224 protein-coding genes, 1 tRNA gene, 1 pseudogene and 2 riboswitches (1 of these 228 only partly in view) are annotated in these 222303 nt (G+C 63.7%); of the genes and pseudogenes, 128 read left to right on the plus strand and 98 right to left on the minus strand.

The window, feature by feature from the left end; genetic code table 11:
• Positions 1-122: 122 nt before the first annotated feature.
• From IEX64_RS08365 to IEX64_RS08390, 6 genes are all read right to left on the minus strand, one after another.
• Positions 123-380 (minus strand): hypothetical protein, encoded by a 258-nt coding sequence (locus IEX64_RS08365; protein WP_188819210.1) that lies wholly within the window; start codon positions 378-380, stop codon positions 123-125.
• Between the two features lie 5 nt (positions 381-385).
• Positions 386-817 (minus strand): MAPEG family protein, encoded by a 432-nt coding sequence (locus IEX64_RS08370; protein ID WP_229710154.1) that lies wholly within the window; start codon positions 815-817, stop codon positions 386-388.
• A 52-nt stretch (positions 818-869) separates the two neighbouring features.
• Positions 870-1841, minus strand: coding sequence for a threonine ammonia-lyase (locus IEX64_RS08375; protein WP_188819211.1), 972 nt, complete (start codon positions 1839-1841; stop codon positions 870-872).
• 169 nt (positions 1842-2010) lie between these two features.
• Positions 2011-2517: a nuclear transport factor 2 family protein gene (locus IEX64_RS08380; protein ID WP_188819212.1), complete on the minus strand. Its 507-nt coding sequence runs from the start codon at positions 2515-2517 to the stop codon at positions 2011-2013.
• 83 nt (positions 2518-2600) lie between these two features.
• Positions 2601-3242, minus strand: a complete 642-nt coding sequence (locus IEX64_RS08385; RefSeq protein WP_188819213.1) for a class I SAM-dependent methyltransferase — start codon at positions 3240-3242, stop codon at positions 2601-2603.
• Between the two features lie 3 nt (positions 3243-3245).
• Positions 3246-4478, minus strand: coding sequence for a BtaA family protein (locus tag IEX64_RS08390; protein WP_188819214.1), 1233 nt, complete (start codon positions 4476-4478; stop codon positions 3246-3248).
• A gap of 193 nt (positions 4479-4671) precedes the next feature.
• Between IEX64_RS08390 and IEX64_RS08395 the strand changes: the two genes are divergently transcribed.
• The 4 genes from IEX64_RS08395 to IEX64_RS08410 all read left to right on the plus strand — a co-directional run bounded on the left by IEX64_RS08395 (position 4672) and on the right by IEX64_RS08410 (position 9200).
• Positions 4672-5883 (plus strand): saccharopine dehydrogenase family protein, encoded by a 1212-nt coding sequence (locus IEX64_RS08395; RefSeq protein WP_188819215.1) that lies wholly within the window; start codon positions 4672-4674, stop codon positions 5881-5883.
• A 52-nt stretch (positions 5884-5935) separates the two neighbouring features.
• Positions 5936-6325, plus strand: a complete 390-nt coding sequence (locus tag IEX64_RS08400; protein WP_229710155.1) for an endonuclease domain-containing protein — start codon at positions 5936-5938, stop codon at positions 6323-6325.
• Between the two features lie 81 nt (positions 6326-6406).
• Entirely contained in the window at positions 6407-7609 is a 1203-nt protein-coding gene (locus IEX64_RS08405; RefSeq protein ID WP_188819216.1) for a carboxynorspermidine decarboxylase, read from the plus strand.
• A gap of 364 nt (positions 7610-7973) precedes the next feature.
• Positions 7974-9200: a type III PLP-dependent enzyme gene (locus tag IEX64_RS08410; protein ID WP_188819217.1), complete on the plus strand. Its 1227-nt coding sequence runs from the start codon at positions 7974-7976 to the stop codon at positions 9198-9200.
• Positions 9201-9260: 60 nt separating this feature from the next.
• On the opposite strand, the gene IEX64_RS08415 is transcribed toward IEX64_RS08410, so the two are convergent.
• The 5 genes from IEX64_RS08415 to murI form a co-directional block, all read right to left on the minus strand.
• Entirely contained in the window at positions 9261-10502 is a 1242-nt protein-coding gene (locus tag IEX64_RS08415; protein ID WP_188819218.1) for a glycosyltransferase family 87 protein, read from the minus strand.
• A 124-nt stretch (positions 10503-10626) separates the two neighbouring features.
• Positions 10627-11727, minus strand: a complete 1101-nt coding sequence (locus IEX64_RS08420) for an NADH:flavin oxidoreductase/NADH oxidase (RefSeq protein WP_188819219.1) — start codon at positions 11725-11727, stop codon at positions 10627-10629.
• Between the two features lie 147 nt (positions 11728-11874).
• Positions 11875-13089, minus strand: a complete 1215-nt coding sequence (gene hemA, locus IEX64_RS08425) for a 5-aminolevulinate synthase (protein WP_188819220.1) — start codon at positions 13087-13089, stop codon at positions 11875-11877.
• 114 nt (positions 13090-13203) lie between these two features.
• Positions 13204-14010 (minus strand): hypothetical protein, encoded by an 807-nt coding sequence (locus IEX64_RS08430; protein WP_188819221.1) that lies wholly within the window; start codon positions 14008-14010, stop codon positions 13204-13206.
• Entirely contained in the window at positions 14007-14849 is an 843-nt protein-coding gene (murI, locus tag IEX64_RS08435) for a glutamate racemase (protein ID WP_188819222.1), read from the minus strand. The genes IEX64_RS08430 and murI overlap by 4 nt, the downstream gene beginning before the upstream one ends.
• A 119-nt stretch (positions 14850-14968) precedes the next feature.
• Here murI and plsY point away from each other — a divergent pair, with 119 nt between their 5' ends.
• The 9 genes from plsY (at position 14969) to IEX64_RS08480 (ending at position 24687) form a co-directional block, all read left to right on the plus strand.
• Positions 14969-15553, plus strand: coding sequence for a glycerol-3-phosphate 1-O-acyltransferase PlsY (plsY, locus tag IEX64_RS08440; protein ID WP_188819432.1), 585 nt, complete (start codon positions 14969-14971; stop codon positions 15551-15553).
• Positions 15550-16683, plus strand: a complete 1134-nt coding sequence (gene dprA / locus IEX64_RS08445; RefSeq protein ID WP_188819223.1) for a DNA-processing protein DprA — start codon at positions 15550-15552, stop codon at positions 16681-16683. The genes plsY and dprA overlap by 4 nt, the downstream gene beginning before the upstream one ends.
• A gap of 456 nt (positions 16684-17139) precedes the next feature.
• Positions 17140-18303, plus strand: coding sequence for a vWA domain-containing protein (locus IEX64_RS08450; RefSeq protein ID WP_188819224.1), 1164 nt, complete (start codon positions 17140-17142; stop codon positions 18301-18303).
• Between the two features lie 50 nt (positions 18304-18353).
• Positions 18354-19082, plus strand: a complete 729-nt coding sequence (locus IEX64_RS08455; protein ID WP_188819225.1) for a hypothetical protein — start codon at positions 18354-18356, stop codon at positions 19080-19082.
• A gap of 134 nt (positions 19083-19216) precedes the next feature.
• Entirely contained in the window at positions 19217-21817 is a 2601-nt protein-coding gene (gene topA, locus IEX64_RS08460) for a type I DNA topoisomerase (protein ID WP_188819226.1), read from the plus strand.
• Positions 21814-21993 (plus strand): hypothetical protein, encoded by a 180-nt coding sequence (locus tag IEX64_RS08465; RefSeq protein ID WP_039284389.1) that lies wholly within the window; start codon positions 21814-21816, stop codon positions 21991-21993. Before topA ends, IEX64_RS08465 begins: the two co-directional genes overlap by 4 nt.
• An 82-nt stretch (positions 21994-22075) precedes the next feature.
• Entirely contained in the window at positions 22076-22645 is a 570-nt protein-coding gene (gene def, locus IEX64_RS08470; RefSeq protein WP_188819227.1) for a peptide deformylase, read from the plus strand.
• Between the two features lie 276 nt (positions 22646-22921).
• Complete coding sequence (locus tag IEX64_RS08475) at positions 22922-23065, plus strand: hypothetical protein (protein ID WP_188819228.1); 144 nt, start codon at positions 22922-22924, stop codon at positions 23063-23065.
• A gap of 59 nt (positions 23066-23124) precedes the next feature.
• Positions 23125-24687, plus strand: coding sequence for a DNA recombination protein RmuC (locus IEX64_RS08480; protein ID WP_188819229.1), 1563 nt, complete (start codon positions 23125-23127; stop codon positions 24685-24687).
• 6 nt (positions 24688-24693) lie between these two features.
• On the opposite strand, the gene IEX64_RS08485 is transcribed toward IEX64_RS08480, so the two are convergent.
• The 8 genes from IEX64_RS08485 to IEX64_RS08520 all read right to left on the minus strand — a co-directional run bounded on the left by IEX64_RS08485 (position 24694) and on the right by IEX64_RS08520 (position 30641).
• A complete protein-coding gene (locus IEX64_RS08485) occupies positions 24694-25110 on the minus strand; it encodes an META domain-containing protein (RefSeq protein ID WP_188819230.1) in 417 nt (138 codons plus the stop codon).
• A gap of 207 nt (positions 25111-25317) precedes the next feature.
• Positions 25318-26127, minus strand: a complete 810-nt coding sequence (locus IEX64_RS08490) for a TrmH family RNA methyltransferase (RefSeq protein ID WP_188819231.1) — start codon at positions 26125-26127, stop codon at positions 25318-25320.
• A 5-nt stretch (positions 26128-26132) separates the two neighbouring features.
• Positions 26133-26411, minus strand: coding sequence for an HPr family phosphocarrier protein (locus IEX64_RS08495; RefSeq protein WP_188819232.1), 279 nt, complete (start codon positions 26409-26411; stop codon positions 26133-26135).
• On the minus strand, positions 26408-26812 hold the full coding sequence (locus tag IEX64_RS08500; RefSeq protein WP_188819233.1) for a PTS sugar transporter subunit IIA: 405 nt from the start codon (positions 26810-26812) through the stop codon (positions 26408-26410). The genes IEX64_RS08495 and IEX64_RS08500 overlap by 4 nt, the downstream gene beginning before the upstream one ends.
• 48 nt (positions 26813-26860) lie before the next feature.
• Complete coding sequence (rapZ, locus tag IEX64_RS08505) at positions 26861-27796, minus strand: RNase adapter RapZ (RefSeq protein ID WP_229710156.1); 936 nt, start codon at positions 27794-27796, stop codon at positions 26861-26863.
• 55 nt (positions 27797-27851) lie between these two features.
• A complete protein-coding gene (locus tag IEX64_RS08510) occupies positions 27852-28289 on the minus strand; it encodes an HPr kinase/phosphorylase (RefSeq protein ID WP_188819235.1) in 438 nt (145 codons plus the stop codon).
• Positions 28286-29878 (minus strand): sensor histidine kinase, encoded by a 1593-nt coding sequence (locus IEX64_RS08515; protein ID WP_188819236.1) that lies wholly within the window; start codon positions 29876-29878, stop codon positions 28286-28288. The genes IEX64_RS08510 and IEX64_RS08515 overlap by 4 nt, the downstream gene beginning before the upstream one ends.
• On the minus strand, positions 29871-30641 hold the full coding sequence (locus IEX64_RS08520; protein ID WP_188819237.1) for a response regulator transcription factor: 771 nt from the start codon (positions 30639-30641) through the stop codon (positions 29871-29873). Before IEX64_RS08520 ends, IEX64_RS08515 begins: the two co-directional genes overlap by 8 nt.
• A 240-nt stretch (positions 30642-30881) precedes the next feature.
• Here IEX64_RS08520 and IEX64_RS08525 point away from each other — a divergent pair, with 240 nt between their 5' ends.
• Both IEX64_RS08525 and IEX64_RS08530 read left to right on the plus strand, forming a co-directional pair.
• The gene (locus IEX64_RS08525) at positions 30882-32489 is read left to right on the plus strand and encodes a phosphoenolpyruvate carboxykinase (RefSeq protein WP_188819238.1); all 1608 of its coding nucleotides are present in this window, start codon (positions 30882-30884) and stop codon (positions 32487-32489) included.
• Positions 32490-32600: 111 nt separating this feature from the next.
• Positions 32601-32954: a hypothetical protein gene (locus tag IEX64_RS08530; protein WP_188819239.1), complete on the plus strand. Its 354-nt coding sequence runs from the start codon at positions 32601-32603 to the stop codon at positions 32952-32954.
• Between the two features lie 124 nt (positions 32955-33078).
• Here IEX64_RS08530 and IEX64_RS08535 read toward each other — a convergent pair whose 3' ends face one another.
• A complete protein-coding gene (locus IEX64_RS08535) occupies positions 33079-34965 on the minus strand; it encodes a DUF885 domain-containing protein (protein WP_188819240.1) in 1887 nt (628 codons plus the stop codon).
• Positions 34966-35041: 76 nt separating this feature from the next.
• Here IEX64_RS08535 and IEX64_RS08540 point away from each other — a divergent pair, with 76 nt between their 5' ends.
• The gene (locus IEX64_RS08540) at positions 35042-35254 is read left to right on the plus strand and encodes a hypothetical protein (RefSeq protein ID WP_188819241.1); all 213 of its coding nucleotides are present in this window, start codon (positions 35042-35044) and stop codon (positions 35252-35254) included.
• A gap of 43 nt (positions 35255-35297) precedes the next feature.
• On the opposite strand, the gene IEX64_RS08545 is transcribed toward IEX64_RS08540, so the two are convergent.
• Positions 35298-35954, minus strand: coding sequence for an alpha/beta hydrolase (locus tag IEX64_RS08545; RefSeq protein WP_188819242.1), 657 nt, complete (start codon positions 35952-35954; stop codon positions 35298-35300).
• A gap of 131 nt (positions 35955-36085) precedes the next feature.
• On the opposite strand from IEX64_RS08545, the gene IEX64_RS08550 reads away from it, so the two are divergent.
• From IEX64_RS08550 to IEX64_RS08560, 3 genes are read left to right on the plus strand one after another with little or no spacing between them, the layout of a single operon-like run.
• The gene (locus tag IEX64_RS08550) at positions 36086-37129 is read left to right on the plus strand and encodes a cysteine desulfurase family protein (RefSeq protein ID WP_188819243.1); all 1044 of its coding nucleotides are present in this window, start codon (positions 36086-36088) and stop codon (positions 37127-37129) included.
• Complete coding sequence (locus IEX64_RS08555) at positions 37126-38205, plus strand: cysteine desulfurase family protein (protein WP_188819244.1); 1080 nt, start codon at positions 37126-37128, stop codon at positions 38203-38205. Before IEX64_RS08550 ends, IEX64_RS08555 begins: the two co-directional genes overlap by 4 nt.
• A gap of 1 nt (position 38206) precedes the next feature.
• Positions 38207-38539, plus strand: coding sequence for a 2Fe-2S iron-sulfur cluster-binding protein (locus IEX64_RS08560; RefSeq protein ID WP_229710157.1), 333 nt, complete (start codon positions 38207-38209; stop codon positions 38537-38539).
• A 50-nt stretch (positions 38540-38589) separates the two neighbouring features.
• Here IEX64_RS08560 and IEX64_RS08565 read toward each other — a convergent pair whose 3' ends face one another.
• Complete coding sequence (locus tag IEX64_RS08565) at positions 38590-39129, minus strand: type 1 glutamine amidotransferase domain-containing protein (protein ID WP_188819246.1); 540 nt, start codon at positions 39127-39129, stop codon at positions 38590-38592.
• A 103-nt stretch (positions 39130-39232) separates the two neighbouring features.
• Between IEX64_RS08565 and parC the strand changes: the two genes are divergently transcribed.
• Positions 39233-41521, plus strand: a complete 2289-nt coding sequence (gene parC / locus IEX64_RS08570; RefSeq protein ID WP_188819247.1) for a DNA topoisomerase IV subunit A — start codon at positions 39233-39235, stop codon at positions 41519-41521.
• 219 nt (positions 41522-41740) lie between these two features.
• On the opposite strand, the gene IEX64_RS08575 is transcribed toward parC, so the two are convergent.
• From IEX64_RS08575 to IEX64_RS08605, 7 genes are all read right to left on the minus strand, one after another.
• Positions 41741-42388: a retropepsin-like aspartic protease family protein gene (locus tag IEX64_RS08575; protein ID WP_188819248.1), complete on the minus strand. Its 648-nt coding sequence runs from the start codon at positions 42386-42388 to the stop codon at positions 41741-41743.
• Positions 42389-42432: 44 nt separating this feature from the next.
• Positions 42433-43095: a retropepsin-like aspartic protease family protein gene (locus tag IEX64_RS08580; RefSeq protein ID WP_188819249.1), complete on the minus strand. Its 663-nt coding sequence runs from the start codon at positions 43093-43095 to the stop codon at positions 42433-42435.
• Positions 43092-44264 (minus strand): CCA tRNA nucleotidyltransferase, encoded by a 1173-nt coding sequence (locus tag IEX64_RS08585; RefSeq protein WP_188819250.1) that lies wholly within the window; start codon positions 44262-44264, stop codon positions 43092-43094. The genes IEX64_RS08580 and IEX64_RS08585 overlap by 4 nt, the downstream gene beginning before the upstream one ends.
• Positions 44265-44362: 98 nt before the next feature.
• On the minus strand, positions 44363-44971 hold the full coding sequence (locus IEX64_RS08590) for a CoA pyrophosphatase (RefSeq protein WP_188819251.1): 609 nt from the start codon (positions 44969-44971) through the stop codon (positions 44363-44365).
• Positions 44968-45513, minus strand: a complete 546-nt coding sequence (locus tag IEX64_RS08595; RefSeq protein ID WP_188819252.1) for a DUF1285 domain-containing protein — start codon at positions 45511-45513, stop codon at positions 44968-44970. Before IEX64_RS08595 ends, IEX64_RS08590 begins: the two co-directional genes overlap by 4 nt.
• Positions 45514-45564: 51 nt before the next feature.
• Positions 45565-46083, minus strand: a complete 519-nt coding sequence (locus IEX64_RS08600) for a GNAT family N-acetyltransferase (RefSeq protein WP_188819253.1) — start codon at positions 46081-46083, stop codon at positions 45565-45567.
• 38 nt (positions 46084-46121) lie between these two features.
• Complete coding sequence (locus IEX64_RS08605; RefSeq protein WP_188819434.1) at positions 46122-47300, minus strand: PQQ-dependent sugar dehydrogenase; 1179 nt, start codon at positions 47298-47300, stop codon at positions 46122-46124.
• Here IEX64_RS08605 and rnhB point away from each other — a divergent pair.
• Both rnhB and IEX64_RS08615 read left to right on the plus strand, forming a co-directional pair.
• Positions 47299-47934, plus strand: coding sequence for a ribonuclease HII (gene rnhB, locus IEX64_RS08610; RefSeq protein ID WP_229710158.1), 636 nt, complete (start codon positions 47299-47301; stop codon positions 47932-47934). The genes IEX64_RS08605 and rnhB overlap by 2 nt on opposite strands.
• Before the next feature lie 36 nt (positions 47935-47970).
• Positions 47971-48882: an oxidoreductase gene (locus IEX64_RS08615; RefSeq protein ID WP_188819254.1), complete on the plus strand. Its 912-nt coding sequence runs from the start codon at positions 47971-47973 to the stop codon at positions 48880-48882.
• Here IEX64_RS08615 and IEX64_RS08620 read toward each other — a convergent pair.
• Complete coding sequence (locus IEX64_RS08620) at positions 48879-49580, minus strand: sulfotransferase family protein (protein WP_188819255.1); 702 nt, start codon at positions 49578-49580, stop codon at positions 48879-48881. The two genes, IEX64_RS08615 and IEX64_RS08620, sit on opposite strands and share 4 nt — an antisense overlap.
• A 278-nt stretch (positions 49581-49858) precedes the next feature.
• On the opposite strand from IEX64_RS08620, the gene IEX64_RS08625 reads away from it, so the two are divergent.
• The 3 genes from IEX64_RS08625 (at position 49859) to IEX64_RS08635 (ending at position 52890) form a co-directional block, all read left to right on the plus strand.
• Complete coding sequence (locus IEX64_RS08625) at positions 49859-50992, plus strand: site-specific DNA-methyltransferase (protein WP_188819256.1); 1134 nt, start codon at positions 49859-49861, stop codon at positions 50990-50992.
• 205 nt (positions 50993-51197) lie between these two features.
• Positions 51198-52325 (plus strand): dihydropteroate synthase, encoded by a 1128-nt coding sequence (folP, locus tag IEX64_RS08630; RefSeq protein ID WP_188819257.1) that lies wholly within the window; start codon positions 51198-51200, stop codon positions 52323-52325.
• Positions 52326-52536: 211 nt separating this feature from the next.
• Positions 52537-52890 carry a hypothetical protein gene (locus IEX64_RS08635; RefSeq protein ID WP_188819258.1) on the plus strand — a complete coding sequence of 118 codons (354 nt, stop codon included), beginning with the start codon at positions 52537-52539 and terminating at the stop codon, positions 52888-52890.
• A 12-nt stretch (positions 52891-52902) separates the two neighbouring features.
• Here the strand turns inward: IEX64_RS08635 and IEX64_RS08640 are convergent, their stop codons facing one another.
• The 3 genes from IEX64_RS08640 to IEX64_RS08650 are packed head-to-tail and all read right to left on the minus strand — an operon-like array spanning position 52903 to position 55609.
• Positions 52903-53679 carry an SDR family NAD(P)-dependent oxidoreductase gene (locus tag IEX64_RS08640; RefSeq protein WP_229710159.1) on the minus strand — a complete coding sequence of 259 codons (777 nt, stop codon included), beginning with the start codon at positions 53677-53679 and terminating at the stop codon, positions 52903-52905.
• 1 nt (position 53680) lies between these two features.
• Positions 53681-54145: a nuclear transport factor 2 family protein gene (locus IEX64_RS08645; protein WP_188819260.1), complete on the minus strand. Its 465-nt coding sequence runs from the start codon at positions 54143-54145 to the stop codon at positions 53681-53683.
• Positions 54146-54184: 39 nt separating this feature from the next.
• Positions 54185-55609, minus strand: a complete 1425-nt coding sequence (locus IEX64_RS08650; RefSeq protein ID WP_188819261.1) for a sigma-54-dependent transcriptional regulator — start codon at positions 55607-55609, stop codon at positions 54185-54187.
• 176 nt (positions 55610-55785) lie between these two features.
• Between IEX64_RS08650 and IEX64_RS08655 the strand changes: the two genes are divergently transcribed.
• The 12 genes from IEX64_RS08655 (at position 55786) to IEX64_RS08710 (ending at position 66965) form a co-directional block, all read left to right on the plus strand.
• Complete coding sequence (locus IEX64_RS08655; RefSeq protein WP_188819262.1) at positions 55786-55911, plus strand: aa3-type cytochrome c oxidase subunit IV; 126 nt, start codon at positions 55786-55788, stop codon at positions 55909-55911.
• Between the two features lie 13 nt (positions 55912-55924).
• A complete protein-coding gene (locus IEX64_RS08660) occupies positions 55925-57067 on the plus strand; it encodes an NAD(P) transhydrogenase subunit alpha (protein ID WP_188819263.1) in 1143 nt (380 codons plus the stop codon).
• A gap of 1 nt (position 57068) precedes the next feature.
• Positions 57069-57374: an NAD(P) transhydrogenase subunit alpha part 2 gene (locus IEX64_RS08665; protein WP_188819264.1), complete on the plus strand. Its 306-nt coding sequence runs from the start codon at positions 57069-57071 to the stop codon at positions 57372-57374.
• The gene (locus IEX64_RS08670) at positions 57374-58858 is read left to right on the plus strand and encodes an NAD(P)(+) transhydrogenase (Re/Si-specific) subunit beta (protein ID WP_188819435.1); all 1485 of its coding nucleotides are present in this window, start codon (positions 57374-57376) and stop codon (positions 58856-58858) included. The genes IEX64_RS08665 and IEX64_RS08670 overlap by 1 nt, the downstream gene beginning before the upstream one ends.
• 10 nt (positions 58859-58868) lie before the next feature.
• Positions 58869-59186, plus strand: a complete 318-nt coding sequence (locus IEX64_RS08675; protein WP_188819265.1) for a hypothetical protein — start codon at positions 58869-58871, stop codon at positions 59184-59186.
• Positions 59187-59229: 43 nt separating this feature from the next.
• Complete coding sequence (locus tag IEX64_RS08680) at positions 59230-60390, plus strand: deoxyguanosinetriphosphate triphosphohydrolase (RefSeq protein WP_188819266.1); 1161 nt, start codon at positions 59230-59232, stop codon at positions 60388-60390.
• A 14-nt stretch (positions 60391-60404) separates the two neighbouring features.
• The gene (locus IEX64_RS08685) at positions 60405-61088 is read left to right on the plus strand and encodes an NAD(P)H-binding protein (protein ID WP_188819267.1); all 684 of its coding nucleotides are present in this window, start codon (positions 60405-60407) and stop codon (positions 61086-61088) included.
• A 61-nt stretch (positions 61089-61149) separates the two neighbouring features.
• Positions 61150-61266: riboswitch (glycine riboswitch) on the plus strand.
• Positions 61267-61386, plus strand: a riboswitch (glycine riboswitch). It begins immediately after the preceding riboswitch.
• Between the two features lie 85 nt (positions 61387-61471).
• Positions 61472-62560 (plus strand): glycine cleavage system aminomethyltransferase GcvT, encoded by a 1089-nt coding sequence (gcvT, locus tag IEX64_RS08690; RefSeq protein ID WP_188819436.1) that lies wholly within the window; start codon positions 61472-61474, stop codon positions 62558-62560.
• Positions 62561-62572: 12 nt separating this feature from the next.
• On the plus strand, positions 62573-62944 hold the full coding sequence (gcvH, locus tag IEX64_RS08695; protein WP_188819268.1) for a glycine cleavage system protein GcvH: 372 nt from the start codon (positions 62573-62575) through the stop codon (positions 62942-62944).
• Positions 62945-62964: 20 nt separating this feature from the next.
• Entirely contained in the window at positions 62965-64335 is a 1371-nt protein-coding gene (gene gcvPA, locus IEX64_RS08700) for an aminomethyl-transferring glycine dehydrogenase subunit GcvPA (RefSeq protein WP_188819269.1), read from the plus strand.
• On the plus strand, positions 64332-65888 hold the full coding sequence (gene gcvPB / locus IEX64_RS08705) for an aminomethyl-transferring glycine dehydrogenase subunit GcvPB (protein WP_188819270.1): 1557 nt from the start codon (positions 64332-64334) through the stop codon (positions 65886-65888). Before gcvPA ends, gcvPB begins: the two co-directional genes overlap by 4 nt.
• An 87-nt stretch (positions 65889-65975) precedes the next feature.
• Positions 65976-66965 carry a bile acid:sodium symporter family protein gene (locus IEX64_RS08710; protein ID WP_229710161.1) on the plus strand — a complete coding sequence of 330 codons (990 nt, stop codon included), beginning with the start codon at positions 65976-65978 and terminating at the stop codon, positions 66963-66965.
• A gap of 1 nt (position 66966) precedes the next feature.
• Here IEX64_RS08710 and IEX64_RS24620 read toward each other — a convergent pair whose 3' ends face one another.
• The 3 genes from IEX64_RS24620 to IEX64_RS08720 all read right to left on the minus strand — a co-directional run bounded on the left by IEX64_RS24620 (position 66967) and on the right by IEX64_RS08720 (position 68363).
• A complete protein-coding gene (locus IEX64_RS24620) occupies positions 66967-67095 on the minus strand; it encodes a hypothetical protein (protein ID WP_268238447.1) in 129 nt (42 codons plus the stop codon).
• Between the two features lie 97 nt (positions 67096-67192).
• Positions 67193-67324, minus strand: a complete 132-nt coding sequence (locus IEX64_RS08715; protein WP_188819271.1) for an entericidin A/B family lipoprotein — start codon at positions 67322-67324, stop codon at positions 67193-67195.
• A 52-nt stretch (positions 67325-67376) separates the two neighbouring features.
• Positions 67377-68363, minus strand: a complete 987-nt coding sequence (locus IEX64_RS08720) for a DMT family transporter (protein WP_308422592.1) — start codon at positions 68361-68363, stop codon at positions 67377-67379.
• Between the two features lie 43 nt (positions 68364-68406).
• Here IEX64_RS08720 and IEX64_RS08725 point away from each other — a divergent pair, with 43 nt between their 5' ends.
• Positions 68407-68613 carry a hypothetical protein gene (locus IEX64_RS08725; protein ID WP_188819272.1) on the plus strand — a complete coding sequence of 69 codons (207 nt, stop codon included), beginning with the start codon at positions 68407-68409 and terminating at the stop codon, positions 68611-68613.
• A gap of 134 nt (positions 68614-68747) precedes the next feature.
• Positions 68748-69362, plus strand: coding sequence for a YceI family protein (locus IEX64_RS08730; protein WP_188819273.1), 615 nt, complete (start codon positions 68748-68750; stop codon positions 69360-69362).
• A 60-nt stretch (positions 69363-69422) separates the two neighbouring features.
• On the opposite strand, the gene IEX64_RS08735 is transcribed toward IEX64_RS08730, so the two are convergent.
• Positions 69423-70961: a TadA family conjugal transfer-associated ATPase gene (locus IEX64_RS08735; protein WP_188819274.1), complete on the minus strand. Its 1539-nt coding sequence runs from the start codon at positions 70959-70961 to the stop codon at positions 69423-69425.
• Positions 70962-71103: 142 nt separating this feature from the next.
• On the opposite strand from IEX64_RS08735, the gene IEX64_RS08740 reads away from it, so the two are divergent.
• Positions 71104-71385, plus strand: a complete 282-nt coding sequence (locus IEX64_RS08740; RefSeq protein ID WP_188819275.1) for an HNH endonuclease — start codon at positions 71104-71106, stop codon at positions 71383-71385.
• Positions 71386-71399: 14 nt separating this feature from the next.
• Here the strand turns inward: IEX64_RS08740 and IEX64_RS08745 are convergent, their stop codons facing one another.
• From IEX64_RS08745 to IEX64_RS08770, 6 genes are all read right to left on the minus strand, one after another.
• Positions 71400-72965 (minus strand): ArnT family glycosyltransferase, encoded by a 1566-nt coding sequence (locus tag IEX64_RS08745; protein WP_188819276.1) that lies wholly within the window; start codon positions 72963-72965, stop codon positions 71400-71402.
• A gap of 193 nt (positions 72966-73158) precedes the next feature.
• Positions 73159-73416, minus strand: a complete 258-nt coding sequence (locus tag IEX64_RS08750) for an ATP synthase F1 subunit epsilon (protein WP_188819277.1) — start codon at positions 73414-73416, stop codon at positions 73159-73161.
• Between the two features lie 3 nt (positions 73417-73419).
• The gene (atpD, locus tag IEX64_RS08755) at positions 73420-74877 is read right to left on the minus strand and encodes a F0F1 ATP synthase subunit beta (protein ID WP_188819278.1); all 1458 of its coding nucleotides are present in this window, start codon (positions 74875-74877) and stop codon (positions 73420-73422) included.
• Positions 74878-74901: 24 nt separating this feature from the next.
• A complete protein-coding gene (locus IEX64_RS08760; protein WP_188819279.1) occupies positions 74902-75780 on the minus strand; it encodes a F0F1 ATP synthase subunit gamma in 879 nt (292 codons plus the stop codon).
• A 61-nt stretch (positions 75781-75841) separates the two neighbouring features.
• Positions 75842-77371 carry a F0F1 ATP synthase subunit alpha gene (gene atpA / locus IEX64_RS08765; RefSeq protein WP_188819280.1) on the minus strand — a complete coding sequence of 510 codons (1530 nt, stop codon included), beginning with the start codon at positions 77369-77371 and terminating at the stop codon, positions 75842-75844.
• A 13-nt stretch (positions 77372-77384) separates the two neighbouring features.
• A complete protein-coding gene (locus IEX64_RS08770) occupies positions 77385-77939 on the minus strand; it encodes a F0F1 ATP synthase subunit delta (RefSeq protein ID WP_188819281.1) in 555 nt (184 codons plus the stop codon).
• Between the two features lie 521 nt (positions 77940-78460).
• On the opposite strand from IEX64_RS08770, the gene ada reads away from it, so the two are divergent.
• The gene (gene ada / locus IEX64_RS08775) at positions 78461-79489 is read left to right on the plus strand and encodes a bifunctional DNA-binding transcriptional regulator/O6-methylguanine-DNA methyltransferase Ada (protein ID WP_188819439.1); all 1029 of its coding nucleotides are present in this window, start codon (positions 78461-78463) and stop codon (positions 79487-79489) included.
• Here ada and IEX64_RS08780 read toward each other — a convergent pair.
• The 3 genes from IEX64_RS08780 to IEX64_RS08790 are packed head-to-tail and all read right to left on the minus strand — an operon-like array spanning position 79486 to position 83904.
• A complete protein-coding gene (locus IEX64_RS08780) occupies positions 79486-80118 on the minus strand; it encodes a glutathione S-transferase family protein (protein ID WP_188819282.1) in 633 nt (210 codons plus the stop codon). The two genes, ada and IEX64_RS08780, sit on opposite strands and share 4 nt — an antisense overlap.
• Before the next feature lie 28 nt (positions 80119-80146).
• Entirely contained in the window at positions 80147-81703 is a 1557-nt protein-coding gene (locus IEX64_RS08785) for a cryptochrome/photolyase family protein (protein ID WP_188819283.1), read from the minus strand.
• Positions 81704-81738: 35 nt separating this feature from the next.
• Positions 81739-83904: a primosomal protein N' gene (locus IEX64_RS08790; RefSeq protein WP_188819284.1), complete on the minus strand. Its 2166-nt coding sequence runs from the start codon at positions 83902-83904 to the stop codon at positions 81739-81741.
• A gap of 48 nt (positions 83905-83952) precedes the next feature.
• Between IEX64_RS08790 and IEX64_RS08795 the strand changes: the two genes are divergently transcribed.
• A complete protein-coding gene (locus IEX64_RS08795) occupies positions 83953-84642 on the plus strand; it encodes a DUF4197 domain-containing protein (RefSeq protein WP_188819285.1) in 690 nt (229 codons plus the stop codon).
• A gap of 97 nt (positions 84643-84739) precedes the next feature.
• Here the strand turns inward: IEX64_RS08795 and IEX64_RS08800 are convergent, their stop codons facing one another.
• Positions 84740-85363: a hypothetical protein gene (locus IEX64_RS08800; RefSeq protein WP_188819286.1), complete on the minus strand. Its 624-nt coding sequence runs from the start codon at positions 85361-85363 to the stop codon at positions 84740-84742.
• Between the two features lie 168 nt (positions 85364-85531).
• On the opposite strand from IEX64_RS08800, the gene fsa reads away from it, so the two are divergent.
• From fsa to IEX64_RS08830, 6 genes are all read left to right on the plus strand, one after another.
• Positions 85532-86182, plus strand: coding sequence for a fructose-6-phosphate aldolase (fsa, locus tag IEX64_RS08805; RefSeq protein ID WP_188819287.1), 651 nt, complete (start codon positions 85532-85534; stop codon positions 86180-86182).
• A gap of 156 nt (positions 86183-86338) precedes the next feature.
• Entirely contained in the window at positions 86339-88153 is a 1815-nt protein-coding gene (cobT, locus tag IEX64_RS08810; protein WP_188819288.1) for a cobaltochelatase subunit CobT, read from the plus strand.
• A 49-nt stretch (positions 88154-88202) separates the two neighbouring features.
• A complete protein-coding gene (locus IEX64_RS08815) occupies positions 88203-88862 on the plus strand; it encodes a nitroreductase (protein ID WP_188819289.1) in 660 nt (219 codons plus the stop codon).
• 57 nt (positions 88863-88919) lie between these two features.
• The gene (locus IEX64_RS08820; protein WP_188819290.1) at positions 88920-89822 is read left to right on the plus strand and encodes an EamA family transporter; all 903 of its coding nucleotides are present in this window, start codon (positions 88920-88922) and stop codon (positions 89820-89822) included.
• Positions 89823-89888: 66 nt separating this feature from the next.
• Positions 89889-91331: a cysteine--tRNA ligase gene (gene cysS, locus IEX64_RS08825; RefSeq protein WP_229710162.1), complete on the plus strand. Its 1443-nt coding sequence runs from the start codon at positions 89889-89891 to the stop codon at positions 91329-91331.
• Positions 91332-91475: 144 nt separating this feature from the next.
• Positions 91476-93155: an acetolactate synthase large subunit gene (locus tag IEX64_RS08830; RefSeq protein ID WP_188819440.1), complete on the plus strand. Its 1680-nt coding sequence runs from the start codon at positions 91476-91478 to the stop codon at positions 93153-93155.
• Positions 93156-93223: 68 nt separating this feature from the next.
• On the opposite strand, the gene IEX64_RS08835 is transcribed toward IEX64_RS08830, so the two are convergent.
• The gene (locus IEX64_RS08835; protein WP_188819292.1) at positions 93224-93580 is read right to left on the minus strand and encodes a hypothetical protein; all 357 of its coding nucleotides are present in this window, start codon (positions 93578-93580) and stop codon (positions 93224-93226) included.
• On the minus strand, positions 93570-93770 hold the full coding sequence (locus IEX64_RS08840) for a hypothetical protein (RefSeq protein ID WP_188819293.1): 201 nt from the start codon (positions 93768-93770) through the stop codon (positions 93570-93572). Before IEX64_RS08840 ends, IEX64_RS08835 begins: the two co-directional genes overlap by 11 nt.
• A 98-nt stretch (positions 93771-93868) precedes the next feature.
• On the opposite strand from IEX64_RS08840, the gene IEX64_RS08845 reads away from it, so the two are divergent.
• Both IEX64_RS08845 and IEX64_RS08850 read left to right on the plus strand, forming a co-directional pair.
• On the plus strand, positions 93869-94519 hold the full coding sequence (locus IEX64_RS08845; protein ID WP_188819441.1) for a S24 family peptidase: 651 nt from the start codon (positions 93869-93871) through the stop codon (positions 94517-94519).
• A gap of 52 nt (positions 94520-94571) precedes the next feature.
• Positions 94572-95249 carry an MBL fold metallo-hydrolase gene (locus IEX64_RS08850; protein WP_308422593.1) on the plus strand — a complete coding sequence of 226 codons (678 nt, stop codon included), beginning with the start codon at positions 94572-94574 and terminating at the stop codon, positions 95247-95249.
• On the opposite strand, the gene IEX64_RS08855 is transcribed toward IEX64_RS08850, so the two are convergent.
• Positions 95246-95638 carry an MAPEG family protein gene (locus IEX64_RS08855; RefSeq protein WP_188819294.1) on the minus strand — a complete coding sequence of 131 codons (393 nt, stop codon included), beginning with the start codon at positions 95636-95638 and terminating at the stop codon, positions 95246-95248. The genes IEX64_RS08850 and IEX64_RS08855 overlap by 4 nt on opposite strands.
• A 162-nt stretch (positions 95639-95800) precedes the next feature.
• Here IEX64_RS08855 and rpmF point away from each other — a divergent pair, with 162 nt between their 5' ends.
• The 5 genes from rpmF (at position 95801) to IEX64_RS08880 (ending at position 98857) form a co-directional block, all read left to right on the plus strand.
• A complete protein-coding gene (gene rpmF / locus IEX64_RS08860) occupies positions 95801-95980 on the plus strand; it encodes a 50S ribosomal protein L32 (protein ID WP_188819295.1) in 180 nt (59 codons plus the stop codon).
• A gap of 41 nt (positions 95981-96021) precedes the next feature.
• Complete coding sequence (plsX, locus tag IEX64_RS08865) at positions 96022-97083, plus strand: phosphate acyltransferase PlsX (protein ID WP_188819296.1); 1062 nt, start codon at positions 96022-96024, stop codon at positions 97081-97083.
• Entirely contained in the window at positions 97083-98051 is a 969-nt protein-coding gene (locus IEX64_RS08870; RefSeq protein ID WP_188819297.1) for a beta-ketoacyl-ACP synthase III, read from the plus strand. Before plsX ends, IEX64_RS08870 begins: the two co-directional genes overlap by 1 nt.
• Before the next feature lie 114 nt (positions 98052-98165).
• Entirely contained in the window at positions 98166-98462 is a 297-nt protein-coding gene (locus tag IEX64_RS08875) for an integration host factor subunit alpha (RefSeq protein ID WP_188819443.1), read from the plus strand.
• Positions 98463-98476: 14 nt separating this feature from the next.
• Positions 98477-98857: a MerR family transcriptional regulator gene (locus IEX64_RS08880; protein ID WP_188819298.1), complete on the plus strand. Its 381-nt coding sequence runs from the start codon at positions 98477-98479 to the stop codon at positions 98855-98857.
• Positions 98858-98862: 5 nt separating this feature from the next.
• On the opposite strand, the gene IEX64_RS08885 is transcribed toward IEX64_RS08880, so the two are convergent.
• Positions 98863-99408: a SixA phosphatase family protein gene (locus IEX64_RS08885; RefSeq protein WP_188819299.1), complete on the minus strand. Its 546-nt coding sequence runs from the start codon at positions 99406-99408 to the stop codon at positions 98863-98865.
• 31 nt (positions 99409-99439) lie between these two features.
• On the minus strand, positions 99440-102157 hold the full coding sequence (locus IEX64_RS08890) for an ATP-dependent DNA helicase (protein ID WP_188819300.1): 2718 nt from the start codon (positions 102155-102157) through the stop codon (positions 99440-99442).
• A gap of 155 nt (positions 102158-102312) precedes the next feature.
• On the opposite strand from IEX64_RS08890, the gene IEX64_RS08895 reads away from it, so the two are divergent.
• Together IEX64_RS08895 and IEX64_RS08900 are read left to right on the plus strand one after the other, a co-directional pair.
• Positions 102313-103014: a PadR family transcriptional regulator gene (locus tag IEX64_RS08895; protein ID WP_229710163.1), complete on the plus strand. Its 702-nt coding sequence runs from the start codon at positions 102313-102315 to the stop codon at positions 103012-103014.
• Entirely contained in the window at positions 103011-103310 is a 300-nt protein-coding gene (locus tag IEX64_RS08900) for a DUF2218 domain-containing protein (protein ID WP_188819301.1), read from the plus strand. The genes IEX64_RS08895 and IEX64_RS08900 overlap by 4 nt, the downstream gene beginning before the upstream one ends.
• Positions 103311-103317: 7 nt before the next feature.
• Here IEX64_RS08900 and IEX64_RS08905 read toward each other — a convergent pair whose 3' ends face one another.
• Both IEX64_RS08905 and IEX64_RS08910 read right to left on the minus strand, forming a co-directional pair.
• Positions 103318-104781: an amidohydrolase family protein gene (locus IEX64_RS08905; protein ID WP_188819302.1), complete on the minus strand. Its 1464-nt coding sequence runs from the start codon at positions 104779-104781 to the stop codon at positions 103318-103320.
• 68 nt (positions 104782-104849) lie between these two features.
• Entirely contained in the window at positions 104850-105725 is an 876-nt protein-coding gene (locus IEX64_RS08910) for a mechanosensitive ion channel family protein (RefSeq protein ID WP_188819303.1), read from the minus strand.
• Between the two features lie 109 nt (positions 105726-105834).
• Between IEX64_RS08910 and IEX64_RS08915 the strand changes: the two genes are divergently transcribed.
• Positions 105835-107448: a lysine--tRNA ligase gene (locus IEX64_RS08915; RefSeq protein ID WP_188819304.1), complete on the plus strand. Its 1614-nt coding sequence runs from the start codon at positions 105835-105837 to the stop codon at positions 107446-107448.
• A 1-nt stretch (position 107449) separates the two neighbouring features.
• Here IEX64_RS08915 and IEX64_RS08920 read toward each other — a convergent pair whose 3' ends face one another.
• Complete coding sequence (locus IEX64_RS08920) at positions 107450-108121, minus strand: prolyl hydroxylase family protein (RefSeq protein WP_188819305.1); 672 nt, start codon at positions 108119-108121, stop codon at positions 107450-107452.
• Between the two features lie 125 nt (positions 108122-108246).
• Between IEX64_RS08920 and IEX64_RS08925 the strand changes: the two genes are divergently transcribed.
• Positions 108247-108798 (plus strand): cytochrome b, encoded by a 552-nt coding sequence (locus tag IEX64_RS08925; RefSeq protein ID WP_188819306.1) that lies wholly within the window; start codon positions 108247-108249, stop codon positions 108796-108798.
• A 78-nt stretch (positions 108799-108876) separates the two neighbouring features.
• Here the strand turns inward: IEX64_RS08925 and IEX64_RS08930 are convergent, their stop codons facing one another.
• Positions 108877-109797 carry an RcnB family protein gene (locus tag IEX64_RS08930; RefSeq protein ID WP_229710164.1) on the minus strand — a complete coding sequence of 307 codons (921 nt, stop codon included), beginning with the start codon at positions 109795-109797 and terminating at the stop codon, positions 108877-108879.
• Between the two features lie 210 nt (positions 109798-110007).
• Positions 110008-111687: an energy-dependent translational throttle protein EttA gene (gene ettA, locus IEX64_RS08935; protein WP_188819308.1), complete on the minus strand. Its 1680-nt coding sequence runs from the start codon at positions 111685-111687 to the stop codon at positions 110008-110010.
• Between the two features lie 412 nt (positions 111688-112099).
• Between ettA and IEX64_RS08940 the strand changes: the two genes are divergently transcribed.
• Positions 112100-113470 carry a M20/M25/M40 family metallo-hydrolase gene (locus IEX64_RS08940; RefSeq protein ID WP_188819309.1) on the plus strand — a complete coding sequence of 457 codons (1371 nt, stop codon included), beginning with the start codon at positions 112100-112102 and terminating at the stop codon, positions 113468-113470.
• A gap of 180 nt (positions 113471-113650) precedes the next feature.
• Here IEX64_RS08940 and IEX64_RS08945 read toward each other — a convergent pair whose 3' ends face one another.
• The 4 genes from IEX64_RS08945 to IEX64_RS08960 form a co-directional block, all read right to left on the minus strand.
• Complete coding sequence (locus IEX64_RS08945) at positions 113651-114526, minus strand: HpcH/HpaI aldolase/citrate lyase family protein (protein ID WP_188819310.1); 876 nt, start codon at positions 114524-114526, stop codon at positions 113651-113653.
• A 324-nt stretch (positions 114527-114850) separates the two neighbouring features.
• Positions 114851-115738, minus strand: a complete 888-nt coding sequence (locus IEX64_RS08950; protein WP_188819311.1) for an SDR family NAD(P)-dependent oxidoreductase — start codon at positions 115736-115738, stop codon at positions 114851-114853.
• Positions 115739-115760: 22 nt separating this feature from the next.
• Positions 115761-117005, minus strand: a complete 1245-nt coding sequence (locus IEX64_RS08955) for an MFS transporter (RefSeq protein WP_188819312.1) — start codon at positions 117003-117005, stop codon at positions 115761-115763.
• Between the two features lie 60 nt (positions 117006-117065).
• Complete coding sequence (locus IEX64_RS08960; protein ID WP_188819313.1) at positions 117066-117740, minus strand: TetR/AcrR family transcriptional regulator C-terminal domain-containing protein; 675 nt, start codon at positions 117738-117740, stop codon at positions 117066-117068.
• Between the two features lie 132 nt (positions 117741-117872).
• Here IEX64_RS08960 and IEX64_RS08965 point away from each other — a divergent pair, with 132 nt between their 5' ends.
• From IEX64_RS08965 to IEX64_RS09000, 8 genes are all read left to right on the plus strand, one after another.
• On the plus strand, positions 117873-119222 hold the full coding sequence (locus IEX64_RS08965) for a hypothetical protein (protein WP_188819314.1): 1350 nt from the start codon (positions 117873-117875) through the stop codon (positions 119220-119222).
• Positions 119219-120640: an acyl-CoA reductase gene (locus IEX64_RS08970; protein WP_188819315.1), complete on the plus strand. Its 1422-nt coding sequence runs from the start codon at positions 119219-119221 to the stop codon at positions 120638-120640. Before IEX64_RS08965 ends, IEX64_RS08970 begins: the two co-directional genes overlap by 4 nt.
• Before the next feature lie 107 nt (positions 120641-120747).
• Entirely contained in the window at positions 120748-121620 is an 873-nt protein-coding gene (locus tag IEX64_RS08975; RefSeq protein WP_188819316.1) for an acid phosphatase, read from the plus strand.
• 101 nt (positions 121621-121721) lie between these two features.
• The gene (locus IEX64_RS08980; protein ID WP_188819317.1) at positions 121722-121952 is read left to right on the plus strand and encodes a biotin/lipoyl-containing protein; all 231 of its coding nucleotides are present in this window, start codon (positions 121722-121724) and stop codon (positions 121950-121952) included.
• Between the two features lie 52 nt (positions 121953-122004).
• Complete coding sequence (locus tag IEX64_RS08985) at positions 122005-122541, plus strand: peroxiredoxin (protein WP_188819318.1); 537 nt, start codon at positions 122005-122007, stop codon at positions 122539-122541.
• A 132-nt stretch (positions 122542-122673) separates the two neighbouring features.
• Positions 122674-123801 (plus strand): peptide chain release factor 2, encoded by a 1128-nt coding sequence (gene prfB / locus IEX64_RS08990; protein ID WP_188819319.1) that lies wholly within the window; start codon positions 122674-122676, stop codon positions 123799-123801.
• 83 nt (positions 123802-123884) lie between these two features.
• Positions 123885-124622 (plus strand): class I SAM-dependent methyltransferase, encoded by a 738-nt coding sequence (locus IEX64_RS08995; RefSeq protein ID WP_188819320.1) that lies wholly within the window; start codon positions 123885-123887, stop codon positions 124620-124622.
• A gap of 51 nt (positions 124623-124673) precedes the next feature.
• Positions 124674-126080, plus strand: coding sequence for an NAD(P)H-dependent flavin oxidoreductase (locus tag IEX64_RS09000; RefSeq protein ID WP_188819321.1), 1407 nt, complete (start codon positions 124674-124676; stop codon positions 126078-126080).
• 20 nt (positions 126081-126100) lie between these two features.
• Here the strand turns inward: IEX64_RS09000 and IEX64_RS09005 are convergent, their stop codons facing one another.
• The 3 genes from IEX64_RS09005 to IEX64_RS09015 form a co-directional block, all read right to left on the minus strand.
• Positions 126101-126616 (minus strand): DUF805 domain-containing protein, encoded by a 516-nt coding sequence (locus IEX64_RS09005; RefSeq protein ID WP_188819322.1) that lies wholly within the window; start codon positions 126614-126616, stop codon positions 126101-126103.
• Between the two features lie 31 nt (positions 126617-126647).
• Positions 126648-127952, minus strand: a complete 1305-nt coding sequence (locus IEX64_RS09010; protein ID WP_188819323.1) for an ammonium transporter — start codon at positions 127950-127952, stop codon at positions 126648-126650.
• Positions 127953-128084: 132 nt separating this feature from the next.
• On the minus strand, positions 128085-129104 hold the full coding sequence (locus IEX64_RS09015; protein ID WP_188819324.1) for a 2-hydroxyacid dehydrogenase: 1020 nt from the start codon (positions 129102-129104) through the stop codon (positions 128085-128087).
• A 78-nt stretch (positions 129105-129182) separates the two neighbouring features.
• On the opposite strand from IEX64_RS09015, the gene IEX64_RS09020 reads away from it, so the two are divergent.
• The 5 genes from IEX64_RS09020 (at position 129183) to arsB (ending at position 132324) form a co-directional block, all read left to right on the plus strand.
• Entirely contained in the window at positions 129183-129653 is a 471-nt protein-coding gene (locus IEX64_RS09020) for an SH3 domain-containing protein (RefSeq protein WP_188819325.1), read from the plus strand.
• A 287-nt stretch (positions 129654-129940) separates the two neighbouring features.
• Positions 129941-130279 carry an ArsR/SmtB family transcription factor gene (locus IEX64_RS09025; protein WP_188819326.1) on the plus strand — a complete coding sequence of 113 codons (339 nt, stop codon included), beginning with the start codon at positions 129941-129943 and terminating at the stop codon, positions 130277-130279.
• Complete coding sequence (locus tag IEX64_RS09030) at positions 130279-130749, plus strand: ArsI/CadI family heavy metal resistance metalloenzyme (RefSeq protein WP_188819327.1); 471 nt, start codon at positions 130279-130281, stop codon at positions 130747-130749. Before IEX64_RS09025 ends, IEX64_RS09030 begins: the two co-directional genes overlap by 1 nt.
• Before the next feature lie 7 nt (positions 130750-130756).
• Positions 130757-131257 carry an arsenate reductase ArsC gene (locus tag IEX64_RS09035; RefSeq protein ID WP_188819328.1) on the plus strand — a complete coding sequence of 167 codons (501 nt, stop codon included), beginning with the start codon at positions 130757-130759 and terminating at the stop codon, positions 131255-131257.
• The gene (gene arsB / locus IEX64_RS09040; RefSeq protein WP_188819329.1) at positions 131254-132324 is read left to right on the plus strand and encodes an ACR3 family arsenite efflux transporter; all 1071 of its coding nucleotides are present in this window, start codon (positions 131254-131256) and stop codon (positions 132322-132324) included. The genes IEX64_RS09035 and arsB overlap by 4 nt, the downstream gene beginning before the upstream one ends.
• 116 nt (positions 132325-132440) lie before the next feature.
• On the opposite strand, the gene IEX64_RS09045 is transcribed toward arsB, so the two are convergent.
• On the minus strand, positions 132441-133634 hold the full coding sequence (locus tag IEX64_RS09045) for an acetyl-CoA C-acyltransferase (RefSeq protein ID WP_188819330.1): 1194 nt from the start codon (positions 133632-133634) through the stop codon (positions 132441-132443).
• Positions 133635-133639: 5 nt separating this feature from the next.
• Here IEX64_RS09045 and IEX64_RS09050 point away from each other — a divergent pair, with 5 nt between their 5' ends.
• From IEX64_RS09050 to IEX64_RS09150, 21 genes are all read left to right on the plus strand, one after another.
• Entirely contained in the window at positions 133640-133987 is a 348-nt protein-coding gene (locus IEX64_RS09050) for a hypothetical protein (protein WP_188819331.1), read from the plus strand.
• Positions 133988-134113: 126 nt separating this feature from the next.
• Positions 134114-134488 (plus strand): NADH-quinone oxidoreductase subunit A, encoded by a 375-nt coding sequence (locus tag IEX64_RS09055; RefSeq protein WP_188819332.1) that lies wholly within the window; start codon positions 134114-134116, stop codon positions 134486-134488.
• Complete coding sequence (locus IEX64_RS09060) at positions 134485-135042, plus strand: NuoB/complex I 20 kDa subunit family protein (RefSeq protein ID WP_188819333.1); 558 nt, start codon at positions 134485-134487, stop codon at positions 135040-135042. Before IEX64_RS09055 ends, IEX64_RS09060 begins: the two co-directional genes overlap by 4 nt.
• A 6-nt stretch (positions 135043-135048) precedes the next feature.
• Positions 135049-135921 carry an NADH-quinone oxidoreductase subunit C gene (locus tag IEX64_RS09065; protein ID WP_188819334.1) on the plus strand — a complete coding sequence of 291 codons (873 nt, stop codon included), beginning with the start codon at positions 135049-135051 and terminating at the stop codon, positions 135919-135921.
• Positions 135918-137129 carry an NADH-quinone oxidoreductase subunit D gene (locus IEX64_RS09070; protein ID WP_188819335.1) on the plus strand — a complete coding sequence of 404 codons (1212 nt, stop codon included), beginning with the start codon at positions 135918-135920 and terminating at the stop codon, positions 137127-137129. Before IEX64_RS09065 ends, IEX64_RS09070 begins: the two co-directional genes overlap by 4 nt.
• Complete coding sequence (locus tag IEX64_RS09075; RefSeq protein WP_229710165.1) at positions 137126-137326, plus strand: hypothetical protein; 201 nt, start codon at positions 137126-137128, stop codon at positions 137324-137326. The genes IEX64_RS09070 and IEX64_RS09075 overlap by 4 nt, the downstream gene beginning before the upstream one ends.
• A complete protein-coding gene (locus IEX64_RS09080; protein ID WP_188819336.1) occupies positions 137319-137987 on the plus strand; it encodes a complex I 24 kDa subunit family protein in 669 nt (222 codons plus the stop codon). The genes IEX64_RS09075 and IEX64_RS09080 overlap by 8 nt, the downstream gene beginning before the upstream one ends.
• Before the next feature lie 130 nt (positions 137988-138117).
• Positions 138118-139428: an NADH-quinone oxidoreductase subunit NuoF gene (gene nuoF / locus IEX64_RS09085; protein WP_188819337.1), complete on the plus strand. Its 1311-nt coding sequence runs from the start codon at positions 138118-138120 to the stop codon at positions 139426-139428.
• On the plus strand, positions 139428-141446 hold the full coding sequence (gene nuoG / locus IEX64_RS09090; RefSeq protein WP_188819338.1) for an NADH-quinone oxidoreductase subunit NuoG: 2019 nt from the start codon (positions 139428-139430) through the stop codon (positions 141444-141446). Before nuoF ends, nuoG begins: the two co-directional genes overlap by 1 nt.
• A 91-nt stretch (positions 141447-141537) precedes the next feature.
• On the plus strand, positions 141538-142581 hold the full coding sequence (gene nuoH, locus IEX64_RS09095) for an NADH-quinone oxidoreductase subunit NuoH (RefSeq protein WP_188819339.1): 1044 nt from the start codon (positions 141538-141540) through the stop codon (positions 142579-142581).
• Positions 142578-143063, plus strand: a complete 486-nt coding sequence (nuoI, locus tag IEX64_RS09100) for an NADH-quinone oxidoreductase subunit NuoI (RefSeq protein WP_188819340.1) — start codon at positions 142578-142580, stop codon at positions 143061-143063. Before nuoH ends, nuoI begins: the two co-directional genes overlap by 4 nt.
• A gap of 15 nt (positions 143064-143078) precedes the next feature.
• A complete protein-coding gene (locus tag IEX64_RS09105; RefSeq protein ID WP_188819341.1) occupies positions 143079-143696 on the plus strand; it encodes an NADH-quinone oxidoreductase subunit J in 618 nt (205 codons plus the stop codon).
• Entirely contained in the window at positions 143693-143998 is a 306-nt protein-coding gene (nuoK, locus tag IEX64_RS09110; RefSeq protein ID WP_039284112.1) for an NADH-quinone oxidoreductase subunit NuoK, read from the plus strand. The genes IEX64_RS09105 and nuoK overlap by 4 nt, the downstream gene beginning before the upstream one ends.
• A gap of 105 nt (positions 143999-144103) precedes the next feature.
• Positions 144104-146161 (plus strand): NADH-quinone oxidoreductase subunit L, encoded by a 2058-nt coding sequence (gene nuoL / locus IEX64_RS09115; RefSeq protein ID WP_188819342.1) that lies wholly within the window; start codon positions 144104-144106, stop codon positions 146159-146161.
• Between the two features lie 4 nt (positions 146162-146165).
• Complete coding sequence (locus IEX64_RS09120; RefSeq protein WP_188819343.1) at positions 146166-147713, plus strand: NADH-quinone oxidoreductase subunit M; 1548 nt, start codon at positions 146166-146168, stop codon at positions 147711-147713.
• The gene (gene nuoN / locus IEX64_RS09125; RefSeq protein WP_188819344.1) at positions 147713-149176 is read left to right on the plus strand and encodes an NADH-quinone oxidoreductase subunit NuoN; all 1464 of its coding nucleotides are present in this window, start codon (positions 147713-147715) and stop codon (positions 149174-149176) included. Before IEX64_RS09120 ends, nuoN begins: the two co-directional genes overlap by 1 nt.
• Positions 149177-149191: 15 nt before the next feature.
• Positions 149192-149914 carry a biotin--[acetyl-CoA-carboxylase] ligase gene (locus IEX64_RS09130; protein ID WP_188819345.1) on the plus strand — a complete coding sequence of 241 codons (723 nt, stop codon included), beginning with the start codon at positions 149192-149194 and terminating at the stop codon, positions 149912-149914.
• Between the two features lie 15 nt (positions 149915-149929).
• Entirely contained in the window at positions 149930-150709 is a 780-nt protein-coding gene (locus IEX64_RS09135) for a type III pantothenate kinase (protein WP_188819346.1), read from the plus strand.
• Positions 150706-152331 (plus strand): ribonuclease J, encoded by a 1626-nt coding sequence (locus IEX64_RS09140; RefSeq protein WP_188819347.1) that lies wholly within the window; start codon positions 150706-150708, stop codon positions 152329-152331. The genes IEX64_RS09135 and IEX64_RS09140 overlap by 4 nt, the downstream gene beginning before the upstream one ends.
• Before the next feature lie 10 nt (positions 152332-152341).
• Positions 152342-152629: a DUF1467 family protein gene (locus IEX64_RS09145; RefSeq protein ID WP_188819446.1), complete on the plus strand. Its 288-nt coding sequence runs from the start codon at positions 152342-152344 to the stop codon at positions 152627-152629.
• Positions 152630-152727: 98 nt separating this feature from the next.
• Complete coding sequence (locus tag IEX64_RS09150) at positions 152728-153531, plus strand: SDR family oxidoreductase (protein WP_188819348.1); 804 nt, start codon at positions 152728-152730, stop codon at positions 153529-153531.
• 2 nt (positions 153532-153533) lie between these two features.
• Here IEX64_RS09150 and IEX64_RS09155 read toward each other — a convergent pair whose 3' ends face one another.
• Entirely contained in the window at positions 153534-156350 is a 2817-nt protein-coding gene (locus IEX64_RS09155; RefSeq protein ID WP_188819349.1) for a coiled-coil domain-containing protein, read from the minus strand.
• Positions 156351-156419: 69 nt separating this feature from the next.
• On the opposite strand from IEX64_RS09155, the gene IEX64_RS09160 reads away from it, so the two are divergent.
• From IEX64_RS09160 to IEX64_RS09175, 4 genes are all read left to right on the plus strand, one after another.
• Entirely contained in the window at positions 156420-156722 is a 303-nt protein-coding gene (locus IEX64_RS09160; protein ID WP_188819350.1) for an Hpt domain-containing protein, read from the plus strand.
• A 90-nt stretch (positions 156723-156812) separates the two neighbouring features.
• A complete protein-coding gene (locus IEX64_RS09165; protein ID WP_188819351.1) occupies positions 156813-157991 on the plus strand; it encodes a hypothetical protein in 1179 nt (392 codons plus the stop codon).
• A gap of 35 nt (positions 157992-158026) precedes the next feature.
• Positions 158027-158989 (plus strand): hypothetical protein, encoded by a 963-nt coding sequence (locus tag IEX64_RS09170; RefSeq protein ID WP_188819352.1) that lies wholly within the window; start codon positions 158027-158029, stop codon positions 158987-158989.
• Positions 158989-160368, plus strand: coding sequence for a sensor histidine kinase (locus IEX64_RS09175; protein WP_188819353.1), 1380 nt, complete (start codon positions 158989-158991; stop codon positions 160366-160368). The genes IEX64_RS09170 and IEX64_RS09175 overlap by 1 nt, the downstream gene beginning before the upstream one ends.
• On the opposite strand, the gene IEX64_RS09180 is transcribed toward IEX64_RS09175, so the two are convergent.
• Complete coding sequence (locus IEX64_RS09180) at positions 160365-160574, minus strand: hypothetical protein (protein ID WP_188819354.1); 210 nt, start codon at positions 160572-160574, stop codon at positions 160365-160367. The genes IEX64_RS09175 and IEX64_RS09180 overlap by 4 nt on opposite strands.
• Before the next feature lie 121 nt (positions 160575-160695).
• Between IEX64_RS09180 and IEX64_RS09185 the strand changes: the two genes are divergently transcribed.
• Positions 160696-162798, plus strand: coding sequence for a transglycosylase domain-containing protein (locus IEX64_RS09185; RefSeq protein ID WP_188819355.1), 2103 nt, complete (start codon positions 160696-160698; stop codon positions 162796-162798).
• Between the two features lie 109 nt (positions 162799-162907).
• Here the strand turns inward: IEX64_RS09185 and IEX64_RS09190 are convergent, their stop codons facing one another.
• Both IEX64_RS09190 and gltX read right to left on the minus strand, forming a co-directional pair.
• The gene (locus IEX64_RS09190; RefSeq protein ID WP_188819356.1) at positions 162908-164191 is read right to left on the minus strand and encodes a citrate synthase; all 1284 of its coding nucleotides are present in this window, start codon (positions 164189-164191) and stop codon (positions 162908-162910) included.
• Between the two features lie 12 nt (positions 164192-164203).
• Entirely contained in the window at positions 164204-165646 is a 1443-nt protein-coding gene (gene gltX / locus IEX64_RS09195) for a glutamate--tRNA ligase (RefSeq protein WP_188819357.1), read from the minus strand.
• 29 nt (positions 165647-165675) lie between these two features.
• On the opposite strand from gltX, the gene IEX64_RS09200 reads away from it, so the two are divergent.
• Entirely contained in the window at positions 165676-167856 is a 2181-nt protein-coding gene (locus IEX64_RS09200; protein WP_188819358.1) for a ComEC/Rec2 family competence protein, read from the plus strand.
• Between the two features lie 21 nt (positions 167857-167877).
• Here IEX64_RS09200 and lexA read toward each other — a convergent pair whose 3' ends face one another.
• From lexA to IEX64_RS09245, 9 genes are all read right to left on the minus strand, one after another.
• Positions 167878-168561: a transcriptional repressor LexA gene (lexA, locus tag IEX64_RS09205; protein ID WP_188819359.1), complete on the minus strand. Its 684-nt coding sequence runs from the start codon at positions 168559-168561 to the stop codon at positions 167878-167880.
• An 84-nt stretch (positions 168562-168645) separates the two neighbouring features.
• Positions 168646-169866 (minus strand): molybdopterin molybdotransferase MoeA, encoded by a 1221-nt coding sequence (locus tag IEX64_RS09210; protein WP_188819360.1) that lies wholly within the window; start codon positions 169864-169866, stop codon positions 168646-168648.
• Positions 169866-170360 (minus strand): cyclic pyranopterin monophosphate synthase MoaC, encoded by a 495-nt coding sequence (moaC, locus tag IEX64_RS09215; RefSeq protein WP_188819361.1) that lies wholly within the window; start codon positions 170358-170360, stop codon positions 169866-169868. The genes IEX64_RS09210 and moaC overlap by 1 nt, the downstream gene beginning before the upstream one ends.
• 1 nt (position 170361) lies before the next feature.
• On the minus strand, positions 170362-171150 hold the full coding sequence (trpC, locus tag IEX64_RS09220) for an indole-3-glycerol phosphate synthase TrpC (RefSeq protein WP_188819362.1): 789 nt from the start codon (positions 171148-171150) through the stop codon (positions 170362-170364).
• 134 nt (positions 171151-171284) lie between these two features.
• Positions 171285-172277, minus strand: coding sequence for an anthranilate phosphoribosyltransferase (gene trpD, locus IEX64_RS09225; RefSeq protein WP_188819363.1), 993 nt, complete (start codon positions 172275-172277; stop codon positions 171285-171287).
• The gene (locus tag IEX64_RS09230; protein ID WP_188819364.1) at positions 172274-172870 is read right to left on the minus strand and encodes an anthranilate synthase component II; all 597 of its coding nucleotides are present in this window, start codon (positions 172868-172870) and stop codon (positions 172274-172276) included. Before IEX64_RS09230 ends, trpD begins: the two co-directional genes overlap by 4 nt.
• 7 nt (positions 172871-172877) lie before the next feature.
• On the minus strand, positions 172878-173648 hold the full coding sequence (locus IEX64_RS09235) for a phosphodiester glycosidase family protein (RefSeq protein ID WP_229710166.1): 771 nt from the start codon (positions 173646-173648) through the stop codon (positions 172878-172880).
• Positions 173649-173799: 151 nt separating this feature from the next.
• Complete coding sequence (gene trpE / locus IEX64_RS09240) at positions 173800-175311, minus strand: anthranilate synthase component I (protein ID WP_188819365.1); 1512 nt, start codon at positions 175309-175311, stop codon at positions 173800-173802.
• Between the two features lie 18 nt (positions 175312-175329).
• Complete coding sequence (locus tag IEX64_RS09245; protein WP_188819366.1) at positions 175330-177279, minus strand: SurA N-terminal domain-containing protein; 1950 nt, start codon at positions 177277-177279, stop codon at positions 175330-175332.
• A 374-nt stretch (positions 177280-177653) separates the two neighbouring features.
• Between IEX64_RS09245 and tpiA the strand changes: the two genes are divergently transcribed.
• From tpiA to pyrG, 3 genes are all read left to right on the plus strand, one after another.
• Entirely contained in the window at positions 177654-178412 is a 759-nt protein-coding gene (gene tpiA, locus IEX64_RS09250) for a triose-phosphate isomerase (RefSeq protein ID WP_188819367.1), read from the plus strand.
• Positions 178413-178565: 153 nt separating this feature from the next.
• The gene (gene secG / locus IEX64_RS09255) at positions 178566-178958 is read left to right on the plus strand and encodes a preprotein translocase subunit SecG (protein ID WP_188819368.1); all 393 of its coding nucleotides are present in this window, start codon (positions 178566-178568) and stop codon (positions 178956-178958) included.
• A 130-nt stretch (positions 178959-179088) separates the two neighbouring features.
• Positions 179089-180717 (plus strand): CTP synthase, encoded by a 1629-nt coding sequence (pyrG, locus tag IEX64_RS09260; RefSeq protein ID WP_188819369.1) that lies wholly within the window; start codon positions 179089-179091, stop codon positions 180715-180717.
• 79 nt (positions 180718-180796) lie between these two features.
• Here the strand turns inward: pyrG and IEX64_RS09265 are convergent, their stop codons facing one another.
• The 3 genes from IEX64_RS09265 to IEX64_RS09275 form a co-directional block, all read right to left on the minus strand.
• A complete protein-coding gene (locus IEX64_RS09265) occupies positions 180797-181138 on the minus strand; it encodes an energy transducer TonB family protein (RefSeq protein ID WP_188819370.1) in 342 nt (113 codons plus the stop codon).
• A gap of 68 nt (positions 181139-181206) precedes the next feature.
• Positions 181207-183105: a methyl-accepting chemotaxis protein gene (locus IEX64_RS09270; protein ID WP_188819371.1), complete on the minus strand. Its 1899-nt coding sequence runs from the start codon at positions 183103-183105 to the stop codon at positions 181207-181209.
• Between the two features lie 235 nt (positions 183106-183340).
• The gene (locus tag IEX64_RS09275) at positions 183341-183811 is read right to left on the minus strand and encodes an Hsp20 family protein (RefSeq protein ID WP_188819372.1); all 471 of its coding nucleotides are present in this window, start codon (positions 183809-183811) and stop codon (positions 183341-183343) included.
• Between the two features lie 160 nt (positions 183812-183971).
• Between IEX64_RS09275 and grxC the strand changes: the two genes are divergently transcribed.
• The 7 genes and pseudogenes from grxC (at position 183972) to IEX64_RS09310 (ending at position 188632) form a co-directional block, all read left to right on the plus strand.
• Complete coding sequence (grxC, locus tag IEX64_RS09280; RefSeq protein WP_188819373.1) at positions 183972-184235, plus strand: glutaredoxin 3; 264 nt, start codon at positions 183972-183974, stop codon at positions 184233-184235.
• A gap of 4 nt (positions 184236-184239) precedes the next feature.
• Positions 184240-185055 carry a carbon-nitrogen hydrolase family protein gene (locus tag IEX64_RS09285; RefSeq protein ID WP_188819374.1) on the plus strand — a complete coding sequence of 272 codons (816 nt, stop codon included), beginning with the start codon at positions 184240-184242 and terminating at the stop codon, positions 185053-185055.
• Positions 185056-185062: 7 nt separating this feature from the next.
• The gene (locus IEX64_RS09290; RefSeq protein ID WP_188819375.1) at positions 185063-185572 is read left to right on the plus strand and encodes a DUF1178 family protein; all 510 of its coding nucleotides are present in this window, start codon (positions 185063-185065) and stop codon (positions 185570-185572) included.
• 64 nt (positions 185573-185636) lie between these two features.
• Positions 185637-185713 (plus strand) — tRNA-Arg (locus tag IEX64_RS09295).
• Positions 185714-185847: 134 nt separating this feature from the next.
• Positions 185848-186126: pseudogene (locus IEX64_RS09300) on the plus strand (ATP-binding protein); the annotation flags it as partial.
• Between the two features lie 578 nt (positions 186127-186704).
• Entirely contained in the window at positions 186705-188462 is a 1758-nt protein-coding gene (locus IEX64_RS09305; protein ID WP_229710167.1) for a glycosyltransferase family 2 protein, read from the plus strand.
• The gene (locus IEX64_RS09310) at positions 188459-188632 is read left to right on the plus strand and encodes a hypothetical protein (RefSeq protein ID WP_188819376.1); all 174 of its coding nucleotides are present in this window, start codon (positions 188459-188461) and stop codon (positions 188630-188632) included. The genes IEX64_RS09305 and IEX64_RS09310 overlap by 4 nt, the downstream gene beginning before the upstream one ends.
• Before the next feature lie 22 nt (positions 188633-188654).
• On the opposite strand, the gene IEX64_RS09315 is transcribed toward IEX64_RS09310, so the two are convergent.
• Genes IEX64_RS09315 through IEX64_RS09325 form a run of 3 tightly spaced genes read right to left on the minus strand, consistent with a single transcriptional unit; the run spans position 188655 to position 190598 of the window.
• Complete coding sequence (locus IEX64_RS09315) at positions 188655-189074, minus strand: ATP-binding protein (RefSeq protein WP_229710168.1); 420 nt, start codon at positions 189072-189074, stop codon at positions 188655-188657.
• Positions 189058-189381 (minus strand): STAS domain-containing protein, encoded by a 324-nt coding sequence (locus IEX64_RS09320; protein WP_188819377.1) that lies wholly within the window; start codon positions 189379-189381, stop codon positions 189058-189060. The genes IEX64_RS09315 and IEX64_RS09320 overlap by 17 nt, the downstream gene beginning before the upstream one ends.
• Positions 189381-190598 (minus strand): SpoIIE family protein phosphatase, encoded by a 1218-nt coding sequence (locus IEX64_RS09325; protein ID WP_188819378.1) that lies wholly within the window; start codon positions 190596-190598, stop codon positions 189381-189383. The genes IEX64_RS09320 and IEX64_RS09325 overlap by 1 nt, the downstream gene beginning before the upstream one ends.
• Positions 190599-190738: 140 nt before the next feature.
• Here IEX64_RS09325 and bcsS point away from each other — a divergent pair, with 140 nt between their 5' ends.
• The 5 genes from bcsS (at position 190739) to IEX64_RS09350 (ending at position 195479) form a co-directional block, all read left to right on the plus strand.
• On the plus strand, positions 190739-191446 hold the full coding sequence (gene bcsS / locus IEX64_RS09330; protein ID WP_188819379.1) for a cellulose biosynthesis protein BcsS: 708 nt from the start codon (positions 190739-190741) through the stop codon (positions 191444-191446).
• A 77-nt stretch (positions 191447-191523) separates the two neighbouring features.
• Positions 191524-192315 carry a glycoside hydrolase family 16 protein gene (locus IEX64_RS09335; RefSeq protein ID WP_188819380.1) on the plus strand — a complete coding sequence of 264 codons (792 nt, stop codon included), beginning with the start codon at positions 191524-191526 and terminating at the stop codon, positions 192313-192315.
• A complete protein-coding gene (locus tag IEX64_RS09340; RefSeq protein WP_188819381.1) occupies positions 192312-194825 on the plus strand; it encodes an ATP-binding protein in 2514 nt (837 codons plus the stop codon). The genes IEX64_RS09335 and IEX64_RS09340 overlap by 4 nt, the downstream gene beginning before the upstream one ends.
• A gap of 17 nt (positions 194826-194842) precedes the next feature.
• Entirely contained in the window at positions 194843-195193 is a 351-nt protein-coding gene (locus IEX64_RS09345; protein ID WP_229710169.1) for a response regulator, read from the plus strand.
• A complete protein-coding gene (locus tag IEX64_RS09350) occupies positions 195186-195479 on the plus strand; it encodes an Hpt domain-containing protein (protein WP_188819383.1) in 294 nt (97 codons plus the stop codon). The genes IEX64_RS09345 and IEX64_RS09350 overlap by 8 nt, the downstream gene beginning before the upstream one ends.
• 99 nt (positions 195480-195578) lie before the next feature.
• Here the strand turns inward: IEX64_RS09350 and IEX64_RS09355 are convergent, their stop codons facing one another.
• Positions 195579-195791, minus strand: coding sequence for a hypothetical protein (locus tag IEX64_RS09355; protein WP_188819384.1), 213 nt, complete (start codon positions 195789-195791; stop codon positions 195579-195581).
• Positions 195792-195843: 52 nt separating this feature from the next.
• Here IEX64_RS09355 and IEX64_RS09360 point away from each other — a divergent pair, with 52 nt between their 5' ends.
• Entirely contained in the window at positions 195844-196215 is a 372-nt protein-coding gene (locus IEX64_RS09360) for a YidH family protein (protein ID WP_188819385.1), read from the plus strand.
• A gap of 88 nt (positions 196216-196303) precedes the next feature.
• Here IEX64_RS09360 and IEX64_RS09365 read toward each other — a convergent pair whose 3' ends face one another.
• Positions 196304-197572, minus strand: a complete 1269-nt coding sequence (locus tag IEX64_RS09365) for an amidohydrolase family protein (protein ID WP_188819386.1) — start codon at positions 197570-197572, stop codon at positions 196304-196306.
• 162 nt (positions 197573-197734) lie between these two features.
• Positions 197735-198673, minus strand: coding sequence for a LysR family transcriptional regulator (locus tag IEX64_RS09370; RefSeq protein ID WP_188819387.1), 939 nt, complete (start codon positions 198671-198673; stop codon positions 197735-197737).
• A 141-nt stretch (positions 198674-198814) separates the two neighbouring features.
• On the opposite strand from IEX64_RS09370, the gene IEX64_RS09375 reads away from it, so the two are divergent.
• Together IEX64_RS09375 and IEX64_RS09380 are read left to right on the plus strand one after the other, a co-directional pair.
• The gene (locus IEX64_RS09375) at positions 198815-200038 is read left to right on the plus strand and encodes a CaiB/BaiF CoA transferase family protein (RefSeq protein WP_188819388.1); all 1224 of its coding nucleotides are present in this window, start codon (positions 198815-198817) and stop codon (positions 200036-200038) included.
• Entirely contained in the window at positions 200035-200802 is a 768-nt protein-coding gene (locus IEX64_RS09380) for an enoyl-CoA hydratase/isomerase family protein (protein ID WP_188819389.1), read from the plus strand. The genes IEX64_RS09375 and IEX64_RS09380 overlap by 4 nt, the downstream gene beginning before the upstream one ends.
• Before the next feature lie 4 nt (positions 200803-200806).
• Here IEX64_RS09380 and IEX64_RS09385 read toward each other — a convergent pair whose 3' ends face one another.
• On the minus strand, positions 200807-201778 hold the full coding sequence (locus tag IEX64_RS09385; protein ID WP_188819390.1) for an enoyl-CoA hydratase/isomerase family protein: 972 nt from the start codon (positions 201776-201778) through the stop codon (positions 200807-200809).
• A 215-nt stretch (positions 201779-201993) separates the two neighbouring features.
• On the opposite strand from IEX64_RS09385, the gene IEX64_RS09390 reads away from it, so the two are divergent.
• The 10 genes from IEX64_RS09390 to IEX64_RS09435 all read left to right on the plus strand — a co-directional run bounded on the left by IEX64_RS09390 (position 201994) and on the right by IEX64_RS09435 (position 210815).
• Positions 201994-202707, plus strand: a complete 714-nt coding sequence (locus tag IEX64_RS09390) for a TetR/AcrR family transcriptional regulator (protein WP_188819391.1) — start codon at positions 201994-201996, stop codon at positions 202705-202707.
• A gap of 164 nt (positions 202708-202871) precedes the next feature.
• A complete protein-coding gene (locus IEX64_RS09395) occupies positions 202872-203816 on the plus strand; it encodes an SDR family NAD(P)-dependent oxidoreductase (RefSeq protein ID WP_188819392.1) in 945 nt (314 codons plus the stop codon).
• Complete coding sequence (locus tag IEX64_RS09400) at positions 203809-205089, plus strand: cytochrome P450 (RefSeq protein ID WP_188819393.1); 1281 nt, start codon at positions 203809-203811, stop codon at positions 205087-205089. The genes IEX64_RS09395 and IEX64_RS09400 overlap by 8 nt, the downstream gene beginning before the upstream one ends.
• 92 nt (positions 205090-205181) lie before the next feature.
• The gene (locus tag IEX64_RS09405; protein WP_188819394.1) at positions 205182-206480 is read left to right on the plus strand and encodes an amidohydrolase family protein; all 1299 of its coding nucleotides are present in this window, start codon (positions 205182-205184) and stop codon (positions 206478-206480) included.
• Entirely contained in the window at positions 206477-207010 is a 534-nt protein-coding gene (locus tag IEX64_RS09410) for a VOC family protein (protein WP_188819395.1), read from the plus strand. The genes IEX64_RS09405 and IEX64_RS09410 overlap by 4 nt, the downstream gene beginning before the upstream one ends.
• Positions 207007-207384: a hypothetical protein gene (locus IEX64_RS09415; protein ID WP_188819396.1), complete on the plus strand. Its 378-nt coding sequence runs from the start codon at positions 207007-207009 to the stop codon at positions 207382-207384. Before IEX64_RS09410 ends, IEX64_RS09415 begins: the two co-directional genes overlap by 4 nt.
• On the plus strand, positions 207381-208616 hold the full coding sequence (locus IEX64_RS09420) for an aromatic ring-hydroxylating oxygenase subunit alpha (protein ID WP_188819397.1): 1236 nt from the start codon (positions 207381-207383) through the stop codon (positions 208614-208616). Before IEX64_RS09415 ends, IEX64_RS09420 begins: the two co-directional genes overlap by 4 nt.
• A gap of 19 nt (positions 208617-208635) precedes the next feature.
• Positions 208636-209448: a phytanoyl-CoA dioxygenase family protein gene (locus IEX64_RS09425; protein WP_188819398.1), complete on the plus strand. Its 813-nt coding sequence runs from the start codon at positions 208636-208638 to the stop codon at positions 209446-209448.
• Between the two features lie 44 nt (positions 209449-209492).
• On the plus strand, positions 209493-210245 hold the full coding sequence (locus IEX64_RS09430; RefSeq protein ID WP_188819399.1) for an SDR family NAD(P)-dependent oxidoreductase: 753 nt from the start codon (positions 209493-209495) through the stop codon (positions 210243-210245).
• Between the two features lie 18 nt (positions 210246-210263).
• The gene (locus IEX64_RS09435; protein ID WP_188819400.1) at positions 210264-210815 is read left to right on the plus strand and encodes a carboxymuconolactone decarboxylase family protein; all 552 of its coding nucleotides are present in this window, start codon (positions 210264-210266) and stop codon (positions 210813-210815) included.
• Here the strand turns inward: IEX64_RS09435 and IEX64_RS09440 are convergent.
• From IEX64_RS09440 to IEX64_RS09490, 10 genes are all read right to left on the minus strand, one after another.
• On the minus strand, positions 210812-212428 hold the full coding sequence (locus IEX64_RS09440; RefSeq protein ID WP_188819401.1) for a class I adenylate-forming enzyme family protein: 1617 nt from the start codon (positions 212426-212428) through the stop codon (positions 210812-210814). The genes IEX64_RS09435 and IEX64_RS09440 overlap by 4 nt on opposite strands.
• 171 nt (positions 212429-212599) lie before the next feature.
• The gene (locus tag IEX64_RS09445) at positions 212600-215050 is read right to left on the minus strand and encodes a TonB-dependent receptor (RefSeq protein ID WP_188819402.1); all 2451 of its coding nucleotides are present in this window, start codon (positions 215048-215050) and stop codon (positions 212600-212602) included.
• Positions 215051-215103: 53 nt separating this feature from the next.
• Complete coding sequence (locus IEX64_RS09450) at positions 215104-215325, minus strand: hypothetical protein (protein ID WP_188819403.1); 222 nt, start codon at positions 215323-215325, stop codon at positions 215104-215106.
• The gene (locus IEX64_RS09455) at positions 215326-216408 is read right to left on the minus strand and encodes a phosphotransferase family protein (protein ID WP_188819404.1); all 1083 of its coding nucleotides are present in this window, start codon (positions 216406-216408) and stop codon (positions 215326-215328) included.
• Positions 216409-216877: 469 nt separating this feature from the next.
• Positions 216878-218029, minus strand: coding sequence for a glycosyltransferase (locus IEX64_RS09465; protein WP_188819406.1), 1152 nt, complete (start codon positions 218027-218029; stop codon positions 216878-216880).
• Between the two features lie 7 nt (positions 218030-218036).
• Positions 218037-218567, minus strand: a complete 531-nt coding sequence (locus IEX64_RS09470; RefSeq protein WP_188819407.1) for a DUF2141 domain-containing protein — start codon at positions 218565-218567, stop codon at positions 218037-218039.
• The gene (locus tag IEX64_RS09475; protein ID WP_308422595.1) at positions 218567-219508 is read right to left on the minus strand and encodes a hypothetical protein; all 942 of its coding nucleotides are present in this window, start codon (positions 219506-219508) and stop codon (positions 218567-218569) included. The genes IEX64_RS09470 and IEX64_RS09475 overlap by 1 nt, the downstream gene beginning before the upstream one ends.
• 25 nt (positions 219509-219533) lie before the next feature.
• The gene (locus tag IEX64_RS09480; protein WP_188819408.1) at positions 219534-220724 is read right to left on the minus strand and encodes a glycosyltransferase; all 1191 of its coding nucleotides are present in this window, start codon (positions 220722-220724) and stop codon (positions 219534-219536) included.
• A gap of 166 nt (positions 220725-220890) precedes the next feature.
• Positions 220891-221643: a DUF2334 domain-containing protein gene (locus IEX64_RS09485; protein ID WP_188819409.1), complete on the minus strand. Its 753-nt coding sequence runs from the start codon at positions 221641-221643 to the stop codon at positions 220891-220893.
• 67 nt (positions 221644-221710) lie between these two features.
• Positions 221711-222303, minus strand: partial view of an ABC-F family ATP-binding cassette domain-containing protein gene (locus IEX64_RS09490; RefSeq protein ID WP_188819410.1) — the 3' end only. Its footprint extends 1285 nt past the window's final position; 593 of the gene's 1878 nt are visible here — the last part of the coding sequence; its start codon lies beyond the right edge, outside the window; it ends in the stop codon at positions 221711-221713.

Consider the following 222303-nt stretch of genomic DNA (forward strand, 5'->3'; position numbering starts at 1 on the left):
TCGCCATATCGATGGTCCTTTCCATTCCATCTATATGACCTCGCGCACAAAATTACTGACAGGCCCGTCAACCCCGAACCTTATATATTGATTAGACAAGGGGTGCCTGACAGCCGGTCAGTTCACTCCCCCGCCTTGTCCATCATGTCCATGAAGTCCCGCGCTGCATTCCGGTCGTCTTCGCTCTTGAAGGCCACGTCCAGATCGGGGGCGCCGCCGAACATGTAGAGCAGGGTCCACAGCGCGAAGCGGCGGCTCCTGTCCTTTTCCATGCCGAAATCGACACGCATCTTTTCGATGCCCGCCTCCAGCGCGCCGGGCGCGATGGCGGCGGGGTCGTCGGTGCCGAAGTAGCGGCGCAGTTGGTCGTCGAAGTCCATGGGGCTCAGAACAGGGCCATCGCGGCGCGGGCGACCAGGAACATCAGGCAGAAGGTCGAAAGCGCGAAGAGGCCGAAGCGCAGGTTCAGCTTGTTGATCGTCGCCTGCACCAGCGAGTGCGCGACACGAAAGCCCACATAGGCCCACCCGACCTGTGCATTGAGCCCGTCGCCCTGGCCGATGATGGCAAGCACGATCGCGACCGCATAAAACACCGTAGGTGCTTCGTGCAGGTGATTGTAATTGTGGGCTTTCCACTGGACCTGCGGCGGCAGAAGATTGTCGAGCGAGATGGAAGGATCTTCGGCGAGTTCCTCCGGGTCGACCTTGGCGGCGCTCATCGCCGGGATGCGCGTGCCATAGAGCCAGAACCACATGACCATGGTCCATGCGGCCAGTGCGACCACGGGTTGCAGGATTGCCATTCCGACCGTCATTGTTTCCCTCCACGTCCGATGATCCGCTTCGTCGGCCCGGGGGCCGGGCTTGTCAATTGTTGCCGGTCAAAACCGCTGCAAAATCAGCAGCGTCGGTGTTGCCGCCAGTCAGCACAACGGCGGTGCGGGGCTTGAGGTCTACCTTTCCGGCAAGGACAGCGGCGAGCGCAGCAGCCCCGCCGGGTTCGATGACGAGGTGCAGCCTGTCGAAGGCGAGGCGCTGGGCCGCGCGCACTTCGGTCGGGGTCACCACGAGGCCGAAGGGGCAGCGCTCGCGTAGCACCCGAAAGTTGATCGGGCGCGTTGCCATGGTCTGCAGGGAGTCGCACGGCGTCGGCGGCGCATCGGCGGCTACGCTCTGGATCGTGCCGCTGGCGAGGCTGCGGCAGACATCGTCCCAGCCTTCGGGTTCGACGGGGATTATCGCGGCGTCGGGACAGGCGAGGGCAAGGCCTGCCGTCAGGCCGCCGCCGCCGCAGGGGGCAATGATGAGGTCGGGTCCGCCCAGACCCAGCGCATCCATCTGCCGGGCGATCTCGATCCCCGCACTGCCTTGTCCCTCGATCACCCAGGGATCGCCATAGGCATGGACCAGCGTCGCGCCGCGTTCGGCACAGACGCGTTCGGCCACTTCGTCGCGGTCCTCGCCCCCCGGCCGGTCATAGAGCACGACTTCGGCGCCGAGCGCGCGGGTATTGGCGAGCTTCACTGCCGGGGCATCGACGGGCATGACGATGGTCGCGGCAATGCCCAGCCTGCGCGCGGCCCAGGCCACGCCCTGCGCGTGGTTGCCGCTCGATACGCCGACGACGCCGCGCGCCCGCTCCTCGGCCGAAAGCGCCGTCAGTCGATGCCAGCCGCCGCGGATCTTGAAAGCGCCGATGGGCTGCAGGCTCTCGGCCTTGCACCAGATCGTCTGACCCTCGATCTCGAGCGGCAGCAGCGGCGTGGGCGGCAGGATTTCGGCGATCTTGGCGGCCGCTTCGGCAACACCGGCGGCGGTCGGGTCTCGGCTTGGCGTCATGGCGGAGGGCGATAGCCTTTGCGCCGTGCGGGGACCAGCGGGTATGTTGCGCCAAGGTATCAACCGCCTCCCCACCGCTCATCCTGAGCCTGTCGAAGGATGGTTCGGCAGCGCGCTGGTGCGGGGGGCTTCGACAAGCTCAGCCTGAGCGGTTTTTTTGGGGGGGCTGTTACCCCCTGATGCGCAATGTGTAGGATGGATCGCTGCGGTCGCGCTTGCCGCCGGTGCTGCCAAGGCCAGCTTCTCCGGACGACAGCGGATCGGTGCGCAGGAAATCGAGCACCATCGTGCGCCGGGCGATCCGCCATTCGCCGCCGCGCTTTTCCATGCGGTCGACATAGCGGCCCTGCGCGATGAAGTCGCGCTCAGGCCCTTCGGCATCGGCGGCGATGCGGTGCGAGGAGGTGGTGTAGTGCTCGGCCCAGGCGGCATCGCCATCGACTTCGACGAGCTGGTTGCCGGTATTGTGCCATGTCGCGGTGTACTGGCTCAGGATCGTGCGACCGAGCGCGATGAAGGCATCGACATCGAGCTGTTCGTGCAGGCTGATGACGGCATCGGGATGGAAGCAGCTGCGCATCAGCTCTTCATCCATCCGGTCGTTGGCGCGGCAGAAGCGCACGTGTACGTCCCGGATCTCCGATTCCGCGATCAGGTCGTCGATGGTCTTGGGCATGGGGCGCTCCTCTCCGCTGTGTTTTCTGGTTGCCCACTGGAGACCACAAGGTGCTTCCAGCGGCAACCGCTAAACGCAGGGGATCAGCGGGTGAGGCGCAGAACCTGATAGTAGCCGAAAGGGCCGCGTACGACCTTCGCGCGTAACCCATGCGTGAGCGCGAGCCGCTCCGCCACGCGCGGCAGGTCGCGGCGAGGCGAGACATGAAAGCGCGCCAGCCAGGCGTCGAGGCCATGGCGCAGGAAGCCCATACCCGAACAGTCGCCGAAGTCGACGACATGAAGTTCACCGCCGGGCGCCAGCGCGGCAGCGGCACGCTCCAGCGCGGCTTGCCAGTCGGGGATCATCGAGAGGGCATAGGACAGCACCACACGGTCGAACCCCTCGCGCCCGAACAGCGCCGGGGCATCGAAATCGGTTGCATCGCCCAGCGCCAGCGCGCCGCTGGTGCCCAGCCGCTTGCGGGCGTTCTTGAGCATCTCGCTCGAGATATCGAGGCCATGGCAGCGCACGCCGGACCATTGCCGGCCGATCAGTTCGAGATTGCGTCCGGTGCCGCAGCCAACCTCGAGCACGGCCATGCCGGGGCGGCAGTCCAGTTCGCGGATCAGCCGGTCGCGGCCGAACAGGTAGTACTTGCGCGTCGCGTCGTAGATGTGTCGCTGGCCGCGATAGACGCGGTCCATCAGCGCGGCATGGTCGGGGCTGTGCGGACGGGTCGCCATGGGTCAGTCCTTCAGGATGTAGAGATGAACGCCGCCGTAGATCGAAGAGCGGTCGGCGAGCGTGGCGGTCTGCGATTCCGCCTCGCGGTAGTCCCAGCGCTCGAGGATCGCTTCGGGCACGCGGCCGGGCAGCAGCGAGGGCTCGGCGGCGGTGCGGAACAGGGCGCGCGATCCCGGACGGGCGGTGCGGGTGATCTGGCCCCACAGCTCGGTCAGCTGCGCGTCGGTCATCCAGTCCTGCGCATCGAGCAGGATGTAGCGGTCGAACGAGGCCGCATCGCTGGCCGCGAGCACATGGGTGAAGTTGGCATGGCGCAGGTCGATGCGGTCGAGCCGTTCGCGCACCTGAGGCAGGTTGGCGGCCTGCAGATAGGGGGGCAGCGGGGCTTCCTCACCCTTGCCGTAGCCGCGCCCGAAGGCCTGCCAGGCGAAGTAGTTGTCGTTGACCGGGAAATGGCAGGCCAGCTTTTCGAGACGTGCGCGCAGCACATCGGCCATGCGCTGTTCGCCGGCCAGTGCGTCGTACTGGGCGGGCGGAATGCCGAGGCCGAACAGCGAGGCGGGGTGGCCCGTCAGCCAGCGCACCAGCCGCCGTTCGAAGATCGGCGCGAAGCGTTCGTCGAACACGCGGCGCTGGTCTTCCATCGTGTCCGCGCCGAGGATTTCGGCCGGGTCGAGCTTGTAGAGCTTGGCCAGCTTGTGCGCGATGCCGATGAAATTGCCGAGCAGCCCGTGCTTGTACACGCCGCGGGTGAAGGCCCTGATGCGGCGGCGGCCGACGAGATCGCGGCCTTCCCAGTAGCGGCGCGTGGCTTCGTCCAGATGCGGGGCGAGGCGGTTGCTATAGGTGGCGAGGTTTTCCGGATGGTCGGCCTCGGCGATGAAGCGGCGCAGATCGGCATAGTCGGTCAGGCGCCGGATCGCCGTGTGCTTCAGGTTGTTGAGCGCGATGTGCGCGGTGTTGAGGTCGACCACCGTGATCGCAGCGGGATCGGCAGTGAGATAGGAGAGGGCGTTGCACCCGCCGCTGGCGATGGTGATGATGCGGCTGTCCGGCCCGATCTGCAGCGCTTCCATGTCGGCGACAGGGTCTTCCCATATCTGCACATAGACGAGGCCCTTGAACGCGAGTGCGAACGCCTTGTCCAGCAGGCGCGCGGCGCGCGGGCTTTCGTGGCGCACGACGGCGCCTGCGATCAGTTCGGTGCCGGTGGAAGTGGATGCGGTCTTCGGCATATGGCTACGGCCCCCCGTGCGCATGGAAAGTGCTCCAGCCCTCTGCGGCGGCGGTGTGACCGGGTGATGACGCGGCCATGGCAGTTTATGACAATCCCCAACCCGTGATGGACCTGCGCGCCACCCGTTGAGTTGTCATGCAGGTACCTTATATGGCCGGGTTTCCCCCCGGCTTCGGCGAAGGAGACGATTTGTGAGCAAGGTTCTGGTGATCGGCGCAGGTGGCGTCGGTTCGGTCGCGGTCCACAAGATGGCCATGAATTCGGACATTTTCACGGATATCCACCTCGCCAGCCGGACGGTGTCCAAGTGTGATGCGATCGCCGAATCGGTGAAGGCGCGCACCGGCGTTTCGATCACGACGTACGCGATCGATGCCGACGACGTGGCGGCGACGAGCGCGCTGATCAAATCGATCGGCCCGGAACTCGTCGTCAATCTTGCGCTGCCCTATCAGGACCTCGCGATCATGGATGCGTGCCTGGCGACCGGCACCCACTACATGGACACCGCGAACTACGAGCCCAAGGACGTGGCCAAGTTCGAATACCATTGGCAATGGGCCTATCAGGAGCGCTTCAAGCAGGCTGGGCTGATGGCGCTGCTCGGTTCGGGTTTCGATCCGGGCGTGACCAGCGTCTTCGCGATGTGGCTCAAAAAGCACAAGCTCAAGTCTATCCGCACGCTCGACATCCTCGACTGCAACGGCGGCGACCACGGCCAGCCCTTCGCGACGAACTTCAACCCGGAAATCAACATCCGCGAAGTAACCGCGCCCGCGCGGCACTGGGAAAACGGCCAGTTCGTCGAGACCCCCGCGATGAGCACGAAGCAGAGCTTCGACTTCGAGGGCGTGGGGCCCAAGAACATGTACATGATGTACCACGAGGAACTCGAAAGCCTCGCCAGGTTCGTCCCCGAACTGGAGCGCGCTCGCTTCTGGATGACGTTCGGCGATGCCTATATCCAGCACCTCACCGTGCTGCAGAACGTCGGCATGACCCGCATCGATCCGGTGATGTACAACGGCGTGGAAATCATCCCGCTGCAGTTCCTGAAAGCCGTGCTGCCCGAGCCTGCCTCGCTGGGTGCCACCACCAAGGGCAAGACCAACATCGGCGACATCGCCACCGGCGAGGCGCTCGACGGCAGTGGCGAGAAGACGTTCTACATCAAGAACATCTGCGATCACGAGGCCTGCTACGAGGAAACCGGCAACCAGGCGGTGAGCTACACCACCGGCGTTCCGGCGATGATCGGTGCCGCCATGATGCTCACTGGCAAGTGGAAGGGCGACGGCGTCTTCAACATGGAGCAGATGGACCCCGATCCGTTCATGGACATGCTCAACGAGCAGGGCCTGCCGTGGACGGTTGAGGAACTGAGCGAGCCGCTGCCGTTTTGATGGGATGCTACTTTGAATCCTCCCCGTTTTTGCCAAAGGCACAAATGGGGAGGTGGCGCGCCAGAAGGGCGTGACGGAGGGGGAATTGCCTCGCACGAAGACACCCCGCAACACATCGAGAGCACGGCAACTGCGCCAGCAGATGTCGCTTCCCGAAGTCTTGCTGTGGAAGCTTCTGCGCAATTCTCCCGATGGTGTGAAGTTCAGGCGGCAGCATTCCCTAGCCGAGAGTGTCACGGTCGATTTCTATTGTGCGAAAGCAAGGCTCTGCATCGAGATCGACGGGATGGCACATGACATGGGCGACAATCCCGACCGTGACGAGCAGCGGGACGCCGTTCTGCGAGAGCAGGGATTGGAAGTAGTACGCATTCCAGCTTCCGACGTGTTGAAATCGCCCGAAGATGTCGCTGAAGGTTTGGTACAGCTTTGCAAACGCTGAGAACCCCTCCGTCAGCGCTACGCGCTGCCACCTCCCCAAATGTGCTTCGCAAATCTGGGGAGGACCGTTAGGAATTTTTGTATGGAAACCAGAGCCGGCGATCCGGGCGCTTTCGCCCATTTCGACCTGTCGCGCGTCGACAGTCCCGCTTTCGTGGTCGATGCCGCGAAGCTGCGTAGCAACCTGCAGATCCTGCAGGACGTGGGCGAGCGTTCGGGCGCGAAGGTGCTGGCCGCGCTCAAGGCGTTCTCGATGTGGTCCACCGCGCCGATCATCGGCGAGTACCTCGACGGCGTGTGCACCTCCGGCCTGTGGGAAGCGCGTTTGGCGAGCGAGTTCTACGACGGCGAGATCGCGACGTACTGCGCGGCCTATAAGCCCGATGACCTCGATGAGATCCTGCGTCTGTCCGACCACGTGATCTTCAATTCGCCGCAGCAGATCGAGCGCTGCTGGGCGATCATCGAAGCGGCCCGGGCGCGCGGCGAGGACTTCGACATCGGTCTGCGCATCAATCCGATGCAGCCCGAGGGCGAAGTGCCCAAGTACGATCCCAGCGCGCCGCATTCGCGGCTGGGTTTCCCGATCAACCAGCTGACCGACGAGCACGTCGAGATGATCGACGGCATCCACTTCCACAACTTGTGCGAGCAGGACTTCGCACCGCTCCAGCGGACGTGGGACAAGGTGTTCGATTTCCTCGAACCCTATTTCGGCCAGTTCAAGTGGCTCAACATCGGCGGCGGACACCATATCACCCGCGCCGACTACCAGCGCGAGGAGCTGGTGCAGTTCCTCTCCGACATGGCCGAGGACACCGGCGCCGAGATCTACATCGAGCCGGGCGAGGCCGTGGCGCTCGATGCCGGTATTCTAGTGGGCACCGTGCTCGACGTGGGCTGGAACGACATGCCCGTCGCCGTCGTCGATGTCTCGGCTACCTGCCACATGCCCGACGTGATCGAGGCGCCGTACCGGCCTGCCATGCTGGGCGAGGTACCGGCTGAAGACCACGGCATGATCGACGAGGGGCAGGGCGGGGCCGTCCGCCTCGGCGGGCCGTCGTGCCTCGCCGGGGACGTTATCGGCGACTACCGCTTTCCCGAGCCCGCCAAGCCCGGCACGCGTTTCGCGTTCCTCGATCAGGCGCACTATTCGATGGTGAAGACCACCACGTTCAACGGCGTGCCGCTGCCCTCGATCTGGCTCTGGGATTCGGAAACGGACTCGCTCGAGTGCATTCGCAAGTTCGACTACGAAGACTTTAGAAACCGCCTGAGTTGACCCGACCCTCCATCTCACCGTAGCCACGTGCGACCCCAGCGGGGCGAGTCGCCCGGAGCGATTTTCCTGCTGACGCGTTGTAGTGCTTGCCGCCGTGCGCCCAGGGCGCACCGAACCGCATCAGCCTGTCTTGGAGAGGACTATGCCCCATTCTGCGCAAAGCTCTGTATTTGCTTGGAATCCGGCAAAGGACGGAGATACCGTGCCGCACCCGTGGCAGGTACATGACATTTTTGTGAAATCGCCGGGTTTTCACTTGCGATTCACGAGTGCGGGCCTATATGCGGCCCCTCGCTGCCCCATGGGGACTTCCAAACCGCAAGGCAGCTTTTGTCGTTAACACACCGTTTGGGGGTCCCTTGAGTTGCACATTCACCCTGACGCATCGGCTGTAGCGCGCTCGCTCGCGCCCGACGAACCGGTTATCCTCAACCGCCCGCACGCTGCTGCGCGCGCTGCCCGTTTCTTCGCAACGAAGTTTCCGGGCAAGTCGCTCTATGCCGTGAAGGCGAACCCGTCGCCTGATCTCATCGAGATCCTCTGGGCCAACGGCATCACGCATTTCGACGTAGCTTCGATCGCCGAAGTACGGATGGCACGTGCGACGCTGCCGCAGGCGACCTTGTGCTTCATGCACCCGGTCAAGACCGCGAGCGCGATCCGCGAGGCCTATTTCCAGCACGGCGTGCGCACCTTCAGCCTGGATACCCAGGATGAGGTCGAAAAGATCGTTGCGGCCACGACAGACAGCGAAGGCAATCCCGCGAAGGACCTGCGCCTCTGCGTGCGCCTGCGCGTGTCGTCCGACTATTCGGAACTGAGCCTCGCCTCGAAGTTCGGCATCGATCTGGCCGACGCCGGCGCGCTGCTGCAGTCGACCCGTCAGGTCGCCGACTGGCTGGGCGTGTGTTTCCACGTCGGTTCGCAGGCCATGACGCCGTTCGCCTATGTCCAGGCGATGGAACGGGCGCGTGCGGCGATCGCCGACGCCGGTGTGGTCATCGACATGATCGACGTCGGCGGGGGCTTTCCCTCCTGCTATCCCGGCATGGAGCCGCCGCCGCTCGAGGATTACTTCGCGATCATCCACCGCCACTTCGAGGCGCTGCCGATCGCCTACAACGCCGAGCTGTGGTGCGAACCCGGCCGCGCGCTGTCGGCCGAGTACAACTCGCTGATCGTCAAGGTCGAGAAGCGCCGCGGCGACGAGCTCTACATCAACGACGGTGCCTATGGCGCGCTCTACGATGCGGCGCACGTGGCATGGCGTTTCCCGGTGCGCCACATTGCGCGCGACGAGACCAACGACAACGCGGCCATCGACGTGGCCGAGATGCAGCCTTTCTCTTTCTACGGGCCGACCTGCGACGACGCCGACTTCATGGAGGGGCCCTTCATGCTGCCGGCGGAGATCAAGGCCGGCGACTGGATCGAGGTCGGCATGCTGGGCGCCTATGGTGCGGCCATGCGCACCGCGTTCAACGGTTTCGGCACGGGTGACGTGGTGACGGTCGAGGATGAGCCGATGGCCAGCCTCTACACCGGCCGCCCGGACCCGCGCATTTCGGACAACGTCGTCTCGCTGCGCTGACGCACGGCGGAAATCGCATTCAGAACATGAGGCCCTTCGGCGTTCCGGCGCCGGAGGGCTTTATGCGTGCGGGGCCGCCAGAGGCAGGGGCTTGATCGTCGCACGGGTCGCATGGTGGCGCCATGCTTCCATGAGGATCGTTCCCGCGAGGTAGACCGCGACCAGCGCGTAGCGCCCCCGGAAGAGCACGTTCAGCGCCGGATTGTCGGCGATCACGGCGGGCGGATCGGTCCAGCCGGGGACGATGAGCGCCAGCCAGCATCCGAGAATCGGCAGCAATGCCGGGCCGGGCCGGTCGAGATGGCGGGCGAGTACCGAGAACAGCACCGGGAAGATCAGTGCATAGTGATAGCCCCAGGCGTTCGGCGCCGAAACGAGCGCCGTCACCAGCAGGATGTTCAGCGTGTCGAGCGGCTGCTTGTCCTGCGTCCAGTACTGATGAGCGAGGGCTGCGACTACGCCGACGACCAGTAGGGCCTTCGATGCGATCGAGATGGCCGTCGGGATCGCCACGAAGTGAATGATCGGCGCGCCGCCGCCCGCCTCGATGTGGGCGGCGATACCGGCCAGCGAATAGGCCACGCCGGGCATGGTGTAGCCCTGCGCGTGAGGCAGCAGGTCGATGAAATACTGGAGGTAGAGCCGCGGTTCGGACCAGAGCAGCGAGGCAATCGCCATGAGCACGACGATGGCCCCGGTCGCGAAGATCGCCGGCCACTTGCGCCTGGTCAGGAACAGCACGGGTGTGATGCCGGGATAGAGCTTGAGCCAGAACCCGCTGGCTACGGCGAGCCCGGCGCCGGCAAGACGGCTGTGGCTGGCGAGGTAGATGGCCGCCACGGCCGTGGTCATCACAATGACGTTCACCTGTCCGGCTGCGAACGAGGTGCCGATCGGGGCAATCGCCAGCGCTGCGGCCAGCGCACCGAAGGCCGCGCCGCGTGAAACCGGTGTCATGCGCACCACCATCCACGCGGTCGCGGCGAGGCAGGCGAAGGCTACCAGCGAATGCAGCAGGAACGCCGTATCTATCGGCAGTTGCGAGAGCGCGTGGAAATAGATAATAGACGGCGGCGGATAGACGAAGCCGCTGACGAATTCGCCGTTTTGGCAGATGTCGTAGGGCTGGGCGAGATTGGCCGATCCGCACATGTAGGTGCGGAAGTCGAGCGTGAGCTTAGCCTCGGCCACGCCTTCGCGCAGGACCGCCGCCACCTCGCTCGCGTGATGCTGGATCAGCAGGCAGGACAGCAGGACGAGGGCTGCCAGTAGTCCCCTTCGTATGTAGGCGTTTTGCAGCATGCCACCGGTCCTCGACGCGAATTGCACCAGATATCGAGGCTACAGGTATTTTGCATTGCTGCTACGGGAACGGGGCGGCTGACCCGCTCTGGCACAGCCGCCCGCCCAATGTTGAACGCCGTCGTCAGCCTGCCGTGAACAGGTCCTTGTAGCGGTGCGGCTGGCTGCGCAGGTATTGCGGCGCGACCTTGACCTGTTCTCCGAGCGCTGCAGCGACATGCCAGGGCCAGCGCGGATCGTAGAGCACGGTGCGGGCAACGGCGACCATGTCGGCATCGCCCGTCGCAACGATGGCCTCTGCCTGCTCGGGTTCGGTTATCAGGCCCACGGCGACGACAGGGACGGATACGGCTTCCTTGACGCGGCGGGCGAGGGGAACCTGATAGTTCGGGCCGACCGGGATAGCCTGCGCCGGGTGCAGCCCGCCGCTTGATATGTGCATGGCGGATACGCCGCGCGCTTCGAGGGCTTTCGAGAAGGCGATGGTCTGTTCGATGTCCCAGCCACCCTCGACCCAGTCCGTCCCCGACACGCGCACCGTGACCGGCTTTTCGGCCGGAAAGGCGGCACGGACGGCATCGAAGACTTCGAGTGGGAAGCGCATCCGGTTCTGCAGCGAGCCACCGTATTCGTCAGTGCGGCGGTTGGAGAGCGGGGAAAGGAACTGGTGGAGCAGGTAGCCATGCGCGGCGTGGATCTGGATCGCGTCTAGTCCCAGCCGCGCCGAGCGGCGGGCGGCATCGGCGAAAGCATCGCGAATGCGGGCGAGACCTGCGACGTCGAGCGCTTCGGGTGCGTTCTCGTCGTCCTGAAAGGGAATGTCAGAAGCCGAGACGGTCTGCCAGCCGTTGGCGTGGCCGGGCGCGATCTGCGCGCCGCCGTCCCAGGGCTTGGCCGTGCTCGCCTTGCGGCCTGCATGGGCGAGCTGGATGGCAATCGGCATGTCCGACCAGCGGCGCACGGTCTGGAGCACCCTGTCCATCGCCTGCTCGGTTTCATCGTCCCACAGACCCACGTCGCCGTAGCTGATGCGGCCTTCGGGCGTGACCGCCGTGGCCTCGATCGTGAGCACCCCTGCGCCCGAAAGCGCGAGGTTGCCGAGATGGATCGCATGCCAGTCGGTCATGCGGCCGTCCTCGGCGGAATACTGGCACATCGGCGCGATAACGATGCGGTTGGACAGGGTGAGATCGCCCAATGTCAGGGGCTCGAACAGTTTGGCCATGAAGTGTCCTTGTCTCGGGCGCGCAGGGGGGAGGGCACGCCAGCGGGCAGGACTTGGTGTTCGCGCCTGCAAAAGAAAAGGGCTCCCCGCGTGCCGCGGGAAGCCCTTTTGGAAAGAATATCTTGGTGGCTCGAAAGCGCGGCGCGGTCAAGCCGCCAGCTTCATCTCCATGCGTTCCCAGACCTCGACCAGCGCGTCGGTAAGTTCGCGCATCATTTCCTCGGTGTGGGCCGGACCGGGCGTGAAACGCAGGCGCTCGGTACCGCGCGGCACGGTCGGGAAATTGATCGGCTGCACATAGGCACCGTACTCGGCGAGGAGCACGTCGCTGATCTTCTTCGCCTTGACCGGATCGCCCACCATCAGCGGAACGATGTGCGTGGTCGAATCCATCACCGGCAGGCCGGCGTCGCGGAACATCTGCTTTAGCGTCGCGGCTGCGCGCTGCTGGCCTTCGCGTTCTTCGCTCGAGCTCTTGAGGTGCTTGACCGAGGCGAGCACGCCAGCCACGAGCACCGGCGACAGCGAAGTGGTGAAGATGAAGCCCGGGGCATAGCTGCGGATGCAGTCGATGACCTTCTGGTCCGCCGCGATGTAGCCGCCCATGACGCCGAAGGCCTTGCCCAGAGTGCCCTCGATGATGTTGATCCGGTCTGCTGCCTTGTCACGGTCGGTAATGCCGCCGCCGCGCGGGCCGTACATCCCCACGGCATGGACTTCGTCGATGTAGGTGAGAGCGTTGTACTTGTCCGCGAGGTCGCAGATCGCGTGGACCGGGGCGATGTCGCCGTCCATCGAATAGACCGACTCGAAGGCGATCAGCTTGGGCACTTCGGGATCGGTTTCGGCCAGCAGCTCTTCGAGGTGTTCGAGATCGTTGTGGCGGAAGACCTTCTTCTCGCAGCCCGAATTGCGGATGCCCGCAATCATGCTGGCGTGGTTGAGCTCGTCAGAGAAGATCACGCAGCCCGGCAGCAGCTTGGCGAGCGTGGAAAGCGTGGCGTCGTTCGAGACATAGCCCGAGGTGAAGATCAGCGCGCCTTCCTTGCCGTGCAGGTCGGCCAGCTCGGTCTCGAGCTCGATGTGGTAGTGCGTGTTGCCGCCGATGTTGCGGGTGCCGCCAGAGCCGGCGCCGACGTCGTGCAGCGCCTCTTCCATCGCCTCGATCACCTTGGGGTGCTGGCCCATGGCGAGATAGTCGTTCGAACACCAGACCGTGATCGGCTTAGGCCCATTGTGACCGGCAAAGCAGCGCGCGTTGGGATAGGCACCCTTGTTGCGCAGGATATCGATGAAGACCCGGTAGCGGCCTTCGGAGTGAAGGCGCTCGATCGCCTGGTCGAAAATGTGTTCGTAATTCACGAAGCTATATCCTGCATTGCCTTATCGGTCGGCCCTTCGCGGTATGCCGACACGTCGTTCGGGCTGCCTTTACCTGATCGAATCACGCATGACCAGTCGCTAGTCACGGACAGTTTAATCGGAAAACCCTTCCATTACGTCGCCGATCTGGCCGGAATCATGCGCGGTGATGACGGTCATATCGGGGGCGGCCTTGCGAAGGGCATTGATCGTCATCAACCAGGCCTTCGATTCCGCGCGATAATTCGGCGCATATTCGGGTGCAGCCGCGCGCGCGGGCGGCTTCATCATTTCGAGGCTCTCGGGGACTTTGGCAGCGGGACCGGTGAACAGAAACTCTTGTCCATCGGCTAGCTGGGCATAGACAAGCTTCGCTCGTGGTCCGAGCTCGGTGGCCGGTATCTCGACGACCCCCGGCGCCACAGCGCGCGGTTCCAGATCGCCGAGCCCGCGGACCGGTTTCTTTTTTTCACGCGGCTTGCCCCCGTTGTGCAGGGAGGTGTTTTGCAGAAGGATCACGCGGCTGGCATTGGCCAAGGCCTTGTCGACTCGCTTCTGCGCCGATGAATCGAAACCCAGCAGGTCCGCGTTTGCAGCCGCCTTTCGGCTGGTGCCCGCATCGATCACGATAGGGTTTTGCCCCGGCACGATGAGTTCATAGCTGCGCACGGCGGTAAGCGTCTGTCGAAGGCCCCAACCCGAGACCAGTCGGTTGCGCATGACCCAGCGCGTGCCGATTGTTTCCATGCGAACCTCGACAGGCCTCTCGCCCGACTTGGTATCCGCCAGCGAGCGCAGCTGCGCCATGGTGACCGGCTTGGGGCGGGAGGCATCCGGGCCGGCATCGATGAAGTACCAGTAGAACGGCACGCCAAAGAGGATCAGCAAGGCCAGCAGCCAGTAGTTGAGTCGCCGCGTCAAAACCTCTCGATCCTCCCCAGGCCATAGTGCGTCAGCATTTCGCCGTACGCCTTCGGCACATCCCCAAGACCGGTAAATAGCGCCAGATCAGGAGCTTGGCGAGACCATTCCTGTCCCGCTGTGAGACGCGCGATCTGGCGTGCGATCCCATGCGCGCCGTGCACGAACTGCACCCCGGGGCCGAAGGCTCGAGACAGCTCGGCATCGAGCAGCGGGAAGTGCGTGCAGGCCAGGACGACGGTGTCGATGCGGTCTCCGCCGGGCATGGCCCGCAAGGTCTCGGCAGCATCGGTGATCGCGGCACAATCGACGGGTTCGCCGCGCAGCTTTGCCTCGGCGGCTTCGACAAGGCTGGGTGCGCCATAGCGCAGCAGCAGCTTTTCGGCGGCGAATTCCTGTTCGAGACGGTCGACATAGGCCTGCCGGATCGTGGCTTCGGTACCGAGCAGCCCGATGACGCCGGTCCTGGTCATGGCGGCAGCTGGCTTGATCGCGGGCACGGTGCCGACGATCGGCACTTCCAGCACGTCGCGGACCATCCCCAGGGCAATCGTCGAAGCGGTATTGCAGGCGATGCAGACCAGCCGGGGATGAAAGCGCTCCGTCATGCGGCCGAGCAGGCCGGAGACCCGTGCCGCGATCTGCGCTTCGGTTTTCGAGCCGTAGGGCAGGCCGGCCGTATCCGCGGCGTAGATAACCGGTGCCTCTGGCAGCACCTTGCGGACTTCCTCCAGAACGGTCAGCCCGCCGACACCGGAATCGAACAGAAGGATCGGCGCGGCCGGATCGGCCCGGAGGACCGCTGCCTCTTGCGGCGCGCTGCGTATGGGGGATGTCATTTCCGGGGCCTGATTAACCTTATGCTTGCAGCCTGTTAACCGCCGATCCGGGCAAAGAGCAATGTACAATGCTGCAAGGCGACTTCTGCAAGACGCTTCCAGTCGCTAAGGCTGCGCGCATGGAATGGATTCTCGCTCTGGTACTCGGCTACGGCCTCGGTTCGATACCCTTCGGACTGATCATCACCCGCCTGGCAGGCGTGGGCGATCTGCGCAGCATCGGATCCGGCAATATCGGCGCTACCAACGTGCTGCGTACCGGCCGCAAGGGGCTGGCCGCCACTACGCTGCTGTTCGACTTGCTCAAGGGGCTCGCCGCGGTGCTGATCGTCGGGCAGATATGGCCTGCATGGGTCGGTCTGGGCGCTATCGGTGCCTTTCTCGGCCACTGTTTTCCGATCTGGCTGGGTTTCAAGGGCGGCAAGGGCGTGGCGACGACAGCCGGTGTGGCCTTCGGTCTCGCATGGCCGGTGGGGCTCGCCTACGCCGTTACGTGGCTGGGACTGGTCTTCACCGTCCGCATATCGTCGGTGGCGGGTATGACTGCAGCCGTGGTCGCGCCGCTTGTCGCGCTGGTGCTCGGTGATCGGAACGATGCCCTGGTGCTTGCCGTCATCGCTGCCGTGGTCCTGTTCCAGCATCGCGAGAACATCGCCCGCCTGCGCGCCGGGACCGAACCGAAAGTCGGCGGCAAGAAGGCATGAGCCAGGGCGCAGCGCTGACGCAGGACGAAGCCTTCGCCCGCATCCGCCTGCTGCGCTCGCCCAATGTCGGCCCCGTTACCTACCGGCAGCTGCTGGCCCGTTTCGGGACTGCCGGCGCCGCTCTGGACGCGCTTCCCGATCTCGCGGGGCGTGCCGGAAAACCCTATCGCGCCGTGTCGGAACAGCGCGTGCAGGACGAGATCGCAGCCGTGCGCAAATCCGGCGGGCGATATCTCTTCCACGACTCCGATGACTATTCGCCGCTGCTCGCCGCGATCGAGAGCGCGCCGCCGATCCTGACGGTACGTGGCGATCCCGCGCTCGCCTTGCGGCCCTGTGTCGCCATTGTCGGTGCCCGCAATGCCTCTGCAGGAGCCGTGAAACTTGCGCGCGATTTCGCGCATGGTCTCGCGGCAGCCGGATTTGTCGTCGTCTCGGGATTGGCGCGCGGCATCGATGGTGCCGCACACGAAGGCGCGCTTTCGGCGGATGGCGGCGGGGATGGGGGCGGTGCGACCATCGGCGTGATCGCCAGTGGCATCGACATCGCCTATCCGCCTGAGCATGGCCGGTTGCAGGACCGCATTGCCGGGGAAGGGCTGCTGATTGCCGAACAGCCGCCGGGTACAGAACCGCTCGCGCGTCACTTCCCGGCGCGCAATCGCATCATCGCCGGGCTCGCGGCGGGTACGCTGGTGGTGGAAGCCGCGCCCCGCTCCGGATCGCTGATTACCGCACGACTCGCCGGGGAGATGGGGCGGGAGGTTATGGCCGTTCCCGGTTCGCCGCTCGATGCGCGCTCGCACGGCTGCAACCAGCTTATCCGTGACGGGGCCGTGCTGGTGCAATCGCCGGACGACGTGGCCGAACTGCTGTCCGGCTTCGATGGTGTGCCGCGTTCGGTGGTCCGGGAGGCCGATCCGGTCGCGGAACAGATCGCCGCGCAGGTGACTTCGGATGAGCCGGCAGCCACCGGGATCGCCGATCTGCTCACCACCGCGCCGATTGCCGTCGATGAACTGATCCGCCAGTCGGGCGCGAGTGCATCGGCGGTGCAACTGGCCCTGCTGGAACTCGAGATTGCCGGCCGGCTTGTGCGCCATGCGGGGGGAAGGGTCAGTCTCGGCTGACCTGCATTCCAGCGCGTCAGCCGGCGTTCAGCCGAGGCACGCGATCCTGCTTTTCATCGACGGGCAGAAGGGAACGGATCGATGCGGGCGACGAATTCCAGAACAGCGGTTTCGACCCTTTGCGTACTGGCGCTGAGCGGCAGTACGTTGCCGGTGGCACTGGCGCCTTTTCCAGCGATGGCGGAGGAGAGCGGCCAGGGGTTTTGCCGCAAACCGGGGCCCTTGCCTGATCTCGGGCCGGAGGTTGTGAAAGAGCAACAGCGCCCGCGCCATGCGGTAGATCGGGACACAGGCAAGGAAATTGTCCTTACCGGTAGTCGTGCGGAGGAAGGAGAGGGGGCCGACGACGCCGTGCCTCCACCGCCTCCCCCACCTCCGCCACCGCCTCCACCCGTTGCGATGGCCACGACCGGAGCGCCTGCTGCCGAACGCAGGGCGCCTCTAGAGGGTCGGCGCGTGGCGCCGGAGCCGCACACTGCCTATACGGTGCCATTCCCTCCGCGCCCCCAGCCGGAACCGCAAAGCGGATTGCTGACCGCCGGCGAGCACGACGACCTGCTCAATCCCGAGCTCTATGCCGACTACGTTCGCAAGTCCGATCTAGGCCAGCAGGTCAGGGCGCTGCCGGTGCTCGACACTGCACGACTGCTCACCGTCGAAGTGAAGGACGAGCGGGGTCGACCCGCGCCTTTCGTGCCGGTCGAGCTGCGCTGCTCGGACGGGAACAGCCTCACCTTCACGACGCAGGCCGACGGAACCGTGGCGTTCTTCCCCGGCATGGACCGCCTGTCTGGCACCGTTCACATCCGGGCCGCCGACAGCGCATGGCGGCTTGTCGATGTGCCGCGCACGGCCGGGACAGGACGCATCGGCTTTGCACTGGGCGGGCCGGTGCAGGCCGTGACGAAGCTGGACCTCGCGCTGGTCGTCGACGTTACCGGCTCGATGTCGGACGAATTGCGCTTCCTGCAGGCCGAGCTCGATTCCATCGTTGCCAGCCTCGGCGAGCGGCACCCGGAGCTCGACATTCGCGTCGGCATGACTTTCTACCGGGACAAGGGCGATGCCTTCATCACGCGCACCTATGGCTTCACCGACGACATGGCCAGGGCGCGCGACCAGCTTGGCAAGCAATTCGCGACCGGCGGCGGCGACTACCCGGAAGCCATGCAGGACGCGCTGGTGCGGGCGGCCAACCAGAAGTGGCGCCCCGATGCCATGAAAACCCTGTTGCTCGTCGCCGACGCACCGCCGCACAATGAGGACGTGGGTGCCACCTGGCTCGCCGCCGAACACTTGCGCGCAGAGCGGGTCCAGATCGTCCCTGTCGGCGCTTCGGGCGTGGCGGACCTCGCCGAATACGTGATGCGCGCCATGGCTGCCGCCACCCAGTCGCGCTACGCCTTCCTCACCGACGATTCCGGCATCGGCAATCCACACGCGCCGCCGGCGATCGACTGCTATCTCGTCACCCGGCTCGACAAGCTCCTCACCCGCATCATCGACAGCCAGGTCTCCGGCCGCCGCATCGAACCGGACAAGGCCGACGTGATCCGCGAGGTGGGGCAGTATGAGGCCGGCAAGTGCGTGCTGCCGGAAGGTTTCGGGAAGGAAACATGATGGTTAGACCGAGGATTAACTCGTTGTAACCGCTTGCGTTCCACTCCTTTGTGAGCCTAGCTGCCAATATCCAGCTGCAGTTGGGCGATGAGGAATTGATGGCGCATTTTAGTGTCGGCGACATATTTGGCGAAACATTCGCAATTGCAGAACGAGCCTGGGCGGCGGTCCTTCTCTACGTTGTCGTTTCTACCGGACTGAACGTGTTTCTGGAGTTGGCTTTTGGCGAAACTTTAGGACTGTGGTCTTCTTCGCTGGCAGGGCTTGTATTGGGCTACGCCTTGATGGGGCATGTGATGAAGCGCGAGGGCCTACCATTTGCCGGAATGTCAGTCTTTTTGCTGGTGGTCTATCTGGTTGCGACGTTGGTCAGCAGCATCGCGATATTCATCGGTACACTGTTGTTGGTGGTACCGGGGCTCTTGCTTCTCGCACGCTGGTCGCTGGTTCCGACAATGATCATTGGACGCGGCATGGGAATGCTCCAAGCCTTCTCCGAGAGTTGGAGAGCGACGCGATCCAAGCAATGGACGCTCGTCGGCTTTTACGTTCTTTTGATCCTTGCCTTTGTTCTCCTCTTGGCGCTGGTAGGTGGCGGATTTGCAGGCGTCGAAATAGCAGCTGGTGACGGTGAGGATGTACTCGCGACGGGCTCGCCTGCCGGAGTTTTGGTTGAGGCGGTAGGAAGTTTTTTCGGAAGCCTGTTCGCCTGCTCGAACGTTGCGCTTTATGTGCTTCTGGTTGAACGCGGCCACGAAGAGGAGGCGATTTTCGCCTGAGGTAAAGCGTCTGTTTGCATCTACGCACACCAGTGCTTGACGAATGCCTCCGATGCTTCCCACCCTATGCGTACACACATACGCGTACGCACGCACGTAAGGGCGTCGCGTGAAGAGCATAACGAAAGTCACAAATGCAGCTCGTCATCGTCGAATCCCCGGCCAAGGCCAAAACCATCGAGAAGTATCTGGGCAAGGACTACAAGGTCCTCGCCTCCTATGGCCACGTCCGCGACCTGCCGCCCAAGGACGGGTCCGTCCGGCCCGACGAGGGCTTCGAGATGGACTGGGAGCTCTATGGCGACAAGCAGAAGCAGGTCCGCGCCATTACCGACGCGGCCAAGGCATCCGACCGCCTGATTCTCGCGACTGACCCCGATCGCGAGGGTGAGGCGATTTCGTGGCACGTCCTGGAACTGCTCAAGAAGCGGAAAGCTGTGCCCAAGGACGTGCAGCGCGTCACCTTCAACGCCATTACCAAGGCGACCGTGACCAAGGCGATGGAATCCCCGCGCGAGCTCGATCAGGACCTGATCGACGCCTATCTCGCCCGCCGCGCGCTCGATTACCTGTTCGGCTTCACGCTCTCGCCGGTGCTCTGGCGCAAGCTGCCCGGCGCCAAGTCGGCAGGCCGTGTGCAGTCGGTGGCGCTGCGCCTGATCGTTGACCGCGAGCGCGAGATCGAGGCCTTTACGCCGCAAGAATACTGGTCCGTCGCCGCGAAGATGGCGCATGACGGCACTGACTTCACGGCCAAGCTGGTGACCTTCGAAGGCGAGAAGCTCGACCGCCTCTCTTTGGGCGAGGAAGGCGTGGCCATGCGTGCCAAGGCCGCCGTCGAGCGGGGCGCCTTCAAGGTCGAGAATGTCGAGACCAAGCCGCATCGCCGCAATCCGCAGCCGCCGTTCACGACTTCGACGCTGCAACAGGAAGCCGCGCGCAAGCTCGGGTTCGCCGCCAGCCAGACGATGCGCGTGGCGCAGCACCTCTATGAGGCCGGTGCGATCACCTACATGCGTACCGACGGCGTGCAGATGGACCCGAGCGCGATCTCCGAGTGTCGCCGGGCGATTACCGACCGCTACGATGGGCACTACCTGCCTGAAAAGCCGCGCCACTACGAAACCAAGGCTAAGAACGCGCAGGAGGCTCACGAGGCGATCCGGCCTACCGACTTCACCAAGGACCGCTATGGTTCGGGTGACGAGGCAAAGCTCTACGACCTGATCTTCAAGCGCGCGATGGCGAGCCAGATGGCGAGCGCCGCGCTGGAGCGCACGACCGTCACCCTGCGAGACGGCACCGGCCGCAACGAACTGCGCGCCACTGGCCAGGTGGTGAAGTTCCCCGGCTTCCTCGCGGTCTATGAGGAAGGCCAGGACAACAAGTCCGACGATGACGAGAGCGGCCTGCTGCCGTTCATGAAATCGGGCGACATGCCCGCCAAGAAGGACGTCACCGCCGATCAGCACTTCACCCAGCCGCCGCCGCGCTATTCCGAGGCGAGCCTGGTCAAGCGGCTGGAGGAACTGGGTATCGGCCGTCCCTCGACCTATGCTGCGACGATTCAGGTCCTCAAGGACCGCAATTACGTCCGCACCGAGAAAAACCGTTTCTTTGCCGAGGAATCGGGGCGGCTTCTCACGGCGTTTCTGGAGCGTTTCTTTGAACGCTACGTCGCTTACGACTTCACGGCGGGCATGGAAGACGAGCTCGACGATGTCTCGGGCGGGCGCCATGCGTGGAAGGAACTGCTCGAAGCCTTCTGGCGCGACTTCAAGCCCAAGTCCGACGAGGTGATGGAGAAGAAGCCCTCGGAAGTGACCGAGGTGCTCGACGAATTCCTTTCCGACTTCCTCTTCCCGCCCAAGGCCGATGGCGGCGATCCGCGCCAGTGCCCCAAGTGCGGCGACGGCCGGCTGGCCCTTCGCGGCGGCCGCTACGGCGCTTTCGTCGCCTGCTCTAACTATCCCGAGTGCAAGTTCACCCGCAAGTTCGCCCAGCCGGGCGGCAACGGCGAAGAGGCCGACGATCAGGAACTGGGCAAGGACCCCGAGACCGGACTCGAGATCACGCGCCGCGTCGGGCGTTTCGGCCCCTACATCCAGCTTGGCGAGGGCAAGGAAGCCAAGCGCGCCTCGATCCCCAAGGATATCGACGAACTGACGCTGGAATGGGCGCTCAAGCTGCTCAGCCTGCCGCGCACCGTCGGCACGCACCCGGAGACGGGGAACGAAATCGTTGCCAATATCGGACGCTACGGCCCGTACCTGCTGCATGATGGCAAGTACGCCAAGCTGCGTGCCACCACCGATGTCTTCGAAACCGGGATGAACGCCGCCGTCTCGCTGCTCGCCGAAGCCGCCCAGAACGGTGGACGCGGTGGCCGGGCGAAGGCCGAACCGATCAAGACGCTGGGCAAGCACCCCACCAGCGAAGGTGAAATGAAGGTGATGGCCGGGCGCTATGGTCCCTATGTTACTGACGGCACCACCAACGCCACGCTCCCGCGCGACCAGAAGCCCGAGGATCTGAGCGCCGAACAGGCTGCCGCGCTGATAGATGCCAAGGCCGCAAAGGGCCCGGCGAAAAAGAAGAAAGCCGCGCCGAAGAAAAAGGCAGCAGCCAAGAAGCCCGCAGCGAAGAAGACTACGGCCAAGAAGGCCCCTGCCAAGAAGAAGGTGGAGCCCTCGCCCGACCAGGGGGATGACGTGCCCTGGGAGTCTGCCGAATGAGCAACAAGGTCGCCAAGCACAAGCAGCCGTGGAAGCCGGACGAACTGCAGAAACTGCGTACACTCGCCGGCAAGGGGAAGGGTCTGAAGGAAATCGCCAAAGCCCTTAATCGCACCGAGGAATCGACCAAGGACGCCGCGCGGCAGCACGGGTTCGAGATCGCCAGGGCGCGTTGAGGGGGACGCAGGTCGCCCCAAAACGTTTGCCGCACCGCGCGAGCCGCTTGCACGAGCGCGGCTGTGTGATTATTTGCGATGCATGGCTATTCGCGAAATCCTTGAAGTCCCCGATCCGCGCCTCAAGCAGGTCTCCGTGCCCGTCGAAAAGTTCGACGATGAGCTCAAGACGCTCGTCGAGGACATGTTCGAGACGATGTACGATGCGCCCGGCATCGGCCTTGCCGCCATTCAGGTCGGCGTGCCGCTGCGCGTGCTGGTTATCGATCTCCAGCCCGAGGATCCCGACGCTGAGCCTGAAGTCTGCACCGCGCATGGCGGCCACGAACACACGCATCAGCCGCTCAAGCGCGAGCCGCACGTGTTCATCAATCCGGAGATCCTCGATCCTTCCGAAGAGCTGACCGTCTATCAGGAAGGTTGCCTTTCGGTTCCCGAGATCTATGCCGATGTCGAGCGCCCTTCGCGCATCCGCGCGCGCTGGCAGGATCTCGACGGCAACGTCATCGAGCAAGATATGGACGGGCTGATGGCCACCTGCCTCCAGCACGAGATGGACCACCTCGAAGGCGTCCTGTTCATCGACCACCTCTCGCGCCTGAAGCGCCAGATGGTGCTCAAGAAGCTGGACAAGCTGCGCAAGGCGGCGTGAGCCACTTTAACTGGGTCTAGGTCAGGTGTTGTGGATTAGTTTCCATAGCACTTGCGTACCATTTTCGTTCTCTTATGATTGTGGAACCTCGGGAAGAGCGAACCGGGGACAGGGTTTCCTGTAACTGTGAGGTACCACGAACTCAGCTGTATCTTTTCGGACTAAGCGTATCCCTCGATAAGAGCAAAGCCGCCGAGACATAGCGCCCAATACGATAACGGCAGCAAAGCGTCGCATCGATCAGTTAGCTTATACTCGACACAGGAGGGTGGCCGTATGAAGCGGCTCTACTCGCTGTGTTGGATGAACGACGGTGTCCATTGGTTGCTGTTGAGGCGGGACGGGTTGATTCTGGCCTGTTCGCCGATCGGTTTCGACAATGAAATGGATGCCCTTCAGGATCTTCAGAGGTTTCTCTGAAGCCAACACAGCTCTGCCGCTGGGGATCAACACCCAGCGGCACCTGTGGAGGAGGACAATTGGAACTTGCTGTCGCTGCCATCGTCGCACTCGTCATCGGTCTCGCTCTGGGCTGGTTTCTGGGGTCTCGTCCTGTCGTCGAATGGCGCAGGCAGGCCGAGACGCGCGAGCGGGAGGCCCGTGAACAGGCGGATGCGCACGAGCGCGAGTATCGCGAACTGGATGCAAAGTATCTGCGGACGTTCGCCGATCTGGAAGCAGCGCGTGAGCGGGCGAGTCGCGCCGATGCGCTGGCCGAAACGCTTGATCGCACGCGTGCAGAACATGGCGAGGCGATGGATCGGCTGCGTGGTGAAAGCACGGCACTGCTGGATCGCACCCGGACTGAACACGGCCAGCAGATCGAGGCGCTGCGCAAGGAACAGCGCGAACTCACCGCCGAACTGGCCACGCTGCGCGAGAAGTCCGCGAACTTCGACGAGCAGAAGCGGCTGCTGATCGAGGCGCAGGAAGTTCTGCGCAAGGAATTCGAGAATGCGGGCGCCAAGGTGCTCGAAGGCGCGCAGGAAGCCTTCCTGCGCCGCGCCGGCGCGCGGTTCGAGGAAAGCGAAAAGGCCAATGCCGAACGCATCCGCATGCTGCTCAATCCCGTCGGGGAGCGGCTCAAGAGCTACGAGGAGCAGGTGGCTGCGCTGGAGGCCAAGCGGGTCGACTCGTTCGGGCAACTGACCGGGCTGATCCAGTCGATGCGCGAGGGACAGGAGAAGGTGCGCGAGGAGGCGCAACGGCTCGGCAATTCTCTGCGCAATGCCCCCAAGGCGCGTGGGCGTTGGGGCGAGCAGCAGCTCAAAAACGTACTCGAACAGTGCGGCCTCTCCGAACACACCGATTTCGTCACCGAACATTCGATTGAAACCGAGGACGGACGGCTGCGGCCCGATGCCATCGTCAACATTCCCGGCCAGAAGAAGTTGGTGATCGACGCCAAGGTCTCGCTCAACGCCTACCAGGAAGCCTTCGAGGCGCAGGACGATGCCGCGCGGGAAGCAGCCCTGCGTCAGCACGTCGCCTCAATGCGCAACCACGTCCAGACGTTGGGCGCCAAGAGCTATCAGAGCCAGTTCGAGGATGCACCGGATTACGTTGTCATGTTCGTGCCGGGTGAGCACTTTGTGGCTGCTGCGCTGGAGCAGGACCCCGAACTCTGGGACTTCGCCTTCCGCAACCGCGTGCTGCTTGCGACACCGACCAACCTCGTCGCGATTGCCCGCACGGTCGCGCAGGTTTGGCGTCAGGACGGCCTTGCCCGCGAGGCGCGTGAAATTGGCCGGATGGGCGGCGAGCTTTACGACAGGCTGGCGGTTGCTGCCGAGCATATGAAGCGCGTCGGTGCCGGGCTTGAGACGGCGGTGAACAATTACAACAAGTTCGTCGGCAGCTTCGAGCGCAACGTGCTCAGCTCAGGGCGGCGCCTCAAGGAAAAGCACATCGAAATCGGCAAGCGCGAGATCGACGACGTGCCGCGCATCGAATCCGCGCCGCGCTATGGGGCGGATGCGCTCAAGGATGTCGAGGATACGGCTTCGGCCGACGCAAAATCGCTGTCGGAAGCCGCTGAATAAGCGAAATCAGCTGCCCTTGCGGCCGCCGCTGCGTTCCACGCGGACCAGTTCGGCGGTGTGGCCGCTCGATTGCAGGGTCATCCGGTCGCCGTCTACGCTCATGCGCGGGGTGGCGACGAGCAGGGCGCCCACGGCGCGTTCCTGCTTCCAGGCCGGGTCGGTGCAGTCGATTTCGCTCTGGGCGAGGGGGCCTGCGAAAAGCCGGTTCTCGTCGATGCGCCAGGGACCGCCCAGCCGGTTGCAGCCGACGAGTACGCCGATGTTGCTTCTGTCGAACGTGATCTGCGCATCGCTCGATGTGGGCTGCTGACCATCGATCCGCTCGAAGCGCCAGCTGGTCTGGGCAAGGTGCGCATGATCGCCTCCGTCGGAGCATCCCGCCAGTAGGGCCGGCAGTGCAGAAAGGAGAACGAATCGCCGCATGATCTGGCTATGTTGCCATGCAACATATTAGGGTCTGGTGAACGGCGGCTTCGGGATGTCGGCATTGCGGTCTGAAATCCTCTCTGTCGCAAAGCGATGGGGAGGGGGACCGCCCGCGCAGCGGGTGGTGGAGGGGAAGCCCCTCCGTCAGCGACTGACGTCGCTGCCACCTCCCCATTCCGCTAGCGGAATGGGGAGGATTGAAATCTAGTCCGTCCGCAAATGCGCCAGCGCCTCGTAGGCCAGCACGGCACCTGCCACAGCCGCGTTGAGGCTGTCGGCGCGGCCCAGCATGGGCATGGTGACGCGCAGGTCGCAGGCGTCCTCGTACGCGGCAGGCAGGCCCTGCGATTCGTTGCCGACCATCAGGAAGCACGGCGCCGCGTAGGGTGCGGTTCGGTAGTCGGTGGAATCGCGCAGCGAGGCGGCGACGAGTTGGCCCGGGCCGGAGCGCAGCCAGGGAAGGAACTCGTCCCAGCGGGCGGTCACCAGTTTCTGCGTGAAAATCGCGCCCATGGAGGCGCGCACGGCTTCGACCGAGAAGGGATCGGCGCAGTCGTCGATCAGGATCAGGCCACCGGCGCCGACGGCGTCGCCGGTGCGCAGCATGGTGCCGAGGTTTCCGGGATCGCGCAGCGCCTGTGCCACCAGCCAGATCGGCGCGGCCGTGCGGTCTATGGTCGATAGGCTCGTGTCGAACTCGGCGAAGACCCCGGCGACGGCCTGCGGGTTATCCTTGCCGGTGACCTTGGCAAGGATGTCGACGTCCATTTCGACGATATCGCCACCGGCCTTGTCGACCGCGTCTTCAAGCGCATCGAGCAGCGGGTGCGGTTCGCGTCCGGTCGCCATGACGAGGATTTCGGGGACCTTCCCGCATTCGCGGGCATCGGTCAGCAGCCGCAGCCCCTCGGCAAGGAAGCGCTTTTCCCGCTTGCGGTGCTTCTTCTCCCGCAGCGAGCGGAGGAACTTGACCAGCGGATTGGAAAAACCGGTGATAGTGCGGCGGGTCGCCAAGGCCGTTACTCTTCGCCGAAGCCTTCCCGGACCATCGTTGCCAGCGAAGCCAGAGCGGCTTCCGCGCCGTCGCCCGAGCAGGTGATCTCGATAGTATCGCCCTTGGCCGCGCCGAGCATCATCAGGCCCAGGATCGAGCCGCCCGATGCGGATGCCCCGTCCTTGGAGACCGTGACGCTCACACTCGGCGGCAATTCGCCGACATGGTTCACGAACTTGGCGCTGGCCCGGGCATGGAGCCCGCGTTTGTTGACGATGAGCACCGCTTCACGGCAATCGATCATGCATCCTGTCCCAGGTACTCGCTGGCAATCGTAATGTAATTGCGTCCAGCATCACGCGCGGCGGCTGCCGCTTCGCGAACAGACATGCATTCCCGCGCCTTGGCAAGCCTGATCAGCATGGGAAGGTTGATTCCGGCGATCACTTCGACTTTGCCCGCCTGCATCAGCGAGATGGCAAGATTCGAGGGGGTGCCGCCGAACAGGTCGGTCAGGATGATGACGCCGGCGCCGCTGTCGACGCGCGAAATGGCTTCGGCGATCTCGCTGCGGCGGCGCTCCATGTCGTCGTTGGGGCCGATGCAAACGGTCGCCACGTCAGCCTGGTCGCCGACCACGTGTTCCATGGCGTGAACGAATTCCTCGGCGAGATTGCCGTGGGTGACCAGAATCATACCGATCATGTCTGGAGAGCGCTCCGAAATTCCTGCGACTGCACCCGGTAGTTCAATTCATTTTTCACGCCGCAGACCCCCTTCCAGAAGATCGGCTGCTCGCGAGCCCAGGTTGCGGTGCAGCAATGTGGGCGAAAAACCTGCCTCGCGCAAGGCCAGTGCGATTTGCTCCGCAGTGAAAACGGAACGGTGTCTTCCTCCGGTACAACCGAATGCAATGTGGACATAGGCCTTGCCCTGCGCGCGGTAGCGCGGAAGCAGCAGAAGAAGGAGGTCCCGGATGCGGGTAAATGCTTCATCAAAGGCGGGATCTTTGCGGATATAGTCCCCGACGGGCGCATCCTGACCTGTCTGTGGGCGCAATTCCGGGTCCCAGTGCGGGTTGTCCAGAAACCGCATGTCGAAGACCAGATCGGCGACCGGCGGCATGCCGCGCGAGAAGCCGAAACTCGATACGGTGACCGTCATCGCCTCGCCGGTTGCAGGTGCGAAACGTTCGCGAATCACGCGCTGCAGATCGTTGGAGGTGAACTCGCTGGTGTCGATCAGCAGTTCGGCCCAGCGCCGCAGCGGAGCCATGACTTCGCGTTCGGCGCGAATACCGGTGGCGACGGGAGCGTCCGACGCCAGCGCGTGCCGGCGGCGGGTTTCGTTATAGCGGCGTTCGAGTTCCTGGCTGGAGCAATCGAGGAACAGGGTGTTGAGTTCGATGTCCTCGCGGCCTTTCAGCGCCTTCACCTGCGAGATCACGCGTGCCGGATCGAAACCGCGGGTGCGCGAATCGAAACCGATGGCGAGCGGCGTGGTGCTGGCCGGGTCGGCCTCGGGCGTGCTTTCCAGAAGGCCGTCGAGCAGGCGGATCGGGAAGTTGTCGACGATTTCCCAGCCCAGATCCTCCAGCACGCGCAGCGCCGTGGTCTTGCCTGCACCCAGCATGCCGGTGACGAGCAGCACGCGCTGCTTGTTGGACCCGTTTTCGTTGTTGCCTGACATGTCCTGCATTGGCGCCTGTTTGGGCCTGCGGGTCGCGAATTGAAAGGGGGGCGTTTCAGAATTGTAAGCCGTATTGGTCTAAAGCCAGTTCCACCTTGAGGGCAGGGGGGCACTCCTGCGGCCAGAGGCGCACCATGGGAACGGCAATCCCGGTTAGCACGGCCTGCTCAGGCTTTTCGATATAGCGAGGGGCACCGGGATCGAGCGTGACAATGAGCGCTACCGGCGCATTCTCGCGGCAGGGGAACGGCAGCAGGCCGAGATTGCGCACTTCGATCAGGCCGTGCGTATTGGGGTGCGGACTGGCAATGAGGCGCCCGTTCTCGGCTGCGAGCATCACACTGTCGTCACCGATCAGTTCGGCACCGCGGTCGATGAGAGCAAGGGCGAGGCTGGATTTTCCGGTGCCGGGCGCTCCTTCGATCAAGACGCCTCTGCCGTCGATGGCGATGCATCCGGCCTGCCGGGCCACAGGAGGTGCGGGTACGGTCATTCGTCGTCCTGCCAGACCGGTAGCGACATGACGAGGCGGGCGCCCGCCGCGCCGTCGTTGCGGTCTGTGGCGGTCAGCTTGCCGAAGTGGGCATCGACAATGGTGCGCGCGATGGCGAGGCCGAGCCCCGAATGCTTGCCGAATTCCTCGCTCGAGGGCCGCAGCGAGTGGAAGCGTTCGAAGATGCGCTCGCGCGCGCTTTCGGGAATGCCGGGGCCATGGTCCGAGACGGCGATCTTCACCCGCTCGCCATCCGACGTGAGCGTGACGTCGATCGGGCTGCCCTCGGGCGAGAAGGACACGGCGTTATCGAGCAGGTTCTGCAGGACACGCTCGAGCCGGGCGGGATCGCCGGGCACGACAAGCTCGCCGCTGCCTTCGCGCACGATCGATACCCTGCAGGTCCCGTTGACGCCGCGATGATCGCGCTCGCTGACCAGCGCCTGCACGAGGCCCAGCATGTCGACCGGCTCGAATGTCGTGCGGCTGAGCTGGGCATCGATCCGGCTCGCATCGGCGATCTCGGTCACGAGAAAGTCGATCCGGCGGACATCGTCGTTGGCGATGCGGATCAGTTGTTGTCGTAGCTCGGGCTTTTCGACTCGGTCGAGGCTTTCGAGCGCGCTGCGTAGCGAAGTGAGCGGGTTCTTGAGTTCGTGGGCGACGTCCGCGGCGAAGCTTTCCACGGCGTCGATACGCTGGCGCAGGGCGCCGCTCATGTCGGATACGGCGCGGGCAAGCAGGCCGATCTCATCGCGCCGGTCAGGCAGGCGGGGAACGACTACGCTGCGGTCGCGGCCGAGCCGCACACGTACGGCGGCGCGCACGATCCGGCGCAGGGGCTCGACGATAGTGCGGGCAAGGAACAGCGAGAGCAGCACCGAGACGATCAGCGCGGCGCTGACGATGATCGCCAGCGTCTGGCGCGCCATGCGCACGTTCTCGGTAATGTCGCGGGCATTGCGGGTGACGAGCAGCGAGGCGCCTTCGCTGCCCACAGGTGTGGCGGCAATGATCACGGGCGTTTGATCGGGCGCGGCCTTGTGGCTGACGAGCGTCATGCGCTGTGCCAGCGCGCCGGCCAGTTCCGGCCATGCTTTGGCGTTGGTATCGGTGGGGTCGTGATAGGCAGGGATTTCCGGCGCGCCGAGCAGGAAATTCATGCCTCTGTCGAGCATGCGCGCCGCATCCTGATACCAGGGCTCGGTGGCGGGATCGATCAGGCGATAGGAGGGCGGGCCGAGTTCGAAACTGTCGGCAATCAGGTTTCCGTCGGGCGCGAAGAGCCTTAACCGAAGTTGCTGCTCGGACGCGATGCGCGTCATCAGAGCGAGCCGGCTCTGATCGCGCTCCCCGGCCAGGGCGGCTGCGGTAATGTCGGCTTCGGATTTGGCGAGACGATAGCGCTCGGCCAGCAGTTCGCGGCGATAGCTGTCGATGTAGAACAGGCTGCCGGCAAGCAGGGCGAGGGCGATGATGTTGACGGCCAGGATGCGCGTCGTCAGCGAGACGCGCCAGGGCAGGCCGAGCCTTGCGGCCAGTCCCGTTCCCAGCTGCCTGAGTGGTGCCAGCTTCCGATTGTCAGCCATCGGTGAAGGAATAGCCGGCGCCGTAGAGCGTATCGATGGCGCTGAATTCGGGATCGACCGCGCGGAACTTGCGGCGCAGACGCTTTATGTGACTGTCTATCGTGCGGTCGTCGACATAGATGTCTTCGTTGTAGGCCGCGTCCATGAGCTGGTTGCGGCTTTTGACGACGCCGGGCCGCACCGCCATCGCTTCGAGAATGAGAAACTCGGTCACCGTGAGTGAAACGGGCTCATCGTTCCAGGTGACCTGATGGCGTGCCGGATCGAGGCGCAGTCGGCCGCGCACGACCGGTTCGGGCACGTTCGCCGTCTCGGTCGTTTCCGCGGTGCTGCGCGGCAGATCGCTGCGGCGCAGGATCGCGCGAATGCGGGCAACGAGCAGCCGCTGGCTGAAGGGCTTGGTGATATAGTCGTCCGCGCCCATTGCCAGCCCGAGCGCCTCGTCCGGTTCCTCGTCCTTCGACGTCAGGAAAATGACCGGCAGGCTCGACTTCTCGCGCAGGGCCTTGAGCAGGTGCAGGCCGTCCATGCGCGGCATCTTGATGTCGAAGATCGCGAGGTCCGGCGGATTTTCCAGCAGGGCCTTCAGCGCCGTCTCGCCATCGGCATAGACACGCGTGGCAAAACCTTCCGCCTGCAGGCCGATGGATACCGTGGTCAGGATATTGCGGTCGTCATCCACAAGGGCAATGGTCTGCTGGCGCGGTTCAGAGGCGCCATTCGTCTCTTCGGGAGAGGCCGGGGGCGTCGGGACATCGACCATGAGCGAGCGGACATTCCCTTCACTTGTTCGGGGGAACCGTGCCTAGCGACTGGCGTGAAGCATGACAATGATTGCGAAATATCGTCCCGGAATGCGTCTTCATGTCCGGTAAAGGTTTTAATCTCGGCCAATTTGACGGAAAAGGGGGCGTAGACTATGCGCGACGCGATTCTTGAAACTCACGAGGATTGCAGATGTGTTGGCCGGGTAGGGCACCGGTGCAACACTCTATTGGAGGAGATGACATTGACCGCTTCCCTTAGCTTCCCGCTCGAAAACCAGGGCATTAAAACTTCGGCGCAGATTTTCGCCAACCTCGGTACCGCGCCGCTGGTCGAGCAGGCTGTCACCAACGGGGAGGGGATGCTTTCTGCAGACGGTCCTTTCGTCGTTGCCACCGGTAAGCACACCGGCCGTTCGGCAAAGGACAAGTTCATCGTCAAGGACGCCGAAACGGAAAACACCGTTTGGTGGGGCAAGACCAACGTGTCGATGACGCCGGAACACTTTGCCGCACTCAAGGAAGATTTCCTTGCTGCCGTCGCGAAGCAGGACAAGCTCTATGTGGCCGACCTGTTCGGCGGTTCGCAGCCCGAGCACCGCGTCAATGTTCGCGTGATCAACGAGTTCGCCTGGCATAACCTGTTCATTCGCACGCTGCTGGTGCGGCCGACGGCGGAAGAGCTGACGGGCTTCGAGCCCGAATACACCATCATCGACCTCCCGAGCTTCCGCGCCGACCCGCTGCGCCACGGCTGCCGCGGCGAAACCGTGATTGCGGTCAACTTCACCGAGAAGCTGATCCTGATCGGCGGCACCGCCTATGCGGGCGAGATGAAGAAGTCGGTCTTCGGCATTCTCAACTACCTGCTGCCGCCCAAGGGCGTGATGCCGATGCACTGCTCGGCCAACATCGGCCCCGATGGCGACACCGCCGTGTTCTTCGGCCTCTCGGGCACCGGCAAGACCACGCTTTCGGCCGACGCCAGCCGCACTCTGATCGGTGACGACGAGCATGGCTGGTCGGACACCGCCGTGTTCAACTTCGAAGGCGGTTGCTACGCCAAGATGATCCGTCTCTCGGAAGAAGCAGAGCCGGAAATCTTCGCGACAACCCGACGTTTCGGCACCGTTCTCGAGAACGTGGTGATCGATCCGGAAACCCGCAAGATCGACCTCGACGACAACTCGCTGGCCGAAAACAGCCGCGGTTCGTACCCGATCGACTTCATTCCGAATTGCTCGAAGCACAACCTCGGCCCGGTTCCGCAGAACATCATCTTCCTGACGGCCGACGCTTATGGCGTGCTGCCTCCGATCGCGCGTCTGACGCCCGATCAGGCGATGTATCACTTCCTCTCGGGCTACACCGCACGCGTTGCCGGTACCGAGATCGGCGTGACGGAGCCGGAAGCGACTTTCTCGACGTGCTTCGGTGCGCCGTTTATGCCGCGCAACCCCACCGTCTACGGTAACCTGCTCAAGGAGCGTATCGCCAAGGGCGGCGTCAAATGCTGGCTGGTCAACACCGGCTGGTCGGGCGGCAAGGCCACGATGGAAGGCATCAAGCGCATGCCGATCAAGGCCACTCGCGCGCTGCTCAACGCCGCGCTCGACGGCAGCCTCAACAACGCCGAGTTCAAGGAAGATCCGAACTTCGGTTTCGAGGTCCCGGTTGCCGTGGAAGGCGTCGACAGCAAGCTGCTCGATCCGCGCGGTGCCTGGGCCGATCCGGCCGAGTACGACAAGACCGCGCAGACGCTGGTGAAGGCCTTCATCGAGAACTTCGAACAGTTCGAAGCGCACGTTGACGAAGGCGTACGCAAGGCCGCTCCTGTCTCGGCCTGAGACTGGCGCCTGAGCGAATGAAACAGGGGTCTCCGAAGTTCGCTTCCGGGACCCTTTGTTTTGTCACGAACCGCGTCCATGGTGTGTGCACAACTATAAGGAGCTACCCATATGGGACTATTCGACGGCATTCTGGGCCAGGTCAGCGAACACGCGGACGTAGGTAACCTTGCCAGTCAGCTGGGTATCGATCCGGCCATGGCGGAAAAGGCCATTGCCGCGCTGGGTATCGCCCACCAGCAGGAAGGCGATACCGCGCAGCTTGCGGCGAAGAAAACCGGTATCGATCTCGCGCTCATCCAGCAGATCATCGCGGCCATCGGCGGCGAAGGCTCGCTGTCGCAGTTCGCCAACCAGATCGCCTCGGACCCCTCGCAGATCACCAAACTGCTCGATCGCGACGGTGACGGCAGCGCCGTCGATGATCTGACAGACATGGCCAAGGGCTTCTTCGGCAAGAGCTGAGCCCGGCGCAGCCGCGCCGTTTTATCGAACTGCCGGGCCTCGGGCATCTGCCGCAACTGGAAGATGCCCAGGCCGTGTTGCAGGCCGTCCTGCCGGTGCTGGACGACCTGCTGACGCGTTCGAACTAGCCTTTTGTGGCCGCGATGTAGGCGGTGATGTTGCCTTCCAGCACGTCCAGCGGCACGTTGCCGCCATTAACGACGGCCTGGTCGAAATCGCGCAGGTCGTAGGCCTGGCCCAGTTCCGCGATCGCGCGTGCACGCTGGCGGTTGATCTGGTTGTGGCCCATCTTGTAGCCGCAGGCCTGACCTGGCCATGAGCAGTAGCGGTCGACTTCGTTGACCACTTCCTCGCGCTTATTGCCGTTCTTCTCCATGAAGAAGCGTACTGCCTGCTCGCGCGTCCAGCCCTTCGAGTGCAATCCCGTATCGACGACCATGCGGCACGCGCGGAAAGCGATGGATTGCAGGTATCCGAGCTGGCCGACCGGGTTGCCGTCGTAGGCGCCGAGTTCGTCGGCGAGCTGCTCGCCGTAGAGTGCCCAGCCTTCCGAATAGGCATTGAACGCCAGGATCGAACGGATCAGCGGCAGGCGGTTGGCATATTCGCCCTGCCATACGTGACCGGGGATCGCCTCGTGATGGACCAGCGTGGGCAGGTCGTACTTGCGGTGCAGATCGGTGGTGCGCAGGTTGATCCACATCTTGCCGGGGATCGTGCCGTCCTTCGAACCCGCGCCGCCATAAGCGGTCGGCGCACCGGGTTCCTCGGACAGCGGCAGACGGCGCACCTGCACATTGCCCGGCACCAGCGTGCGGAAGGCGCGCGGCATCTGCGCGCGGACCCAGTCGATGCGATGCTGGATGAAGGAGAGGATCTCCTTGCGGCCCGGATCGCCTTCGGGGAACATGAAGCGCGGGTCCTTGCCCAGCGCGGTCATGCGCTCGCCCACGGTTCCCTTGGTATAGCCGAGCCCCTTGAGGATCGGATCCATGCGGCCGTGCAGTTCCGCAAGCTGTTCCTGCCCCAGCTGGTGAATCTCGTCGGCGGGGACGCGCGTGGTCGTGCTGGCCTGCAGCGCCCAGTTGTAGAACTCGCTGCCATGCGGCCGATCGCGCATGCCGGGATCGCCGGTGGCGAGGCCGCGTTGGCGTTGCAGTTCGGCAAGCTGGCGTTCGAGCGCGGGCACGATCTCCTCGGAGACGACTTCCTGCGCATCCTTTTCCCATGTCCCGGGAATGTCGCTCGTGCGCTTCACCAGCGACTTGACCAGACCGCCGCCGTTGTCGCGGGCATCGGCAATGGTACTGGTCATCTGCGCGATGGCGCGGTCCAGCAGGAAGTCGGGCGCGATCAGGCCCTGTCCGGCAGCGCTCTGCATCCGCTCGAGTTCGCCATCGAGCTGCTCGTCCATCTGGCCGAGACGCGCGATGTAGGCATCGGCATCCTCGGCATCGTGCACGGGGTGCTCGGCATCGAGGAAGCGCGGCGTGTCGAGATAGGCGCCGACGTTCTGGATGACGACATAAGGCGTGTTGCGCCAGCTACCGACCGCGACGTCGCCATAGGGCTGCGCGAAGCCTTCGAGCGACGTTGAATAGGCGCTCTTCACAACCTCGAAGCTGGTGCGTGTGGCGTGGTCGAAAGCCGAAGTATCGATGGCTTCTACTCGCGCAAGATCCTCGCGCAGCGTTTCGGCGAGCGCCTGAATACCGGCCGGCGAACGGTCTTCCAGACGATAGCGCATCCATTTGTGCGGGCCGGTATCGATACCGAGGCCGGTAGCGCCGCCTGGCGAATGTTCGAGGTAGCGCCAGGCTATGTCGTCGAGCAGCGCAGCACCGGCCCCATCGGCAGCAGGGGTAGTTGCGCCGCTGGCGGGATACAAGAACGGCTTGGCCAGTCCGCCGAAGGCAGCGCCGGCGGTTCCTGCAGCGAGAAGGTTGAGGGCTTTGCGCCGGGAAAAAGGGCGGCGCGGGTCGAGATTGGAAGGGGGGGATGTGTCTTGCATGGCGAAACGATGGCGAGGCGATCGCGGCAAGTCAAACCCGCTCGCACACGTCCCCACACTGCGCTAGAGGCGTGGCATGAACATCGCGCTTTCCCTGCTCGTGCTGACGGCCGTCGCCCTGGTTCTGGGCGGAATTTTCCTCTGGAATCGCGAGGGCTATCGCAAGCAGGCGGTATTGATGCTGGTGCTGGCGGCTGTCATGGCAGGTAATGTCCTGATCCTGACCCTGCCGACGCCGGAGGGAAAGTCGCTGTCCGGCGAAGTGCAAAAGGAACAGGCGCCGGAGTAGGCCTCCGACGCCTGCGTGATTCCAGCGCTGCAATGTGGCCGGCTTACTTGATCGGGCAGTCCGGCGACAGGCGCATGTCGAGGTAATTGTCGACCGAGCGCATGAGGTCTTCGGTTTCATGCTCGAAGAAGTGGTTGGCGCGCGGAACCTCGTCGTGATGAATGGTGATGTGCTTCTGCGTGCGCAGCTTGTCGACCAGCTTCTGGACGGCATTGGGCGTGACCACGGTATCGGCGGTACCCTGGATGATGATGCCCGAAGCCGGGCAGGGCGCCAGGAAGCTGAAGTCGTACATGTTGGCCGGCGGGGCGATCGAGATGAAGCCGCGGATTTCCGGGCGGCGCATCAGCAGCTGCATACCGATCAGCGCGCCGAAGGAATAGCCTGCGATCCAGGTGGTCTGGGCCTCGGGATGGATCGACTGCACCCAGTCAAGCGCGGACGCCGCATCGGACAATTCACCGATTCCGTTGTCGAAGCTGCCCTGGCTGCGGCCGACGCCGCGGAAATTGAAGCGCAGAGTCGCAAAGCCGCGGTTGACGAACGTCTTGTACAGGTGCTGGGTGATCCGGTCATTCATCGTGCCGCCCGCCTGCGGATGCGGATGAAGGATCATCGCAACCGGTGCACGGGGACGCGGAGCGGGCTGGAACCGGCCTTCGAGGCGACCTTCGGGACCGGGAAAAATGACTGCGGGCATGTGTTTTCTGGCCTGACCTGTTGAAACTCCCGCCCTGCGGCGGCGATCGCGAACGCCTGACGCGGTGCGGGAGTGGAAAAGGGAAGGGACGCTATATAGAAATATTTGCTCTGAACACAATGTTGCAAGCTATGCCAAACGACCGGATTTACCTTGATTATGCGGCCACGACGCCGCTCTTGCACGCAGCGCGCGAGGCATGGCTGGAAGGCGCTGCCCTCTGGGCCAACCCGTCGAGCCCGCATGCACCGGGCCGTGCGGCCCGCGCAGCGCTCGAAGATGCCCGCGCGCGGGTAAAGGCTACGCTGGGGTGGGAAGGCGAAGTTGTGTTCACATCGGGCGCGAGCGAGGCGTTGGCTCTTGCAATTGGCCGCAGCAAGGTTGCGCTGCAGGCGGTTTCGGCGGTCGAGCACGATGCCGTGCTGCGGCTTGCCGGTGACGTCTCGCGTCTGCCGGTCGATGCCAGAGGGCGTGTGTTGCCGAAAAGTGCGGCGCTGGAGGGGCTCGTCGCAGTTCAGCAGGTCAACAGCGAGACCGGTGTCGTGCAGGATCTGCCGGCTATCGCAGAAGCCGTGCGGTCTGCCGGTGGTGTGCTTCTGGCCGATTGCGCGCAAGGGGCAGGCAAGCGAGCGCTTCCCGATGCCGACATGATCGTGCTCTCCGCGCATAAGTTCGGCGGGCCCATCGGTATCGGTGCACTGCTCGTGCGCGACTGGAATCTGCTCCACCCGACCGGCGGGCAGGAGCGCGGCTATCGGGCGGGGACGGAAAACGTGCCGGGGGCTCTGGCCATGGTGGCGGCGCTGGAAGCGGGGTCTGACTGGACCGCCGAGGCGGCACGGTTGCGGGCCCTTCTGGACCAGGCTGTGACGGAAGCAGGCGGCGAACTCGTCGCAGCCAATGCGGATCGCATCGCGACCATCGCCAGCTACCGCATGCCCGGCAAGTCGGCCAATGCCCAGCTGATCCGCTTCGATGCCATGGGGATCGCCGTATCCGCAGGCAGCGCATGTTCGTCCGGTTCGCTCAAGACCAGCCATGTCCTTGAGGCGATGGCCTATCCGCATCCGGCAGAAGTGATCCGCGTGTCCATCGGCCGCGAGACGACCGAAGCGGAAATCGACCGCTTCGTTGCAGCCTGGCAGCAGATCGCCGGGATCAAGGTTCAGGCATGATCTATCTCGACTATCAGGCTACTACTCCGCTGGCCCCCGAAGCGCGCGAGGCCATGCTGCCCTGGCTGGGCGGCCCGGGGACCGCCGGGTTTGCCAATCCGCATAGCCCGCACCGGCCCGGTCGGGTTGCTGCAGCGGCGGTGGAAGTGGCGCGCGAACAGGTCGCGGCGCTCCTGCCGCCGGGCGGACGCGTGGTGTTTACCTCCGGCGCCACCGAAGCGATCAATCTGGCGATGGCGGGCAGCGGTGCTTCGCGTTTCGCCGTGTCGGCCATCGAACATGCGGCGGTGCTCGATACGGCACAGGCGCTCGATCCCGCCGTGCAGATACTTCCCGTCGATGGGGACGGGCTGGTCGACCCTCAAGTCGAGTGGGCCAAGGGTACCGGCCTGGTGGCTGTCATGCAGGTCAACAACGAAATCGGGACGATCCAGCCGGTCGAGGCCCTGGCAGAGCGGGCGCACGAAGCCGGAGCGCTGTTCCTGTGCGATGCAGTCCAGGGCGCAGGCAAATTGGCCCCGCCGGGTAATGCCGACATAATCGCCATTTCAGCGCACAAGCTCTACGGCCCCAAGGGCATCGGTGCGCTGTGGGTGCGCGACGGGCTTGATCTCAAACCGCTGATCCATGGCGGCGGGCAGGAGCAAGGGTTGCGCTCGGGTACGCTGAGCCCCGCGCTTTGCGCAGGGTTCGGTGCAGCCGCAGCGCTCGCGAAGGAACGTATGGACGCCGATGCCGCAATGGTCGAAGGGCTGTGGCAGCAGGCGCGGGATAAACTGTCTCGCTGGACGCTCAATGGCTCGGCGACCCGGCGCTGGCACGGCAATCTAAACGTGCGGCTGGAGGGGCTCGATGTTGCTCGGCTTATGTCCGACTTGCGTGACCTCGCCTTTTCGGCAGGCTCCGCCTGCGCCAGTGGCTCGGGCCGGCCCAGTCACGTGTTGCGGGCACTCGGCCTGTCGGACAAGGCGGCGAAAGCCTCTATCCGTTTGGGATTTGGGAGATATAGTGACCCGGGGGAACTAGAGGATGCCTGCGCGAAAATAGATGCCGCCGCGGCGGCGCAGGGAGTCTGATTTGTTAAACGTGCTTTTTGTGACAGCGAAAGGGGAGAAGGTTACGGCGCAGGCCGAACCGGGAGCCCGTTTGCTGGAAGTAGCGCAATCCGCGGGGATGCCGCTGGAGGGGACGTGCGAGGGCCAGATGGCCTGCTCGACCTGCCACGTCATTGTCGCGCCCGACTGGTTTGCCAAGCTGCCCGAAGCCTCGATGGAGGAAGAGGACATGCTCGATCTCGCCGCGGGGGTGGCGCGGACCAGCCGCCTGTCATGCCAGATCGAACTGACCCCGGATCTCGATGGCATCGAGGTGCGGATTCCGGGCGTCTCCCGCGACATGCAGATCGGCTGATCCACGCGAAAGCCGGACCGGCGGAGGGCAGCCGGTCCGACCAAGAAGCATCAGGCCGCTTCGGCCATTTCCTTTACCGCGGCGATCATCGCGTTGGAAAAGGCTGGAATATCGTCCGGCTTGCGGCTGGTGATCACGTTACCGTCGACGACGACTTCCTTGTCGACCACTTCGGCGCCGGCATTGCGCAGATCAGTGCGGATCGAGGGCCAGCCGGTAAGCGTACGCCCCTTTGCCACGCCTGCTTCCACCAGCAGCCACGGGCCGTGACAGATCGCCGCGACCGGCTTGCCAGCTTCGACGAAGGTGCGCACCAGATCCACGGCGGTGGTGTTCATGCGCAGTATATCCGGGTTCATCTGGCCGCCGGGCAGCACGAGACCGTCGAATTCGGTGGCCTTCACGTCATCCAGCGTCATGTCGACCTTGACCGCATCACCCCAGTCGGTGTGCTTCCAACCCTTTATCTCGCCGCTTTCCGGGCTCGCCACGACGGTTTCGATACCAGCGTTCCGGAGAGCGTCGCGCGGACCGGTGAGTTCCGACTGCTCGAAACCGTTGGTGGCGACGATGAGTACGCGCTTGGGCATGGTGTTCTCCTTTGTGATTTGCTTTCACATAAGGAATGAATGGCGGAAAACTTCGGTTCCAACCGTTCCGCTCGGGCCGTCGCGTTGCTAGGGCTATCCGGCCATGGTGACCACGACCGACGACGATTCCGATCCTTTTGACGCCATTGTCGATGCGCCTTTCGACGCCGCTCTTTCGGAGCGGTACCTCGTTTACGCATTGTCCACGATTACAGCGCGTTCGCTGCCAGATCTCAGAGATGGTCTGAAGCCCGTTCACCGGCGCCTGCTCTGGGCGATGCGCCAGCTCAAGCTCGATCCCGGCAGCGCCTACAAGAAATCCGCCCGCGTCGTCGGCGACGTTATCGGTAAATACCACCCGCATGGCGACGCCTCGGTCTACGATGCGATGGTCCGCCTCGCGCAGAACTTCTCGCTGCGCTATCCGCTGGTGCAGGGGCAGGGCAACTTCGGCAATATCGACGGCGATAACGCGGCCGCCTACCGCTACACCGAAGCGCGGCTGACCAAGACGGCCATCCAGCTCATGGCCGGGCTCGACGAAGGCACGGTCGATTTCATTCCGACTTATAATGGCGAGGAAAGCGAGCCGGACATCTTCCCCGGCCTGTTCCCGAACCTGCTCGCCAATGGCGCCACCGGCATCGCCGTGGGCATGGCCACCTCTATTCCCAGCCACAATGTCGCCGAGATTATCGATGCGACGCTGCTGCTTATCGACAATCCGCACACCGAACACCCGCAGCTGATGGAAGTGTTCAAGGGACCAGACTTCGCAACCGGCGGCCTCGTGGTCGACAGCCCGGAGGCGATCTCGCAGGCCTATGAGACCGGCAAGGGCGCCTTCCGCATGCGCGGGCGGTTCTCGACCGGGCGCGACGAGGCCGGGAACTGGGAAGAGACGGGTGTCGAGAAGCTCGGCGGCGGGCAATGGCAGCTCGTCGTGTCGGAAATCCCCTACATGCTCGCAAAGGGCAAGCTGATCGAGCAGATCGCGCAGCTCATCGGCGACAAGAAGCTGCCTATCCTCGAGGATATCCGCGACGAGAGCGATGAGCAGATCCGCATCGTCCTTGTTCCCAAGAGCCGCAATGTCGATCCGGAACTGCTGAAGGAAAGCCTTTACCGGCTGACCGACCTCGAAAGCAGGTTCAGTCTCAACCTCAATGTGCTGGATTCGCACCGGACTCCCGGCGTGATGGGCCTCAAGCTGCTGCTGCAGGAATGGGTCTATTGCCAGATCGACATCCTGCTGCGCCGCACGCGCCACCGGCTCGACAAGATCGCCTCGCGGCTGGAGCTCGTCGAAGGCTACATCATTGCCTATCTCAACCTCGACCGGATCATTGAGATCATCCGCACCGAGGACGAGCCCAAGCCGATTATGATGGCCGAATTCAACCTCACTGACCGGCAGGCCGAGGCCATTCTCAACATGCGCCTGCGCTCCTTGCGCAAGCTGGAGGAGATGGAACTGCGGCAGGAACACGCGGAGCTGCTGAAGGAACAGGAGGAGCTGCAGAAGCTGCTCGACAGCCCGGCCCGCCAGCGCACCCGGCTCAAGCGCGACCTGACGACGCTGCGCAAGGACTACGCCGAGACCACGGAGCTGGGCCGCCGCCGCACGACAATTGCGCAGGCCAAGCCGACAGTCGAATTCTCGATGGATGCGATGATCGAGAAGGAGCCGATCACGGTCATCCTCTCGCAGCGCGGCTGGATCCGCGCCGCCAAGGGGCATGTGCCGCTGGACGGCGATTTCAAGTTCAAGGAAGGCGACGGCCCGGCCTTCGCTTTCCATGCGCAGACGACCGACAAGATCCTCATCGCGCTGGATAATGGCCGCTTCTATACGCTCGGGGGCGACAAACTGCCGGGCGCGCGCGGTTTCGGTGAGCCGATCCGCACGATGGTCGACATCGATTCAGACGTGCAGATCGTCGCTGCCATGCCGCACAAGCCCAAGGCGCAGCTGCTGCTAGCTTCGAACGTCGGGCGTGGCTTCGCCGTGGAATCCGATGAGATCCTGGCCGAGACGCGCAAGGGCAAGGCAGTCATGTCGACCAAGCCTGGCGTGCGGCTTGTGATCGTGCGCGAAATTCCGCCCGAGCACGATCACGTCGCGGTGGTAGGCGATAACCGCAAGCTGGTGATCTTTAGCTTGGAGGAACTGCCGGTCCTCGCCAAGGGGCAGGGCGTCACCCTGCAGCGCTACCGCGACGGCGGCATGTCCGACGTCACGACGTTCAAGCTGGAAGAGGGGCTGTCCTGGACCATGGGCGGGGATACCGGTCGCACGCGTACCGAGAAGGACATGGTGATGTGGAAGGTTGCCCGCGGCGCTGCCGGGCGCTTGCCGCCGAACGGCTTCCCGAGGGACAACAAGTTTTAAGCCTGATTTCCTCCCCCTCGATGGGGGGAGGGATAGGGAGGCTTGGCAGCTTGTCTGCCTGGCCGAAGTTGGGTGGGGTGGGTTCGGCGGCTCGCTGCATCACCCCTTCCAACTGCGCCTAGGTTCGCTGCGCTCGCCAAGGCTTCGTATCCTTTCCCCATCAAGGGGGAAGGCGAAAAGCTCGACACGAATGGGACGCCGGTTATCCGGTACTCGGTCTCAGGCCTCTTCCACCGGCTGCGGATGATGGGGCACGAGGATCAGCGTCTTGCCCTCCACTCTCCAGCTAGCGAGCCGTGAGAGCAGGTTCATGCCGATGACATTGGCATCGCCGAGACCCGGCGCGACGACGGCATCCAGATCGCGCGCGACGATGTTGCCCATACGCAGCTCGTCGATCGTGCCGAGCTGCGCGCGGATCGTGCCGTTGGCGGTGCGCATCATCACCGAGCGGTTCATCGGGTTTTGCCGGATCTCTGCGTCACTGGCGGTGCGCGGCGAGAGGGCTGTCAGGGTGGCACCGGTGTCGACAAGGAAATCGCGTTCCACCCCGTTTACCGCCGCGCGGATCCAGAAGTGGCCGTCGGCCTGCATCGGGACGCGCGTTTCGGCGCCCTCCACGCTCTGGCGGGGCATGCCGAGTTGCGGCAGCGCGAGGTCGTTACCCGTGGTGAAGCGCGTCACCTGTGCAATGGTTAGCAGCAATGCCGCCAGCAGGCCGAGATTGCCCACACCGCGCAGAAATCCGCCGAGGATAGGGGCGCCGCGCCGCATCATGCCGCCGAGCACGGTCACGAAGATTGCCGCTATGGCCAGCGCCAGCAGCGGCTGTTCGGCGAGGTAGGCCATTATTTCCGAGAAATTCATGTACGGTTTCTAGCAAAGCCCAGATTGATCGGGGCTGATTGGGTTCAGGCACCCCTATTGGGTCCTATCTGGGCATCGCTTGTCTTGGGAACAAGGATGAGCTTGTTGTCCTCGACCCGCCAGCTTGCGAGTTGTGAGAGCAGGTTCATGCCAATCACGTTGGTTTCCACTTCGGTGTTCGGCGCGATGGCTACCGTCAGGCCATTCGCGTCGATCCCGCCGAAGCGCAGGGACGAGGCCGTGCCCTTGCGGGCGACGATAGGGCCGTTGGCGGTATCGAGCACCATGCCCTCATCGCCTTCGTCCGGCGCAAGGCCGGCGCGGGACGCGGTGTTCTGCGAGACGCCGGTATAGGTTGCGCCGGTATCGATCAGGAATTCGACCGGAGTGCCGTTCAGCTCCGCCTCAACCCAGAAATGCCCGTCCACCCGCATGGCGATGACCGTCTCGTCGCCTTCGACGCTCGCCGGGCGCGTCCGGTCGAGCCACATGGCCGCTTCGGAGCGGGTGTTGTGGCCTGCCAGTTCTGCGACGGTCAGCAGCAGCGCACCGATCAGCCCGAGGTAGGCGGTGTTGCGCAGCCCGTGGGCGAGGCGTGGGCGGTTCGCGGCCAGCATGCCGGCAAGCACTGCCAGAAGGATGGCGGCAATGGTAATCGCCAGCAGCGGCTGATCGAACAGGAAGCCGCCCAGCTCACCGAGGTTCACGCGTCGCGGCCTTCGAGCTCTTCGTCGAGAAGCGCGTGAACGCGGCTTTCACCGGGGAAGCCTTCGGCGATCCAGCGGTCCTCGATCCGGCGCAGGGTGCGCGCTACTTCCGGCCCGGCCCCGACGCCGCGCGCGACGATCTGGCCGCCCTTGAGCGGAAAGGCGGGGATATCCCAGTCCTGCAGCGCCGCCACGTCCGCCCCGGACAGCAGTAGGCGATCAAGCGCCGCGTCACGGCCTAGTCGGTAGGCGAGCGCGCGGCCGTCACCCGGCACATCCTCGCGTGCCGCGGCTGTCGCGAGGCGCTTCTTCTGTGCGCCGGAAAGGCGGAAGCGCGCCGCGACCTGTTCGGCCAGCGACACTTGCGCGGGCAGGAGCGCGGCGAGGCGGCGCAGCGCGTCGGGCGCGATGCCTTGCGCCTGTTCGCAGGCGATCAGGGCCCTGAGCGCTTCTGGATCGGCTTCGGGCAGGATCACCGCCAGCACGCCAAGCTCGGCCATGCGCTGCACGGTGGGGGCCGGATCGGGCAGGCCCAGCAGGTTCATCGTTTCCATGCCCACGCGTTCGCGCGAGAGGCCCTTGAGCGTTGCCGAGAGTTCCTTGCACGCACTTTCGGCTTCTTCATCAGCGGGTTGCGAGCCAAACCTGGCCTGAAACCGGAAGTATCGCAGAATGCGCAAGTGATCCTCGCGGATGCGCTGGCGGGCATCGCCGATAAAGCGCACATGGCGCTTTTCGAGGTCTGCCGTGCCGCCGAAGTAGTCGAAGATCTCGCCGCTGTGCGGATCGGCATAGAGCGCATTGATCGTGAAGTCGCGCCGGGCCGCGTCCTCGCGCCAATCGCTGGCGAACGCCACTGTGGCGCGGCGACCGTCGGTGCTGACGTCATGGCGCAGCGTGGTTATCTCCACCGGTCCGCCGGGCAGCACGGCCGTAATCGTGCCGTGCTCGATGCCGGTTGGCACGTTGCGAATGTCTGCCGCATCGAGCCGCGCGATGACTTCGGGCGGGTGCAGGACAGTCGCCATGTCGATGTCCTTCACAGCAAAGCCCAGCAGCGTGTCGCGCACTGCACCGCCGACGAAGCGGGCGTTGTCCTTGCCGAGCGCCGCCGTGAGGTCGGCGATGTCCGCGCGGTGCATCCAGGGGGCGTCCAAAGTGTCCATCATTTCCAGATCCCGGTCATCTTGAGATTGTCGACGGGTGCCTGTGCGCGGCGCGAGAACGTCCTTCGACAGGCTCAGAACGGGCGGACTGCGCGATAAGATCAAGATTCATGCCACTCGAGCCTGCCTGCAAGATTGTGGAGAATGGCGCCGGTGACGCCCCAGATAACGTGGTCCTGCCGCTGGTCGGACCAGACGATCTCGATGAAGGAATGCTGGCGTCCTTCCCAATCGATCGTGCGCGTCATCTGGTTGGCGCGGTCGAGCACGAAGTCGACGGGCGCTTCGAACCACTGTGCGACTTCGGCGGGGTTGGGATGGATATCGAGATCGGGCGGGACAACGCCGATGACCGGCGTAATCTCATAGCCGCTGCCGGTGCGATAGCGGTCGCTGGTGCCGATCACGCGCACGTCCCCGGGATCGATGCCGAGTTCCTCGTTCGCCTCGCGCAGGGCTGCCTGCACCGGGGTTTCGCCCGGATCGATGCGGCCGCCGGGAAAGGCGATCTGGCCGGGGTGGGCGCGCATGTTCGAAGGGCGGTGGAGCAGCAGCATGCCCGGCCGTTCGCGCTCGGTCATGGCGATGAGAACGGCGGCGGGCTTGAAGCTGTCGATCTCGTGGATGCGCGGGTCGATCCACAAGGCCGGCGGCGCCTTGGCGTGGCCGGCCTCGTACCGGCGGGAGACGTCTTCGAACAGGCCGCTCATGCCGGCTGGAGCGGAAAGCGGACGCCCTGGCTGATCACCGACAGGGCGCCGCCGGCCAATGCGATTTCGGCAAGCTGGGTGTAGGTGCTGCGGTTGAGGCGGGCTTCGGTGCCGTTGCGCACACCGAGATAGATCGCGGGGGTGTCCGGATCGCCCTCGGTGCGGATCGGATGCTCGGGGCCGGCGATGACCAGATCATCTGTATTCAGACGGAAGGCGAGAGCGTCGCCGTCCTGCTTGACGTCGATGGCGATGAAGGCGGCGTCCTCGACCTCGATCGACAGCTTCTGCATCGGCGTGACCAGCCAGTGCTGACCTTGCTCGTCGCGCGTCAGCAGCGAGGCGAAGGCGCGGACCATGGCCGGGCGCTTGATCAGGCTGCCCTGATGGAACCAGCGGCCGTCCGCGGCAATGCGCATCTCGCTGTCGCCGGTGTTCTCAGGCGACCACTGCGAGACCGGCGGGAGTTTGCGCGCGGCGACGAGTTCGGCCACTTCGGCGAGCGACAGTCCGGCGAGTTCGGGTGGCGGTTCGTAAGGCATCGTTCCGCGATGCCAGATAGGGCGGCGCGCGCCAAGTTCCAGTGCGGCGGTTTACCCCAGCCAGGGGCCGAGCATGCCCTTTGGCGGAAGCACGGCCGGATTCTCGCAGCGCACCAGCAGGCGGTTGGCGTCGAACGGGCCGGGCAGATCCCATCCACGCGTGTACTCGTTGGTAAAGCCCCAGAAGCGGCCGTAGTATTCGGGATCGCCGATCATCACCTGCGGCAGCGGCGCGCGGGAATCGAGGCACGAGAGGCTCGCCGACATCAGCGCCTTGCCGTAACCTTCGCCCTGCCGATCGGGCAGGACGGCGACCGGGCCGACCATGATCAGCGGGTGCGCGCGGCCTGTCTCGTCGGTCAGCGCCACCGGCCAGCACTGGATCGTGCCGACCAGCATCTCCTGCGCGTCGAGCGCCGCGAAGCTGAGCGCGGGCAGCCAGTCGACGCCGTCGCGCACCTTGTAGGCGGTGCGCTGGCGTCGTTCCGGCTCGAAGGCATGGTCAAGCAACTGCTCGACGAGAGCAGGATCGACATTGTCGAGCGGGATGATGGTGGCTGTATCGATCATCGGGCGCGCCGATAGGATCGCCGCGCGGCTTTGTCGATTCAATTCGCCGTTTTCTTCGGTACCAGCTTGAGCAGATGGCCGCTGCCCGGAGCCGGTCCATCCTCGAGCAGCCAGATCGCGCCGTCCGGTCCCTGATCGATCTCGCGGATGCGATTGTCGAGCGGATAGCGCGCCTCTTCGATGCCCTTGCTGCCGTCGATGCTTACACGAACGAGGCCGGGAACCGAGAAGGAAGCGATAAGCGCCTGGTCCTTCCACGCCGGGAATTCGCTGCCGGTGTAGAAGATGAAGTCGCCCGGTGCGATCACCGGGTTCCAGCTGATGGCCGGGGCGGCGAGGTCGGGGCGGGTAGAGTGGCGCGCGATCGGGCGGCCGTCGTAATGGTCGCCATCGGACACGAGCGGCCAGCCGTAGTTCTTGCCGGGCTCTAAGAGGTTGATTTCGTCGCCGCCTGCCGGGCCATGTTCAAGGTCCCACAACCGGCCGTCGGGCGAGAAGGCGAGGCCGAGCACGTTGCGGTGCCCGTAGGACCAGATCTGGTCCGAAGGCGAACCCTTGTCGGCGAAGGGATTGCCTGGTGCGGGCGTACCATCGGGTAGCAGGCGGACAACAGTGCCGAGCGTGTTGGAAAGGTCTTGCGCCGGCTCCTGCTTCTGCCGTTCGCCCGAACTGATAAACAGGAACTGCCCATCGGGCGAGAAGGTCAGGCGGTGCGAATAGTGGCCGCGTCCGGTGACCTTGGGCTGCTGACGCCAGATCACCTTGAGATCTTCAAGTCTGCAATCCATCTGCGCGCTGCACACGAGGTTGGCCTTGCCGACGGCCGCGCCGCGGGTGTTGCCGGAGCCGGCTTCGGCCCAGCTGAGATAGACGGTGCGGCGGTCGAAGGTGGGGCTTGTCTGTCCGGGGGCAAAGATGAAATCGCCGAGGCCGCCCTGGCCGCCGTAATCGACCTCGGGCACGCCGGCGATCGTGCCGATCTTGCCGTCGGGGGTGCGGTAGCGCATCGTGCCGTCTTGCTCGGTGACGACGAGAACACCGGTGGCCTTGTCGAAGTCCATCGCCCAGGGCTCGTCGAAGCTGGCAACGGTTTCGACTGTGAACGGGGTTTCTTCCGGGCTGGTGGCCGGTGGATTTTCCCCGGTTGCCGCGTCCCCGCAACTTGCGACGAAGACGCTGAGAGTTGATACGAGGGGGAGGAAGGATCGCAGTTTCATGTCAGTCACAACGCTTGTTTCCCGGTCTGGTGCCATGCGCCCCGGCGGTCTGGTGATCGGCGTCGATGAAGCCGGTCGTGGACCGCTGGCAGGGCCGGTTGTGGCGGGTGCCGTTGTCCTGTGCAAGCCGCGACCGGCAGGGCTCGACGATTCCAAGAAACTTTCGAAAGCGAAGCGGGCGGGTCTCGAAGAAACGATCAAGCGGCGCTGCCGCTGGGCGGTCGGCGTGGTCGATGTCGAGGAGATCGACCGGATCAATATCTTCGGCGCGACGATGCTGGCGATGACGCGTGCGGTCGCCGCCTTGTGCGGCGAGCTCGGCGAAGAGCCACTCGAGGTTCTCGTCGACGGCAACATGACCCCGCATGGCAGGGTGCCGGACTGGTGCTGGCAGGCCCGGGCCATTGTCGGCGGCGATGCGCTGGAGCCGTGTATTTCGGCCGCCTCGATTGTTGCCAAGGAGCATCGCGACCGCATGATGCGGGAACTGGCGGCGGCCCATCCCCATTATGGGTGGGAGCGCAACGCCGGCTACGGCACGGCGGAGCATCTCGCGGCGCTGCGCACGCACGGGCCTACGCCGCATCATCGGCGCAGCTTCGCGCCGGTTGCGCAGTTGGACATGTTCGCCTGACGTCAGGGCGGCACAAACGGGGCAGGAGCTGACAGAATGGCAAAGGGTTTCAAGGCGAAGGACGTGGCCGCGCAGGCGGGAAAGTGTTTCCTCGTCACGGGCGCCAATACCGGTCTCGGTTTTGAAACGTCCAAGGTTCTGGCCGCCAAAGGCGCGCGCGTCCTCATGGCCTGCCGCAACGAGGACAAGGCGCGCAAGGCCATGGAGCGCATCCGCATGGCGGTGCCGGGCGCGAACCTGTCCTACGTCCATCTCGATCAGGCCGACATCGGTTCGGTCCATGATTGCGCACACCGGGTCATCGCCGACGAGCCGCGGCTCGATGTGCTGGTCAACAATGCTGGTGTCATGTTCCCGCCGCTGGAGCGCACCGCGCAGGGGCATGAGCTGCAATTCGGGGTCAATCACCTTGCACCGTTCGCGCTGACCGGGCTGCTGCTGCCCAAGCTGGCCGAGGTACCCGGATCGCGCGTGGTCATCACGTCCAGCCTTGCGCACAAGGGGGGCAATATCGACTGGGACGATCTGGATGCGCACAAGAGCTACAAGCGCACGCAGCGCTATTCGGACAGCAAGCTGATGAATCTGCTGCATCTGCTGGAGCTCGACCGGCGGCTCAAGGCGGCAGGCTCGGCGGTCACCGCCTATGCCTGCCACCCGGGGTTCGCCAAGACCGACCTCGACCGGCACAGCGGCTTCTTTCGGGTGTTCTTCCCGCTTGCCGGCGTGATCTTCAACAGCGCTGCGCAAGGCGCCTGGCCGACGCTTCAGGCCGCCACCGCGCCGGACGCCGTGCCGGGCGAGTTCTACGGCCCGCAGCGTCTCGGGGGTGCCTCCGGGCCTTCGGGGATTTCCAAGCGCACCGACATGGCGCGCGATCCCGAACTCGCGCAGCGGCTGTGGACGATCTCCGAGCAGATGACGGGCGTGCGTTACCCGCTCGACTAGCTTCGGCTGCCGAAGGCCTGATCGCGCATCGTTTCGATGAAGCTCTTGCCGAAGGCCTCGGTTTCGTCGGGCGTCGGTGCGTGTTCCGCGTCGTGCGGCACTGCGGCCAGCCATTCCTTTTCGGTGTTCACTCGGGGGTAGGGCACGTCGGGAACGTCGACGCCGAGAAAGTCGCATAGCGGGCCCCAGCCGGCTCCCACGGGCAGAACCAGCAGCCGCTCTGTGGACAAGGTCTCGATGATCTCCTCGTTCCGGTTCGCGAAATACTCCGTCATGAAAGCGCGGTCGTGCATGCGGTCTCCGAAGTCGCGCGTCACCGTGCCGCGGATGAAGGTACCGACGGGTTCGACCTCGAAGCTGGCGAGATGGCCGGGGCTGAAAATCGTCTCGCTCACGGAATTGAACCAGGAGTCCGGATCGCGGGTGGTGAGGATCACCTTGGCTTCGGGGAAGTGGTCCGCGAGTTCGCGCCAGTAGTTGCAGGCGGGGTTATCGGTGGTCGATGTGTAGCCGTCGAAGATTGTGTCCCAGTCGGGCTTTCCGGCGACGACATCGAGCCAGAGCGGGAGATTGCGACGCGCGCCGGCGAGCAGTTCCGACATGTGATAGCAGGGCCCAAAACCGAGATGCTCGAGTGCCAGCTTGAGCGACATGGTTCCCGTGCGGCCAAGACCGGCGCCAATGACTTTGAGCGTCAATGCAATTCCCCCGCGAGCTGTTTCGGCGGCAAGCAGACCCAGACCTGCGCACAGTGGCATAACTATTTTCAACACTGAGTCCTGACGGCCACCCCGCAAGATGTTGAGTCCCTCCAGAGTGCGGAGACTCGATATCTTGTGCCGGATTCGTTTTGTTCCGCCTGCCGGTATGCAGGAATCGCAAGGATTTCCGGCGAGTCGCGACTTGACGTAGACTCAACAAAGACTCACCATGGGGTCAATCTACAGATTTTGAACGGGCTTTCAGCGGGGCAGATATGGGTCAGGTACTGGTCAAGGAACGCATTCGCGCGCGGGCGCCTGCGCCTACTCCGAAAGAGCTTCTGCCGCTGGGGCAGATCATTCCCGGCGACTGCGTCGAAGCGATGCGCACCATCCCCGATGCCAGCGTGGACATGGTCTTCGCCGATCCGCCGTATAACCTGCAGCTCGGCGGTGACCTCTCGCGCCCGGACGGCAGTCACGTCGATGCCGTGACCGACGACTGGGACAAGTTTTCCAGCTTTGCCGTCTACGACCAGTTTACCCGCGACTGGCTCACCGAAGCGCGCCGCGTGCTGAAACCGAACGGCTCGCTGTGGGTGATCGGATCGTACCACAACATCTTCCGTCTCGGCGCGATCATGCAGGACATGGGGTTCTGGATCCTCAACGACATCGTCTGGCGCAAGGCTAATCCGATGCCGAACTTCAAGGGCACGCGTTTCACCAATGCGCATGAAACCCTGATCTGGGCCTCGATGGGCGAGAAGTCGAGGTACACCTTCAACTATCGCGCGATGAAGACGCTCAACGATGAGCTGCAGATGCGCTCCGACTGGGTGCTGCCGATCTGTGCCGGGCAGGAACGCCTCAAGAAGGACGGGCGCAAGGTCCACCCCACGCAGAAGCCCGAAGCGCTGCTCTACCGCGTGATGCTGGCGACGACCAACAAGGGCGACGTCGTGCTCGATCCTTTCTTCGGTACCGGCACAACCGGCGCCGTTGCCAAGCGTCTCGGCCGCGAGTGGATCGGTTGCGAGCGCGAAGGGGGCTATCGCGAAGCGGCGATGGAGCGCATCGAACTGGCGCTGCCGCTCGATGAAAGCGCGCTCAAGACCATGCAGTCCAAGCGCACCGCGCCCAAGGTGGCGTTCGGTACGCTGGTGGAAACCGGCTGGATCGCGCCGGGAACGCAGCTCGTCGGCAAGAAGGGCAAGTTCACAGCGACCGTGCGGGCCGACGGTTCGCTGGTCTCAGGCGATGCGAACGGCTCGATCCATGGGCTCGGCGCGCAATTGCAGGGGGCTCCGTCCTGCAATGGCTGGACCTTCTGGAACCTCGAACACGAAGGCGAGGTCAAGCCGATCGACGCCATTCGCCAGCTCTACCTGCTGGCCACGGAACCCTGATCACGCCGACAATAGGGTTCGGGGGAGTGGGCGACGATGCGAAGACAATGTCTTTAGCGGGCCGTCCGTTCATGCCCCGGCGCTGTCACTCCCGGCGCGGCAGTATCTATGGCGGCTCGTGCACAATTTTCTTCGGGTCTTTGCGCCGGTGCCGCAACCGTCTTAAGGCCCGGTTCTGATCCTCGCGCCTGACGGACAAGCGACCATGACCCGATCCCTCTACCTTCGCCCCATCGCTCTCGCCGAGAGCCCGCAGAGCGAGGAGGGCGAAGTCGTCCGGCTTGGCGGGACGCTGGTCTGGGCCAGCCGCTTTGCCGTGATCGTTCGGGAAAACGGCAAGGTCGTCTCGCGCGGACGCTATTCGGTCGAGCAAATGCCTGCGGCGCTTGCGGCGCTTCCGGCGGACCTCGGTGCGGAAGGCGCGGCGCAGTGGGCAAACCTGCGCAAGGTCCATGCACCGCTGAACCTCGCGCTCAAGGGCGGGGGGACGCGCACGATCCGGCTGGAGCAGCCGCAGGTCATGGGCATCCTCAACATGACGCCCGACAGTTTCTCCGACGGCGGCGAATTCCTCGACGATCCGCAGATAGCCCGCGATCATGCCTCGGCCATGCTGGAAGCCGGTGCGGCGATGATCGACGTGGGGGGCGAATCCACGCGGCCCGGTGCCGGTGCGGTCTGGGAAGGCGACGAAATCAAGCGCGTCGTGCCGATGGTGGAGCAGCTTGCCGCCATGGGCGCCGCGATCAGCGTCGATACGCGCCGGCCCGCGGTGATGGATGCGAGCCTTCAGGCCGGTGCGCACGTGATCAACGATGTTTCGGCCCTGCGCTATGACCCGCGCAGCCTCGAACTCGCGGCTTCGAGCGGGGCGCCTGTTGTGCTGATGCATGCCCCCGGCAAGGCCGACGATCTCCATTCGAACGGCGACTACGCCGATGTCGTGCTCGACGTGTTCGACTGGCTGGCCGCGCGCCGTGACGAGATTGTCGCCGGCGGTGTAGCGCCTGAAAACATCCTGCTCGATCCGGGCATCGGCTTCGGCAAGTCCGTGGCCGAGAATCTGGCACTGCTCAACGCGCTGCCGCTGTTTCATGCGCTCGGCCAGCCGCTGCTGGTCGGCGCCAGCCGCAAGCGCATGATCGGCGCGCTGTCCAATGAAGCGCAGCCGCACGAGCGGCTCGGTGGATCGATCATGCTGGCGGTCAAGGCCGTGGAGGCTGGTGCGCATATCTTGCGCGTGCACGACGTGCCGGAAACGGTCCAGGCGGCGCGAGTCTGGCGCGGCCTTCGCGATGCGGCACTGACGGATTTTTCCCAGCTCACCGATTGAGACTGAGGCTTTCTAAACGTCCGATGAACCGCAGGTTTCTGCGGCATGAACGGCACTACGCCTTTGTGTCACGCAGTGATCGCAACCCGCATATCGCCGTCTTTGCAGGGCATTTCGTCTCTGGGCCGGGATGAAAAGCCGCGCCTTGCTCGTTGCTCCATTCAACCGCGGACAAAGGGTCGTTCGCGCTTAGCAGAAGGGAGTGAAACCCATGAAGCATATCCCGTTCTTTCGCACTGCCGCCGCCGTCCTCGTTGCGGCGCCCACCGTTGCCATGGCCGCCCTGCCGATGCTGTACGAAGAGCAGATGGCGCGTCAGGAAGAATCGCGCATCATACAGTCGCCCATCGGGGGTATCGAAAACAGCAAGTGGTACGACTACCACATCAACCTCACCGAAACGCAGAAGGAACTGGCGAGCGACCTCAAGCGCTCGACGGATCTGGAGGATACGCGCGATGCCTGGAGCGAATATACCCACGAGCTGAAGGACAATCGCCACGACTACGTGAAGGCCATGGCCAAGAAGGGCTATCGCGTTCCGGAAGTCTATTTCGAGAACTGATCGTCCGGCGGGCTAGAGGCTGTAGCCTCCGTCGCTGACGAGCACCGTACCGGTCACGTTCCACGCGGCGTCGGAAAGCAGAAAACCGATCTGGCCCGCCATTTCATCGGCGCTGGCGAAACGGCCGAGGGGTGTCGAGTCCTCCGCCAGTTTCTCCAGCGCCGCCTCGCGGCTGCCGAGATCGTCGACCATCTGCTGGAAGTGCGTATTCTTGGTCCAGATCGGCGTGTCGACACGGCCGGGCGCAACGGCATTGATGCGGATGCCGTGCGCGGCATGTTCGGCCGCGGCGATGCGCGCGAGATGCGCGACGGCGGCCTTGCTCGATCCGTAGGCGGCAGTCATCGCCACAGGCTTGATGCCGGCGACCGAACTTGTCAGCACCGCGCTTCTGCCGACGGTGTTTCCGCTCTTCGTCATCAGCCGCATGGCGGTGCGCAGCGAGAGAAACATGCCGTCGAGATTCACGGACTGAATGCGGCGCCAGTCCGCGTATTCGAGCGAGACGATCGGACAGCCATCGGCAACCCCGGCATTGAGCAGAGCGTGATCGATGCACGTTTCGCTAACCTCGATCTCTGTCCAAAGCTCTTCGTCGGCGACATCGCCGGAAACACAGCGGACCGACGCGCGCAGATCGAGAGCTTCCAGGCCCGGCCCGTCGCAATCCACCAGAATGAGGCGCTCGATCCCTCTGGCATCGAGCCAGTGCGCCACCGCAGCACCGATGCCCGATGCCGCGCCCGTGATGAGAGCGGTACGACCTGCGAATTCTGTCGTGGTCGTCACGTCAGGCAACCTCCACGCGCAGCCGCTCGATCCGGGTGGTCTTGAGCTTCCAGCCATCGCCCTTGTTCTCGTAGGTTTCGTGATAGCGGCCCCATCCGGTCAGGCGTTCGAACGGCCCTCCCGGCGGCAGGAAGAAGCGGTCGGTAAAGCACCAGATGCCGCTTGCCTGTGTTGCGCTTGCGACGGTGATGTCCGGATCGTTGCCCTGATGCACGGTGACGATTTTCGGGCCGATGGGATTGGGGCTGTCGGGCCAGTTCTCCCCTCCCTTCAGCACCATGTTCATGGCGGGCATGTGATCGACGCCTGTTACCGGATCGGTGCAGCAGCCCATGTAGTCCAACTCGCAATCCTCTGCGAGGACCGAGCGGACAAGCGCCGCGTCGCCGTTGTCAACGCCGCGCCAGTAGCGCGCCTTGAGCTGCTTGATATCCTCGATGGCGGCGAGCCGCTCGCAGATGTCCATGAAGTTTCCTCTCCCTTTGCGGGAGGAAACTTGGACGGCTCACGCGGCGTTGTCGATGCCCAGTTCGGAAAGCTTGCGGTAGAGAGTTGACCGGCCGATGCCCAGGCGGCGGGCGACCTCGGTCATGCGACCGCGATAGAGGCCGATGGCGAGACGGATGACGTCCGCCTCGATTTCTTCCAGTGGCCGCAGGTTGCCATCGGCGGTGTAGAGCATGACGCCCGAGCTTTCGTGCATCGGGTTGCTGGCGACTGTGGGCGAACCTGTGCCAAGGATGTTGAGAAGCTGTGGAAAATCTTCCGACGTGAGGGCATCGCCATCGCAGAACACGGCTGCGCGGAAGAGTACGGCCTGAAGCTGGCGAACGTTGCCGGGCCAGTCGTAGGCGGCGAGCAGTGACAGCGCGCCGTCGGTAATCCCCAGCTCGCGCAGGCCCGGCTGTTCGCCGATGCGGGCCAGAAAGAAGCGGGTTAGGGCGGGAATGTCGCCCGTGCGTTCGCGCAGCGCCGGCAGCAGAACTTGTGTGTGCGAGAGAACGTCGAGCAGTTCGGGCAGGAAGTGGCCCTGCGTCGCCATGTCTTTCAGCGGGATGTTGCTTGCGGCGATCAGGCGCACATCGATCTTGAAGGAATAGGGTGCGCCGATCGGGCGCACGTCGCTCTTGCGAAGCGATTCGAGCAGGCGCTCCTGTACCGAGAGCGGAAGGCGGTCGATCTCGTCGAGCGCGAGGGTTGCGCCATCGCAATGCTGCAGCGCGCCGATCTGGCGATCGAAAGCGCCGGGGAAGGCGCCCTTTTCGTGGCCGAAGAGGACCGATTCGATGGAGTTGGCGGGAAGGCCGCTGATGTTGACGATGCGTAGCGGCATCTTCACGCGCGGGCTGGCGGCATGCATGGCCCGGATCAGCATTTCCTTGCCGGTGCCGCTTTCGCCTTCGATCAGGACGGGATTGTGACCGCGTGCGGCCTTGGCGGCGACGGCCAGTGCCTTGCGGAAGTTGGGCGAGGCCCCGATCATCGATTCGAAATCGGGGTTGGAGGGCATCTTCTCGGTGAGCGGCGCCAGCTCGTCCCGCGGTGCTTCGCGGGTCGTCGCGGAGCGCAGGGCATGCATCAGCCTGTCGGGAGCGACCGGTTTCACGAGATAATCGGTGGCGCCGGCGCGCATGGCCTCCACCGCCAGCAGCGGTGATGTGCTCGTCGTGAACATGAGAATGGGCAAGGCGGGGCGACGCGATTTGAGTTCCGCGATCAGTGAGCAGGCGTCTTCGCCCGGAACCCACTGGTCGAGGATGATGGCGGAAAGCTGCATGCCTTGCCGGGTGCCCAGCGTGGCAATCGCTGTTTCGGCATCGCGAACGATCACCGTGCGCCAGCCTTCCCGCGCCGCGAGGGCGGAAATAAGGCGGCTTTGTGCCGGCTCGTCGTCGATGAGCATGAGAAGGCGTTGATCCATGTCCGCCATTATACTGCCGCTGCTCTCAGCCTCCTCGGGATGGGAAAACCGGGATAGACCAATCGGGTAAAGACGGACTTAAGCCTGAAGTGCGGATGCGCGTGGACTGCGGCTTCGCACTTGAGCGCGCGCGCGGCCCCGGCTAGAGCAGTCGCATTTGATGGACCTCAAGGGGAATAGAGTTCATGGCTTCGGGCAACGATATCAAGGCAGCGCAGGCGACCTACAACAGCTTTATCAAGGCCGCGACGTGGGGCACCGGCATCTGCATCGCGATTACCGCGTTCGTTGTCATGCTGATCTCGTCCTGATCGGAATCGTGAATTGACGGCACCACAAGGCCAGCGGATCGCGGTCCTCAAGGAGCGCGCTTCGGGTGAGACACGCGTTTCGGCAACGCCTGAAACGGTGAAGAAACTGGCCGCGCTCGGCGCTTCGATCGCCGTCGAAAGCGGTGCCGGCATCACAGCCAGCATTTCAGACGAAGCGTACCGCGCCGCCGGGGCCGAAGTGGGCCCGGTGGAAACGGTCGTGTCCGGTGCGGACATCGTGCTGGGCGTGCAGGGTGTCGACCCGGCGCTGCTGGGCGCGGTCAAGCCCGGCGCCTGGGTGATCGGCATTCTCGATCCCTTCGGGCAACGCGAGCGTATCCACGCTTATGCTTCGGCGGGGCTGGAAGCGCTGGCCATGGAATTCATGCCGCGCATCACGCGCGCGCAGTCGATGGACGTCCTGTCCAGCCAGTCCAACCTTGCCGGTTACAAGGCGGTGATCGAAGCGGCCAACCTGTACGGCCGTGCCTTCCCGATGATGATGACGGCGGCAGGCACGATCAGCGCCGCCAAGTGCTTCGTCATGGGGGTGGGCGTCGCCGGTCTGCAGGCCATCGCAACGGCCAGGCGCCTCGGTGCGCAGGTTTCGGCCACCGACGTGCGCTCGGCCACGAAGGAACAGATCCTGTCGCTGGGCGCCAAGCCGATCTTCGTCGAGAATGTCGAGGGCATCGAAGGCGAAGGCTCGGGTGGCTACGCTACCGAAATGAGCGAGGAGTACCAGAAGGCGCAGGCCGAACTGGTGTCCAGCCATATCGCCAAGCAGGATATCGTCATTACCACCGCGCTGATCCCCGGCCTTGCCGCACCGCGTCTCGTCACCGACGCCCAGATCGCGTCGATGAAGGCCGGCAGCGTGATATTCGACCTCGCGGCGCCGCAGGGCGGCAATGTCGAGGGTACCGTGCCCGATCAGGTGGTCGAAAAGCACGGCGTGAAGATCGTCGGCTTTTCGAACACGCCCGCGCATCTCCCGGCCGATGCCTCGGCCCTCTATGCGCGCAACCTGTTCAACTTCCTTTCCGCCTTCTGGGACAAGGAGCAGGGCAAGCCCGTGCTCGACGAGGAAATCGGGGATGCCGTTCGCCTGACGCAGGGCGGCAAGATCGTGAGCGAGAGGCTGCAGAGGGCGTAACATGGACTTCATCTCGATCCTGTCGATCTTCGTCCTGGCCTGCTGCGTGGGCTACTACGTGGTCTGGTCGGTCACCCCGGCGCTGCACACGCCGCTGATGGCGGTTACCAATGCGATCTCCTCGGTGATCGTCGTCGGCGCGCTTATTGCGGCGGCCGCAGCGGGCGTGCCGGGTGCGAAATGGCTTGGCCTTGGGGCTGTGGTGCTGGCGAGCGTCAACATCTTCGGCGGCTTCGCCGTTACCGAGCGTATGTTGGCGATGTACAAGAAGAAAGACAAACCCGGCGCCGGGAAGGCCGGCAAGTGATGGAAGCGCACGCGGTCAATCCCTGGGTCGCCGTCGCGTACCTCATCGCCGGCGTCTGCTTCATTCTTGCATTGCGGGGCCTGTCCTCGCCGGCGACCAGCCGTTCGGGCAATCGCTACGGCATGATCGGCATGACCATAGCGGTCCTGACGACGCTGCTGACGCATGTACCGGTTCTGGGACCGCCCGATCCCGATTTGCTGGTTGAGATATGGGTGTTCGATAAGGTCACCATCGTCGAGATACTCGCCGCCATTGCCATCGGTGCGATCATCGGCCTGACGACCGCGCGACGCATCGCGATGACGGCGATGCCGCAGCTCGTGGCCGCATTCCACTCGCTGGTCGGTCTGGCGGCTGTGCTGGTCGGCCTTGCCGCCTGGCTCAATCCCGGCGCTTTCGGCATTCTTGACGACGCCGGGCAGATATTCCTGCCGAGCCGCATCGAGATGTCGCTGGGTATCGCTATTGGCGCGATCACCTTCTCCGGTTCGGTGATCGCTTTTCTCAAGCTCAATGGTAACATGAGCGGTGCGCCGATCCTGCTTCCCGCGCGCCATGTCATCAACTTCGGCGTGCTGGCGGCGATCATCGGGCTGATCGGTGCGTACGTGCTGAGCGATGCCGGCGGGCCGGGCGAGGGACTGCTGATCGTCTGGATCACGCTTGCGGCATTTGCCGTCGGCTTTCTGCTGATCATTCCGATCGGCGGCGCGGACATGCCGGTGGTCGTCTCGATGCTTAACAGCTACTCGGGCTGGGCGGCGGCGGCCATGGGCTTCACGCTGCACAACACGGCGATGATCATCACCGGCGCGCTCGTGGGCTCTTCGGGCGCGATCCTCTCGTACATCATGTGCAAGGCGATGAACCGCTCCTTCATCTCGGTGATCGCGGGCGGCTTTGGCGCCGATGCTGGCGGTGCGGGCGAGGGCGGAGCCAAGGAACAGCGGCCGTGGAAGCGCGGTTCGGCAGAGGATGCGGCCTTCCTGATGAAGGAAGCCGAGAACGTCATCATCATTCCGGGTTATGGCATGGCCGTAGCCCAGGCACAGCACGCCCTGCGCGAGATGACCGACCTGCTCAAGGAGCATGGCGTCAACGTGAAGTTCGCGATCCACCCGGTCGCGGGCCGCATGCCCGGGCACATGAACGTCCTCCTCGCCGAGGCCAGCGTGCCTTACGACGAGGTCTTCGAACTCGAGGACATCAACTCCGAGTTCGCGCAGGCCGACGTGGCCTTCATCATCGGCGCCAACGACGTGGTGAATCCGGCCGCGAAGACCGACAAGTCATCGCCGATCTACGGCATGCCCGTGTTCGACGTGGACAAGGCCAAGACCATCTTCTTCATCAAGCGTTCGATGGGTGGGCAGGGCTATGCGGGCGTCGACAACGACGTCTTCTACATGGATCAGACGATGATGCTCCTCTCCGACGCCAAGAAGATGGTCGAAGAGATCAACAAGTCCCTGACGGACTGAGGGCACCTGCATGTTTCGGCTGATCAAGCTGCTCCTGATCCTGATCGGGCTGGCCGCGGTGTTGTGGTTTGGCGCGAACCGCTATGCCGAATACCGGGTGCGCACATCCTTTGCCGAAGCGGGCATGAACGACAAGGCGGCGGCCTGCATGGGGCGCCGGCTCGTCAAGCGGCTGTCCTTCGTACAATTGCTCAAGCTTTGCGAGTTCGAGAAGGAAACGCGCACGGTGGGCGGTCTGGTGCGCGCGGTGCAGCGAATGGACGATCGCGAGATCGTGACCGTCACCACCAGTTCCGCGGCCTTGTGTTCCACCGGGCTTGCCCGCTAGGGGGACATCGTTCCCCCAACGCCGACGCGGGAAGACATTCGTTTTGACCCTGGCCTCCTACGCATCCGATCCGGCTCGCTCGCGCGGGCGTGAATTCGCACTCGAGAATGCTGTCGCGCGCGGTCCGCGCAGCGCCTATCAGCGTGACCGTGATCGCATCATCCATTCGATGTCGTTCCGCCGCCTGCGCTATAAGACGCAGGTCTTCGTCGCGCCCGACGGCGACCACTACCGCGTACGGCTGACGCACAGCCTTGAAGTGGCGCAGATCGCCCGCGTCATCGCTCGCATCCTCGGGCTCGATGAGGACCTGACCGAAGCACTGGCTCTGGCCCATGACATCGGTCACCCGCCGTTCGGCCATGCCGGCGAGGACGCGCTTGATGCAGCGCTGCACAAGGCGGGTGGGTTCGATCACAACGCCCATTGCCTGCGCACGCTGATGCGCCTCGACAGCCCCTATTGCGAGCACGACGGGCTCAACCTCACCTGGGAAATGCTCGAAGGGCTGGCCAAGCACAACGGCCCGGTGACCGAGCCGAACTGGGCGCTCGCCGAACTCGACGCGGCCTATTCGCTCGAGCTGGAAACGCACGCTTCGCTGGAGGCGCAAGTCGCGGCGCTCTCGGACGATATCGCTTACGACAACCATGATATCGACGACGGCTTGCGCGCGGGCTTCCTCGATATCGACGAACTGCTCGCGCATCCCTTCGTGGCCGATCACTGGGCCGAGGTGGAGCGGCGGTATCCGGGCGCTCCGCTCGACCGGCAACTCGCGGAACTGATCCGCAGCCAGATCGGCGTGATGGTCAACGATCTCGTGGCGCAGACGCAGGCCAATCTTGTCGGCGTCGGCAGTGTCGACGAGGTACGGGCCGCAGGCCGTGCGCTTGTCGCCTTCTCGCCTGAAATGGCCGAGGCCGAGCGTACGTTCAAACGCTTCATGTACGACAAGCTCTACTACCATCCCGAGCAGGTCGAGACGGCCCGGCGCGCGCGGGCAGTGCTGGCCGAACTCTATTCCGCCTATTCGCAGGAACCCGTCCTGATGGACGAAACCTGGATCGACACGCTGCCGCGCTTCGAGCCCGAGCGCAGCCGGCATATCGCCGACTACATTGCCGGCATGACCGATCGCTTCGCGCTCACCTGCCATGAGCATATCTACGGCCGCACGCCGCCCGGCCTGACCAATGTGTGATCGCGGCGACTGAGATGGCGAAAACCGGGGTGAGGATGTGCCTCGTCGGTGCGACGGGGCTGGTGGGAAGCACGCTCATGGCAGAGGCCGTCGGGCGGGACGACGTGCGTCTTGTCGGTGTGGGGCGGCGCGAGGCCGAGCTTCCCGCCGGTGCCCGCATGGAAATGCTGGTCGGCGAGCCGATCGACTGGCCGCAGCTCATCGCGGCGGCCCAAGCGGACGTGCTGGTCTGTGCGCTGGGAACCACCATCAAGACGGCGGGTAGCGAAGAGGCTTTCCGGGCCGTCGATCACGACCTTGTCCGCTTCAGCGCCGAAGCGGCCCGCGCGGCGGGGATCGAGCACATGATCGTGGTCTCGTCGGTCGGCGCCATGCGGGGCAGCAAGAACTTCTACCTCTCGGTAAAGGGTGAAACCGAGGAGGCACTAGGCAAGCTCGGTTTTCGCAGGCTCGATATTCTGCGCCCCGGAGTGCTGCGCGGGCACCGGCAGGAACGGCGCCCGCTTGAACGACTGGCGCAGATCTTCGCGCCGATTTTAGACTTCCTCGTGCTGCACGGTAAGTACCGGTGTTACCGGTCTATTTCCGCTGCCAAGGTGGCGCAGGCGATCATGGCACTTTCGCACGAGAAGGCCCGCGGCCGGTTCGTGCATGACTACGATGCCATGCTCCGCGCCGTGCGTCGGGGCGGGGATTAATGCTGCGCTGCACATCGGCGGCGTTGACACATGGGCATGTGTCGTCAAATCTAGGTCATCGCTGAAACGCGCGGGAGAGACCTCCCGATTCGGCTCGCTTGTACAAGTGGCCGGTTCGGAAGGCGCCGAAGGAGCAACCGCCCCGGAATCTCTCAGGCAAAAGGACCGCGCGGGTCGATAGCGCAACTCTGGAAAGCGTCGCCGCCTCAGGGCAGTGGCCGCCGACGGTGTAACCCTGTTTTGTCCAACGCAAGGCAAACGGGGGAAGCTCTCAGGTTTCCGTGACAGAGGGGGCACCGGATGGTGTGCCATGCTTTGTGCGGAGTCGTGTCTTGAGCGAATACCCTACCAACGATGATGATCAGGCCGAGGATATCGGACCGATGCTGTTGCCGCTCGATGCCTGGCATCGCGAAAAGGGCGGGCGGATGGTCGAATTCGCCGGCTACATGATGCCCGTGCAGTATGAGGGCATCATGGCCGAGCACCTCTGGACCCGCGAGAGTGCCGGCCTGTTCGACGTCAGCCACATGGGTCAGATCTACCTGACCGGCGGGGACCTCGAGGCCGCAGTGGAAGCCGCGCTGCCGATCGATCTCTCGACGCTGAAGACCGGATCGGTACGTTATTCGCTGCTGCTCGACGAAAATGGCGGGATTCTCGACGATCTCATGGTCACGCGCTGGGAGACGGGGTTCTACCTCGTCGTCAACGGCGCGACCAAGTGGGACGATATCGGCACGCTGCGCGAACTGCTGCCCGATGAAGTGACGCTCAACCACCTCGATGAAAACGCGCTGCTGGCGCTGCAGGGCCCCAAGGCTTTTGCCGCTCTGGAACGCCATGTCGGAGGCGAGACGCCGTTGTCCGCGCTGACCTTCATGAAGGGCGCCAGCTTCAAGCTGGGCGGTGTCGATGTCTGGATCAGCCGCTCCGGCTACACCGGCGAGGATGGCTTCGAGATTTCCATCCCCGGCGAATCCGCTGCGCAGATCGCCGAACTGCTGTGCGGCGAACCGGAAGTGAAGCCGATCGGTCTGGGCGCGCGCGACAGCCTGCGCCTGGAGGCGGGCCTGCCGCTCTATGGCCATGACATGACCCCGGAGGCCGATCCTGTCAGCGCCGGTCTCGTGTTTGGCATCAACAAGCGTCGTCGCAGCGAAGGTGGCTTCCCCGGCGCCGCGCACGTACAGGACGTGCTCGCGGAGGGGCCGGCCCGCAAGCGCATTGGCCTCACGCTCGAAGGCCGCATGGCCGCGCGCGAAGGCGCCAAGGTTTTCTCGGGTGATCAGGAAGTTGGCGTAGTGACTTCAGGCGGATTCTCGCCCTCGCTGCAGCATCCCATCGCCATGGCCTATGTCGATGCCGCTCACGCGGCCGACGGCTCCGCGCTTGAGATCGAGATGCGCGGCAAGCGCCTTCCGGCCACAGCCGCGCCCATGCCTTTCGTACCCCATCGCTACTATCGCTGAGGAGCAGCACCCATGACCCGCTACTTTACCGAAGACCACGAGTGGATCGAAGTCGAAGGCGACCTCGGCACCGTCGGCATCACTGATTACGCGCAGGGCCAGCTCGGCGACATCACCTTCGTCGAACTGCCCGAGACCGGCGCAAGCGTAACCAAGGGCGATTCCGTGTCGGTGGTGGATTCGGTCAAGGCCGCATCCGATGTCTACACGCCGGTGTCGGGCACTATTGCGGAAGCCAACGACGCGCTCGCCGATGAGCCCGAACTGGTGAACACCGACGCCGAAGTCGGTGGATGGCTGTTCCGCGTCACGCTGTCCAACGCCTCGGAGCTCGAGAGCCTGATGGATGCGGACGCCTACAAGGCATACGTCGAAAGCCTCTGATTTCCATGGAGTAACGCCACTTGCGCTACCTTCCCCTGACTTCCGCCGACCGCGCCGAAATGCTGGAAAGCATCGGTGCGGCCAGCGTCGATGACCTCTTCGTCGACGTTCCCGCCCAGGCCCGGCTGCCCGGTCCGATCGAAGGCCTTCCCGCCCATGCCAGCGAAATGGCAGTGGAACGTCACATGTCCGCGCTCGCTGCGAAGAACGTGAGTGCCGGATCGGCCCCGTTCTTCCTCGGCGCCGGGGCCTATCGCCACCATGTGCCGGCATCGGTCGACCATCTGATCCAGCGCGGCGAGTTCCTGACAGCCTACACGCCGTACCAGCCGGAAATCGCGCAAGGAACGCTGCAGGTGCTCTTCGAGTTCCAGACGCAGGTCGCGCGGCTGTTCGGGACCGATATCGCCAATGCCTCGATGTACGACGGCTCGACCGCGTGCTGGGAAGCGATCCTCATGGCGGCGCGTGTCACCCGCAAGGGCAAGGCAGTGCTGTCGAGCGGTCTGCACCCGCACTACGGCGAAGTCGTGCGCACGATGGCGAAGTTCACCAAGGATGAGATCGTCTCGCTCAACACCGAACTGACGGCAGAGCCTGACGACGCTGCGGTGATCGCGCAGATCGACGACAAGACCTCGTGCGTGGTGGTGCAGTACCCCGACGTGCTGGGCCGCATTCCCGATCTTTCGGCCATTGCCGAAGCCGCCCATGCCAAAGGTGCGCTGCTTGTGGCTGTCGTCACCGAGCCGGTGGCGCTCGGCCTGATCGAGGCACCGGGTAATCTCGGCGCCGACATCGTCGTGGGTGAAGGTCAGTCGCTCGGCGTCGGCCTCCAGTTCGGCGGGCCGTACCTGGGCCTGTTCGGCTGCCGCGAGAAGTTCGTGCGGCAGATGCCCGGCCGTCTCTGCGGCCAGACCGTCGATGCCGACGGCAAGCGCGGTTTCGTACTGACGCTCTCGACCCGAGAGCAGCACATCCGCCGCGAGAAGGCGACTAGCAATATCTGCACCAATTCAGGCCTTTGCGCACTGGCTTTCAGCATTCACCTGACCCTGCTGGGCGGCGAGGGGCTGGCGAAGCTGGCGGCAGTCAATCACGCGCGCGCGCAGGCCATGATCGAGCGTCTGGGCCGCATTCCGGGCGTGGAAGTGCTGAACGAGGCCTACTTCAACGAGGCCACGCTGGTGCTGCCGCGCGACGCGCGTGAGGTCGTGCGCGAACTGGCGGAGCGCGGCGTGCTCGGCGGTGTCTCGCTCGGCCGCCTGTTCCCCGTCGCCGACGGACTCCACAAGGGGCTGCTGGTCGCGGCGACCGAGACCACGACGGCGGAAGACATCGAGACCTTCGCCACGCAATTGGAAGAGCTTCTGGTGGGAGTGCCGGCATGAACGCAGTGAATGCATCGGGCTGGCGCCCTTCGATGGGCGAGGCCGGACAGGCAGGCGTTCCTGCCACCTCAAGCGGTGATTACGGTCTCATGCTCGAGGAACCGCTGAGCTTCGAACTCGGCGCCGATGGCAAGTGCGGTGTCGATATCGAGGACGCCGATCGCGCACCGATGGGTGGGCTTTCGAAGTTCCTGCGCAAGCAGATGCCCGACCTCCCGGGGCTTACCGAGCCTGAAACGGTCCGCCACTACACGCGTCTCTCGCGTCAGAACTACGCGATCGATCTTGGGCCGTTTCCGCTCGGGTCGTGCACGATGAAGCACAATCCGCGCCTCAACGAGAAGATGGCGCGTCTGCCGGGCTTTGCCGACGTGCACCCGTTGCAGCCAGTCTCGACTGTGCCCGGCGCGCTGGAAGTGATCAACGAGCTGGCGTTCTGGCTGATCGACCTCACCGGCATGCACGGCGTGGCGATGAGCCCCAAGGCCGGTGCACACGGCGAGCTTTGCGGTCTGCTCTGCATCCGCGCGGCGCTCGATGCCCGCGGTGAGGAACGCCACATCATCCTGGTGCCCGAAAGCGCGCATGGCACCAATCCTGCCACGGCGGCCTTTGCCGGCTTCACGGTGCGCTCGATCCCGGCGACGCCGGAGGGGCGCGTCGACCTCGAGGCGCTCAAGGCCAGCCTGGGGCCTGACGTAGCGGGGGTTATGATCACCAACCCCAATACCTGCGGCCTGTTCGAGCCTGACATGAAGGCGATTTCCGATGCCGTCCACGAGGCGGGCGGGTACGTCTACTGCGACGGTGCGAACTTCAATGCCATCGTCGGCAAGGTGCGTCCGGGCGACCTCGGCATCGATGCCATGCACATCAACCTGCACAAGACCTTCTCGACGCCGCATGGCGGTGGCGGGCCGGGCTCGGGTCCGGTGGTGCTCTCCGAAGCGCTAGCGCCCTTTGGTCCGCTGCCGTTCACGGCGCGCACGGCGGATGGCGTGGTTCACCTCGTCGAGGAAGAGAATGCCTCCGAATTCGACCACACGCAGTCGTTCGGTCGGATGGTCGCCTTTCACGGCCAGATGGGCATGTTCACGCGCGCACTGACCTACATCCTCAGCCACGGCGCGGATGGTCTGCGGCAGGTTGCCGAGGACGCGGTGCTCAACGCCAACTACGTGCTGCGCATGTGCGAGGATGTACTGCCCGCGCCGTTCGCCAAGAGCGGCCCGTGCATGCACGAGGCGCTGTTCAGCGAAGCGGGGCTGGCCGAGGGCTTCTCCACGCTCGACATCGCCAAGGGGCTGATAGACGAGGGCTTCCACCCGATGACGGTCTACTTCCCGCTGGTGGTGAAGGGCGCGATGCTTGTCGAGCCGACCGAGACCGAGAGCAAGGCCGGGCTCGACCGCTTCATCGCCTCGCTGCGCAGTCTCGCCGAGCGGGCCAAGGCCGGCGATGAAAGCCTCCATTCCGCCCCGCACTTCGCGCCGCGCCGCCGGCTCGATGAAACGCAGGCCGCGCGCAAGCCGGTGCTCGTCTGGCAGGGCTGATCGTGATAACGGCTGCTCCCTGAACGAGAGAGGGCAGGGGGCAGCCGACATCATGATAATTGCGCACTTGCAGCAGGAACCGGCGCTGTGACGCGCCTGTTCGAGCGGATTACCGGGTTTTTCGCCTTGTGGACGGTGCTGGGCGTATCGCTGGCGTGGTTCGTCCCCGAGACATTTCTGTGGGTAGCCGATGGACGGTTCAGACCGTTCGGGCAGCCGCTGATCAGCGTCATGCTGGGCGTGATCATGCTCGGCATGGGCATTACCCTCAGCTTCGATGATTTCCGGCGGGTTCTTGCGCTGCCGCGGCAGGTGCTGGCGGGTGTCGCCCTGCAATTCACGGTGATGCCGCTGGCCGGGTTCGCCTCGGCCTGGACCTTCGGGCTGGAGCCCGGGCTGGCGGTCGGCCTGATCCTCGTCGCCTGCTGTCCGGGCGGGACGGCATCGAACGTGATCAGCTATCTTGCGAAAGCCAACGTGGCTTTGTCGGTAACGATGACGATGGCTTCCACACTGGTGGCCATCGCTATGACGCCGGTGCTGACCGGATGGCTCGCCGGCGTGTTCATTGAGATCGACCGGTGGAACCTGTTTCGCGAGATGGTCGCTGTCGTGCTGCTGCCCGTAGTCGTCGGTGTGCTGATGAACCGCTATCTGCCGCAGGCGACGCGCAAGATCACAGTCGTCTCGCCCTTCATTTCGGTGCTTTTCGTGGTGCTGATCGTGGCGGGCATCATCGCACGCTCGAAACCGCTGATTGAGGAACACGCCGGCATTCTGCTGCTCGCTGTTTTCGCGCTGCACCTGACGGGTTTCGGCCTGGGTTATCTGGTCAGCTGCATACTGTGCCTGAGCGAAGCCTCGGCGCGGACGATCAGCATCGAAGTGGGCATGCAGAACAGCGGGCTGGGCGCCAGCCTAGCCTCGAGCCCCGTCTTCGCGCGACAATTTGGCTCGACGATGCAAGCCGCATTGGCGCCTGTGCCAGCGGCTATCTCCGCAGTAATGCACGTTCTGATAGGAAGCTTGTTGGCTTCGATCTGGAACCGGTCGAACGCCGCCGATCCGGAAGCCTAGATCAGGTTGCCTTGTCGACGCTGTTTGCTGCCGATTCCAGGTCCTGGCCGACGCCGCGAACCGTGTTGCAGGCTGCGCTGCCCATCACGAGGCCGCCGGCAATGAAGAGAAGAACGAATTTCCGAACCATCGCTTTATTCCCAAGTGGATGGCCAGAGCATAGGCGAAGGCCGGAGCAATGGGAAGCGGCCGCAATCGCGCCGCGACGCCATGCCCCGGCCGTCCGCTCAATTGATGGCGTCGTCTCCGGCCTGACCGACGGACTCGATGTCCTCGCCGGCACCCTTGACCGTGTTGCAGGCCGAGGCGGAGAATACGATGCCGCCCGCGACCAGGGCAAAAACCAGTTTCTTGACCATGTTTTGTGTTCCTTCTTCCGCGCGGCCGGGGGACCGCTCGCGGGAAGGCAACTCACGGTGACCGTTCAGGTTCCCGTTCGGGATCGCGCGAAGTGTCGTCGGCCATCTCCTCGATCGCTCCGACATCCATGGACGAAGTGGGGGAAATCCGCCGGGACAGGTTGCGTTCGCGCCAGGTGATGATCAGGCCTGCGGCAATGATCAGCGGTGCGCCGAGCGCAGTGGTGAAGGGCGGGAAGCTGTCCCATATCAGCCAGCCGTAGCCGGTCGCCCAGATCAGCGAGGTATAGTCCATGACGACGACCGTCGCGACCGGGCCGAAACGCAGCGCGGCGGTGATCAGAAACTGGGCGAAGGTGCCGGTCACTGCAATGGCCATTAGCATCAGCCATTCGGTCGATCCATGCTGTCCGGCATAGACGGGCATCAGCATGGCAGTGAGCAGCGCGCCGTAGACCGCGAACCAGAAGACGCAGGTTATCGGCGCTTCGGTGCGGGCGAGGTCGCGGATCTGGAAGCTGACCGCGGCGACGATCACCCCCGCGCCAAGCCCCGCGGCGATGCCGAGCGGCGCGACGGGGGCGTCGCCGGGCTGCGCGATCACCAGAACGCCCGCGAAGCCGAGCGCAACGGCGGTCCAGCGCCATTTGCCCACCTTGTCGCGCAGGATCAAAGCCGTGATCAGCACGGCGAATAGCGGCGATGTGAAGCCCAGCGTCGTCGCTTCCGGCAGCGGCAGCAGTGTGGCCGCGCCAACGTTGCAGCACAGCCCGGCCGTGCCGGTCGTCGCACGCATGGCATGGCTGCCCATGCGACTCGTCGCGAGCAGGCCGAGATTGCCGGTTGCGAGCAGCCATCCGAGGATCATCGGCACGCTCATGGCCTGCCGCCAGAAGATCAGCTCCGGCAGCGATACGCCGCGTTCGCTGGCGACCTTCATCAGCATGAACATCGTGGACAGCATGACCATCGCCGCCAGCCGGAGCGCGATTGCGAACAGCGGGCGGTCCTGGGAGGAGGAGCGTGCAGCGGAAGTCACGGCGGGGCTTTAACTCTCCGGTGCGCGCAGGCAAGGGGCAGGGATGACGCATACCGACCGAATCATGGCAATCGCTGGAGCGGTGGCGGCTGCGCTGGCCGTGCTGGCATGGGTGCAGGACCGCAGACGCCTGCGCCGGAGCAACCTCGACAGGGTCGGGTTCATGCCGTGGACGCCGATCTTCTTCTGGTCGCTGATGGCGGCGATCCTACTGCTGGGTTTGAGCGGGCGGGCGTTTCTGGGCGTGTGAGCGCTGCTAGTGCCGCGAAGGTATTCGAAAAACCTGAACAAGTGGATCGATTTTATCCGGCTGGGCGGAACGGTGGCTTCATGGGAACAAGCGCCCCGAAACCCCGTTCCCCCGTTTGTTTCGGAGAAATCAGCATGAAACGTGCCCTTGCCTCGGCGCTCGCCGCCGCTTCCATCATCGCGTCCGCTCCGCTTTTCGCGCAGCAGGCGAATAGTCAGCCTTCGGCCGTTCAGGCCGGCGATTATGCGCTGGACAGTGCGCATACTCTCGTGCGTTTCACGGTCGATCACTTCGGCATCAGCGAGTTCTTCGGCACGTTCCCCGGCGCCACCGGCACGCTGTCCATCGACCCGACCGACATCGCTTCGGCCAAGCTGGACGTTTCGGTTCCGGTCGAGACGGTCTCCACCACCAACGCCACGCTTGATGAGGAATTGGTGGGCGAAGAGTGGTTCGATGCCGAGAAGTTCCCCACCATGCGTTTCGTTTCTACCAAGGTCGTCAAGACCGGCGAACGCACTGCGGACGTGACCGGCAATCTCACTCTGCATGGGGTAACTCGTCCAGTGACACTCAAGGCGACGTTCAAGGCGGCTGCCGTCAATCCGATGAACAAGATCTACACGATCGGGTTCAACGCAAAGGGCGTGATCAAGCGGACCGACTTCGGCGTTAGCAAGTATGCCCCGCTCGTCAGCGACGAGACGACGATCGCCATTACCGCGGCTTTCGAGAAGCAAGCAGACTGACCGAGCGCCCAGCGCGGCGCCTTATGGCGTCGCGCGGGTCTCGCTCCGGTTCAGTGGAAATCAGAGGCAGGCTTCGAGGTAGGCCTGGTCGAACCCGAACTGGCGGGCTTTTTCCAGCGTATAGGGGCGCAGGCCCGAGGCGCGGAATTCACCGAGGATCTTGCCGTCGTCGGTCTCGTCCAGATATTCGAACTTGAAAAGTTCCTGGGTGACGATGACGTCGCCTTCCATGCCGATCACTTCGGTGATGTTGGTGGTGCGGCGCGAACCGTCGCGAAGGCGCTTCACCTGCACGATCAGGTCGACCGATTCGGCGATCTGGCGGCTGATGGCTTCCTTCGGGATCTTGATGTCGCCCATCAGGATCATGTTTTCCATACGGCCGAGACATTCGCGCGGGCTGTTGGCGTGAAGGGTACACATCGAGCCGTCGTGGCCGGTGTTCATGGCGGCCAGAAGGTCGAAACACTCGGCGCCACGAATTTCGCCCAGGATGATGCGGTCAGGGCGCATACGCAGGGCGTTCTTCACAAGGTCGCCGATGGTGATCGCGCCCTGGCCCTCAAGGTTCGGCGGACGCGTTTCGAGCGGCAGCCAGTGCGGCTGCTGCAGGCGAAGCTCGGCCGCGTCTTCGATGGTTAGCACGCGCTCGCCCGGGTCGATCATCTTTGACAAGGCGTTGAGCATGGTCGTCTTACCCGAACCGGTACCGCCCGAGATGACCACGTTCATGCGGCAGGCGCCGGCGATCTTGAGGCAGGTCGCCATCTTTTCGCTCATCGAACCGAAGTCCTTGAGCATGTCGATGGTGATCGGCTTCTCGGAGAACTTACGAATCGAGATCGCGGTGCCGCGCAGCGAGAGCGGCGGGACGATCACGTTGACACGGCTGCCGTCCTTGAGACGGGCGTCGGCCAGCGGCGTGGTCTGGTCGACGCGGCGGCCGACCTGGTTGACGATGCGCTGGGCGATCTGGAAGAGGTGCTGTTCGTCGCGGAACTTGGTCGAGGCGAGTTGCAGCTTGCCCTTCTTTTCTATGTAGGTCTGGTTCGGCCCGTTGACCATGATGTCGGAAACGTCCGGGTCGTTGAGCAATTCCTCCAGCGGACCGAAGCCGAGCAGCTCGTCGATCAGGACTTTTTCCAGCGCGAACTGTTCGCGGCGGTTGAAGGTGATCTTGAGCTCGGCCAGCACTTCCATGACGATCGGGCGGAATTCTTCCGACAGCTCGTCCTTGGTCAGCGTCGCCGCGGCTTCAGGGTCGACGCGTTCGAGCAGGCGCGGAAGCACCTGCTCCTTGATCTTGTGGATCGACGCTTCGAAGCCGCCCTGTTCGGACTGGTTGTCGACGACGGCATTGGCACGGTCGGCCAGACGCGTCATCGCATCGTCGCGCAGATGCTTGGGAGGTGCACCGGTGTCGCCGCCGGGAAGCGGCGGGAACTGCTCACCACCCGGGATCGGGGCTTGATTCGGTGCGTTGGCCTGGGAACTGGCAGCCTTGTCCTGGCCGCCTCCCTTGAGGGGCTTGGCCACGCCGAAAGCCGGCCGGGCTCCCTGGCCGCCGCCCATTCCGTTTCGCCGCCCGAATGCGCTCATAAGTCTCTCAACCTCTTTCACTGCCCAACCGATGCCGGGCGTGGCTAGTCGCGTTGGGAACCGATCATTAAGGTTGAAACTTTGATAACTTCCTAATGGTCAGGCCACGGAGCCGCATTCATTGCGAAAAAGCGCTGGAGACATGGAGAGCGAAGAGAGCAGCCGGTGCTGGCTCTGCGTGAGGCCGCTGGGGCGCCGCGTGGAGTGGCATCACCCGCTGCCCAAGAGCCGGGGTGGGCGTGAGACGGTTCCGCTCCATCCGATCTGCCATCGCACCATCCACGCCACCTTCACGAATGCGGAACTGGCAAGGATAGGTGCCGATCGCGACACGCTGGTGCGATCCGAGACGATCCGCCGTTTCGTGCGCTGGGTCTCCAAAAAGCCGGCCGATTTTCACGCACCCACGGCGCGCCGCAAGTGATGTGATCCGGAATGTCAGTGCGCAGTTGGTGTTCGGGTGCCGCACTGGCTGTAGACCATGATGCTTCTGGGCATCACATCCTCATAGAGCGTGAAGAGCTTTCTTTTTCCGCACTGGCTCTGGTAATCAGTAATCGATTTCCAGTTTTCCTTGCGCGGGCCTTTCCTGTCGAGTTGCGTCCACACGACGAGTGTCTGTGGGTGGCTCGCAAGAATACGGTGTACTTCGGCCACCTCGTCGATCCCTGCCGCGCCGCTTTCCTGCGCATCGTAGAGATGAGGAGGGAAGGCTAGAACTGACGGCGGTGGAATATCGAGTGCTGAGTAGAGATAGCTTGGCATCCCCCAAACCAGCAATTTGCGGGTAGGCGTTTCTTCCGCGACGTACTGTGTGAAGGCTGTCGAAGCTGTGTGAGCCCGCCAACGCTTCGCGAGATTCAGACTTCCGCTTGCTGCCATGGCGATGGCTATGATTGCGACGAAGCTCACTGTACCGATGCCGCGCTTGGTGAAAACGTTGGCCATGAGAATGCAAAACGGGCCCGCCAGCGGCAAAAGATAGTGATCGAAGATGTTGGGAAAGATGAAAATAGCTGCCACTGCCGTGGCGATCCAACCGATGTAGAAGCGGATTATGCCGCGGCCTTGCGCGTCACCTTGCCAGTTGCGAAGGCTGAACCACACCAGCACACTCAGCAAGCTGATCCGTCCTATGGCGAGACATGCCCGGATGATGTGGGTGTTCGGATCTGAATATTGCCGCCGGAAGTTGGATTCGACGGTTGCTTGCCAGAACTGCGCAAAATGGCCGTCATGCAGATAATAGAGGGCGGCAATCACATAGGGAAGCAGGGCCACAAGGAGCAGGCCGGTGCAGATCGCCACGATACGTAGCAGCGGTGCTCGCGCTTTTACCAGCGCGACAAGAATGAACACACCGAAGAACGCGGACTCGATCGCGGCTGATTGCTTGATGGCAATAGCCAGTCCTGCCGAAGTCATGCCAAGCACCAGCCGCATATCGATGCGGCCTGCCGCCAGCAGTGGCAACCGGGTCGCAACTGACCATGCCGCCAGCAGCATCAGGGGATTGTAGAATACCGGAGTCTGGGCCGTGCCGCCCTTGAATTGCTGAAGCAAGGCCAGATAGGCAATTCCCGCCATGAGCGCAGCGCGTCGATCCGTCAGCGATCGTGCCATCCCCTGGACGAACAGGGCACCGGCAATTGCAAAGAGCGTTGCGACGAACTGGTAGAATGCGGGAGCACGCGAAATCGCCTCGATCCCGGCAAACAGCACATAGAGAAGGGGGCCCTTGCGGTCCCAGATGTCGACGTACATCGTTGCCCCGTCGAGCATTCTTTGCCCGACGAGCGCGTAGAACTGATCGTCGATGTTGACGGTTGGTTCGCCGAACATGGGGGCTCGCAGGAGCAAGGCCACCGCTGTGTAGACCAGCAGACCGAGTGTTACTTCCTTGGCCGCGAGCCTGCCAAGCCAGTCAGGCAGAGCGATGATCGCTGAGACCCGACGACCCCGATTTGGTGTCGAACCGAGTTCAGCTGCTGTCGAGATTGCCATGCGCACCCCTGAAAAGCGTATTCGCAAAGGGTGCTACGAGCGGTTGGTTAATTTCGACCTAAGGTTTGCATTCCCGCTTCTCCGCTGGTCGATCCGTGATCGGGCAAGGAAGCTAAGGAACCGCGCCCGGAATCGACAAGGGCGCCGCCGGAAGTCCCGCGACGCCCTTGTTGTTACCCCAACGGGTGTGGTTTCAGCCTTCCACGTGCTCCGCGAGCACGGTCAGGCCGGCATCGCCGACTTCGGCAAAGCCACCGGAAATGCGGATCTCTTCAGGCGCGCCATTCTCGGTCTTGTAGACATGGAGCGCGCCGTCGGCGACCGTCGACATGAAGGGCGCGTGGCCCTCCAGCACGCCGAACTCGCCTTCCGTGCCGGGAACGACCACCATGTGGACGTCCTCGGAGCGGACGAGCTTCGCCGGCGTGACGAGTTCGAAGTGCAGAGCCATTGCTTAGGCGTCCTCGGCCAGTTTCTTGGCCTTCGCGACTGCCTCTTCGATGCCGCCGACCATGTAGAAGGCGTCTTCCGGCAGGTGGTCGTATTCGCCGTCGACAACAGCCTTGAACGACTTCACGGTGTCTTCGAGCTGCACGAACTTGCCCGGGATGTTGGTGAAGACCTCGGCAACGTGGAACGGCTGCGAGAGGAACTTCTGGATCTTGCGGGCGCGCGCCACGGTGAGCTTATCTTCTTCCGAAAGCTCGTCCATGCCGAGAATGGCGATGATGTCCTGCAGCGACTTGTACTTCTGCAGCGTCTCCTGGACCTTGCGGGCCGTCTCATAGTGCTCGTTGCCGACGACGCGCGGCTCAAGGACGCGCGAGGTGGAGTCGAGCGGGTCGACGGCCGGGTAGATGCCCAGCTCGGAGATGGCGCGATTCAGCGTGGTCGTTGCGTCCAGGTGGGCGAACGACGTTGCCGGCGCAGGGTCGGTAAGGTCGTCGGCCGGAACGTAGATGGCCTGGACCGAGGTGATCGAGCCCTTGGTGGTCGAGGTGATGCGTTCCTGCAGCTGGCCCATGTCGGTCGACAGGGTCGGCTGGTAGCCCACGGCCGAGGGAATACGGCCGAGAAGGGCCGACACTTCGGCGCCCGCCTGGGTGAAGCGGAAGATGTTGTCGACGAAGAACAGAACGTCCTGGCCTTCCTGGTCACGGAAGTACTCGGCCATGGTCAGGCCCGAGAGAGCAACGCGGGCACGGGCGCCCGGGGGCTCGTTCATCTGACCGAACACGAGGGCCACCTTCGAACCGTCCGAGGTCGGGTTGCCGTCGGCGTCCTTGGCGATAACGCCGGCGTCGAGGAACTCGTGGTAGAGGTCGTTACCTTCACGGGTACGCTCGCCGACGCCCGCGAACACGGACACGCCGCCGTGACCCTTCGCGATGTTGTTGATGAGTTCCTGAATGAGAACGGTCTTGCCGACGCCGGCACCGCCGAACAGGCCGATCTTGCCGCCCTTGGCGTAAGGCGCGAGAAGGTCGATGACCTTGATGCCGGTCACCAGGATCGCGGCTTCGGTCGACTGCTCGACGAACTCGGGGGCCTTGGCGTGGATCGGAGCATGCATGTCCGAACCGATCGGGCCGCGCTCGTCGATGGCTTCGCCGACAACGTTCATGATGCGGCCGAGCGTCTTGGGGCCGACCGGCACGGTGATCTGCTTGCCGGTGCTGGATACGCCCTGTCCGCGGGTAAGACCGTCAGTGCCGTCCATGGCAATGGTGCGAACGGTGTTTTCGCCCAGGTGCTGCGCGACTTCGAGCACCAGCTTCTGACCGTTGTTGTCGGTCTCGAGCGCGGTGAGAATGGCGGGCAGTTCGCCTTCGAAGGTGACGTCGACGACAGCGCCGATGACCTGGCTGATCTTGCCGGTCGTGGTCTGGTTAAGCACGGGTGCAGTGGCCATTTGGTTTTCCTTGCCTGCGATATCTTAGAGCGCTTCCGCGCCCGCGATGATTTCAACGAGTTCGGTGGTGATCGCAGCCTGACGGGTGCGATTGTAGACGATGGTGAGCTTGTCGATCAGCTCGCCCGCGTTGCGCGTCGCGTTGTCCATGGCGGTCATCGACGCGCCCTGTTCCGAAGCGGCGTTCTCGAGCAGCGCGCCGAAGATCTGGGTCTTCAGGTAGCGCGGCAGCAGCGCGGCGAGGATTTCTTCCTCTTCCGGTTCGTATTCGGTCACGGCGTCGGACCCGCCCGAAGCGGCTTCCTTCGGCGCCGGCACCGGGATGATCTGGGTGCCGGTCGGTTCCTGCAACAGGGCCGAGCGGAACTTCGAGTAGAACAGGTGCGCGACGTCGAACTTGCCGTCCTCGTACATGGCGACGAGTTCGTCGGCGATCTTTTCCGCTTCGTTGAAGCCGGGATCGCGTACGTCCGTGGTGTCGAACATGTGGGCGATCTGCTTGGGGTATTCGCGCTTGATCACCGCCCGGCCCTTGCGGCCGACGAGGTAGAACAGCACGGTCTTGCCCTCAGCTTCGAGCTCACGCGCCTTGACGCGGGCGGCCTTGACGATGTTCGAGTTGAACGCGCCGCACAGGCCCTTGTCCGAGTTGGCGATCACGAGCAGGTGAACCTGATCGCTGCCGGTGCCAGCAAGCAGCCTGGGGCTGTTGTCGGAAAGGGTGATCTTCCCCGCGAGCGAGCCCATCACCTCGGCGAGACGCGCGGCGTATGGACGCGCGGACTCCGCGGCGGCCTGCGCCTTGCGCAGCTTGGCCGCGGCGACCATCTGCTTGGCCTTGGTGATCTTCTGGGTCGATTTGACCGAGTTGATGCGGCCTTTGAGTTCCTTGAGCGATGCCACTCGTTTCTCTCCGTTTCATTGTTCCGGCCCGGGAGCCGGAACAATGGGGATCAGGTCAGTCTCAGGCGAACTGCTTGGCGAAGGCGTCGAGCGCCGCGACGGTCTTGTCCTTGATTTCGCCTTCGAACTTCTGCGTGTTGCGGATTTCCGCCAGAACATCGCCATGTTCCGAACGCATGAAGCTGAGCATTTCGGCTTCGTATTCGGTCACCTTGTCGACCGGGAGCTTGTCCAGGTAGCCGTTGGTGCCGGCGAAGATCGAGACGGTCTGCTCTTCGAACGGCAGCGGCGAGAACTGGGGCTGCTTGAGCAGCTCGGTCAGGCGCGCACCACGGTTGAGCAGCTTCTGGGTCGAAGCGTCGAGGTCCGAACCGAACTGCGCGAAGGCCGCCATTTCACGGTACTGCGCGAGCTCGAGCTTGATCGAGCCGGCGACCTTCTTCATCGCCTTGGTCTGGGCCGAACCGCCGACGCGGCTGACCGAGAGGCCGACGTTGATGGCCGGACGCACGCCCTGATAGAACAGGCCGGTTTCGAGGAAGATCTGGCCGTCGGTGATCGAAATCACGTTGGTCGGAATGTAGGCAGAGACGTCGCCGGCCTGGGTTTCGATGATCGGCAGCGCGGTGAGCGAGCCCGAACCCATTTCGTCGTTCATCTTCGCAGCGCGCTCGAGCAGGCGGCTGTGGAGATAGAACACGTCGCCGGGGTAAGCTTCGCGGCCCGGCGGGCGGCGGAGCAGCAGCGACATCTGGCGGTAGGCGACGGCCTGCTTGGAAAGGTCGTCGTAAACGATCACGGCGTGCATGCCGTTGTCGCGGAAGAACTCACCCATCGCGGCGCCGGTGTAGGGCGCGAGGTACTGCAGGGGAGCGGGTTCCGAAGCGGTCGCGGCGACGATGATGGAGTATTCCATCGCGCCGTTTTCTTCGAGCTGACGCACGATCTGCGCGACGGTCGAACGCTTCTGGCCGATGGCGACGTAGATGCAGTAAAGCTTCTTGCCTTCGTCGTCGCCCGAGTTCGGGCCCTTCTGGTTGATGAAGGTGTCGATGGCGACGGCGGTCTTGCCGGTCTGGCGGTCACCGATGATCAGTTCGCGCTGGCCGCGGCCGACGGGGACGAGGGCGTCGATGGCCTTGAGGCCGGTCTGCACGGGCTCGTGCACCGACTTGCGCGGGATGATGCCGGGAGCCTTGGCTTCGACGCGCGAGCGCTTGTCGGCGACGATCGGGCCCTTGCCGTCGATCGGGTTGCCGAGAGCGTCCACCACGCGGCCCAGCAGGCCCTTGCCGACGGGAACGTCGACGATGGTGTTGGTGCGCTTGACGGTGTCGCCTTCCTTGATCTCGGCGTCCGAGCCGAAGATCACGACGCCGACGTTGTCGGCTTCGAGGTTGAGCGCCATGCCCTGAACGCCGTTGGCGAACTCGACCATTTCACCGGCCTGGACGTTGTCGAGACCGTGAATGCGGGCGATACCGTCACCGACCGACAGAACCGAGCCGACTTCGGAAACCTGTGCTTCGGTGCCGAAGCTGGCGATCTGGTCCTTGATGACCTTCGAGATTTCTGCTGCGCGGATATCCATTGTTCTGCCTTTCTTAGCCCTTCATGGCCTGGGCGAGCGAATTGAGACGAGTGCGGATCGAGCTGTCGATGCGCTTGGAGCCGATAGTGACGACGAGACCGCCAAGCAGGTCGGGGTCCACGCTCGTCTTCATCTTTACACTGCGACCTTCGCGCACTTCCAGCTTCTGGCGCAGCTGTTCGACCTGTTCGTTGCTCAGCGCGTGGGCGGAAGTGACTTCTGCCGTCGCTTCACCGCGCTGGGCGGCGGCAATGGCAGCGAAGGCGCGAATGATCTGGGGCAGGGCGGACAGGCGGCGGTTGCCGGCCAGTACGCCCAGGAAATTCTTGGTGAGCTGCGATAGGCCCAGCACATCGGCCACGGCTTCGATCGCCTTGCTCGCTGCCTCGCGGCTGATTTGCGGATTGCGAATCAGGGCGCCGAGATCAGCGCTCTCCTTGATGGCTTCGCCAATCTTCTCGAGGTCGCTCTCGACCGCCGAGACGGTGCCTTTTTCGCTGGCAAGGTCAAACAGCGCCGAAGCGTAGCGCCCTTGCAAGCTGGCCTTAATGCCGCCGGAATTCTCCACGCGTGTCCTATCCTTACATCGGGTGGGCTGAGGCACTTGGGGACGCAACATAACACCGTGCCCCCCGGCCCGCAGACGGGGCGCGCATAGCGACGATATTGTTGCGATGCAAGGCGCCCCTTGACCGCTAACGACAATGCTCGCCCGTGCGTTTTAAAAGCAACAGGCGGGAAGCGACGCTCCAATGGATGCGTAATAGCTTCTGGGAACATCAAAAAGGAGTTGCCGGTGGGCTATAGAATCGGCTGTTCGCCGCCAGAGACTTGCGGGCACTATTTCGCGGCAAAACCCCGCGAAGGCGTGTGCGTGGAAATTGCGCGGAAGATCGGATTCGCCGGGCCGGCTTCTGCCATTGCCACGAGGCGCAGGGGAATGCGGGGCGGTGAAGCGGGTTTGAGCGAGCCTTTGTGCACAGGCGCATCCGCAGTCCCTATCGTACCGTGGATGCGATATGTGTCAGCGCGGGCAGGGCGCGATGGAGACGAAGCGTGATTCTTGCTGAGCCGACACTGGATGATGTCATGGATGACGCCCGCGCCTGGCAGGCCGTGCTGTCGCGCGAAAAGGCGTTCGACGGCCGCTTCGTTACCGGAGTGCTGACAACCGGCATTTACTGCCGGCCCTCCTGCTCGGCGCGTCATCCCCGGCGGGAGAATGTGCGGTTCTTCGCCGGGCCTTCCGCAGCGGAAGCCGAAGGGCTGCGTCCATGTCTGCGATGCCGCCCCAACGAGGTGGCGCGCGACGAGGAAGCGATATCGCGCGCGCTCGCTCTTCTGTCCGATCCGGAGGAGGCTCCCGGCCTGTCCGAACTGGCCGCCACGGTGGGATATAGCCCCGCGCATTTCCAGCGCGTGTTCAAGCGGGCTGTGGGGCTGTCTCCTACGCAGTACCTGCGCTCGCGCCGCATGGAATTGGCGAGCGACGCGCTGAGCGCCGGTGCCAGCGTGACCGAAGCGATCTACGAGGCGGGGTACAGCACGCCGTCGCGGTTCTACGAAGCGAGCGAGGGGAGAATGGGCATGACGCCTTCGGCATGGCGCAACGGCGGACGCGGCGTAACGATTCGCTGGACCGTGGTACCGACGACCCTCGGACAGATGCTCGTCGCGGCAACCGAAAAAGGCGTGTGCCGCCTGTCCTTCGCGGAGGGCCGGCAGGAACTGGCCGGTCGTTTTCCCAACGCCGAACTGGTCGACGGCGGAGAAGACTTCGCGAAGCTGGTCGAGCAGGTCGTGTCTGCTGTCGAGCAACCCGGAGAGAGCCGGGCGATCCCGCTCGATGTCCAGGGCACGGCGTTTCAGGAAGCGGTCTGGCAGGAATTGCAGCGTATCCCTGCCGGTGAAACGCGCACCTACGCCCAGATCGCTGCTGCAATCGGCAAGCCGGGCGCGGTTCGCGCGGCGGGCACCGCTAACGGAGCGAACAACGTGGCCGTGTTGATCCCCTGCCACCGCGTCATCCGCACCGACGGATCGGTAGGCGGCTACGCCTATGGCGAAGAGATCAAGCGTGAATTGTTGCGGCGCGAGAGCGAGCGCGGCGGGCGCTAGTCGAGCTTGGGCGTGAAGCCCGGCTCGGCCTTTTCCATGGCCCTGCGATAGGCGGCGCGCTCACCGATGCGCTTCAGGTACGCCTGGATGTTCGGTTTGTCGTCGATGGAATAGGGGCCGAGACTACGCATCGTAGTGAGTGGAAAGCCCATCATGATGTCGGCCGTGGTCAGTTCGCTACCGCCCAGATAGGCGGTCTTGCCGAGTTGATCTTCCACCTGCTGCCAGGCGCGTGCCTTGCGATCCTGCGCGAGCGCCGGCAGTTCCTTCGCGCCGGTCGCACGGGCAGACAATTCCATCATTACATTCGCCATGAAGGTGCCATTGGCGAAGTGGAACCAGAACAGGTGCTGCGCGAAATTGTCGTCGTCCGCTTTAGGACAAAGCCGCCATTCGCCATAGCGACCGGCGATATATTCGACGATCGCACCGCTCTCTCCCAGCGTCAGGGCGCCGTCGGTGATAACCGGCGCGGTGCCCGAGGGATGCAGCGCCTTGTACTCGTCGGGCGCAAGACGATTGTCCGCCCGCCGGTCATAGAGCTTCAGCTCGTAGTCGAGGCCGAGCTCCTCGCAGAGCCATACGATGCGTTCGGACTGAGACTGGCGAAGGTGGTGGACGGTCAGCATGCTAATCCTCTCGTATGGCCTTAAGCGTCTAGTCCCCAACCCAATGCTTGCTCGCGGGTTCCAGGCTGTCGAGAAAGGCCTCTGCCGTATCGAGATAGGCCTTGCGCTTGTCGGCATCCATCCGGTCCCAATTCGCATAGACGCGGGAAATCCGGCGGTTCTTTTCGAACAGGGTGCGGTGGCGGTCCATGAAATGCCAGTAGAGCGAGTTGAACGGGCACGAGCCTTCGCCGGTCTTCTTCGAGACCTTGTAGTGGCAATCCCCGCAATAGTCGGACATTTTGTTGATGTAATTGCCGCTCGCCGCATAGGGCTTGGAGGCCAGTCGCCCTTTGTCCGCCCATAGCGCCATGGCCGCGACATTGGGCAGCTCCACCCATTCGTAGGCGTCGGCATAGACGACGAGGAACCAGTCCTCGACCTGCTGCGGCTCGATCCCGGCGATCAGCGCGAAGTTGCCCAGCACCATCAGCCGCTGAATGTGATGCGCGTGGGCATTCTCGCGCGTGGAGCGGACGCAGTCGGCGATGCAGCGCATCCGGGTGTCGCCGGTCCAGTAGAACTCGGGCAGCGCGCGCCGCGCCTGCAGGGCATTGGCCGATCGCAGCTGGGGCATGTCGAGCCAGTAGATGCCGCGCACATATTCGCGCCAGCCGATGATCTGGCGGATGAACCCTTCGACCGCATTCAGCGGGGCGTCACCGGCTTGGTAGGCCTGCTCCGCGCGCCGGCAGCAGTCGAGCGGATCGAGCAACCCGAGGTTGATCGAGGTAGACAGGAGCGAGTGGTAGAGGTCGTCCTGCCCGTGGACCATCGCGTCCTGATACTTGCCGAACTCGGGCAGCCGCTCGGCAATGAACGCATCGAGCGCCTTGTCGGCCTGATCCGACGTGACCGGCCAGCCGAACTTGTCGAGATCGCCGAAATGATCGGCGGATTCGCTTTGAACCATCTCGATCACCTCGCACGTGATCTCGTCAGGTTCGAAGCGCGGGGCCGGTGGCGGGGCCATGTCCTCGTCGGGCGAGGCGCGGTTCTGCTTGTCGTAGTTCCATTCGCCGCCTTCGGGGGCGTCACCATTCATGAGCAGACCGGTGCGCCGGCGCATGTCGCGGTAGAAGCTTTCCATCAGCAGGCTGTTGCGACCGTCGGCCCAGTCGCGGAATTCGTCGATGGAGCATAGAAAGCGGTCGTCGGGCAGGATCTCGACATCGATGTCCAGCTTGTCCGCCCAGGCATCGATCATCTCGCGCACCCTCAGTTCGCCGGGTTCGACGACGCGGATGCGGTCCGGCGCATGGCGCTTGACCGCCCGCTTGACTTCGCCGGTGAAGCTGCCGGTGTTGTCCTTGTCGGTCAGCTTCACATAGTCGACTTGCCAGCCGGCCTGCTCCAGCTCGGCGGCGAAGTGGCGCATGGCCGAGAGGATGAGCGCGATCTTCTGCTTGTGGTGTTTGACGTAAGTGGTCTCGTCGCGGACCTCCATCATCAGCACGACGGTATCGGCCTTGGTCTGGCCGCGCAGCGAGGCGAGGGTGCGGGTGAGCTGATCGCCTAGGATGGGAACGAGAGTCTTGCCTGCCATGGGAAACCTAACCGGTCAGCGCGCGCTTTGTGCCGCTATACGAAGCTGTAAGGGTCGATATCGATGCTGACGCGCACCCCCCGCGGGAATTGTAGCGGTTCGAGCCAGTCGCGCAGGGCCTTCTGCAATTCGGCCGAGCGGCGCGCGTTGATCAGCAGGCGGAAGCGATAGCGACCGCGTAGCAGGGATAGCGGGGCGGGGGCGGGACCAAGCACCAGCATGTCCGGGAGGTTCGGGGCGGTACCGCCAATGGCGCGGGCAGCCGACAGGGCTTCCGCCTGATCCTCCGAACTCACGATGATCGCGGCCCAGCGCCCGAACGGCGGCGCACCGGCATCCCGGCGGGATTCGGTTTCGGCCGCATAGAAGGCATCACGGTCGCCATTCGCGAGCGCGGCGATGACGGAGGCTTCCGGGTGGCGCGTCTGGATCAGCACTTCGCCTGGCTTCTCGCCGCGGCCCGCGCGCCCGGCGACCTGCGCGACCTGCTGGTAGGTTCGCTCCGCCGCCCGCAGGTCGCCACCTTCGAGCCCTAGATCGGCATCGATCACGCCGACCAGCGTCAGTTCGGGGAAGTGATAGCCCTTGGTGACGAGCTGCGTGCCGATGATGACGTTGATCGCTCCGCCTTCGGCCTTGGCGACGAAATCGCCGATCGCTTCGGGGGTGTTCATTGTGTCCGACGTCACAAGCGCGGTGCGGGCCTCGGGCAGGATCTCCGCGACTTCGTCGGCGATCCGTTCCACGCCCGGCCCGCAGGCGACAAGGCAGTCCGCCGTCCCGCACTCGGGGCAGGCATCGGGTACCGGTACTTCGTGCCCGCAATGATGGCAGGCGAGCCGCTGCGAAAAACGGTGTTCGACCAGCCATGCCGTGCAGTTGGGGCACTGGAAGCGGTAGCCGCAATGTCGGCAAAGCGTCAGCGGTGCATAGCCCCGGCGGTTGAGGAACAGCAGCGACTGCTCGCCGCGCGCCAGCCGGTCCTTCATTTCCTCGACCAGCCGGGGCGCCAGCCAGCGGCCCCGTTCCGGCACTTCCTTGCGCAGATCGATGATCTCGATCTCGGGTAGCATGGCGCCGCCGAAACGGTCGGGCAGCTCGATCTTGCGATAGACCCCGGCTTCGGCGAGCTGCATCGATTCGAGCGCGGGCGTCGCGCTGGCGAGGATCACCGGGATCGCCTCGAACTTGGCGCGGATCACGGCAACGTCGCGGGCATTGTAGCGCACGCCGTCGTCCTGCTTGAATGAGACCTCATGCGCCTCGTCTACAACGATGAGCCCGAGGCTGGCGTAAGGCAGGAATAGCGCCGAGCGGGCACCCACGACGACTTGCGCCTCGCCATGCGCGATCGCGCGCCATGCCCGGCGCCGCTCGCTCGACTTGACCGACGAGTGCCACAGGATCGGCGCGACGCCGAAGCGCTGCTCGAAGCGGCGCAGGAAGTTCTCGGTCAGCGCGATCTCGGGTAGCAGCACCAGCACCTGCCGGCCCAGCCGCAGGGCCTCGGCCACGGCCTCGAAATAGCATTCTGTCTTGCCCGAGCCGGTGACACCATCAAGCAGGAAGGGCGCGAAAGCATGGTCCTTGACCGCTGCCACGAAAGTGTCTGCCGCTTCCTTCTGCGCCTCGCTTAGCCTGGGTGCTGCGAAATCGGGCCGGGCAGGGGGATAAGGGCGGTCGAGATCGACCATTACTGGTTCCAGCAGCCCCGCGCCGACCATGCCGCGCAACACGCCTTCGGATACGCTCGCCAGTTCGGCCAGTTCGCGGATCGAGCCCTGTTCGCCTTGCAGCGCGTCAAGTGCGGCGGCGCGCTGGGGCGTCATCCGCTTGGGTTCCTCGCCGGTCAGACGGTATTCGGTGGTGGTGCCGCCCCCGCGCAGTGCCGCCGTGCTGCCGAGCGCCATGCGCGCGACCGACGACAGCGGGGCGCAGTAATAATCGGCCGTCCATTCGATCAGCCGCCGCAGTTGGGCCGGCAGCGGCGGAACGGGCAGCACTTCAAGCAGCGGCCGTAATTTAGATGCGGGCACATCCTGCGCGCTCAGGCGTTCTGCTTCCCACACAATGCCGAGAACCTGACGCGGCCCCAGCGGGGCGACGACGACTGAACCGTATTCGACCGTCATTCGCTCCGCTACACGGTAGTCGAGAACGCCCAGTGCGGCATTGAAAACAAGGAGTCGGACGCGTTCCATCGCCTTTGCATATAGGCGCCGGTCGCTCCCGAGGTGAAGGAGGTGTGTATGCAAGACTGGGGATCGGGTGAATTTGCACTGGGGCGCCGCGCGCTTCTGGCCGGATTGTTCGCATCGGGAGCGCTGGCCGTGTCCGGCTGCGCGACGATCGGGACGATGAGCTACGTCGAGATCGTGCAGCGGCTCCTGCGCCATTCCACCCAGCGCGCTTTCGCACGGCTGACCGAACCAGACGGTTTCTGGGACAGCGCCGTTGCCCGCATCGATCTGCCGGTCCTGTTCGGCAAGCCCGGCACGCTCGCCGGCGCGGTACTGAAATCACCGGCGTTCCGTGAGAAGCTGCAGCACGAACTCAACACCCTTGCCGAAGACGGCGCCCGCAGGGCCGCGCCGGTCGTGGCCGAAGCGGTACGCAACATTGCGATCACCGATGCCCTGGCACTGATCAAGGGCGGCAAGACGGCCGCGACCACTTATCTGCGCCAGGCCATGGGCCCGGCTCTGGTCAATGCGATGATCCCCGAACTCGATCAGGCGATGCGCCTTGCCGAAAACCCGATTCTCAATCAGGCGATTTCTGCGCTGTCGGGTGTCAGCATCACCGATGCCGCGCACGCCCTTGCGCTCGATGCCGACAACGCCATCTGGTACGAGATCGGCGCCAGCGAAGCGGAAATCAGGGAGAATCCGGCCGCGACCAACGATCCAGTGCTGATTGCTGGGCTGAAGGGTCTTTAGGCGAGGACGAATTTCGTCGGCTGTCGTTGTGAATGCTGTTTGGAACGTTCCCCCGAAACCGGATGCTCCGGATATGCCGACTTAGCTGCCGAAGGCACTAGGGGACGCCACAGCAGCTTGTTTTGTCCGCGATACGCCAATTACCGTCGTTCGATTTCTTGTACGTAACGAAAAATTTATTCCCAATTTCGCGGTTTGATTCGCGGACGCTGAAAAATACCTGAGTACCATCATCTGATAATGCTGGTGCAGAAATGCTCAAAAAGCCAAATGGGATTGGCCCTTTCAATTTTGATCCTCTTTGATCAAAGGCATCTGATACCAACTTGTTATATTCACGGTCATTCAGCGTCACACTATTTTTCTGGTACCAATCTCTTAAATTAGTGCATGCCTTAAGCGCTTGGACCTCCCCCGCCAACTTGCGCTGGCGGGGGAGGTCCGGATCGCCTCTTAACTCTGGGTGATCTACTAGAAACTCATCAATACTCTTATTTGTAAGAATATTCAGTTCGTCGGAGGGCGGTGCAAACTCAATTGCTATTGGGCCCCCAGCGTTTTCCCTGAACGCCTTTACATGGAGCAAGGCAACCTCGCAGGCGATAGGTGAAACACGAGATGACTCATCGGCGATTGAACAGGCCGAAAATGTCTGTGTCGTCACGAGCAAAATTGTGATTTTCCCAGGAGCTTTCATGGCAAGCGCATGCGGCTTTCCCACCAGCAATGCAATTCCCGCTTTGCCCGGACGTGCCAGCTATCAGGTCTATGCACAGACGCAGCGCGAAAGCCGGTTGCCCGTCCCAACCGCAATTTGCTCTCCCGACCTAGCCGCGCCGCGCCCGCTTCCCTATAGCGCGCCCGAGACTCGTCACTTCAGGATCACACCATGAAATTCTTCGTCGACACCGCCGAAATCGCCGACATCAAGGAGCTTGCCGATACCGGTCTGCTCGACGGCGTCACCACCAACCCCTCGCTGATCGCCAAGTCCGGCCGTGATTTCATGGAAGTCACCAAGGAAATCTGCGGCATCGTGCACGGCCCGGTGAGCGCCGAAGTCGTCGCGCTCGACCATGCCGGGATGATGCGTGAGGCCGAGGTGCTGCGCAAGATCGCCGACAACGTATGCATCAAGGTGCCGCTGACGGTCGATGGCCTCAAGACCTGCAAGAAGCTCACCGGCGACGGCACGATGGTCAACGTCACGCTGTGCTTCTCGGCCAATCAGGCGCTTCTCGCTGCAAAGGCCGGCGCGACATTCATCTCGCCGTTCATCGGTCGTCACGACGACAACGGCTTCGATGGCATGGACCTGATCCGCGACATCCGCCTGATCTACGACAACTATGCCTTCCAGACCGAAATCCTCGCCGCCTCGATCCGCCACGGCGTGCATGTGCTGGAAGCGGCCAGGATCGGTGCCGACGTGATGACCGCGCCGCCGGCCGTCATCAAGGGCCTGTTCAAGCATGTCCTCACCGAAAAGGGCATCGAAGGCTTCCTTGCCGACTGGGCGAAGACCGGCCAGTCGATCTGAGGTCGCGCAGGCATCCTTCGACAGGCTCAGAATGAGCGGAGATAGGCGGACACGCCTTTCCAGAACCGCTCAGGCTGAGCTTGTCGAAGCCCTTTCGCGAATACTCGGGCATCGTCCATTTGAGCCTCCTACACTGATGCGCTAGGCAAATTGGCAATGTCAGACGAATCCCCCTCAGACCGCTTCAAGTCCGTTCTCGCCGGCGCCAGCCGCGCCATCGCGCATGAGAAGGAGATCGAGGTCAACTGGACGGCCGATGCGCCCAGCGCCAGCGGCGGCACGTTCCGCCTGCCGATGCCGGGCCGCAGCCTTCCGCGCGGGGCAGCGATGCAGGCGCGCGGCTATGCCGACAGCTTCGCGCTGAAGGTGCGGCATCACAACGACAAGCTGCATATGCGCAAGGCGCCGTCCGAACCCTCGGCCCGCGCCTGTTACGATGCTGTCGAGGCGGTTCGCTATGAGGCGCTGGGGGCCAACGCCTATCCCGGCATGCGCGAGAACCTCGACGCGTCGCTGATGGCGCGCATGGCATCCGATCCGATCATGCGGGCGGAAACCCCCGATCAGGTGCCGGTGCAGTCGGCCTTGGCGTTGATGCTGCGCGAGAAGCTGACCGGTCAGCCGATTCCCGAAGCGGCGCAGGCCGGTGTCGACATGGTCCGCTCGTGGATCGAGGAGAAGGCCGGCGGCGATTTCGATGCGCTGGCCCAGTCGATCCAGGATCAAAACGCTTTCCAGACGCTCTCGCTGGACATGCTCCAGCACCTCGAGCTGACTCGCCCCGAGGATATCGAGCAGCCGCCCGACGAGCCCGACGATCAGGACGGTGACGAGGAGACCGAGGAAGAGCAGGACGGCGACGACGCCGGGCAGGAACAGCAGCCTTCCGAAATGTCGGCTGAACCTTCGCAGGGCGAGGACGAGGGCGAAAGCGAGAGCGAGGGCGAAGCCTCCGACGAAATGGAGGACGGCCAGGAAGGCGACGAGGGCGAAGAGGGCATGATGCCCGTTCGCCCGAACCGGCCATGGACCGACATCCCCGACGGATTCGACTACAAGGTCTTCACCGAGGCCTTCGACGAGGTCACTGCCGCTGCCGAGCTGTGCGACGACGAGGAACTGACGCGGCTTCGCGCCTACCTCGATGCCCAGCTCAAGGGCCTGCAGGGTGTCGTCACCCGGCTCGCCAACCGTCTCCAGCGCCGGCTGATGGCGCAGCAAAGCCGGTCGTGGGATTTCGATCAGGAAGAGGGGCTGCTCGATGCCGCGCGTCTGGCGCGTGTGGTCGTCTCGCCCGGTCAGTCGCTGTCGTACAAGGTCGAGCGCGACGTCGAGTTCAAGGACACGGTCGTCACGCTGCTGCTCGACAATTCGGGCTCTATGCGCGGGCGGCCGATCTCCATCGCCGCGATCAGTGCCGATGTGCTGGCGCGCACGCTCGAACGGTGCGGCGTGAAGGTCGAGATTCTCGGCTTCACAACCCGCAACTGGAAGGGCGGTCTCAGCCGCGATGCTTGGCTTACGGCTGGAAAGCCGGCGAATCCCGGCCGTCTCAACGATTTGCGCCATATCATCTACAAGCAGGCCGACGAGCCCTGGCGCCGCGCCCGCAAGAACCTCGGGTTGATGATGCGCGAGGGGCTGCTCAAGGAAAACATCGACGGCGAGGCCTTACTCTGGGCGCACCAGCGCCTGCTCGCGCGTCCTGAGGACCGCCGCATCCTGATGGTGATCTCCGACGGCGCGCCTGTCGACGATTCGACCCTGTCGGTGAACTCGGCGGGGTACCTCGAGGCACATTTGCGCAAGGTGATCGAATGGATCGAGGCGAAGAGCCCGGTGCAACTGGTGGCGATCGGCATCGGCCATGACGTGACGCGCTACTATCGCCGTGCCGTGACGATCATGGATGCCGAACAGCTTGGCGGCACGATGATTGAGCAGCTGGCCGGTCTGTTCGAGGAAGAATGATCACATAGCCGGATTTCAAGCCGATCCGCGAAATTGCAGGGAAATGCCGATGGACGTTGCCGAAGCTGTTGCCTCCCGTCGCTCGATCAGGGCGTTCACCGAACAGGCGGTCGAACCGGAAACCCTGCGCCGTGTGCTGGAAGCGGCGCGGATGGCACCTTCGGGCTGCAACTACCAACCCTGGGAAGCGACGGTCCTCACCGGCGCACCGCTCAAGGCGCTTCAGGAAGTGCTTCTGGCCAGCAAGCAGGACGACCCGCTTGAATACAACTTCTCGGCTCCCGCGCAGGAGGAAAAGTACCGGCAGCGCCTGAGCACGCTGGGCGCGCAGATGTACGGCGCGATGGCTATCGGGCGCGAGGATGTGGATCAGCGCAATCTATTCTCCCAGCAGAACCTCACCTCGTTCGGTGCGCCGGTGCTGCTGTTGAGCCATTTCCCCAAGCTGATGAAGGAGCCGCAATGGTCCGATGTCGGCATGTGGCTGCAGACGATCATGCTGCTGCTGCGCGGCGAAGGTCTCGATTCCTGCCCGCAGGAATGGATGGGCCTCTACGGGCGGACCATCAAGGCGCACCTGGGCCTGTCCGACGATACGCTGCTGTTCTGCGGTCTGGCGATCGGCTACCGCGATCCCGATGCGCCGGTGAACAATTTCGAGCGCGAGCGCGTGCCGCTGGACGATCAGGTGCGTCTTCTCGGATTTTGAGTTGAGATTGGCAAACCAGCTCGGCGTGTCTTTTTCCCATTGCGGGGCAGGGTCGTGATGCACGGCTTGCTCTGGGTGCCGTTCACGCTGACGGCAGCCTTCGCGCAGGTTCTGCGCAATGCCGTGCAATCTCGTCTCACGGCCCGCATCGGCACGGTGGGCGGCACGCAGGTACGCTTCGTTTACGGATTGCCGTTCGCCGCGATCCTGCTTGCGATCTATCTCTTGTTCGTCCCGAGCCCGATCCCGCCGATCCCGGCCGAGGCGCTGGCCTGGTCGTTTGCGGGTTCCGTGACGCAGATCGTGGCAACGGCGCTGATGCTCGTGGTCATGGCCAAGCGTGATTTCGGCGTGGCCTATGCCTACATCAAGACCGAACCGGTGACTGTTGCGGTTCTCGGCTTCGTGCTGATCGGCGACCGGTTGTCTTGGCTCGGCTGGGTCGCCGTGCTGATCGTGACAGTCGGCGTGGTCATGGCCTCGCTGCGCATGGGAGACAGTGCGGCCAAGCTCAGGGAATGGAAACCGCTCGTGGTCGGCGTTGCCAGCGGTGCGCTGTTCGGCCTGACCGCAATCTGTTTCCGCGCGTCGATCGATCTGGTGCCGCAGGGCGGCTTCATGCTGCGCAGCCTGACAATGCTGGTCGTTTCGCTGGCAATCCAGTCGGTGACGCTCGCGGTGTGGTTCGTCCTGAAGGATGCCTCCGGTTTCTTCGGTTCGCTGCGAGAATGGCGGCTGAGCGTACTGGCAGGAGCGCTTGGCGCGCTGGCGTCGGCGGGCTGGTTCATCTCGTTCTCGCTTACGCTGGCGGCGAACGTCCGCACGCTGGCGCTGATCGAAATGCCCGTCGTGGCGGTAATGTCGCGGTACGTCTCCGGTCGCTGGCTGACAGCGCGCGAATGGTTCGGTTTCGTGCTGATAACGCTCGGCGTGGCGGTCCTGATGGTCTCGCACGCTTGACTGGGACGGCGTGCCGCCTAATGCCCCGTGCCCATGACCTTTCGACAAGCTCAAGGCGAGCGGAACTTGCATACCCTTACGCTCTTCAACAGCCTCACGCGCCAGCTCGAGCCGTTTCAGCCCGTCCATGACGGCGAGGCGCGCGTTTATACCTGCGGGCCGACCGTCTACAACTACCCGCACATCGGCAACATGCGCGCCTATGTCTTCGCGGACGTTCTGGGCCGCACGCTGAGCTACAAGGGCTACAAGCTCACCCACGTCATCAACATCACCGACGTTGGCCATCTCACCGACGATGCCGATGCCGGTGAGGACAAGATGGAGAAGATGGCGGCCGAGCGCGCGCAGTCCATCTGGGACATCGCCAGGCACTATACCGAGGCCTACTGGGCCGACATCAAGGCGCTCAACATCCGCGAGCCGGCCAAGTGGTCGATCGCCACCGACTACGTGCCGCAGATGATCGATTTCGCGAAGTCGATTGCCGACAAGCACTGCTATGAACTCGACAGCGGCCTCTACTTCGATGTCTCGACCGTGGCCGATTATGGCCGCTTGGCGCGTGCGGTAACCGAGGAAGGCGAAAGCCGGATCGAAACAGTCGAGGGCAAGCGCAACGCCGCCGACTTCGCGATCTGGCGCAAGACCCCGCCGGGCGAAAAGCGCCAGATGGAATGGGATTCACCCTGGGGCAAGGGCGCGCCGGGCTGGCATCTCGAATGCTCGGTGATGTCCGGTGACCTGCTGGGCTTTCCCTTCGACATCCATACCGGAGGCATCGACCACCGCGAAATCCACCACCCCAACGAGATCGCGCAGAACCAGGCGTTCTGCTGCACCAATGGGTTGGACCTGCCCGCCAATTCGGGCGCGCGGGTGTGGATGCACAACAACTTCCTCGTCGAGCGCTCGGGCAAGATGAGCAAGTCGTCGGGTGAGTTCCTGCGGCTGCAATTGCTTATCGACAAGGGCTACCACCCGCTCGCCTACCGGATGATGTGCCTGCAGGCGCATTACCGCAGCGAACTGGAGTTCAGCTGGGAAGGGCTGGGCGCTGCCCTGACCCGCCTCAAGCGCATGCTCATGGCGGCTGAACGTCTGGCCGATGTGGAGGCCGGTGAGGCGCGACACCAGAAGTTGGCGCCCATGCTCGATGCCTTCGACAAGGCCATGAGCGAGGATCTCAACACGCCCGTCGCGCTCACCGCGCTGGAGGATGTGCTATCCGCCAAGAAGGTCGATCCCTCGGCGAAGCGGGCGGTCGTCGAACTTATGGACGGTGTGCTGGGGTTGCGCTTGTTCGACATGGCGCGCGCCGATCTGCGCATCAGACCCAAGGCCGCCGAGATCAGCGAATCCGAGATCGAGGACGTGCTGGCTCGCCGCAAGCAGGCCCGCGCGGACAAGGATTTCGCCGCGTCCGATGCTTTGCGCGATGAACTTGCTGCGCGCGGAATCGAGGTGATGGACGGCGATCCGCTCGGCTGGGAATGGAAGCTGGGTTGACCGGCGCGAGCCCGCGACCGCTCGGGCGTTGATGTTCTTGCTAACTGGTAATTCCATCAGGACGATTTCCTGATCGAGGCGTGTATTTCGCTTCGGGAATGGCCGGGATGTCTGTTACCCGGACAAGGACCGGTAATGGGAGGAATGGTCGTGGCAGAAGCTGACAAGACCAAGGCGTCTGATCTTTTCGTGCAATGTCTGGAAGCGGAAGGCGTCGAGTACGTTTTTGGTGTTCCGGGTGAAGAAAACCTGGATTTTCTCGATTCGCTTTCGCGCTCTTCCAAGATCAAACTCATTCTCACCCGCCATGAGCAAGGCGCCGGCTTCATGGCCGCGACTTATGGACGCCACACCGGCAAGGCGGGCGTCTGCCTGTCGACGCTGGGGCCGGGCGCGACCAATCTCGTGACCGCGGCGGCCTATGCAACGCTGGGCGGCATGCCGATGATGATGATCACCGGCCAGAAGCCGATCAAGAAATCGAAGCAGGGGCGCTTCCAGATCCTCGACGTGGTCGCGATGATGCATCCGATCACCAAGTATGCCCACCAGATGGCTTCGGCGGACAACATCCCGAGCCGCCTGCGCGAGGCGTTCCGGATTGCCGAAGAGGAAAAGCCCGGCGCGACGCATATCGAGCTTCCCGAGGATATCGCGGACGAGTACACCGATTCGCATCCTATTCCGCGCTCCATCGTCCGTCGCCCGACCGCCGACATGAAGTCGATCGTGCAGGCCTGCGAGGCGTTGGAAAAGGCGCGGCGTCCGGTGCTGGTCATCGGCGCGGGCGCCAACCGCAAGATGACGAGCAAAATGCTCAACGAGTTCGTCGAGAAGACGGGCATTCCCTTCCTGACTACGCAGCTCGGCAAGGGCGTGATCGACGAACGCCATCCCAAGTTCCTGGGCTGCGCGGCGCTTTCGGCCGGCGACTTCGTTCACCGCGCCATCGATGCTTCCGACTGCATCGTGAACATCGGCCACGACGTGATCGAGAAGCCGCCGTTCTTCATGCACAACGAACCCAACCAGCATGAGCGGACGGTCATTCACATCTCGACCAAGACGGCCGAGGTCGATCCGGTCTATTTCCCGCAGATCGAGGTGATCGGCGATATTGCCAACGCCATGTGGCAGATCAAGGAAGCGATCACGCCGTCGCCCAAGTGGGATTTCTCCGGCATGCTCGAATTCCGCAAGGCGGAAGTGGCCCATACGTCCAAGCTGGCCTCGGACGAGCGCTTCCCGATCTTCCCGCCGTACGTCGTGCAGCAGGTTCGCGACGCCATGCCCGACGACGGGATCATCTGCCTCGACAATGGCATCTACAAGATCTGGTTCGCGCGCGGCTATGTCGCCTGCAAACCGAACACGGTGCTGCTCGACAATGCGCTCGCGACCATGGGCGCCGGCCTGCCCTCGGCCATGGCAAGCGCGATGGTCTATCCCGACCGCAAGATCTTCGCGATCTGCGGCGACGGCGGCTTCATGATGAACAGTCAGGAGCTGGAAACAGCCGTCAGGCTCGGGCTCAATCTCACGGTGCTGATCCTCAACGACAATGCCTACGGCATGATTCGCTGGAAGCAGTCGAATATGGGCTTCGAGGATTTCGGCCTCGACTACGGCAACCCCGATTTCGTCCAGTATGCCCAGAGCTACGGTGCCGAGGGCTATCGGGTGGAAAGCGCTCAGCATCTGCGCGAACTGCTGGTCCATTGCCGCGACACGCCGGGCGTCCACCTGATCGACTGCCCGGTCGATTATTCCGAGAACGACCGCATTCTGAATACCGAGATCAAGGACCTGTCGCGCGCGCTCTAGCCGGTGCGTGCTTTCTCCTCGAGCGAAGCGATCGAGATTGCTCTGGATCGCTTCGCTCGAGGGCGTTCCTAGCCGTCACTCAGTAGCAGGAACTCCGCTTCGATCTGCAGGCGCGGGGAGGGGGTATGATCCCGTTCGATACGCGCAATTGAGGCATCGGCGACGAGATGTCCCGGAACCTCGAATTCGTGGTCGGGAAGCGCCGCTATGAAGGCTTCGCCCGGCAGCGCCCCCTCGGGGCCATGAAAAGCCAGAACGGCGGAGTGGCGCGTGCCTTCGAAGGTGGCGCTTGTCCAGGGACGCTCGGAATGGCTCAGGAACTCGGCCTGCGGTCCTGCTAGCTCCAGGACCTGTGACAGCAGCCGCAGCCAGGGGGCGCGCGTGGCCGCGCAGGAGGAGACGGCGCGTACAATCTCACTGTGCATGACGGCCCTCCTGCGCGCCGGCAAGATAGCCTTTCATGAATGTCTCGACGCGTGTGGCCGTGCGTTCGCGGGGGATGCGGCCATTGCGCAGGTCCAGCACGAAGCGAGGGTCATGCGCTGCGAGGCGTCCGAATTTCGTGCAGGGCATGTTGGTCTGGCGCAGGAAACGCTCGATCCGGGGCAGAAGCATCTGGACAGGTCCTTCCGTTTAGATTTGTTTATGTTCCCTAAATGTTCCAAGCGAAATCCTACTTGTCTAGGAAATTTCTTTCATATATCGATTACAAGATGGAAACCGGCGATGTCCCGCGGCGCTTGCTCGAATTGGCCGATGCCCGGCGGGTCAGTCTCGCCTCGCTATCCCGCATGATCGGCAAGAATTCGAGTTATTTGCAGCAGTTTGTTCGCAAGGGTAGTCCGCGCAAGCTCGAGGAAGGCGACCGCGGAATGCTCGCCCGATTCTTCGGTGTGGACGAAGTGGAGCTGGGAAAACCAAGGGATAATTCCTTTGCGATCGCCGGGGCTCCGGTTCGCGCCGAATGGGTGGACGTTGCGCGCCTGACCCTGGGGGCTTCGGCAGGACCGGGGGCATCTGAGCCCGACGAGAGCGCTTTCGATGCGATTCGGTTTTCGGTGCGCTGGCTGCGGAGCATGGGGCTGGAGGCCGAAAGTCTCTCGGCGATCGCCGTGACCGGCGATTCGATGGAACCCACCTTGCGCGATGGGGACGAGATCCTGGTCGACCGCACGCCGCACTCGGTGCGCGATGGCATCCATGTTGTCCGTCTGGAAGATAACCTGCTGGTCAAGCGCGTCTATGCGAGTAGGCCGGGCGTGATCACGCTGCTGAGCGACAACCCCGCCTATCGCCCGATAGAATGCCAGCCGGATGAAGTGGATGTGATCGGGCGCGTCGTCTGGAAAGGCGGGCGGATCTGACGCTGCATTGCAGCGGTTGCAATCGGCGCGCACTGCCGCCATTTCCGGGGACATGACCGAGACAAACCAGCCGATGCGCGTCGGCATCATTCCCGTTACCCCGCTGCAGCAGAACTGCTCGCTGATCTGGTGCACGAAGACCATGCGCGGTGCGCTTGTCGATCCCGGCGGCGATCTGCCCAAGCTGAAGCAGGCGCTGGAAAAGACCGGTGTGACGCTGGAGAAAATCCTCGTCACCCACGGACATCTTGATCACTGCGGACAGGCCGGCGTTCTGGCCAAGGAAATGGGTGTGCCCATTGAAGGGCCGCAGGAAGAAGACCGTTTCTGGATCGCGCAGCTGGACGATGATGGCCCGCGCTGGAACATGGAGGCGCATACCTTCGAGCCCGACCGCTGGCTTGAGGATGGCGACAAGGTGACTGTGGGTGAGCTGGAGCTCGACGTCGTCCATTGTCCCGGGCACACGCCGGGCCATGTGATCTTCCACCATGGTCCCAGCCAATTCGCGATCGTCGGCGACGTTCTGTTTCAGGGTGGTATCGGCCGCTGGGATTTCCCGCGCGGCAATCTGCAGGACCTGCTCGATTCGATCACCAAGAAACTCTGGCCGCTTGGCGATGATGTGACTTTCGTGCCGGGGCACGGCCCGGTGAGCACCTTCGGCGACGAGCGCCGAACCAATCCTTACGTGAGCGATGCGGCGATCAAGCGCGGTCTGCCCGTCTAGAAGCGCGCCAGGGCGATCAGAACGGCAATGACAGAAAGCCCGAGCAGGGTGAGCGCCGTAACCAGGAAGCCGACCGCGCGCAGCGGATTTGATTCGGCGTTGTCCATGCCGAAAGCATGGCTGATGCGCGCCAGCATATAAACCGACCCGACGATGGCGAGCCATGTGCCGCCTTTACCCGTCATCTCGATCACAGCGATGAGGATGAGGACGAAGGGCGTGTTCTCGACGAAGTTGGCCTGCGCTCTCATGCGTTGCATCAACAGCGGGTTGCCGCCGTCGCCATGCAGGATCTTGGCGTTGTAGCGCAGCTTGCCGGCACGGAAGGCCAGCCATATGTTCATTATGGCCGCTGCTGCGGCAAGGCTCAGTGTCGTCTGCAGAATCATTATGGTGGTCTCCCCTGGGGCAGGAGAGTTCATGGGACAGGCACGAACGGGTTGCAACTCGTCAGAAATCGGGTATAGGCGCGCCTTCGCAAGCCGCCGTGTCCGCCAACGGTCACCGGCGGCATTTTTGACATAATTGCATTTTCAGGAACAGGTGCCGAAATGGCTGTCCCTAAGAGAAAAACGTCCCCGTCCCGTCGGGGCATGCGCCGCAGCCACGATGCCCTCAAGGCTGAAGCGTTCCACGAGTGCTCGAATTGTGGCGAGCTGAAGCGCCCGCACAACCTCTGCAACGCTTGCGGCCACTACAACGGTCGTGAAATCGTTGCAGTCGAGATCTAAGACCACCAAAGTCTTAGCATTTCGAGTTTCGGAGAGAGCCCATGAGTTTGCCGCGTATCGCCGTTGACGCGATGGGCGGCGATGAGGGCGTGCGCGTCATGATCGAAGGCGCCGCGCTTGCGCGCCGTCGGCACGACCAGTTCAAGTTCCTGCTGGTTGGGGACGAGCCGCGGATCGAGGCCGCGCTCGAAAAACACCCGAACCTGCGGGCCAGCTCCGAAATCCTGCACACCGACGACGTCATCAGCGGTGAGGACAAGCCGAGTCAGGCTCTTCGCCGCGCCAAGACGACGTCGATGGGGCGCGCGATTCAGGCAGTGAAGAACGGCGATGCCGGCGCAGCTGTCAGTGCCGGCAATACCGGCGCGCTGATGGCGATTGCCAAGCTGACGCTGCGGACCATGCCGGGCATCGATCGTCCTGCGCTGGCGGCTCTGCTGCCGACGCTGGGCGATAATGACGTCATCATGCTCGATCTCGGTGCCAACACCGAGTGCGACAGCCGCAACCTCGTGCAGTTTGCCATCATGGGCTCGGCCTATGCCCGCGTTGCCACCGGGCGCAAAGAGCCGCGTGTGCGCTTGCTCAATATCGGTACCGAGGAAATCAAGGGTACCGACCTGCTCCGCGATGCGGCGGCAACGTTGAAAGGGGCGGCCGAGGATCTCGCAATTTCTTTCGACGGCTTCACCGAAGCGGACAAGATGTGCCGCGGCGACGTTGATGTCGTCGTCACCGACGGATTTTCCGGAAATATTGCGCTCAAGGCTGTAGAAGGTACCGCTCGCTTCGTGGGCGACCTCCTGCGCCGCAGTTTCGCCAGTTCCCTGCGCTCGAAGATCGGCTTTCTGATCTCGCGCCCGGCGACGGAACTGCTCAAGCATCACCTCGACCCCAATAATCATAACGGCGCCGTCTTCCTTGGCCTCAATGGCATTGTCGTGAAGAGTCATGGCGGAGCCAATGCCGCAGGTGTGGCCAATGCCGTAGCGGTTACCGCACGGCTTCTGGAGGAAAACGTGACCGAGCGCATTACTGCAGACCTTGCCCGTGTGGGCGGGGAATCCTGGCGCATGCCGCGCCCGCAGGAAGAACGCGCCTGATGTTGCGGTCGGTTCTTCTCGGCACCGGTTCTGCGCTTCCGCGGCGCGCCGTCAGCAATGCCGAACTCGCTGAGCGTGTCGATACCAATGACGAATGGATCGTAGAGCGGACCGGTATTTCCAACCGCTACGTCGCCGAGCCTGACGAGACGACATCCACTCTCGCAACCGAAGCAGCGCAGAAGGCGATCGAGGCCGCCGGTATCGAGGCTTCGTCGATCGATCTGATCGTGCTGGCCACGGCAACCCCGGACCAGACCTTTCCGGCAACCGCAACTATCGTTCAGAACAACCTTGGGTGCCGCGGGGGGATCGCCTTCGACGTCGCCGCGGTCTGCTCGGGCTTTCTCTATGCCATGGGCGTGGTCGATTCGATGCTGCGCAGCGGAATGGCAAAACGCGCGCTGGTTATCGGCTCGGAAACTTTCAGCCGCATTCTCGACTGGGAAGATCGCACCACGTGCGTGCTCTTCGGCGATGGCGCCGGTGCCGTCGTGCTCGAAGCGCAGGAGCAGGAAGGCGACAAGCCGCGCGGCGTTCTTGCGACTCGCCTCCATGCCGATGGTGCGCACAACGAACTGCTCTATGTCGATGGTGGCCCCTCGACGACGGGAACAGTCGGCAAGCTGCGCATGCGCGGGCGCGAAGTTTTTCGCCACGCTGTCGTCAATCTGGCTGAAGTTCTCAAAGAAGTCATTGAAGAAGCAGGGCTTTCTATCTCTGACATCGACTGGCTCGTGCCGCATCAGGCCAATGCCCGTATCCTTGATGCCACTGCCAAGAAGCTCAGCCTCCCGCCGGAAAAGGTGGTGATGACGGTGGGGCAGCACGCCAACACTTCGGCGGCTTCGGTCCCGTTGGCTCTCGATCAGGCCGTCCGCGACGGCCGGATCGTTCAAGGCGACCTTGTTATGTTGGAGGCAATGGGCGGCGGATTTACATGGGGCGCCTGCCTGATACGCATGTAAATTCATGCTCCGAAAAATATTTAAAGTGTAATATTGCACTTAGCATTGCTTTTCCTTCATATTTTCATATGATCGTTCACAGGGGACTGCGCACGATAGGGGATTGCGGGCTTGATGCGCTCCACGGATACATTGACAAGGGCCGAGATTGCGGAAGCAATCCACAGAAAGCTTGGGCTTTCCAGGTCTGAATCACTTGCGATGGTGGAGGCTATTCTCCAGCATATGACGCAGGCCCTGAGTGACGGTGAAAACGTCAAGATTTCGGGGTTCGGAACTTTTTTGCTTCGCGACAAGGGAGAGCGGGTCGGCCGTAATCCCAAGACGGGTGTAGAAGTTCCGATCACGCCCCGGCGCGTCATGACGTTCCGCGCCAGTCAGATGCTCAAGGACCGTATCGCCGGAAGCTGATTGCCGGAGGAACGATGAGCGCAATGCCCGAGAATCCCGCGTTTGACGACGGGAAAGCCCCAGATGCGTTGCGCACGATTGGCGAAGTCGCCCGGGCGCTCGGTATCAAGCAACATGTCCTGCGATACTGGGAAGAGCAGTTCCCGGCTCTCGAACCGATCAAGCGCAGCGGTGGCCGTCGGTATTACCGGCCACAGGACGTAGCGCTGATCGCCGAGATCGATCGTCTGGTGCACCGCGAGGGTTACACCTTGCGCGGTGCGTGCAAAGCGATCTCATCATCGGACAAGCCCGAGCAGAGCTTTGCGGATACCGGGGATGCTCCGCTTGCGAACCTCATTGATGATCTGGCAGCGATTCGTCGGGATCTTGCCAAAGCGCTTGCCGGCGCCTGACTTCGTCAGTCGATGGCAGCCGGGCCCAGCGCCGGGTCTAGGTCGCGGGGCCGGACGAGGTGCGTAAGCGTGCCGCAGCTTTCTTCCAGGTCGGACCAGTGGTCGATGTCGAGCTGGAGCACGGCATAGGCAGCGGTCGGGAATTTCTCTTCCACGATATCGCGTAGCGGGCTGGTGCCGTCGTCTGGCACGAGATCGAAGATAAGATCTTCCAGGCCCGGATTGTGACCGATCAGGATGATCGAGGCGGGGTCGCCTTCCTGTTCGCGCAAAACGTCCATCAGGGTCGCGGAATTGGCGAGATAGATGCGGCGGTCCCAAGTGATCGGCGGTGTCTCTCCTGCCGCTTCACCGGCCAGTTCGATGGTCTGCGTCACACGGACGGCGGGAGAGGCCAGGATACGCTTCCAGCCGATGGCGTGGTCGCGAATGTGCTTGCCCATAATCGCTGCGCCTTTCCTGCCGCGCTTGTTCAGCGGACGGTCGAAGTCACGCAGGCGTGCATCGTTCCAGTCCGATTTGGCGTGGCGGAAAATTCCCAGCGTCTTCATTCTGGCAGGCTACTCTCGGCGTAGGAGGAAATCAGAACAGCGGACGGGCGTTTTCGCCCTCGTGGTCGCTTTCCCCTGAAGCATGGGCGGCCACGCGCTGTAAAGCCTCCTCCAGAGAAATCCGCCGGATCGGCGTGCCTTCAGGGAAGGCGCTGAGCAGCCTTGAGGGGAAGGCGGAAGAAAGAACCACGAAGTGTCCATGGTCATCCTTGCTGCGGATCAGGCGCCCGAAAGCCTGCGCAAGCCGGGCGCGGATGATCGTGTCGTCGTAGCTTCCTCCGCCGCCAGCGAGGCGGCGCGCGCGGTGCAGAATCGAGGGGCGCGGCCACGGAACCTGCTCCATCACCACCAGACGCAAGGAATGGCCGGGGACGTCGACACCGTCGCGCAGGGCATCTGTGCCTAGAAGCGAGGCGGCAGGGTCGTCGCGGAAGATGTCGACCAGTGTGCCGGTGTCGATCGGGTCGACATGCTGCGCATAGAGGGGTAGTCCGGCACGAGCGAGCCGGTCGGCTATGCGACCATGAACTGCGCGCAAACGGCGGATCGCCGTGAACAGGCCCAGCGCGCCGCCGCCCGATGCCTCGATCAGTCGGGCATAGGCTGCGGCCAGCGATGGAATGTCGCCGCGCGGCACATCGGTGACGATCAACACTTCTGCCTGCGCGGCATAATCGAAAGGGCTGTCCTGCGCGGTAAGGTGCGGCATCACGCCGATATGCTCGGCACCGGAACGGGCAATCGCCTTGCCCCAGTCGTCGCCGTCGCGCAGCGTGGCGGAGGTCATGATCACCCCGTGTGCGGGCTCGAGCACGACCTTGGCGAAAGGCTTCATCGGATCGAGCCAGCGGCGGTGAATACCGATATCGTATTCGCGCGCTTCGGATCGGTCGACAGCCAGCCAGTCGACATATTCCGGATCGGCAGGGCCGCCGAGCCTTTCAAGCAGAGCTTCCCATCCGGCCAGAGTATCGATGCGCCACGACAGCGAGTGCCGAGCCCCTTCGAGGCGCGCACGTCCGGTTCCGTCGAGCCAGTCTGGCGGGTCCTCAAGCAAGGCTTCTAGCCGGACGCCGAGCCGGATCAGCGGCTGACGCAAGTCGGCCAGTGCCTCACGAGCGGCCTGGGCGATCTCGATGAAGGCGCCGTCGAGCCCGGCGGCTTCGGTTTCGAGGCCGTAGCCGGCTTCCTGTCCGCCGCTTTCATCGCGCGCGTAGACTGTGGCGCGGACGGCGGCGAGCAGTTCCTCTAACGGCCCCCAGGGAGCGCCCTCGACAATGCGCTGCATCCAGCTGTCCCCGGGCAGCGCTTCGGCGGCGGCGCGCGCGGCGGTGATGGCTTTGCTGCCGGCTTCGTCATAGCTGACGATATCGGCAAGCCGGGCGGACAGGCCACGCCGGCGCCCGCGCGAGGCCTTTTCCGGGCCGATGACCCAGCGGCGCAGTTCGATCGTCTCCGTTCCGCTCAGTGCAGCGGCAAATGTGGAATCGGCGGCGTCGAAGACGTGATGGCCCTCGTCGAAGACAATGCGTGTGGGGCGTGCCGCCACGTCGCGCCCGCGTGCGGCATTGACCATGACCAGCGCATGGTTGGCGATCACCAGATCGGCACCGGCACTGGCGCGCGAGGCGCGTTCGATGAAGCACTTCCGGTAGTGGGGACACCCGGCATAGACGCATTCGCCGCGCCGGTCGGTCAGCGAGGTGATGCCGCGCTGGCGGAACAATGTGCCGAGCCAGCCGGGCAGATCGCCGCCGATCATGTCGCCGTCGCGCGAATAGGCTGCCCATCGGGCAACGAGCTGGGCAAGGATTGCCGCCCGTCCGGCAAAGCCGCCTTGCAGCGCATCTTCGAGGTTGAGCAGGCAAAGATAGTTCTCGCGGCCCTTGCGCACGACTACGGGGCGACTGCCGTCGCTGCGCCGCTCGGGCCAGGCGCGGCGGCTTTCCTGCCGGAGCTGGCGCTGCAGGGCCTTGGTGTAGGTCGATACCCACACCGTGCCGCCGGCTTCGTTGCTCCACAACGAGGCAGGGGCGAGGTAGCCCAACGTCTTGCCGATGCCAGTGCCCGCCTGCGCCAGCAGCAGGCGCGGGTTTCCGGATTTCTCCCGCGGCTCGAAGGCGTAAGTGGCATCGGCCGCGTAGGCGCGCTGTCCGGGACGCTGTTCGGCGCCGCTGCCGGTCAGGTCCTCCAGCCGGTGCAGCACGGCGTCCTTGTCGAGAAAGACCTGGCGCGGTTGCGGATGGTCAGGGCTTTCCTCCCATTCGGGCAGGCGCGAGAACAGCCAGCGTTCGGCGCGCTGAGGCTTGGCAATGCGCCCGGTGAGCAGCGTCGCCCAGGGCCAGCGCATCCGCACCAGCGACTGCAGCGCGGTCCATGCGCCTTCGCGTTCCAGCCATTCCTCGGACTCGCAGGTTTCGAGCAAGGCACCGGCGGCCTGCTGCAGGAGTTGCGGCACCTCCGCGTCTGCGCCGGGCTCGGGCAGATCGAGCGCATGGGCGAGGCCTTTGGGTGTCGGCACCACGAAACGTGCCGGATGCACGAAGGCGAAGAGTTCGAGCAGATCGAGCCCGGACAGATCGGGATAACCCAGCCGTGTCGCCACCAGCGGGGCATTGAGGATCAGCAAAGGCGTATCGGCGGCCGCCATCACGGCTCCGCCCTTGGAGACGGTGCGCGTGGAATCTGCATCGCGCAGCCAGCAGCCGCCGTGGCTGGCGTGAAGCGCGGGGATGGGAAGGGCGGCCATGCCACGGTTTTAGAAGGCCGGGCGCGCGTTGGAAACGGCGCAACAGCGGCCACTCACCCGAAAATTGCATTCTGATACAGTTTCAGGCCTTGCTTCGGATCATTCTAGATATATCTTAGAACCATCATAAGATAGGAACATGAAAGACGAGGTATATGATGTTCAATCACAAACGCGGACGCGGCGGCTGTGCCGAAGGCGAGGCTTTCGAATGCAGCGAATTCGGCGGAATGCGTGGCCGTCGCGGCCATCGTGGCGCTCGGGTCCGTGGCGGGTTCGGCGGCGGATGCGGTGGCTTTGACGAAGAGTTCGCAACCGGTCGTGGAATGGGGCCCGGTCGCGCCATGGGGCGGGGCGGAGGCCGTGGTCCCGGCATGCGCGGCGGTCGGCGCAAGCGGCTGTTTGACCAGGCCGAACTGCAGGCTCTTCTGCTGGCGCTGATCGTGGAGGCCCCGCGCCATGGCTATGACCTGATCCGCGAGATCGAGACCCTGTCTGGCGGTGACTACGCCCCGAGCCCCGGAGTGGTCTATCCGGCACTGACCTACATGGAGGAGTCCGGGCTGATCGCCGTCATGGCCGACGAAAGTTCGCGCAAGTCCTACGAGGCGACCGAAGAGGGGCGTCAGCAGGCAGACGTCGATGCCGAAAAGGCTGCCTTGCTCAAAGCGCGTCTGGCAGCCCTTGCCGAGCAGCGAGATCGCGTGGATCCTGCGCCTGTGCGGCGGGCCATGCAGGCGCTCAAGACAGCCGTGTTCGACCGTCTGAATCAGGGAGGTGCCGATCGCGAACTGACATTGCAGATCGCGGATGCCATCGACGAGGCAACCCGAAAGATCGAAAGGATCGAGTCGTGAACACGATCACTGCCAAAGTGAAAACCGAATCCGGCGGCAAGTACGTGCGCCAGTTGTGCAAACACTGGAGCCACAAGCTCGAAACCAGTGTCGATGGCGATCGCGGCACGGTGACTTTTCCGGCCGCCGTTGCGACGATGGACGCTGATGGCGAAGGCATCGCCATTGCCATCAGCGGTGAGGACAAGAGCGAAGTCGAAAGGCTGACCGATGTCGTGGCCAGCCATATCGACCGCTTTGCGTTCCGCGAAGCGCCGCTGACCTACGAATGGGCCTGGGCGCAAGCTGCGGGCTGAGAAAGTCTCAGAGTCCCAGGGCCGCCGGATCGAGCGGTGTGCCCTGGGCGGCCATGCCTTCCGTAAGGTTCTGGATCGTGCGCTGCGCATCGGGCTTTGCTGCGCTGGCCTGAAGCGCGGCCAGTTCCTCCGGACCATACCAGCGCCCCGCCTGCAGCACTCCGCGAACATGCGCCGTGCAGGCGATGGCCTCGAGCGGATCGCATCCCAGCAGCACGATATCGGCGCGACACCCTTCGGACAGGCATCCGCTCTTGCCCTGCTCGCCGAGCACTTTGGCGACATTGGCCGTCGAGGCCTTGAGGACGTCGAACGCGCTCATGCCGCCATGCCGCATCAGCACCAGTTCCTCCTGAAGCGAGGCACCGGGCACGTTCGAGAAGATCCCCGAATCGCTGCCGGTGACCAGCGTTACGCCTTCTTCCTCGAGCATTTCGGTAAAGCGGCCCAGCCACGCATCCTTGCCTTCGTGGTCCGCCGCTTCCTGTTTGGACCAAAAGTCGATATAGCCCTTTTCGGTTGCCTGCGTGACAGGGTTGAGCATTTCGGTGCCCGGCCTTGTCGCATAGCTGCCGTGGGTGCGCGCCATCATCAGCAGATTGTGGTGGGCCAGCAGGGTGGGCGTTACAGGCGTGCCCGAAGCCGCGATCTTCTTCGCCACTTCACGCGCCTTGGTGTCGTCGAGCTTGTCGCCGAGCGCGTGCCACAGGATCGACTCGACATGTTCGATGGTCTCGAAACCGTCATCGAGGATCTCGTCGAACACGATGGTGAAGGGGCGCTCGTAGGGCATCCCTTCGAGGCGCACCCCTTCGGGCGTATGGCCGGTGATCTTGAGCCCGCGCCGGTGCGCTTCTTCCAGCAGCGCCTCGTAGGGCGCGCGCTTGAGGTTCGAATAGACCTTTAGGCGGGTGAAGCCCGCATCGGCCTGGCCAGCCACGGCCTTCCTTGCCGCTTCGGCAGTCTCGACCAGCTGGTGGTTGATCTGGGCGTTCGCCCCCTCGCTGTTGAGGATCGGTCCGGTCGTGATCAGGCGGGGGCCATCGACCTCGCCGGCCTCGATTCGCTTTTGCAGATCGAGGTGAAAGGGCATGCCGGACATGTTGCGCACCGTCGTGACGCCGTGGGCCATATAGGCGCCCAGTTCGGCTTCGTCCCAGACATGAACGTGCATGTCTGTCAGTCCGGGAATGGCGGTCAGGCCACTGCCGTCGATCTCTCGCGCGCCGGAGATCGTCGGTGCCCCCTCGGCCGGCCCTGCGTAGGTGATCGCACCATCCGAGACGACAACGGTCCCGTCGTGTAGGCGCGCCGGCACCTCGCCGCTGAAGTCGACAAGGTCGACATGGCGCATGATCACCGGTTGTCTTTCGGCTTCGGCGGCGAGCGCAGCGGGAGCGACGGTGAAGGCGCTGGAGAGCGCGAGCGTGGCTGCGACGCGGCGAAAGGCCGGCATGATTCGATGGGTCATGCCGGCCAAAATGCCGCTCTTCGGGATCAGCACAACCCTGAAGTGTGCTTTTGTAACGGTTTGCCGCGTCAGGCGACGTTCGCTGCCTCCGGTGCCTTCTGCACGGGCAGAGGCTCCTTGAAGGTGTTGGTGACGTAGGGGAACGGAATTTCGATACCCGCGTCGTCCAGTGCAGCCTTCACCGCAAAGACGATTTCGCTCTTGGTCTGGCGCAGGTCCTGATCGACCGTGTTGGTCCACCACTGGACAAGGAAGTCCACCGAGCTGGAATTGAATTCCTGGGCGAAGACGACCACGCCCTTTTCCTTGTCGACGGCTTCGATGCTTTCCACGGCCGACTGGATCACCGGCTGCGCTTTGGAGAGGTCGGTGTCGTAAGACACGCCGACAACGATGTCGAAGCGGCGCAAGGGCTGGTCGGTGTAGATCTCGACCGGATTCTTGAACAGCATCGAGTTGGGCACGACGGTCAGTTCGCCGGAGAACTGGCGGATATGTGTTTCGCGCAGGGTGATCTTCTCGACCTTGCCGAGGAGCCCTTCGCACTCGATAGTGTCGCCGATGTTCATCTTCTCGCGCAGCATGATGAGAACGCCGGCGAGGAAGTTCTCGAAGATGTCCTGAAAAGCAAAGCCTATGGCGAGAGCGCCGACACCCAGGCTGGCGAAGGCACCGGCAGGGGTGAAGCTGGGAATGGCGACTGTAAGGGCGATGAGGACGCCGAAAATCCATACGACCAGCCTGATCAGCGTATCTATCAGTTGCTTCAGGTCATCGCGCAGCGTGGTGCGGCCGGTAAGGCGCGAAACGGCGGAAACGGCGATGCGGGCCACGACCCAGGTGGCGAAGAGTACGACGAGGGCAATGATCAGCGAAGGCAGCGCCTGTACGAATGCCTTGCCCATGGCTTCGAGTTCATCCTGAAGGATGGCGACGTAATTCACGGTTATTCAGTCCTTTCGGTGCCTTTTGCACATAACGTTCCTGGGGGCAGGGGGTTCCTCTTTACGCTTCGCACTTGCGAAACCGGCTCATTTCGCCAATGAGCGCGCCATGACTGATGACGCCCTGATCGAAGCCGCCCGTGTGTCCAAGGCCTGGCCCTTCCAGGAGGCCCAGAAGCTGCTCAAGCGGTACCCGAACGGCAAACCCGGCGGTGGCCCGGTGCTTTTCGAGACCGGCTATGGACCTTCGGGCCTGCCGCATATCGGCACGTTTCAGGAGGTGCTGCGGACAACTCTGGTTCGGCGTGCCTATGAGGCGTTGACCGGTGGCGCACCGACACGGCTGGTGGCGTTCTCAGACGATATGGACGGCTTGCGCAAGGTCCCCGATAACATTCCACAGGCAGAAATGCTGTCTGCGAACCTCGGCAAGCCGCTGACGCGCATTCCCGATCCTTTCGGCAAGTTCGAGAGCTTTGCACATCATAACAACGCGATGCTACGGGAATTTCTCGACCGCTTCGGTTTCGAGTACGAGTTCGTTTCCGCCAGCAGCCGATACAATTCGGGTGAGTTCGATACCGCGCTGACCCGCGTGCTCGAGTGCAATCAGGCGATCCTCGACGTCATGCTGCCCACGCTGCGCGAGGAGCGCCGCCAGACCTATTCGCCGGTCCTGCCAGTCTCGCCCACCACGGGCGTGGTGCTTCAGGTTCCCGTCGAAGTGCTCGATCCGGCGACCGGCATGATCCGCTTCACCGATCAGGACGGGAGCGTCGTCGAACAGACCGTGTTCGGCGGCCAGGCCAAGCTGCAGTGGAAGGTCGACTGGGCGATGCGCTGGTACGCGCTGGGTGTCGATTACGAGATGAGCGGCAAGGATCTGACCGATTCGGTGACGCAGTCGGGCAAGATCGTGAAGATCCTGGGCGGCCGGAAACCGGAAGGCCTGATCTACGAGCTGTTCCTCGACGAGAACGGCGAAAAGATCTCTAAGTCCAAGGGCAACGGCCTCACCATCGAACAGTGGCTGACCTACGGCACCGAGGAGTCGCTCGGCTTCTATCTGTTCCGCGAGCCCAAGAGTGCGAAGCAGTTGCATGTCGGCGTCATTCCGAAGGCGGTGGACGAGTACTGGCAGTTCCGGGGCAATCTTGCGAGCCAGCCGCTCGACAAGCAGCTCGGCAACCCCGTGTGGCACCTGCTGCGCGCGAACGAAACCGGAGCAGGGGCGACCCCGCAGGGCGCGGGGGATACTCTCCCGGTAACGTTCTCGCTGCTGCTCAATCTCGTCGGCGTGCTTGGCGCGGAGGCGACGGCGGAGCAGGTCTGGTCGTATCTCGGCAACTATGTGGCCGAGGCTACGCCCGAGGCGCATCCGGAGCTGGAAGAACTGGTGCGGGCCGCGCTCGCCACCAACCGCGACTTCATTGCGCCCACGCTCAAGCGCCGCGCGCCGACGGCAAACGAGGCTGAAGCGCTGCGGGCGCTCGATGCCGAACTCGCCAAAGCGAGTCCGGCAACGAGCGCCGAAGAGCTGCAGAACACGGTTTACGAAATCGGCAAGAACGAGGCTTATGCCTTCGAGACGCTGCGCGACTGGTTCAAGGCGCTCTACGAGACGCTGCTGGGCTCTTCGCAGGGCCCACGCATGGGCAGCTTCATCGCCCTGTACGGCATTCCCGAAACGCGCGCACTGATTGCGCAGGCTCTGAAAGCCTGAGTTACGGCTGGGACCAGGGTTTCGTTCGAAACCACTTGGTCACGACGTACTTCACGCCGCGCACCACCGGTCGCGCGGCGTGCATCGTCCAGGGGTTGGGGGTACCGTCCGGAAGGGCGTTGTTCCAGAGTAGCAGACTGCCCCTGAGTGGCGCGATGCTGATGGGTATGCGGGTAAAGTCCGTGGCGCCGCCCTCGTCGACATCGTTGAGATAGACCATCGCCGTCCAGGTGCGCTGGCCCCCGCAGCGCCTTTCCCTGTCCCAATAGTCCGCCGAGGTATCGAACCAGTCGTAGTGCTCGTGGAAGTACTCGCCGGTCCGGTATCGTTGGCCCTGAAGCGACTCGCTGCAGTCGAGCGTCAGGCCGGTGAGGGCCGCGATTCTCCGCTCGACCTTGCGGACCGTCCTGTCGGCGACGTCGATGTCGCTCGAATAGCTGGTGCGGTAGTCAGGCCAGTCGGCTTCGTCCACGAGGCCGGACGGCTGCGCCATGGCATCTATAAGCGTGATCAGGTGGTTGCAGTCCTTGGTGTCGAGGAATGCGTCGACAGCATAGACTTCCGCGCGTTCCTCGGGAAAGCGACGCACGGCCGGTTCGCAGGAAAGCTGCTTGCGCACGGTTTCGCCGATCCGGGCGAGGGCGCTGCAATCCGGGTGGCCGAAATCGTCCATTGGCCCGCAAGACTACGCACCTTGGAAATTAGATCAATTGTCCCTGTTTCCTCGACGGGAAAATGCTTCCATACCCTTGCGGGTGGATGTGTCCGTCCCTGCACATCGGAACCGGGTGGAAATACATGAAATCAACGCTTGCGCCCCGATACACGCGTGTCGCCATCATTCTGCACTGGCTGATCGCCCTGCTTATTGTTGCCAACTACGTGATCGCCTGGAGCGCGGAGGACCTGCCCAAGGCGGAGCTGATCGCGTTGATGGGCTACCACAAGGCCAATGGGCTGAGCATTCTCACGCTTACGCTGGTGCGCATTGCATGGCGGCTCGTGCACAAGGGGCCGCCGTTTTCGGCGGCGCTTTCGGCCTGGGAAGTGGCTCTCGCCCGGGTGACGCACTTCCTTTTATACTTCCTGATGTTGGCCATTCCTCTGACCGGCTGGGGTATGGTTTCGGGTGGCGGTGATCCGGTAAGCTGGTTCGGTCTGTTCGAGATCCCTGCGCTGCCGGTTGGTCCGGACAAGGCCCTTGGCGGCATTTTCCATGAAAGCCATGAGGTTCTGGCCATCGTGATGCTGGGCTTGCTGGCGTTGCACATTGCGGGCGCGCTCAAGCACCAGTTGCTCGACCGGGACGATACGATGGCGCGGATGGCGCCGTTTCTTTCCCGCCGTTGAGGTTGATCTCCGATCTGACAAGAAAAGAGCCCCCGGTCTGCCGGCCGGGGGCTCTTTCTGTTTTCTGCCTACTCGGCCTTACCAGAAGAAGTCGTAGATCACGTCGACCACTTCACCGCTGTAGACGTTCACCAACAGCACGTCGTCGTAGTAGCGGACCCAGCGATACGGACCGTAGACCTCGGGAAGGCGATAGGCCCAGGGATCGTTGATCCAGTAACGGTTGCCGTAGAACATCGATCCGAGCGTAAAGCCGATCCCGAGCCGGCGATATGAATAGCCGTAGTAGGGGGCGTAGTACCGGCCGATACGGTAGGTCGAGCGATGGCGTGCGCGGTAATCGCGCCAGTTGTAGCGGTTGTCACGACGCCAATCCTGCCGGTTCCAGCGGCGCGCGTCTCGATAGTCACGGCGCTGATCGCGGTTGTTGTAGCGCCAGTCCTGCCGGTTGTTACGGTCGTTGCGATAGTCCCGGCGGTCGTCGCGCCGATCGCTGCGGTCGTTCTGGCGGTCATCGCGCCGATCGTAGCGATTGTTGGTGCGGTCATCGCGGCGTTCATAACGGTTGTCGCGACGCTCCTCGCGGCGTTCGGTGCGATCGTTTCGGCGGTCTGAACCGTAGACCCGACGGTCGTTCTGGCGATCCTGCCGCACGTCGCGCTGTTGATCGCGCTGGCGCTCGACTTTCTGCCGCTGTTCGCGCTGTTCGCGCTGTTCCTGCCCGGTCCGGATGGCCTGGCGACGCGACTGGGTCATGTCGGGGGTACGGGACTGAGCTTGCCGGTTGTCGCCGCGCGACCAGTTTTCGCGCGAAGGCGCCTGGACGCGTGCCGAGCCGTTGGAACGGTTGCGGAAATCCGGACGGTCCCTGTCGCGGCTGCGGTTTTCGCTTTGGCCAGTGCGGTCAGCCGCTGCCGCGATTTCAGGCGTTACCATGCCCGTGACGGCAAGCGCCATCGCACTCCAGGCTGCTGCTGATAAAAGGGCACGGGTCTTCATTTTTTTCCTGTCTGCCATATCCGGTCTCCTAAACCGAACGTGCCGCACGGCGATCGCGGCTCATCCTGTTGAAGAGGTGTTACACGACTGGCGCTGTCAGGGGCGTGAACCGATTGTGCGCTTTCCGTTAATATTTCATCTATTTTATATGAACATCGATCTTGTCCTGCCGGCCTTGCACATGCGAAGGCCGGCAGGACAGATGCGATATCAGCGCGTCAGCTTCTTGTACGACAGCGCGGTCGGACGGTCTGCCGCGTCGCCCAGACGGCGGCGCTTGTCTTCTTCGTAAGCCTCGAAGTTGCCTTCGAACCATTCGACGTGGCTGTTGCCTTCGAAGGCGAGGATGTGCGTGGCCAGACGGTCGAGGAAGAAGCGGTCGTGCGAGATGACCACGGCGCAACCGGCGAAGTTCTCGATCGCCTCTTCGAGAGCGCCCAGCGTTTCGACGTCGAGGTCGTTGGTCGGTTCGTCCAGCAGCAGCACGTTGCCGCCCTGCTTGAGCATCTTGGCTAGGTGGACGCGATTGCGTTCACCGCCCGAAAGCTTGCCGACGTTCTTCTGCTGGTCCTGGCCCTTGAAGTTGAAGGCACCGACATAGGCACGCGTCGACATGTCGTGGCCGTTGACCTTCATGTAATCGAGCCCGTCGGAGATTTCCTCCCAGACGTTGTGCTTGTCGTCCAGGTGGTCGCGGTTCTGGTCGACGTAGCCGAGGTGCACGGTCTGGCCGATCTCGATCGTGCCGGTGTCCGGCTGTTCCTGCCCGGTGAGCATCTTGAACAGCGTCGACTTGCCGGCGCCGTTCGGACCGATCACGCCGACGATGCCGCCCGGCGGGAGGATGAACGAGAGGTCCTCGAACAGGAGCTTGTCGCCGAAAGCCTTGGAAATACCCTTGGCCTCGATGACCTTGCCGCCCAGGCGCTCGGGCACCTGGATGACGATCTGGGCCTTGCCGGGGGTGCGCTGGTCCTGCGCGTTCTGCAGTTCCTCGAACTTCTTGATACGGGCCTTGGACTTGGTCTGGCGTCCCTTGACGCCGGCGCGGATCCATTCGAGCTCGTCCTTGAGCGCTTTCTGGCGGCCGCTCTCCTCGCGCTCTTCCTGCGACAGGCGCTTGGCCTTCTTTTCGAGGTAGGTCGAGTAGTTGCCTTCGTACGGGAAGTACTTTCCGCGGTCGAGTTCGAGGATCCAGCCCACCACGTTGTCGAGGAAGTAGCGGTCGTGGGTGATCATAAGCACGGCGCCGGCATATTCGGCGAGGTGGTGTTCGAGCCAGTCCACGCTTTCCGCGTCGAGGTGGTTGGTCGGTTCGTCCAGCAGCAGGATGTCGGGCTTCTGGATCAGCAGGCGAGTCAGGGCAATACGGCGCTTTTCACCGCCGGAGAGGCTGTCCACCGACCAGTCGCCCGGCGGGCAGCGCAGTGCTTCCATCGCCACTTCGAGCTGGTTGTCGAGCGTCCAGCCGTCGACCGCATCGATCTTGTCCTGCAACGTGCCCATTTCCTCCATGAGCGCGTCGAAGTCGGTATCGTCCTGCGGGTCGCCCATCTCGGCCGAGATCGCGTTGAAGCGGTCGACCATGTCGGCGATGTCGCGGGCGCCGTCCTTGACGTTTTCGAGCACCGTCTTGGTCGGATCGAGCTGGGGCTCCTGCGGCAGGTAGCCGACCGTGATGTTCTCGCCCGGCCAGGCTTCACCGGTGAAATCGGTGTCGATGCCGGCCATGATCTTCATCAGGGTCGACTTACCGGCGCCGTTCGGGCCGACGATGCCGATCTTGGCACCCTGGTAGAACTGCAAAGAGATGTCGGAAAGCACCGGCTTCTGGGCGCCGGTGAAAGTCTTGGTCATGCCCTTCATGACATAGGCGTATTGCGCGGCCATCGGGTTCCTCTGGATGAAATCTGGCGTGTATGGGGTGTTTGCGCGCCGCTCTACAGGGCAGGGCGGGGATTGCCAAGGGTGGTGCGGACTTGCGGGAGGGGTGCCAGAAGGTGTGACGTTCCGGTTGACACAGACACGGCGAATTGTTCGTCACCTTGGGGATTGATCCGGCTTGGCACGGATGCGCGAAGTGCCCGATATTGGGCCTTATTTTTGCAAGGTGACAGCTCTGTCTGGCGCGGCATGGGTGTGACCTTTCGTTTCCGGCGAATGTGGAGCGGCGTCAGGCGATTTCCAAACGAGGCGATTGTCTCAAAGAGAACTCGTGTAGGAAAGCGGGGGCTCAATGGGATGACAGCTTGGCAGATATGCAGCGTTGGCAATCCCCGTGCGCCGCGTTACGCAGGGCGCCATGGTTCGCAAACTCCCCCGCGCGGCGCTTCTCGCCGCTCTCGCCGCTCTTCCTTTCACCGCCACCATCGCCGCCGCGACGCCGCAACAGGGCTCGGGCGTCGCCTGGGACATCGTCGAAGGCCTGACGACCGAAATCGGTCCGCGCATTGCCGGTTCTGAAGCCGAAGCGCGGGCCCGCGCATGGGCCGATGCCAAGCTCAAGGCGCTGGGTTTCAGCAATGTGAAGATCGAGCCGTTCAAGGCGAACGTCTGGCAGCGCGGTCCGGAGCACGCCAAGTTGACCGCGCCCTATCAGCAGCCGCTCGCGATCACCGCTCTCGGTTTTTCCGTGCCTACGCCTGCCGATGGTCTCACGGCGGAGATGGTCTATTTCCCGACGCTCGCTGCCCTGGAAGCTGCGCCTGCAGGATCGCTCAAAGGCAAGGTGGCCTTCGTCGATCATGCCATGCGCCGCGCGCAGGATGGCTCCGGCTATGGGCCATACGGCAATGTGCGCCGCAGCGGGCCTAGCATCGCGGCGCAGAAGGGCGCGGCCGGTATCGTGATCCGCTCCGCCGGTACGGACAGCCACCGCAATCCGCACACCGGCGCGACGGTCTGGGCCGAAGGTGCCACCCCGATCCCGGCCGGCGCGGTTTCCAATCCCGATGCGGATCTGATTGCCCGGATCGCGCAGCGCGGGAAGCCGATGCAGATCGACATGACCCTGATGGGCAAGCCGAACCCCGGCGCGCCTTCGGGCAATGTCGTGGCCGAACTGCCGGGGCGCGATCCCTCGCTGCCGATCGTGCTGGTCGCGTGTCACCTCGATTCCTGGGATCTCGGCACCGGTGCCATCGACGACGCCTCCGGCTGCGCCATCGTGACGGCGGCTGCCCTTGCCGCGCAGAAGGACGGCAAGACCCTGCGCACGATCCGGGTGCTGTGGTCGGGCAACGAGGAAATGGGCATGAACGGGCAGGGCGGCGGAACGCACTACGCCGAAATGCACGGCGACGAGCCTCATGCCGTCGCGATGGAAAGCGATTTCGGCGCGGACAACGTGTGGCAGGTGAAGAACAACTTCGCGCCCGCGAACAAGGCGCTGGCGGACAAGATCAACGCCGCGCTCTGGCCGATGGGCATCGTACCGCACGCCGGCCCCGCCGATGGCGGCGCGGACGTGGGCGCGATCATAGCGAAGCAGAAGCTGGCGGTGGTCGATCTGGGGCAGGACGGGATGCACTACTTCGACCTGCATCACACGCCCGACGATACGCTCGACAAGGTCGATCCGGCAACGCTGCAGCAGAACGTCGATGCCTGGACGGCGGTGCTCAAGGTGATCGCCAACGAGCCGGGCGAAATTGCCGAGGGTGTCGGGGAGTAAAATTGCAGCCTCGCGCAGCGATTGCTCCCGACGTCCTCCCGAAAATTCACCTACACCGCTCGGCCTGAGCCTGTCGAAGGGCGCTGGCACTGCGCGTCAGCCAGCACTCTTCGACAAGCTCAGAGTGAGCGGGGGCGGCGAGTTCCTTCGCTTTTTACATGACTTGTGGCGGCGGGCTTACTAACCCGCCGCTGCGATCTGCTCGGCCACGGCAACCATTCGCTCGGCCTGCTCGAGATGGAGCAGTTCGGTCATCTTCCCATCCACGCGGATGGCGCCCTTGCCCTGGTTTTCCGGCTGCTTGAACGCCTCGATAACGGTGCGGGCCCAGGCCAGATCGGTTTCGCTGGGGTTGAACACGGTGTTGCAGGGATCGATCTGCGCCGGGTGGATCAGGCTCTTGCCGTCGAAACCGAACAGGAGGCCTTGCCGTGCTTCGGCTTCGAATACGGGAATGTCGCGGAATTCGTTGCACACGCCGTCGAGGATCGTGACGCCGTGGGCGCGGGCTGCAGCGACAGCCATCGACAGGAAAGGCAGAAAGGGCGTGCGCTCGGGTGTCAACTGGGCGCGCATTTCCTTGGCGAGGTCGTTGGTGCCCATGATCCACAGCGATAGCCGCGTAGAGGCGGCCATGGCCGCGATGGGCTCAAGATTGAAGACGGCTTCGCAGGTCTCGATCATCGCCCAGAGCTGCATCGCGGCAGGCGCGCCTTCGAGCGCTTCCTCGTAACGGGAGATGTCCTGCGGACTGCCGACCTTGGGGACCAGCACGGCATCGGCCTTGGTGCCGGCGATAGCCGCGAGATCCTCGGCGCCCCACTCGGTGTCGATGCTGTTGGCGCGGATCGCCACTTCGCGATGACCGAATCCGCCTTCCTCGACGGCAGCCACGGCCGCTGCCCGCGCTTCGGCTTTCATCTCCGGGGCGACGGCATCTTCCAGATCGAGAATGACCACGTCGCACGACAGCGTGCGCGCCTTGGCCAGAGCCTTGGCATTGGAAGCGGGAAGGTAGAGCGCACTGCGGCGCGGGCGATCAGAGGCTTGGGTCATCTGCACATCCTTTCGGGCTTGGCGCCTCCTTGGGTGTGCCGGGCGGCTCGGTCAAGCGGTGGATAAAAAACCTCTTGTGCGTCTATTAATGCACTATTAGGGTATCAGTAATTCTTCGTGGTTTTGCCAATATAAAAGAATTCAAACCCAGGTGAAGTTGGTTCATTCGAAGACTGGTGAGGGTGTTGAATGCACCTTCAAGTTTGTAAGAATACTATAAAATCGTCAGGTTGTTTGCAGTTTCTGTAATCCCTCGCGGGTCGCACCAGCCGTCCCGCGTGTCGCTGGCTTGCGTCGGCGCGCGCGGGACGGCGATTACCCTCATCAGGCCTGACCAAGGCTTTCCAGTATCCTTTCGCTTTCCTGCCACAGCCGGGCCGCAGCGGTATCGTCCTTGGCCTGCGGCGCAGGATCGAGTTCGGCGAGGTCGTGGAAGTAACGCCCGCCGTCTAGACCCAGATCCGGGGCCGTCGCCAGCCACACGATGGTCCGTGCGGGCGATTCCGGCGGAACGCATTCGTTGGCGGCCATGTAGGCCTGCATGGCGTCGTCCCCGTGGCTGGCGAAGTTGGAACCGACGCGGCCCGGATGCATGGCCTGTGCGACGATGCCCTTCTCCGAAAGGCGCCGGTCGAGTTCGCGCGTGAACAGCAGGTTGGCGAGCTTGGCCTGGCAGTAGGCAGCATTGGCGGCGAAGTTCTGCGCCATCATCAGGTCATCCCAGTTCATGCCTTCGCACACCAGATGCGCGCTGGAAGAGACGGCAATCACACGCACGGTTCCGGCAGGCGTCTCCGCGGCAGCCGTTTCAAGCTGAGGGAGGAGTTCGCGGGTCAGCAGGAACGGAGCGAGGTGGTTGGCGGCAAAGGTCGCTTCCAGCCCTTCCGAGGTCCGGTAATAGGCATCGCGCACGCCGCCGGCATTGTTGACGAGCACATGGATGCGATCGGTCAGTTGGGCGATCTCTTCGGCCACGCGCTTTACCTCGCGCATTTCGGTGAAGTCGCCGCGCACGAAGTCGATGCGGGCACCCGGGGCTGCAACGGCGTTGATCTCCTCTTCGGCATCGGCGCAGCGCTCCGGATCGCGGCCGGTACAGATGATGTGCCAGCCCATGCGGGCGAAGGCTTCGGCGCTGGCCTTGCCGATACCGGAACTGGCCCCGGTAATGACGATGCAGCGGCGGTCGCTGGAATTCTGCGATGGCGACAAAGGGCGTCTCCTTTAACGGGTTTCAGGCAGCCGGAGCCGGCATCGGCGGCTCGGTTTCGACGCGGGGCGGCTTGCCGCCGCGTCCGGTCATGAAGAAGCACAGCGCGCCGACGATCGTCAGCGCGGCTGCGATGATGAGGAAGGCGTCGAAGCGCGCGGTAGCGCCGAGCGTCATGCTCAGCACGATCGAGCCGAAAGCCATGGCGAGCCCCATCGAGGCAATCAGGAAGCTGTAGATCAGGCTGAAGTGCGCAAGGTCGAAAGTGCGCGAGGTGAGATAGGCCCCGATGTCGCCCTCCGCGCCTTGCGCCAGCCCCACCAGCAGCACCGCGCCGGCAAGCAGCCAGCCCTGTTCCGCAGGCGAGGCGAGAATGAGAAAACCGACGGCGGGAAGACCGAGCGCGGCGAGCGCCACCTTCTGCGGCGCCACCTTGTCGAGCGCGATGCCGCTGAAGAAGCGGCCGACCACCACGCCGACGGCATAGAGCGACACGATCCAGGTCGCGAGCTGTCCGGGCGCGCCGTTCTCGATCAGCACGAGCTTGAGCTGCGAGGACACGATCACCTGCGGCACGTTGCAGAAGAACATCCCCGCCACGATCAGCAGGAAAGAGGGGTGGCGCAGCAACGCCGCGAACTCGGCGCGCGTGATCGAGCGCGCCGTATGTTCCGTCGATCCGTCTTTCGATTTGCTCTCGCCGCTGACCAGCGTGACGGCAGCGATACCGCCGATGGCGGAGAGCAGACCGAGCAGCCGGTACCCCGTCCGCCAGCCTTCGCTGTCGATCACTTCGCCGACCAGCGGCACCACGGCAGCCCCTACCAGCGGAGCCCCGCTCATCAGGATCGAGAGCGCCATGCCGCGCGCGAGGTCGAAGCGCTGGACGATAACGCGGCTGAACACCAGCGTGGTCGTCAGCACGCCGAACAGGTGCTGGAACACGGTGATCGCGAAGAATTCGTAGATATTGCCGCTCATCACGCTGAACGCGAAGAAGGTGAGGGGCACGACGGTAAAGCCGATACCCGCCGCGAGGCGCGCGCCGTAGCGGTCGGTGAAACGACCCCAGAACGGCACGACGAACATGCTGGCAAGTCCCAGCGTGCCCACCAGCGCGAACTGCGACTTTTCCCAGCCGAACTCGGCGATCAGTGCCGGGGCGAAGAGGTTGGTCATATAGTGGTTGAGTGCCGATCCCAGGGCAAGGCCCAGCATGGCACCGAGCAGCATGGGCCAGTTGACCCGGAATTCCCGGAAATAGGTCACGTTACACACTCTCCCATTGTCCGTGTCCGCTCTTGCAGATCACGGATTGCCGCCTTCACCTCACCGGGGTTCGGCGCCTTTCAGAAACAGCCGTACCGCGAAACGCACGCGGCGGTCGATATCTTCACGTCCAAGATCGTTGCCCGAAAGAATGAACCGGACCGGTCCGCTCACCACCATGCTCATGAACACGTTCGCGGCCAGCAGCGGATCGTCGATGGCCAGGCGGCCAGCCGCCGTCTCGACTTCGAGAATGCCGGCGAGGAACTGCACGGTGGGCAGGGCGGCGATGTCGTAATAGGTCTGGAAGATGTCCGGGAAACGGTAGGACTCGGTGTTGATCAGCCGCTGCAGCTTGGTCCCCTCGGGCGTCGAGACCAGTGCAATGCGCAGCTTGGCGATGTTGACCAGCGTCTCTTTCAGATCGTCCGCGCGAGTGGCGGAAATGACGTCCTGCGTTGCCGCCAGCCGCTCGGTGCCGCGGCAGACGGCGGCGCGGAAGAGGGCGGTCTTGTCGGCATAGCGGGCATAGACCGTGCGCTTGGTCATGTTCACATCGGCGGCGATCGCCTCGATGGTCGCGGCTTCGAACCCTTTCTCCAGAAAATGCACCAGCGCGCAGTCGAGCAGCGCCTCCTGCCGGGCACGGGCCTGTTCGCGCGTCGGACGTCCCGCGCGCACGGGCGCAGCCGCGGCTTTTGGCGGGGAGGGCTTGCGGTGCGTACGCTCGTGCATGGCCTGACTGATACCGATTTCGCTTGCTCCGCCAAGAGAATCGCGTTTAATGAAACGCACAAGATGCCATTAATCGAGTCGCACCGGACTGTCCAGAGCTGCCGGATCGCGACCGCAAGAGGAGAGATGCAGATGGGCGCCGCCGCCGACAAACTCATGGCCCTCGTGGCCGACCCCGACCGTTTCACGTTCTCGCATGACGACCTGCGCGAGACGCAGATTGCGGCGCTCGACGAACGGTTTCAGGAGCGCAAGGATCAGATCAGGCTGCTCTCGCTGCGCGCCCGCGACGCCGGGATCGAGAAGATCGCGAGCATTGCCGATGTCGTGCCGATCCTGTTCCCGCACACGGCCTACAAGTCCTATCCTGAAAGCTATCTGATGGATGAGCGCTGGGACCGGTTGACCAAGTGGCTGGGAACCGTTTCGCCCTATCCCATCGAAGGCGTTTCGCTCGACGGGATCGAGGGCATCGACGACTGGATCGCCCGGCTGGCGGCGAAGGGCTACTTCATTTCCTGTTCCAGCGGCACGACCGGCAAGTCCGCGATGATGATCGCCTCGCAGAAGGACATGGACTGGTCGAAGATCGATACGGTCAATGTCTTTTCGTGGGGCTCGGGCGTGAAGCCGGCACAGGACCGGCTGATCATCGGCTGCGCACCGGTAGCGACAGTGCCCAAGAACGCGACGATCGCGCAGGCGCAGTACGAGGCTTTCGCCAATCCCGAATGGCCGCGTTGGAACTATCCGGTGCCGCCGATCACGGTGGGCTCGCTCACCTCGATGGTGGTCATGCGCAAGAAGATCGCCGAGGGCACTGCACGCCCGGATGAAATCGCGGCCTTCGAAGAGACCTCGGCGATGCGCGCCAAGGCTATCGAGGATGCCGTTCCGGCGACGGCCCAGTTCATCATCGAGAACCGCGACAAGAAGCTGCAGCTCTCCGGCCTGTGGAGCGGCCTGTGGCAGGTCGCCAAGGCGGTGCGCGATGCCGGTTATGGCCGCGAGGACTTCAATCCCGACAATTCGATCTATGTCGGCGGCGGTCTCAAGCGCGCGCAGCTTCCCGCCGACTATCAGGAGTACGTTTTCGAGACCTTCAACATTCCCGAAGACCGCCACTTCCAGAACTATTCGATGCAGGAACTGAACTCGGGGATGCCCAAGTGCCGCGAGGGCGGGCGCTATCATGTGCCGCCATGGATGGTCCCGGTCCTGCTGGACAAATCTGGCGATGCCGCGCTCGATCATACGTCGGGCGAGATGGAGGGGCGCGCGGCGTTCTTCGATCTCTCGCTTGACGGGCGCTGGGGCGGCATCATCACGGGCGACAAGATCTCGCTCGACTACAGCCCCTGCAAGTGCGGCAACCACGGGCCTTCTGTGCGCGACAACATCGCGCGCTACGCGGACCTGGAAGGGGATGACAAGATCGGCTGTGCGGGCACGGTCGATGCCTATGTGCGAGGTGTAGCATGAACGACCTGAGCGAAACCCGCGCCGACGAAGCCCTCGTCGCGGCCCCGTTTTTCCTGCGCGGCGAAGTGCTGCACGGCACCGACGTGATCCAGACCTCGCGTGATCTTGGCGTCACCTTCGCCACGCCGCGCATCCCTTTCGACCGGGCGGTCCCGCCGCGCACCGAAGTGCCGCCGCTGCTGAACGTGCCGCTTGCCGAGATCATCGACTTCCTCGTCGAGACCGGGCAGCGGCTGGTGGCGAAGGACAACGACCACATGCAGGAATGCATCGAGCGGATGTGCCGAACCCATATCCTGCCGCGCGCCGTGGTCGAGAACACCGCGCGCCATGCGGCGGCCTACCTGAACAAGCGCACGCTCATCGCGGAAGTCGAGCAGAACTTTCCCGACCCGCGCGCGCTCGATCAGTGGATCCCCAAGCAGGATTACACCGGCCGCAAGAGCTTCGTGCGGGCCTTTGCGCCGCGCCTGATCCACGTGCTGCCGGGCAATTCGCCGGGCGTTGCGGTGAAGTCGGTGGCGCAGGGCTCAATGGTCAAGGGCATCAACCTGTTCAAGATGAGCAGCGCCGATCCCTTCACCATGGTTGCGATCCTGCGGACCATGGCGGACCTCGATCCGGAGCATCCCATCGTGAAGTCGATGTCGGCGGTCTATTGGCGCGGCGGCGACGATGCGACCGAGCGGGTGCTCTACCGCCCGCAGTACTTCGACAAGATCGTCGCCTGGGGCGGCGGCGATGCGATCAACAATGTCATCAAGTACCTCGGCCCCGGCTTCCAGCTCGTCTCATTCGATCCCAAGACCTCGATCTCGATGGTAGGCAAGGAAGCCTTCGCGGATGACGAAACGCTCGACCGCGTGGCGGACCTGTGTTCGGCGGACGTCATGACGCTCAATCAAGAGGCCTGCGTCGCCAGCCGGTTCCAGTTCGTCGAAGGGCCGCAGGAGGACGTCGACCGCTTCTGCGAACGCCTGCACCACCACATCGCTCGCCGCGCGGCCGAGAGCGGTGATGTGCGCAAACTCGATCAGGACATGCGCGAGGCGGTCGAGATGATGGTGATGATGGATGACGAGTTCGGCGTGTGGGGCCGCACCGACGGCAAGGGGCTGGTCATCCGCTCGGACGAGCCCGTCGATTTCCACCCGATCAACAAGACCGCCAATGTCGTGCGGGTCGACAGCCTCGACGATGCGGTGAAGTGGATCAACGTGGCTACCCAGACGGTGGGCTTCTACCCCTTCGACCGCATGGCCGACTATCGCGACCGGCTGGCCGCGGGTGGCGCACAGCGGATCGTCCATCTCGGCGAGGCTGGGCCCTCGACGATCGGCAATCCGCACGATGCGATGTATCCGCTGCACCGCTTTGTGCACTGGATGGCGCATGAGGATGGCACCGCCATATCGTAACTTCGCTGCGTTGATGGTCCGGACATATCCCGATAGAGACGGCGGCCGATCTGGCACATCGTGCCGCAATCACATCGCAGCAAGTACATCGAAAGGGATATCGGGATATGAGGATCATCGGCGTTGCAGCCAGCGTTTGCGGCGGTCTGGTACTTGCAGCATGCGCGGCCGGTGCGGCCTCGGGCGGTCAGCAGGATGTGGCATCAGCCCCGCCGCGGGTCTCGGCCGCGCAGGCGGCATCCATGAGCGACGCCGACAAGGAAGCGATGATCGCCGAACTGCGCAAGGGCAGCTACCTGCCGCGCGAGAACGTGCCGAACAGTCTGCTCCTGAATCCGGCGCCGCCTGCGCCGGGGGCGGCTGCGATGGCGCGCGACGAGGAAGCCGCGCAGGCGGCGGTGGCGTTGATCGGAACCCCGCGCTGGGAACAGGCCAAGATCGATGCCGACCTGTTTACGCCGGCTGTGACCGGGACGTTCTCCTGTGCGGCCGGTTTCACGATCAGCGCCGCGACGACGCCGAAGCTGCAGCATCTGCTGCTCAAGTCGATGATGGTCTTCGGTCTCTCCACTTATCCGACCAAGATGAAGTACCAGCGCCCGCGCCCGTTCATGGAAAACGGCAAGCCGACCTGCACGCCGGATCAGGAAGACGTGCTGCGCAAGGACGGGTCCTATCCTTCGGGCCACTCCGCGATCGGCTTCGGCACCGGCCTCATCCTTGCCGAAGTGGTGCCAGACCGCGCGGCGCAGCTGGTTGCGCGCGGGCGAGCCTTCGGTGACAGCCGCAGGATTTGTAATGTCCACTGGCTCAGCGATGTCGAGGAAGGCCGCGTGGTTGCCTCGGCAGTCATGGCTCGGCTCAACGCCGAGCCGGCATTCGCCGCCGACCTCGCGGCGGCACGCGCGGAAGTCGCGGCGGCCCGCGGCAGCTTGCCCGTGCCCGATTGTGCGCGGGAAAATGCCGCGCTGGGGTCCTGATCGTACCGGCGAAGGTTTTGGCTGCGCGCATATTTGGGCTTTGCTGCGCCCGATGGCCGGGATAGGCAGCTGAAGACGTCTAAGAAGGAACGAGAAACAAAATGGCTGTTGAAATCCTGCTCCCGAAGATCGGCTTCTCGATGCAAGAGGGCCAGATCGCCGAATGGCTCGCCAAGGATGGCGACCAGGTGACCGAAGGCCAGCCGCTCTTCTCGCTCGAGGCCGACAAGTCGACCAATGAAGTCGAATCGCCCGCTACCGGCACGCTCAAGATCGTCGCCAGCACCGGCGAGACCCTCGAAGTCGGCACCGTTCTCGGCTATATCGAGTAACAAGTATCTAGACCGGCTGGACAATAGTGTCCGGCCGGTACAGATTGCGCCCATGCGCAAGTTTCTTCTTCCGACCATCGCCCTGGCCGCTCTGACGCTGCCGTCCGTTGCCTCCGCCGAACTTCCGGTGGGAACCAAGGCGCCGATGTTCCGCACCTCGGTGGCCGAGGCTGGCAAGAGCAAGCGGTACAGTCTGCGTGTTGCCCTGCGGAAGGGCCCCGTGGTCGTCTACTTCTATCCCAAGGCGTTTACGCAGGGCTGCACTGCCGAAGCGCATGCTTTCGCCGAGGCGACCGACGATTTCGCGGCGCTCGGCGCGACGGTTGTCGGCCTGTCGGCGGACGACCTGCCGACGCTGGAGAAGTTCTCCACCGAACATTGCCGTGACAAGTTTCCCGTCGGGGTCGCTACGCCGGTGATTATCCGTGACTACGACGTTGCACTCAACGGCGGATCGACCATGACCAAGCGCACCAGCTATGTCGTCGCGCAGGACGGGACGATCACCATGGTCCACTCGAACATGGACTACCGCGACCACGTCAAGCGCACCCTCGCGGCGGTGAAGAAGCTCCAAGCCAAACGCTGATCTCGCGCCGCTGCTCTTGAAACAGACCGGTCTTGCCGGGTAAGGGCGTCGCTTTCTGCACGGAACCGTTTCCGCGCGCAACCGTTCTGGCGGGTGTCGCCCGGCGGCCCTTGCTTCATTGGAGTTCTTGTCATGCGTGCCGAAGGTCAGGCTCATATTGACCGTATCGAAAAGGCCCTCGCGCTGGTCCGCAAATCGCTCGACTGGGAGCGGGCACTGCGCCGGTTCGACGAGCTGAACGCGCGCGTCGAGGATCCCACGCTTTGGGACAATCCCAAGGAAGCCGAAGCGGTGATGAAGGAACGTCGCCGCCTCGAAGCCTCGATCGGTGCAGTGAACGAGATCAGCGCCGAGATGGCCGATGCCGTCGAATTCGTCGAACTGGGCGAAGCGGAAGATGACGACGAGACGATCCAGGAGGGGCTTTCGACGCTCGCCGCGCTGGCCGAGCGGGCCGACCGGGACAAGGTGCAGGCGCTGCTTTCGGGCGAGGCGGACAGCAACGACACCTATCTGGAAGTCCATGCTGGCGCCGGCGGCACCGAGAGCCAGGACTGGGCCGAGATGCTGCAGCGCATGTACACCCGCTGGGCCGAGCGCAAAGGGTATAAGGTCGAACTGGTCGAATACCACAGCGGCGAAGCCGCGGGCATCAAGAGCTGCACACTGCAGATCAAAGGCGAGAATGCCTACGGCTGGGCCAAGACCGAGAGCGGTGTCCACCGCCTCGTGCGGATCAGCCCTTACGACAGCTCGGCGCGTCGCCACACCAGCTTCTCGTCGGTCTGGGTCTATCCGGTGATCGACGATACCTTCGAGATCGACATTAACCCCTCCGATCTGAAGATCGACACCTACCGCGCCTCGGGTGCGGGCGGTCAGCACGTCAACACCACGGACTCGGCGGTGCGTATTACCCACCAGCCGTCTGGCATCGTCGTTGCCAGCCAGATCGACCGCTCGCAGCACAAGAACCGCGAAATCGCGATGGGTATGCTCAAGTCGCGCCTGTTCGAGGAAGAGATGCGCAAGCGGGAAGAGGCCGCCAGTGCCGAGCATGCGAGCAAGAGCGACATTGGCTGGGGTCACCAGATCCGCTCCTACGTGCTGCAGCCCTATCAGCAGGTGAAGGACCTGCGCACCGGCGTCGTGTCGACGGCGCCCGACGATGTGCTGGACGGTGATCTCGATCCGTTCATGGCTGCGGCGCTTTCGCAGCGGGTTACTGGCGAAAAGGTCGAAATCGAAGACGTCGACTGAGCCGACCGCATGGTCTTGCCATGGGGTGGTTACGGCATGGACAAGGGTTTTGCCAAGTGCGGGGCGAAGCGCTAAGGGGCCGCATGTTTCCGCGCCGAGGCCCTGTTTTTGCTGCTTTGACGGTGGCGCTGTGCGCCTGCCAGCCGCAGTCCGCGGATGACGGCCGGTCCGATGCTGCGCGGAATTTCCCCGTCGCCGACCGGCCCGTTTCCAAGGCGGCACAGGACCTGTTCGCCTCCGAAGTTCAGCGCGACAGCGTGAACGAAGCAACGGTCGTCATGGACCTCGCCAATATCGAGCCGGGCATGAGCGTCGCTGACATCGGTGCGGGCGAGGGCTATTACACCGTGCGTCTTGCCGAGCGCGTCGGTGCCAAGGGCCGGGTGCTTGCCGAGGACATCAATCCCGCCGCGACCGAGCGCCTGGGATCGCGCGTGATGCGTGAGGGGCTTGAGAACGTGTCCATCAAGGTTGGGACAGCGGAAAACCCGAACCTGCCGGCAAACAGTTTCGACCGGATTTTCATGGTTCACATGTACCACGAGGTCTCCGAACCTTACGCCTTTCTCTGGCGGCTGCGCCCGGCGCTGCGGCCCGGGGGCAAGGTAATCGTGGTCGATGTTGATCGGCCTACCGATATGCACGGTATCCCGCCGGCGCTTCTCTTCTGCGAATTGGCTTCGGTGGGCTTTCGTTTGACCGAATTTGTTCGTAAGCCGGAACTGCAAGGCTATTATGCGCAGTTCGAAGCCGTGGGTGCGCGGCCGGCGCCCGAAAATATTACACCCTGCCGCGTATCGGGCGATACGCAGGCGGATTGAGAGCAACGGGCAACGGCACAGCGCATTGCCAGGGGAAAGACGTTAGAGGATATGAGTTTCAAAGGTCTCAAGCCGATTGTCTACGGCGGCCACGAAGTCTGGCCGCTGGTCGAAGGCGGCAAGGGTGTGTCCGCGACCAACCACATGAGCTCGGGCGCATGGGCGGCGGCCGGCGGTATCGGCACGATCAGTGCGGTCAACGCCGACAGCTACGATGCCGAAGGCAAGATCGTCCCGCAGGTGTACAATGCACTGACCCGCAAGGAGCGCCACGAGGAATTGATCCAGTACGCCATCGACGGCGCGGTGGAGCAGGTGCGACGCGCCTACGACATCGCCGGCGGCAAGGGCGCGATCAACATCAACGTGCTGTGGGAAATGGGCGGCGCCCAGCAGGTGCTCGAAGGCGTGCTGGAAAAGACCAAGGGCATGGTCACCGGTGTAACCTGCGGTGCGGGCATGCCCTACCGGCTTTCGGAGATCGCCGAGCGTTTCAACGTTCACTACCTTCCGATCGTCAGTTCCGGCCGTGCGTTCCGGGCGTTGTGGAAGCGCGCCTATCACAAGGTCTCGCAGCTGATGGCGGCAGTGGTCTATGAAGACCCCTGGCTGGCCGGCGGCCACAACGGTCTTTCCAACGCCGAAGACCCGCTCAAGCCCGAGGATCCCTATCCGCGCGTGAAGGCGCTGCGCGACGTCATGCGCAAGGAAGGCATCTCGGACGAGGTGCCGATCGTGATGGCCGGCGGCGTGTGGTACCTGCGCGACTGGGAAGAGTGGATCGACAATTCGGAACTGGGCTCGATCGCATTCCAGTTCGGCACCCGTCCGCTGCTGACCAGGGAAAGCCCCATTCCGCAGGAATGGAAGGACGAACTGCGCAACCTCGAACCCGGTGACGTGCTGCTGCACCGCTTCTCGCCCACGGGCTTCTATTCTTCCGCCGTACGCAACTCGTTCCTGCGCAATCTGGAAGCGCGTTCGGAGCGGCAGATCCCCTACTCCAAGGTCGAGGCGGGTGAGCACACCGTGCGGCTCGACGTCGGCGTGAAGGGCAAGAACTTCTGGGTGACGCCCAAGGACCTTGACCGCGCGCGGACATGGTCCTCGCAGGGCTTCACCGATGGTCTGCGGACGCCGGACGATACGATTATTTTCGTTTCGCCCGAAGAGCGCGACGAAATCCGTCAGGATCAGGCCGACTGCATGGGCTGCCTGTCGCACTGCGGCTTCTCGTCGTGGAAGGATCACGACGACTACACCACTGGCCGTCTCGCCGATCCGCGCAGCTTCTGCATTCAGAAGACCCTGCAGGACATTGCCCACGGTGGCCCGGTCGACAAGAACCTGATGTTCGCGGGACATGCGGCCTATCAGTTCAAGCAGGATCCGTTCTATTCGAACGGCTATACGCCGACAGTGAAGGAGCTGGTCGATCGCATCCTCACGGGCGATTGATCGACCCAGCGCAAAGCGTTTCAGGCGGCCGGTTCGGGACTATCCGGACCGGCCGTTTCGTTTTCACGGTCCTTGCGAGGGTTCGGTCCATAGCGGTTCGCGTCTGTCTTTCCCGGCACGACCAACAGGACAATGTAGAGCCACGCGAAAGGCAGGAAGAGCAGCCAGTCGACATAGGACAGCGGCGCTTCGATCATGTCGCGGGCTTCCCAGCCTCCGAGCAGTGAGGCCAGTTCAAGCCCGATGCTTCTGGCGACGACGAGGACCAGCAGCACGGTCCATTTTCCGCTGAAGCCAAAGTCGTGCAGTCGCCTGACCGACAGGGCGAAGAGCGGGATGATGGCCAGCGTAGTGACCGCGAAGCGGAACCATGTCGCGGCGGTGTCGGGCAGGAAGAAGTCTGCCAACCCGGCCAGAACGGCGCACAAGAGCTGAGAAGCGACGACGTACAAGATCACCTCGGTGCGCCGGGCGCGGCCCGAGGTCGTGAAAGTGCGGCGGATCGCCTGACCGAAGAGCGGGAGGTCGCCTGTCATGATGCGATCTCCCGCTGCTGCACGGGTGTTGTCAATCGAATTCCCAGGCCCGCTCGCCGTGGCTCGTGATGTCGAGCCCTTCGCGCTCGGCGTCTTCGGACACGCGCATCGGGAAGACCATCGAGGCCATGAGGGCGAGGATGACGGAAGCGATCACCGACCAGATGATCGCGATGCCAACGCCGATCAGCTGCGCGAAGGTCTGCGCGATCATGTTCATGCCATCCGCATAGCCGACACCGCCGAGGCTCTCCGCCATGAAGAGGCCTAGCATCACCGAGCCGAGCATGCCGCCGACGCCGTGGACGGCGAAGACGTCGAGCGAATCGTCGATCTGCAGCTTCTGCTTCACCAGCTGGATCGCGAAGTAGCACACGACGGCACCAGCCGCGCCGAACAGGATCGCGGCGCCCGGAGAGATGAATCCGGCAGCCGGCGTCACGGTGGCGAGGCCGGCGATGGCTCCGGTCGCGAAACCGACGCTGGTGGGCTTGCCGACCATGATCCGTTCGACCAGCAGCCAGACCATCGCGGCAGTGGCCGCAGCAGCGTGGGTGGCGATGATCGCGGCGGCGGCATCGTCGTTGGCCTGCAGGGCGGAGCCGCCGTTGAAACCGAACCAGCCGACCCAGAGCAGCGCGGCACCGGCCATGGTGAGGGCAGGGCTGTGCGGCAGCATGAGCGTCTGCGGGTAGCCCTTGCGCTTGCCGAGCATCACGGCAATCACCAGCGCGGAGACGCCAGCGGTGGTATGGATGACGATGCCACCTGCCCAGTCGAGCGTGCCGACGCCGGCGGAAAGCCAGCCGCCGCCCCAGATCCAGTGCGTGACAGGGGCATAGACCACCAGGCTCCACAGCGCGCAGAAGGTGATCACCCAGCCGAAACGGGCGCGGTCTACCCAGGCACCGGCCATCAGCGCGGGCGTGATCGCGGCGAACGTCATCTGGAACAGGACAAAGGCGCTTTCGGGCACGGTGGTGCTTTCGCGCACGTTGCCGAGCGATATCAGCATCCACGCGTTGCCGCCGCCCAGCCACCCGTTGGAGACGCTACCGAAGCTCAGCGTATAGCCGACCACGATCCACACGAGTGATGCGACGGCGGCAATGGCGCCGCACTGGACGAGCACCGACAGGAAGTTCTTCGTCCGGACGAGGCCGCCGTAGAACAGCGAAAGGCCCGGCATCGCCATGAGCATGACCAGCGCCGAACTCGCGAGCAGCCAGGCGGTGTCGCCGCTGTTGGCGACATCGAGCTGACCGTCCTGCGCGAAAGCCACGCCAGGTAGGACAGCGAGTACGGCTGCGAGTGCCAACAGGCGCGGCTTGGTCATCGACTGTGTTCCCCCCTTCAGGCCACGCCTTTGGCGTTGGCGCTGTATTCCTCTTGGGCAGGCCTTAGAGCAGGAAATCGCCGCAAGACAAGCGCTTGCTGGGGAATACTCCTTTGGCTCGCCCGGTCTTGGTCAAGGCAGCTCGGGCAGGACCATGTCCGGCGGACGGTGCCCGTCGACCCAGAATCGGATATTGGCAATGATCCGCTCGCCCGCAGCGCCGCGGCCTTCGTAAGTGGCGCTGCCGAGGTGCGGCATGGCGACGACGCCGGGCAGGGCGAGAAGACGCGGATCGACCTTGGGTTCGTTGGCGAAGACGTCGAGGCCGGCGCCGGCGATTCGCCCTTCGGAGAGCGCCGCGATCAGGGCTTCTTCGTCGATGAGCTGGCCGCGTCCGGTGTTCACGATGCACGCGGTGGGCTTCATCAGCGAGAGCCGGCGCGCGTCGAACAGGTTTACCGTTTCCGGCCCGGCCGGGCAGTGCAGCGAGAGGATGTCCGCATCGGCGGTCAGTGTGTCGAGGTCGGGCTCGTAGCGGGCGGAAAACATGTTCTCGAGCGCGGCGGGCTGGCGATTGCGGTTGTGGTAGCGGATCTCCATGCCGAAGGCGCGGGCACGGTGCGCCACAGCCTGGCCGATCCGACCCATGCCGACGATGCCCAGCGTCTTGCCCATCAGCGAGTGGCCGAGCATTGCCGACGGCCCCCACCCGGCCCACTTGCCTTCGCGCAAGACCTTCACATTCTCGCTGAAGCGGCGCGAGACGAGGATGATCAGCGCCAGCGTCAGGTCGGCGGTGTCGTCGGTGAAGACGCCGGGCGTGTTGGTCACGACGATCTTGCGGGCGCGGGCGGCGGCAATATCGATGTGCTCGGTGCCGGCGCCGAAACTGGCGATCAGGCCGAGCTTGTCGCCGGCCTGCGCGATCAGCTCGGCATCGATCGAGTCGGTGACGGTGGGCACCAGGACGTCGCACTCGCGCATGGCGGCGGCGAGTTCGTCGCGTGTCATCTGCCGGTCTTCGGCATTGAGTGAAACGTCGAACAGTTCGCTCATGCGCGCTTCCACCTCGGGCAGAAGCTTTCGGGTGACCACCACGCGCGGGCGGGGTGGGTGAGGAAGGGTGGACGTGTCGCTTGCCGGTGCCGTCATGGTTACCGGCTATGCCTTCCACAGGGGGGCGGTCAAGGAGCCTTGATGCTTCGATCAAGCGCGGAGTAAGGATCGCGCATGAAACGCGCCGTCTGGATTCTGTCTCTGCTTGCGCTGAGCGCCTTTGCCGCACCCGCACGGGCCGACGAAGACAAGGTGCCCTACTGGGCCTCGATCGATACGGACGTCGCCAACCTGCGCGTGGGGCCGGGCAATACCTACCGGATCGAGTGGGTCTATCGCCGGATGCACCTGCCGGTGAAGATTATCCGCCGCGAAGGTGCATGGCGTCAGATCGAGGACCCGGCAGGTGACAAGGGCTGGATGCGCGACCTGCTGCTGTCACGCCAGCGCGCAGCTATCGTGACCGGCGACGATCTGGTCGAGATGCATGCCGAGGCCAGCGACTCGTCGCCGATGCTCTGGCGCGTGGAGCCCGGTGTCGTCGGCCTGCTGGGCGATTGCGATGCCGGTTGGTGCGCGTTCGATACCGATGGGCACAAGGGCTTCGTGCGCGAAGATGCCCTGTGGGGTGCCGGCGAGCCCTGACAGCCGGGCATCCGCGCAAACTTCTCTAACTTTGTCGACTCTCGCCACGGCGAGTCTTCACGAAAATCAGGCGAATCCATAGGCCTGGATCGTCGCTATCTTTGCGCGCCAGACGAGCGCGTGATTTAACGGTTCAAAGAGCGGGCGCAGGAATGCCGCGTGCAGTGTGACCGACTGCGGTCGAGTAGGAAACGGGAGGCCATCTTGGGCAACGGCTGCCCATGAGAGGGATTGCCTGATGATGTCGAATTCTATATTTCGATAATTGTCGAAGTATTGGAGTGACGATGAAAGCCGACCAGATCATACGCGCCTTGTCCGCGCTGGCGCAGGAGCATCGACTCGCGGCCTACCGGCTGCTGGTGCAGGCGGGCGAGAGCGGCATTCCCGCCGGAGCGCTCGCCGAACAGCTCGATGTGCCGCCGTCCTCGATGAGCTTTCACCTCGCCCAGCTTGCCAACGCCGGGCTGGTCACGCAGCGGCGCGAGAGTCGCTCGATCATCTATTCGGCCGACTACGCCGCGATGAACGGCGTGATGGGCTACCTAACCGAAAACTGCTGCGGCGGGGTGCCTTGCGGCGACTCGACCGCTTGCCTTCCCGATCCCCAACGAAAGAGCGCCTGATGAAACGCTTCCATGTGCATGTCGGCGTGGCCGACCTCGACAAGTCGATTGCCTTCTACTCCAGCCTGTTCGGTGCCGAGCCCGCGGTAGTGAAGGACGATTACGCAAAATGGATGCTCGAAGACCCACGCATCAACTTCGCCATTTCCATGCGCGCGGATGCGGCCAAGGGGATCGAGCATCTCGGCGTGCAGGTGGAGGACAAGGCGGAACTTGCCGAGGTCTACGACCGCCTTGCCGCTGCCGACCGTCCGGTGCTGGAAGAAGGCGCGACGACCTGCTGCTACGCGAAGTCGGAAAAGAGCTGGATCGCCGATCCCGATGGCGTGGTGTGGGAAGCCTTCCTGACCGAAGGCGAAAGCACGACCTACGGCGGCAGCCCCGATTTCGATCGGCTCGCTTCCGCCCATGCTGCCCCTGATGCCTGCTGCGCGCCGCAAGTGGCGCCGGCGAAAACGTCCTGCTGTTGAGGTGACGATGTCCGGCAAACCGCTGAACGTGCTTTTCCTCTGCACGGGCAATTCCGCACGCTCGATTCTGGGCGAGGCCATTCTCAACCATGACGGCAAGGGCCGGTTCCGGGCGCACAGCGCCGGAAGCAATCCGACCGGAACGGTCAATCCGTGGGCAATCCGTACTCTGGAAATGCTCGGCTATCCGGCCGAGGGCTATCGCTCCAAGAGCTGGGACGAGTTCGCCGAGGGGCCGGAATTCGACCTGATCTTCACGGTCTGCGACAGCGCGGCGGCCGAAAGCTGTCCGGTCTGGCCGGGGCGCCCCACGAGTGCGCATTGGGGCATTCCCGATCCTGCCGCCGTGCAGGGCAGTGATGCCGAAAAGGCGGCGGCCTTTCTCGATGCTTTTGGCATGCTCAAGCGGCGGATCGATCTGCTGCTGGCACTGCCCATCAAATCTTTGGAAGCAACCGCCCTGAAAGAGAAGCTGCAGGGCATCGGACACGAGGCGGACAATACATGACGACGACCACTGCCGATATCGACGCCCGCGCTGCGGGTCTGGGTCTGTTCGAGAAATGGCTGTCGGTCTGGGTCGGGGCGGCGATTCTCGCGGGGATCGCGCTGGGTAATCTCGTGCCGCAGCTTTTCGCGGCGCTGGCGGCAATCGAATATGCCTCGGTCAATCTCGTCGTCGCGGTGCTGATCTGGGCGATGATCTTCCCGATGATGGTCGCAGTCGATTTCGGCGCGGTGCGCCGGGTGGGCGACAAGCCCAAGGGCCTGATAATCACGCTGGTGGTGAACTGGCTGATCAAGCCCTTCACCATGGCTGCGCTGGCCGTGCTGTTCTTCCAGGTCGTCTTCGCCGACCTGATCGCGCCTGCCGATGCCCAGCAGTACATTGCCGGGCTGATCCTGCTCGGCGCCGCGCCGTGCACGGCGATGGTCTTCGTGTGGTCGCAGCTTACGCGCGGCGATCCGGCCTACGCGCTGGTGCAGGTGGCGGCGAACGACCTGATCATGATCGTCGCTTTCGCGCCCATCGTCGCGCTGCTGCTGGGCGTTACCGACATTGCCGTGCCGTGGGAGACGCTGCTGCTCTCTGTCGCGCTCTATGTCGTGGTGCCGCTGGGGGCAGGGGCCTTCGTGCGCCACCGCCTGCTGGCGAGCCACGGTGGGGATGAGCATGCCGTCTCGGACTTCACCGGACGGATGAAGCCGCTTTCGATCATCGGGCTGCTGTTCACCGTGCTGCTGCTGTTCGGGTTTCAGGCGGAAACCATCGTCTCGCGCCCCGTGTTGATCGCGCTGATCGCCGCGCCGATCATGGTGCAGAGCTACGGGATCTTCTTCCTGGCCTATGGGGCTGCGAAGCTCTGGAAAGTGCCGCATGCGGTGGCGGCGCCCTGCGCGCTGATCGGCACGTCGAACTTCTTCGAGCTTGCCGTTGCCGTGGCCATCGGCCTGTTCGGTCTCGGCAGCGGGGCTGCGCTGGCGACGGTGGTGGGCGTGCTGGTGGAAGTGCCGGTGATGCTGTCGCTGGTGGCCTTTGCGAACCGCACGCGGGGGAGTTTTCCGGCAGCGTAAAGCGGGCACCCACGTTCCCGTTTCACGGAGAGGGGGGATAACTGAACTCCCCCAAACAAACGAAAACCCCCGCCGGTGAGGGCGGGGGTTTCCTTTTTCGCGTCAGGATCGCGAGGTCACGGCATTTCGATCGCGACGGCCGTGGCTTCACCGCCACCGATGCAGAGCGATGCCACGCCCTTCTTCAGGCCCTTTTCCTTCATCGCGTTGATGAGGGTGACGATGATGCGGGTGCCCGAAGCGCCGATCGGGTGACCCAGCGCCGTCGCGCCGCCGTGGATGTTCACCTTGTCGTGCGGGATGCCGAGGTCCTTCATCGCGAACATCGCGACGCAGGCGAACGCCTCGTTGATCTCGAACAGATCGACGTCGGAGAGCTTCCAGCCCACCTTGTCCATCAGCTTGGTGATCGCACCGACCGGCGCGATGGTGAACTTGGCCGGCTCCTGTGCGTGGGCGGAAACGCCGACGACAGTGGCGATGGGCGTGAGGCCCTTGGCTTCGGCAACGCTCTTGCGGCTCAGCACCATGGCAGCAGCGCCGTCGGAGATCGAGCTGGAACTGGCGGCAGTGATCGTGCCGTCCTTGGCGAAAGCGGCGCGCAGGGTGCGGATCTTGTCCGGGTTGCCCTTGGGCGGCTGCTCGTCGGTGTCGACGACGACTTCGCCCTTGCGGGTCTTCACGGTGACGGGAACGACTTCATCCTTGAATGCGCCAGAGTTGATGGCGTCGACCGCGCGGCGCAGCGACTCGATGGCGTAGTCGTCCTGGCTTTCGCGGGTGAGCTGGTATTCGTCGGCGCTTACCTGCGCGAACGAGCCCATCGAGCCGCCTTCGTAGGCGTCTTCGAGGCCGTCGAGGAACATGTGATCGTAGAGCGTGTCGTGACCGGCGCGGGCGCCGCCGCGGTGCTTCTTCGAAAGGTACGGCGCGTTGGTCATCGACTCCATGCCGCCGGCAATGACGATGTCGAGCGAACCGGCCGCGAGCGCCTCGGCGCCCATGATCACTGTCTGCATGCCCGAGCCGCAGACCTTGTTGACGGTCGTGGCCTGGACCGACTTGGGCAGACCGGCCTTGAGCGCGGCCTGGCGGGCAGGGGCCTGGCCGAGGCCGGCGGGAAGCACGCAGCCCATGTAGATGCGCTCGATGTCGTCACCGGCGACTCCGGCGCGCTCGACAGCGGCCTTGACGGCGGTGGCGCCGAGGTCGGTCGCGGCGACTTCGGCGAAGGCGCCCTGGAGGCCGCCCATGGGCGTGCGGGCGTAGGAAAGAATGACGATCGGGTCGGAAGCCGAAATCTGGGCCATGGGGCGTGCCTTTCGAACTGGAAGATGTGACAGTTGTCGACCGGATAATGTTGCGATGCACCAAATGCAATGACAGAAAAAGCGCCATCGCGGGGGCATCGCGCACCAGCATTGCGGCCGATCAGTGCCGGTGCGTCTCGCGCGGAAATACGACGATACCGCCTTTCACACCGCTGGCGGATACCGATCTTCTCGTTTCTACATGGGATCGGGGAGGTTCGATTGCCAGACCCGCGCCGCGCCCATTTCGCGCAATCTTTCGTAACATCGGGCGTCGCCAGGGCGTTGAAGCGCTTGCCGCCACCGAAAAGCAGGCGTTCCGGTACGGTCTTTTGTTGCATTGCAATGCGTAAGGGCGGATTAATCCACGCCGACACCTTGCGATGGTGCTGGTGCTGGCCTAAGAGCGCGCCCAACGACCGGGCGTGCCCCCCGTGGGACGAGTCCGGCAGCCGCACCCGGTATGAGGCCAGAGACCATTGACTGATCTGTCACAATACCTGCCGATCCTGATATTTCTGGTGATCGCTCTTCTTCTCTCGGCAGTGATCGTGTTCCTGCCGATCGGCGTCGCCCACCTGACCGGCACGCATCAGCCCAACGCTGACAAGAACTCCGAATATGAATGCGGCTTCCCCGCGTTCGAGGATCCGCGCAGCCAGTTCGACGTCCGCTTCTATCTGGTGGCGATCCTGTTCATCGTGTTCGACCTCGAAGCCGCGTTTCTGTTCCCCTGGGCCGTGTCGCTCGACATGACCGGCTGGGCCGGGTGGACAACGATGATGATTTTCCTCGGCGAACTGGCCATCGGCCTCGCCTATGCATGGAAGAAGGGAGCTCTGGACTGGGAATGAGCACTCTCGTGAACTCAGCCGGACAGCCTCTGAATCAGGGCGGCGCGGTGACGCAGCCCGATCAGGCCTATTTCAACGACCTCAACCAGGAAGTGTCGGACAAGGGCTTCCTTGTCACCTCGACCGAGGAACTGTTCCAGTGGGCCCGCACCGGCTCGCTGTGGTGGATGACCTTCGGCCTCGCCTGCTGCGCGGTCGAGATGATCCACGTGAACATGCCGCGCTACGACATGGAGCGCTTCGGCGCTGCGCCGCGCGCGTCTCCGCGCCAGTCGGACGTGATGATCGTGGCCGGCACGCTGTGCAACAAGATGGCCCCGGCGCTGCGCAAGGTCTACGACCAGATGTCGGAGCCCAAGTACGTCATCTCGATGGGCTCGTGCGCCAATGGTGGCGGGTACTACCACTACAGCTATTCGGTCGTGCGCGGCTGCGACCGCATCGTTCCGGTCGACATCTATGTGCCCGGCTGCCCGCCGACTGCCGAAGCGCTGCTCTACGGCGTGATGCAGCTGCAGCGGAAAATCCGCCGCATTGGTACGGTGGAGAGGTAAGTCCTGATGGCTGTTCTGCATTCCGCACCGAAGTACGCGTCGAACGAAGGCGTCATCGAGACGCTGACCGGCGCACTCGGCCCCATGCTGCTTGCCGCGAGGGAAGAGCATGGCGAGATCGTGCTCACCATCGTGCGCGACCGGATCGAGGACGCGCTGCGCCTGCTGCGCGACGAGCACGGCTACCAGCAGCTCATGGAAATGGCGGGTGTCGACTATCCGTCGCGGCCCGAGCGCTTCGAAGTCGTCTACATGCTGCTCTCGCTGACGAAGAACCATCGCCTGCTGGTGAAGGTGAACGCGTCCGAAAGCACGCCGGTGCCGACCGCGACCACGCTGTGGTACAACGCGGGCTGGCTAGAGCGTGAAGTGTTCGACATGTACGGCGTGATCTTCTCGGGCAATCCGGACCTGCGCCGCATCCTCACCGATTACGGTTTCGAGGGGCACCCGCAGCGCAAGGACTTCCCGCTCACCGGCTATCAGGAACTGCGCTATTCCGAAGAGGACAAGCGCGTCGTCTACGAGCCGGTGCAGCTTGCGCAGGATTTCCGCAGCTTCGACTTCATGAGCCCTTGGGAAGGCGCCGACTACGTGCTTCCGGGCGACGAGAAGGCCGCCAAGCAGCCCGCGCCGCCGCCGGTTGCCGAGCCCAAGACCACTGAGAAGAAGGGTGACAGCGGCGCCGGCGAGCCGACCAACGGCAAGGCCGAGGAAAAGGTTTCCGCGCCGCCGCCTGACCAGAAGGTGACGGGCGAGAACGAGAAGGACGCGCCGAAGCCGACCGAGAACCGGCCCGACAAGGCCGCGCGCGAACAGACGGCTCAGGACACCAAGGGCGCGACCGAACCCAAGGACTCCAAGGAGGACGGCAAATGAGCATGCAGCTCGAACAGTCCCCCACCACCGAGGGCGAGATCGTCACCAACTACACGATCAACTTCGGTCCCCAGCACCCGGCGGCACACGGCGTGCTGCGCATGGTCATGGAGCTTGACGGCGAAGTGATCGAGCGCATCGATCCGCATGTCGGCCTGCTGCACCGCGGCACCGAAAAGCTGATCGAGCACAAGACCTACCTTCAGGCGCTGCCGTATTTCGACCGGCTTGACTACTGCTCGCCGCTGGCGATGGAATACAGCTACGTTCTCGCCATCGAGAAGATGCTGAACCTCGAAGTGCCGCTGCGGGCCCAGTACCTGCGCGTGCTGTTCGCCGAGCTGACCCGCATCTGCAACCACATGCTCAACATCGGCAGCCACGTCATGGACGTGGGCGCGATGACGCCGAACCTGTGGCTGTTCGAAATCCGCGAGGACTGCCTCAACTTCTTCGAGCGCGCTTCGGGCGCCCGCATGCACTCGGCCTGGTTCCGTCCCGGCGGCGTGCATCAGGACGTGCCGCTCAAGCTGCTGGCGGACATCGCCGAGTGGCTCGACACGCGCCTGCCGACGCTGTTCGAGGACGCAATGAGCCTCGTCGTCGACAACCGCATCTTCAAGCAGCGCAATGTCGACATCGCGGTCGTGTCGCGCGATGACGCGATTGCCTGGGGCTTCTCGGGCCCGATGATCCGCGCCGCGGGCATTCCCTGGGATATCCGCAAGAGCCAGCCCTACGACGTCTATGACCGCATGGACTTCGAAATTCCGGTTGGCACCAACTCCGACTGCTATGACCGCATGATGGTCCGCGTCGAGGAAGTGCGCCAGTCCGCGAAGATCATGAAGCAGTGTCTGGCGGAAATGCCCGAAGGGCCGATCAGCTCCGAAGACCGCAAGGTCGTGCCGCCCAAGCGCGCCGAGATGAAGAGCTCGATGGAATCGCTGATCCACCACTTCAAGCTCTACACCGAAGGCTTTCACGTCCCGGCGGGCGAAGTCTACGTTGCGACCGAAAGCCCCAAGGGCGAATTCGGCGTCTATCTCGTCTCGGACGGCTCCAACAAGCCGTACCGCTGCAAGATCCGTCCGACCGCGTTTTCGCACCTGCAGGCGATGGACTTCATGTCCAAGGGCCACATGCTGCCCGACGCGACGGCCATTCTCGGCGCGATCGACGCCGTTTTCGGGGAGTGCGACCGGTGAAACTGAGCAGCATCGAAATGATCCGCGTATGGGCGGCCGCGACCGGCCTGTTCCTCGTCGCGCTGTACTTCGGCGTGATCTCGACGGGTACCGAGCCTTCGCCGCTCATTGCGATGCTGGCGACCGCCATCGCCGGTTTCGAAATTTTCTTTTTCGGCCAGGATCAGTGGCTGAAGCGCAGAGGTAAGCATGGCTGACCGCTATATCGAACCCGATACGCCCGAGCTGCGGGCGCGTTGGGGCAATTTTGCCTGGACCGACGAGAACGCCGCCAAGGCGAAGGACATCGTCGCGCGCTATCCCGAAGGGCGTCAGCGCTCTGCGGTGATGCCGCTGCTCGACCTTGCCCAGCGCCAGGTCGGGGCTGAAGAGAACACGCAAGGCTGGCTGCCGATCCCGGTGATGGAATATGTCGCGGACTATCTCGACATGCCGATCATCCGCGTGGTCGAGGTCGCGACCTTCTACACGATGTACAACGTCGCCCCGATCGGCCGTTTCCATGTGCAGGTCTGCGGCACGACGCCGTGCATGCTGCGCGGTTCGGACGACATCATCGAAGCCTGCAAGAAGCGCGGGATGAAGAAGGGCCACACCACCGGGGACGGCCTCTGGTCGTTCACCGAAGTGGAGTGCATGGGCAACTGCGCCTCGGCGCCGATGGTGCAGATCAACGACGACAACTACGAGGACCTCACGCCCGAGCGCCTCGATACTGTGCTCGATGCGTTGGCCAGGGGCGAGACGCCCAAGGCCGGCACGCAGGAGCCGGGCCGTCACACGGTGGAGCCTTCGGGCGGGCCGTCCTCGCTGACTGCGATGGTCGGCGAGAACCACGATTATCGAGGGGAGTGGTGATGACTTCCATGTCTGCCCCCCATTTCTTCGTCATTGCGAGGAGCGAAGCGACGCGGCAATCCAGAGCGTCGCGCGCCATCGCCCTGGATTGCTTCGCTACGCTCGCAATGACGAGCGGGGAGTTTGAACTGTGAGCTTGCAGGACAAGGACCGCATCTTCACCAACGTCTACGGCTATCAGTCGTGGCACCTGAAGGATGCGCAGGCGCGCGGCGCCTGGGACAACACCAAGGATATCCTTGCCAAGGGCAGGGAAGCCATCATCGAGGAAATCAAGGCGTCGGGCCTGCGTGGCCGTGGCGGCGCGGGCTTCCCGACCGGCATGAAATGGTCCTTCATGCCAAAGCAGCCGCCGACGGATCACAACGGCAATCCCAAGCCGAGCTTCCTCGTCATCAACGCCGACGAATCCGAGCCGGGCTCGTGCAAGGACCGCGAGATCATCCGCCACGATCCGCACATCCTGCTCGAAGGCGCGCTGGTTGCCGGTTTCGCAATGGGCGCGCGGGCTGCCTATATCTACATCCGCGGCGAATACATCCGCGAGGCGGAGACGCTCTTCGCCGCGCGCGATGAAGCTTACGCAGCCGGCCTGCTGGGCAAGAACGCCTGCGGTTCGGGCTACGACCTCGACGTCTTCGTCCATCGCGGCGCGGGCGCCTACATCTGCGGCGAAGAAACCGCGATGATCGAGAGCCTCGAAGGCAAGAAGGGCCAGCCCCGCCTCAAGCCGCCGTTCCCGGCCGGCGCGGGCCTCTATGGCTGCCCGACCACGGTCAACAACGTCGAATCGATCGCCGTTGCGCCCACCATCATGCGGCGCGGCGCGGCGTGGTTCTCCAGCTTCGGCCGCGAGAACAACAAGGGTGTGAAGCTCTTCCAGGTCTCCGGCCACGTGAACAAGCCGTGCGTCGTGGAAGAGGAAATGGGCATCCCCTTCAGCGAGCTGATCGAAAAGCACTGCGGCGGTATTCGCGGCGGCAAGGACAACCTGCTGGCGGTGATCCCCGGCGGTTCCTCGGTCCCGCTGGTTCCGGCAGAGCAGATATGGGACGCGCCGATGGACTTCGACGGCCTCAAGGCGCTGGGCTCCGGCCTCGGCACTGCCGCCGTGATCGTCATGGACAAGTCCACCGACATCGTGCGCGCCATTTCGCGCCTGTCCTACTTCTACAAGCACGAGAGCTGCGGCCAGTGCACGCCGTGCCGCGAAGGCACGGGCTGGATGTGGCGCGTGATGGAGCGCCTGCGCACCGGCGAAGCGGCGGTCGAGGAAATCGACATGCTGCAGCAGGTCACCAAGCAGGTCGAAGGCCACACCATCTGCGCGCTGGGCGACGCTGCCGCCTGGCCGATCCAGGGCCTCATCCGCCACTTCCGTCCCGAGATCGAGCGCCGGATCGAAGAGCGTCTCGGCTCGCTGCAACAGGCTGCCGAATAATGCCAAAGGTCAAAGTCGACGGCGTCGAACTCGACGTCCCCAACGGCGCAACCGTGCTGCAGGCCTGCGAACTGGCCGGCAAGGAAATCCCGCGCTTCTGCTATCACGAGCGGCTGTCGATCGCCGGCAACTGCCGCATGTGTCTGGTCGAGGTGAAGCCCGGACCGCCCAAGCCGCAGGCCTCCTGCGCGCTCCCGGCGACCGAGGGCCAGGAAATCCGCACCGACAGCGAAATGGTCAAGAAGGCCCGCGAAGGGGTGATGGAGTTCCTGCTCATCAACCACCCGCTCGACTGCCCGATCTGCGACCAGGGCGGCGAATGCGACCTGCAGGACCAGTCGGTGGCCTATGGCCGCGGCGGCTCGCGCTATCACGAGAACAAGCGCGCGGTCACCGAGAAGTACATGGGCCCGCTCATCAAGACGACGATGACGCGCTGCATCCACTGCACCCGCTGCGTGCGTTTCTCCGAAGAGATCGCTGGCGTCGACGAGATCGGCGCGCTCTATCGCGGCGAGAACATGCAGATCACCACGTATCTCGAGCATGCCGCCAAGCACGAGATGTCGGCCAATGTGATCGATCTCTGCCCGGTCGGCGCGCTGACCTCGCGGCCCTATGCCTACGAGGCGCGGCCCTGGGAGCTGAAGAAAACGCTCGGCATCGACGTGTCCGACGCGATCGGCTCGAACATCCGCATCGACAGCCGCGGCCGCGAAGTCCTGCGCGTGCTCCCGCGCGTCAACGACGACGTCAACGAGGAGTGGATCAGCGACAAGGCGCGCTACATGGTCGATGGCCTTGTGAAGCGCCGTCTCGACAAGCCCTACCTGCGCCGCGACGGCAAGCTCGTCCCCGCAAGCTGGAACGAGGCTTTCGAAGCCATCGCAACGCTGAACCCCGGCAAGTCGATTGCCGCCGTGGCCGGCGACATGCTCGATTGCGAAACGATGTTTGCCGCCAAGAAGCTGGTCGGTGCGCTCGGTTCGGACCTGCTCGAAGGCCGCCAGACCGGCATGGACTACGACACGTCGAGCCTGGCCGCAGTGAACTTCAACACCACGCTCAACGGCATCGAGAGCGCTGATGCGATCCTGATCGTCGGCAGCAACGTGCGCGCCGAGGCGCCGCTGGTGAACGTCCGCCTGCGCAAGGCGGTGAAGCGCGGCGCCAAGGTCTTCCTGATTGGTCCCGAGTGGGACACCACCTTCGGCGGCGAGTTCCTCGGCGACGATCTTTCGAAGATCGGCGACCTGCCGAACCACGTTTGGGAAACGATCCGCGATGCCAAGCGTCCGGCGATCATCGTCGGCGGGGCAGGGCTGGGCCGTGGCGGTCTCGAGGCCGCGCTTTCGGTCGGCGAGCAGATCGGCATCGTGCGCGAGCTGGAAGACGGCACCACGTGGAACGGCTTCAACGTCCTGCACATGGCGGCAAGCCGCATGGGCGGGCTGATGCTGGGCTATGCGCAAAAGGGCGGCCTGGCGGATATCGTCGCGGCCAAGCCCAAGGTGCTGCTCTCGCTCGGCGCCGATGAAGTGGACTACACACGGTTTGCCGACTCGATGATCGTCTACATCGGCCATCACGGCGACAAGGGCGCCCATGCCGCCGACGTCATCCTGCCGGCCGCGGCCTACACCGAGAAGGCGGGCACTTACGTCAACACCGAAGGCCGCGTGCAGCTGTCCGACAAGGCGGTGTTCGCGCCGGGTGACGCGCGCGAGGACTGGACGATCCTGCGGGCGCTCGCCGATGCCTTCGGCGTCGAGCTGGGCTTCGACAGCTTCGAGGAATTGCGCGCCGCGATGATTTCCGAGGTTCCGGCCCTTGGCAGCGAAGGCCTGGCGGACTACGGGAGCGACCTGCCAGCCGGCGGCGGTTCCGCATCCGGCCAGATCGCCTACCCGGTCAAGGACTTCTACATGACCAATCCCATCGCTCGCGCCAGTGCGACCATGCAGCGCTGCTCGGCAGAACTGCTGCACGGCGAGGAGATTGCGGAGGCCGCGGAATGATGCTTGCACAACATCCGCTCGCCCTGAGCCTTTCGAAGGGCGTTGGCGCGTCGGGCTTCTACAAGCTCAGCCTGAGCGGGGAGAAGATCCAGTGACCGCCTTCTTCCAATCTCTCGGCATGTCCTATGACTGGGCGTGGTTCGTCGCGACGGTCTGCGGTATCCTGCTGATCGCGCTGCCGCTGATGCTGGTGGTTGCGATGACCATCTACGCTGACCGCAAGATCTGGGCCGCCATGGCGCTGCGCCGCGGTCCGAACGTGGTCGGCCCGTTCGGTCTGCTCCAGTCCTTCGCGGACGGCCTCAAGGTCTTCCTGCAGGAAACCATCATCCCCTCGGCCGCGAACAAGGGCATCTTCCTGATCGCGCCGGTCGTGACCTTCACCGTCGCGCTGCTTGCCTGGGCGGTGATCCCGTTCAATTCAGGCGCGGTGCTGGCGGACATCAACGTCGGCCTGCTCTACGTGCTCGCGATCAGTTCGCTGGGTGTCTACGGCACGATCATGGCGGGCTGGGCTTCGAACTCGAAGTACCCGTTCTTCTCCGCGATGCGCGCTTCGGCGCAGATGATTTCCTATGAAGTCTCGATTGGTTTCATTCTGATCTGCGTGGTCCTGTGGGCCGGCACGTTCAACATGAACGACATCGTCAAGGCGCAGCAAGGTCATCTCTGGATCCTGAACGGCTTCGTGTTCAATCCGCTGCTGTTTCCGATGTGGGTGATGTTCCTCATCTCCTCGCTGGCCGAGACGCAGCGCGCGCCGTTCGACCTTACCGAGGCGGAATCCGAGCTCGTCGCCGGGTATCAGACTGAATATTCGTCGATGGCCTTCGCCGCCTACTGGCTCGGCGAATACGCCAACGTACTGCTGATGTGCGCGCTCAACGCGACGCTGTTCTTCGGTGGCTGGCTGCCCCCGCTCGACATCCCGGTTCTGTACCTCGTGCCCGGCTTCGTCTGGTTCCTGCTCAAGGTGCTGTTCTTCTTCTTCGTCTTCTCCTGGGTGAAGGCGACCGTCCCGCGCTACCGCTACGACCAGCTGATGCGTCTGGGTTGGAAAGTCTTCCTGCCCGTATCGCTTGGCTTCGTCGTGGTGGTCTCGGGCTACCTGATGCTTACGAGGTATGCAGTATGAGCGTCGCTCAACTCGTAAAATCCTTTACGCTCTACGAGTTCGTGAAGGCGCACTGGCTGACCTTGAAGTACTTCTTCAAGCCCAAGGCGACGATCAACTATCCCTTCGAGAAGAACCCGCTCTCGCCCCGCTTCCGCGGTGAGCACGCGCTGCGCCGGTATCCCAACGGTGAAGAGCGCTGCATCGCCTGCAAGCTGTGCGAGGCGATCTGCCCGGCGCAGGCGATCACCATCGAGGCGGCGCCGCGCGAGGACGGTTCGCGCCGCACCACGCGCTACGACATCGACATGACGAAGTGCATCTACTGCGGCTTCTGTCAGGAAGCCTGCCCGGTAGACGCGATCGTCGAGGGGCCGAACTTCGAATACGCGACCGAAACGCGCGAAGAACTGCTCTATGACAAGGCTAAGCTACTGGCGAACGGGGACAAGTGGGAGCGGGCGATTGCCGCGAACCTTGAAGCCGATGCGCCGTATCGGTAGGGGGCGCTCGGGGTCATGATTCACGTTATCGCCTTTTACCTGTTCGCCGTGATGACCATCGCGTCCGGCGCCATCACCATACTCTCGCGTAACCCGGTGCACTCTGTGCTCTGGCTGATCCTGGCGTTCTTCAATGCCGCGGGTCTGATGATCCTGGTCGGTGCCGAATTTATCGCCATGCTGCTGGTCATCGTCTATGTCGGCGCGGTCGCGGTGCTGTTCCTGTTCGTCGTCATGATGCTGGACATCGACTTCGCCGAACTGCGCGCCGGTTTCGTCAAGTACTTCCCGTTCGGGACGCTCGTCGCGCTCGTGCTGCTGGCCGAGATGGTTCTCGGCATCGGGGCCTACAAGGCCGGTGCTATCCAGCTCGGAACGCCCGACGGTACGGCGGCAACGCCTGCCGGCACGACCAACATCGAGGCGATCGGCGGGCTGCTCTACAGCCGCTACCTGTTCCTCTTCGAAGCGGCGGGCATCATTCTGCTGGTGGCCATGATCGGCGCCATCGTGCTGACCCACCGTCAGCGCGGCGACACGCGCGGCCAGAAGGTCTCCAAGCAGATCGCACGCCGTCCGGAAGAGGCGACATTCAACGTCAAGCCCGAAGTCGGCAAGGGGGTTCAGCTGTGATCGGTGTCGAACACTATGTCGTGGTGAGCTCGATCCTCTTCGTGCTCGGCGTCCTCGGCATCTTCCTCAACCGCAAGAACGTGATCGTTCTCCTGATGGCGATCGAACTCATCCTGCTTGCGGTGAACCTCAACCTCGTGGCGTTCAGCGCCTTCCTCGGCGACCTGACCGGACAGATATTCGCGATGTTCGTGCTGACGGTAGCCGCCGGCGAGGCAGCAGTGGGGCTTGCAATCCTCGTGATCTACTTCCGTGGCCGCGGCTCCATCGCCGTCGACGACGTCAACCGGATGAAGGGATAAAAACATGTCCCTGATCCAAGTCCCGCTCAGCCTGAGCTTGTCGAAGGCCGCGCGCAAACCCCTCGTACTTCGACAGGCTCAGCACGAGCGGTTCGGGAGGACGCAGTGAGTTCCAGCATTCTCATCATCGTCTTCCTGCCGCTGGCGGCAGCGATCATCGCCGGGCTTGGCAACAAGCAGCTCGGCAATGTTCCGGCGAAGGTCATCACGACCGGCGCGCTGTTCATTGCCTGCGCGTTGTCCTGGCCGATCTTCCTCGGCTTTCTCAGCGGCAGTGCTGAAGAGACCGTGGTGCCGGTGCTCAAGTGGGTGGCCTCGGGGACGCTCACGTTCGACTGGGCGCTGCGCGTCGACACGCTGACCGCGGTCATGCTCGTCGTCGTCACCTCGGTCTCGGCGCTCGTGCACCTCTATTCGTGGGGCTACATGAGCGAAGAGCCGGATCAGCCGCGCTTCTTCGCGTACCTATCGCTTTTCACGTTCGCCATGCTCATGCTGGTAACCGCCGATAACCTGGTGCAGATGTTCTTCGGTTGGGAAGGCGTGGGCCTTGCCTCGTACCTGCTGATCGGTTTCTGGTTCCGCAAGCCGTCGGCGAGCGCCGCCGCGATCAAGGCCTTCGTGGTCAACCGCGTGGGCGACCTCGGCTTCATGCTCGGCATCTTCGGCACGTTCCTGGTGTTCGGCACTGTCTCGATCCCCGAGATACTTTCGGCCGCGCCCGGCATGGCCGGGTCGACCATCGGCTTCCTCGGCATGCGCTTCGAGACGATGACGATACTGTGCCTGCTGCTGTTCATCGGCGCGATGGGCAAGTCGGCGCAGCTCGGTCTGCACACCTGGCTTCCCGACGCGATGGAAGGCCCGACTCCGGTTTCGGCGCTGATCCACGCCGCCACCATGGTTACCGCGGGCGTTTTCATGGTCTGCCGTCTTTCGCCGATGTTCGAGGCGAGCCCGACGGCCGCGGCTTTCGTGACGGTGATCGGTGCGGCTACCTGCTTCTTCGCGGCGACCATCGGCTGCACCCAGTGGGACATCAAGCGCGTGATCGCGTATTCGACCTGCTCGCAGCTCGGCTACATGTTCTTCGCGGCCGGCGTCGGTGCCTATGGCGCGGCCATGTTCCACCTGTTCACGCACGCCTTCTTCAAGGCGCTGCTGTTCCTTGGTGCCGGTTCGGTGATCCATGCGATGCACCACGAACAGGACATGCGTTTCTACGGCGACCTGCGCAAGCATATCCCAACGACGTTCTGGGCAATGACGGCCGGTACGCTGGCCATTACCGGTGTCGGCATTGCAGGCCTCGTCGGTTTCGCGGGCTTCTATTCGAAGGATGCCATTCTGGAAGCGGCCTTCGGCGCCGGTTCGGCATCGGGCAATTTCGCGTTCTGGATGGGCATCTTCGCCGCACTGATGACCAGCTTCTACTCCTGGCGTCTCGTCTTCCTGACCTTCTTCGGAAAGCCGCGCTGGGCCGGTTCGGAGCATATTCAGCACGCGGTCCATGGCGATCACCACGATCACCCGGATGAGGAAGATTCCGGCGAGCATACCGATGCGCACTCGGCCCACGGCGCTGCCGCGCACGAGGGCACAGCCGGCTATCATCCGCATGAAAGCCCCTGGGTCATGCTGGTGCCGCTGATCGTGCTTTCGATCGGTGCCGTCGCTGCCGGCTTCGTGTTCCATCACGAGTTCATCAGCGAAGGCACGGGCGAGTTCTGGAAGGGTTCTCTGGTGTTCGACGAGCACCTGATCCACGCGATGCACGAAGTGCCGACGTGGGTGAAGTGGGCTCCCTTCACGGTCATGGCGCTCGGCCTGCTGACCGCATGGTACGGCTACATCAAGAACACCAGCTTCCCGGCGGCCGTCGCCGAGCAGCTCGGGCCGGTCTATACCTTCGTGTACCGCAAGTGGATGTTCGACGAACTGTATCACTACATGTTCGTGGTCCCCGCGTTCTGGATCGGTAAGGTGTTCTGGAAGGTTCTCGACATCGGCGTCATCGACCGTTTCGGTCCGGACGGCGCCGCCTGGGCCGTGGCCAAGGGTTCGACTTACGCGCAGAAGGTCCAGTCGGGCTATCTGTACAGCTATGCTCTCATAATGCTGCTGGGCCTTGTCGGCGCCATCAGCTGGGTGATCGCGGGATAAGATGATGGGTGGTTTTCCGATCCTCAGCGTGATGTTGCTGGTGCCGCTTGCGGCAGCAGTAGCGTGCCTGTTCCTCGAGGCGAAAGCGGCGCGCAATCTTGCGCTGATCGCGACGCTTGTCGATCTGGCGCTCGGTATCGTGCTGTGGCTGAATTTCGACGTGGGCGGCGCCCAGTGGCAGTTCACCGAGCGTCTGGAGCTCTTCTCGGGCTTCTCCTATGCGCTCGGCATCGACGGCATTGCTCTGCTGCTGATCGAGCTGTCGGTGTTCCTCATGCCGATCTGCATCGGCGCGAGCTGGAACTCGATCGACAAGCGCGTCGGCGAATACATGGGCGCTTTCCTGCTCATGGAAACGCTGATGATCGGCGTGTTCGCCGCGCAGGACATCTTCCTGTTCTACATGTTCTTCGAAGCCGGCCTGATCCCGATGTACCTGATCATCGGCATCTGGGGCGGGCAGGACCGCATCTACGCGGCCTACAAGTTCTTCCTCTACACGCTGCTCGGCTCGGTGCTGATGCTCGTGGCCATGCTCTACATGGTCAACGTGGCCGGTACGACCGACGTGCCCACGCTGATGGCCTACAACTTCGATCCGTCGGTGCAGACGTGGCTGTGGCTGGCCTTCTTCGCCAGCTTCGCGGTGAAGATGCCGATGTGGCCGGTCCATACCTGGCTTCCGGCTGCCCACGTTCAGGCACCGACCGCCGGTTCGGTCATTCTGGCCGGCGTGCTGCTGAAGATGGGCGGTTACGGCTTCATCCGCTTCTCGCTGCCGATGTTCCCCGAAGCCTCGGCCGGGTTCGCGCCGCTGATCTGGGGCCTGTCGATGGCCGCCGTCGTGATCACCTCGCTGATTGCGCTCGTCCAGCACGACATGAAGAAGCTGATCGCCTATTCGTCGGTCGCCCACATGGCTATCGTGACGATCGGCCTGTTCGCCTTCAACCAGCAGGGCCTCGAAGGCTCGATGATGGTCATGCTCAGCCACGGCCTCGTTTCGGGCGCGCTGTTCCTGTGCGTGGGCATTATCTACGATCGCCTGCACACCCGCGAGATCGATCGCTATGGCGGCCTGGCGATCAACATGCCGCGTTACGCGCTGTTCTTCCTGCTCTTCACGATGGCCTCGATCGGCCTTCCGGGCACCAGCGGTTTCGTCGGCGAGTTCCTGAGCCTCGCGGGTATCTACGAGGTCTCGACCTGGACCACGCTGATCTGCGCCACCGGCATCATCCTCGGCGCGGCCTATATGCTCTATCTCTATCGCCGGGTCGTTTTTGGCGAGCAGAAGAACGCCGATGCCGCCGCCATGGCCGATCTTGACGTCCGCGAATACCTGATGGTCGTTCCGCTGGCGCTCGCGGTGCTGTGGATGGGCATCTACCCCGAGAGCTTCATTGCTCCGATGCGTGGCGATATCGCCGCGCTCGAAGCCCGGCTCGCCAGTGCGGCGCCGGAAGGGGACAGCAAGGTGGCCATGGGGGCTGCCACGAGCAAAGACACGTCTGCGCACGAAGACAATGCTGCGCATGAGGGGGCACACTGATGGACTGGTCGCAGTCGCTGCGCCTGATCGCGCCGGAAGAAACTCTTAGCATTGCAGGCCTCGTCCTGCTTCTCGTCGCAGCCTGGGGCGGGGACAAGGCAAGCCGCCTGATCTCGATCCTCGCGGTAGCCGCACTTGTCGCGGCCAGCGCGCTCGTCGCGCCGGCGCTGTGCGGCGGGGCCATGGGGCCGGATACCTCGGCCTTCTTCGGTCAGTTCTACGCCGACGCCTTTGCCAGCTATGCCAAGATCCTGATCTATATCTCGGCCGCCGCCACGCTGGTCATCGCGCCCGCCTTCTTCGAGCGCTACAACGCGATGCGTGCCGAATTCCCGGTGCTGGTGATCTTCGCCGCGCTGGGCATGGGCATCATGGTTTCGGCCGGCGATCTCATCACACTCTACATCGGTCTCGAAATGAACTCGCTCGCTGCCTACGTGCTGGCCGCGTTCCTGCGGACCGACGGACGTTCGGCAGAGGCGGGCCTCAAGTACTTCGTGCTGGGCGCGCTGGCTTCGGGCATCCTGCTGTTCGGTATGAGCCTGATTTACGGCTTCACCGGCACGACCGCCTTCTCGGGCATCAATGCCGTGCTGGCGGACGGTCTTTCGAACGGCGCGCTGTTCGGCATCGTCTTCATGCTCGCGGGTCTTGCCTTCAAGATCAGCGCCGTGCCGTTCCACATGTGGACGCCCGACGTTTACGAAGGCGCGCCGACGCCGGTGACGACGTTCTTCGCCACCGCGCCGAAGGTGGCCGCGCTGGGCCTGACGATGCGCGTCATGCTCGATGCTTTCGGGGATCAGGCCGCTGCCTGGCAGCAGATCATCCTGTTCATCGCGCTTGCCTCGATCGTCGTCGGTGCCCTCGGCGCCATCGGTCAGAGCAACATCAAGCGCCTGATGGCCTACTCGTCGATCAACAACGTCGGCTTCATCCTTGTCGGTCTCGCCGTGGCGACTCCGCAGGGTGCCTCGGCCATGCTGTTCTACCTCGCGATCTACGTTGCGATGTCGCTCGGCGGTTTCGTTGCGATCCTGATGCTCAAGGACGAGAAGGGCGACTACGTCGAGGACATCCCGAGCCTCGCCGGTCTGTCGCGCACGCGTCCGGGGCTGGCGCTGGGTCTGGCGATGATCATGTTCAGCCTTGCCGGTATCCCGCCGCTGTTCGGCTTCTGGGGCAAGTTCCTGGTCTTCAAGGCGGCCGTCGATGGCGGGATGATCGCGCTGGCCGCTCTCGGCTTCGCAGCCTCGGTCATCGGCGCCTTCTACTACCTCAAGGTCGTGAAGATCATCTACTTCGACGAGCCTGCCGATGTGGTGAAGGGCGAGAGCGACGTGTGGCACAAGCTGATCCTCGTGATCTCCTGCGTGGTCATTTCGCCGCTGGGCTTCCTGCTCACCAAGTGGCTCGGCGGACTTACCGACACGGCTGCCACCGCGCTTTTCCATGCCCTTTGATCTGATCCGGGCGCTTTGATCCGGATCGTCCAGGAAACCGGTTCGACCAACGCCGATCTGGCCGCGCGCCTTGCGGGGGGGGAATACCTGCCAGAAGGCGAGTGGCTGGTGGCGGACCGTCAGGTAGCGGGGAAGGGCCGCCTAGGCCGCGTCTGGAACGATGGTGCCGGTAACTTCATGGGCTCGACGGTGATCCGGCCCGCAGCCGGCGATCCCTCGCCGGCAACGCTGGCACTGATGACCGGGCTGGCCGTTTACGAAGCGCTGGTGGGTTTCCTGCCCAGACAGTCCGACCTGCGGCTCAAATGGCCGAACGATCTGCTGCTGAACGACGCCAAGGTCGCGGGCATTCTGCTCGAAGCCGCAAACGGTGTGGTGATCGCGGGTATCGGGGTGAACCTGCACAGCGCCCCGGATATTCCGGGCCGCAAGGTCGTCGCGCTTTCCGACCTTGGCGTCGAGATCGGCCGCGACGGTTTCGCCCAGGCGCTTACGGTGTCGTTCGATCTGGAGCTCCAGCGCTGGCGCACCGCCGGCCTTGCCCCGCTGCTGCGTCGCTGGCAAAGTGCCGCGCATCCGTTGGGAACCCGGCTGACCGTGCTCCCTCCGGGGGAGGAGGCGCTGGAAGGCCGCTTTGCCGGACTTTCGCAGGAGGGCAATCTGTTGCTCGCACTCGACGATGGATCGCAGCGCACGATCCACGCCGGCGATGTCATGCTCGCCAGCGCCCCGCATTGAGGAAACCGTAAGCCCATGCTTCTCGCCATAGACGCCGGCAATACCAATGTCGTTTTCGCGCTGCTGGAAGGCCGCACCGTCAAGGGCCGCTGGCGAATCGCCACCGACCCGCGCCGCACCGGAGACGAATACGCCGTCTGGCTGATGCAGCTTCTCGCGATCCGCGGGATCGAGGCGAAGAGGATCGACCGGATCATCATCTCCACGGTCGTTCCGCGCGCGCTGCACAACCTTGAGGTGCTCTGCCGACACTACTTCAACGTCGAGCCGCTGATCGCCGGCGTGGGTGCCGCCGACTACGCGATCGACATCGATGTCGACGAGCCCAAGTCGCTGGGTGCGGACCGGGCCGTCAACGCCATTGCCGCGCACGCGAGGCACTCGGGCGACTTGATCGTCGTCGACTTCGGGACGGCGACGACTTTCGACGTGATCGACTTCCACGGCGCCTACAAGGGCGGCATCATCGCACCGGGCATCAACCTCTCGCTCGATGCGCTGGTGGGCAACACGGCGAAGCTGCCGCGCATTGCCATCGAAATTCCCGAGAGCACCAGCGTTATCGGCCGCAATACCGAGGATCAGATGCTGATCGGCGTATTCTGGGGCTATGTGGCAATGATGGAAGGGCTGATCGCCCGCATCCGCGCCGAAATCGGACGTCCCGCCAAGGTCATCGCCACCGGCGGCCTCGCGGTACTGTTCGACGAAGCGACCGAGATATTCGACTCGGTTGAGGCCGACCTCACTATCGAGGGTCTGGCAATTCTGGCTGAAAGGGCCGCATCCAAGTGATTCCCGGCAAGGAACTGGTTTTTTGCGCGCTCGGCGGCTCCGGCGAGATTGGCATGAACGTCAATCTCTACGGCTGTCAGGGCAAGTGGCTGATGGTCGACCTGGGCATGACCTTCGGCATGAACGAATACCCCGGCGTCGATCTGGTCTTCGCCGATCTCGAATTCATCGAGAACGAGCGGGAGAACCTGCTCGGTATCGTGCTGACCCACGCGCACGAGGATCACATCGGCGCGGTACCCTATTTCGCCGAAGATCTGGGCGTGCCGCTCTATGCCACGCCGTTCACCGCCAAGTTGGTGGCGGCGAAGCTCGAAGAGGCGGGGCTGCTCGATGTGGTCGAGCTGATCGTGATCGACGATCTCGAGCAATTCCAGATCGGCCCCTTCGGGATTCGCTACGTGCCGCTCGCGCACTCGATCGCCGAGGGCAATGCACTGGTGATCGAGACGCCCTATGGCCGCATCTTCCACACCGGCGACTGGAAGCTCGACGACGCGCCCCAGATCGGTACGCCGGCCACGGCCGAGGAACTGACCGCCATCGGCGACGAAGGCGTGCTGGCGCTGGTCTGCGATTCCACCAATGTCTTCAATGACAAGGCCTCCGGCTCCGAGGGCGAAGTCTACGAGGGCCTGCTCAAGGAAGTGAAGCGCCACAAGGGCAAGCGCGTGCTGGTCACGACCTTCGCGTCCAACGTGGCACGGCTGCAGACGCTGGGCGATGTCGCGCGCAAGACCGGGCGGCGGCTCTGCGTGGCGGGACGCTCGCTCGACCGGATCATCAGCACCGGGCAGGCCTGTGGTTACCTCAAGAAACTTCCGGAAATCGTCGACATCGACGAAGTGATGGACCTGCCGCGAGACGAAGTGCTGATCATCGCCACCGGCGGGCAGGGCGAGCCGCGCGCGGCATTGGCGCGCATTTCCGAAGGCAGCCATCCGATCAAGCTGGAAAAGGGCGATGTCGTGCTCTTTTCGAGCCGCCAGATCCCCGGCAACGAGCTCTCCATCGGCCGCATCCAGAACCGGCTTGCCGAAGCGGGCGTCGAACTCGTGACCGACCGGCAGAGCATGATTCACGTCTCCGGTCACCCGGGGCGTCCCGAACTCGAAACGCTCTATGGCTGGCTGCGCCCGCAGATCCTGCTCCCCGTCCATGGCGAGATCCGCCACATGAAGGAACAGGCCCGGCTCGGTCTTTCCTGCGGCATTCCCAAGGCGGTGTTCCAGAAGAACGGCGATCTCGTTCGCCTCGCGCCCGATCACCCCGGCAAATTCGGCGAAGTGCGCGCCGGTCGGCTCGTGCTCGATGGCGACATCATCACGCCATCCGATGGCGAGGCGATAGTGATGCGCCGGCGGATTGCCTACAACGGCGTGGTTTCGGTCGCGGCCGACCGCAAGGGCAATGTCGAAGTTTCCGCGATGGGCCTGCCGCTCGACGAGGATTACGCCGAATTTGTCGAGGAAGCCCGCCGCGATGTCGCCGAAGCGCTGCGCCGGGTGAAGAAGGGCGACCGCGAATCGCGCTCCGAAGCGTGCCGCCTGGCCGCGCGCCGCGCCGCAACCCGCTGGTCTGGCAAGCGCCCGCAGGTGCAGGTCCTGCTGCTGGAAGATTGACCCCATGCACATGCAGTGGTTCTCGATCGTCGCCATCTACGGCCTTTTCTGGGTGCTGAGCGCCTTTCTGGTCATGCCTTTCGGTTTGCGTACGCCGCATGAGGAAGGCGAGACGGTCGAGAAAGGCCATGCCGATAGCGCGCCGGTGAATTTCCGGCCGGGCAAGATCGTCTTGCGTGCGTCGCTGCTCGCGGCAGTGTTCTTCGCGCTGTATTACGCGAACTACGTGAACGGGTGGATCACGCTCGAGGACCTCAACTTCTTCGGCAAGCCGCCGGTGGAGGATCTGGGCTACTGATCGCAGGCATACCGTTCGCCCATGCCTGAGCTTCTTTCCTTTCCGTCCCAGCTAACTTATGCAACAACCCTGTTGTAAATAGTACGGGGAGAGGCTGCATGGACGTCACTGGCAAGGTGGTGCTTGTCACCGGCGGAGGTGGTGGCATCGGCGCGGGAATTGCCGAGGCGTTCGCCGAGAAGGGCGCCAGGGTCGCCGTTACCGACATCAATGGCACCTTTGCCGCTACGGAGGCCGAGCGGATCGGCCGCGGTGTGGTGGCGCTGGAGCACAACGTCACTTCCCCGGAGAGCTGGGAGGACGTGAAGGCAGCCGTCGAGGGCCTGTGGGGGTCAGTCGATATCCTGTGCAACAATGCCGGAATTTCGCTGCCCTTTCAGCCGATGGAAGCTGTCTCGCTCGACCAGTTCGACCGGGTCATGGCCGTAAACGTGCGCGGAGTGTTTGTTGGCTGCAAGACCTTCATGCCCGAAATGAAGACGCGTGGCAGCGGTCACATCGTCAATACCTCGTCAGTGAACGGACAACTGCCGCACCAGACTTTCGCGGTCTACTCGGCCAGCAAGTTTGCCGTGACGGCACTGTCCGAAGCGATCCGTGACGAACTGGCACCCTTTGGTGTCGGAGTCTCGATTCTCTATCCGGGTCTCACCCGCAGCCGTATGTCCGAAGGTCAGATCCCGGACTTGCCAGAAGATAAGCGCCAGGTGCTATCCGACATGATGATGGAGCCGATCTGGCTCGGCCGTGCCGTCGTGCGAGCCGTGGAGAACAACGAACTCCACATCATTTCGCATCCCGATCACCTGCCCGCCCTCGAGGCCCGGATGGACCGCCTGCATGCCGCATTCGGCGAACCGGCACAGCCCGGTTACATCGCGGCACGCATGCCGACGGGTTAGGTTCAGCCCCGCAGGCGCTCTATGCCCTGTGCCAGCGCCACGTAGAGCTTGCCCATGTCGGAGGAGAGCAGGGTGACCCCCAGCGCATTGCCGTCGCGGGTGGAGAGGACCTGACGCAGCACGGCTTCGAAGTCGTGGATGTAGCGGCTGACATGCTCGCGGAAGGTGTCGTCGCGCTCGAACAGCTGTTGGATCGCCTTGACCTCGGTGGTCTCCAGCAACCTGACGGCGCGGCGCGTGAAGATGCCGCGGTCGCCGCGCAGATAGGAGGCCCAGGCGGTGTCGGCGACATCGGCGGACAGGGCGCCGGCAATGTCGATCGAGTTCGAATTCAGCGATTCGGTGATCAGCGCCACACGGCGGCTGAAATCGTTGTCGACCTGCTCCTCGGCGCGATCGCGGGCATGGGCGACGCGGTTTTCGAGGTTACCGGTCAGCTCGTCGACCTTGGCGAGCTGGTCGCGCAGCTGGATCGTGGCTTCGCGGGTCACGCCGGAGGCATGGGCGACGGCCTGTTCGAGCTGGCCGGAGATCTCGGACACCTTCGAGCGCATGGCCTTGTCGATGGCCTTGCCGCTTTCCTCACCGAGGGTGCGTGCGACGGTGGCGATGCGCGCCGCGCTTTCGCCCTCGATCGCTTCCACCGCTTCGCTCAACGTCGCGCGCAGGGCCCCGATGGCCGCGGTCAGTTCGTCGCGCGCCTTGGCGCTGATCCGGTCCGTCGACAGATCGATGTCCGAAAGCGTGTCCTGCAGGTTGGCGAGCTGTTCGGCCTGGCGGTCGTTCTGGCGCGACACGGTGGACTGGGCATCGGCCAGGTTCGCCACCAGCGTCTGGAGATTGGCGCCCGACTGCTCGATGCCGGTCGCCAGGTCCTCGCCGCTTTCGGCGGATTGGCGCAGCACGGAGACGAGGGCCGAAACGCCGCTTTCGAGGCGGCTCAGGCGGTCTTCCGAAATGGCCAGCGCTTCGGGCAGCGCCGAGTGCGTGTTCTTGGCACTGGCCTGGATCAGTTCGAGCAGGCGGACCGAAGCTTCGGTCAGCTTTTCGACGTCGCTGTCGGTTGCCGAAAGGGTCGCGCGGGCAGAGGTCAGATGCCCAGTCAGCGCTTCCAGGCTGGCCTTCATGCGCGCTTCGGAATCGCCGCTTTGCGTGGCGATTTCGGCAAGGCGGGTTTCGAACCGTTCCAGCTCAGCCGTAACGACCTGCGCGCGTTCGCCCAGCGCCGTGGTCTGACGGCGATGGCGTTCGAGGCGTTCGGCAATGGTGCCGTCGAGTTCGCCCAGCATGTGCTCGATGCGGGCAATGGCGTGGCGTTCCTGCTCGACCTGCCGGGCCTGCCGCTCCTCTGCCTCGATGGCCATGCGCTCGCTGCGGGCATTGAGCGATTCGTCCATGCGCTCGGCTTCGGATTCGAGCGTGGCGAGCCGGCCGGCGATCGCGTCGATAGCAGTCTGCTGCGCGGCGGTGATGGCATCGGACGCGGCGGATTGTTCCGCACGCAGCGATGCCAGCGACGCCTTGAGCGTATCGAGCATGTCCTGATGGGTCTGCCGGAAACCGGAGGCGGCTGAACTCTGATCCTCGCGCAGGGAAACCAGCGACGCAGTGAGCGCATCGATCACGCTGCGATGGGCCTCTGCAACGCGGTCGGTCGTGGCGGATTGCTCTTCCTGAAGGGCATCCAGCGAAGCCTTGAGCGCACCGCGGGCGCGCTCTTCGCTTTCGCGCAGCGAACGAGAGACGACTTCGCTTTCATCGCGCAAGGCGACAAGGCGCGCGCGCAGCGACGTGAGGCTCTGCGCTTCGTGTTCGTCGAGCTCGTGGCGGGTCGATTCGATTTCATCGGCCAGCGCCGATGCGCGCGTGCGCAGCGAGGCGAGGGCATCGACTTCGTGCTTGTCCAGCTCGACGCGGAATTCCTCGCCGCGTTCGGCCAGCGCGGCGAAACGATCGTCGGCGATGGTCTGGAACTTGTCCGACTGGCGCTGGAACTCTCCGAGGGTCTCCTCGACGCGGTTGCGCAGCGATTCCACTTGCCGTTCGCTGGCCTTACCGAACTCGTTGAGCCGGGTGAAACCCTGCACCATGTTTTCGAGCTGGCCTTCGGCGGTGCGCCCGGCGTTGGCGATGTTGTTGGTGACGTCCTTGGCCGAGCTGGCGATCACGGGAAGCTGGCTGCGCAGCTTTTCCATGTTCTGCAGGGCAGCGTCGCTGACCGTGCTGATCGTTTCCACCCGCGAGCCATTGTCGCGCACGAGATCCTGAAGCCGTTCGGCATTCTGCGAAAGGCGTTCGGCGGCCATCCGGCCCAGCGATTCGAGATCGCGCGACTGGGCGGCAATGAATTCGCGCGCCAGGCTGAGTTCCCGGTTCACCGTGGTCAGACGCTGCTCGAGCAGCGCGGACTCGGTTGAGAGCGTGCGGGCGATGTCGCCGAAGCGCTTGCCCTCGCGGGCGCTGTGGCGCATCGCCAGCAGCCAGACGAGGCCGATCAGCAGCACCGGTACGCACCACTGCATGACGAGTTGGGGGATTTCGGCGGGCACGATTCCGGTCTGGAATTTCGGCAGCAGAGCCCACGCGAAGAGCGCGCTCCATGCCGCCATGGCCGCAGCGGCGAGAGCCGGTGCAATCCAGCCACGCGACGTTTGGGCATCGGCCGCCTCGTCGTCCTCGACCCAGGCTTCGTCCCAATTTTCCTGTTCGATGGCCTCTGCGCCGATCAAATCCGTGCCTTCAGCCGCCTGTTCCTGCGGGTTCTCGGCACTTTCGCTGCCATTCGCGCCGAACGCGATGATCCTGTTTTCCCCAGCCATCGATAATAGATACCACGAGCCGGGCGGCAATAAACCCTGGTTTAACGCTTTGGGCACTATCCTTGGGAAATGGCTTATGAACCAGGTGCCCTAGAAGAGACCCTCGCGGCGGCGGCAGGCGGCGATGCCGCGCTGTTTGCGGAGTTGCGCACGTCGTACATCGAGGGGGTCATGCGGCAGGCTGATCTGCTGCAGCGGTCGCGATGCGACGGCAACTGGCACGTCGCGGCAATGCGGCTCAAGGGCCTCGCTGCAAGCTTTCATTGTCCGCGTCTGCTCGATCTGGCCGAGGAAGCACTCGATGCGGCACCCGGCGATCCTGCCGTCATCCGGCGGCTGAAATCCTACGTCTCGGACTTTTCCGCCGGCTGATTTGCCCGTGCTGCTTGGCACGCCGCTCCAGGGGGCCTAGATCAGGCGCCGCGGAGCCGGAGGAATGACTTGCGAATAGCATTGCTGGCCATGACGGAACCTGCAGGGGCGGGGCAGCCGTTCCCGCGCGCGTTTCTGCGAGTTGCCGGCGCGACGCTGGCGCAGCATCAGCTTTCGCTGGTCCTCGCGCTCGATTGCCAGCGCCTGATCTGCCTTGCGCGCGGGACTTCGCCTGAACTCATCGCGCTTCAGCATGCTGCCGAGGACGCCGGCCTGCAGTTCTCGATCGCGACCGGGCCGGGTCAGCTCTCGGGTCTGGTAACGGCAAACGACGAGATCGTCGTCGTCAGCGAAGGCCTGTTCGTGGATCCGTCTCAAGCCGCGCCGCTGCTGGAGGAGCGCGGCCCCGTCGTGCTGGTTCAGCCCGTCGAAGGCGCGCTGGCCGCAGGATACGAACGTATCGATCTCAATCGTGCTGGAGCCGGACTGATGCGGGTGCCGGGCCAGTTGGTCGAGCGGCTGCGTGAATTGCCTGTCGATTGCGACATCGTTTCGTCCTTGACCCGCATCGCCCTGCAATCGGGCGTCGCCATGCGCGAAGTGCCGGCCGCCGCCCGCGCCGGGACCTACTGGCGCCTCGTTCGCACCGAGACGGAGGCGCTGGAGCTCGAAAACGAGTGGCTTCGTGCCCGCTTTGCCGATGGACCGACGTCTCCGGGCAGGCTGCTGGCCCGCATGGGCGTGGTCGGTTTCGGTTCGTCGCTGCTCCATGCCGGAAACGCCAGCAATGCCCTGTCGCTGGGCGTTGTTGCGCTGCTGGCGATCGCGGGCGGTCTGGGCTGGTTCGGTCTGGTCTGGGCCGGTTTCGTATTCACGGCGCTGGCGTGGCTGCTTGGAGAATCGAGCCGCCTGTTGCGCTCGGTAGAGCGGCAGGCGCTCGGCCAATTGCCGCCCGCGATACCCCGCGCGGACGTGCTGGTCTGGCTGACCGACACCGTGATTGCCCTGCTCATCCTCGCCGATACGCCGCGATTTGAGGGGCAAATGGTGCTGTCCTGGCTCTCGGTACCCGTGACCTTCATGCTGCTTCTGGCCTTGCTTCCGCGGGTTGTCGAGGGAAGCGCAGGCCGCTGGATGGGCGATCGCATGGCGCTGGGATTGCTGCTGGCCGTCTTCGCGGCAGCGGGGCTTTTGCTGCCGGCGGTGCAGGTTCTTTCGATAGTTCTGATCGTTACGGGTTTGGTCCTGCCGGCAAGATCGCGCGATTAGGCCGTATTTAACCAAAGGCGGGGTACACGGGGCAGATGATCGACCGAGCTGTCCATCCGGCAAGCGGAGAAAACGGAGAAAACGTCGAGGCCGTGCTGCGCGAGGAACTCGCGCGGGGCGATGCCATGGCGCAGACCGTGTTGCCGATCCTGCGGCACCTGATCGCTGCGGAGGCCAGTTCGGTTTTCAGCGACGAGATTCTCGCGCGTGTTCGCGGCATGCTGGCGGACCTTGCCAGCGGTCTGCTCGACTCGCTCGGCGCAGGGGCCGATGCCGAGCGCTACGCGGACCGGTTGACGCATGGCTTCATCGATAATCCCGCGCTGCTGTCCCACATTCATGCGCTCGCGCTGGAGTGGCACCTGACCGAAAAACTGCAGTCTCGGCTTGCGCTGGACCCGATCGTCTCGCCGCTGCTGCAGGCTCTAATTGCCTCGCCCGAACCGGCAACGCAGGAACTGGCGATGACCTATCTCGCCGCGCAGGCACGCTGGTGCCAGGCGCAGCGGCGCATGAAATTGCCCTTGCGCGAACTGCCCGGCGATCTGCTGCATGCCGTACTCCTGACGCTACGGGCACTCGCCGAAGCCGAACCGCATCTGGGTGAACGCGCGATGCAGGCGGAATCGGCCATTCGCCAGTCCTACGACGAGGGGGCGAGCCGGCTCGGCCTGGCTTCGCGCCTGATCATGAGCATAGGCAGCGGCGCGCAGGTGGCGCTTTCCGTCAGTCATGCCGGTGTCTCGCTGTTCCTGACCGCTCTGGGTATGGGATCGGGGCAAGGGCGCGATACCGTCACCTTCTCCACGCACGAAGCCCAGCTGGCCCGCATGGCGCTGGCGCTGCGCGCGGCAGGGCTCAAGCCATCCGCGGTCGAGGAACAGTTCCTCGCCATACATCCCGATGTGACACTGCCGCCGGGCTTCGAGCGCCTGGGTCCCGACAGGGCCGCAGCTATTCTCGCTTCAGGCGACAGTGCAGGACATCGCGGCGGCTGATGGAGGATCAGGCCAACATCCTTGCCCGCGCGGCCAGCGATGCGGACGACCGGCTGCTCACGGCGGAGGAGCCGCTGGCGAGCCTGCAACTGCGTTGCGGCGGCGAACTGCCCGGCACCATTGCCCCTCCCGAATTGCGCGAACTCGTACGCAAGGCGCGCCGTTACGGCTTCAAGCTCGCTCGCGCGGTCTGCGCGCAGGATGGGACCGACACGGTCACCGCCTGGGTCGAAGTGGAGCCGCTGAGCGATGGGCAGGGCTGCGAACTGCGCGTCCTGAGCTGGCATTCGGCCCCGACTCCGATCGAGGAGCCTGCCGCTGCCGAAAGCCGCCGCCTGCTGACCAACCGCCATCTCGCCGAGCTTTCCGCGCAGCTCGATGCCGGGCAGCGCCTGCTGGCGGTGTCATGCAATTCGGCAGAACTGGCGGAGATCGCACAGGCCATGGAGGCCGGGCTGGGCCGGCTCTGGACCGACTTCCTGCCGCTTGAGGATGTTTCCCACCAGCAGCCGCTGCACTGGCGCCTGCTCGACGGTGCGCGCGTGCTGGTGCTCGGATCGGAGCGGACCTGGCGGGTCGCGCTCATACCCTACATGCAGCCGGGTTTCGATCCGGCGGGCTTCGAACTGCTGCTGCTGTCCGACGAGCCCGCGCCGCAGGAAGCGCCGCCGCCTGCTGCCGCCACGGTAACCTATAATTGTCGCAGCCTGGTCGGGCAGGATCTGGCCCCCGTGCTCAAGCAGCCGATCGCGCGCATCATCGCCAATGCCGAGACGATCCGGACCCGCCTCGCCGGGCCGCTGCCCGATGCCTATTCCGACTATGCCGGGGAGATCGCCAGCGCAGGCAAGTTGCTGCTCGAACTCCTCGACGACATGGCCGATCTCGAAGTGGTCGAATCCGAAGGATTCAGCACCGCGCCGGACCGTATCGACTTGTCCGAAGTGGCGCGTCAGGCCGCCGGTATCCTCGGCGTGCGGGCGCGCGAAAAACGCATTGTGCTTGAGCCGCCGCAGCCTTCGGAACATCTTCACGCCGTGGCGGAATTTCGCCGCGTGCTGCAGGTTCTTCTCAATCTTATCGGCAATGCCATCCGCTATTCGCCCGAGGATTCGCATGTATGGATCCGGCTCGAGGATGCGGGAGACCGCGCCCGCGTGATCGTCGCCGATCAGGGCGCGGGCATTTCGGCGGAGCAGCAGGCGGTGATGTTCGAGAAGTACGAACGCCTTGGCCGCAGCGGTGACGGGGGGACCGGACTCGGTCTCTACATCTCGCGCCGTCTGGCGACGGCCATGGGCGGGAGCCTGTCGGTCGACAGCGCACCGGGGCAGGGTGCCCGCTTCATCCTCGAAGTGCCGGCGGACCTGGACGCTTAGCTGCGCCCGTTTCCGCGCCGCGTCAGCCAGATCACGATCAGCCCGACGGCTGCCAGCAAGGCCCCGCGGAACGCCCAGGCGCGGTCGGCCAGCATGAAGCTGTCCGCGGGCCAGAGCACGACGCCGGTACCCTGCCCGACCCACAGCAGACCCATCGCGACGGCCAGCAGACCGAGGATGAAGGCGATGATTCTCAAGAACAGCATGATGTGAAGATGATAGCGCCTTGCGGCGAGATTGTGACCGCATTTGCAGGAAAGGTTCGTACGGCGCAGATCCGGTGCTATGAGGGCCGTTGAAAGAGTAGCATACGGCCCGGCATTGAAGATGGATGATTTGCGAAGCCTGCCTCCCGAAGACTACGACGAGGAGGATCTGGCGCTTGAGGGGGAAGAGCCGAATTCGGGCTCCGAACCGAAGAAGCGCCGCGGCAAGCGCTGGTATATTGCGCGCATTCTGGCGGGCCTGCTGCTGGCATTCCTGCTGCTGATCGGTTGGCTGGCCGTAACCGCGCCGCTCTCGAAATCGCTGCAGCCGCTGTCCCCGCCGCAGATCACCCTGCTTGCGGCAGACGGTACGCCGATCGCGCGCAATGGCGCGCTGGTGGAAGCGCCGGTGGAAGTGACCAGGCTACCCGATCACGTGGTGGATGCCTTTCTCGCCATCGAGGATCGCCGTTTCTACGACCACTGGGGCATCGATCCGCGCGGCATGGCGCGGGCCTTGTGGACCAACATGACGACGGGCCGCACCGAAGGCGGCAGCACGATCACCCAGCAACTCGCGAAGTTCACGTTCCTGTCTTCGAAGCAGACGCTCGGGCGCAAGGGCCGCGAAATGCTCATCGCCTTTTGGCTGGAGGCATGGCTGACCAAGGACGAGATCCTGCAGCGGTATCTGTCCAACGCCTACTTCGGCGACAATACCTACGGATTGCGCGCAGCTTCGCTCCACTATTTCCACCGCCAGCCCGAACGGCTGACGCTTGCGCAATCGGCCATGCTTGCCGGGCTTATGAAAGCGCCTTCCGCAATGGCGCCGTCGCGACACTACGACCGCGCCGAGGCGCGTATGCGGGTCGTGCTCAAGGCGATGGTCGATGCCGGCTATCTGACCGCGAAGGAGGCCGAAGCCGTGCGCGCGCCGGCGCTCGATATCCGCACTGCCAGCGACTTGCCGACCGGCACCTACTTCGCCGACTGGGCGCTGCCGCAGGCCCGCGCGCTCGAAGAAAACAGCTATTCGAAGCAGACTTACACCACCACGCTCGACGCCCGCCTGCAGGCAGCCGCGCGGCGGGCCATTGCCCGTGCGGCACTCGGCAAGGCGCAAGTCGCGCTGGTGGCCATGCGTCCCGATGGCGAAGTCGTCGCGATGGTAGGCGGCAAGGACTATGCGAAGACGCCGTTCAATCGCGCCACCCAGGCGCGCCGGCAGCCAGGGTCGACTTTCAAGCTTTTCGTCTATCTGGCTGCGCTCGAAGAAGGCTGGAAACCGGACGACACCATCGCGAATACCCCGTTTCAGACCGGCAGCTACCGCCCCGAGAACTCGGGCGACCGCTATTCGCCGACCATCACGCTGGAAGATGCCTTCGCGCGTTCGAGCAATGTCGCGGCGGTGCGCCTGTTCGACAAAGTGGGTGACAAGGCGGTGATCGACATGGCGCGTTCGTTCGGCATCACTGCGCCGCTGCCGCCGGGCGATCCCAGCATGGCGCTTGGTACCGCGAGCGTGTCGCTGATCGAACTGACCTCTGCCTATGCGGGCGTCGCGGGCAACCGCTTCCCGGTCAAACCCACGGCATTCCCGGCCGAGGAAGAAGGCTGGTTCGACGGCATCCTTGGCAAGCGGCACAGTCTGTCGGGGCGGGTGCATGAGGACATCGAAAAGATGCTGCGCGCCGCGATCAACCGCGGCACTGGCCGCGCTGCGATGCTGAAGGCCCCGAACTTTGGCAAGACCGGCACCAGCCAGGAAAACCGCGATGCGCTCTTCGTGGGCTATGCGGGCGATCTGGTGGTCGGCGTCTGGGTCGGCAACGACGACAACGCGCCGCTCAAGGGCGTGTCCGGTGGCTCCGTTCCCGCCCGCATCTGGCGCGACTTCATGCGCGAAGCTCTTGGCGAACGTGCAGCGCCGACGCCGCGTGCCGATCCCAGCGGGCCGGTGCAGCCACTCGACCTTCCCGATCTCGGCGACATCCCGCTCGGCGATGTCGGCAACTTGCGCTTCGAGAACGGGCAGGCGGTGATCAGCGGCCAGATCGACGGCAATCCGATCGACCTGCGGATCGATAATGGCGGACTGAAGATTGACAGCGACCGGCTGACCGAGGAACTCGGCCGCGCGCGGGACGAAGTGCAACGCGACGTCCAGCGCTCGCTCGAGGAAGCGCGGCGGGACCAGGGCACTTCGCAGCAGCCGTAAGCCGGTTTCGAAAAGCAACGACGGGGGCACCGACGGTATCTCTCCCAACGAAAAAGGCCCCCGCTTGCGCGAGGGCCTTTTTCATTTTCGCGGTGATCCGCAGCGATACTCAGCGCTTGTCGAGCGGCACGTAGTCGCGCTGCGTCGGGCCGGTGTAGAGCTGGCGCGGACGGCCGATCTTCTGGCCGGGATCCGAGATCATTTCGTTCCACTGCGCCACCCAGCCCACGGTGCGGGCGAGAGCGAAGAGCGCGGTGAACATCGAGGTCGGGAAACCGATCGCCGAAAGGATGATGCCCGAATAGAAGTCGACGTTCGGGAACAGCTTCTTCTCGATGAAGTAAGGATCGTTGAGAGCCAGTTCCTCGAGACGCAGCGCGGTTTCGAACAGCGGGTCGTTGACCTTGAGCGCATCGAACACCTCGCGAACGGTCTTCTGCATGACCGTCGCGCGCGGGTCGTAGTTCTTGTAGACGCGGTGACCGAAGCCCATCAGGCGGAACGGATCGTTCTTGTCCTTGGCGCGCTCGATGTAGTGCGGGATCTTGTCGGGCGTGCCGATTTCCTTGAGCATGTTGAGCGCGGCTTCGTTCGCGCCGCCATGCGCCGGGCCCCACAGGCAGGCGATGCCGGCCGCAATGCAGGCGAAGGGGTTGGCGCCCGAGGAACCGGCGAGACGCACGGTCGAGGTCGAGGCGTTCTGCTCGTGGTCGGCGTGAAGGATGAAGATGCGATCCATTGCCTTTTCGACTTCGGGGATCACTTCATATTCTTCCGCCGGCACACCGAAGGTCATGCGCAGGAAGTTGCCCGTGTAGGACAGGTCGTTGTCCGGATAGAGGAACGGCTGACCCACGGCATACTTGAACGCCATGGCCGCGATCGTCGGCATCTTGGCGATCAGGCGGTGCGAGCTGATCGTGCGGTGCTCGGGATCCGAAATGTCGGTCGAGTCGTGGTAGAACGCCGAAAGCGCGCCGACGACGCCGCACATGATCGACATCGGGTGCGCATCCCGGCGGAAACCGGTGTAGAACGTGCGCAGCTGCTCGTGCAGCATGGTGTGGCGGCTGATGGTGAATTCGAACTTCTCGAGCTCGTCCTTGCTCGGCAGTTCACCATTGAGCAGCAGGTAGCTCACTTCCATGAACGACGAGTTCTCGGCGAGCTGGCCGATCGGATAGCCGCGGTGCAGCAGCACGCCTTCGTCGCCGTCGATATAGGTCAGCGCGGATTCGCAGCTTGCCGTCGACGTGAAACCCGGGTCGAACGTGAACATGCCCGTCTGGGCATAGAGCTTGCGGATATCGACGACATCCGGGCCCACACTGCCTTTCAGGACAGCGTAGTCGTAGTCCGCGCCGCCGGCGCTCAGCTTTACCTGATCACCCACCAGTTCTTCTCCTTATGCTTGCGACCCGGCCGGTACGTCCGCCTGTGCGCCGATGCGCGCGAGGCTTTCTTCCCGCCCGAGCAATACGAGTACATCAAAAATTCCCGGCGAAGTCGTCTGACCCGTCAGGGCTGCCCGCAAGGGTTGCGCGAGCTTGCCGAGGCCCAGTTCGAGTTCCCCGGCCATTGCCTTCAGGTTGGCTTCCAGTCCTTCCAGAGTCCAGTCGGATTCACCAGACAGGCGCTCGTGAATTGCGGCAAGGCGCGCACGCGCCTCGTCGGTCAGGAGGCCCTGCGCCTTCTCGGTCATTTCGAGCGGGCGCTTCGCGAACAGGAAGGCGGAACCTTCTGCAAGATCGTTGAGGTCCTTCGCGCGGACCTTGAGCACGGGCATCGCGCGCGTCAGCAGCTCCAGATCGGCAGCGCCCTTCACGAGCGGCAGGATCAGGGCGGCAAGCCGCGCGTCGTCGGCTTCGCGCAGGTAATGTCCATTGAGATTCTGAAGTTTCGCCACGTCGAAGCGCGAGGGCGACTTGCCGACATGGGCAATGTCGAACCACTCGACGGCCTGATCGCGGTCGATGATTTCCTCGTCGCCATGGCCCCAGCCAAGACGTAGCAGGTAGTTGAACAGCGCCTCGGGCAGGACGCCGAGTTCGTCGCGGTAGGTGTCGACGCCCAGCGCGCCGTGGCGCTTGGACATCTTTGCCCCGTCCGCGCCGTGGATCAGCGGAACGTGTGCATATTCTGGGATATCCCAGCCCATGCCCTTGAGGATCACGAGCTGGCGGAAAGCGTTGTTCAGGTGGTCATCGCCGCGGATCACGTGGGTGACGCCCATGTCGTTGTCGTCGACCACGACCGCGAGCATGTAGGTCGGCGTGCCGTCGCTGCGCAGGATGACGAAATCGTCGATTTCCTCGTTCCGCACGGTGACCGGACCCTGGACGAGGTCCTGAATGGTAGTTTCGCCCTCGCGCGGCGCCTTGATGCGTACCACGTAAGGCTCGCCTGCGGGCCAGGTCGAGGGATCGGCATCGCGCCATTCGCTCTCGATGCGGAACGGGCGGCGTTCCTCCTGCGCCTTCTGACGGCGGGCAGCGAGTTCCTCGGAAGAGAGGTAGCAGCGGTAGGCGTGCCCCTTGTCGAGCAGCTCGGCGGCTACTTCGGCGTGGCGCTGCGAACGGGCAAACTGAAAGACGGGCGCTTCGTCGCCTTCGAGGCCGAGCCAGGTCAGGCCGTCGAAAATGGCGTCGATCGCGGCTTTGGTCGAGCGGGCACGGTCGGTGTCCTCGACGCGCAGCAGATACTTGCCACCATGGTGGCGGGCATAGAGCCAGTTGAACAGCGCGGTGCGGGCGCCACCGATGTGCAGGAAGCCGGTCGGCGAGGGGGCAAAGCGCGTTACGACGGCCTTTTTGCCGTTCGATCCGCCCGATGCACTGCCGCTTGCCATTACTCTAACCTTCCTGTCCTATGTGGGCCATGGCGAGCCAGGCCAATCCGTCCGATATGCCGCGTGAAAACGCCCCTGGAGGCGCTGCACTGCAACATCGGCCATGGAACAGCAAACGCCTCTTGTCGAGGGGGTTGGCGGGATTCGAGCGATTTCTTTCTGATGCCGGCTTCGATCGTGCGCCATGGCTGGCCGTAGCGTTCGGCGCAGGCATTGCCGCATGGTTCGCACTGCCCTCCGCGGGATGGTGGGCGGCGCTGAGTGTATCGTGTTTGGCGCTTGCGGGGGTGGCTTGGGGGGCGGGCCCAGCGAAAGCGCGCTATCCGCATCTGATGCAGGCGATTTTCGTGCTTCCCCTGCTGCTGGCGGTCGGGTGTCTGGTCGTCTGGGCGCGATCCTCGCTAGTGGGCGCGGTGCCGATCGAACGGCCGATGGTGGGAACCTTTACGGCACGAGTGTTAGCGCAAGAGGAACAGCCCGCACTCGACCGTGACCGGCTGATTCTGGCGATGGGCGAACCTGATACGGCGCGGGCGATCAAGGTTCGAGTGAATGTGCCGCACGACGAAGCGGCGCAGCGGCCGGCCGTCGGCGTGCTCATCCGGTTCAAGGCACGCCTGATGCCGCCGGCCCCGCCGATGCTGCCGGGCGCCTACAACTTCGCGCGAACTGCGTGGTTTTCAGGCCTTGCGGCAACCGGCACGGTGCTGGGGCCTGTGGAGGTCATTGACTCCGGGGCGCAGGGGAACCGCCTGGAATCGGTACGCGGCGCGCTCTCGCGCCACGTGCGGACGCGGCTTGCGGACGGGGAAGCAGGCATTGCCGCAGCTCTGGCGACGGGCGACCGTGGGGGAATCGCCGAAGCCGATGCGCAGGCCATGCGCGATGCCGGGCTCGCCCATCTGCTCTCGATCAGCGGATTGCATGTCAGTGCCGTCATTGGTGCGGTCTATCTGCTCGCCTTGCGGGTTCTGGCGCTCTCGCCGTGGCTGGCGCTGCGCGTGCGGCTCCCGGTGGTAGCGGCGGGAGCCGGTGCACTGGCGGGAATCGGCTATACCCTGCTGACGGGCGCAGAAGTGCCGACGGTGCGCTCGTGTATCGGGGCGCTGCTGGTCCTGATCGCCCTGGCACTGGGGCGAGAAGCGCTGTCGCTGCGGATGTTGGCCGTCGCGGCGTTTTGTGTCTTGCTGCTCTGGCCGGAATCGCTTGTGGGCCCCAGTTTCCAGATGAGTTTCGCCGCCGTGCTGGCCATCGTCGCCTTGGGAACGGCGGGTCCGGTCCGGCGGTTTCTTGGCCCGCGCGAGGAGCCGGTTGTGCTGCGCATCGGGCGCGGCTTGGCCATGCTCCTGGTGACCGGCGTCGTAATCGAATTCGCTCTGATGCCAATCGGGCTGTACCACTTTCACCGGGCCGGGGTGTATGGCGCGCTGGCCAACGTCATTGCCATTCCCTTGACGACATTCGTGGTCATGCCGCTGATCGCCGCAGGCTTGCTCATGGACATCGTCGAGGCCGGCGCGCCGGCGTGGTGGCTGGCCGAACAGGCCATCGACTTGCTGATCGGGCTTGCGCACTGGATCGCCTCGCGGCCGGGCGCCGTGAACCTGCTTCCCGCCATGGGCACCGGTGCTTTCCTGTTGTTCGTAGCCGGGGGGCTGTGGCTGGGCCTGTGGAGCGGTCGGATACGCTGGTTCGGCCTGCTACCTGCTGCTCTGGGCATAGCGATGCTCGCAGCCATGGCGCCGCCCGATGTGCTGGTGACGGGCGATGGCCGCCATGTCGGCCTCGTCAGCGAAGACGGCAACAGGCTGTTTGTCCTGCGCGACAGCCGCAGCGACTATGTCCGCGGCAATCTGCAGGAACTGGCGGGAATGGAAGGCGAGCCGGTCAACCTGCTGCAATCGCCGGGCGCGCAGTGCAATCGTGATTTCTGCTCGGTTCCAATCAGGCAGGAGGGGCGGACCTGGAACCTGCTCCTGACCCGGAGCCGCGATCGTGTGCCCGAGCGCGCCCTGGCGGCGGCTTGCGACAAGGCCGATATCGTCATCGCCGACCGCTGGCTGCCACGCAGTTGCCGTCCGAAATGGCTCAAGGCCGACCGTGCGATGCTTTCAGAGACCGGGGGGCTTGCCATCCATCTGGCCCGGGCCGAGGTGACGACTGTAGCGGATGGGCAGGGCCGGCATGGCTGGTGGCGGCCCGGCAGATAAGCGCCGAGCCGTCAGCACGCATCAGTGGTAGCGGCGCAGGAGACCGGCCAGTTTGCCCTGAACCTCGACTTCGTCGGGGCCGTAGACCTGAGGCTCATAGGCGGAATTGGCGGGATCGAGCCGCACCATGCTGCCTTCGCGGCGCAGGTACTTGAGCGTCGCTTCCTCGCCGCGCACCAGAGCCACCACGATTTCGCCATCGCGCGCATTGCTGGTGCGCTTCACCAGCGCGAAGTCGCCGTCGAGGATACCGGCATCGATCATCGAATCGCCGGAGACTTCCAGAGCATAGTGCTCGCCGGAGCCGAGCAGGGCGGCGGGAACGGGCAGGGTGGACTGGCCTTCCAGCGCCTCGATCGGAACGCCGGCGGCGATGCGGCCGTGGAGCGGGATCTCGACGACGTCGTTTGCCGGTTGGGGCACCACGCGCGGTGCGGCTGTTTCGTTGCTGCTTGCCGGAGCGGCAGGCTGCGCGGGCTTGCTGTTCGTATCCTCGGGCTGGCGCAGGACTTCGAGGGCGCGCGCACGGTTCGGCAGACGACGGATGAAGCCGCGCTCCTCAAGCGCCGAGATCAGCCGGTGAACGCCCGATTTCGACTTGAGATCGAGTGCTTCCTTCATCTCCTCGAAACTGGGAGAGATGCCGCTTTCCTCAAGCCGGGTCTGGATGAACCGGAGCAATTCGTGCTGCTTGCGCGTCAACATTGTCGCTGCCTCTTGTTCTGCATTCGCCGGAATGTTCCGTTTCGCGAACATTGTGAGAACAATTAAGCAACATAATTTGTAACGTCAAGCAATACCGCCATTTTGGAGCAGGAACACGCGCACCTCGTCTCCCTCTGCGCCTTCGGGCGCGCGGGCGGGCCGGTCGATCAGCACATTGCTGGCTGCCAGCGCCGAAAGAGCGCCGCTGTCCTGCAGCGTATGCGGCACCACGAACTCGCCGTTCCAGATGCCGCGCACGAATTCGCGCCGGCCGCCGTTCGCGCGGATCGGCGCGCCGAGCCTGGTGGCGATCCGCATCGGCAGGGCATAGCGCGCGCCGAGCATCCGGCGCAGCAGGGGCAGCATGAAGTGATAGGCCGTCACGAAGCTCGAGACCGGATTGCCGGGCAGGCCGATCACGATCTGCGGGCCGGTCCGGCGTTCCCGACGAGCGACGAGGATCGGCTTGCCGGGCTTGATCGCCACGCGCCAGAAGTCGAGCGAAGCGCCCCAGGCCTCGAGCGCCGGACGTACCAGATCGTGTTCTCCCACCGAAGCGCCGCCGCTGGTGACGATGACGTCGGCATGGTTCGCCATATCGAAGGCATTGATGAGAGCATCGAGCGTGTCTGCGACCGGGCCGCTGCGCTCGGCATTGACGGGAAGCTTGCGCGCCATGGCAAGCAGCATCGCGCCGTTGCTGGCCGGGATCTGATGCGGCGCGCAGGCTTCGGGATCGCTTGAGAGTTCGTCGCCGCTGTCGATCACGGTCACGCGCGGCTTGCGGCAGACCGGCAGGTGCTTGTGCCCCGCCGCGATCGCCAGCGCCGCGTCGGCGGGGCCGATGAGCGATCCGGACGCGATAACTTCGCTGCCCTGCCGGAAATCGAGGCCGCAGGGGCGGATGTGCTTGTGCGCTGGCATCGGCGCTTCGCCGGTCAGCGTGATTTCGTGGTCCTTGCGGGCCAGATCTTCCTGCAGGATTACCGACGCCGCGCCTGCGGGGAGCAGGGCTCCGGTGGACACCTGAATGGCCTGCCCCTTGCGGACTTCACCCGAATAGGGATGCCCGGCAGCGCTTTCTCCGACGACCTGCCAGGGGCCGGCGAAATCGTCCGCGGCAACCGCATAGCCGTCCATCGCCGAAAGGTCGGCGGCGGGCTGCGTGCGCCGCGCCAGCAGCGGCTCGGCCAGATAGCGACCGACGGAGCCTTCGATGTCGACATGTTCGGTCGGCAGTGGCCCGGCAAGGTCGAGCAGGCGAGCCTGGGCTTCTTCGAGCGGAATCGGCGGGACTTTTGCCATCAGCCCAGGTCTGCCTTCCCCAGATCGGCTTTCCAGTGCCCGGACTTGCCGCCGCGTTTCTCGATCAAGCGTATCTCCCCGATTACCATGCCCTTATCGAGGGCCTTAGCCATGTCGTAGATGGTCAGGAGTGCGACGGAAACCCCGGTGATCGCTTCCATTTCCACACCCGTCTTGCCCGTGAGGGCAGCGGTAGCGGTGGCGCGGATCGCATCGTCCTCGAAGGTGAAATCGACATTCACGGCATCGATCATCAGCGGATGGCACATCGGGATGAGATCGCTGGTCTTTTTCGCGGCCATGATCCCGGCGATGCGCGCGGTGCCCAGTACATCGCCCTTGGGCGCGTCGCCCGCGCGGATGGCGGCGAGGGCTTCGGCGGTCATGGTGATCCGGCCCGAGGCGACAGCCACGCGCTGGGTCTCGGCCTTGGCGCCGACGTCGACCATGCGCGCGGAGCCTTCGGAATCAATGTGGGTGAGAGATTTGCCCATGTTAGCTCTCCAGCAGGGTGCGTGTGGCGGCCTCGACATCGGCCTGCCGCATCAGGCTTTCGCCGACGAGGAAGGTTCTCGCACCGCAGCCGGCGAGGCGTTCGAGGTCGGCGTGGGTGTTGATGCCGCTTTCGCTCACCAGCAGCGTGCCTTCCGGGGCCAGTGATGCGAGCCGTTCGGTCACGCCGATGTCGGTGACGAAGCGCTTGAGATCGCGGTTGTTCACGCCGATCAGCCGCGACTTCAGGCGGGCGGCCCGCTCCATCTCGGCCTCGTTGTGGACTTCGACGAGGCAGTCCATGCCGCGTTCGAGCGCTGCAGCCTCGATTTCGGCCATCAGCGTATCGTCGAGCGCGGCGACGATGATCAGGATCGCATCGGCGCCGATCGCGCGGGCTTCGGCGACCTGCCACGGGTCGATCATGAAGTCCTTGCGGATCACCGGCAGCGAGACCGCGGCGCGGGCATCCATCAGGTAGTCCTCGTGCCCCTGGAAATAGGGCGCGTCGGTGAGCACCGAGAGGCAGGCCGCGCCGCCGCGCTCATAAGCGACGGCATGTTCGGCGGGGCGGAAGTCGCGACGGATCAGGCCCTTCGAGGGGCTGGCCTTCTTGATCTCGGCAATGAGCGCGAAGCCGGTTTCTGCCTTGCGGCGCAGGGCGGCCTCGAAACCGCGCGGCGCGTCCTGATGCGCGGCATGCCGGTCGAGATCGGCAATGGTGGCGACGGCCATGCGCTCGTCCACTTCTTCGCGCTTGGTTTCGCAGATTTCGGTGAGTTTGTCGGACATGCTTGCGCCTTATTCGCGAGTGAACGCCAAGTCGAGAGTGCAGCGATCCTTCGGCAAGCTCAGCATGAACGGGCCTGGATCGCCATTTTGGTTACACTTCCGCTCACCCTGAGCCTGTCGAAGGGTGGGATATCTCAACCCTTGGTGGCGTCGATCCAGCAGTTGAGCAGGGCGTTGGCGAGGCCCTTGTCGATGGCCTCGGCGGCTTCTTCAACGCCTTCGGTCCAGCTCTGCGCCTCGCCGGCCACGATCAGGGCGCCGGCGGCGTTGAACAACACGGCATCGCGGTAGGGACCGGGCTCGCCCTGCAGAAGCGCGCGGAGGGCAGCAGCGTTGAAAGCGGCATCGCCGCCGCGGATGGCATCTACGGGCGCAACGGAAAGCCCGGCATCCTGCGGTGTGACGCGGCGCATGGAGATTTCGGTGCCGCGCACTTCGGCGACTTCATTGCCGCCGGCGAGGCTCAGCTCGTCGAGGCCTTCGTCGCCCGAGATGACCATCGAGTGATCGGTGCCGAGGCGCGCAAGGGCCTCGGCGTAAATCGGCACATAGGCGGGGCGGGCGATTCCGACCAGCTGACGGCGAACGCCGGCCGGGTTGGCAAGCGGGCCCATCAGGTTGAAGATCGTGCGGCGGCCGATGGCCTTGCGAATCGGCATGATGCGCCCCATCGCCGGATGGTGCTTGGCCGCGAAAAGGAAGCAGATGCCAATTTCCGCCAGCGTCGATTCCGCGGTTTCGGCGGCGCGGTCGAGATCGAGGCCGAGCGCTTCGAGCGTATCGGCCGCGCCCGCCTTGGAACTGGCGGCGCGGTTGCCGTGCTTGGCGACAGGAACGTCGCAGGCGGCAACGACCAGCGAGACGGCAGTCGAGACGTTGAGCGTATGGTGTCCGTCACCGCCGGTGCCGCAGACGTCGATGGCATTCTCCGGCGCGGAAACCGGGATCATCCGCGCGCGCATCGCCCGTGCGGCGCCGGCGATCTCGCTTGCGGTCTCGCCCCGGTCTGACAGCGCGACGAGGAACGCCGCGATCTCCCCGTCGGGCACCTTGCCGTCGAGGATCGCGCCGAATGCGGTTTCGGCTTCGACTTCCTCCAGCGGATAGAGCGGATCGGGCAGGCTCATGCGCTGATCCGTTCGGGCAGCCTCGCGTCGATCCCGCACAGCTTCAGGAAGTTCGCCAACATCGCGTGGCCATGTTCGGTGGCGATGCTTTCGGGGTGAAACTGCACACCGTGGATCGGCAGGCTTTCGTGGCGGAAACCCATGACGTGATTGTCGTCCGAGCGGGCATTGACCTTGAGGACATCGGGAATGTCCTCGACGATCAGGGAGTGATAGCGGGTCGCGGTGAAGGGCGAGGGCAGGCCTTCGAAAACGCCGGTGTTGTCGTGCGTGACCGGCGAAGTCTTGCCGTGCATCAGCCCCCCGCGAACGACCTTGCCGCCGAAGTACTGGCCGATCGCCTGGTGGCCCAGGCACACGCCGAGCAGCGGCTTTCCGGCATCGGCGGCAGCGCCCACCAGATCGAGGCTGATCCCCGCTTCGTTGGGCGTGCAGGGGCCGGGTGAGAGCAGGAAGCCCTTCGCGCCAGAAGCGATCGCCTGCTGCGCCGAAAGCGCGTCGTTGCGCACCACTTCGACTTCGGCACCCAGTTCCATCACGTAGTGGACGAGGTTCCAGGTGAAGCTGTCGTAATTGTCGATGACCAGGATCATGGCGCTGCTACCTTCTTTCCTGAGGCGCCTTCGCCGTTTTCTCGACAACGATCAAGGGGCCGAGCGGCGGTCCGCCGTCGACGCGGCCATGTTCAGGGTCCCAGAGCGAGGAAACGCTGCCGTCGAGGAACAGCGCGTCGGGGCAATGGAGTTCATCCCGGAAATAGCGCGCGAGCTTGCCGAAGGAGATCGGTTCGTCTGCAATGACGAAGTGCGCGCGACCCTTTTTGTCGACACCGACGCCGTTGCGCAGCTTGCGCGAAGTGCCGTCGTGATCGATCTTCGGATGGAGCTTGCCCTTGATGACGAGCATCGGGCCGGACTGTGTGCCGAAATTCGGGCGCTTGCTGACACGGGCGGCAAAGTCTTGACTGGTGCGCACTGCCCAGTGCCCGCCCGCCTGTCCGTAGAATACGCCGTTGGGCAGCATGTGGAAGTTGCCCGGGCCTTCGTTGGTGTTGAGCGTGTGCAGCCGCTCGCCTTCCTCGACGTAGTAACCGATCGGCTGCCCGTCGGCATCGAACATGCCGCCATTCATCGCGAAGGCGACGGCATGGGTGTTGTCCGGGCGGTTGACCGCAAGCTGCGAAAGGCTGCGATAGGGCGCGCCGGCCTTCGGGCCGAGCACCATATGGATGCTGTGTCGGCCCGGCGTCGCGGTGCAATGGGTGAGCGCGACGCTTTCGAAGGTCGCGCTTTCGCATGGCGGCGGGGGCGGCGCTTCGGCCTGTTTTTCGCGTTCGCCGGAGGAGCAGGCTGCGAGCAGTATTCCTGCCAACGCAGCAACGCCCCACCGGACCTTTCGAATGTTCCTGCCTTCGTCATCCCCGCGAAAGCTGGGATCCAGTCGACGCCGTATCAACACGGCGAACGGAAAGATGGATTCCCGCCTGCGCGGGAATGACGATAGTTTGCTGAGGAGGGCTTGTTCACTGCCCGAAACCCGGCTCTCCGGCCACGCGCACGGCTTCGCGCGCCGCTGCAAACAGCGCGCCGCTTTTGGCTTCGCATTCGCGCTGTTCGTAGGCCGGGTCGCTGTCGGCGACGATGCCGGCGCCGGCCTGCACGTGGAGCACGCCGTCCTTGAGGACACCGGTGCGCAGGACGATGCACGAGTCCACCGAGCCATCGGGCGCGAAATAGCCCACGCCGCCGGCATAGGCGCCGCGGGTCTCGGGTTCGAGCTCGGCGATGATCTCGCAGGCGCGGACCTTGGGCGCGCCCGAGACGGTGCCCGCCGGGAAGCCCGCGAAGACCGCGTCGATGGCATCGTGCTTTTCGGTGTCGAGCTGGCCGACCACGTTCGAGACGATGTGCATCACATGGCTGTAGCGCTCGATGGTGTAGCTGTCGGTGACTTCCACCGTGCCTTTGGTAGCGACGCGGCCGACATCGTTGCGGCCGAGGTCGAGCAGCATGAGGTGCTCGGCGCGTTCCTTGGGATCGGCGAGCAGGCTGGCCTCGTTGGCCTTGTCCTCGGCGGGCGTCTTGCCGCGCGGGCGGGTTCCGGCGATGGGACGGATGGTGACCTCGCCGTCACGCACGCGGACGAGAATTTCCGGGCTCGATCCCACCAGCGCGAAGCCGGGGAGGTCGAGAAAATAGAGAAACGGTGACGGGTTCACGCGGCGCAGCGAGCGATAGAGCGCGATCGGCGGCAGCGTGAATTCGCAAGTAAAGCGCTGGGCGAGCACGACCTGGAAGATGTCGCCCGCCTCGATGTAGTCCTTGGCCCTGAGGACCATGGACTTATAGTTTTCGGCAGGCATGACCGGCGTGGCCTGCGGCTCGGGCAGGTCGGCTTCGACGGGCGCCATCGGTACCGGCGCGGCAAGGCGGCGCAGGGTTTCGTCGATGCGCTCGGACGCGGTTTCCACCAGTCGTTCCGGCTCCCCGGCCTCGGGCCAGAGCGGCGCGACGCAGAACAGTTCCTCACCGAGCCGGTCGAACACCAGAATCACCGAAGGGCGCACGAAGAGCATGTCGGGCACGTCGAGCGGACTTTGCGGTGCACGCGGCAGCTTTTCGACAAGGCCGATGGTTTCGTAGCCGAAATAGCCGACGAGGCAGGCCAGCGCCTTGGGCAGCTCGGCGGGCACATCGATGCGGCAGGCTTCGACAAGGGCGCGCAGTTCGGAAAGACTGTCCCCCGGCAGGGCTTCGAAGGCCTCGCGGTCGAAGGTCCACTTGCGGTTGATTTCGCAGGCTGCGCCACTGGCGCGGAAGACCAGATCGGGATCGAGCCCGATTAGGCTGTACCGCCCGCGGGTCTCGCCGCCCTCCACCGATTCCAGCACGAAATCGCCGCGGCCTTCCTCAAAGAGCTTGAGCGCGGCGCCGACCGGCGTTTCGGTATCGGCGACGAGCTTGCGCCACAGCAGGGCGGGCCTGCCTTGCGCAAGCTGTTCAAGCGCCGCCGACCGGTCCGATTCGCGTTGCATGGCAGGCCGTCTTCCGGATCAGTTCGGCGAACCGGTGCCCGCGAGCTGGTCGCGCACCGCTGCAATCGCCTCGGGGTGTTCGGTCACGCCCACGTCGGCACGGATCGCCTTGGCCAGCGCTGCGCCATAGGCTTCGCCGAGCTGGCGGCCAAGTTCGCGGCGGGCGCCCTTGATCATCTCGTCGGATTCGACGTCGCCGGGCTCTATCTTCTTGAGCTGGACGACGAACCAGCCACGTTCCTGCGCCGCCGACTGCACTTTCACGGTGCCTTCGGCCATATGGAACATCAGCGACACCGGCGGCGGAACCTGCTTGCCCTGGCGCAGGGCGGCGGTCAGCGTCGGGCGCGACATCGAGACCTGCTGCACGGGCGGCAGGCGCTTGTCGAGGCTGGCCATGGCCTGCTGGATCGTCTTGCCCTTCTTGATCTCGCCCTGCATCTTGAGCGCGGCCTTCTTGGCGGCCTCAGATCCGGTGTAGAGCTTCCACGCCATCGTCACATCGTCCTTGATGTCCTTCAGCGGAGCGGGCGCGGATGGGGCAATCTCGGTCACGTCGAACAGGATGTAGGACTGACCCGGCACGGACGGAGCGACCTGAGGCTCTTCCTGCTCCATGGTGAAGGCCGTGGCGAGCACCGGCTTCACGTCGTCGGAAACGGTTTCGCCGGGCTTCATGTAGACGTTGCCGTCGGCCGTAACGGCACCGGTCGTCTTGACCTCGGCGCCGATGGCCTTGGCTACTTCGGTCAGATTGGCGCCGTTGTCGAACTGGTCTTCGACATTGGTCACCATGTCCATGAAGGACTTGCGGCGCTTGTCTTCCTTGATCTGCTTGATCAGCTCGTCCTTCACGTCGGCGAGCGAGCGGGCAGGCGTCTTGTTTTCCTCGTCCACGCGGACGACGTGCCAGCCCAGCGGGCTCTTCCGCGGCGCGGCGAGCTTGCCGACAGAAGCGGCGAACACGGCGTCGGCGACTTCAAGCGAGAACTGGCTCGAGAGCTCTTCCTTGCTGAAGTATTCGAGGCTGGCTGCAGACAGGCCCTTTTCCCTGGCCGCCGTTTCCAGCGACTTGCCGCCTTCGACTTCGGAGATCACCGCCTTGGCAGCGGCTTCCGTCGGTACGATCAGCTGCGTGATCTTGCGCTTGTCCTGCGCGGCGTAAAGCGCCTTTTCGGACTCGTAGCGTGCGGAAATTTCGGCATCCGTGGGGGCTGCCGGGGGTTTCATCGAGCTCTGGGTGAAGGTGGCATAGCGGATCGAGCGGCGTTCGGGCCGGATGAACTCGTCGGTGTGATTCTTGTAGAACGCGGCCAGCTGCTTGTCGGTCGGGTTCTTTTCGGGCGCGAAGAGCAGCGAGGGCAGCGCGGCAACCGAACCCGAACGGGTCTCGTTCAGCAGCGAGGCATAGCGCTTGGCCGCGTATTCCGACATTTCGGTGCCGGTGGTAGCCGGGACCATCAGCACCTGGCCGGTCATGTTGTGGGCGATGTCCTCGCGCAGGCCCTGCTCGGAAATGCCCTGCTGCGCCAGAGCCTGGCGGAAGGTGTTCTGGTCGAACTTGCCGTCCACGCCCTGAAACGCGGGTATCTGCGCGATCTCGCTGTCGATCAGACGGTCGCTGATCACGATATTGTTGTTCTTGCCGAAAACGAACAGCGCGGTGCGGTCGATCAGGTCGCTCAGCACCTGCGTGACGCCGCCCTGGGCCACCAGCAGCTTCATCGTGGCAGTCGGTTCCTGCTGCTTGACGCGATTGAGCGCCCGCGTGGCCCCCTGCTGCAGGTCGGCGGCGTCGATGTCCTGTCCGCCCACCGTCGCCACGGCATTGCCGCCGGCAATTCCGCCGGAACTGCGCATGCCGGCGATATCGCCGCTGGCAAAGGCGATCGCGATGACCACCAGCACGGCCAGGGCAATCCCCGCGCCGATCTTGGAAGAGAAGAATTTTCTGAAGATAGAGATCATGGACCGTGCCGATCAGCGATGGACTGGGCGAAACCTGCCGGCTTCGCAGTAAACGGGCGCAGGCTTTAGGAGGCCTTGCGGCATCCTGCAATGCCCCCGCGATGCGATGGGGACAATTCCCCGTCTTCCATCGATGCAGAGGTGCGGTTCTGGGGTTTTCCGAGCATGCAGAGTCAACGATTACGAAATGAAATGCAGTAAGGAGCCTTGAACGGGCTCTAGCAAGAACCGATTAAAGGGTTCGACGAAATTAATGCCCGATGAATTTTGACAGCCGGGCGGGGGTGCCTTAGCAGCGCCGCGACAGCGACGAGCCTGATTCCCTCACCGACGGGAATCTGCGGGATTCGCGATGGAAATTATAAAGGTTTGAAATGGCTGGTTTGCCTTACATCGTCGGAAACTGGAAAATGAACGGCACGCGTGCGATGCTCAATGAGGCGCGCGCTATCGACCGGGCTGCAGCACGCTTTCCCAAGGTGCAGGTAGCGGTCGCGCCGCCCTCCACGCTGATCTACCGCACACGCGATGCGGTCGACATCATCGGCGTTGGCGGACAGGATTGCCACGCGCAGGAAAGCGGTGCTTTCACGGGCGATATTTCCGCAGTGATGCTCAAGGACGCAGGCGCCGATTTCACGATCGTCGGTCATTCCGAACGCCGCACGCTGCATGGCGAGAGCGATGCAGACGTGAAGGCCAAGGCCGAGGCCGCGTTGGCCGCGGGTCTTGGCGTAATCCTGTGCGTCGGTGAAACCGAGGCCGAGCGCGATGCCGGGCAGGCGGAAGCTGTCGTCGGCGGTCAGCTCGAAGGGTCTTGCCCGTCGGTTGAAGGGACTCCGGAAAAGCTTTCGGTCGCCTACGAGCCGGTCTGGGCGATCGGCACCGGCCGCGTGCCTTCGGTCGAGGACGTGGCGGCCATGCACAAGTCGATCCGCGAAAAGCTCGTTGCCATTTTCGGCGAGGGCGGTGCGGACGTGCGCATTCTCTACGGCGGTTCGGTGAAGGCGGACAACGCAGCCGAATTGCTTGCGATTCCAGAGGTTGGCGGCGCGCTTGTCGGCGGTGCCAGCCTGACGGCGGAGAGCTTTCTCTCCATCGTCGGTGCAGCGGCTTCGCTCACCCAGGATTGAACGATTTGAGACGGGGGAAGGGGCTCTGATGGCCCTTCCTGCCAGGACGCGGCTCGCCCGCGTCCAACACACGGGTTGCGCGAAGGCCGTGTAGAGCCTATCTGCGCCGCGAACGATGCGGGCGCTCAAGTCCGCCAGAAGGCTGAGACAAAAATGTTCCTTTTCCTGACCGTGGTCCAGGCGCTGGTAGCAGCGGGCCTTGTTGCCGTAGTCCTCATGCAGCAGTCCGAAGGCGGCGGCCTGGGTGTCGGTGGCGGCAATCCCTCGGGGCTGATGTCCGCGCGTGGCGCGGCCAACTTCCTGACGCGGGCGACGGCGGTTCTGGCAACGCTCTTCGTGGCACTCAGCATCGTCCTTGCCGCTCTTGCGGTGGACCAGACGACGGGCCGTGACATCGACACCTCGCTGGAGCGCAACACCGCTCCGGCGCAGCCTGCCGATCCGCTCGCCGGCTCGTCCAATCAGGGCGCTGGCGCTGCCGGCGATGCGGCTCCCGCCCAGCAGGCACCCGCCGACGATCCGCTTTCGGGAGCTGCGAAGCAGTAACCCTCACGCGTTTTTCCGTAACCGAATTGCCGTCTGGCGCTGCCAGAGGGTGATTCCTCGTGTTTGTCCTGTGGATTCAGGCTCTGGGTGCTTGCCCTGGGGCCCCCATGCAATTTAAGGCCCAACTCCCATGGCGCGGCATATTTTTATCACCGGCGGCGTGGTTTCCTCGCTCGGCAAGGGTCTCATGGCGGCAAGCCTGGCAGCACTGCTGCAGGCGCGCGGTTTCAAGGTGCGAATCCGCAAGTTCGATCCCTATCTGAACGTCGATCCGGGCACGATGAGCCCGTATCAGCACGGCGAGGTCTATGTGACTGACGACGGGGCCGAAACCGACCTCGATCTCGGCCACTACGAGCGCTTCACCGGCGTCTCCGCGCATCAGGGCGACAACATTACCTCGGGCCGGATCTATCGCGACATCATCGCGAAGGAACGCCGCGGCGACTACCTCGGCGCCACGGTGCAGGTGATTCCGCACGTGACGGACGCGATCAAGGACTTCGCGCAGGCCGATACCGACGATCTCGACTTCGTGCTGTGCGAGATCGGCGGCACTGTCGGCGACATCGAGGGCCTGCCCTTCGTCGAGGCCATGCGTCAGCTGCGCAACGAGCTGGGCCGTGAACAGAGCTGCTTCGTGCACGTCACGCTGGTTCCCTACATTGCTGCCGCCGGGGAACTGAAGACCAAGCCGACGCAGCACTCGGTCCGCGAACTGACCGGCCTGGGCATCCAGCCCGACGTGCTGCTGTGCCGTTGCGAGAGGCCGCTTCCCGACAGCGAACGCGCCAAGATCGCGCTGTTCTGCAACGTTCGCCGCGAGGCGGTCATTCCCGCGCTCGACGCACCCAACATCTATCACGTCCCGCTGCAGTATCACGGCGAAGGCCTCGACGCGGCGGTCCTGCATCACTTCGGCATCGAATCGGCCGATCCCGACCTGACGCGCTGGCAGGACATTGCCGACCGCTACGATCACCCCGAAGGCGAAGTGACCATCGGTGTCGTCGGCAAGTACGTCGGCCTGCCGGACGCCTACAAGTCGCTCAACGAAGCGCTCGTGCACGGCGGCATGGCCAATCGGGTGAAGGTCAACATTCGCTGGATCGATGCGGAGATCTTCGAACAGGGTGATTCCGAGATCGCCGCAGCGCTTGAACCGATGCACGGCATTCTGGTGCCCGGCGGCTTCGGCGAGCGCGGCACCGAAGGCAAGATCGCCGCTGTACGGTTCGCGCGCGAACGCGGGGTGCCGTTCTTCGGGATTTGTCTCGGCATGCAGATGGCCTGTGTCGAAGGCGCCCGCTCGGTCGGGATCGCCAAGGCCGGGTCGACCGAGTTCGGCCAGACCGAAGAGCCGGTCGTGGGAATCATCACCGAGTGGATGAGCAAGGACGGCTTGCAGAAGCGCGCCAAAGGCGGCGACCTCGGCGGCACCATGCGCCTGGGCGCCTATCCTGCTTCGCTTTCACCCAACAGCCATGTCGCGGCAATCTATGGCACTGAGCAGATCAGCGAGCGCCACCGCCACCGCTATGAAGTCAACGTGGCCTATCGCGACGCGCTGGAAGAAGGCGGTCTGATCTTTTCGGGCATGTCGCCCGACGGCCTGCTTCCCGAAATCGTCGAGCGGCCCGAGCATCCCTTCTTCGTCGGCGTGCAGTTCCATCCGGAACTCAAGTCCAAGCCGTTCGATCCGCACCCGCTGTTTTCGGGCTTCATCGGTGCGGCCCTGCAGCAGGCGCGACTGGTCTGACGCAAAAAAGACCGGCCCCGATGGGAGCCGGTCTCTTGTTTTCCGGAAGGCGAGGCGTAGGCCCGCCGTGCCGATCGGTTCAGATCAGCTTCCAGGTCAGCGGCAGCACGACCGAGCTGGTGCCGGCCGGCGGTGCAGGCAGGCTACCGACGCGCGTCATCAGCGACACCGCTTCCTTGTCGAGCGCACGCGATCCCGAAGAACCGACGAGTTCGGCCTTCTCGACCTTGCCCGATGCCGAAACATAGACCTTAACCTGAGCGGTGCCTTCCTCGCCGCGCATCTGCGCCGTGCGCGGATAGGTCTGCTTGGAAGCGACAACGCGCTTCACGTTGTTGACCCAGCTATCGGCAAAAGCCGGGGTGGCGGTCATCGCCAGAACCGAAAGGGCGGCTGAAATTTTCAGGATCGTCGTCTTCATGGTCAGTCTCCATTTCCGATCGGACTGTGGCCCAATGGCCCTTGTCCGGGGGGCACTCAAAAAAGGTCTTAGAATTCGCTCCAGTCATCGAGGGCGAGGGCATTCGCACCGGATATCGCCGCCGCTGCAGGGCTGCGCCTCGGCGCTTCCTGTACGTGCTCGTAGGCCGGTTCCTCGCTGTTTGCCGCTTCGCCGGCAGGCAGACCGCGGGCCGATGCCTCGTAGGTGTAGCCGGGCTCGCCATCGCCGAGGCGGAAGGCTGCCATCTGGCTCATCAGGCGCTGCGTCTCGTGCGAGAGATTGCGGCTGCCGGCGGAGCTTTCCTCGACCATCGCGGCATTCTGCTGCGTGAAGGTGTCCATGCCGGCCACCATGGTTGAAATCTCGGTGATGCCTTCGGCCTGCTTTTCGGCCGCGCCGGCGATTTCCTCGACCAGCGAGGACACCGTGGCGACTTCGCCGACGATCTGGCGCAGGGCATCGCCGCTGCTTTCGACCAGCGAGACACCGTCGCCCACCTGCTTGGTGCTGCGATCGATCAGGCCGCGTATGTCGTTGGCCGCATCGGCCGAACGCTGGGCCAGCGCGCGGACTTCGGTGGCGACGACCGCGAAGCCCTTGCCGGCTTCACCCGCCCGGGCGGCCTCGACACCGGCATTGAGTGCAAGAAGGTTGGTCTGGAAGGCGATACCGTCGATCGTGTTGATGATCGCGGCCATCTCCTTGGAGGTCGTCTCGATGCCGCGCATGGCATCGACGGCCTGGTGCGCGATATCCTCGACCTTGGTGGCCGTGTCGCGGGCCACGAGCAGACGGGTGCTGGTCTGGCGGGCGTTGTCCGCGGTGACCTGAACCACGCTGGTGAACTCGTTGAGCGTGCGGGCAGTGTCGGCGAGCGAGCTGGCCTGCTGCTCGGTGCGGCCGGCAAGATCCGAGGTCGCCGCCGCGATCTCGTCGGTGCCGACGCGGATCGAGTTACACCCGTCGACGATCTGACGCATCGTTTCAGCGAGGCGCGCCACGGCGAGGTTGTAGTCCACCGGCAGGCGGGCAAGGGCGCCTTCGCCGTCTTCGGCGAGGCGGATGGCCAGATCGCCTTCGGCAAGCTGCGAGAGACCATCACCGATAGCCTGTACGGTCTGCTGCAGATGTCGGGCGCGTTCCTGCTCTTCGTGAGCGCGTTCCTGATCGGCCTGGGCCAGTTTCTGGAAGCGTTCGAGCGCGCGCGCGAGGCTGCCCAGCTCGTCCTTGCGGTTGACCCCGGGGATCACGACGTTGGTGTCACCATCGATCAGGCAGCGCACGGCACTGTCGAGCCGCTTCACCGGACGGGCGACCGAGCGCATCATGACAATCAGCAGAATGATCGCGCAGGCGAGACCCGCCAGCGCCGTGCCGGTCATTATCTTGCTCGCCTTGGCGTAGATTTCCTCACCATGCGTGGCAGCCGCGTCGGCCGCCTTGGTGTTGAGATCGATCAGCGTGAGCAGGTGATCTTCGAGCTCGTAGAAGCCGTCGAGACCTTCCATGTCGAACATGTCGGTCGCCGCGGCCGGATCGGTCTGGGCGAGGTCCATGATCGTCTCGTTCTGGGCAACGTAGGCCTGCCAATCCGCCCGTACCTGATCGAGCGCCGCGATCTGCGCAGGCTGGTGGATGTGCTTGCGATAGTCCTCGAGCACCCCGTCAATCACGGCACCGGAATTGCGCAGCACCTTTGTCTGGCGATCCCAGGCGGGCGTTCCCGCCGCATTGAGCGTATCGGCCTGATGAATCCGGTACTGCGATGCATAGGCATGCAGATCGCCCAGAGCCTGCGATGCGGGCAGGGCATTGCTGGTCAGTTCACTGGTGAGAGTGTTCACTTCGCCGATCTGGCGAATGGCGAATACACTCATGCCAGCCATGATCGCCAGCAGCAGGCTGAACGCTATGACCAGGCGGTGAGCGATCTTCAAACGTAACATGGCTATCCGTCTCCTGGGGGGGCTAGGTCAGAAGAAGGTGTAGCCAAGAGTGGTTGGGCCCGGCTTAAGTGCACGAACGGTAACAACCGTAGTAGCTAATGCGAAAAGCCTTAGGGATTTTTACGCATTACTCTCCGATAATGGTGTACGGCGCGGTAAGATTTGGTCGCAAAAAGGCGGCCCGGTTTCCCGGACCGCCTCGGTTTTCCTAGCCTTTTGAAGAGCTGAAAGCGATTCAGGCCGCAGCGCTGTCCTTGTCGGACTTGTCGTCGACAACCGTAAGCGTGTTGCCGCCAACGGCGATCTTTTTCGGCCTCATGGCCTCGGGAACTTCGCGCACGAGGTTGATTACCAGCAGCCCGTCAGCCATGTCGGCGTTGTCGACGCGGACATAATCGGCCAGTTCAAAGCGCCGTTCGAAGCCGCGCTGGGCAATGCCGACGTGCAGATATTCGCCTTCCGACGAATCGTCCGGCTTGTTGCCCTTCACGATCAACAGATTGGCCTGCGCGGTGATGTCGATGTCGGCCGGACGGAAGCCGGCCACCGCAAGCGTGATGCGGTAGGCGTCCTCACCGAGGCGCTCGATGTTGAAAGGCGGGTACTTGTCGCCGGTATTGGCGCGTCCCTGGTTCTCGATCATGTCGAAGAGGCGGTCGAAGCCCACCATGGTGCGGCGATAAGGCGAAAAATCGATACGGTTCATGACAAAAATCCTCCAATGAGCAATCTTCGTTTCGTCGAGGCCCGGAAACCCGGCGCCTCATCGATGAGCCATCCCCATGGCGGGCCATGACTCGCATTCCTAGATATGATAGCGGCCCGGCGTTTCAAGGGTCGTCAGACAGGCAATGAAGGAGCCCCGAATGAGCCAGCCCAAGGTCGAAATGTACACCAAGTGGGGATGCCCCTACTGCGTCGCCGCCAAGTCTCTGTTCGACGGCAAGGGCGTCGCTTACGAAGAATACGACGTGACCATGGGCGGCCCCAAGCGCGCCGAAATGGAAGACCGCGTTCCCGGCGCCCGCACGGTCCCGCAGATCCTGATCGACGACAAGCCTTACGGCGGCTTTGACGATGTCAACGCGCTGGAGCGCGGCGGCAAGCTCGACGCGCTGCTCGGGCTCTGATCCTATGACACGCGCGGCCCTTTTGCAGATGACGACGGGTATCGACCCTGCGGCGAATGCTGCAACGATTGTCGATGCCCTCGCCACTGCCCGCAGCGAAGGGGCCGCGATGCTCTTCACGCCCGAGATGTCGGGCCTGCTCGATCGCAAGCGCTCGCGTGCAGCGGAGACGATCCGCACCGAAGGTGAAGACACTGTGCTCGCCGCGGTGCGTGAAGTCGCGGCACGCGAAGGGCTGTGGGTGCACCTGGGCTCGCTCGCCATTGCGCGTGACGACGGCAAGTGGGTGAACCGCGCCTTCGTCATCGACGACAAGGGTGAAATCCGTGCCCGCTACGACAAGCTGCATATGTTCGACGTCGATCTATCGACCGGCGAATCCTGGCGCGAGTCCAGTGCCTATGCCGCCGGCAACAGCGTGGTCACGGTGGAGACCCCGCTGGGCCGTCTCGGCCTGGCGATCTGCTACGACATCCGTTTCCCGGCGCTGTTCGAGGCGCTGGGGCAGGCCAGGTGCGACGTCATCGCCATTCCCGCGGCCTTTACCGTTCCGACCGGAAAGGCGCACTGGCACCTCCTGCAGCGCGCCCGCGCGGTAGAGGCCAGCGCCTATGTCCTGTGCGCCGCGCAAGTGGGGCGGCACGAGGACGGGCGTGAGACCTACGGGCACTCGCTCGCGATCGATCCCTGGGGTGAGGTCCTGCTCGACATGGGCGGCAAGGCGCCCGGGCTGGGCTATGCCGAGATCGATCCGGCGCGCATTGCCGAAGTGCGCGCGCAGCTTCCCAGCCTTGCCAATCGCCGCGCGATAGCCAAATAGCGGATCCATGATCGTCTACGACCTGGAATGCCGCAGCGGCTCCCACCGATTCGAGGGCTGGTTCAAGTCCTCGGACGATTTCGCGCGCCAGAAAGAGGACGGTCTGGTCTCCTGCCCCTATTGCGGCTCGGACAATGTCGCGAAGGCGATGCAAGCCCCCCGGCTGTCGCGCAAGGGCAACCAGATGCCCACTCAGGCAGCGCCGCGCCGTGGGGCTCCGGAAGCGGCCCCGGTGGAACCGGCCGAACTGGCCGCCCCCGTCGCCAATGCCCCTCTGCCGCCGCAAGCGGTCGAACTGATGCACAAGCTTGCCAAAATGCAGGACGAGGCGCTCAAGGAATCCCGCTACGTCGGCGAGTCCTTCGCGGAGGACGCCCGCGCGATCCACTATGGCGAACGCGATGCCGAGACCATTCACGGCGAGGCGACGCTGGAACAAGCACAGGAGCTTCTCGACGAGGGCATATCTGTCATGCCCCTGCCGTTTCCGGTGACCCCGCCCGAACGAAACAACTGATCGACCGTCAGTCGCGTCGGACAGATTGCCAAGCCTTTGCACGCAAGCTAGGACGCCCCGGCGTGCGCCCGTAGCTCAGCAGGATAGAGCACCAGATTCCTAATCTGGGGGCCATGGGTTCGAATCCCGTCGGGCGCACCATTTTACACTGAGGACGGGAAGAGCCAAAAACCCTAAACGGTAGAGTGGTTTGGGCGGTTCGAAGACCGATTTTGCGGTCGAACGTCAATTTATCAGAAAATGCGAGTTTCAGCAGCGTCCGCTTGGCGGTGACCGGCAAGCTTGCCGAGCATCTCGCCCGGCTCGACCTGTTGATCCTCGACGAACTGGGCTACCTCCTGTTCCCCCGCACCGGCGGCCAGTTGCTGTTCCACCTCGTCAGCCACCTTTATGAGCGTACCTCGATCATCGTCACCACCAACCTTGCCTTCGGCGAATGGCCCACCGTCTTCGGCGACGCCAAGATGACCACGGCCCTGCTCGATCGCCTCACGCACCACTGCGACATCATCGAGACCGGCAACGACAGCTCGCGTTTCAAGAACCGCAGCTGAGCCCGCCTGGAAAAGAAGACGATTTACGCCGTGCGGGAACGCCTCCGGGCTACGCCCTCCGCCATTCCGGCAAGGCAAATTCGCGCATCAAGCCTTGCTCCCCTATTGAACCCCGATCCCGGTCCCCGTTCGCGCGCCGATTGACAGTCTTGCCATTTGGCAGTTTTGGCCGTGACCGCGTGGTTCTCAACTTCGTCCTGTCGGGCGGGGAATGATTGGAGTAGATGGGGTCCGCCTCGGACAACTAGCGTTCCGGCATTGCCTGGCCAGGCTGCGCTGGCGCCAATTTTGGCGTTTTCCTGAGCACAGTTCCCGGATCGAAGTTTACATCCTGAAACCTTCTGTTCACCAATATATGAGGATATCGCTACGGACGCGGGGAATTTGCCTTCGTACGCCATCAATCGCATTTGCCGTTTGGCATGTAGTCGAACGCCCGATTGTCGACTGCGTGGAATATCCGATTTGCTGAACTTGTCGCATAGTGCGAAAATCCAGAAGTGAGTTTCAGGCAGACAGTGGCGTCAGACTTCTATTTCACTCCGTTCGAAGGCAGGCGCCCGCCGCCGCCACTCCGGGTGTCGCGGCCCGTTGAGCGTATCTGGCATGTGCTTGGCGTGGCGAACCTGCTTGCCGGGGCGATCTATATCTGGTGGCGCTGGACGCATTCGCTCAATTTCGATGCGCTCTGGTTTGCGCTTCCTCTCGTTTTGGCCGAGACCTGTGCCTACTTCGGGCTGATCCTGTTCACGGCGAACCTGTGGAAGACGCGCGATTACCCGCAGCAAGCGCCGCCTTCGTCCATTGCGCAATGCACGCAAGAGGGGGAAAGCGCCGAAAGGCCGGTGAGCGTTGACCTGTTCATCACCACCTACAGCGAGGAAGAGGAGCTCGTGCGCCTCTCCATCCGCGATGCGAAGCAGATATCCTATCCCCATGCGATCGACTTTCGTGTCCACGTGCTCGACGACGGGCGGCGGGAGTCCATGCGCCAGGTCTGCGAAGAGGAGGGGGTGGGCTATATCAGCCGCACCAATAACGTCGGATACAAGGCGGGTAACCTGCGCAATGCCATGGAGCAGACGAGCGGCGATTTCATTGTCATCTGCGATGCCGATACGCGACCGTTTCCCACGATCCTCGAACATACGCTGGGTTATTTCCGCGATCCCGATGTCGCGATCGTGCAGACGCCGCAGTGGTTCTACGACCTCCCTGAAGGCAAGCGGCTCAAGGATGTGTGGGGACGCCGCGCGGGCAAGCCCGGGCAGCTTCTCGGCGCGGCGATCGAAGCGGTCTTCGGCGAAATCCGCATCGACGAGGACCCGTTCGTCAATGATCCGGCGATGTTCTACGATGTTATCCAGCGCCGCCGAAACCCTTGGAATGCGGCCTTTTGTTGCGGGGCCGGTTCGATCCATCGCCGAGAAGCGGTTATGTTCGTGGCGCTGCGTGCCTATGCCGATGCCATTGCCCGCAGCGGCGACGAAGGCCGTAGTCGCATCCGCAAGCTTCTGGGACTGCAGCACAAACCCGATGATGCCCTGGCACGATGGCAGGCTGCGCAGGAAGAGGAACTCACACCTTACAAGTTCCACGTTTCGGAAGACATCTACTCCACCATCGTCCTGCATCAGGATAGCGAGCGAAAGTGGAAGACCGTGCTCCACCCGGAAGTGGAGTCGAAAATGCTTTCGCCGCAGGATCTGCTCTCGTGGACGGTGCAGCGGTTCAAGTATGCGGGCGGAAGTCTGGACATCTTCTTCCACGACAACCCGGTAACGCGGCCCGGCATGACGCTCGCGCAGCGCGTGATGTACCTGACCACGTTCTGGTCTTATTTCGGCGCCACCTGGAACCTGATCTTCCTGCTATCACCGATCGTCTACATGTTCACGACGATCGCGCCTGTGAGTGCCTATACGGGCGACTTCTTCGGCCATGCGCTGCCGTTTCTGGTGCTCAACGAACTGGCCTTCATGATGGGGACCTGGGGGCTGTCGGGCTACAAGGGGAAGGTCTCCTACCTCGCCAGTTTCCCGATTTCTCTGCGGGCCCTGTGGGCCGTGATCCGCGGCAAGAAGATATCGTTTCCGGTCACGCCAAAGCAGCGGCAGGAAGGCAATTATTTTGGACTCGTCTGGCCGCAGATAGCCGTGATCGGCCTAACCGTCACCGCCTTTGCCTGGTGCGCTTTGCGCCTCTTCACTGTGGGGGGAGGCTATACGCTGGGCGGGCTGATCGCGAACGGGCTGTGGGGGCTGAACAACATTCTGGCGATGTCGATAATGGTGCGTGCGGCGTTCTGGAAACCGGAAGAGGAGGGAAGCCAGTGAGCTTTCGCAGGAATCTGCGCCATGCCCGCAGCCACCTGATCATCGTCGCGGTGCTCATCATAGCCGGAGCCGTGATCGTGCAGATTGAAGACCGGAACCTGCAGCAGGAAGCGGGCAAACCGATTCCCGATCACGGAATTGAATCGGTGGGCACCGTCACCGGGAAATAGACGGGGCGAACCGGCGAACGCATCACGGCAGGCGTTTGGTCATCACCAGCCGGTTCAGGCCGTTCTCGCTGGTATACTCGATTCCGTCCATGCAGGATTGAATGATGCCGGTACCGCGTCCGTGGGTGGCGTCCGGAGGGACCGTCTCGCAGCGCAGGAACTGCCCGTCTGGAACGGGTGTGCCGCGATCCAGAAGTTCCATGCGTATCGTGCTTCCGGCAATCTGCACGATCAGCGTAAGTTCGCCTTCCGGCCGGCCCTGGTAGCCATGCTCGACCACGTTGTTCGCGGCTTCAACCAAGGCAAGTTCACAATCGAAAGTCGTCAATTCGTCGATGGCCTTATCCGCGCAGGCCATGCGCAGATGTTCGGCAAGCCGCCTGACTTCCATCAGGTTTGCCGCAACCGAAATACCCGAAGGCAGATCAGGCGAGGGCATCATGCGCGGCTGAGATGCTGTCGCACTGGATGAACAGGCTATCCAGACGGGTGATATGGAGGAGCCGCTGCACCGCGGGCGATGCGCCTACAATCACGATGCGGCCATTCGTTCCCATTTGCTTGAGCATCGAAACCAGCACGCCGAGGCCGGTTGAATCGATGAACTCGACGTTCGATAGATCGAGAATAACCCGTTCCGGACGGTCTTCGAAGCGGCCCGCCAGTTCCTGGCGCAAGGCCGGAGCCGCTGCTGCATCCAGCCGGGGGTGATCGATCACGACTTCGAGAATTTCGCTTTCGCCTACCATCAGTCGTTGCTCTCCGTTTGGCTGTGTTCGATCGCCAGCATGGAAATATCGTCCTCGAAGGTCTGGGTTGGCAAGTGGGCTCGCAGGTCATCCGAAAGCGACGCTGCAAATTGCGAGAGAGGCGTGCCTGCACTGGCTATCAGCGCTTGCTCGAGCCGCTGCTCGCCGAACTGTTCGCCAGACGCATTCATCGCTTCGGTTATCCCGTCCGAATATGTCACGAACCGGGCACCCTGGGGGAAGGCGAATCGTTCCGGCTCGTAGGTGGTATTGTCGAACCATCCCACCGGCATAGCGCGTCCGCCCGAAATCTGGCTGACGCTTCCGTCCATCATGAGCAATGGTGGCGGATGCCCGGCGCAAACCACCCAGCCTTCGCTATCTTCGGGGAAAATGAGGCCGCAGGCTACGGTGGCGTAGCTGTCATCCCCGCGGTCGCAGATCTCGCGGTTGATCGTCGCCATCGCCACTCCAAGATCAGGTGCGCTCGTGGGTCTCAACTGCTTGATGCGATGATGCAGGTGAAAGGAATCGAGAGCTGCAGGCACACCGTGCCCGCGCACGTCGACCAGGAAAAACAGCAGGCCTTCCTCACGTAGCGGCGAAGCGCCGATTGAATCGCCCCCAAGAAGCGCGGCGGGCCGATAGAGATGTGAGAGTGCGAGCGCTCCGCACCTGTCGAAACGCGGCAGCAGGCGTTCATGCAGGGCCGTGGCCGCGCTAAGGTCGGCTTGTACCCGCTCCAGGGCGTCGCTGGCACGCCTGTGCTCCATAGCCAGCTGGGCGTTACGGCGCTTGAGACGAAGGTGGAGCAGGCGGTTGCGCGCGGCGCTGGCGATGACGAGGCCCAGTTCCACGATCTGAAGCGGCTTGAAGAGAAAATCGTCAACGCCCGCCTCCATGGCGGCGCGCATCACTTTTTCCTCGCTGCGCGCGGTCATCATTGCGATGTGGAGATGACTGTCCGCGCTTGTCAGCTTGCGGGCTTCGGCCACCAGTTCCATCCCGTCCATGCCGGGCATCTGCCAGTCGGAGATGAGCAGGTGCACTTCGCGACTTTTCAGAATTTCGAGGGCTTCAGCGCCGTTTTCGGCGGCCTTTGGCCGGCATCCTAACGATTCGAGCTGCAGGCACAGGTACTCCCCCATCAGGGAGTCGTCGTCGACGACGAGAACCTTCAGGTTCGTGCGCGCGGAGGAAATGGCAGACGTAAACATGGAATATCGGGCACACAGGGGGAAACTGACCAGATTATTCCCGGAACTGGTTACCTTTTGCTAAACACCTTCGAATATATGTGTGCCTCGTTGAAATGGGTCTCGTGAGCGTGACCCGTGTTGGCCTGAAGGCGCGCCTGATGAGTTTCAAAAACCTGCGTTCTTTTTTCGGTGCGAGCCTGGTTCTGCCGCTTGCGCTGTTCGCCCAGCCCGTGTCCGCACAGGATACGGGTGTCGTTTATGCCGGGGGCTCGGCGGGAGACGGCGTGAATGCCTACACCGGCGGCGTCGTTGCGCTGCCGGGCGCGGAGCTCGGCAAGGGGCTTGCGGTTCGTGCTGGCGTCAGCGGCGGGCAATACCGTTACGAATCGAATGGTCAGCGCATCTCGGCCGACTACATCGGCGCAGAGGTGGCGCTGGTCTATCAGATGTCCGGCCGCTGGGGCTGGGTGAACGTCTCGGCCGGACCGCGCGTGACAGACACCAGGCTGAAGCCCGTCGACCTCGGCAACCGCATGCGGGGGACCCGGTTCGACCTTGCAATGCAGACCGACGGCACTGTCGGAAATGAATGGCGCGCAAGTTGGTTTGCCTCATACGCCGTGAACGATCGGAGTTATCTCACGCAGCTTCGGCTCAACCGCCTCGTTGACGGGGAAACCGACACCCGTGTGGGTATTGAGGGTGGGGTGCAGGGTGACCGCAGCTACACTCGCCCCAGTGCCGGGCTCTATGTTTCCACGAGGCTCGGGGGAAAGTGGCAGGGGCTTATTGGTGCCGGTGCTTCGAAGCAGAAAGACCGTTCCGCCAAACCCTACGTCACACTCGGCATAAGCCGCGTGTTCTGAAGGGGGCATGCCGAATGTTCGCGAGAACGGCGCTTGCCTTTCTGATTCTGGCTTCATGTACTCTCCCGATTAGCGCCATGGCTGCAGATGCTTCGGTACCGCTGCCGCTCGTGGGAGACCCGTTCGTTCGTCCGGACGGTTACACGATCGTCTGGAACGATGAATTCGACAGCGGCGAACTGCCGGATATCGGGCGCTGGCACAACGAGACATCACGCAATCGCCGCGGGTGGTACAACGGTGAGCTGCAATATTACGCTCATCAGCGGCGGGAGAACGCCCGCATCGAAAATCAACGCCTCGTGATCGAGGCGCGGCAGGAGGATCTGTCTGCGAAGGGGTGGGATGACTGGTCCGGCCAGAAGTTCAGTTCGGCCCGTCTTACCACGCGGGGACGGGCGTCTTGGCGGCACGGTTTCTTCGAAATCCGCGCAAGACTGCCCTGTGTGGTTGGTGCCTGGCCGGCCATATGGTTGCTGCCCGAACATCAGGACATGCAGTGGCAGGGCGGTGAAATCGATATCGCCGAAGCGGTCGGCTATGAGCCCGGCACGGTTCATCATGCAGTCCAGACGGCGAAGCGCAATTTCCTCGACGGCAACCATGATCGCGGCGAAAGCCACTTGAATTATTGCGGCGGCTTCCATGACTACCAGTTGCTCTGGACGGAAGACCGCATCGTTGTGGGTGTCGACGGAAAAGTGGGTTTTGCCGCTCGGCCGCGAGGCTTCGATCGCAAGATGATCCTGATTTTGAACGTCGCGGTGGGGGGCGCGTGGGCCGGTGCTCAGAGTCTAGACGCCGAAGCCTTTCCTGCCCGCATGGAAGTGGTCAGCGTGCGCGTCTGGCAAAAGGCTGAGCCCAGATGAACGGAATCCAGATCAGCGGCCGCGCACAGCGCGCAGGACGATGGCGGGAGCGTTTTGCGAAGATCGTCGCTTTTCTGGCGCCCCTGATCATCGGGGCGGTTGTGGTATTGCTCACACAGCAGGTGCGCACGACGGATCACCTCAATCTGGAGAAAGAGCGCGCACGGGAACGGCGTACAGAACTGTTCCAGCTGCTCTCGGCGCATCAGGATGTCGAAACTGGTGGTCGCGGCTATGTGATCACGGGAAATGAAAAGTTCCTTGAGCCTTATAACAAGGGGAGTCGGCGTCTTCTTTCCTTTTGGCAGCGCTTGTCCGAGTTCGGCCCCGGTCAATCATCGGAACCTGACGCGCTCCTGAAACTGCGAGAACTTTCGAGCCTCAAACTCGCCCATACCAGAGCGACCATTGAAACGCGGCGAGCCGGCGATCAGCAGGGCGCGGAAGCCAAAGTCATGTCGGGTCGAGGCAGGCTCCTCATGGACGAAATACGGGAGGGGATCGACCAGCTTCTGGAACGCCAGCAAAATACGATTGCCGAACGTTCGGCAAACGCCGAGCGGGCGGTCACCAACATTCGCTATCTCACGTTCGCCCTGTTAGCAACGCTTGCCGCGCTCTTGATCGCTGCATGGCTGGCCCTGCAGCATTCCCTGCGCTCGCGCGATGACGCCTGGACGAAACTCGAAGACATGGCCTTGCGGCAAAAGGCTGTCCTTGAAAGCGCCATGGACGGGATCATCACGATCAATCCCAGTGGCTCGATCGAGAGTACGAATGCAGCGACATTGCGCATGTTCGGTTATGCCCCCGGTGAACTCGACCGCCGCGATGTCGGTATCCTGCTTGCCGATCAGCCGCCGATTGGTCAGGTGGCAGAAGAACTGCGCGCGTTCGGAATGCAAAACGACGCGGACGGAACGGCCGTTGAGATCCTGGCACGCCGCAGCGATGGAATCGTGTTCCCTACGGAAGTCGCCCTCACGACGACGCTGTTGAACGAAGGCCTGCGTTACGTTGCGGTGATCAGGGACGTGACCGAGCGCAAGCGCAACGAGCAGATAAAGTCCGACTTCGTGTCTACCGTAACGCACGAATTGCGCACACCGCTGACGTCCATCGCCGGTGCCCTCGGTTTGCTGAAGGGCGGCAGTGCTGGCGTACTCCCCGAGCGGGTCGACCGCCTCATCACTATCGCACACGATAACGCCAATCGCATGGTGCGCCTCGTGAACGATATTCTGGACATCCAGAAGATCGAATCCGGCAACATGCCGTTCAATCTTCGCGAGCTCGATCTGAAAGCGGCTGTCAGTTCAGCCATTGAGGAAAACCGCAGCTATGCCGCGAAGTTTGGCGCCGATATCGCGCTGTCGGCCCCGATGACGCCGATGACAGTGTCCGCCGATCCGGACCGGCTTGCGCAAGTTCTTACCAATCTGCTGTCCAATGCGGCCAAGTTCTCACCGCCAGGTGGTACGGTGCAGGTGACTATATCCCGGCATGATGCCTTTTACCGGGTCACGATTGCGGACAAAGGGGTGGGAATTCCTGAAGACTTCCGCGATCAGATATTCACGAAATTCGCGCAGGCAGATTCCACGACCAACCGTGCCAACGGCGGTACCGGGCTCGGGCTCAGTATCGTTCGCGAAATCGTCGAGCGGCTGGACGGGCACGTCAGCTTCGATACCGAAATGGGCAAGGGAACCCGCTTTCACGTCGATCTGCCTGTGCCTGACCGCGCGGCCGAGCTGCAAACACCAGCCCATCCGGCATTGCTCGTCTGCGGCAATGGAGCCGGCAAGGTCCTGACCCAGGCTTTGCGAAAAGCCGGCTATGCAGTTACCTATGCGACCAATCCTGACATGGCACGCGAAGCGGCAGCCAGGACAAAGTTTGCAGGTATTGTCGTCGATATGGGACTGCCCGACGGAGTGGGCATCGACATTATCCAGAGACTGCACGAAGACACCCTGAATGCCGATACACCGGTAATGGCGATCGGCGGAGAACCCGGCGCGACAGAACTGGATGGTGCCGGGGCGCTTATCCTGGACTGGTTGCGCAAGCCGCTCGACATTCCCCGGCTGATAGGCAGCGTTGAAACCGCACGCGCCGCGATCGACCAGCAATGTCCGCGCATTCTCCATGTGGAAGACGATCCCGATGTTCGTCGTCTGGTCGGAATGGCTTTGGAAAACCACTGCGAGATCGTGGTGGCCGATAGCCTGACCAGCGCGCGCGCCCTTTTGCAGGAGGGCGAATTCGACCTCGCAATTCTCGACATCGGCCTGCGCGATGGGGCCGGCGTCGAGTTGCTTCCCGAGTTGCGGCAGGGAGGAGACACGCCGATCCCGGTCATCATCTTCTCGGCACAAAATACCGATTCCGAAAGCGCAGGCCTTGTGGATGCCAATCTCACCAAGGCGCGCACGCCGATAGCCGAACTGATCGCGACTGTGGGAAGGCTGGTCGAGACCCATCGCGAAAGGACATCGTCAGAATGACCGTCTCGATACTCTACGTGGACGATGAGCCCGACCTGAGGGAAATTGCGACGATCGCGCTCGAACTCGATCCCGAGATCAGCGTCCGGACTTGCGGCAGCGGCCCTGAAGCGCTGGAAGCCCTTGCCCAGACGACGCCGGACCTGATCCTGCTGGACATGATGATGCCCGTCATGGACGGCCCAATGACTTTTGCCGAGATCCGGGAACGGTTCGGCAAGAAAACGCCGGTTGTGTTCATCACCGCACGAACAAGCCCGGAGGACGTCGAACGCCTGGTCTCCTTGGGCGCACATGGCGTGATCCCGAAACCCTTCGATCCGATGAAATTGATCAACCAGGTGCGATTCTTCGTCGACCATGTCTGAACAGCTGTCCCGCCTTGCTGCCATACGCACGCGCTTTCTGGAGCGGCTCGAAGCGCAACGTTTGGTGCTGGAGAGATCGTCACGGCTGGAAGGTGCAAACAGCGAAGTGCACGACATCGTGCACAAGATTGCCGGCATGGCCGGTTCTCTGGGCTTTCCGGACCTATCAGCGGCGGCCTCGGCGGTGGATATGCTGCTGGTGACCGACAATACGGTGAACTTGCCTGGAACGCCGCAATTCGATCGGCTGATGAAGCAAATCGAAGCGGACTTGGCCACTCGCTGACGCGGGCTGGCGCAGAAATTTCATTTTCGGGGCAATTGCGGCAGTGTCGCCCCGAGCCGTGGCGGTATCCGGTTATGCCGGTTACCTCCGGCTGATAAACTATCCGGCCTTGTCGCGAGCGAAACCGGTCGTGTAGAGTTGGTTGGACTGGCTGACGGCCGCTGACAGGTCATCGGTGCGATCACGGAACCAGCCTTGCAGAGCCACAGCGAATATCATGCCAAAGCCAGCCAGACCGAGGAATTCCGAAGAAAGTCCCTCCTTGGCCAACGGCTCCAGAACTTCGCCTCGCGCCCGGATCAATGGTTCCAATTGTTCACGTCTCCTGGTTGAGGGGGCATAGGAAAGAAGGCGTAGCGCCGGCATGGCTGAGAAAGAGGAGAAGCAGGAACTTGCCAAGGACCGCACCGATTGGGCGGAAGACCGTACGGTCATGGCGAACGAGCGCACTTATGCTGGTTGGATAAGAACGGGCCTCGCAGCGGTCGGTATCGGCATCGGGTTCAATGCGCTCTTTGCCAAGGTCGATCCCGAATGGCTGCCCAAGGCTCTGGCGAGCTGCTTTATCGGGGTCGGCATTCTCATCTTCGTTCTGGCGCGTGGAAAGGCCAGTTCGGTTCTGGACAGGCTCTCCGCGCACCGTGCTGATCCGCTGCCGCGCAGGCAGATCGACATCATCGCCGTTCTGCTTTCGCTGGCGAGCCTGTTGCTCATCGGGGCGCTCTGGATCATGTGACCGCGCAAGCTTTTCGACGGTCAGGAAGAAAGCCTGCGAAAGCGCTTCATGGATATGAAGCACCGTCGCAGGCCCCTGTCCCAAGGGCTCAGAGAGCCAGATTGTACAGCCGTGCAGGATTGTCCTGCAGAATTTTTTTGCGAACCTCGAAGGGCTGATCTCCCAATGCCTCGACGATGTGCGATTGCACGTCGGGGTACAGGGACGTGGGATGTGGGAAGTCGGTCTCGAACAGGATGTTATCGGTCCCGACGATATCGAGCTGCGTCTTGGGGCCGAGTTTTTCGAACCAGAAGGTGGTCCAGAAGTTCGAACGGAAGTATTCCCAGGGGCGCTTGCCCGGCAGGCTGGCGGGGGCGGGCAGCATTTCGTCGAACTGGTGCTCGAGCATTTCCAGCGCGAAGGGAACCCAGCCCATGCCGGCCTCGATCAGGCCGATCTTGAGATTGGGATAGCGGTCAAGCAGGCCGGAGACCATCCAGTTCCCTAGCGTTGCCGCGCAGGCCAGCGAGTGCATGATCGGCTGGATCGTCAGGCGCTTCTGGAAGGTGAAGCCATCCCAGATCACGGTGCCCGGATCGATCGCGGCGTTGATGTGGAAGTTGATCGACATGCCGGTCTCGTCGCACATCTCCAGCACATCGGCCCAGTGGTCGGTCATGTAGCCGGGAATACCGAACATCTCCGGCTTGTCGGGCAGAACGAAGCCCTTGAGCCCGCGGTCGATGCAGCGGCGCGCTTCGGCCTTCATCGCGGCTTTGTCCCAGTAGGGAAGGTGGGCCATGTTGAAGATCCGCTGGCCGGATTCCTCCTGATACTCCATCGAGGCGTCGTTGAAGATGCGCAGGATGTCGATGGCCAGTTCGTTGTCGCCGAGCGACATCAGCATGCCGGGCTGGGTCACACCGGAGTTCTGGAAGCAGATGTGCGCCCATACGCCCATGTCGTCCATGATCTGCAGGCGCGGCCTCACCTGATAGGCGGCGGGCAGTGATTCCTCGAGCGTGGGGAAGGCCAGCTTGCCGAGCAGCTTGTTGTAGTCCTTGCGGATTACATTGCCCCCGGTCGAGCCGCAGTTGCGCTCACCGATGTACCAGCGATCCACGCCGTCGGTATCGCGGCGCAGATAGGGCACCTTGTCCTTGTACTTGGCGGGGGCACGCGACGTGAAGAGGTCGGGCGCTTCGGTGAAATGGGTGTCGCAGTCGACGATCTTGATGCCTTCGAGCAGCGGATGAAGGCCGCCGTTCTGGGTGGAGTAATCGACTTCGCGGATCGTGCCGCCGGGTGTGTAGCCTTCGGCTGCCCAGTATTTCCTGGCGGTCTCGGCAAGTTCAGTTGCATCGGCATCGGCCATGACAGCTCTCCTCTCGCAGGTCTCGGACGCATCGGCAGTCGCTGCGCCCGGTGTGCATTCTGGCTACCGGGCCGGACCGCGGCGCGCCAATGCAATTATAAGACTACGCTATAGAGAACTTGAATAGAATGGTGGCGACGGGATAGCCGCCGGGTCATCGGATCAGAACAGCAACTGGATGTGCGAGGGGTTTCGTTCGGCTAGCTTGGCGGCTTCGGCTCTGACCATGTCCTTCACCCGCTCGAGCGCGCGCGGGTATTGGCCGCCGGGATAGGTGCCAAGGACCACGTGCCGGGTAAGCCGGTGGCCGGTGATCGGGGCATAGACCAGCGTCCCCTTTTCGGCCTCGTGCAAAACCGCCGAGTAGGGAAAGATGGAATAGCCGATCCCGGCTTCGACATAGGACTTCGTGAGCTGGAACGAGTCGGCGTATCGCGGAAAGTTGCACTTGCCGCCCGTCAGGCCGGAGAGGATATCGACCAGTGTGCGGATCGGTGGCGGATGATTGGGCGGGCTTGGGAGGATCAGCGGCAGCCGCGCCAATTCCTCCACGCTCACGGGCTGGTCCGGCGACAGGCCTGACTCTGCTGCACCGCCAAGCACCAGTTCCTCGATAAACAGGTCCTCGATTTCGCAGCGCCATTTCGTGTCCGTCGGCGGGGCGTTGAGCAGCGCGATATCGATTTCGCCGCGTTCGAGCGACTTCAGCATCTGCCCGGCCGATCCCTCGACGATATGCAGCGCCATGTTGGGAAAGGCCTCCGCGCGCTTTGCCAGCGAACTGGCCAATGCATCGATGGCGCTGGAGGGCATGCCGAGAACCACGCTGCCGCCAATCTGGCTGGAATGCGACTTGATTTCGTCCAGCGCCATTTCGAGCTGGCGCAGCGGGCCGAGAATGCGCGTGCGCAGCTCGAGGCCGTCACGGCTTAGGACCATGCCGTCGCGACGCCGGGTGAAGAGCGAGACGCCCAACTCCTCCTCGAGCAGCCGGATCTGCCGGCTCAGCGAAGGCTGGCTGAGGTTCACCTGCTCGGCGGTCGCGTTCAGCGAGCCGAATTCGGCAACCTGCAGGAAATAGCGCAAGCGGCGGATATCCATCGCGATCCTCTACCCTATAGAACTACCGTATATGTGGGCGCCGATTTTGAAATTGTCGATGGCGCGGCGGTCAAACTAGGGCAGGATCGGATATTCAGGCGCCCGTCGTGCGCCTGCCAGACAGATAATCGGGAGATCAGGATGACTCGGGTGATGGAGGGCATTCGCGTCCTCGAAGTGGCGCAATACACGTTCGTGCCGGCAGCGGGTGCCGTCATGGCGGACTGGGGCGCGGACGTGATCAAGATCGAGCACCCGGTGCGCGGGGATGCCCAGCGCGGTTTCCTGCGCGTGGGCAGTGTGCCTGTGACGCCCGACCGCAACACGGTGATGGAGCACCCCAATCGCGGCAAGCGCAGCGTCGGCGTGGATGTTTCCAGCGAGGAGGGGCGCGAACTCATCTACCGCATCGCCTGCACCGCAGACGTGTTTCTGACCAACTACCTTCCCGAGGTGCGGCAGAAGCTGCAGATCGACGTCGAGCATATCCGGGCGGTGAACCCCGACATCATCTATGCGCGGGGGAGTGCTTTTGGCGACAAGGGGCCGGAAAGGCGGCTCGGCGGGTTCGACAGCACGGCGTTCTGGAACCGTGGCGGGATCGGCTACGCACTGACGCCCGAGGAGCTTCCCGGCGTGATGTCGCAGGGCATCCCCGCTTTCGGCGATACAATCGGCGGGATGAACATTGCCGGCGGTATTGCTGCAGCCTTGCTGCACCGCGAGCGGACCGGAAAGGCGACTGAAGTCGACGTCTCGTTGATGAGTACGGCGGCCTGGGCCATGGCCTCCAGCCTCAGCCTGACGATGGAAACCGGTGCGCAGTTGCGCTCTCCCTATCCCGGTTCGGGGCCGACGCCGGGCAATCCGTTCATGGGCAATTTCCGAACGTCCGACGGTGGCACGATCAACTTGTGCATGATCACGCCCGGCCCCTACATCCGCGATACCTTCGAGCATCTGGGACTGGCGGAAGCGGCCGATGATCCGCGCTTTGCCGAAGTATCGGATCTGATGGCGAACTGGGAAGCGGCCGGAGCCATGGTGACCCAAGCCATCGCCAGCAAACCTTTCGCCCACTGGCGGGAGCATCTCAAGTCGCTGAAAGGCCAGTGGGCGCCAGCGCAGAGCCAGACGGACGTCGTCACGGACGAGCAGACCCTGGCAAACGACACGATCGTCGAGGTCGAGGGATCGGGTGGTGAGCCGATCCGGCTGATCCGCAATCCGGTCCAGTTCGACCATGCGCCGGTGCAGACGACCCGCGCACCGCAGGCCTCCGAACATACCGAGATGTTCCTGATGGAACTGGGGCTGGAATGGGAGGAGATCGAGAGTCTGAAGGCCAAGGGAGCCATCGCATGACGGCTTTTGCGGACTACGGCGAGAAGTACTCTGGCATTGCCATGTCCCGCGAAGGCGGGGTGCTGGAAATGACGATTCATACGCGCGGCGGTCCCGCGAAGTGGGGCTCCTCGCCCGATTGCCTTCACGCCGAACTGGGCGATGCCTTTCTTGATGTGGCGCGCGATCCGGAAAACCGCGTCGTGATCCTCACTGGTACGGGTGACAGCTTCCTTGCCGGGTTCGATCCTGCTTTTGCGTTTCCCGAACCCGATCTCGCTTCGATGTGGCCGCGCATTTACGACGAGGGCAACAGCTTGCTGCAGAACCTGCTGGCGATCCCGGTGCCGATGATCGCGGCCGTCAACGGACCTGCGCTGATCCATGCCGAGATCGCCGTCCTGTGCGACATCGTTCTGGCAGCCGAGACTGCGGAATTCGCCGATCTCGCGCATTTTCCCAATGGCACGGTGCCGGGCGACGGGGTCCACGTGGTCTGGCCCATGCTGCTCGGCCCCAATCGCGGTCGCTATTTCCTGCTGACCGGCGAGCGCATCGGCGCGCAGGAGGCACAGCGCCTCGGGTTCGTGGCCGAAGTCCTGCCGGGTGAAGAGCTGCTCATCCGTGCGCGGACGCTCGCGCAGCAGATCGCCGCAGCACCGACGGGCGCACTGCGCTATACCCGCTCGCTGCTCGTGCGCGAGCTGCGCCGGCGGATGCAGGACGAACTGGCGAGCGGCCTTGCCCACGAGGCGCTGGCAACGCTGGTATCCTATCCGAAGTAGCCGGTCAGGTCTCCATCCGGCCCTTCATGCTGAGACGCCAATCGGGCGGGAACTGGCGGTCGTTGTCCTTGACGGCGTTCGCCAGTCCTTTCTCGAACGTCTCGGCATCGACCCCGATGGAGGTGTCGGCGTCTGGCTTCACCATGGGCAGCATCGATTCCAGCCAGCCGGCCATGATCGAACCCATGTATTCGCCCTGCTGCTGCTTGAAGACCTCGAAGAACATCTTCTGCATCACCACGGTGTCGACCGGGCGGTTGCGCGCGCAGGCGAGGGCGTACTTCATCGTCTCGTCCTCCAGTTTCTCGCGCGGGACGACCGAGTTGACGAAGTGCAGCTCCTTCATCTCCTGCGCCGTGAAGGGGCGCCCTGTGAAGACCATCTCCATGAACGGTCTGAGGCCCATCATCAGCGCCCACTGCCACATGCGCGCGGCCCAGCCGACGTAGCGGAAGGCGGAGTGCCCGAAAAGCGCATCGTCCGACGAGACGATGATGTCCGCATCGGCGCATTGGTAGAAGTGCCAGCCGTAGCAGTAGCCTTTGCACTCGACGATGGAGATCTTCTTGAAATCCTGCAGGCTGCGCAAGCCCGCGTTGGAATTGGCGTAGAGATTGGTGATGTTGGCGAGATAGCGGAACGAGCCCTTGGGCGGGTAGTTCACGTCCTCGTCCTCGCCAATGCGGAATTCGGGAAGGCAGGAATAGTCGGGATTGTCGTTCCACATCCCGTCCATTTCGGGAAGGTCGGCCCCGCTGCCGAGATGCTTGCCGATACCGCGCACAATCAGTACCTTGACGTCGTCGTCCACGTTGGCGCGGGTGACCAGATCGGCAAAACGCTGGCGTGCGGCGATAGTGGGCGCATTGAGCGCATCGGGCCGGTTCAGCGTGATCGTGGCGATCTTGGTCACCGGGTCCTTTTCGTAGAGAACGATGTCCTCCGCCGGTGGGCGTTTGTCTGTGCTGGTGCCCATCGGCGTTTCCTTCCTGCTGTGGTGTGTCGCTGTCGGGGCTAGAAGATGGTATGAGCCCGGGGAAACGTGATTGTCTGGAACGAACCTGAGACTTGTTCTGTGCGGCCAATGCCCTTGCGCAGGACGCGTTCCACAGACAGAGTTTTTGATATTCGACGCGCCCCGGCATGACCGGAAAAGAAATACAAGGCGCGGCGAGGAGGAGAGAGACGCTAATGGAAAGCCATACCGCGCAGCTACCTGTTATCTTCGATCCTTCTCGGCCGATCAGCCGGGCGACCCAGGCTAAAGGCAGCCGTACGCCGATGCCGGGCCACAACCAGCGCCAGCGCAGGTCCATCATCCTCGCCACGATCCGTCGTTTGTTGACGGAGGAGGGGCTTGAAGGCGTTACCGTGCGTCGCATCGCCGAGCAGTCGGGCCATGCGGTCCAGACCATCTACAATCTGGTGGGCCCCCGCGATCTCGCGATAACCGAGGCCATCCACGAGTATTCGATCTACGTGAACCTCACCGCCACGCCAGATCCTTTCGATCCGGAAGCGCCTGCAGCCATGCTGGACCGGGAGCTGACCTCGATCCGCATCAATCCCGATTTCTGCCGCAACGTGTGCCGGATCTATTTCACGGATTCACGCCAGATCTTCTATGATTTCCGTGAGCGGCAGCAAAAGACCCTTCACCGGTTCCTGCTCGAACAGCAACGGGCCGGGGTAATCCGGAGCGACATCAGCGCGCGGGGCCTGGCGGAACAGCTGATGACGTACCTTGGCGCCTCCTGTGTCGAATGGGCGGACGGCTGTTTCGATTTCGAGGAACTGCGCGAGCGGCTCTGCAACGGGTACGAGACGCTGATGACCGGGGCGGTCAGCCGCGGTGAGTTGCGGATCAGCCGGGACACCATGACGGTAGACAGCCTTTACGCCTGAACAGGCTGGAACAGGGCCCGGCACGTGTTCTTGCATTGCCGGGCCGCGCTGACCTGCACCGGTTGAGCGGCATTGAAACCGGATGATACGCAAGGCCTTCGTTATTTGCGGGGGTGACATTTGCAGACCGGTCTATTCGCATATCGCCGCGTGGCAGGATCCGTATGAGCGGGGATTACCGTTTCGACGGGCGCGTAGCCGTCGTGACCGGCGCCGGGGGCAACCCCAGCCTTGGCCGGGCCCATGCGATGCTGCTGGCAGGGCGCGGTGCCAGTGTCGTGGTGAACGACATCGGCTTCGATCCCGAAACGCCCGGCTACGAAGGCCGCGCCAGCGCCGAAGCGGTGGCCGCCGAAATCCGCGAGGCCGGCGGCAAGGCAGTCGCCAGCACAGCATCGGTCGCAAGCGAGGAAGGCGGCGGCGCGATTGTGGACGCCGCACTTCAGGCGTTCGGTCGGATCGACGTTCTCGTGAACAACGCCGGAATTTCCATCGGTGCCGCTTTCGACAAGATGACATCGCGGGATTTTGAGCGGCACATCCAGATCAACCTTATGGGGGCCTACTACTGCTGCCGGGCAGCATGGCCCCACATGAAGGCGCAGGGTTTCGGCCGGATCGTCAACACGACGTCAGCCTCGATGACCGGGTTCGCCGATCAGGCGGCCTATGCCACCAGCAAGGGCGGCTTGTGGTCTCTCACCCGCGCTTTGGCCGCCGAAGGCGCCGGGCTGGGGATCCACGTCAATGCGCTCAGTCCGGGGGCTTTCACCCGCATGGTTTCGGCCATGCTGCAGGAGGATTCCCCCATGCTGCAGCATTCGCGCGAACACTTGCCGGCAGAGCTGTCCTCTCCGGCGCTGGCCTGGCTCTGCCATGAGGCCTGTGAGGCCAATGGCGAATGCATCGATTCCGTGGGCGGGGCTGTGCAGCGCACCTTCATTGCCCGGACCCAGGGCATCGCGTCGCCCTGCTTAACGATCGAGGATGTCGCGGCGCGGTGGAACGCCATCGTTGCCGAGGATGGCGCAGAGACTGTGGGCCTCGCTTCCTTCGACACATCCGACTGGAAAATCCGGCCCTATGCCGTGGAGAACCAAGATGCCTGATACCGCCGAAGCGCGCATTCACGGAACCGAGACCAGGCTCGATCCTGCCATTCGCAACGACCCGTTTCCCTTCTACGATGCGCTGCGAGAAGAGCGGCCGGTCTATTACGATCCGGGCCTCGATGTGTACCTCGTCACCCGGTACGACGATGCGAAGCAGGTGCTGGCCGATTCCGATACCTTCTCGCTCGAGCATGGATATCAGGACCGTTATGCCAACGGGCATGTCGAGGAATTCGCAGAGATCCTTGATCGCGAAGGGGGCGGCTTCATCCGTGACCTCGCCATCGATCCGCCGGCGCATACCCGGTTACGGCGCCTGACCGAAAAGGCCTTCACCGCGCACCGGGTGAAGGATCTGGAGCCGCGCATTCGCCAGATCGTAATCGACCTTATCGAGAAAGTGGCGGACAAGGGAAAGGGCGATGGCATGCTCGATATCGGGGCGCCGTTGACCGCGCATCTGATCTGCGAACAGCTTGGCCTCGACTTCTCCAGGATCGGTACCGAGAAGGTCGCCTGGTGGACCACGGCGATCCTCGCGCAGATCGGCCGCATGCAGACGCATGACGAGATGGTCGTCAATGCCCGTACCATTTGCGATCTGCAGAACACGATCATCGCCGAGATCCGCGAGCGTCAGGAAAACCCGCGCGAAGACATGATCACCGACCTCGTGAATGCTCAGCTGAACGACGAGGAAAACCCGCGACTGACTTTCACCGAACTCGTTGCGACCGTGCGGGCGTTCCTGATCGCCGGCAACGACACCACCGCAGCGGGCATCGCCAACGTGCTCCATGTTCTGGCGACGCATGAAGGGCTGGCCGAAGAGCTCTACCCGCAGGTCGACGACGACCGTGTGATGAGCCGCTTCGTGGAGGAAGTGCTGCGGCTGCATCCTCCGGTCCACGGTCTGTTCCGTACGGCCATGCGCGATGTCGAGGTGGGCGGCACCATGATCCCCGCGATGTCCCAGATCTGCGTGATGTATGCTGCGGCAAACTATGACTCGGCGCGTTTCCCCGACCCGGAGCGGCTCGACATTGCCCGTCCGAATGTCGGGGCGAACCTGACCTTCGGTGCCGGTATTCACAAGTGCGTCGGCATTGCCCTGGCCCGCATGGAAGTGAAGGTTGCCGCGCAGGAGTTTATCCGGCGGCTGACCGACATCAAGCTGGCGGTGCCGGAGAGCGAACTCACTTTCCTGCCAACGCTTGCAACCCATACCTTCGAGCGACTTCCTCTGACATTCCGGCGGCGTACGGCGTGAGGCCTGTCATCTTTGGGACGGCCATTCGGGCTGTTCTAGAGTCCAGCGGTGCTGCGATGGCCGCGCCATCGGCACGGGCATAGTCTGCGATCATGGCTACGACATTCATCAACGCGCGCGTATTCGACGGGACAGCGCTGCTACCCGACCTTCAGACGGTCACGCTGGACGGTAATCGTATCACCTCGCTTGGTACGGAACCGGCGACGGGAAACGACGTGATCAATCTCGATGGCATGACATTGATGCCCGGACTGATCACCTGCCATTTTCATCCGGATTTCTACAAGTTCACGCTGGCTCAGGGCATGGCCGGAGATCCGCTGGGCAAGGAATTTCCGCCGGGCGTGATGATGGCGATGGCGATCCGTAACGGCCGCGTGCTGCTGGAGAGTGGCTTCACCGGCTATGTCGGTGCGAGCTGCAGCAACGACGTCGATGCACAGTACAAGATCGCGATTACCGAAGGGATTGTCGAAGGTCCGCGGCTGCGTGCGTGCAGCCCGCACATCGGCACTACCGGTGATCTCAACGATAGCAAGAAGTGGTGGCGCAGGCAGGAAACGCCGGGAACCGACGTATTTTTCGACGGGCCGCTCGAGATGCGCAAGATCGTGCGTGAATACACCCGTCGCGGCGCGCAGACGATCAAGATCTTCGCCAGTCAGGGACACGGTTTTCCCAACTGCGTTTCGCGCAACATGGACCGTGACGAGATCGAGGCCATCGTCAATGCCGCCCATGGTCGCGGTGCCAAGGTGCGGGCGCATGTCTCCGACAAGGCGATGATCATGGAGTGCATCGAACTGGGCGTAGACATTCTCGACCACGGCGACGAGATCGATGCCGAGGCTATCGACGCCATGGTCGAAAAGGGCACGTTCTGGGTGCCCAGCCTGATCTATCCCAAGTGCCTGCTCCAGCTTGGCTGGGGTGATGCCGAAATGCAGCGGCTTTACGACCACGTGCGTGACGTGCTTCCGGCGGCGCAGAAGGCGGGGGTGCGGATGCTCGTCGGCGACGATTACTCGGGCGTGTTTCGCGAAGTGATCGAGGATGATCCGCTTGATCATCAGGTCGGCAACTATGGCCGTGAATTCGGCTACTATGCCGCCGTTCCCGGTCTTTCTGCCGAACAGGTTCTTGCCTGGGGCACGAAGAATGCGGCCGAAGCGCTGCTGGACGGTGAGGATACGCTAGGCGTCGTCGCGACGGGGGCGCTTGCCGATCTGATCGTGGTCGATGGCGATCCGGTGGCCGACCCGACCGTGCTGGCACGTCCACAGGAAGCGCTGAAGGCCGTCATCCGCGACGGCACTTTCGTGCTCGACGATCTGCCGCCCGGCTCGCGGCACACATATCAACCGCAACAGGGAATTCGTGCAGCATGATAGCCCCTTCGGATCGCAACAAGTCCATCGTGCAGCTCTGTTGGGTCGTGCCGGACCTCGAAGCCGCCATCGGCCAATGGGTCCGCACGACCGGTGCCGGTCCCTTCTTCCTGTTCGAGGACGTGCACTTCGAGGACGGGGTCTATCGCGGAGCTCCCTCCGACATTGCGCCGCATCGCGCCGCCATCGGCCAATACGGGGATACGCAGATCGAACTGGTGCAGCCGCTCGATGACCGCCCCGGCGTATGGAGCGATGTCGTGCCATTCGGCAAGGCAGGTTTCCATCACACCGGCCTCTACTGCGAGGACTACGGATCGGAGCGCGAAGCCTACCTTTCGAGCGGCGCGGAAATGGCGTTTGAAGGCCTGATGATGGGCGCGCGCACCTGCTACATCGATACAACCCCGCAGCTTGGCTATCTCACCGAGCTGATCACGGCCAATCCCGTTGCCGCGCAGGTATTCGGCGCCTTCAAGGCAGCATCCGAGGACTGGGACGGGTCCGAAGCGATCCGGACTCTGGGATGAGCGAGACCGATGCCCGCTTGCCCGATGGGTTCGCCGATCTCGAGCGCTTTGTGCCCGAATGGGTGTGCCCCGATGCCGTTGCACGAATGGCGAAGCGCCAGTCGAGTACGATCGAGACGCTGCGCGAGTTCTACGACACGATGTTGCCACGCGGCGAAGCAGTTCTGGGCTGTTTGCGCGAACATCAGCTTGGCGACCTCACCCCGCCGGTCGAGAACCTTCTGCGGCTGATGCTGATGCTCGCCGAAGTGGCGCCAGCCGTGGAATGGTACGGCGATCCGCGCGTCTACGATGGCTTTCCGGTCGAGCGCGTACGTTATCTGCGCCAGATTTCTGACACCGATGCTCAACCCCTTGCGGGAGAGGCTGCATGAACGAAATGGCAAAACCGCCCGTTCCGGATCTAGGGCTGACTGAACGCTATCCCGATATCGGGAGGGGACCCGTCGATACGGCCATCTACCACGAGCCTGCGGTCTACGCGAAAGAGCTGGAAGCGATCCTGCGGCCTTCATGGTACATGATCGGGCGTGTCGAGCAGATCCCGAGGGCTGGCGACTTCTTCACCTGCGATCTCCCGACGTTCGGCTACGAACTGCTGATTTGCCGAGATCGGCAGGGCGACGTGAATGGCTTCCACAACGTGTGCACCCATCGCGGCAATGTGGCCGAACATCGCCCCGATGGGCACAGCGCCGGGTTGTTCACGTGCCGCTTCCACGGGTGGTCCTTCGATCTCGAGGGCAATCTCAAACGCATCCGCGACGAGGAAGGCTTTTTCGGGTGCGACAAGAAAAAGATGGGCCTGAGGCGCATCGCCACTGGCGTATGGCAGGGTTTCATCTTCGTCTGCCCCGCTGAAGAACCGCCGCAGTCGCTAGAGGAATGGCTGGGCGAGCAGGGCGCGGACACGGCGGATTATCCCTGGGGGCAATGCACGCAATCCTACCAGTGGGAGTGCGAGATCGCCTGCAACTGGAAGCTGGTCAACGACAGCCCGGCCGAAGTCTATCATATCCCGGTGCTGCATCCGAACTCGGCGGCGCCGACGATGATGGCCTCGGGCAATCCCATGGGGCGGCTGCTGGATGTGCGCATTCGCGGCAATCACCGCACCAACTCGCACTACTCGGTCGCGGGCGAACCTAAGCCGGTCCAGAAACTGGCGTACTTCCATGCTGCCGCGGCGCAGAACGTTTCCGGTGCAGCGAGGGACTATCCTCCGGGCATCAACCCTACACGCTCGCCGTTCTGGACCGTGGATCTCATCATGTTCTTCCCGACGCTGAGCTTCACGCTGTCGGCGGGGATGTACACCGCGCACCAGGTCTGGCCGCTCGGCCCAAACCGCAGCCTCTACCGTCAACGCGTCTTCGTGCAACCGGCGCGGACCGCTGCCGAACGCTTCGGGCAGGAAAACACCATGGTCGAGTTCCGCGATGTGGTGATGGAGGACTTCTCCACACTGGAACGGATTCAGCGCGCACTCGATTCCGGCCAGATCCGCGAATTTCACTATCACGATCATGAACTGGCACTGCGCCATCAGCATCATGTCGTGACCGAAATCCTTGCGGCTTACGACCGCGATCAGGCCGTCGCCTGAGCTTTTCGAAGGAGCCCATATGGAAGCCGCCACCATCGCGCCTTGTCGCACGATCACGCCGGAGGAAGTCGCGCATTATCAAGAGAAGGGCTGGGTCCTGCTCAAGCGCTTCATCGGGCCCGAGACAATCGCCACACTGCTGAAGAAAGCCCAGGGGATCATGGGCGAGGACGGGGACAGCAATCCGCCCTACGGTATCGATCAGCCCTACTTCAACGCGCAGGCTGCCAGCGGGTACGCCGATCCGGCGGTTCGGCCCATGCTGCACGGCGTGGGGGCTGCAGCCAAGGCGCTGATGGCGCGCAAGGCCAACGTGCCGACGCGGCTGTTCAACGACTTCTTCGCACCCAAGCTGCCTGCAGCAAGAAAGACCCGAAATCAGGGCAATGGCGCCACCAGCTTCCATCAGGACTTCATCACTTTTGCCGTCGACCGGTCCGGGGGAATGACCTTCTGGATTCCGCTGGAAGGCTATGGTCCCGAAGCAGGCACAATGTCCTTCATTGAGGGCTCGCACCGTCTGGGCGTGCTGGGCAACTACACCAGCTATGACGGCAAGGACATTCGCGAGGTCTATCCCGAACTCGCGGACATGCCGATGACCGAGCAGGTGACCTACGAACTGGGCGATGTCACCGCGCACAGCCATCTCACCGTCCATGGTGCGGGCCAGAACAATCTCGACCGTCCGCGCTGGGCCTATCTGGTTCTGCCGCAGCCGGCCGATGCTCGCTGGAACGGGTCGCCGCCGGAGGCCTTCGTGCCCGACGCGCATGGCATGACGCCGTACGGGCCGTTTCCGGACAGCGCTTTTCCGATCATCTCGGAATAGACCGAACGTCAAGAACACGAACGAAATCGGGGAGAGAAAACGCAATGAGTGAAGCAGCCGACCGCAAGGTCGCCTTCGTGACGGGTGCCGCATCGGGCATAGGCCGCGCCACAGCCGAAGCTTTCGTGGCTGCCGGTTATGCCACGGCGCTGGTCGATCGCGATCCCCATGCCGGAGCACGGGCCGAGGCCGAACTGCAAAAGTTGGGCACTTGCCGCTTCATCGCCTGCGATGTGACCGACGATGCTTCGGTCGCCTCAGCCGTGGCGCAGACGGTCGAGGCCTATGGCCGGCTCGATGCCGCATTCAATGCTGCGGGTATCGATGGTGAGCACGGCAAGCGTACGGCGGAATGCACGCTGGAAAACTGGAATCGGGTGCTGGCTGTCGACCTTACCGGCACGTTCCACTGCGTGCGACATCAGATCCCCGCCATGCTGCAGTCGGGCGGCGGGGCTATAGTCAATTGCGCCTCGGTCGCAGGGCTCGTCGGCGCGGCCACGTTCGCGGCCTATGTCTCCGCCAAGCACGGGGTGGTTGGGCTGACGAAAGTGGCAGCGCTGGAATACGCGCGCGAAAACCTCACGGTAAACGCGATCTGCCCCGGAACGATCAACACGCAGATGAACCAGAACCTGCCGAAGGAACTGCTGCAGGGCGTGCTCGATGCGAGCCCGATGGGACGTCTCGGCGAACCTTCGGAGATTGCGGCAACTGCACTGTTCCTGTGCAGCGAAGGTGGGCGGTTCATCAACGGACAGGCCATCGCCGTCGACGGCGGTTGGATTACCCAATAACTTTGAAGGAGCTTTGCAATGAACCGTATACCTGCACTCGATCCCGCAAGCTTCTCCGAGGAACAGAAGACCCTCGTCGGTGAGTGGACCTACCTCGAATTCAGCCGTGTGCTGATCAACAGCCCGCGGATGTACGGGACCTTTGTGCCCTGGCTGAAAGAACTGATCGCCGAGACGGCGCTGTCCCCACGCGACCGGCAGATCGTCTGCCTGCGCATGCTGGAACTGTGCGGCGATGTCTATGAGAAGACCCACCACGTCGTCATCTCGCGCAAGTGCGGCCTCAGCGAGCCCGAGATCACCGCCTTCATCAGCGGGGAGGGCGATGCCCTGACCGACGAGGACCGTGACGTGCTGGGAGCCTGCGGCGAACTCTATCGGGATCAGCGGATCGGTGACGGCACATGGCAGAGGCTGAGCCAGCGCTATTCCCAGGAACAGCTCATGGAGCTGGTGTTCCTTGCCGGCTGCTATCAGACAATGGCGATGCTTACGAAGAGCTTCGACATCAAGCTCGAACCTGACCTCGAGAGCTTCAACGAGCTGCGCGACTACGCCGAAGAGGTCTAGTCGAACAGGTCCTTGAGCTGGTCCAGTTTGAGCTTGCCGGTGGTCGTGCGCGGAATGTCCTCTTCGCGGACGAACACGAAGCGGCGGGGCACCTTGTAGCTGGAAATGCTGTCGCGCAACATTGTGCGCAGCATTTCCGCATCCGGCTCCGTGCCGTCAGCTGGCACTACCGCAGCAGCGACGACCTGGCCGAACTCGGCATCCGGCAATCCGGTGACGACGCAGCTGGCGACGCCGGGCAGCTCGCGCAGTGCGGCTTCCACTTCCAGCCGCGAGACATTGGCCGCGCGCGTCTTGATCATGTCGTTGCGGCGGGCAACGAACGTCAGGTAGCCGTCCTCGTCGATGCGCACGAGATCCCCCGTGGGATAGAACCCGTCCGGCGTGAACACCTCGCAGCGGCGCTTGCCGTAGAACCCGTTCATCAGAGCCCCGCTGCGTAGTTGCAGTTCGCCGACTTCACCCGCCGACACTTCTGCGCCGGTATCCGGATCGACGATGCGGCGCTCGTATCCGTTCACCGTGCGGCCCGAGGCTCCCGGCTTGTCGTCGGGTAAGCGAACGTTGATCGGCTCGGCGCTATGCGGCGCGAAGGTTTCGCTCATGCCCAGCATGTTGGACTGCAGATGCGGCAGGATCAGCGCGCCATTTGCGTCCCGGAAGGGGCCGAGCCCGACGATGGTATCGACATCCACGCCGCGGTCGCTGGCAAGCTTGCGGAGCCGGACAAGGCCGTCGCCCCAACCGTTGAGCCGGTTCACGTTGCAGGTCAGGATCGTGTCCAAAACGATCTCGAGATCGGGCGAAGCCGGATAGACCAGCGTGGCGCCCTGGCTCAGCACCTGCATCGCCATGGCCATGCCGCCAAGCCAGAACGCAGGCAGCATCGGCAGCATGCGATCGCCTTCCCTTACTAGAAAGAGCTTGGCGAGTTCGGGCGGATGCCGGGTAACATTCCACTGGGTGTGAACCACTGCCTTGGGCAGGGAGGTACTTCCCGAAGTATAGACGATCACGGCTTCGTCGGCGGGGGATACTTGCGCCTCGATAGCGGCGAGAAATTCAGCGTCGGGAGCGGACGGCTTAACAGCAAGGGCGAGAAGGTCGTCGATAGCACTGCACCAGCTGAGCCCGCCGGGATTGTCCATCCAGATATGGCGAAGATAGGGGGCGTCGGCGAGTTGGAGGTTGCGGGGCGTCGATCCGGTCAGTCCGGGCAGGGCCGCCTCGAGCTTCTCGCCATAGTCGTGGTTCAGGAAGCGCCGCGATGCGAGCAGAAAATGCACATCGCTGTTGCGCAGCATGTGGGCCAGTTCCTTGGGAGTGGCGAGCGTGCTGACGCAGGTCAACAAAGCGCCGATGCGCAGACTGGCGAGAAAGGCGGTAATCCAGATGATGCCGTCGGGCGCGAGCAGGGCCATGCGTGTGCCTTTGCCCGCACCCGCCGCCACAAATGCCCGCGCAAGTTGAGCGCTACGCCGGTCCAGTTCGTGATAGTCGATGGTTTCGGCAACGGTCGCGACGGCGTCTGCATCGCCCCTTCGGCCTACGACATCTGCCAGCAGCGCCGGGATCGTCGAGGGGCGTTGGTTTTCCGGCACGGACGCAGGCATGGGGTCTCCTTCTGGATGCTCATGCATCCTTGCCTGTCCCTTTCTCCGCGGTCACCGATGTTGCATGGAACAGCATATGCCTTCGTTCCAACCGCCACTGCAGCGGTTCAATGAAAACGGACGGACCGGAAAATCCGGCCCGCCCGTTGATTGCTGCACATTGGCAGGCTGTTACTGGAACATCCCCAGAGGACGCAGCGTGAGTTTGATGAATATCTGGCGGCCGGGTTCGACCACGCAGGCTACATCGTCGATCTTGCCCGTCGGGTTCGTGGCCTGACCGGTGACCTGCGCGAAGCGCGTGAACACTGTGGTGTTCTGCAGGTCGGTATTGGCGCAATAACCGCCGCGCAGCACGTCGTTGAGGTTGTTGCCGATCAGCGAAAGCTCCCAGCGGTCGTCGGCATCCTTCAGCGTCAGGTAGGCATTCAGCTTGGTGAAGCCGCGCTGGTAGTAGTCGTCGCGGTTGCCGATGACGGCCTTGTATTTGGACGAGACCTGCGCGGATCCGCCGAAGACCAGATCCAGTCCCTCCGCGACCGAGGTCTTGTAGTCGAAGCCACCGATGGCTTGCCACTCGGGCGCCTTTTCCAGCGGTTCGCCGCTCGCGTCGGATGCAGTATACGTGATAGGATCGGACCCGGGGACAGGGGCTTCCGTACAGCCGAGCGCAATGGTCTGGCCGCCGTAGCAGGGCACGCCGTGCAGACTGAGAAACTTGGCTTTGTTCCAGTTCAGCGAGAGGTTGAGGCCGAGGCCCGGTATCGAGGGCGGATGGTAGTTCGCGTCGAAATCGATGCCGTATGTGCGCGATGAACCGGCATTGAGCGTGCGCAGCTCCGGAATGCCGTTATCCGATGCGGGCTGCGAGACGCCGACCTGCAGGCCCTTGTACTTGTAGTAGTAGAAGGCCGTGTTGACGTAGAGGCTGCGGTCCGACGAACGGGCCTTGAAGCCGATCTCGCCGCCCTGAACCTTCTCGTCGCCGAACGAATTGTCCTTGGTCGGTGAAGCGGGGGTCGTGATCGAGAACGAACCCGACTTGTAGCCCTGCTTGAGCGCGCCGAAGACCGTGAAGTTGTCAGTGGGCGTGTAGGTCACGGTCAGTTCGGGCGACCAGTTCTTGGAGGTGATCTTGGGTGTGATCAGATCGACCGGCGTATAGATATTGGTCGCTGCATTGGACAGGGTCGTGGCGAAATCCTTGCGCGTCTCGTCGGTCCAGCGCACGCCGGCGGCGATTTCGAGCGTCTCCACCGGCTTCCAGCGCAGCTGTCCGAAGAGCGAGGCTGACTTGATATCCAGGTCGTGCGTACCCGCCGTAAGCGTTGCCGGCAGGCCGAGCGCCATGTTGCCGCCAACGTAGATGCGGTTCTTCATCACCGCGTCCTGATAGTAGCCGCCGAGCAGGAAGTTCAGCGGCGAATCCTGAAAATCGGATTCGAGGCGCAGTTCCTGCGTCGTGTCGCGGCGCTTGAAATGGTTGTCGGCAAACAGCGTCGGGCCGGCGGCGCCCGAATAAACTCCGTTGGCCATCGTGTCAGTCACGTTGTGGTAGTACGTCGTGGTCGAGGTCAGCAGAATGTCCGGAGTGACGTTATAGTCCATCTCGAGGACGCCGAAGCGCTGCCGGATGTCGGTGAAGGGCACCCCGTCGTTGCGCAGTGCCGGAGAGCCATCCGGGAATAGGCCCCCGAAGAAGTTCGGATCCATTCCCACGTATTCGACTTCGTCGTCCTGCTGACAGGGATGGGTGCCGCCGATGAACTGGATGCCCAGCGCGCCGGGACCGGTTCCGCTGGGGCACGACACGCCCTGCAGACCGGTAGGGCTGTTGCTGTTGTCGCGCGTGACATTCACCTTGAGGCGGGCCTTGAAGTCCGCGCTCGGGTTCCAGACCAGGGTTCCGCGTACGATCCAGTTCTCGTTGCCGCCGTTGCGTCCGCCGAGCGTGGTCCCGCCGAGGCCGGGAATGGCGACCGCCGTATTCTTGAAATACCCGTCACGGTCCGACCATGTCCCGGCAAGGCGCGCGCCGAGAGTGTCGGAAAGCGGACCCGACAGGATGAGTTCGGTGCGCTTCTCGCGAGCCACGAGTTCGTAGCTGCCGCGGGCTATGATTTCGAAGTAGTCTTTGGGATCGGCCGTGGTCAGGGCGATAACGCCGCCGGGGCTGTTCTTGCCGAAGAACAGTGCCTGGGGGCCCTTTAGCACCTCTGCCTGCGCCAGATCGAAGAGGCCGCTCTTGAAGGTCAGGCCCTGGCTGAACTGCTGGCCGTCGATGTTGAGTGAGACCGACTGGTCGATGCCCGCATCGAGCGCGCTGGTACCGACGCCGCGCAGCGAAATCTGCGAACCGATAGCCAGCACCGACGTGCCGACGAATAGCCCGGGTACCTTGGTGGTCACGGCCTGGATGTCGGTGATCTGAGACTGCTGCAGCGTATCGGAATCGATGACCGTTTCGACCACCGGGACCTTGAGGATCGATTCCTGCCGCTTGCGCGCGGTGACGATGATTTCCTCGGCTGTCGGATCGGTTAGATCCTGGGCTTGAGCCATGGCCCACGGTTCGACCAGCACGAGTGCACTGGCCGCAAGCAAAGCGATCTTCCTGTTCATGTATTGCCTCCCCACTATCCCTCGCTGCCCGTTCTCGCGGGTGCAGCGATCCCTCACACTGGTGTGCGGCGTTTCTTCTTGGCCGTTCCCGTCCGGCCATCGATGCCGGTTCGTGGCGCGACCTTAGTGGGGATGGAGGGCCTGCCAATCGCGGCCTCGGGCAATGCTGGAACGGTAGAATGCTTCGTTCTCGCCCTTGCGGCCACAATGAAAAGGGATTCGAATTCTAGACAGTTGTCGAGAAAAAGAGAGGCTGTTTCAGCTTTTTCGATCATTCATAGATCCGCGATCCGACGGGCCGTCTCGTGGTCGAGCATCGCCATCGTAGAGCGCATGGCATTGACCGTGTTCACGGCCTCCGCCTGATAGTGCGACTCCGTCGTGATCCAGATGAAGTAGCCGTAGAGCAGCAAGATCGCATATTGCGCCATGGCCTCGTCGAAGGTGGGGGCAGGGGCGCCGGCGCGTTCGAGTTCGTCGAGATAGTGGCGCACCAGAGCGCCTTCCCACTTTGGCCGGTCTGCAACGTCGAGTGAGCCCGAGATGTGATAGGCCACCTCGAGCATTCCCGGTCCGCGACTGGCCAGCGTGTCCAGAAAGCCCGGCGTTCCGTCGGGATCGATGTAGAGATTTCCGAGATGGATGTCGCCGTGCAGCACGCAGTGCGGCAACGACCGGGCGTAGGCTGCCATTTTCGTCCAGCTCGCCACCAGCCAGTCGCGATCCTGAAAGTGCCGGGAGGAGGCAACACCGCGTGGAGCGGCCATGAACCGGGCCCAGTTCTCGGCGGAGCTCTTCTCGTCGAAGAAATCCTGCATGACGGCAAAAAACTCGGGCAGGTCGCCCCAACGTCCACCGGGCTCGATTTCCGGGGTGTCCCATGTCGCGGCGTGGAAGCGGGCCAGATAGCCCAACCGCCGCGCCACCTGCTCGTGCGTTTGCGGTTTCGTTGCGTGGCAGAACTCGACGCCCTTGGCGACGAGGTCTTCCATGATGATGATACCCTGCTTCTCCTGCTCGTCGTATTCGGCGAAATAGCAGGCCGGGTGCGGCAGCGGGACATAGGGGTAGACATCGCGGTACCCGCGCACTTCACGCTCATGCATCTGGTGGTACCGGCGACCGTGTTCCTCGAACCCGCCTTTCACGATGATCAGTTCGGGAATGCCGGCGGCGATCGCGGTATCGTTCCTGTCGAGACGCAGCCGGATTTTGCTGCAGGTGGAAAAGACCGTGTCGATGACCTCGCATGACCTGACCGTGACACCGGGATTGCGCGTACGAAGCGCTGTGGTCAGCCATTGCGCGGTCACGTCTTCCACCCGGACGGGCAGGGGAAAGGGGCTGGCGTCGGTCATGGGGTCTCCCGTGTGCATCGCTTTGTTGTTGCGGCACGATGCTTAGATGGCGTGGAGCCGCACCGACGAGAGGAGAGGCTAGGACATTCCGCTCTGCTGTTCTCAGACAGGGGCGCCTTGCCTGTCTGACCATAGTGTGACAGGCTCCGGTCCGGCTTGAACGCCAGCGACGACACCAGTAGCCGAACTTCAGGGTTCGCGGATCTCATCCAAGGGTTGTTCTGTCATGCGAAAAGGGCTTTTTCGGACGAAATTGCCGGGACTTGGCGAGTGCGCCCGAGTCGATATGAGCGCCGGTGATGCGGCACCTTATCTGGAACGTGACATGTACGTTCTGTTGGGCTTCCAGCCCGGTTTCGAGCAGCTTCCCGAAGAACCGCGCGAACACAGCGAAGCCAAGCGCCAGCTCTGGTCGCACTGGCGCTGAACGCGGCGCGCCACGGCACCGCATTCCCGAAATAAAGTGAGGTCAGGCTGCCTGCCGCTGTGCGGCGGTGGTCGCGGCGTAGGTGGCGAACAGGTCCTCGAAGTGTTCATCCATGGTTCGGGCTGTGGTGGTCGGTCGCGGTCGGGCCGCTGCCACAGCGCGGATAGCCTGCGCGGCCGATACCGGATCGCAGGCCGTATAGGTGAAGCCCGCGCCGCCCTGCGCATGATCGACGGCACCGCCGGCATCGGGAACCACGACAGGCACACCGCTGGCCCGCGCTTCGGCGGCGACCATGCAGAAGGTTTCCGCCTCGCACCCGTGCACAAGCGCATCGGCGCTGGCGAGGATGCGCGCAAAGCGGCGGCGGTCGCGTTCGGGGCTCAGCAGCCGGATATGCGGATTGCCGGCAATATGGCGCAGGATGGTGCGCTGCTCGCGCCCTTCGCCGAGCATCACGAGGCCGACCGGCATGTCGCAGCTCGCCGCGTTGACTGCATCGACCACCATCGGCCAGCGCTTTTCGGGGGCCAGTCGGCCGACCGCGAGCAGCAGCGTGGCGCTTTCGGGCAATTCGCATTCCTGCAGCAGGCGCGTACGCAATGCCGGATCACGCAAGGCGGGCGAGAAGCATCCGGGTTCGACACCCATGGGGATCGTCGCGGTATTGGCGACCCGGCCTTCGCGCAAACGCTGCGACAGATCGGCATTGGCGCAGACGACGTGGTCGAACCGGCGGCTGTTGCGGCGCAGGTGCTCCCAGAACATCGAGAACTGACGGTCGATGGTTTCGCGCGAGAAGATCGGGCCGAACCAGCGATAGGCATAGGCCGACAGCGGATCTGCATGCATCACGAGGCTGCGCGGGGCAGGGCCGGCCCAGTCGGCAACGAGGCTGGCGCTGCGCCAGGGGGACGTCGCCTCGACGAAGTCGGGTGCTTCGGCATCAAGTGTGGCATGCAGCCGTTCGGCCTCGTTGAAGTACCAGTACTTGCGGTCGAGCGGAAAGCGCGGGCTGCGCAGGAAAACGATGCGGGCGCCCGGGCCGCGTTCGATCACTGCATCCTCGTCACCGGGGGCGACGATCACGATCTCGTGGCCGAGTCGGGGGCCGATCTTGAGCTTCTGCTCGACATACGTCCGCACACCGCCGCCGCGCGGCGAATAGAAGGCGCATACGTCCACGATCTTCATCGGTAAATCAGTCCTTGCGCAACGGGGCCACGCCGAGGCCGTGGCGGTAATTGAGAACGATGGTGATAGGTGTGGGGCCATCTCCAGCGGTAGCCGTTGCCTTGTCCACGTCGGGCTTGCTCCAGCCCAGATGGGGGTTTCCGGCGAAGCCGATCCCGTCGATGGTCCAGTTAAACTTGCGGTCGTCGTTTCGGTCGTGAAGCAGGCTGACCGCGTAGGGGCCCGCGCCGGGGACGCGGATGCACAACTGCGGCGTTCCCGAGGCCGGAACGGGCACTTCCACCCGCCGGAAAGTCTTGCCTTCGCTCACCAGGATGTTGTCGTCTTCAAGGAAGCCGTCCTTGGTGGCCGGGTAGACTTCGAGCTTGAGTTCGCCTTTGCGGTCCTTGAGGCCGTTCACCGTCACGAGGAAGGCCGGGCCTTTCTCGTCGGGCCGGCACTTTCCCGCGGCTTTTCCGAGATCGGGGGTGGAGGGAATTACCGCCGCCGCCATAAAGGGCAGGGCGACGGCCGCGACAGGAAGCGTCGCAGCGATCATCAGCGTTTCTCCGGATTGGCGAGGTCGTTGATGGCAATGACGCTGCCCAGCAGGAGGTGCGTCGCGAGGATCAGCCCGGCCATCAGTGTCATGAGGGCACCGATGTCGCGCTCGTGGCCGAGAACGACGACGGCGATCCCCGCGAAGAGCAGATCCTTGTTGGGCATGAGCGGCAGGCGCGAGACGAGCAGGCGCAGCGTCGAGAGATAGAGCCACCATGTCAGCGGCACTTCCGGCAGCACGAGGTGCCAGACGACAGCGGAAAGCACGGCGGACACGATGATGCGCACCAGATGCATCCGCGTGATCATCATCAGGTCGGCGCGGGGCAGAGTGAACACGCGCTTGCGGAATACCATGGCCGCCATCGAGATGACGAGAATGACCCCGAGCGAAAGGGCAAGCGTGCGGGTGTCGATCCCGAGGCTGGTCTTGCCCAGCATCGGGTACATGACGATGAGCAGCGCGAGAGTTACCGCGTTGCCGGTGATGGCGGACAGGATCGCCACGTCCTTGACCGCACCGAACGGTGCGGCATCCAGCGAGACCCGTCGGCGGGCCCATGTGTAGAAGTAGGCTTCGCCGAGGTATCCCAGCAGCAGTTCGTTATAGACCTTCTTGCGCAACAGCGCGACGAACCCCGCGGCCGGAATGCTCCAGAGCCGGTTGAAGATGACCCACTCGGTGGCGGGTGCAATGAGGTAGGCCGCAGCGAAGACGATCCAGAACAGCGGGCTGGCCGGAACCATGGCGAGCAGGCGGGAGACGTCGAGACCGCCCATCTCGTGGATCACCGCGGCGATCACGGCGAGCGACAGTAGCACCGAAAAGATGGCGTTGCGTCCGCGGTGCCGATTGCGGTCCTGCGGACGAAGCTCGATTTTCGAGCTCACGTCGAGAGCCGGCATGTCGGAAGCCATGGCAGCAAGGGGTTCAGGCACAGGTGTCTCCGGCAACTTGGGCTGATCAATGCAGCGGATGGCGCGTTGCGCGCGGCGATAGGAGTTGGAGGTTGCGCTGGCGGTCGCTTTCGCGGCGATGGCAGCGGCGCACGTCGGCCATCATGTCGAGGTAGCGTTGCGCGGCCCCTTCGATCTCGTAGCCGGCAGCGATGTGGCGGGCACGGTCCGCGTCGGTCTGGAACTGGCGGATGCGCACGAGCCCGTCGGCGAAGGCGGCTTCGTTGCCACGCTTCACGAGGAGGCCGGTGCGGCCGTCATCGAGCAGGCAGGCCATGCTGACGCAGCAATCGGTCGCAAGAACCGGGAGCCCGGCGGCAAGAGCCTCGACCACGACACCGGGCAGGCCTTCGTAGTCCGAGCTCAGGACAAAGGCATCGGCTTCGGCCAGTAGCGCGTCGATGGTCGGGACATAGCCGGTGAAGACGACACGCTCGGCAAGGTTTAGGTCTGCTGCAAGCTGCGCCAGCGCTTTGCGCTCGGGCCCTTCGCCGGCGATCGTGAGGGTGTCATGCGGCCGGGCGGCCTTGGCAAACGCGCGCAGCAGCATGGCGAAGTTCTTCTGCGGGACGAGGCGGCCTGCAGCGAGGTAGGCCGTCTTCCAGACCGACCCTGGGCGGCGTTCGATACGCGCAAGGTTCCTGAGGCGCTTTCGCGGAATGACCGGGTTGGCAATAACGGGAACGTGTTTGGGCGGTGCGAGCGTCGTCTTGCAGATTTCGCGCTGCATCGGTTCGGACAGGCTCACCAGCCTGTCGAAGAGCGATCCCTGCAAGCGCAGCCAGCTTTCGTAGCCCCGCCGCATGATCGGGGCCATGTCCGGCCGTTCCAGGGCATTGCTGACCTTGAGCACCATCGGCGGAGCATGTTCGCCGAGCAGCACTTTCATCGCCGCGCCGACGACCGCGTAGGTATTGCCGGGGCAAAACAGCACGTCGCACTGGTGGCGGAGGAGATAGGTGAAAAGGCAGTGTACCATCCACGGCGTTTCCCACGAAGCCGTGGGGAAACCGGTGGGGATCTGCCAATAGTCGAGTGGCGGCGCAGAGCACAGATTGGCGCTGCCCGAGCGGCCGAGAACGACTTTCACCTCGTGGCCGTTGCGTTGCCATTCCATGGCCAGACCAAGCGCCACGCGCTCCACGCCGCCGGGATCGAGGCTATGTATCGGAATGACAATGCGCAGTGCTCTCTGCATGATCGATCAGACGCCGTGGCCACATGCCGTCCGCAGTTCGCGGCGGGCAATTTTTTTTGAATCCGCGGGCCGTCTATGTTTCGAGAATGTCGGGTTTGTGACTGTGCATGGCGGTGTCATCTTGCCGACGCGCCGGCGCCTTCAAACTGCCATCAAGCGCCGCCGATCAGCGCAGGTCGCCGTACCGTGATGGCTGGTGCGTGGCCGCGAAGCGCTTGAGCGTCAGGTCGATGCTGTCGAGCAGGCTGGCTTTCGTCACATCGCCGGGATGGACCGCAATGCGCACCGTGGAAAGCACGGGCAGGGCACGCCGGGCCAGCGCGGCAAAGGCGAGCGAGGATGCGGTACGCATGCGTGAGCGACTGGCCCAGGTGATGACCGGGCCCTTGGCCAGCACTGCGTCCGACTTGGCATCCCAGACTTTCCAGTGATCCTCGGCTAACGCGAAGCCGGCTTTGCGCAAGGCGGCACGCGCGCCCTCGCCATAAAGCCATGCCGGGGCGATGAACCCGGCGGCGGGACAGCCGATGATGTCCTCGATCAGTGCCTTGGCTTCGGTCATGCGGATAAGCGCGGTCGCTTCGTCCAGCCCGAGGAATTCTCCCTCGCCGGCGGTCATGTGCCTGGCCTTGAACTGCGCGGCGCCGCTGTGAACGGCAGTGTCGCGATGGAACCAGCCATGGACGAACATCTCCACACCGGCATCGGACCATGCGCGCAGTTTTGCCTGAAAAGCGCGATCCTGCTTTAGCGGATGATCTCCCCAGTGGTCGGGCACGACCAGCATGGCGAAGCGGGGGCTACCAAGCCGTCGCTCCAACAACCCGCACAGCTGCTCTGCCTGACGTTCCGAGCCGGGGCCGACGTCATGGATGGAAGCGAGAAGGCGCTTGGTCTTGGTGGTCGAAAGGCTCGGCATGGCGTGCATCTAGGGTTCGACCATGACGACGCCGCGACAATCCGGTGTCCTCAGTCGGGAAGCTCGCTTAGCCGCCCATAACCTGTTCGAGCGCTTCGCTGGCCTCGAGCCAGGCCATCTCGGCTTCCTCGAGCTCCTCCGTCACCTTCGTGTGGCGCTTGCCCAGTTGACCGATGCCGAGGCCCTTGAGATCGCCTGTCGCCGCAGCGGGATCGACAAGGGCTTGGTCCAGCTTCGCAAGTTGCTGCTGAAGCCGTGTCATGCGGGTTTCGGTCTCGGTCACCTTACGGCGCAGCGCCTTGAGTTCGTCGCGGGCTACCGTGCCCGACTTGCGCTTCGGTTTGCCGTCGGTCTTGCCGGGCTTGACCTCGCTGCGGGGCTGGTTCCGGCCGAGGACGAAGTCGATATAGTCCGCCATCGAGCCGTCGTAGGTCTCCGCGGTGCCCTGATCGACAAGCACGAGGCGGTCCGCCGTCAGTTCAACCATGTGCCGGTCGTGGCTGACGAGAATGACGGCGCCTTCGAAGGCATTGAGCGCCTGCACCAGCGCTTCGCGGGCGTCGACATCGAGGTGGTTGGTCGGCTCGTCGAGGATGAGCAGGTGCGGCGCGTCGCGTGTGACCAGCGCCAGAGCCAGCCTTGCGCGTTCGCCGCCTGACA

The organism is Novosphingobium indicum (assembly GCF_014645195.1).
In the GTDB taxonomy this organism is placed as follows: Bacteria; Pseudomonadota; Alphaproteobacteria; order Sphingomonadales; family Sphingomonadaceae; genus Novosphingobium; species Novosphingobium indicum.

What these genes read in the sequence shown, in the direction of transcription:
- IEX64_RS08920 (WP_188819305.1), bottom strand. Translation starts at nt 108,121, where the DNA reads ATGGACGATTTCGGCCACCCGGATTGCAGCGCCCTCGCCCGGATCGGC.
- IEX64_RS09070 (WP_188819335.1), top strand. Translation starts at nt 135,918, where the DNA reads ATGAGCATGCAGCTCGAACAGTCCCCCACCACCGAGGGCGAGATCGTC.
- IEX64_RS08550 (WP_188819243.1), top strand. Translation starts at nt 36,086, where the DNA reads ATGCCAAACGACCGGATTTACCTTGATTATGCGGCCACGACGCCGCTC.
- arsB (WP_188819329.1), top strand. Translation starts at nt 131,254, where the DNA reads ATGACGACGACCACTGCCGATATCGACGCCCGCGCTGCGGGTCTGGGT.
- IEX64_RS09230 (WP_188819364.1), bottom strand. Translation starts at nt 172,870, where the DNA reads ATGATCCTGGTCATCGACAATTACGACAGCTTCACCTGGAACCTCGTC.
- gltX (WP_188819357.1), bottom strand. Translation starts at nt 165,646, where the DNA reads ATGGCAAGCGGCAGTGCATCGGGCGGATCGAACGGCAAAAAGGCCGTC.
- IEX64_RS08525 (WP_188819238.1), top strand. Translation starts at nt 30,882, where the DNA reads ATGACATTGACCGCTTCCCTTAGCTTCCCGCTCGAAAACCAGGGCATT.
- IEX64_RS09335 (WP_188819380.1), top strand. Translation starts at nt 191,524, where the DNA reads ATGGCTGCAGATGCTTCGGTACCGCTGCCGCTCGTGGGAGACCCGTTC.
- trpC (WP_188819362.1), bottom strand. Translation starts at nt 171,150, where the DNA reads ATGTCCGACAAACTCACCGAAATCTGCGAAACCAAGCGCGAAGAAGTG.
- IEX64_RS09445 (WP_188819402.1), bottom strand. Translation starts at nt 215,050, where the DNA reads ATGAACAGGAAGATCGCTTTGCTTGCGGCCAGTGCACTCGTGCTGGTC.
- IEX64_RS09065 (WP_188819334.1), top strand. Translation starts at nt 135,049, where the DNA reads ATGGCTGTTCTGCATTCCGCACCGAAGTACGCGTCGAACGAAGGCGTC.
- gcvT (WP_188819436.1), top strand. Translation starts at nt 61,472, where the DNA reads ATGCTGTTGCCGCTCGATGCCTGGCATCGCGAAAAGGGCGGGCGGATG.
- IEX64_RS08390 (WP_188819214.1), bottom strand. Translation starts at nt 4,478, where the DNA reads ATGCCGAAGACCGCATCCACTTCCACCGGCACCGAACTGATCGCAGGC.
- tpiA (WP_188819367.1), top strand. Translation starts at nt 177,654, where the DNA reads ATGGCTGGTTTGCCTTACATCGTCGGAAACTGGAAAATGAACGGCACG.
- IEX64_RS08535 (WP_188819240.1), bottom strand. Translation starts at nt 34,965, where the DNA reads ATGCAAGACACATCCCCCCCTTCCAATCTCGACCCGCGCCGCCCTTTT.
- IEX64_RS09175 (WP_188819353.1), top strand. Translation starts at nt 158,989, where the DNA reads ATGGAGGATCAGGCCAACATCCTTGCCCGCGCGGCCAGCGATGCGGAC.
- IEX64_RS09290 (WP_188819375.1), top strand. Translation starts at nt 185,063, where the DNA reads ATGATCGTCTACGACCTGGAATGCCGCAGCGGCTCCCACCGATTCGAG.
- IEX64_RS08615 (WP_188819254.1), top strand. Translation starts at nt 47,971, where the DNA reads ATGGCAAAGGGTTTCAAGGCGAAGGACGTGGCCGCGCAGGCGGGAAAG.
- IEX64_RS09410 (WP_188819395.1), top strand. Translation starts at nt 206,477, where the DNA reads ATGATAGCCCCTTCGGATCGCAACAAGTCCATCGTGCAGCTCTGTTGG.
- IEX64_RS08985 (WP_188819318.1), top strand. Translation starts at nt 122,005, where the DNA reads ATGCGCAAGTTTCTTCTTCCGACCATCGCCCTGGCCGCTCTGACGCTG.
- IEX64_RS09360 (WP_188819385.1), top strand. Translation starts at nt 195,844, where the DNA reads ATGGCTGAGAAAGAGGAGAAGCAGGAACTTGCCAAGGACCGCACCGAT.
- trpD (WP_188819363.1), bottom strand. Translation starts at nt 172,277, where the DNA reads ATGAGCCTGCCCGATCCGCTCTATCCGCTGGAGGAAGTCGAAGCCGAA.
- IEX64_RS08625 (WP_188819256.1), top strand. Translation starts at nt 49,859, where the DNA reads ATGGGTCAGGTACTGGTCAAGGAACGCATTCGCGCGCGGGCGCCTGCG.
- lexA (WP_188819359.1), bottom strand. Translation starts at nt 168,561, where the DNA reads ATGTTGACGCGCAAGCAGCACGAATTGCTCCGGTTCATCCAGACCCGG.
- IEX64_RS09160 (WP_188819350.1), top strand. Translation starts at nt 156,420, where the DNA reads ATGGCTTATGAACCAGGTGCCCTAGAAGAGACCCTCGCGGCGGCGGCA.
- parC (WP_188819247.1), top strand. Translation starts at nt 39,233, where the DNA reads ATGGTGACCACGACCGACGACGATTCCGATCCTTTTGACGCCATTGTC.
- IEX64_RS09105 (WP_188819341.1), top strand. Translation starts at nt 143,079, where the DNA reads ATGATTCACGTTATCGCCTTTTACCTGTTCGCCGTGATGACCATCGCG.
- ettA (WP_188819308.1), bottom strand. Translation starts at nt 111,687, where the DNA reads ATGGCCGCGCAATACGCCTATGTCATGAAGGGCATGACCAAGACTTTC.
- IEX64_RS08820 (WP_188819290.1), top strand. Translation starts at nt 88,920, where the DNA reads ATGCACGGCTTGCTCTGGGTGCCGTTCACGCTGACGGCAGCCTTCGCG.
- rpmF (WP_188819295.1), top strand. Translation starts at nt 95,801, where the DNA reads ATGGCTGTCCCTAAGAGAAAAACGTCCCCGTCCCGTCGGGGCATGCGC.
- IEX64_RS09435 (WP_188819400.1), top strand. Translation starts at nt 210,264, where the DNA reads ATGAACCGTATACCTGCACTCGATCCCGCAAGCTTCTCCGAGGAACAG.
- prfB (WP_188819319.1), top strand. Translation starts at nt 122,674, where the DNA reads ATGCGTGCCGAAGGTCAGGCTCATATTGACCGTATCGAAAAGGCCCTC.
- IEX64_RS08675 (WP_188819265.1), top strand. Translation starts at nt 58,869, where the DNA reads ATGTTTCGGCTGATCAAGCTGCTCCTGATCCTGATCGGGCTGGCCGCG.
- IEX64_RS08645 (WP_188819260.1), bottom strand. Translation starts at nt 54,145, where the DNA reads ATGGACATCTGCGAGCGGCTCGCCGCCATCGAGGATATCAAGCAGCTC.
- IEX64_RS08915 (WP_188819304.1), top strand. Translation starts at nt 105,835, where the DNA reads ATGACTGATGACGCCCTGATCGAAGCCGCCCGTGTGTCCAAGGCCTGG.
- def (WP_188819227.1), top strand. Translation starts at nt 22,076, where the DNA reads ATGGCTATTCGCGAAATCCTTGAAGTCCCCGATCCGCGCCTCAAGCAG.
- IEX64_RS08975 (WP_188819316.1), top strand. Translation starts at nt 120,748, where the DNA reads ATGAGGATCATCGGCGTTGCAGCCAGCGTTTGCGGCGGTCTGGTACTT.
- IEX64_RS08785 (WP_188819283.1), bottom strand. Translation starts at nt 81,703, where the DNA reads ATGGCAGGCAAGACTCTCGTTCCCATCCTAGGCGATCAGCTCACCCGC.
- IEX64_RS09080 (WP_188819336.1), top strand. Translation starts at nt 137,319, where the DNA reads ATGGCTGACCGCTATATCGAACCCGATACGCCCGAGCTGCGGGCGCGT.
- IEX64_RS08730 (WP_188819273.1), top strand. Translation starts at nt 68,748, where the DNA reads ATGAAACGTGCCCTTGCCTCGGCGCTCGCCGCCGCTTCCATCATCGCG.
- IEX64_RS08530 (WP_188819239.1), top strand. Translation starts at nt 32,601, where the DNA reads ATGGGACTATTCGACGGCATTCTGGGCCAGGTCAGCGAACACGCGGAC.
- IEX64_RS09315 (WP_229710168.1), bottom strand. Translation starts at nt 189,074, where the DNA reads ATGATGCCCTCGCCTGATCTGCCTTCGGGTATTTCGGTTGCGGCAAAC.
- ada (WP_188819439.1), top strand. Translation starts at nt 78,461, where the DNA reads ATGGATGACGCCCGCGCCTGGCAGGCCGTGCTGTCGCGCGAAAAGGCG.
- IEX64_RS08745 (WP_188819276.1), bottom strand. Translation starts at nt 72,965, where the DNA reads ATGGCAATCTCGACAGCAGCTGAACTCGGTTCGACACCAAATCGGGGT.
- IEX64_RS08880 (WP_188819298.1), top strand. Translation starts at nt 98,477, where the DNA reads ATGAGCGCAATGCCCGAGAATCCCGCGTTTGACGACGGGAAAGCCCCA.
- IEX64_RS09450 (WP_188819403.1), bottom strand. Translation starts at nt 215,325, where the DNA reads ATGATCGAAAAAGCTGAAACAGCCTCTCTTTTTCTCGACAACTGTCTA.
- IEX64_RS09320 (WP_188819377.1), bottom strand. Translation starts at nt 189,381, where the DNA reads ATGGTAGGCGAAAGCGAAATTCTCGAAGTCGTGATCGATCACCCCCGG.
- IEX64_RS08380 (WP_188819212.1), bottom strand. Translation starts at nt 2,517, where the DNA reads ATGCCCAAGACCATCGACGACCTGATCGCGGAATCGGAGATCCGGGAC.
- IEX64_RS08995 (WP_188819320.1), top strand. Translation starts at nt 123,885, where the DNA reads ATGTTTCCGCGCCGAGGCCCTGTTTTTGCTGCTTTGACGGTGGCGCTG.
- IEX64_RS08855 (WP_188819294.1), bottom strand. Translation starts at nt 95,638, where the DNA reads ATGATTCTGCAGACGACACTGAGCCTTGCCGCAGCAGCGGCCATAATG.
- IEX64_RS08930 (WP_229710164.1), bottom strand. Translation starts at nt 109,797, where the DNA reads ATGAAGACCCGTGCCCTTTTATCAGCAGCAGCCTGGAGTGCGATGGCG.
- IEX64_RS09365 (WP_188819386.1), bottom strand. Translation starts at nt 197,572, where the DNA reads ATGGCCGATGCCGATGCAACTGAACTTGCCGAGACCGCCAGGAAATAC.
- IEX64_RS08795 (WP_188819285.1), top strand. Translation starts at nt 83,953, where the DNA reads ATGCAAGACTGGGGATCGGGTGAATTTGCACTGGGGCGCCGCGCGCTT.
- nuoG (WP_188819338.1), top strand. Translation starts at nt 139,428, where the DNA reads ATGCCAAAGGTCAAAGTCGACGGCGTCGAACTCGACGTCCCCAACGGC.
- rnhB (WP_229710158.1), top strand. Translation starts at nt 47,299, where the DNA reads ATGTCAGTCACAACGCTTGTTTCCCGGTCTGGTGCCATGCGCCCCGGC.
- IEX64_RS08940 (WP_188819309.1), top strand. Translation starts at nt 112,100, where the DNA reads ATGGTTCGCAAACTCCCCCGCGCGGCGCTTCTCGCCGCTCTCGCCGCT.
- IEX64_RS09370 (WP_188819387.1), bottom strand. Translation starts at nt 198,673, where the DNA reads ATGGATATCCGCCGCTTGCGCTATTTCCTGCAGGTTGCCGAATTCGGC.
- IEX64_RS08835 (WP_188819292.1), bottom strand. Translation starts at nt 93,580, where the DNA reads ATGCACAGTGAGATTGTACGCGCCGTCTCCTCCTGCGCGGCCACGCGC.
- IEX64_RS09030 (WP_188819327.1), top strand. Translation starts at nt 130,279, where the DNA reads ATGAAACGCTTCCATGTGCATGTCGGCGTGGCCGACCTCGACAAGTCG.
- IEX64_RS09425 (WP_188819398.1), top strand. Translation starts at nt 208,636, where the DNA reads ATGGAAGCCGCCACCATCGCGCCTTGTCGCACGATCACGCCGGAGGAA.
- bcsS (WP_188819379.1), top strand. Translation starts at nt 190,739, where the DNA reads ATGAGTTTCAAAAACCTGCGTTCTTTTTTCGGTGCGAGCCTGGTTCTG.
- fsa (WP_188819287.1), top strand. Translation starts at nt 85,532, where the DNA reads ATGAAATTCTTCGTCGACACCGCCGAAATCGCCGACATCAAGGAGCTT.
- IEX64_RS09145 (WP_188819446.1), top strand. Translation starts at nt 152,342, where the DNA reads ATGCAGTGGTTCTCGATCGTCGCCATCTACGGCCTTTTCTGGGTGCTG.
- IEX64_RS09185 (WP_188819355.1), top strand. Translation starts at nt 160,696, where the DNA reads ATGGATGATTTGCGAAGCCTGCCTCCCGAAGACTACGACGAGGAGGAT.
- IEX64_RS08845 (WP_188819441.1), top strand. Translation starts at nt 93,869, where the DNA reads ATGGAAACCGGCGATGTCCCGCGGCGCTTGCTCGAATTGGCCGATGCC.
- cobT (WP_188819288.1), top strand. Translation starts at nt 86,339, where the DNA reads ATGTCAGACGAATCCCCCTCAGACCGCTTCAAGTCCGTTCTCGCCGGC.
- moaC (WP_188819361.1), bottom strand. Translation starts at nt 170,360, where the DNA reads ATGGGCAAATCTCTCACCCACATTGATTCCGAAGGCTCCGCGCGCATG.
- IEX64_RS09430 (WP_188819399.1), top strand. Translation starts at nt 209,493, where the DNA reads ATGAGTGAAGCAGCCGACCGCAAGGTCGCCTTCGTGACGGGTGCCGCA.
- IEX64_RS08875 (WP_188819443.1), top strand. Translation starts at nt 98,166, where the DNA reads ATGCGCTCCACGGATACATTGACAAGGGCCGAGATTGCGGAAGCAATC.
- IEX64_RS08790 (WP_188819284.1), bottom strand. Translation starts at nt 83,904, where the DNA reads ATGGAACGCGTCCGACTCCTTGTTTTCAATGCCGCACTGGGCGTTCTC.
- IEX64_RS09275 (WP_188819372.1), bottom strand. Translation starts at nt 183,811, where the DNA reads ATGAACCGTATCGATTTTTCGCCTTATCGCCGCACCATGGTGGGCTTC.
- IEX64_RS08960 (WP_188819313.1), bottom strand. Translation starts at nt 117,740, where the DNA reads ATGCACGAGCGTACGCACCGCAAGCCCTCCCCGCCAAAAGCCGCGGCT.
- IEX64_RS09385 (WP_188819390.1), bottom strand. Translation starts at nt 201,778, where the DNA reads ATGGGCACCAGCACAGACAAACGCCCACCGGCGGAGGACATCGTTCTC.
- plsY (WP_188819432.1), top strand. Translation starts at nt 14,969, where the DNA reads ATGGAATGGATTCTCGCTCTGGTACTCGGCTACGGCCTCGGTTCGATA.
- IEX64_RS08780 (WP_188819282.1), bottom strand. Translation starts at nt 80,118, where the DNA reads ATGCTGACCGTCCACCACCTTCGCCAGTCTCAGTCCGAACGCATCGTA.
- IEX64_RS08365 (WP_188819210.1), bottom strand. Translation starts at nt 380, where the DNA reads ATGGACTTCGACGACCAACTGCGCCGCTACTTCGGCACCGACGACCCC.
- IEX64_RS09045 (WP_188819330.1), bottom strand. Translation starts at nt 133,634, where the DNA reads ATGGCCCAGATTTCGGCTTCCGACCCGATCGTCATTCTTTCCTACGCC.
- IEX64_RS09005 (WP_188819322.1), bottom strand. Translation starts at nt 126,616, where the DNA reads ATGACAGGCGACCTCCCGCTCTTCGGTCAGGCGATCCGCCGCACTTTC.
- IEX64_RS08885 (WP_188819299.1), bottom strand. Translation starts at nt 99,408, where the DNA reads ATGAAGACGCTGGGAATTTTCCGCCACGCCAAATCGGACTGGAACGAT.
- IEX64_RS08385 (WP_188819213.1), bottom strand. Translation starts at nt 3,242, where the DNA reads ATGGCGACCCGTCCGCACAGCCCCGACCATGCCGCGCTGATGGACCGC.
- IEX64_RS09350 (WP_188819383.1), top strand. Translation starts at nt 195,186, where the DNA reads ATGTCTGAACAGCTGTCCCGCCTTGCTGCCATACGCACGCGCTTTCTG.
- IEX64_RS08715 (WP_188819271.1), bottom strand. Translation starts at nt 67,324, where the DNA reads ATGGTCAAGAAACTGGTTTTTGCCCTGGTCGCGGGCGGCATCGTATTC.
- IEX64_RS08970 (WP_188819315.1), top strand. Translation starts at nt 119,219, where the DNA reads ATGAACGACCTGAGCGAAACCCGCGCCGACGAAGCCCTCGTCGCGGCC.
- IEX64_RS08555 (WP_188819244.1), top strand. Translation starts at nt 37,126, where the DNA reads ATGATCTATCTCGACTATCAGGCTACTACTCCGCTGGCCCCCGAAGCG.
- pyrG (WP_188819369.1), top strand. Translation starts at nt 179,089, where the DNA reads ATGGCGCGGCATATTTTTATCACCGGCGGCGTGGTTTCCTCGCTCGGC.
- IEX64_RS08980 (WP_188819317.1), top strand. Translation starts at nt 121,722, where the DNA reads ATGGCTGTTGAAATCCTGCTCCCGAAGATCGGCTTCTCGATGCAAGAG.
- IEX64_RS09180 (WP_188819354.1), bottom strand. Translation starts at nt 160,574, where the DNA reads ATGCTGTTCTTGAGAATCATCGCCTTCATCCTCGGTCTGCTGGCCGTC.
- IEX64_RS09380 (WP_188819389.1), top strand. Translation starts at nt 200,035, where the DNA reads ATGACGGCTTTTGCGGACTACGGCGAGAAGTACTCTGGCATTGCCATG.
- IEX64_RS08370 (WP_229710154.1), bottom strand. Translation starts at nt 817, where the DNA reads ATGACGGTCGGAATGGCAATCCTGCAACCCGTGGTCGCACTGGCCGCA.
- IEX64_RS08510 (WP_188819235.1), bottom strand. Translation starts at nt 28,289, where the DNA reads ATGACCGTACCCGCACCTCCTGTGGCCCGGCAGGCCGGATGCATCGCC.
- IEX64_RS09395 (WP_188819392.1), top strand. Translation starts at nt 202,872, where the DNA reads ATGAGCGGGGATTACCGTTTCGACGGGCGCGTAGCCGTCGTGACCGGC.
- IEX64_RS08665 (WP_188819264.1), top strand. Translation starts at nt 57,069, where the DNA reads ATGGACTTCATCTCGATCCTGTCGATCTTCGTCCTGGCCTGCTGCGTG.
- IEX64_RS09200 (WP_188819358.1), top strand. Translation starts at nt 165,676, where the DNA reads ATGGCGAGCCAGGCCAATCCGTCCGATATGCCGCGTGAAAACGCCCCT.
- IEX64_RS09025 (WP_188819326.1), top strand. Translation starts at nt 129,941, where the DNA reads ATGAAAGCCGACCAGATCATACGCGCCTTGTCCGCGCTGGCGCAGGAG.
- IEX64_RS08575 (WP_188819248.1), bottom strand. Translation starts at nt 42,388, where the DNA reads ATGAATTTCTCGGAAATAATGGCCTACCTCGCCGAACAGCCGCTGCTG.
- IEX64_RS09150 (WP_188819348.1), top strand. Translation starts at nt 152,728, where the DNA reads ATGGACGTCACTGGCAAGGTGGTGCTTGTCACCGGCGGAGGTGGTGGC.
- IEX64_RS08850 (WP_308422593.1), top strand. Translation starts at nt 94,572, where the DNA reads ATGACCGAGACAAACCAGCCGATGCGCGTCGGCATCATTCCCGTTACC.
- IEX64_RS08495 (WP_188819232.1), bottom strand. Translation starts at nt 26,411, where the DNA reads ATGATCGATTGCCGTGAAGCGGTGCTCATCGTCAACAAACGCGGGCTC.
- rapZ (WP_229710156.1), bottom strand. Translation starts at nt 27,796, where the DNA reads ATGTCAGGCAACAACGAAAACGGGTCCAACAAGCAGCGCGTGCTGCTC.
- IEX64_RS08740 (WP_188819275.1), top strand. Translation starts at nt 71,104, where the DNA reads ATGGAGAGCGAAGAGAGCAGCCGGTGCTGGCTCTGCGTGAGGCCGCTG.
- atpD (WP_188819278.1), bottom strand. Translation starts at nt 74,877, where the DNA reads ATGGCCACTGCACCCGTGCTTAACCAGACCACGACCGGCAAGATCAGC.
- IEX64_RS09405 (WP_188819394.1), top strand. Translation starts at nt 205,182, where the DNA reads ATGGCTACGACATTCATCAACGCGCGCGTATTCGACGGGACAGCGCTG.
- gcvPB (WP_188819270.1), top strand. Translation starts at nt 64,332, where the DNA reads ATGAACGCAGTGAATGCATCGGGCTGGCGCCCTTCGATGGGCGAGGCC.
- IEX64_RS08870 (WP_188819297.1), top strand. Translation starts at nt 97,083, where the DNA reads ATGTTGCGGTCGGTTCTTCTCGGCACCGGTTCTGCGCTTCCGCGGCGC.
- IEX64_RS09155 (WP_188819349.1), bottom strand. Translation starts at nt 156,350, where the DNA reads ATGGCTGGGGAAAACAGGATCATCGCGTTCGGCGCGAATGGCAGCGAA.
- IEX64_RS09485 (WP_188819409.1), bottom strand. Translation starts at nt 221,643, where the DNA reads ATGCCGAGCCTTTCGACCACCAAGACCAAGCGCCTTCTCGCTTCCATC.
- IEX64_RS08585 (WP_188819250.1), bottom strand. Translation starts at nt 44,264, where the DNA reads ATGATGGACACTTTGGACGCCCCCTGGATGCACCGCGCGGACATCGCC.
- gcvH (WP_188819268.1), top strand. Translation starts at nt 62,573, where the DNA reads ATGACCCGCTACTTTACCGAAGACCACGAGTGGATCGAAGTCGAAGGC.
- topA (WP_188819226.1), top strand. Translation starts at nt 19,217, where the DNA reads ATGCAGCTCGTCATCGTCGAATCCCCGGCCAAGGCCAAAACCATCGAG.
- IEX64_RS09390 (WP_188819391.1), top strand. Translation starts at nt 201,994, where the DNA reads ATGGAAAGCCATACCGCGCAGCTACCTGTTATCTTCGATCCTTCTCGG.
- IEX64_RS08635 (WP_188819258.1), top strand. Translation starts at nt 52,537, where the DNA reads ATGAAGCATATCCCGTTCTTTCGCACTGCCGCCGCCGTCCTCGTTGCG.
- IEX64_RS08465 (WP_039284389.1), top strand. Translation starts at nt 21,814, where the DNA reads ATGAGCAACAAGGTCGCCAAGCACAAGCAGCCGTGGAAGCCGGACGAA.
- IEX64_RS09480 (WP_188819408.1), bottom strand. Translation starts at nt 220,724, where the DNA reads ATGCAGAGAGCACTGCGCATTGTCATTCCGATACATAGCCTCGATCCC.
- grxC (WP_188819373.1), top strand. Translation starts at nt 183,972, where the DNA reads ATGAGCCAGCCCAAGGTCGAAATGTACACCAAGTGGGGATGCCCCTAC.
- IEX64_RS09120 (WP_188819343.1), top strand. Translation starts at nt 146,166, where the DNA reads ATGGGTGGTTTTCCGATCCTCAGCGTGATGTTGCTGGTGCCGCTTGCG.
- trpE (WP_188819365.1), bottom strand. Translation starts at nt 175,311, where the DNA reads ATGCAACGCGAATCGGACCGGTCGGCGGCGCTTGAACAGCTTGCGCAA.
- IEX64_RS09420 (WP_188819397.1), top strand. Translation starts at nt 207,381, where the DNA reads ATGAACGAAATGGCAAAACCGCCCGTTCCGGATCTAGGGCTGACTGAA.
- secG (WP_188819368.1), top strand. Translation starts at nt 178,566, where the DNA reads ATGTTCCTTTTCCTGACCGTGGTCCAGGCGCTGGTAGCAGCGGGCCTT.
- IEX64_RS08750 (WP_188819277.1), bottom strand. Translation starts at nt 73,416, where the DNA reads ATGGCTCTGCACTTCGAACTCGTCACGCCGGCGAAGCTCGTCCGCTCC.
- nuoI (WP_188819340.1), top strand. Translation starts at nt 142,578, where the DNA reads ATGAGCGTCGCTCAACTCGTAAAATCCTTTACGCTCTACGAGTTCGTG.
- IEX64_RS08670 (WP_188819435.1), top strand. Translation starts at nt 57,374, where the DNA reads ATGGAAGCGCACGCGGTCAATCCCTGGGTCGCCGTCGCGTACCTCATC.
- IEX64_RS08540 (WP_188819241.1), top strand. Translation starts at nt 35,042, where the DNA reads ATGAACATCGCGCTTTCCCTGCTCGTGCTGACGGCCGTCGCCCTGGTT.
- IEX64_RS09245 (WP_188819366.1), bottom strand. Translation starts at nt 177,279, where the DNA reads ATGATCTCTATCTTCAGAAAATTCTTCTCTTCCAAGATCGGCGCGGGG.
- IEX64_RS08405 (WP_188819216.1), top strand. Translation starts at nt 6,407, where the DNA reads ATGGAAACCAGAGCCGGCGATCCGGGCGCTTTCGCCCATTTCGACCTG.
- IEX64_RS09270 (WP_188819371.1), bottom strand. Translation starts at nt 183,105, where the DNA reads ATGTTACGTTTGAAGATCGCTCACCGCCTGGTCATAGCGTTCAGCCTG.
- IEX64_RS09465 (WP_188819406.1), bottom strand. Translation starts at nt 218,029, where the DNA reads ATGAAGATCGTGGACGTATGCGCCTTCTATTCGCCGCGCGGCGGCGGT.
- IEX64_RS09470 (WP_188819407.1), bottom strand. Translation starts at nt 218,567, where the DNA reads ATGATCGCTGCGACGCTTCCTGTCGCGGCCGTCGCCCTGCCCTTTATG.
- IEX64_RS08515 (WP_188819236.1), bottom strand. Translation starts at nt 29,878, where the DNA reads ATGGCTGACAATCGGAAGCTGGCACCACTCAGGCAGCTGGGAACGGGA.
- IEX64_RS08600 (WP_188819253.1), bottom strand. Translation starts at nt 46,083, where the DNA reads ATGATCGATACAGCCACCATCATCCCGCTCGACAATGTCGATCCTGCT.
- IEX64_RS08655 (WP_188819262.1), top strand. Translation starts at nt 55,786, where the DNA reads ATGGCTTCGGGCAACGATATCAAGGCAGCGCAGGCGACCTACAACAGC.
- IEX64_RS24620 (WP_268238447.1), bottom strand. Translation starts at nt 67,095, where the DNA reads ATGGTTCGGAAATTCGTTCTTCTCTTCATTGCCGGCGGCCTCGTGATG.
- IEX64_RS08725 (WP_188819272.1), top strand. Translation starts at nt 68,407, where the DNA reads ATGACGCATACCGACCGAATCATGGCAATCGCTGGAGCGGTGGCGGCT.
- IEX64_RS08890 (WP_188819300.1), bottom strand. Translation starts at nt 102,157, where the DNA reads ATGGCCGCCCTTCCCATCCCCGCGCTTCACGCCAGCCACGGCGGCTGC.
- IEX64_RS08735 (WP_188819274.1), bottom strand. Translation starts at nt 70,961, where the DNA reads ATGAGCGCATTCGGGCGGCGAAACGGAATGGGCGGCGGCCAGGGAGCC.
- IEX64_RS09325 (WP_188819378.1), bottom strand. Translation starts at nt 190,598, where the DNA reads ATGTTTACGTCTGCCATTTCCTCCGCGCGCACGAACCTGAAGGTTCTC.
- IEX64_RS08520 (WP_188819237.1), bottom strand. Translation starts at nt 30,641, where the DNA reads ATGGTCGATGTCCCGACGCCCCCGGCCTCTCCCGAAGAGACGAATGGC.
- IEX64_RS08605 (WP_188819434.1), bottom strand. Translation starts at nt 47,300, where the DNA reads ATGAAACTGCGATCCTTCCTCCCCCTCGTATCAACTCTCAGCGTCTTC.
- plsX (WP_188819296.1), top strand. Translation starts at nt 96,022, where the DNA reads ATGAGTTTGCCGCGTATCGCCGTTGACGCGATGGGCGGCGATGAGGGC.
- IEX64_RS08895 (WP_229710163.1), top strand. Translation starts at nt 102,313, where the DNA reads ATGATGTTCAATCACAAACGCGGACGCGGCGGCTGTGCCGAAGGCGAG.
- IEX64_RS08420 (WP_188819219.1), bottom strand. Translation starts at nt 11,727, where the DNA reads ATGGCCAAACTGTTCGAGCCCCTGACATTGGGCGATCTCACCCTGTCC.
- IEX64_RS09060 (WP_188819333.1), top strand. Translation starts at nt 134,485, where the DNA reads ATGAGCACTCTCGTGAACTCAGCCGGACAGCCTCTGAATCAGGGCGGC.
- IEX64_RS09415 (WP_188819396.1), top strand. Translation starts at nt 207,007, where the DNA reads ATGAGCGAGACCGATGCCCGCTTGCCCGATGGGTTCGCCGATCTCGAG.
- IEX64_RS08565 (WP_188819246.1), bottom strand. Translation starts at nt 39,129, where the DNA reads ATGCCCAAGCGCGTACTCATCGTCGCCACCAACGGTTTCGAGCAGTCG.
- nuoN (WP_188819344.1), top strand. Translation starts at nt 147,713, where the DNA reads ATGGACTGGTCGCAGTCGCTGCGCCTGATCGCGCCGGAAGAAACTCTT.
- IEX64_RS09265 (WP_188819370.1), bottom strand. Translation starts at nt 181,138, where the DNA reads ATGAAGACGACGATCCTGAAAATTTCAGCCGCCCTTTCGGTTCTGGCG.
- IEX64_RS08650 (WP_188819261.1), bottom strand. Translation starts at nt 55,609, where the DNA reads ATGGCGGACATGGATCAACGCCTTCTCATGCTCATCGACGACGAGCCG.
- folP (WP_188819257.1), top strand. Translation starts at nt 51,198, where the DNA reads ATGACCCGATCCCTCTACCTTCGCCCCATCGCTCTCGCCGAGAGCCCG.
- IEX64_RS09135 (WP_188819346.1), top strand. Translation starts at nt 149,930, where the DNA reads ATGCTTCTCGCCATAGACGCCGGCAATACCAATGTCGTTTTCGCGCTG.
- IEX64_RS08375 (WP_188819211.1), bottom strand. Translation starts at nt 1,841, where the DNA reads ATGACGCCAAGCCGAGACCCGACCGCCGCCGGTGTTGCCGAAGCGGCC.
- IEX64_RS08840 (WP_188819293.1), bottom strand. Translation starts at nt 93,770, where the DNA reads ATGCTTCTGCCCCGGATCGAGCGTTTCCTGCGCCAGACCAACATGCCC.
- IEX64_RS09000 (WP_188819321.1), top strand. Translation starts at nt 124,674, where the DNA reads ATGAGTTTCAAAGGTCTCAAGCCGATTGTCTACGGCGGCCACGAAGTC.
- IEX64_RS08595 (WP_188819252.1), bottom strand. Translation starts at nt 45,513, where the DNA reads ATGCCTTACGAACCGCCACCCGAACTCGCCGGACTGTCGCTCGCCGAA.
- IEX64_RS08905 (WP_188819302.1), bottom strand. Translation starts at nt 104,781, where the DNA reads ATGACCCATCGAATCATGCCGGCCTTTCGCCGCGTCGCAGCCACGCTC.
- IEX64_RS08945 (WP_188819310.1), bottom strand. Translation starts at nt 114,526, where the DNA reads ATGACCCAAGCCTCTGATCGCCCGCGCCGCAGTGCGCTCTACCTTCCC.
- IEX64_RS09015 (WP_188819324.1), bottom strand. Translation starts at nt 129,104, where the DNA reads ATGACGGCACCGGCAAGCGACACGTCCACCCTTCCTCACCCACCCCGC.
- IEX64_RS08815 (WP_188819289.1), top strand. Translation starts at nt 88,203, where the DNA reads ATGGACGTTGCCGAAGCTGTTGCCTCCCGTCGCTCGATCAGGGCGTTC.
- IEX64_RS08485 (WP_188819230.1), bottom strand. Translation starts at nt 25,110, where the DNA reads ATGCGGCGATTCGTTCTCCTTTCTGCACTGCCGGCCCTACTGGCGGGA.
- IEX64_RS09400 (WP_188819393.1), top strand. Translation starts at nt 203,809, where the DNA reads ATGCCTGATACCGCCGAAGCGCGCATTCACGGAACCGAGACCAGGCTC.
- IEX64_RS08590 (WP_188819251.1), bottom strand. Translation starts at nt 44,971, where the DNA reads ATGAGCGGCCTGTTCGAAGACGTCTCCCGCCGGTACGAGGCCGGCCAC.
- murI (WP_188819222.1), bottom strand. Translation starts at nt 14,849, where the DNA reads ATGACATCCCCCATACGCAGCGCGCCGCAAGAGGCAGCGGTCCTCCGG.
- IEX64_RS08965 (WP_188819314.1), top strand. Translation starts at nt 117,873, where the DNA reads ATGGGCGCCGCCGCCGACAAACTCATGGCCCTCGTGGCCGACCCCGAC.
- dprA (WP_188819223.1), top strand. Translation starts at nt 15,550, where the DNA reads ATGAGCCAGGGCGCAGCGCTGACGCAGGACGAAGCCTTCGCCCGCATC.
- IEX64_RS09285 (WP_188819374.1), top strand. Translation starts at nt 184,240, where the DNA reads ATGACACGCGCGGCCCTTTTGCAGATGACGACGGGTATCGACCCTGCG.
- IEX64_RS08415 (WP_188819218.1), bottom strand. Translation starts at nt 10,502, where the DNA reads ATGCTGCAAAACGCCTACATACGAAGGGGACTACTGGCAGCCCTCGTC.
- IEX64_RS09455 (WP_188819404.1), bottom strand. Translation starts at nt 216,408, where the DNA reads ATGACCGACGCCAGCCCCTTTCCCCTGCCCGTCCGGGTGGAAGACGTG.
- IEX64_RS09035 (WP_188819328.1), top strand. Translation starts at nt 130,757, where the DNA reads ATGTCCGGCAAACCGCTGAACGTGCTTTTCCTCTGCACGGGCAATTCC.
- IEX64_RS09020 (WP_188819325.1), top strand. Translation starts at nt 129,183, where the DNA reads ATGAAACGCGCCGTCTGGATTCTGTCTCTGCTTGCGCTGAGCGCCTTT.
- IEX64_RS09375 (WP_188819388.1), top strand. Translation starts at nt 198,815, where the DNA reads ATGACTCGGGTGATGGAGGGCATTCGCGTCCTCGAAGTGGCGCAATAC.
- IEX64_RS09170 (WP_188819352.1), top strand. Translation starts at nt 158,027, where the DNA reads ATGATCGACCGAGCTGTCCATCCGGCAAGCGGAGAAAACGGAGAAAAC.
- IEX64_RS09210 (WP_188819360.1), bottom strand. Translation starts at nt 169,866, where the DNA reads ATGGCAAAAGTCCCGCCGATTCCGCTCGAAGAAGCCCAGGCTCGCCTG.
- IEX64_RS09165 (WP_188819351.1), top strand. Translation starts at nt 156,813, where the DNA reads ATGACGGAACCTGCAGGGGCGGGGCAGCCGTTCCCGCGCGCGTTTCTG.
- IEX64_RS08500 (WP_188819233.1), bottom strand. Translation starts at nt 26,812, where the DNA reads ATGATCGGTATGATTCTGGTCACCCACGGCAATCTCGCCGAGGAATTC.
- IEX64_RS08475 (WP_188819228.1), top strand. Translation starts at nt 22,922, where the DNA reads ATGAAGCGGCTCTACTCGCTGTGTTGGATGAACGACGGTGTCCATTGG.
- IEX64_RS08685 (WP_188819267.1), top strand. Translation starts at nt 60,405, where the DNA reads ATGGCGAAAACCGGGGTGAGGATGTGCCTCGTCGGTGCGACGGGGCTG.
- IEX64_RS08925 (WP_188819306.1), top strand. Translation starts at nt 108,247, where the DNA reads ATGAAATCAACGCTTGCGCCCCGATACACGCGTGTCGCCATCATTCTG.
- IEX64_RS09010 (WP_188819323.1), bottom strand. Translation starts at nt 127,952, where the DNA reads ATGACCAAGCCGCGCCTGTTGGCACTCGCAGCCGTACTCGCTGTCCTA.
- IEX64_RS08545 (WP_188819242.1), bottom strand. Translation starts at nt 35,954, where the DNA reads ATGCCCGCAGTCATTTTTCCCGGTCCCGAAGGTCGCCTCGAAGGCCGG.
- IEX64_RS08830 (WP_188819440.1), top strand. Translation starts at nt 91,476, where the DNA reads ATGGTCGTGGCAGAAGCTGACAAGACCAAGGCGTCTGATCTTTTCGTG.
- atpA (WP_188819280.1), bottom strand. Translation starts at nt 77,371, where the DNA reads ATGGATATCCGCGCAGCAGAAATCTCGAAGGTCATCAAGGACCAGATC.
- IEX64_RS09340 (WP_188819381.1), top strand. Translation starts at nt 192,312, where the DNA reads ATGAACGGAATCCAGATCAGCGGCCGCGCACAGCGCGCAGGACGATGG.
- IEX64_RS09440 (WP_188819401.1), bottom strand. Translation starts at nt 212,428, where the DNA reads ATGCCTGCGTCCGTGCCGGAAAACCAACGCCCCTCGACGATCCCGGCG.